The following is a 227186-nucleotide window of genomic DNA, read 5'->3' on the forward strand; positions in this document are numbered from 1 at the left end:
TCGACGACCCCGAGGTCGAGAACATCGACATCAACGGCTGCGACCAGGTCTTCGTCGGGTACGCCGACGGCCGCGAGACCAAGGCCGACCCGGTCGCCGAGACCGACGAGGAGCTCGTCGAGCTCATCCAGGTCCTCGGCGCCTACTCGGGCCTGTCCTCGCGCCCCTTCGACTCCGCGAACCCGCAGCTCGACCTGCGGCTGCCCGACGGCTCGCGCCTGTCGGCGGTCATGGACGTCACGCGCCGCCCCGCGCTCTCCATCCGACGCGCCCGCATGGGCAAGGTCTTCATGTCGGACCTGGTCGGCAACGGCACGCTGACGCCGGAGGTCGGCCACTTCCTGGCCTGCGCCGTCCGGGCCCGCAAGAACATCATGATCGCGGGCGCGACCAACGCGGGAAAGACGACGCTGCTGCGCGCCCTGGCCAACGAGATCCCGCCGCACGAGCGCCTCGTCACCGTCGAGCGCGCCCTGGAGCTCGGCCTCGACACCTTCGCCGACCTGCACCCCAACGTCGTGGCGTTCGAGGAGCGGCTGCCCAACTCCGAGGGGCAGGGCGAGATCTCGATGGCGGAGCTGGTACGCCGTTCGCTGCGCATGAACCCCTCCCGCGTCATCGTCGGCGAGGTGCTCGGCGACGAGATCGTGACGATGCTCAACGCCATGTCGCAGGGCAACGACGGCTCGCTCTCCACGATCCACGCCAACAGCTCCAGCGAGGTCTTCAACCGCATCTCGACGTACGCGCTGCAGGCCTCCGAGCGCCTCCCGATCGAGGCGAGCCAGATGCTCGTCGCGGGCGCCGTCAACTTCGTCGTCTTCATCCAGCGGCGCAACAACTACCAGTCCGGCGGCAAGCTCCAGCGCATGGTGACCTCGGTCCGCGAGGTCAACGGCGTCGACGGCCGCGTCCTGTCCAGCGAGGTCTTCGCGGAGGCCCCCGACGGACGGATCGTCGCGCACGCGCCGATCGCCTGCATGGACGACCTGGCCGCGTTCGGCTACCGCCCCGCCGGGCAGTGGGGGTGAGCACCATGACCGCACTCGACACGACCGCGTTCCACGTGAGCGCGCTCGACACGGCCGTACGACTGCCGGACGCCGGGACGTCGACGGCCGCGGGCTCGCTCAGCTTCATGGGCGGCCTCTTCTCGCTGCCCGTCCTGTACGCGCTGGGCTGCGGCATCGCCGCGGGCGGCGGCCTCGCGCTGCTCGCCGTGGCGATCCGCGGCCTGCCGGCCAAGCCCGAGCACGAGAAGCACCGGGCGAGCGAGCGCGCGAGCGAACTGATCCGCTTCGTCGGCCGCCGCGGCTCGGCCGCGATCGGCGTCGGCCTCGTCGTGCTGCTGCTCACCCGCTGGGCGGTGGCGGGCCTCGCGGCCGGCATCCTCGTCTTCTTCTGGGACAAGCTCTTCGGCGGCGCGGCGGAGGAGCGGGCGCAGATGCGCCGCGTCGAGGCCCTCGCCGCCTGGACCGAGTCCCTGCGCGACACCATCGCCGGAGCGGTCGGCCTGGAACAGGCGATCCCCGCGTCCGCGCGGGCCGCCGCCCCCGTGCTCCGGCCGCACCTGGACGCCCTGGTGGACCGGCTGCGCGCCCGCACCCCGCTCCCCGAGGCCCTGCAGATACTCGCCGACGAGATCGACGACGCATCGGCGGACATCATCGTCGCCGCGCTCATCCTCAACGCCAAGCTGCGCGGCCCCGGCCTGCGCCAGGTGCTCGGCGCGCTCGCCAAGTCGGCGCGCGAGGAGGTCGACATGCGCCAGCGCGTCATGTCGCAGCGCGCCTCGACCCGCCGTTCGGTGCAGATCGTGGTCGCGGTCTCCGTCGCCTTCGTGCTCGGCCTCTCCATCTTCAACCGCGAGTTCGTCGAGCCGTACGGCACGGCGGTCGGCCAGCTCGTGCTCGCCATGGTGTGCGCGCTGTTCGCGCTCGGCTTCTGGTGGCTGCGCAAGCTGTCGACGGTGGAGACGCCGGACCGCTTCCTGGTCAGGGACGAGCCGGGCGTGCAGTTCGTCCGCCCGCGCGGCCCCGGCGGCACACCCGTGCCCGGCGGCCCCGAGCAGGCCCCGCAGTTCGGCCGCCCCGGCCCGGCCCAGCAGGCCGTGCCGGGCCACACCAACCCGTCCGAGGGGGTACGCCGATGAGCCTGACCATGCCGGTGGCGATCGGCGCGATCCTCGGGCTCGGCATCTTCGCCCTGGTCCGCGCCCTGATGCCGGCCAAGCGCAGCGCGGTCGCGCAGGTCGCCCGCATCGACGCGATGCGGGCACGCGGCGCGGCGTACGAGTCGCAGCGCGCGACGTCCGACACGGAGAGCCCGGGCCGCCTGGGCACGCTGCGCGCGCGGGTCGGCATGCGGGTCGCCGACTTCTACCTGCAGCAGGGCTGGGAGCAGCGGTCGCTGCGGGCGGACCTCGCGGTCCTGGACCGCAGCTGGGAGAAGTTCCTGGCGACGAAGGTGCTGCTGGCCGCGTCCGGCGTGTTCTTCGGCCCGTTCCTCTTCGCCATCATCTGGACGCTCGGCGTCGGCCGCAGCCCGATCATCCCGGTCTGGCTCGCGCTGATGTTCGGTGCGCTCTTCTTCTTCCTGCCGGACCTGGAAGTACGCAGGGACGCGGCGGACAAGCGGCGCGACCTGCGCCGCGTCATCGGCGCCTATCTGGACCTGGTGTCGATGAGCCTCGCGGGCGGGCGCGGCCTGCCCGAGGCGCTCATGGCGGCGGCCGAAGTGTCCGACGGATGGGCGACGCAGCGGATCCGCAGCGCGCTGGCCGACGCCCGCATCACCGGCGTCAGCCAGTGGCAGGCCCTCGGCTCGCTCGGCGAGGAACTGGGCGTCGAAGAGCTGAAGGACCTGTCGGCGTCCCTGGCGCTGGTGGCGGACGACGGCGCCAAGGTGCGCGAGTCCCTCGCCTCCCGCGCCGAGACGATGCGGCACCGCGAGCTGGCCGAGATCGAGGGCAGCGCGGGCGAGAAATCCCAGTCGATGCTGGTCGCTCAGCTGCTGCTGTGCGCGGGCTTCCTGGTCTTCCTCATCTTCCCGGCGGCGATGCGCGTGTTCCAGGTCTAGCGGCGCCGCGCCCGCCCGGGCGCGGCGGCCCTCCGACGACCGGTGCCGGACAAACGGGGCCCGGCGCCTTCCTCCCCCCACCACTCCTGAGAGGACAACTCACCATGAACGGACGGAACTTCAGTCACCCGGCTGTCGACTTCCTCGTGACCTTCCTGAAGGGCCGCGTGCAGCGGGCCCGTTCCGGCGAACTCGACCGTGGCGCGTCCGCGGTGGAGTGGGTCATCATCTCGGCGGTCGTCGTGGCGATCGTCGGCGTCGTGGCCGCGATCATCAACGCCGCGCTCAAGGGCGGCGCGGACAAGGTCAGCGACTGCATCGAGGGCGCGGACGCGGGCAGCACCTGCTGACGTCCGGTTCCGCTGTTCCGTGGCACCGCCTCCGTACGCCGGGCGACCGGCGCACGGCCGACCGGCGGCCGGCCACGCACACAGGTAGTTGACGATGCTGTCGGTGCCCGTCGGGGGCATCGCGAAAGGCGACGGGGTTCGAGTGCGGGGAATGCGTGGATTCGTACGCCGCAGGGTGGAGGCCGCCTCCACCCGCGGCGAATCCGGCATGACCGCGATCGAGTTCGTCCTGCTCACCCCGGTGCTGTTCTTCATGATCTTCGCGACGGTGCAGTTCGCGCTGTACTTCTTCGCGGATCACGTGGCGCAGGCCGCGGCCCAGGCGGGCGCGCGCAAGGCGCGCGCCACCGCCGACGAGAACGCGGGCGGCTGGCGGGGCGAGGCCAGGGACGTGGCCGACGCCTACATCCGCCAGCTCGGCCCGAAGCTGGTGCTCGGCCCGGACGTGAAGACCATCCAGCCGGAGCAGAACACGGTCGGCGTGGACATCACGGCCCGCGTCCCCTCGGTCTTCCCGGGCCTCGACCTGACCGTGCACGCGCAGTCGTCGGGCCCGGTCGAGCGGTTCGTGGAGGACAACGGCTGATGCGCACGACACGGGACGCGCGGGCCGGGGCGCCCGGCGCCGCCTCGCCGCGGCGGTGCGGGGACGACCGCGGTCTGTCGACCGTCGAAGTGGTGATCCTCGCCCCGGTGATGATCCTCTTCATCCTGGTCCTGGTGGCCTTCGGGCAGCTCGTCGACGGCCGCGGGGCCATCGACGGGGCGGCCCGCGACGCCGCGCGCGCCGGGTCGATCCAGAAGGAACACGGCACGGCGCTGTCCGAGGCGCGCAAGGCCGCGCGGGCGGACCTCGCCGACGTCTGCTCGGGCCCGGTCTCCGTCGTCCAGAAGAGCGACGGCTTCGACGAGAAGGTCGACCCCTTCTTCACCGTCGAGGTCAGCTGCGAGGTCAGGGGCCTCGCCATGCTGGGCCTGGACATCCCGACGCGGCTGGAGGCCTCCTTCAGCTCCCCGCTCGACCCCTACCGGAGGTCGGCGTGAAGCGCCGCGCTGCCACCCTCGTACGCGACTGGTCCGCGTCCCGCCGCACCCGCCTCGACGACCGGGGCTCGGGCGCCGGCGCGGTCATCATCTTCGCGATCGTCTTCCTCGCCCTCGCGGCGTTCGTCATCGACGGCGGCCTCTCCATCTCCAAGCGCGAACGCGCCGCGGACATCGCGGAACAGGCGGCGCGCTACGCGGCGCAGGACCTGGAGCTCGAGGACATCTACGACGGCGCGAAGGGCGCGCCCATCAACTACGAGAACTGCGGCGCCCGCGTCCGCGCGTACGTCCAGGAGGCGGGCCTGACGGGCGCGGACGTCGCCAACACCCAGTGCGTGACGGCGACCCCCCAACAGGTGGAGGTCGAGGTCCAGATGACGTACAGCCCCGTGTTCACGGGGATGTTCTACGGCGGGGACGTGACGGTGCGGGGGCGGGCCACGGCGGAGAACGAGGTGGGCTGAGAGCCCTCGTGCCGCTCGTGCCGGGCGAGGAGCCCGGCGGCTCTCCCACGGTGCCCCGACATCGGCCGGCCCCTGCCCGCACCCCTCTCAACTCCCCTCCCCCCGCCCCGAGATACCCCCCTCCACCCCACTGCCGGCCGTCACCTCGACTCATCCGACTTTCACCCCGCCGCGCCGCCCGGCGCCGGTGACTTCCGTCCGCACGGACCGGTTTACCTCCCGTTGGCCCTAGCCGGAGGTATATGCGCATGCGTACGAGACGGACGTCGTCGTCCGCCATGGTGGTCGCGGCGGCCGCCCTGCTGTTGTCGGGGTGCGCGGGGCAAGGAGCCGGGACGTCGGACCAGATCGCCGGGGCGGGCCCGGAGAAGGCGGTCGCTCCGTCCGCTTCCGCGCCGAGCGACCTGATCGAGCGGCCGGCGATCGAGCTGCCGCGCGACATGAGGAACACCTTCGAGGACCGGGAGACCGGGAGCACCGTGAAGGACGCCGTGCTGGCCGACAGCGCACGGCGGATCGGCACGATCGACCAGGCGATCAGCAGCGGTGACGTGAAGCGCTCGGGCATGGCGTTCTACTCGGCCGACGAGGCGCTCGGTGCCGCCTACCGCTATGCCAGGGCGTTCCTGGACCGCGGCGACACCTGGACCGGCACGGTCCGCTACTTCGACCGCAAGGTGACGTACCTCAAGGGCAGGACGGCGACCCTGACGTACTGCGTCGACGAGAGCGAGGCCTTCGCCAAGGACCGGGGGTCGGGGAAGGTCGCACGCAATGCCGCGTCCGCCCGCTCCTTCGTCGCCTACGAGACCGACCTGGAAAGGACCGGCGAGGGCGTCTGGCGCACCACCTCGGTGAAGGCGGAACGCGGGGCGGCCGCGTGCCGGCCGTGACGGCGACCCGCACGACGGCGGCGCTGGTCACCGCGGCCCTGCTCGCCACACCGACGGCCGCGCGGGCGGACTTCAGCGAACCGGCCCCGGAGAGCCACGAGGTGTCGGGCGGCGCGAGCGGGCAGAGCATCACCTCGAAGGTCACCTTCAAGGTCGGCGGCACCTCACGGGTCGGGGAAGCGGGAGCCCTGACCCCCGCTTCCCCGTGGACGCCGCCTCCCTGCTGGTACGAGCCCTTCTGGACGGCTCGCGACTTCAAGAAGTTCACGGAGGCCAGCTGGCGCATGCACGCCGCGGCCGGGGGTGCCGGTGCGGACCTGGCGGCGGAGAAGGCGCGCCTGCGCGGAGGCCATCCGTACAAGGATTTCAACGTCGCCAAGAACTCCGACGGCATGTGGTGGATCGCGATCGACAACCCCGCCATCGCCGGGGACGCGACGGCGACGGAGTGCACGCGGGACCCCTTCTGGGCCGACAGGGGGGAGGTGCCGGATGCGCCTGGTGCCATCGGTCCCGAGATGCTCGCGGGGCTCGCCTACCAGGAGACGCAGGTCCCGGGCACGCAGGTCTCCATGGCTCCCGAGGGCGGGACGAAGGTCAATCTGCCGACGTGGATCTGGCTGGACGAGGCCGAGTTCCGGGCGGTCTCGGCCACCGCGAGTCTGCCCGGCGCCGGACTGTGGGCACGGACCACGGCGACGCCGGTGAGTCTGCGCATCGACCCCGGGACGAGCGATGCCGAGACGTATCCGGCGTCCGGCGAGTGCGTCATCGAGGGGAGGTCCGTCGGGGAGCCGTACGCCCGCGGCAAGTCGGGCGAGACCCCACCCTGCGGGGTCCGCTACCTCCGTTCCTCCGGCGGCGCGGCGTACGAACTGGGCGCCACCCTCACATGGCGGATGTCGTGGCAGGGCTCGGACGGTACGTCCGGCGACCTGCCGGACGGCGTCTACGGCTCGGGTCAAGACGTCGCCGTCCAGGAGATCCAGGCCCTGAACCGCTGACCATGTGCACGAACGGAGGGTACGAACACCATGGCCGCCACATTGCGCGTCGACGGCACTGAACTGGACCGCTTCATGCGGTTGCTGACCCGGTCGAACGACTCCCTGAAGGGTCTTCGCAAGGTTCTGGGGAGCGCCACCGCGACCGGTCTCGGCTCCGGTGAACTCGACCGCGCCTGCGAGGAGTTCCAGGCCGACTTGAAATACGGCGCCGAGCAGCTCGGCAAGCAGACCGAGGACCTCGCGAAGATCATCGCAGCGAGCAAGGACAGCTACCGCGAAGTCGACAAGGCGCTGGAAGAGGCCATGAAGAAGGCGGCGGCGAAGGGCGGACGCGGGGGCCGCCGCGGCAGCGGGGGCACGGCGTGACGCGGGAGCCGGCCCGCGACGACTACCCCGCCCTCGGCTTCGACCCGGCCCCGGGCGACCCGCACACCGTGCGGTCCCTGCACCGGCGGCTCATCGAGTGCGCCAAGGTCCTCGACGACACCCACGGCGTGGTCACGAAGCTGCTGGACGGCAGCTACTGGGAGGGTGACGCCGCGGTCGCCTTCCGCGAGCGGCTGAAGGACGGCCGCCTGCCCAAGGACCTGCGGAACGCCGCGAACTCCCTGTCCAGAGCCGCGCGCCAGCTGCACCACTGGCACGGTGAACTGGAGGACTTCCGTTCCCGCGCCAAGCGTCTCGACGTGCTGGCCAGGGAGGCGCGGGAAGCCCTGAAGGCGGCGCAGGGCCGGGCGACCGCCGCGGGCGACGACCTCGACCTGGAGCGGAAGGGCGGGCGCCACGACGAGGCGAAGAAGGCCCTGGCCCGCGCCGACGGGCGGGTGGAGGACGCCCAGGCGGAGCTGGACCGGATCCTGGGCAGGGCGCGGGACCTCGCGGCCGAGCACGAGGAGAAGGCGGGGCACCGGGCCGGCCGGATCCGCGACGCGACGGAACGGCTGGCGCCGCACGAGCCGGGCTGGTTCGACGGCGCGATGGACTGGGTCGAGGAGAACCTCCCCGACATCCTCGCCGCCACCGCCGGAGTCATCGGCCTGGTGGCCCTCCTCCTCGCGGGCCCGCTGGGAGCGGGGGTCGTTGCCGCGCTCATGCTGGTGTGCTCGGGGCTGAGCGCGGGGGCGCTGGGGTTGCGGCTGTCGCTGGACCCTGAGTTGTGGGCGTCGTTGAAGGACGGCCTGACCAAAGGTGAGCTCGACGCGTACTTCTGGAGCAACGTGGTCACTCTGGGAGGTGACGCCCTGGGCGCACTGCCGGGTCTCGGAGCCGTAGCGCTCGGGGCCCGGAGTGCCGGTAATGCCGCTCGCTCAGGAGCCGAGGTTCTCACCCTCGGCCAGAGGCTGTCCGCTGCCGGTATCCAGACCATGGAGCAGGCGCGGAGCATTTCGACGCTGGAAAACCCTCTTGTCAGGTACGTGGTGCGCGGTGCCAGTAATCCGGAAAAGGGGGCCAAGGCGGTAGCGGCGACTTCAAGTTCGATCGGCGTGGTTACCGCAGGACTCGGGCTGGTGGACAGCCTGACGGATGCGGACGAAAACGGCGTCAAAAAAGGTGCTGCAACCGGCATCGACGGTGCACGGCTTGGCCTCGAGGGAGCCGGAACCGTGAGTCTCTTCCGTCATGCCCTCTCCTGAACTCGTCATCTTGCCCGGAAGACACCCAGAAGGAAGGCCTCATGAATCCGATCCACTGCTCCACCGCATGGGAGCACAAGCCGACAAGGCGCTCCTGGATCCGGCACTTGATCATGAACGGAATTGGTCTCTTGGGGTGGATTGCCGCCTGGTTTGCGCTGTTGGCCGTGTTGATCGGCTTTCTGTCTCCCGGTTTCTCGTTCGCGTTCGTCCCCTTGCTGGTCTACTCCGCTTACCGGGCCGTGATCCAGGCGTTCTACCTGCCTCCTGCCTTACAGATGCGGCGTATTCTGCGCACCTATCCCTGGCAGGTGTTGCCAGGCGTACCGCATGGGCTGACCAAGCGACCTGACGTGTCGGGCAACCAGTACGGCTGGTTCGAGTTCCCCAACCCCGGTCGCCCTGAACAGCGCCTCCCCCTGGTCTTCGGCCGGCACCTCCGCACGGAGTGGTGGAGCCGTCGTATGGCCTCCCGCGCCAGACCCGAGTTGAAGGCGCAGATCGAGGTGGTCTGGTTCGCCGGCGACCCCCGATTCGCCGGTCTCATCGCCGCCTCCACACCTCGCGCAGAGGCTCCGCGACGCATGCACGTCCTGCGCCAGCAGATGAGTACGGACGGCGGGCACCGCACCTTCGCGGAGTGGGGTGCCACTCCCGAGGACATCGAACGAGGACGACGCGTCGGCATCCGTCCCGCCCACCCCTGATCCGCTGATCGCGCCGAAAGCAGGCCCTCCCCGTGAGCACCCCTTCCTTCACGCTGCACGAATCCGCCCTGGATCCCGAAGCCGTCATCTGGTTCGCCGAACCGCCCGGCTTCACCGCGCTTCCGCTGAACGTCCTCCTCGCGCCCCGACCGTCCCCGCCCCACGACGAACTGCGTGCCCTCCTCGCGCCGGTCCTGGATTCCGCGCCGGACGCGACGCACCGGCGGATACTGCTCGCTCAAGTTGCCGAAGGGCAGAAGTTGTTGAGGGCTCTCGGCGAAGTCGGCACCGCCCACTGCGCGATCGGCCTGCACAGGGACGACTTGGATGGCCTCGATAACCCGGATGGCCCGGATGACTCCGATGAGCCGGATAGCCCGCAGGGCCTGGCCGACGACCCAGGGCCGTCCGGCGGCACCGCGCGGACCTTGCTCTCCCTGTTCACCCTCACCTGGCGGGACATCGCCCCCGCCCCGCCCACCGTGACGGCCGCCCGAGCCGTCACCTCCGGCGAGCAGCCTCCGCACAGCCGTATCGAATACGTCGACGGCCTCCCGTGCGGCCCCGTCACCCTCAGCGAGACCGTCCGTGTTCCGCCACCCGGCAGCGGACCGTGCCCACAGGAACTCCTGCAGCTCCACGCCCACCTGCCGCACCCGGACGGAACGCGCCTGGCCGTCTTCACGTTGAGCACCCCGGCCGTGGAACGCCGTGAGGCCTACCGGAGCCTGCTGCGGCACGTCGTCGAGACGGCCGGCTTCGAGAACCCGCTGGCCCGGGCGCGGCCGTGACCGCGGCTACTTGCCGCCGCCCCCGTCCCCCTTCTTCCCGTCGCCCTTGCGCTGGTCCATCTTCACCGCGTCGTTGACCTTCTTGGCCAGGTCGTCGTCCAGCTTCTTGAATTCGCGGACGACCGCGTCGGAGAGCTCCGCGAGCTGGTCGAGCTGCTGGCCGATGTCCTCGCGGCCGTCCTCCCAGTTGGACTCGAAGTCCTCCAGGGAGTCGTAGACGCCGCCGTCGCCGATGTCGTCCTTGTAGGACTCGAAGGTCTTCTTCGTACGGTTCATGCGGTCCTTGACGGAGCGCAGGCGGCTGCCGTAGTCCTCCAGGTCGGTGAGCGGGATCGTGAGGTCGCTCTTGCCCTTGCTGCCCATCTTCTTGTCCCCCTTAGGTCCCTTAGGCCGCTTGGATCCCCTCAGGTCCCTTGGATTCCTTGAGGTCCTTGAGGTCCTTGAGGTCCTTGGGGTCCTTTGGGTCCTTGGATCCCAAGGATTGCTTGCCCCCCAATTCTCACCCCACCTCCCTCCCCCTTCCCCATCCGTACCGGAACTGTGACGCGCACCCTCCCGCCCCGCCCCGGCCCTTCCCTAAGTCGTCGGATGCGGGGGAGGGCAGGGCGCTCGGCGGGCCGAGTCGGTCGGATTCGGTCGGAGTCGGGTGGAGAGTGAAGCGGGCCTTTGCGGGCGAGGGGGGAGGAACCGGGCGGTCGGCTCCGCGTCCGCCCCTGTCTGACCTCCGGACCCTTACGTACCATCACCACCGTCACCCCAGTACGCTCACCCGACCGCCGTTCCCCTCGTACCGCACCCGCACACCGCACCCGCGCACCGCACAGCACCGCACCCGCACACCGCACCGCACCCACGCACCCCACCCTCCACTCCACCCACCCAACTCCACCCACCCACTCCTCCCCACAGGACACCAGGACACCCGCCATGGCGCGCACCACCTCACGCTCGACGAGTCCGCCGAACCCGCAGTCCCCGCGGAACCGGACGCCGCAGCCGTTGCCGCGGCGCCGCCGTACCGTCGGGGACTTCGTCAAGGCCTTCTTCGCCTTCGTCGCGCTGGCCGTGCTCCTCGTCGGCGTGCCCGGGGCCCTCGTGGTCTTCGTGGGATGGCCGCTGCCGGGCGGGGCGCCCTCGCTGGACTGGCTGCAGCAGGAGATCACCGTCAGCACGTTCATCAACGTGCTGACCGTCGTCGTCTGGTTCGCCTGGGCGCAGTTCACCGCCTGTGTGCTCGTGGAGATAAGGGCCGCGCTCTCCGGCGTGGGGATCCCGGGCCGGGTGCCGGGGGCCGGCGGCAGCCAGATGCTCGCGCGGCAACTCGTCGCCGCCGTCCTGCTGGTGGGCGCCACCGCGGCCAGCTTCGCGCCGGGTCTCTCGCAGTTCGGGCAGTCCCTGGAGGGGAACCAGAAGCCCGCCTCCGCGGCCTCGGCCCAGCAGACCCCGGGGCTCTTCGGCCAGGAGCAGCAACAGCAGGCCGCCCTGGCCGCCGACGCGCTGGCCGCGCAGGCCGACCTGGCCGCCGCGCACGCCGACGGCGGCGCCAAGGCGGGCGACACGAAGTTCTACCGGATCCAGCCGCCCGAGGGGCGCCACCACGACTCCCTGTGGGAGGTCGCGGAGCGGCACCTGGGCGACGGCCGCCGGTACAAGGAGATCTACCAGCTCAACAAGGACCGCGAGCAGCCCGACGGCTCGCGGCTCTCCGAGGCCAGCCTGATCCGGCCCGGCTGGATCATGGAGATGCCCGCGGACGCGCACGGCGGCGAGCTCGTCGAGATGCCCGACGAGGCGCCCGAGGTGTCGAAGGACGTCCAGGAGCAGATCTCCGACTACTCCAGGACCGGCGACCACCAGGGCAGCGGCGGACAGGAGCAGGGCGGCGGACAACAGGAGCAGGGCGGCGGACAGGAGCGGGGCGGCGGCTCCGTCGACCGCGACACCGCGCACATCGTCCTGCCCGAACAGCGCCCCGCCACCCCGGAGAAGCCCGCCGCCCCGCACGCCCCGGACGCCGCCGAGACGCCCGCCGCGCAGGCCGCCGACGCCGCCGGCTTCGACTTCGGCCTCCCCGAGGCCCTCCTCGGCGCGCCCCTCCTCGCCGCCGGTCTGCTCGGCGCGCTCGGCCGGCGCCGCCGGCACGCCCTGTGGCAGTCGGCCATGGGCGCGGTCGGCGGGCGCGGCGGCATGCAGCCGCCGACCCCGACCGGGGCCGCCGCCGCCGCGCAGGACGCGCTGCTCGTGGGCGCCGACCCCGAGGGCGTACGCCTGCTCGACCTGTCGCTGCGCGGCCTCGCCGCCGCGCTCGCGCAGGAGAACCGCGCCCTGCCGACCGTGTACGCGGCATGGCTGAGCAACGGCGACCTGCACCTGCAGCTCGCCCAGCCCGCGGGACGGCCGCCCGCGCCCTGGCAGCTGGGCCAGGACCAGACGTTCTGGGTGCTCGCGCGCACCGACGCCGAGCGGTACGAGGACGTGGACACCGCCGCGCCCTACCCGGGGCTCGTGTGCCTCGGCACCCTGGACGACTCGCGGCTGCTCCTCAACCTGGAGTCCGTGCCCGGCATCGTCTCGCTGAGCGGCAGCGCGGCCGACCGCGCGGCCGTCTTCGCCTCGGTCGCCGCCGAGCTCGCCACCAACGGCTGGTCGGACCGCATGACCATCACCGTCGTCGGCTTCGGCCAGGACCTCACGCCGCTCGCGCCCAACCGGCTGCGGCACCTGGAGGACGTGGACGCGCTCATCGAGACCATGGAGGCCGAGACGCGGCAGCGGCGCGGGGCGCTCGGCGCCGCCGGGCACGACTCCGTGCTCACCGGCCGCACCGGCCCCGCCCAGCACACCCGTTGGGCCCCGCACCTCGTGCTGCTGGCCGCCGAGCCGAGCGCCGAGGAGGCCGTGCAGCTCGCCGAGCTCGCCGCCGACGCGAGCCGCCTCGGCATCGGCTACCTGGTCGGCACCGAGTCCGGTGACCTGCCCGGCGCCGCCTGGGAGATGGAGATCACCCGCGAGGGCAAGCTCCTCGCCCCGCTGCTCGGCCTGGAGCTGGCCGCGCAGTCGCTGCCCGAGGCCCAGCAGCGCGCCGTCGTACGGCTCTTCACGGAGGCCGACCCGGCGACCGCGGGCACCGGCCCCACCGGCCCCACCGGCCCCGGCGACGGCCCCGCGGGCGCCGCCCCGCCGTTCCTCGTCGACGTCACCGAGCAGGGACGGCCCGCGGTCTACGCCCGCCTCGTCGGCACGTACGAGATCATCGGCCTGGACACCCCGGACGGCGAGCGCAGCCCGCTGCTGCACGAGGCGCTGGCCCTGCTGCTCCTGCACCGCGAAGGGGTGCACCCCCGGGTGCTGGCCTCCGCGCTGTGGCCGCGCGGCGTCACCGACGACGTGCGGGACGCGCTCGTCGAGCGGCTCCGCGAGTGGCTCGGCACCGAGCCCGACGGATCGCCCCGGCTGCGCGCCGACCGGACGGGACGGCTCACGCTCGCCCAGTCCGTCGTCTCCGACCTGGACGTGCTGCGCTCGCTGTACCACGAGGCCACCCAGGGGCGCGGCGCCGGCAACCGCGCGGTGCGCGGCCGGATGCTCACCGACGCGCTGGTCCTGGTGCGCGGTCCGCTGCTCGCCGACCGGCCGCAGGGGCGGTACGGCTGGCTCACGCACGAGATCATCGACGCCCAGCTGCCGCTGCTCGTCGCCGACATCGGGCTCGCCCTCTCCGAGTTCCACCTGGAGAAGGGGCGCGCGGAGAAGGCGATCGAGGCGCTCGACGCGGCGCTGGGCTCCGCGCCCGGCGACGAGCGGCTGTGGAACGAACTGCTGCGGGCCACCCACGCCACCGAGGACCCGGCCCGGCTCCGGCAGGTCGCCGCGGACCTCGTCGCCCGCAGCGGCGCCCGCGGGCTGCCGCCCCGCACCGAAGCCCTGCTGGACGAGCTGCTGCCGACCTGGCGCAGCGGCCTGACGGCGGCCGGCTGAGGCCGTCCGGAACCAGCCGACGCCCCGACGGAAGCCGTAAGCCTTGTTGCCCCTCCTCATCCTCGGCGGCGCCCTCTGGGGCGCCTTCGCCGGGCTCTTCGTGCCGCGCGCCGCCTACCGGCTGTCCGTGCCGCCCGAGGAGCCCTGGCGGACCGAGACCCCGCAGGGCCACCCCCTGACCTCGTGGGTCGGGCCCGCCCGCTGCCCGGGGGGCGGCGGGTACGGGCCGCGGACCTCGGGGACCGTCGTCACCACCGCCCTCGTGTGCGCCGCGCTCGCGGCCACCACCGGCACCCGGCCCGAGCTCGGCGCCTGGCTCCTGCTGGCACCGTTCGGCGTGCTGCTCGCCCTGGTCGACTTCACCGTGCACCGGCTGCCCGACGTGCTCACGCTGCCGCTCGCGGGCGCCGCGCTCGCGCTGCTCGGGGCGGTCGCGTTCCTGCCCGAGCGGGCCGGCTCGTGGCTCGGCGCGCTCTACGGGGCGCTCGCGCTGGCCGGCGCGTACTTCGTGCTGTTCCTCATCAGCCCCGCAGGCATGGGCTTCGGCGACGTGAAGCTCGCCCTGTCCCTGGGGGCCGTGCTCGGCTGGTACGGCTGGGGCGTGCTGCTGCTCGGCACCTTCGCCGGGTTCCTGCTGGCGTCGCTGTACGGGGCGGCCCTCGTCGTCGCCCGCCGCGCCGGACGCAAGACAGCGATCCCGTTCGGCCCCTTCCTGCTGGGCGGTGCCCTGGTGGGCCTGCTCCTGGGTTCGTACGCGGCCTGACCGGCCCGCGTCGGGCGGCGGACGCCGCTGGCGTACGCTGGCGTGGTCCGCCCACAACCCTTACGAAAGGGACGCCCCGGTGACCGAGAAGGCCGACCTTCAGTCCGTCCTCGACCGTGCCGCCGCAGGCGGGCGGATCACCCCCGAAGAGGCCCTGGTCCTCTACCGCGACGCCCCGCTGCACGCGCTCGGCTCCGCCGCCGACGCCATCCGCCGCCGTCGCTACGCGGGCACGGAGCACATCGCGACGTACATCATCGAGCGCAACATCAACTACACGAACGTCTGCGTGACGGCGTGCAAGTTCTGCGCGTTCTACGCGGCCCCGAAGGACACCAAGAAGGGCTGGAGCCGCGACCTCGACGACATCCTGCGCCGCTGCGCGGAGACCGTCGAGCTGGGCGGCACCCAGATCATGTTCCAGGGCGGCCACCACCCGGACTACGGCGTCGAGTACTACGAGAAGCACTTCGCGGCGATCAAGAAGGAATTCCCGCAGCTGGTCATCCACTCCCTCGGCGCCTCCGAGGTCGAGCACATGGCCCGCATCTCCAAGGTCTCCGTCGAGGAGGCCATCCAGCGCATCAACGCGGCGGGCCTCGACTCCTTCGCGGGCGCGGGCGCCGAGCTGCTCCCGGCCCGCCCCCGCAAGGCGATCGCCCCGCTCAAGGAGTCCGGCGAGCGCTGGCTCGAGATCATGGAGATCTCCCACAACCTGGGCGTGGAGTCCACCTCCACCATGCTCATGGGCACCGGCGAGACGAACGCCGAGCGCATCGAGCACCTGCGCATGATCCGCGACGTGCAGGACCGCACGGGCGGCTTCCGCGCCTTCATCCCGTACACGTACCAGCCCGAGAACAACCACCTCAAGGGCCGTACGCAGGCGACGATCTTCGAGTACATCCGCATGATCGCCATCGCCCGGATCTTCCTCGACAACGTGGCGCACATCCAGGGTTCCTGGCTGACCACCGGCAAGGAGGCCGGCCAGCTGACCCTGCACTACGGCGCGGACGACCTCGGCTCGGTGATGCTGGAGGAGAACGTGGTCTCCTCGGCCGGCGCCAAGCACCGCAACAACCTGCGCGACATGATCGACATGATCCGCACCGCGGACCGGGTCCCGGCCCAGCGCGCCACGACGTACGAGCACCTCGTCGTGCACGACGACCCGGCGAACGACCCCGTCGACGACCGCGTCGCCTCGCACATCTCGTCCACGGCGATCGAGGGCGGCACGGCCCACCCGGAGCTGAAGCTCCTCGCCACCAACTGAGGTTCCGTTGCTGACCCTGCACGTCGCCGAGCACTCCCCGGAGACGGCCGTCCTGGTCGACGGCGCGCACGTCGCCGCCGTCGGCCCGTACGAGGAACTGGCCGCCGCGCACCCCGGCGCGCGGCTGCGGCGCTGGCCCGGCATCCTCACGCCGGGCCTGCTCAACCCGTACGGCCCCGAGCTGCTGGAAGGGACGTACCACCCCGACCCGCGCGAGGCGGACCGCCTCGGCACGGAGCCCATCGGGGGCGAGCGCGCGCGGGCCCTGTTCCGCGCGGACCCGTCCCGTCTGGGCGCCAGCGCGCGCCGGGGCGTGCAGCGGCTCCTGGCGCACGGCACGGTGGCGATCGCGGGCGAACTCCGGGCCCGCCCCGTCCTGGACACGATCCGCAGGGCGGGCCTGGCCGTCGGCCACCGCCCGCCCCGCCTCCCGGGCCCGCCGTCCCTGACCCCGGCCCCGCTGATCCTGCTCCCGCCCCTGACCCCGACGTCCCCGGCCCGCTTCGCGGTCTTCGACGTCCCCACGCGGGAGGACCTGGTCCGCGGCGGTCCGACGACCTGCGTGGCCACGGTGATCGCGGGCCGCCTGGTCTTCCGGGCCCGCTGAGGGGCGCGCGGGCCGCCGCCGGTCCGCAAGAGCGGCCTGCCACAATGGCCGGGTGACCCGAGCCACCCTGGACAAGCAGCCGCACGAAGTCGCCACGATGTTCGACGACGTGGCGGAACGGTACGACCTCACCAACGACGTGCTCTCCCTCGGCCAGGCCCGCCTCTGGCGCAAGGAGGTCGCCAAGGCGGTCGACGCACGCCCCGCGCAGAAAATCCTGGACCTCGCGGCCGGCACCGCCACCTCCTCGCAGCCCTTCGCGCGGGCCGGCGCGTACGTGGTGCCCTGCGACTTCTCGCTCGGCATGCTGCGGGTCGGCAAGCAGCGCCACCCCTGGATGCCGTTCACGGCGGGCGACGGGACGAAGCTGCCGTTCAAGGACGACACCTTCGACGCCGTCACCATCTCCTTCGGCCTGCGCAACATCCAGGACACGGACGCCGCGCTGCGCGAGCTGTACCGCGTGACGAAGCCGGGCGGACGCGTCGTGATCTGCGAGTTCTCGCACGCGACGTGGGGCCCGTTCCGGACGGTGTACGAGGAGTACCTGATGCGCGCGCTGCCGCCGGTCGCGCGCGCCGTGTCCTCGAACCCGGACGCGTACGTCTACCTCGCCGAGTCGATCCGCTCCTGGCCCGACCAGCCCGCGCTCGCCGCGCGGCTGCAGGGCGCCGGCTGGTCGCAGGTGGCGTGGCGGAACCTGACGGGCGGCGTCGTGGCCCTGCACCGCGCCTTCAAGCAGGCCTGAGCGCACGACGCCGCATAACGCTTCAGTCGAGAAGAAGGATCCCGCCTCGGCGGGAACCGGCAGCCGGGCAAGATGTGTCCGTTGTAGCGACCCGTCCGCAACCTTATGTGGTGCTTATGGGTCGGTCCTGTTGCTGGTGAACTCCTAGGACTGACGGAGCGATTCGATGGCGTCGTACTGCCCACACTGCGGGGCTTCCGCTCCGGACGAGGCCCGCTTCTGCATGAAGTGCGGCAAGGAACGTCCCGCGGATCCGGCGACACCTGATCCGGCGACGCCCGACGCGGCGACGCCCGACCGGGCCGCCCCGGCACCCGAGGACGCCGTCCCCGCGCCCCCGCCGTCGTCGCCGCCCCCGCCCGCCTACACCCCGACCGCCGTGTCCCTCACGGCACCGGCGCTCCCCGCGCCGCCCGCGGCCCCGGCGGGCCCCGCCGCCCCCTCGCCCGTCGGCGCCTTCCTGGGCCGGACGTTCCGCGGCGACTGGCTCGGCTCCGTGCAGGCCGCGCTGTGGCCCCTCGTCCTGCTGCTGATCGGGTCCGTCGCGCTGGCGATCCCGGCGTACGGGCAGGACGACGACGCCGTCGTCGACTTCACCGACCGGCTGCGGATCAGCCTCGCGCTGCTGCTCCAGTCGGTGGGCGGCGGCTTCGAGTTGTCGGGCCGTGAGGAGCGGCCGGGCCTCGGCGGCTCGGACGGCCTGGACGGATCCGGTGGCCTGGACGGGTCCGGCGGCCTCGGCGGCTCCGGCGGTCTGGGGCTCGGGTCGGACGGTTCGGCGTCGGCGGCCGAGGGCAGCGCCTCGCTGCACTTCGCCCCGCTCACCATGACCGTGGTGTTCCTCGTGGCGCTCTTCATCGGCGTCCGCGTGCTGCGTACCCGCCTGGTGGCGCGCGGCGCCGGACAGCCCGGCGGCACGTCGGGGCTCGAAGCCGCCGTCCGGGTCGCGCTGCTGGTGACCGTGGGCGTCCTCGGGCTCGCGCTCTTCGCGCAGCCCGAGATCGAGGGGATCCAGCTGTCCTCGTCCCCGGTGCTGGCCGCGCTCGGCGCGCTGCTGCTCGGACTCGGCGTCTCCTACGGGGTGTTGCACCGTCTCGACCTGCACCACTGGCTGGCCGCACGGCCCGGCGCGCAGTCCGTCATCCGGGCCGCGGGCGCCGCCGTGCGCGCGCTGGCCGTGGTGCTCGCGCTCAGCGCGGTCGTCACCTTCGTCTGTCTCACCCAGGTCGACGACCTGGCCCGCATCACCGACCTCGACGACACCGAGTTCTCACCGCTCCTGGTCGCGTTCCTCGTCCTGCCGAACCTCGCGGTCACGGCCCTCGGCATCGGCTGGGGCGCGGGCGCGGAGGCGTCGGTCAGCGGCACCGGATCGGCGTACGGGGGCGGACGCGAGAGCGCGTCCTTCGGCCTCTCCGAACTCGGCGACGTCACCAACGACTGGGCGATCGTGGGTGCGTTGGCGCTCGGCCTGGTCTGCGCGCTGACGATCGGCCTGTTCGCCGCCCGGCGCTGCGCGGGACGCGGCGAGCAACTCCTGGCCGCCGGGGTCTTCTTCGGGTTCTTCCTGCTGCTCGCGGGGTTCAGCGGCATCGGCGTCGAACTGGCCGGGCAGGCGCTGGACGGGAGTTCGGGCTTCGGCGGCTCCGGGGCCGAGCGCAGCGGCAGCGTGGAGGCGGGGCTCGGCGTCCCGGAGGTGCTGCTGTTCGGGCTGCTGTGGATCGTCCCGGCCGCGCTGCTGGGGCCGTTCCTGCTGCGGATGGCGGGACAGCCGGGCGCCGTTCCGGTCGGGCCCGTCCCCGGGTACGCACCGTCGTACGCCCTCTCGTCCGCGCCCGACCAGCCGCGGCCCGGCACCCCGCCGACGCCCGGCACCCCGCCGGCCGGAACCCCCGAGGCCGCCACGCCGCCGTCCGGTACGCCCGCGCCGGACACCCCGCCGCCCGGCACCCCGCCCCACGGCACCCCGCCCGTCGGCACGCCGACCCCCGCGTACTCCCAGCCCACCGTCTCCGCCTACGCGCCGCACGCCTTCCAGATCGGCCAGCAGCCGCAGCCGCAGCCGCCCGCGGCGGGCGGCCGGGGCCGATCCGGGATCTGGGTCGCCACGCTCGTCGGGGCCCTCGTGCTCGGCGGTGGTGTGGCCGCCGGGGTGCTGCTCTGGCAGGACACCGGTGACGACAAGGCGGACGGCGCCGGCAAGGACGACGGCCCCGCGGTCACCCGGTCCGAGGGGCCGAGCCCGAGCGGCAGCGCGTCGCCGAGCCCGCTGACGTCGCCGACCCCGTCGCCGAGCGCCAGCACGGACCCCGGCGTGGTCGGCGGGACGGAGGTGCCGGCCGGGACCGAGCGGGTGACGGACCCGGAAGGGTTCTCCTTCGCGGTGCCCGACGGCTGGACGCGCCAGTCCGTCAACCCCGAGCGCCCCGGACAGATCACCTATACGGGGACGACCGGGCGCGAGGAGTTCCTCGTCGGCGTCGTCACGGACGCGCCCTACACCTCGTACGGCAACTTCACGAACATCGAGAAGCACACCAAGTCCGCTTCCGACAAATCGGACTACGAGCGGATCCGGCTGGAGCGGAACACCTTCCAGGGCCGCTCCGGCGCCATCTGGGAGTACACGTACACCGACGACGTGGGCCGCACGATCCACGCCCTCAACCAGAGCTACATCGCGGAGAACGGCACGGAGTACGCGATCCAGCTCTCCTGGCGCGGCGACTTCTGGTCCACGGGCCAGGGCGAGCAGACGCACCGCACTGCCCTGGACACCTGGCGGCTCACGGGCTGACGGCGGCGCGCGAGGGGCGGGGGCGGTCGGCGCCCCCGCCCCTCGCGCCCCCCGGAGCCTTGCTGCAGGCTCGCTACAGGGTGAGCCGGAAGCAGTGGGCCACCCGCCGTGACGACTCGACACCCGGCGTCCGCGGGGGAGTGGCGAACGACTCGGCGAGCTCCATGCCGAGCCGCCGGGTCACCGCGACCGAGCGTTCGTTGCCGTCGACGATCATCGCGACGACGCTCGGCACGCCCGCGGCGCGCAGCCGGTCCACCGTCGCCCGCGCGGCCGCCGACGCGTACCCCTTGCCCCAGGCCCGGCGGGTCAGCCGCCAGCCGATCTCGATCTCGCCGACCGGGCCCCACGGCCTGGTCCAGGGCTGGGCGCCGGTGAACCCGACCGGCTCACCGGTCTCGTCCAGCAACGTCCACAGGCAGTAGCCCAGTTCGGCGTCGTGTCTGCGCTGCCGGGCGGTCAGCTCCTCGTACATCGAGAGCTCGGCGGACGAGCCGCCGAAGAACTCCATGACCTCGGGATCGTCGAAGAGCCGGTGCCAGACGAAGGCGTCCTCGTGGGTGGGGACGCGCAGCCGCACGTCGGGGAGGTGCAGCGCGGGCAGGGTCTCGGTCTGCTCGGTCACGTGTGGCCCTTCGGCTGGCTGATCAGTACCGCCTCATAGACTGCCCATATCCCGTGCCGGTCGGCACACAGTTTTCGAGCCTTGGGGAGAACCCGCCGTGACCGAGCCCCTCTCCGAACACACAGCGGACGTAATTGTCGTCGGAGCCGGCCCCGCCGGTGCGACGACGGCGTACTACCTGGCGAAGGCCGGGCTCGACGTACTCCTCCTGGAGAAGACCGCCTTCCCACGGGAGAAGGTCTGCGGAGACGGGCTCACGCCCCGCGCCACCAAGCAGCTGGTGTCCATGGGGATCGACATCTCCGAAGAGGCGGGCTGGCTGCGCAACAAGGGCCTACGCATCATCGGCGGGGGCGTCCGGCTCCAGCTGGACTGGCCGGAACTCGCCTCCTTCCCGGACTACGGCCTCGTGCGCAAGCGCGACGACTTCGACGAGCAGCTGGCCCGGCAGGCCCAGAAGGCGGGCGCACGCCTGTACGAGCGGTGCAACGTGGGCGAGCCCATCGTCGACGACCGCACCGGCCGCATCACCGGTGTGCACGCCAAGATGGGCGAGGAGAAGACCCCGGCCACCTTCCACGCCCCGCTCGTGGTCGCCGCCGACGGCAACTCCTCGCGGATCTCGCTGGCCATGGGCCTGCACCGGCGCGAGGACCGCCCGATGGGCGTGGCCGTCCGCACGTACTTCACCTCGCCGCGCCACGACGACGACTACCTGGAGTCGTGGCTGGAGCTGTGGGACCGCCGCGGCCCCGGCGAGGACCGGCTGCTGCCCGGCTACGGCTGGGTCTTCGGCATGGGCGACGGCACGTCCAACGTCGGCCTCGGCATCCTCAACTCCTCCAAGGCCTTCCGCGAGCTCGACTGGCGCGAGGTCCTCAAGGCCTGGTGCGCCTCGATGCCGGAGGACTGGGGCTACACCCCGGAGAACATGACGACGCCGATCCGCGGCGCCGCCCTGCCGATGGCCTTCAACCGCCAGCCGCACTACACCAAGGGCCTGCTCCTCGTCGGCGACGCGGGCGGCCTGGTGAACCCCTTCAACGGCGAGGGCATCGCCTACGCCATGGAGTCCGGCCAGATCGCGGCGGACGTCATCGTGCAGGCACACGCGCGTGCCACCCCCGCCCAGCGCGAACTGGCACTGCAGAACTACCCGAAGACGCTCAAGGAGGTCTACGGCGGCTACTACACGCTGGGCCGCGCCTTCGTGAAGATCATCGGCAACCCGAAGGTCATGAAGATCGCCACCCAGCGCGGCCTGACCCACCCCATCCTCATGAAGTTCACGCTCAAGATGCTGGCGAACCTGACCGACCCGACGGGCGGCGACGCGATGGACCGCATCATCAACGGACTGAGCAAGGTGGCTCCCAAGGCGTGAACCCCGGGGCGCCGCGGGGAGGTTCCGCGGCGCCCGGAGTCGTCGTCGCGCCGGTGCGGCCGGGCCGGGCGTGGCCGGGCCGGGGGAGGCCCCGTGCGGAAGGTGCCGAGCCGCAGGTCAGAGCCGTGGCGGCCCGATTTGCCCCACCCTTTGGGCACAAGGCACGCTGAAGGCATGATTTTCATCGCAGTGAAGTTCACCGTCCGCCCCGAGCACAGCGACAGCTGGATCGAGCGGACCGCCGCGTTCACCGCCGCCACGCGCGCGGAGCCGGGCAATCTCTTCTTCGAGTGGTCCCGCTCCGTGGAGGACCCGAACCAGTTCGTGCTCCTGGAGGCCTTCGCCGACGGGGACGCGGGCGCCGCGCACGTCGGCTCCGACCACTTCAAGGCCGGCCTGGAGACGATGGGCGCGCTCATCGCCTCGGTGCCGCAGATCGTGAACACCGAGATCGAGGGCAGCGGTTGGTCCGCGATGGCGGAGCTGACGCCGAAGAACGACTGACGGACACCCCGAGGGCGTACCCAGGACGCCTGGGGAGCCGTCTCAGGGCACACCGAGGGCCGGAACCCCCCAGGGGGGTTCCGGCCCTCGGTCGTTGCTCTAAGGGGCCGTCAGAGGACGCGCACGGCGCCCGAGGCCGGGTAACCCGACAGGTCCTGGATGACAACGCCCTTGCCGGGGTTGGCGGCGTCCAGGTACTGGCCGTTACCGATGTACACACCGACGTGGTACGCGGAGCCCGCGCCACCCCAGTAAAGGATGTCGCCCACCTGGACGTCGGAGAGGGAGACCGGCGTACCGGCGACCGACTGGTCCTGCGAGACGCGCGGGAGGTCCACGCCCGCCTGCTTGAACGCGGCCTGCACGAGGCTGGAGCAGTCCCAGGCGTTCGGGCCCGAGGCACCCATGACGTAGGCGTCGCCGAGCTGGGCCTTCAGGAAGCTGATGACCGTGCCGACGCTGCCGCTGGCCGGGGCGGCGGCCTCGGAGGCGGTCGAGGAGCCGCCGGCGGACTGCGTGGAGAGGTCCGTGCGCTCGGCGGAACGCGAGGCGCGCTCCTCCTCGGCCTTCTTCTTCGCGGCGGCCTCGGCCTTGCGCTCGGCCTCGGCCTTCTTCTCGGCCTTGGCGAGGTCTTCCTTGGCCTGCTTGGCGGCCTTGGAGGCGGCCGCGTCCTGCTCGGCGCGGGACTCGTAGGAGTCGGCGGCCTGCTGGGTGGCGTCCGCCGACTGGGCGATCTGCGCGGACAGATCGGTGGAGAGGGTGGGCATCTCGATGGTCTCGGTCACCGGCTCGGCCGCGTTCGCCGTACCGGCCGCCGCGGCCACTGCCAGGGTGCTGAGGACGCCACCGGCAACTCCGGCACGCAGGGCGAGCTTGGAGGCGCTGCGACGGGGCTTCCGGTGGCTGGGTATGTGAGCGGTGTGGGACATGAGACCAACCGCTATCAGGGACCCAGGGTTCCCTTCAAGAAACGTGTGCTGCGCCACAGTTGCCGTTCGCGGGCTCGAATCCCGGGCGTGTCGCTCTTTATTGACGCCGTAACGGGCAATGCGGACAGCGCCGATCACGCCTGTGATCATGGGTTTTCTGCGATACGTCCGAATTGCCCTCGGTCTACCACCCGTTGAGTCCGTTGGCCAAGCCCGGCTTATTCGGTGGAGATGCCGCTGTGGCGCAGGTCACAGGAGGGTCCTCCCGGGGATCTCCCTGAGATCTTGCTGAGACATCCCTGAGATCTCCCGAAGTTTTTGGCATGCCCTCACCGAGGCCGCGGGCGTTCGTGACGGAGCGTCGTCCCGGGTCCGCGGGGGACCCCTGCCCGCTCGTGAATCGGCGCACGCGTCCACCTCCGTCCACACCTGTGCCGCCAAAGTGTGAACGCGGGCTCCCCTATCAAGCGAACGCGTCCAGCGCCAATTTGCTTGCAGGTACCACCCCTTGATAGGGCGACACCCCTTCGACCAGGCATGACACGCCAGGATGTCACCTCTAGTGATCACTCAGGCGCTTCGCGTACGAAGATCACCGCTCATCCGACTTCATGATCCTTCGTCAGGTGGTGGAGATCACAAAGCCGTTGTCGTACCCCGTGTCGCAGATCACAGACCGCCGGGCATAAGATGCGGGGCAGTTGGGCTTGTGACCTGCTTCACATGTAAGCGATCTTGGATGGGAATCCGGGTCCGGGTCCGACGCAACCGCCAACAGTCAGTGCCGACTGAGAGGAGCGAGGAGCGTGAACGCCTATGCGCCCATCCTCGTGCTGGGAGCCCTCGGGGCAGGCTTTGCGATCTTCTCCGTGGTCATGGCCACGCTTATCGGTCCAAAGCGGTACAACCGCGCGAAGCTAGAGGCCTATGAGTGCGGCATCGAGCCGACGCCGACGCCGGCAGGCGGCGGGCGATTCCCCATCAAGTACTACCTGACGGCGATGCTCTTCATCGTCTTCGACATCGAGATCGTCTTCCTCTATCCCTGGGCCGTCACCTTCGACGCGCTGGGGATTTTCGGGCTCGTGGAGATGCTGCTCTTCGTGCTCACCGTCTTTGTCGCCTACGCGTACGTATGGCGGCGCGGCGGCCTGGAATGGGACTAAGGGTCTGAGGGGTCAAAGAGCATGGGAATCGAAGAGAAACTGCCGAGTGGTTTTCTGCTGACCACCGTCGAACAGGCCGCGGGCTGGATGCGGAAGTCGTCCGTCTTCCCCGCCACGTTCGGTCTCGCCTGCTGCGCCATCGAGATGATGACGACCGGCGCCGGGCGCTACGACATGGCGCGCTTCGGCATGGAGGTGTTCCGCGGCTCGCCGCGCCAGGCCGACCTGATGATCGTGGCCGGCCGGGTCAGCCAGAAGATGGCGCCGGTGCTGCGGCAGGTCTACGACCAGATGCCCAATCCCAAGTGGGTCATCTCCATGGGGGTTTGCGCGTCTTCGGGCGGAATGTTCAACAATTACGCGATTGTGCAGGGTGTCGACCACGTGGTCCCGGTCGACATCTATTTGCCCGGCTGCCCGCCGCGCCCCGAGATGCTGCTGGACGCGATTCTCAAGCTCCACCAGAAGATCCAGGGCACCAAGCTCGGCGTGAACGCGGAAGAAGCGGCCCGTGAGGCGGAGGAAGCGGCCCTCAAGGCCCTCCCCACCATCGAGATGAAGGGGCTGCTGCGGTGAGCGACGCGCACGACGAGCACCTGAACGGCAACGGCGTACCCGCCCCGCGCGACGAGACCGGCGAGGTCATCGGTGTCCGCCGGGGGATGTTCGGCGCCGACAACGGCGGCGACACCTCCGGCTACGGCGGGCTCGTGCGGACCGTCACGCTGCCCGGCGCGTCCTCGCGCCCCTACGGCGGCTGGTTCGACGAGACGGCGGACGAGCTGGAGGGCGCCCTGGAGGAACAGGGCCTCGTCCCGGAGAACGCCATCGACAAGACGGTCGTGGACCGCGGCGAGATCACCTTCCACATCGCGCGCGAGCACCTCGTCCGCGTCGCCAGGACGCTGCGCGACGACCCCGCGCTGCGCTTCGAGCTCTGTACCGGCGTGAGCGGGGTGCACCTGCCCGGCGACAAGGGCCGCGAGCTGCACGCCGTCTACCACCTGCGCTCGATCACCCACAACCGGCTGATCCGGCTGGAGGTCGCCGTCCCCGAGGCCGACCCGCACATCCCCTCGCTGGTCCCGGTCTATCCGACCAACGACTGGCACGAGCGCGAGGCGTACGACTTCTTCGGACTCGTCTTCGACGGCCACCCGGCGCTCACCCGGATCATGATGCCGGACGACTGGCAGGGATTCCCGCAGCGCAAGGACTACCCCCTCGGCGGCATCGCCGTCGAGTACAAGGGCGCCCAGATCCCGGCTCCGGACCAGCGGAGGTCGTACAGCTGATGAGCACTTCACACGCTTCCCCCCGCGAGACGACCGAGGGGACCGTATATACGGTCACCGGCGGCGACTGGGACGAGGTCGTCCAGTCCGCGGCCACGTCGGACGACGAGCGCATCATCGTCAACATGGGCCCGCAGCACCCGTCCACACACGGCGTGCTCCGGCTCATCCTGGAGATCGACGGCGAGACCGTCACCGAGGCCCGCTGCGGCATCGGCTACCTGCACACCGGCATCGAGAAGAACCTCGAGTACCGCACGTGGACGCAGGGCACGACGTTCGTCACGCGCATGGACTACCTGACGCCGTTCTTCAACGAGACGGCGTACTGCCTGGGGGTCGAGAAGCTCCTCGGCATCGAGGACCGGATCCCCGACCGCGCCTCGATCATCCGCGTGCTCCTCATGGAGCTCAACCGCCTCTCCTCGCACCTGGTGTGCATCGCCACCGGCGGCATGGAGCTCGGCGCGACCACGATCATGATCTACGGCTTCCGCGATCGTGAACTCGTTCTCGACGTCTTCGAGCTCATCACCGGCCTGCGGATGAACCACGCGTACATCCGTCCCGGCGGACTCGCCCAGGACCTGCCGCCCGGCGCGGTGGACCAGCTGCGCGAGTTCGTGAAGAAGATGAAGAAGAACATCCCCGAGTACGACAAGCTCGCCACCGGGAACCCCATCTTCAAGGCCCGCATGCAGGACGTCGGCTATCTCGACCTGGCCGGCTGCATGGCGCTCGGCGCCACCGGGCCGGTGCTCCGCTCGGCGGGCCTCCCGCACGACCTGCGCAAGACCCAGCCCTACTGCGGCTACGAGAACTACGACTTCGACATCCCGACCGCCGACACCTGCGACTCCTACGGGCGCTTCCTGATCCGCCTGGAGGAGATGCGCCAGTCGCTGCGCATCATCGAGCAGTGCGTGGACCGGCTCGCGCCGGGCCCGGTCATGGTCGAGGACAAGAAGATCGCCTGGCCCGCCCAACTGGCCCTCGGCCCGGACGGCCTGGGCAACTCGCTCGACCACATCAAGAAGATCATGGGCACCTCGATGGAGTCCCTCATCCACCACTTCAAGCTGGTGACCGAGGGCTTCCGGGTGCCGCCGGGACAGACGTACACCGCGGTCGAGTCGCCCAAGGGCGAGCTCGGCGTGCACGTCGTGTCCGACGGGGGCACCCGCCCCTACCGGGTCCACTTCCGCGACCCGTCGTTCACCAACCTGCAGGCCATGGCCGCGATGTGCGAGGGCGGCCAGGTCGCCGACGTCATCGTCGCGGTCGCGTCCATCGACCCCGTGATGGGAGGCGTCGACCGGTGACCAACACTCCTTCAGAGCAGGGCGCGGGCGTCAGCCTGGGCATGCCCCAACTCCCCGCCCCCGACTACCCGGCCGATGTGCGGGCCAGGCTGGAGGTGGACGCCAAGGAGGTCATCGCCCGCTACCCGGGGTCCCGGTCCGCGCTGCTGCCCCTGCTGCACCTGGTGCAGTCCGTCGAAGGCCACGTCACCCGCACCGGCATGCAGTTCTGCGCCGACATGCTGGGACTGACCACGGCCGAGGTCACGGCCGTGGCGACCTTCTACACCATGTACCGGCGCAAGCCCTCCGGCGACTACCAGGTCGGCGTCTGCACCAACACGCTCTGCGCGGTGATGGGCGGCGACGCGATCTTCGACGAGCTCAAGCAGCACCTCGGCGTCGGCAACGACGAGACCACCGAGGACGGCAGGATCACGCTCGAACACATCGAGTGCAACGCGGCCTGCGACTTCGCCCCCGTGGTGATGGTCAACTGGGAGTTCTTCGACAACCAGACCCCCGAGTCCGCCAAGCAGCTCGTCGACGACCTGCGCGCGGGCACACCGGTCGAGCCCACCCGCGGCGCGCCCCTGTGCACGTACAAGGAGACCGCCCGGATCCTGGCCGGCTTCCCCGACGAGCGGCCCGGCGCCGTCGAGGCGACCGGCGGCGCGGGACCCGCCTCACTGATCGGCCTGCGCCTGGCCAAGGGCGAGCTGCCGCAGCCGCGCGTGGTCCACCCGCGCGCGGGCGGCCCGCAGGACGAGGCACCCGCAGAGCACCTCAGCTCGCACGACGCACCGCAGCAGACCTCGGCGTCCGACCCGTCGCACCCGGCAGGACCCGCCGCCGAGGAGGGGGAGTGATGACCTTGGCAGCCGAGATCGACAACGAGACCAGCCCGGAGAAGCTCCTCGCACCGGTCCTCTCGGCGTTCTGGGACGAGGAGAAGTCCTGGACGCTGGAGACCTACCGGCGGCACGAGGGGTACGAGGGACTGCGCAAGGCCCTCGCCATGGACCCCGACGACCTCATCGCGTTCGTCAAGGACTCCGGGCTGCGCGGCCGGGGCGGCGCGGGCTTCCCCACCGGGATGAAGTGGCAGTTCATCCCGCAGGGCGACGGCAAGCCGCACTACCTGGTCGTCAACGCCGACGAGTCGGAGCCGGGCACCTGCAAGGACATCCCGCTCCTCTTCGCGAACCCGCACTCCCTCATCGAGGGGATCGTGATCGCGTGCCACGCGATCCGTTCGTCGCATGCCTTCATCTATCTGCGGGGCGAGGTCGTCCCCGTCCTGCGGCGGTTGCACGAGGCCGTCCGGGAGGCCTACGCGGCGGGCTACCTCGGCAAGAACGTGCTGGGCAGCGGGCTCGATCTCGAACTCACCGTGCACGCGGGCGCGGGCGCGTACATCTGTGGTGAGGAGACCGCGCTGCTCGACTCGCTCGAAGGCCGCCGTGGTCAGCCGCGACTGCGTCCCCCCTTCCCTGCCGTCGCGGGTCTCTACGCGTGCCCCACTGTGGTGAACAACGTCGAGTCCATCGCGTCCGTTCCCGCGATCGTCAACCGGGGCAAGGACTGGTTCAAGTCGATGGGCAGCGAGAAGTCGCCCGGCTTCACGCTGTACTCGCTGAGCGGGCACGTCACCAGCCCCGGACAGTACGAGGCACCGCTCGGCATCACGCTGCGCCAGCTGCTCGACATGAGCGGCGGCATGCGGGCCGGGCACCGCCTCAAGTTCTGGACGCCGGGCGGCTCCTCGACCCCGATGTTCACCGACGAGCACCTCGACGTCCCGCTGGACTACGAGGGCGTCGGCGCCGCCGGATCGATGCTCGGCACCAAGGCGCTGCAGTGCTTCGACGAGACGACGTGCGTCGTGCGGGCCGTGACCCGCTGGACCGAGTTCTACGCCCACGAGTCCTGCGGCAAGTGCACGCCCTGCCGCGAAGGGACGTACTGGCTGGTGCAGTTGCTCCGCGACATCGAGGCCGGCAAGGGCGTCATGGCCGACCTGGAGAAGCTGAACGACATCGCCGACAACATCAACGGCAAGTCCTTCTGCGCGCTCGGGGACGGCGCGGCCTCGCCGATCTTCTCCTCCCTGAAGTACTTCCGCGAGGAGTACGAGCAGCACATCACCGGCAGGGGCTGCCCCTTCGACCCGGCCAAGTCGACCCTCTGGGCCGACAGGCCCGCTGGAAACGCGCAGGTGAACGCATGACAGTGACCACGAACAGCGCACCCTCCGGGGGCGGGGATGCGGCGGTCCCGCCGGAGGACCTCGTCTCGCTGACCATCGACGGCATCGAGATCAGCGTCCCCAAGGGGACCCTGGTGATCCGCGCCGCCGAGCTGCTCGGCATCGAGATCCCGCGGTTCTGCGACCACCCGCTGCTCGACCCGGCGGGCGCCTGCCGGCAGTGCATCGTCGAGGTGGAGGGCCAGCGCAAGCCGATGGCGTCCTGCACCATCACGTGCACCGACGGCATGGTCGTGAAGTCCCAGCTGACCTCGGCCGTCGCGGAGAAGTCGCAGCGCGGGGTGATGGAGCTGCTGCTCATCAACCACCCGCTGGACTGCCCGGTCTGCGACAAGGGCGGCGAGTGCCCGCTGCAGAACCAGGCGATGCAGGTCGGCGACCCGGACTCCCGCTTCGAGGGCAAGAAGCGCACGTACGAGAAGCCGGTGCCGATCTCCACGCAGGTGCTGCTCGACCGCGAGCGGTGCGTGCTCTGCGCGCGCTGCACCCGGTTCAGCAACCAGGTCGCGGGCGACCCGATGATCGAGCTCATCGAGCGGGGCGCGCTCCAGCAGGTCGGCACCGGCGAGGGCGACCCCTTCGAGTCGTACTTCTCCGGCAACACCATCCAGATCTGCCCGGTCGGCGCGCTGACCTCGGCGGCGTACCGATTCCGCTCCCGGCCCTTCGACCTGGTGTCGTCGCCCTCGGTGTGCGAGCACTGCTCGGGCGGCTGCGCGACGCGCACCGACCACCGGCGCGGCAAGGTCATGCGGCGGCTCGCGGCGGACGACCCCGAGGTCAACGAGGAGTGGATGTGCGACAAGGGGCGCTTCGGCTTCCGGTACGCACAGCGGCCGGACCGGCTGACCACGCCGCTGGTGCGCAACGCGGACGGCGTCCTTGAGACCGCGAGTTGGCCCGAGGCCCTGGAGGTCGCGGCCCGTGGCCTCGCCGCCGCGCGCGGCCGGGCGGGCGTGCTGACCGGCGGCCGGCTCACCGTCGAGGACGCCTACGCGTACAGCAAGTACGCGCGCGTGGCCCTCGACACGAACGACATCGACTTCCGCGCGCGCGTGCACAGCAGCGAGGAGGCCGACTTCCTGGCGGCCCGGGTGGCGGGACGCGGCCGGGACCTCGACGGGAGCGGCGTCACGTACACGCTCCTGGAGAAGGCGCCCGCCGTGCTGCTCGCCGGGTTCGAGTCCGAGGAGGAGGCGCCCGGCGTCTTCCTGCGGCTGCGCAAGGCCTGGCGCAAGCACGGCCAGCGCACCTTCTCCCTCGCGACGTTCGCGACCCCGGGCCTGGAGAAGGCGGGCGGCACGCTGCTGCCCGCGGCGCCCGGCACCGAGACCGAGTGGCTGGACGCGCTCGCCGCGGGCGTGGGCCTGGAGGCCGCGGGGACCGAGGCGTCCGAGGCGCTGCGCGCCGAGGGCGCGGTCATCGTCGTCGGCGAGCGGCTCGCGGCCGTGCCCGGCGGACTGACCGCCGCCGTACGGGCCGCCTCCGCGACCGGCGCCCGGCTGGTGTGGATCCCGCGCAGGGCGGGGGAGCGGGCCGCCGTCGAGGTGGGCGCGCTGCCGTCGCTGCTGCCCGGCGGCCGTCCGGCCACCGACCCGCGCGCGCGGGACGAGGTCGCCGCCGCCTGGCACGTCGCCGAACTCCCGCACCGCTACGGCCGCGACACCGGCCAGATCGTCGAGGCCGCCGCGACCGGCGAGCTCGGCGCGCTCCTGGTGGCGGGCGTCGAGGTCGCCGACCTGCCCGACCCCGCGCGGGCCCGGCAGGCGCTCGACGAGGTCGGGTTCCTGGTCTCCCTGGAGCTGCGGCCCAGCGAGGTGACGGAGCGGGCGGACGTGGTGCTTCCGGTGGCCGCGGTCGCCGAGAAGCCCGGCACCTTCCTCAACTGGGAGGGCAGGGCGCGGATGTTCGACGCCGCGCTCAAGCCGGACCAGATGACGCGCAGGGTGGCGCCCACCGACGCGCGCGTGCTGCACATGCTGGCGGACGCCGGGGACATCCACCTCGGCCTGCCCGACCTGGTCACCCTGCGCCGCGAGCTGGACCGGCTCGGCGGCTGGGACGGCCCGCACGCCAGCAACCCGCTGGAGACCGGCGCCCAGCCGCCGCGGCCCGCCGCGGGCGAGGCCGTCCTCGCCGGGCACCGGCTGCTGCTCGACCAGGGCCGCCTGCAGGACGGCGACGAGGCGCTGGCCGGCACCCGGCACGCGGCCCACGCGCGCGTGTCGGCGGCCACCGCCGCGGAGGCGGGCGTGAAGGACGGCGACGTGCTCGCCGTCACCGGCCCCGCGGGGTCGACCGAACTCCCGCTCCAGATCACGCAGATGCCCGACCGGGTGGTCTGGCTGCCGCTGAACTCGGCCGGGGGAGGCGTCACGTCGGACACCGGCGCGCGCCCCGGCGACCTCGTCCGCATCGGCCCGGCGGTCCTGCCGGAGCCCACTGAGGCCCCGGAGGTGACGTCGTGACGCACAACCTGGTGCCGCTTGCGGCGGAGGACCTGTCCATGTTCGGCCGCGACCCCTGGTGGCTGGTCGCCCTCAAGGCGGTCTTCTGCTTCGCGTTCCTGATGGTGACGGTGCTCTTCTCCATCGTCTGGGAGCGCAAGGTCGTCGCCTGGATGCAGCTGCGCATCGGCCCCAACCGGCACGGCCCCTGGGGGATGCTGCAGTCCCTCGCGGACGGCGTGAAGCTGATGCTCAAGGAAGACGTGATCGTCAAGCGCGCGGACAAGGTGGTCTACATCCTTGCGCCGATCATCGCCGCGATCCCGGCCTTCATGGCGATCGCGGTGATCCCCTTCGGGCCCGCGGGCAACGAAGTCTCGATCTTCGGCCACCGCACCACGATGCAGCTCACCGACCTGCCGATCGCGATGCTCTACATCCTCGCGGTCGCCTCCGTCGGCATCTACGGCATCGTCCTCGCGGGCTGGAGCTCCGGATCCACGTATCCGCTGCTCGGCGGCCTGCGCTCGTGCGCGCAGATGATCTCGTACGAGATCGCGATGGGCGCGGCCTTCGCCTCCGTCTTCCTCTACTCCGGGTCGATGTCGACGTCGGCGATCGTCGAGGCACAGGCGGACCGCTGGTACGTGCTGCTGTTGCCGGTCTCGTTCATCATCTACATCATCACGATGGTCGGCGAGACCAACCGTGCGCCGTTCGACATGCCGGAGTCCGAGGGCGACCTCGTCGGTGGCTTCAACACCGAGTACTCCTCCATCAAGTTCGCGCTGTTCATGCTTGCCGAGTACGTCAACATGGTCACCGTCTCGGCGGTCTCGGTCACCCTCTTCCTGGGCGGCTGGCGGGCCCCGTACCCGGTCAGCACGTTCTGGGAGGGCGCGAACCACGGCTGGTGGCCGATGCTCTGGTTCGTGATCAAGGTCCAGCTGTTGCTGTTCTTCTTCATCTGGCTGCGCGGCACGCTGCCCCGCGTGCGCTACGACCAGCTGATGAAGCTCGGCTGGAAGGTCCTGATCCCGGTCTCGGTCGTCTGGCTGATGCTCGTCGCCACGGTCCGGGCGATGCGGAACGAGGACTACGACTTCGCCTCGATCGCGCTCTATGTGGGCGGCGGGGTCATCGCGCTCCTGTTGCTCTCCGTGGTCGTGGACATCTTCCGCGACAAGCGCGAGAAGGCAGCCGCCGAGGACGAGGAGCCGGTCGCCTTCGACCCGATGGCGGGCGGATTCCCCGTGCCGCCCCTGCCGGGCCAGACCCTGCCACCCGTACCGCGCCGGCGCTCGCGCCAGGAGCGGGAGCTGATTGTCAGTGGTGGACCGGATACTCAAAGTGACGGAACCCGAAGTGACGGAAAGGAGGCGTCCGATGGCTGAGTCGAACCAGGAGTCACACGAGTCGAACCAATCGAAGCAGGGGTTCCAGAACCCCGTCGCGGGCTTCGGCGTGACCTTCAAGGCCATGTTCAAGAAGCGGCTGACCGAGCAGTATCCGGAGCAGCAGAAGACCACCGCTCCCCGCTTCCACGGCAGGCACCAGCTGAACCGCCATCCGGACGGCCTGGAGAAGTGCGTCGGCTGTGAGCTCTGCGCCTGGGCCTGTCCCGCGGACGCCATCTATGTGGAGGGCGCGGACAACACGGACGAGGAGAGGTACTCGCCCGGCGAGCGCTACGGCCGCGTCTACCAGATCAACTACGCCCGCTGCATCCTGTGCGGCCTGTGCATCGAGGCGTGCCCCACGCGCGCGCTGACGATGACGAACGAGTTCGAGCTGGCCGACAGCAGCCGCGAGAACCTCATCTACACCAAGGAGCAGTTGCTCGCGGGCCTCGAGGACGGCATGGTCGACTCGCCGCACGCGATCTTCCCCGGCACGGACGAGCAGGACTACTACCGGGGCCTGGTCACCGAGGCCGCACCCGGCACGGTGCCGCAGCCCGCCCTCTCCAAGGGCGAGACGCCCCAGGAGGCGGCCGCGGACTTCGGGGACGGCGAGCCGGCGTCGGAGCAGGTGATCCGATGATGACGCAGCTCGCCGCCTACTCCACCTCCACCGGCGAGGCCTTCCAGTTCTGGGTGCTCGGCACGGTCGCGGTGATCGGCGCCCTGTGCACCATCCTCATGAAGAAGGCCGTGCACAGCGCGCTCTGCCTGGCCGGGACCATGATCATCCTCGCGGTGTTCTACCTGGCCAACGGCGCCTACTTCCTCGGCATCGTCCAGGTCGTCGTCTACACCGGCGCGATCATGATGCTCTTCCTCTTCGTGGTCATGCTCGTCGGCGTCACCGCCGCCGACTCCCTGAAGGAGACCATCAAGGGGCAGCGCTGGCTGGCCGCCCTGTGCGGCCTCGGCTTCGCGGTCCTGCTCTTCGCGGGCATCGGCAACGCCTCGATGAACGAGTTCAACGGCCTCGCCAAGGCGAACTCCGGCGGCAATGTGGAGGGCCTCGCGGGGCTCATCTTCACCAAGTACGTCTTCGCCTTCGAGATCACCGGCGCCCTGCTCATCACGGCCACGGTCGGCGCGATGGTGCTCACCCACCGCGAGCGCACGGAGCGTGCCAAGACCCAGCGCGAGCGGTCCGAGGAGCGCGTGCGCGAGGGCAAGCACCTGCCGCCGCTGCCCGCCCCCGGCGTCTACGCCCGGCACAACGCCGTGGACATCGCGGGCCTGCTCCCCGACGGCACCCCCTCGGAGCTCACGGTCAATCAGACGCTGCGCGAGCGCGGCCAGATCCGTGACGTCTCCACCGAGGCGCTGGACGACCTGCGGGCCCTGGAGCAGCGCTCCGCGGACCGCCTGGAGCGGCCCGACCTGCGCAGCAGTGACGTCGGCCGGACCGAGGAGGCGTCGAAGTGAACCCCGTCAACTACCTCTACCTCGCGGCACTGCTGTTCACGATCGGCGCGACCGGCGTGCTCATCCGGCGGAACGCGATCGTGGTGTTCATGTGCATCGAGCTCATGCTCAACGCCTGCAACCTCGCGTTCGTGGCCTTCTCCCGGATGCACGGCAACCTCGACGGCCAGATCATCGCGTTCTTCACGATGGTCGTCGCCGCCGCGGAGGTCGTGGTCGGGCTCGCGATCATCGTGTCGCTGTTCCGCTCCCGCCACTCGGCCTCGGTCGACGACGCCAGCCTGATGAAGCTGTAAGGGGTCGCAGGAACCGTGAATACTGAGAACCTGATTGCGCTGCTCGTCGCGGCGCCGTTGCTCGGAGCGGCCGTACTGCTGTGCGGCGGGCGGGCCCTGGACCGCGTGGGCCACTGGCTCGGCACGCTGCTCGCGGCCGGCTCCTTCGTGATCGCCGTCGTGCTGTTCGCCGACATGCTGGGCAAGGACGGCGAGGAACGCTCGCTGTCGCAGCACCTGTTCAGCTGGATCCCCGTCGAGGGCTTCCAGGCCGACGTCGCCTTCCAGCTCGACCAGCTGTCGATGACGTTCGTCCTGCTGATCTCCGGTGTCGGCACGCTGATCCACGTCTACTCCATCGGGTACATGGAGCACGACGAGCGGCGCCGCCGCTTCTTCGGCTACCTGAACCTGTTCCTCGCGGCGATGCTCCTGCTGGTGCTCGCCGACAACTACCTGCTCCTGTACGTCGGGTGGGAGGGCGTGGGCCTCGCCTCCTACCTCCTGATCGGCTTCTGGCAGCACAAGCCCAGCGCGGCCACCGCCGCGAAGAAGGCCTTCCTGGTCAACCGGGTCGGCGACATGGGCCTGTCGATCGCCATCATGCTGATGTTCACCACCTTCGGGACGTTCGCCTTCGGGCCCGTCCTGGAGGCCACGGGCGAGACGAGCGAGGGCAAGCTCACCGCGATCGGCCTGATGCTGCTGCTCGCCGCGTGCGGCAAGTCCGCCCAGGTGCCGCTGCAGTCCTGGCTCGGCGACGCGATGGAGGGCCCGACCCCGGTCTCGGCCCTCATCCACGCGGCGACGATGGTGACCGCGGGCGTCTACCTGATCGTCCGCTCCGGCGCGATCTTCGACGGCGCCCCGGACGCGCAGCTGGTCGTCACCGTCGTCGGTGCCGTCACGCTGCTGTTCGGTGCGATCGTCGGTTGCGCGAAGGACGACATCAAGAAGGCCCTCGCCGGCTCGACGATGTCCCAGATCGGCTACATGATCCTGGCCGCGGGCCTCGGCCCCATCGGCTACGTCTTCGCGATCATGCACCTGGTGACGCACGGCTTCTTCAAGGCCGGGCTCTTCCTCGGCGCCGGTTCGGTCATGCACGGCATGAACGACGAGGTCGACATGCGCAAGTACGGCGGCCTCAGGAAGTACATGCCGGTCACCTTCGTGACCTTCGGTCTCGGCTATCTGGCGATCATCGGCTTCCCCGGCCTGTCCGGCTTCTTCTCCAAGGACAAGATCATCGAGGCGGCGTTCGCCAAGGGCGGCACGGAGGGCTGGATCCTCGGCTCGGTGGCGCTCCTCGGCGCGGCCATCACCGCGTACTACATGACGCGCGTGATGATCATGACCTTCTTCGGCGAGAAGCGCTGGCAGCCCGACGCCGAGGGCCACGCGCCGCACCCGCACGAGTCGCCCCGGTCCATGACGATCCCGATGATCGTGCTCGCCTTCGGCTCGGTCTTCGCGGGCGGCTTCTTCTCCATCGGCGACCGCTTCATGCACTGGCTGGAGCCGGTCACCGGCCACGACCACGGCGACTCGCCGCTGAGCGCGGCCACCGTCACCGGCGCCACCATGGTGGTCCTCGTCATCGGCGTCGCCCTGGCCTACGTCCAGTACGGCCGCCGGCCCGTCCCGGTCACCGCCCCGCGCGGCTCGGTCCTCACCCGCGCCGCCCGCCGCGACCTCCTCCAGGACGACTTCAACCACGTCGTCCTGGTGCGCGGCGGCGAGCACCTGACGCGGTCCCTGGTGTACGTCGACCACACCCTGGTCGACGGAGTCGTCAACGGCACGGCGGCCTCGGTCGGCGGCCTCTCCGGACGGCTGCGCAAACTGCAGAACGGCTACGCCCGCTCCTACGCGGTCTCGATGTTCGGGGGCGCCGCGGTACTCATCGCCGCGACCCTGCTGATGAGGGCGGTCTGATACCGATGTCCTTTCCCCTGCTGACAGCGACGGCGGTCCTGCCCGCGGTCGGCGCGATCGCCACGGCAGCCGTCCCGGCCGCCCGGCGGAGCGCCGCCAAGTGGCTCGCGCTGCTCGTCTCGCTCGCCACGCTCGGCCTCGCGGTCGCCGTGCTCGTGCGGTTCGACCCCGACGGCGACCGCTATCAACTGACCGAATCGCACCCCTGGATCAAGGACTTCGGGGTGCGGTACGAGCTCGGCGTGGACGGCATCGGTGTCGCCCTCGTCGCGCTCACCGCCCTCCTGATCCCCTTCATCATCCTGGCCGGCTGGCACGACGCCGATCCCCTGGAGACCAAGTCGTCGCGGTGGCGGCCGACCCAGGGCTTCTTCGCCCTGATCCTGGCCGTCGAGGCGATGGTGATCATCTCCTTCGAGGCCACCGACGTCTTCCTCTTCTACATCTTCTTCGAAGCCATGCTCATCCCGATGTACTTCCTCATCGGCGGCTTCGGCGACCGGGCCCACGCCGGCTCGGACGAGAACGCCTCGGCGCAGCGCTCGTACGCGGCCGTGAAGTTCCTCCTCTACAACCTGGTCGGCGGCCTGATCATGCTGGCCGCGGTCATCGGGCTCTACGTGGTCGCGGGGAACTTCTCGCTCCAGGAGATCGCCGAGGCCCGCGCCAACGGCACGCTCGACATGGCGACCAACACCGAGCGGTGGCTCTTCCTCGGCTTCTTCTTCGCCTTCGCGGTGAAGGCCCCGCTGTGGCCGCTGCACACCTGGCTGCCGAACGCGATGGGCGAGTCCACCGCACCCGTCGCCGTGCTGATCACCGCCGTGGTCGACAAGGTCGGCACGTTCGCGATGCTCCGCTTCTGCCTCGGGCTCTTCCCCGAGGCGAGCGAGTGGGCGACGCCGGTCATCCTCGTCCTCGCCCTGATCAGCATCATCTACGGCGCGCTGCTCGCGGTCGGCCAGCGCGACATCAAGCGCCTGGTGGCGTACGCGTCGATCTCGCACTTCGGGTTCATCGTCCTCGGCATCTTCGCGATGACCTCCCAGGGCCAGTCCGGCGCCACGCTCTACATGGTCAACCACGGCATCTCGACCGCCGCGCTGATGCTGGTGGCCGGCTTCCTGATCTCGCGGCGCGGCTCGCGGCTCATCGCCGACTACGGCGGCGTGCAGAAGGTCGCCCCGGTGCTCGCCGGCACCTTCCTGATCGGCGGCCTCGCCACCCTCTCGCTGCCCGGGCTCGCCCCCTTCGTGAGTGAGTTCCTGGTCCTGGTCGGCGCGTTCGCGCGCTACCCGGTGGTCGGGATCATCGCGACCGTCGGCATCGTGCTCGCCGCGCTCTACACCCTCGTCCTGTACCAGCGGACGATGACGGGCCCGGTCAAGGCGGAGGTCTCCGCCATGCCCGACCTGCGGGTGCGTGAACTGGTCGTCGTGGCACCGCTGATCGCCCTCCTGATCGGCCTCGGCGTCTACCCCAAGCCGCTCACCGACCTGGTGAACCCGGCGGTCGAGCACACGATGTCCGACGTACAGAAGAAGGACCCCCAGCCCGAGGTGGAGGCGGCCAAGTGAGCGCATCAGCCGTCCACAGCCTGTGGACAACGGCGGCCGATCCGATCGACAAGATCGACGCGCCCAACATCGAGTACGGGCAGCTGTCGCCGACGTTGATCGTCATCGGCGCGGCCGTCATCGGAGTGCTCATCGAAGCCTTCGTCCCGCGCAAGTCCCGTTACTACGTGCAGCTGTTCGTCTCCGTGGTCGCCCTGGCCGCCGCCTTCGCCGCGGTGGTCGGGCTCGCGGCCCGGGGCTTCGGCACCACCAAGGCACAGGTCGCGGCCATGGGCGCGATCGCGGTCGACGGGCCCGCGCTGTTCCTCCAGGGCACGATCCTGCTCACCGGAATCGTCGCGATCTTCACCTTCGCCGAGCGGCGCCTCGATCCGGTGGCGCACGGCAACCGCGTCGACTCCTTCGTGGCGCAGGCCGGCTCCGTGCCGGGCAGCGAGGGCGAACAGGCCGCCACCAAGGCCGGATTCACCACCACCGAGGTGTTCCCGCTGGCGCTCTTCGCCATCGGCGGCATGCTCGTCTTCCCCGCGGCCAACGACCTCCTGACGCTGTTCATCGCGCTGGAAGTCTTCTCCCTGCCGCTGTACCTGCTGTGCGCGCTCGCCCGCCGCAAGCGCCTCATGTCGCAGGAAGCCGCCGTCAAGTACTTCCTGCTCGGCGCCTTCGCCTCGGCGTTCACGCTCTTCGGCATCGCGCTCCTGTACGGGTACGCGGGCTCCGTGTCGTACGCCACGGTCGCGAACGTCGTCGAGGGCAACGTGAAGACGGTGGACCCGGCGCTCGCCGACACCATGGGCAATGACGCGCTGCTCCTGATCGGCGTCGCGATGGTGGTGATGGGGCTGCTCTTCAAGGTCGGCGCGGTGCCGTTCCACATGTGGACCCCCGACGTCTACCAGGGCGCCCCGACGCCGGTCACCGGCTTCATGGCGGCGGCGACGAAGGTGGCCGCGTTCGGCGCCCTGCTCCGTCTCCTCTACGTGGTCCTGCCCGGCCTGCGCTGGGACTGGCGGCCGGTCATGTGGGGCATCGCGGTCGTCACGATGCTGGGCGGCGCGATCATCGCGATCACGCAGACCGACATCAAGCGGCTCCTGGCGTACTCCTCCATCGCGCACGCCGGCTTCATCCTGGCCGGTGTCATCGCGACCACCCCGGACGGCATCTCCTCCGTCCTCTTCTACCTGGGTGCCTACTCCTTCGTGACCATCGGCGCCTTCGCCGTCGTCACCCTGGTGCGGGACGCGGGGGGCGAGGCCACGCACCTGTCCAAATGGGCGGGGCTCGGCCGCAGGTCGCCCCTGGTCGCCGCGGTCTTCGCGGTCTTCCTGCTCGCCTTCGCCGGCATCCCGCTGACCTCCGGCTTCGCCGGGAAGTTCGCGGTCTTCAAGGCGGCGGCCGAGGGCGGCGCGGGCGCGCTGGTCGTGGTCGGTGTCCTGTCGTCGGCGATCGCCGCGTTCTTCTACATCCGGGTGATCGTCCTGATGTTCTTCAGCGAGCCGAAGGCGGACGGCCCCACGGTCGCCGTGCCCTCGCCGCTGACGATGACGGCGATCGGGGTCGGCGTCGCGGTGACGCTGGTCCTGGGCGTGGCCCCGCAGTACTTCCTGGACCTGGCGAACCAGGCGGGTGTCTTCGTCCGGTAGGCCGGATCCGTTCGCACACCTGTCGCCGCCCGGCATCCCGAGAAGGGGTGCCGGGCGGCGGCCTGTGGATAACTTTCCGAGGTGTCGGTGGGGAGCCCTATCGTGGAGGGCAGTGGTCGAGGCAGGACGTACGGCGGGGGACAGGGCGATGGATGGGACAGACATGAGTGAGGTGACGGCGTCGGCTTCGGCGCCGGGCGCGGAGACCGGCACCGTGACGCAGAGCGACGCGCTGCGCACGCTCCACCGCGTCTTCGGGTACGACGCCTTCCGCGGCGAGCAGGAAGCGATCATCGACCACGTGGTGGCCGGCGGGGATGCCGTGGTCCTCATGCCGACCGGCGGCGGCAAGTCCCTGTGCTACCAGATCCCGGCCCTGGTCAGGGGCGGCACGGGCGTGGTGGTCTCCCCGCTCATCGCGCTCATGCAGGACCAGGTGGACGCGCTGCGGGCGCTCGGCGTGCGCGCCGGGTTCATCAACTCCACGCAGGACTTCGACGAGCGCCGGGTGATGGAGGCCGAGTTCCTCGCGGGCGAGCTCGACGTGCTCTATCTGGCGCCGGAGCGGCTGCGCCTCGACACCACCCTGGAGCTCCTGGGGCGCGCCAAGATCTCCGTCTTCGCCATCGACGAGGCGCACTGCGTCGCGCAATGGGGCCACGACTTCCGCCCGGACTACCTGGCCCTCTCGCTCCTCGGCGAGCGCTGGCCCGACGTGCCGCGGATCGCCCTCACCGCGACGGCCACGCACGCCACGCACCGGGAGATCACCGAGCGGCTCGGCATGCCGGACGCCAAGCACTTCGTGGCGAGCTTCGACCGGCCCAACATCCAGTACCGCATCGTGCCGAAGGCCGAGCCGAAGAAGCAGCTCCTGGCCTTCCTCAAGGAGGAGCACGCGGGCGACGCGGGCATCGTCTACTGCCTCTCGCGCAATTCGGTCGAGAAGACCGCCGAGTTCCTCTGCAAGAACGGCATCGAGGCCGTCCCGTACCACGCGGGCCTGGACGCGGGCACCCGCGCGGCGCACCAGTCCCGCTTCCTGCGGGAGGAGGGCCTCGTGGTCTGCGCCACGATCGCCTTCGGCATGGGCATCGACAAGCCGGACGTCCGCTTCGTCGCCCACCTCGACCTGCCCAAGTCCGTCGAGGGGTACTACCAGGAGACCGGCCGCGCGGGCCGCGACGGCCTGCCCTCCACGGCCTGGATGGCGTACGGCCTCCAGGACGTCGTCCAGCAGCGCAAGCTCATCCAGGGCGGCGAGGGCGACGAGGCGTTCCGGCGCCGGGCGGCCTCGCACCTGGATTCCATGCTGGCCCTCTGTGAGACCGCGCAGTGCCGCAGGGCCCAGCTCCTCACCTATTTCGGCCAGGAGGCGGCGGCCCAGTCCTGCGGGAACTGCGACACCTGCCTGAGCCCGCCCGAGACCTGGGACGGCACGGTGGCGGCGCAGAAGGTGCTGTCCACGGTCGTGCGGCTGCAGCGCGAGCGCGGCCAGAAGTTCGGCACGGGCCAGATCATCGACATCCTGCTGGGCAAGAAGACGGCGAAGGTCATCCAGTTCGACCACGACCAGCTCTCCGTCTTCGGTATCGGCGAGGAGCTGGCGGAGGGCGAATGGCGGGGCGTCGTCCGCCAGTTGCTGGCGCAGGGCCTGATCGCGGTCGAGGGGGAGTACGGCACGCTGGTGCTCACCGAGACGAGCGGCTCCGTCCTCGGCAAGGAGCGCGAGGTGCGGCTGCGCAAGGAGCCGAAGCGGGCCGCGGTCGCGCGGACGGCCAAGGGCGAGCGCAAGGCGAAGTCGGCGGCGGCGGTCGCGGAGCTGCCCCAGGAGGCCGTGCCGCTCTTCGAGGCGCTGCGGGCCTGGCGTGCCGCGCAGGCCAAGGAGCAGGGCGTCCCCGCGTATGTGATCTTCCATGACGCCACGCTCCGGGAGATCGCGTCGCTGCGCCCCACGTCCGTGGCGGATCTGGCGGGCATCAGCGGAGTGGGCGAGAAGAAGCGGGCGACGTACGGCGAGGGTGTGGTCGGCGTCGTGGCGGAGTTCCAGGGAGGGGTGCCTGCTCAGGGCGGGGCGCCTGCCGGTGACGGGGCCGCGTCCGGTGCCGTTGCCGGCGGGCAGGCCCCCGGTGCGGGGGAGCCCGCGTGGAGCGACGAGGTGGAGCCGGACTGGGGCGACGAGGAGCCGGACTGGGCGTCCTAGCGGGCCGTGGGCCGGGCTCGGCGCCGGGGGCCGCCGCCCGTGCCCGCCACCCGTAAAGGTCGGGCGCCGGGCACGGGGCGGGTCGGCCCGCAGGTCAGCGGGCGGCGGTGATCCGGCCCGTCACCTCGCCGAGGGCGACCTTCGTGCCGTGCGGGCCCGGTGCCCAGGCCGAGAGGGTGACGACGTCGCCGTCCTCCAGGAACGTCCGCTTGCCGTCGGGCAGTTCGAGGGGGTCGCGGCCGTTCCAGGTGAGCTCGATGAGCGAGCCGTACTGGCCGGGCTCGGGGCCGCTGACCGTGCCCGAGCCGTAGAGGTCACCGGTGCGCAGCGAGGCGCCGTTCACCGTCATGTGCGCCAGCTGCTGGGCCGCCGTCCAGTACACCGTGGAGAACGGCGGCTCGGAGATGACCTGGCCGTTGAGGGTGACCGTGATGCGCAGGTCGTAGCCGCCGGGCTCGTCCGCGACGGACTCGGCGGAGTCGTCCAGGTAGGGCAGCAGCGCGTGCGTGCGCTCCGGGGGTGCGATCCGCGCCGACTCCAGGGCCTCCAGCGGGGTGATCCACGCGGACACCGAGGTGGCGAAGGACTTCCCGAGGAAGGGGCCGAGCGGGACGTACTCCCAGGCCTGGATGTCGCGGGCGGACCAGTCGTTGAGCAGGGTGACGCCGAAGACGTGCTCGCGGAAGTCCGCCAGGGGGACGGGAGTTCCGTGCTCGGAGGCGGCGCCGACCACGAAGCCCACCTCGGCCTCGATGTCGAGCCGGACCGAGGGGCCGAAGACGGGGACCTCGTCGGCGGGCGTCTTGCGCTGGCCCGACGGGCGCACGACGTCGGTCCCGGAGACCACGACGGTGCCGGACCGGCCGTGGTAACCGATCGGCAGGTGCTTCCAGTTGGGCGTCAGCGGGGCCGGCGCGTCCGGGCGGAACATCTTGCCGAGGTGGGTCGCGTGGTGCTCGGAGGCGTAGAAGTCGACGTAGTCCGCGACCTCGAAGGGCAGGTGCAGGGTCACGTCGGAGAGGGGGTGCAGCAGGGGGCGTACGGCGTCGCGGTGCGAGGGCACCGTCACCCACGCCGTCAGGGCCCGGCGGACGTCGGACCAGGCGGTGCGGCCCGCGGAGAGCAGGGCGTTCAGCGTGGGGCGGGCCAGGAGCGAGACGTAGGGGGAGCCGAGCGCGGCGGCCGCGGCGCCCGCGTCCAGGACGTACGAGCCGAGCCGTACCCCGACCCTGCGCCGGTTGGGCGCCTCGCCGGCCAGGGAGAACACGCCGTAGGGAAGGTTGTGCGGACCGAAGGGGTCGCCCTCGGGCAGGCCGAAGGGATCGCCTTCGGGAAGACCGGTGGAGCCGCCCTCGGGAAGACCGGTGCGACCGCCTCCGGGGAGGTCGGTGGAGTCACCGGCGGCCGGGTCGAGCGGGGTCTGCTCGGACATGCGTACCTGCCTCGCTTTCCATAGGGGTGTGCCACACGTTACGTGTGCGGGGCCCTGTTGCGGCAGTACGTCTTTTGGCAGGACAGAGCCGGGGCGGACCGCACCGCGGATTCGAAAACGGAATGGAACCTTCCACTTTCTGGTGAACCCTGGCGGCGGGGTCCCGGCCAGTCGCGTACGTACCTTGCCAAGCAGCTTCCGGAGGGGCCCAGGATCCGTATTCTCTGGATCATGGCCGCTCCCCTCGCATATGCACTCATCGCCACTGACCTGGACGGGACGCTGCTGCGCGGCGACGACACGGTCTCGGACCGGTCGCGGCGGGCGCTGGCCGCGGTGGGCGGGGCGGGGGCCCGGCACCTCGTGGTGACGGGGCGGCCCGCGCCGAGGGTGCGTCCGCTCTTCGACGCGCTCGGGTACGACGGCCTGGCCGTGTGCGGGCAGGGCGCGCAGCTCTACGACGCGGGGGCGCACCGCATGGAGTGGTCGGTGACGCTCGACCGGGAGCTCGCCGAGGCCGCGCTCGGCAAGATCGAGGCGGAGGTCGGGGAGCTCTACGCGGCCGTGGACCAGGACGGTGTGGAGGGCCTCACCCTCATCGAGCCGGGGTACGAGATGCCGCACCCCACGCTGCCCGCGGTCCGCGTGCCCGCGCGTGACGTGCTGTGGGAGGAGCCCATCAGCAAGGTGCTGCTGCGCCACCCGGCGCTGGCGGACGACGCGCTGGCGGCCGTCGCGCGGGACGCGGTCGGCTCGCTGGCGACCGTGACCATGTCGGGGCCCGGCACCGTGGAGCTCCAGCCGTGCGGGGTGACCAAGGCGACCGGGCTCGCGCTGGCCGCCGAGCGGCTCGGCCTGACCGCCGCCGACACGGTCGCCTTCGGGGACATGCCCAACGACATCCCCATGTTCCTGTGGGCGGCGCACGGGGTGGCCATGGCCAACGCCCATGACGAACTCAAATGCGTGGCCGACGAGTTGACCCTGACGAACGAGGACGACGGCGTCGCCGTCGTCCTCGAACGCCTGCTGACCGGCAGGCGCTGAAAGACGCCCCCAGCCCGCCGGCCCGCTCGCCCCTTAGCCCGCCGTCCGCCGGATCCGCTTCTCCCAGGTCCGGTGGAAGACGACCTCGCCGCTGTCCCGGCACACCACCTCGTTCGAGGTGATGAAGTCCGCCGCGTCGCAGGTGATCTCCGAGCGCGTCTGGACCGAGACGTCCCAGCCCAGTTCGGGCCGGTGCAGCCGGATCGTCCAGTCCGAGCGGGTGTGGGCGCTCAGCGGGTCGTCCTCCTGGATCGTGTACGTCTCGACGGCGTCCTCGGTGAACTCCAGGCCGTCGGGGTACACCCGCGTGCCGCCGTAGCGCGGGTCGACCTCCAGGCGCCACTCGCCCTTGGCGACGTCACGGACGACGAGGCGCTCGGGCCGCTGCTCGTCCAGGGTCGCCGGGTACACCACGCCCATCGGCTCCGACTGCTCGGGCGGGCCGAAGGTGATCGAGGGGTCCAGGTCGCCCTCGCGCACCGGCAGTTCGAGGGAGCTGCCCACCGGCTCCAGGGTGAAGCCCACCGAGTCGGCCTGCGGCCAGATCCAGGGCCAGTAGGCGGAGGAGACGGCGAGGCGGATGCGGTGGCCGGGCGGGAAGGTGTGGCCGATGCCGTTGAGCTCGAAGGTCACGTCCTCGGTGGCGCCGAGCGGCCAGGCGTCGGCGCGGTCCCTGCCGTTGCGGGCGGAGAGGTTGAGCACGCCCCGGGTGACGAGCGTGGACGAGCCGTCCGGCGCGATGTCGCAGACACGGGCGATGGCCTGGCCGTAGGGCACGTCCATGCGCAGCCGCAGGGTCACCTTGGGGCGCCCGAGGACCCGCACCTGCGCGGGCACCTCGAACTCGAAGCACGCCGACTTCGCGTCCTCGTCCCGCTGGTCCGGCGGCAGGTCGGCGTCGTTGCCGAACGGGAAGAAGCGGCCCGCGTCCAGGCCGGTGTGCTGCGGGGAGTCGACGACGACCGGGGTGCCCCGCAGCGCGTACGAGAGGGGGGTGACGTTCGGCGACGGCCAGGACGGGTCGCCGACCCAGCCGCCGGGCAGCTCGGGGTAGACCGTGGCCGGCGGGTGCGACTCGCTGATCCAGGAGCGCAGCTTCGGCTCGGCCATGACGCCCGTGTCGATGCCCTTGAGGTGGTGGTCCCACCAGCGCAGGGTCTCCTGGAGGAAGCCGATCGCGGGGCCCGGCGGCAGGCCGCGGTCCGGGTACTGGTGGGACCAGGGGCCGATCAGACCGCGGACGTCCCCGGGCAGGTGCTCCACCAGGCGCAGCACCGTGTCGCGGTACGGGTCGTGCCAGCCGCCCACCGCGAGCACGGCGGCGCCGATCGCGGAGTAGTCCTCGCAGACGCTGCCGTGCCGCCAGTAGTCGTCGCGGGTCTGGTGGTCGAGCCAGGTGTGGATGAAGGGCTCGACGGCCGCGAGGCGGGTCAGCCACATCTCGCGCCAGGCCTCGCCCACGAACTGCGGGTCCGGCGGCCGCGACACGAAGGCCAGCATCGTCGCCGCCCACGCGTGCATGTCGACCGCGAGGACCGAGCCGCCCATGTAGTGCACGTCGTTGTCGTAGCGGTCGTCGGCCGAGCAGACGGTGACGACGGCCTTCAGCGGCTCGGGGGCCAGCGCCGCGATCTGCAGGGAGTTGAAGCCGCCCCAGGAGATGCCGAACATGCCGACCTTGCCGCTCGACCACGGCTGCGCGGCCAGCCAGTTCACCACCTCGACGCCGTCGGCGAGCTCCTGCGCCGAGTACTCGTCGGTGGGCAGCCCCTCGCTGTTGCCGTGGCCGCGCACGTCGACGCGCACGGAGGCGTAGCCGTGGCCCGCGTACCAGGGGTGGCGCTGCCAGTCGCGCGGCGCCGTCCAGTCGCTGAGCCGGTAGGGCAGGTACTCCAGGAGCACGGGGACGGGCTCGTCGGTGACGGGCCGCCACACGCGCGCGTAGAGCTTGGTCCCGTCGGCGAGGGGTACGCGGATGTCCTCGCGGGTGGTCTCGTACGGGAAGGAGTCGCGGATCTGCATGAGTGGAACCTCAGTGGACGGGGTCGTCCCGGTGGCCGGGATGTCGCGGGTGGCCGGGGTGTCTCCGGTGGTCGGGGTGGGTTCAGTGGACGGGGTGCATGGTGCGGCGCAGCCACGGGGCGAGCGCGATCACGGCGATGCCCGCGGCCACGGCGATCGCGCCGTTCACGCCGAAGTAGGCCGGGTTGGAGACCTCGCCGTACACCTTCACGACCTGCGCCTGGATGCCGTTGGCCAGCGCCAGGGAGAGGAACCACAGCGCCATGGTCTGGCTGGCGAAGGCCTTCGGGGCGAGCTTCGTGGTCGCCGACATGCCCGAGGTCTCCACGAGGATGTCGCCGAGGCCGAGCAGCAGGTACGAGCCGACGATCCACCAGACCGCCATCTTGTACGTGTCGTCGCCGTGCCCGGAGGTCGGCAGGACCATCAGCAGGAACGACAGACCGCCCAGGATCACGCCGATCGCGATCTTGTTGGAGGCGTGCGGCTGGCGGTGGCCCATCCGGGCCCAGACCGCGGCGACGACGGGGGCGAGCCCGACCTCGAAGGCGCCGAGCGCGGAGGCGTACCAGCTGGCGGGGAAGGTGAAGCCGAGGATCGACGTCTCGGCGTTCGTCGAGGCCAGCAGGATCATCGTCGAGTAGGCCTGGAAGAGGATGAAGTTGAAGACGACCGAGGCCAGGAAGAGGACCACGTACGGCTTCAGGCGCCCGCGCTCCTCGCCGCTGACCCGCGGGCTGCGGAACATCACCACGAAGTAGACGACCGGCGCGATCACCGAGATGACGGTGAGCACGTCGACGAAGCGGTCCATGGTCAGCCAGCCGACGGCGGCGAGCAGCGCCGCGAGGGCGGCGAACACCAGGACGCCCGCGACGATCATGACGACCGCGCGCCGCATCGCGTCCCTGGGCAGCGCGAACTCGGCCGACGCCTTGCGCCCGGCGAGGTGACGGCGGCCCAGGACGTACTGGACCAGGCCGAAGGTCATGCCGATCGCGGCCGCCGAGAAGCCCCAGTGCCAGCCCTTGTGGTCGCCGAGCCAGCCGGTGATCAGCGGTCCCGCGAAGGCGCCGATGTTGATGCCCATGTAGTACAGCGCGAAGCCGGCGTCGCGCCGGTCGTCGTCGGTGCGGTAGAGCTTGCCGACCATCGAGGCGACGTTCGGCTTGAGGAGGCCGGTGCCCGCGCTGATCAGGCCGAGGCCGACCCACGTCATGGTGGCCGTCGGCACGGCCATCGAGTAGTGCCCGCAGGCGATGAGGATGCCGCCCCACAGCACCGCGCGGTACGAGCCGAGGATGCGGTCGGCGAGCCAGCCGCCCGCCACGGAGACCAGATAGACCAGGGTGCCGTACGCCGCTGACACCGAGGCGGCGGTACCGGCGTCCATCCCCATGCCGTCGTTCGCGACGGAGTCGGCGAAGTAGAGGACCAGGATGGCCTGCATGCCGAGGAACGAGAAGCGCTCCCAGACCTCCAGGCCCGACAGGGTGAGCAGACCGCGCGGCTGCCCGAAGAAGGCGTGGTCGTCACCCGGCGGGGGATCGCTGGGCGGCTCTGCGGGCGGCTCGTACTCGGCCGTAGTACGGGACAAAGGGGCTGCTCCCGGTCGTTACGGTGGTTGTGGTGCAGGACGGTCTTGTCAGTCGTATGGGCTGATCAAGAACATACCGGTGAGCTCCGTGTGCCGCGCGGGCTGGTCTGCCGGGCGGGCGGGACGCACCCTTGCGTACCGTGCCGACCCGGGCAGTGACGTGCGACGGGCGGGCAGGTGCTCGCCGTGATCGAAAGTCGACCGGATACGCTGACTTGAGTGATGGCAGCGACACATCGACAAACCCGTGTCATCGACGGAGATCCAGTGATCGACCGAGTTGGCCATGTGATCGCCAGCAGACAGGAGAACCTCTCGTGACCGTCGTCGGGCCTTTCGGGCTGAGCGTGCGGGACCAGGCTCTCGAAGCCGATGTCCAGGCCGGATTGGCGGCTGTCGAGGAGGGACTGCTCGAGGCCACCAAGAGCGAGGTCCCCTTCATCACGGAGGCCGCCCAGCACCTCGTCCGTGCCGGGGGCAAGCGTTTCCGTCCGCTGCTCGTGATGCTCGCTGCCCAGTTCGGCGACCCCTATGCGCCGCGCGTCGTGCCCTCCGCCGTCGTCGTGGAGCTGACGCACCTCGCGACGCTCTACCACGACGACGTGATGGACGAGGCGGACGTGCGCCGGGGCGTGCCCAGCGCCAACCAGCGCTGGGGCAATTCGGTGGCCGTGCTGACCGGCGACTTCCTCTTCGCCCGCGCCTCCTACATCCTGGCCGACCTCGGCCCGGAGGCCGTCCGCATCCAGGCGGAGGCGTTCGAGCGCCTGGTCACCGGCCAGATCCTGGAGACCGCCGGGCCCATGGAGGGCCGCGACCCGGTCGACCACTACCTGGACGTGCTGCGCGGCAAGACCGGCTCGCTGGTCGCCGTGGCCTGCCGCTTCGGCGCGATGATGTCGGGTGCCGACGAGACCGTCGTGGACGTCCTGACGCAGTACGGCGAGCGGCTCGGCGTCGCCTTCCAGCTCGCCGACGACGTGCTGGACATCGCCTCCGACTCGCACGAGTCCGGCAAGACGCCGGGCACCGACCTGCGCGAGGGCATCCCCACGCTGCCGGTGCTGCGCCTGCGCGAGCGCGCCGAGCGGCTCGGCCTGGCCGAGGACATCGCCCTGTGCGAGCTGCTCGACTCCGACCTCACCGACGACGCGCGGCACACCGAGGCGCTGACCCGGCTGCGCGCCCACCCCGCCCTGGAGCACGCCCGCAGGGACACGGTCTCCTACGCGGAGAGCGCCCGGGCCGCCCTGGGGCCGCTGCCGGAGGGTGACGCCAAGGCGTCCCTGGTGGAGCTCTGCGACCTCGTGGTGCACCGGGCGGGCTGACCCGCGGGAACCGCCCGGCCCGGCTGTGACGCGTGTCACAGGGGTGGCGGGGCGGGTGCGTGCGGAGCCGGACGGGCCCGACGCGCGGCGGTGCCACCCCCTACGGGACGGGGGAGGTATCGCCGCTTCGTGTCATCCCGTGGCAGTACGCGGAGTTGCGCCCGGGGTCTGACGCTTCTCGTCGGCCGATTTGGTCGGATGGAGTCCAGAGAGAACCACCACTCCTGACCCTTTCGGGTGAGAATGGCGGCACGGGGTGGAAGAGGGCACGGGCAGGGAAGGCCGCCGCCGACCACGGAGGTAAGGCAGACAATGGCACCGTACGAACCGCAGAAGGACACCAGCGAGGCCGGCGACCTGCGCGTCGGCCGCCGCAAGGCGACGCGTTACGTGGTCCCCGTCGCGGTGGCGGGGGTGGCCGCGGCGACCATCGGGCTCGTCCCGGCGCTCGCCAGCTCGGGCGACCCGGACCTGCCGAAGGTCACCGCTCAGGAGCTCATCGAGAGGATCGCCGCGTCGGACACCCAGCAGCTGTCCGGCAACGTCAAGATCAGCACCGACCTGGGCCTGCCGTCGATCGGCGGCATGGCGGGCGGCTTCGGCGGCGGAGGCGGAGGCGGCGGCGGTGCGGACCGGGGCGAGGGCGACAAGGGCTCGGCCGCCGACCCCAAGAGCAAGCTGATGGAGCTGGCGTCCGGCACGCACACCCTGCGCGTCGCGGCCGACGGCCCCGACCGGCAGAAGGTGTCCGTCCTGGAGGACGCCTCCGAGTACAGCCTGATCCACGACGGCGACGACGTGTGGGCGTACGACAGCGCGTCGAACGAGGCCTACCACGCGAAGGGCGGGGGCGCCTCCGGGGAGCAGGGGCACCGGGGCGACAAGGGCGCCAAGGGCGCCAAGGGCCTCGCGGGGGAGGTGCCGGCCACCCCGAAGGAGTTCGCCGAGCAGGCCCTGAAGGCGGTCGACGGCACCACGTCGGTGCGGGTCGACGGCACCGCGCAGGTCGCGGGCCGGGACGCGTACCGCCTGGTGATCAAGCCGAAGCAGGCCGGCTCGACGGTCGGGCAGATCACGGTCGCGGTCGACGAGAAGACCGGTACGCCGCTCAAGTTCACCCTCACCCCGTCCTCCGGCGGCGCGGCCGTCGTCGACGCGGGCTTCACCAAGGTCGACTTCGGCAAGCCGTCGGCGTCCACCTTCGACTTCACGCCCCCCAAGGGCACGAAGGTCACCGAGGCCGACGAGCGGGGCCGTGACGTCGCCGACCGGCACGGCAAGGGCGGCAAGGGCGGCAAGAAGTTCGACGAGGGCGACCTCAACGGCCTCAAGGTCATCGGGAAGGGCTGGAGCTCGGTCGCCGAGCTGAAGCTGCCCGGCGGGCAGGGCCTGCCGACGGGCGCCTCGGGCGACGTCCCGCCGGACGCGCAGAAGCTGCTCGACTCGCTCGGCGACCAGGTCAGCGGGAAGTTCGGCACCGGCACGGTCTTCTCGACCCGCCTGGTCAACGCCCTGATCACCGAGGACGGCACGGTCTACGCGGGCGCGGTCACCAAGGACGCGCTGGTGAAGGCGGCCGACGCAGCGCACTAGCGTGGAGCGGACGACCCAGGGGAGCGGCGGATGGAAGGTGCCGGACGGGCACCTTCCATCCGTCTCGTCGCACGACGGGAGGGCAACGTGCCGGGCACCAGCGGCAGTTCGGCGGGGGAGGGCGCGGTGACGCACGTCATCGAGACGCAGGCACTCACCAAGCGCTACGGGAAACACCTCGCCGTCGACCGGCTCGACCTCAGCGTCCCCGAAGGCAGCGTCTTCGGGTTCCTCGGGCCGAACGGCTCGGGCAAGACGACCACCATCCGCATGCTGATGGGCCTCATCGAGCCGACGGCGGGCCGCGCGCAGGTCCTCGGCCGTCCCATGCCGCGCGCCACCCGCACGGTCCTGCCGCACGTCGGCGCGCTGATCGAGGGCCCCGCCCTCTACGGCTTCCTCTCGGGCCGCGACAACCTGCTGCGGTACGACTCCGCGGACCCGGCCGCCGATCCGCGCACCCGCAGGGCGCGGGCCGAGGCGGCGCTCGACCGGGTGGGCCTCACCGCCGCCGCGGGCAAGAAGGCCAAGGCGTACTCCCTCGGCATGAAGCAGCGGCTCGGCCTCGCCGCCGCGCTGCTCCAGCCGCGCAGGCTCCTCGTCCTCGACGAGCCGACGAACGGCCTGGACCCGCAGGGCATGCGCGAGATCCGCACGCTGGTGCGGGAGCTGGCGGCGGAGGGCACGACGGTCTTCCTCTCCTCGCATCTCCTCGACGAGATCGAGCAGGTCTGCACGCATGCGGCCGTGATGACCCGCGGCCGGCTCGTCACCCAGGGCCCGGTCGCCGAGCTCGCGGCGGGCGCGCGCGGCAGGCTCGTCGTGACGACACCGGACCCGGGCGAGGCCGCCCGGATCCTGAAGGAGCAGGGCGTGACGGATCTCGTCGTGACGGAGGACCGGGTGACGGGCGAACCGCCGGGCCAGGACGGCGCCGGGCCGGACGTGGACCTGGCCGAGCTGAACGCCGCGCTGGTCGGCGCGGGCGTCCGGGTGCGCGGCTTCGGTCTCGAACGGGCCTCGCTGGAGGACGCGTTCGTGGCGCTGACGGGGGAGGGCTTCGATGTCGCGGGCTGAACTCGCCGAGGGGGCCGGTGCGGGGAGCGCGGGCGGAATGCGCGAGCCGCGCCGGATCTGGACGCTCGGGCTCTTCCGCAGCGAGCTCACGATCACCTTCCGCCGCTGGCGGACGCTCGCCCTGCTCGCGGTGCTCGCCGCCGTCCCGATCCTCGTCGGCATCGCCGTGAAGATCGAGACCAGCGACGGCTCGACCATCGGCGGGGGCGGCGACGAGGGCGGGCCCGCCTTCATCGCGCAGATCACCAACAACGGCCTGTTCCTGGTGTTCACGGCGCTCGCCGCGACCCTGCCGTTCTTCCTGCCGATGGCGATCGGCGTCGTCGCGGGCGACGCGGTGGCGGGCGAGGCGAACGCGGGCACGCTGCGCTATCTGCTGGTCGCGCCCGCCGGGCGGACCCGGCTGCTGCTCGTCAAGTACGCGACCACCCTGACGTTCTGCCTGGTCGCCACCCTGGTCGTCGCCGTGTCCGCGCTCGCGACCGGGGCGCTGCTCTTCCCGCTGGGCGAGGTCACGACGATCTCCGGCACCCGGATGGGCTTCGGCGAGGGGCTGCTGCGGGCGCTGCTGATCGCGCTCGTCGTCGCCGTGTCACTGATCGGCGTGGCGGCGCTCGGCCTCTTCGTGTCGACGCTCACCAGCAGCGGCATCGCGGCGATGGCGACGACCGTCGGCCTGCTCATCACGGTCCAGATCCTCGACCAGATCCCGCAGCTGCACGGCCTGCACCCGTACTTCTTCTCGCACTACTGGCTGTCCTTCGCCGACCTGATGCGCGAGCCGGTCTACTGGGCCGACATCATCAAGAACCTGCAGATGCAGGGCCTGTACGCGGCCGTGTTCGGCTCGGCGGCGTGGGCGCGGTTCGGGGCCAAGGACATCATGGCCTGATCCGCCGGACGCGGCCTAGGCCGCGTCGGAGCTGTCGAACGGGTACCGGGCCGTCGGCGCCTCCTGCGCGAAGAACGTCTTGGCGCGGGCGTGGGCCTCGGTGTCCGACAGGACATGGCCGGGCCGGGTGCCGTTGCCGAGCAGGACGCCGCCGAAGCGCATCGGGAAGAACGCGGCGGTGCTGCGCAGCGTGCCGACCAGCGGGTCGGCCGCCTCCTCCTCGCGGTGCGCGAGCGCCGTCACGCCCCACAGGGTGCGGTCCTTGAGCGTCTCCTTGAAGGCGATCTCCGGCGTCTCCAGCCAGCCGTCCCAGTGGTCCAGGTAGCGCTTGACCGTGGCCGACAGCGAGTACCAGTACAGCGGCGAGACGATGACGATGTCGGTGGCCGCCAGCGTGGCGTCCAGGAGGACCGCCTCGTTGTCGCCGACGGGGCGGGGGCGGGCCCGGGGGGCGTCGCCGTGGCGCCGGTCGTCGAAGTCCGGCAGCGGCAGGTCGGCGAGGTCGAGCCAGCGCTGTTCGACGTCGGAGGGCAGCTGCTCGGCGGCCTTGCGGGCCAGGATCTCGGAGTTTCCCCCGGGGCGGGCGCTGCCGAGGACGAAGAGGAACGAGCGGGTCATGGGATCCCCCTGGGGTCGCTTGCACACGGCGATTGCTTGCGCGTGCACTATATGCACGCGCAAGCAATTCCGTCCAGGGTGCGCCCGCCCGGTCCGGGGCGGGCGCGCGGTTCTGCGGTCCTGTGGGTTCGCGGTTCTGCGGTCCTGTGGGTTCGCGGTTCTGCGGTCTTGCTGTCCCGCAGTCCTACCCCGCAGTCCTACGAGGACAGCCCCCACACCGCGTAGGCGATCGCGTCGCTGTTGCGGTCGAGCGCGGTCTCGTCGATGTTCGAGGCCTTGTCGCACGACGAGTGGTAGCAGGCGTCGAACGCCTCGCCGGCCGTGCCGCCCCACTTCTGGGCCTGCTCCGCCGACTTGGTGCGCTCGGCGCCGGAGAACAGCCCGCCGACCGGCACGCCCGCCTGCTGGAAGGGCGCGTGGTCGGAGCGGCCGTCGCCCTCGTCGTCGGGCTCGGTGGTGATGTCCTTGCCCGCGTAGTAGTCCTTGAAGGTCTTCTCGATCGCGGGGTCGTCGTCGTAGACGAAGTACCCGGCGTTCGGCGAGCCGATCATGTCGAAGTTCAGATAGCCGCTGATCTTCCCGCGGTCACCGGCGGACAGGCTGTCGACGTAGTGCGAGGAGCCGACCATGCCGATCTCCTCCGCGCCCCACCAGGCGAACCGCAGGTGCTTGGTGGGCTTGTACTGCTCGCGGGCGACGGTCAGCGCGATCTCCAGGACGGCGGCCGAGCCGGATCCGTTGTCGTTGATGCCCGGACCGTCGGAGACGCTGTCGAGGTGGGCGCCCGCCATGACGACCTGGCCGTCGTCGCCGCCCGGCCAGTCGGCGACCAGGTTGTAGCCGGTCTCGCCGCCCGCGGTGAACTCCTGGACGGAGGTGGTGAATCCGGCGTCGTCGAGCTTCTTCTTGATGTGGTCGACGGAGGCCTTGTAGCCCGCGCTGCCGTGCGCGCGATTGCCGCCGTTGGCGTCCGCGACGCCCTGCAGGTCGGCGAGGTGGGCCTGGACGGCGGCGACGGAGATGTCGGGAGCGGCGGCCGCCTCGGGGGCGGGCGCCGCGGTGGATATCGCGGTGGTGGTGAGGAGTCCGGCGACGGCCATGAGGGTGGCCGCGGCGGTACGTCCGGGAACGGAGAGTTTCATGTGGGGGGCTCCGGGTTCCATGGCTGGCATACGAGTCCGAACGCGCGCACGGCGCACAGGTGTTGCCCGTGTGCCGCGTGCGAGATGCGTGCGAGTTCGGAGTTGCCTGATGGTGCTCGGGTGGCCCGTGTGGCGTCAAGACCGCACAGCGGGAAGGGAGTTCCGCATACCGTGCGGCGCGGGCGCGGCGACCGCGGGACATACCTGGACGTGCGTGGGCGTGCAGGGACGTGCGGGGACGTGCATGGGCGTACGTGGACGACCCGCCCGACACGACCTAGTGGACGCAGAACTCGTTCCCCTCCGGGTCCGTCATGATCACCCACTCGCCGCCCGGCTCCTTGACGTGCCGCGCCACGGTCGCGCCCCGTGCCTCCAGGCGGGTCACCTCGTCGTCGCGGCGGCCCGCCTCGGTGTGCACGTCGAGGTGGAGGCGGTTCTTGCCGCTCTTGGTCTCGGGCACGCGCTGGAACAGGATCCGGCGGCCGAGACCGGTGCCGCTGGCCTCGTCGTAGGGGTCGTCGGGGTGGCGGACGGCGATGAGGTCGCGCCAGGCGCGGCGGCCGCGGAAGTCGAGGGTCGCCGCCTCGGGCACCGCCCCGGCGTCGAGGAGCTGCGCGATGAGCGCGCTGTTGTCCTCCACCTCGTACCGCAGCGTCTCGCTCCAGAAGACGGCCTGGGCGTGCGGGTCGTTGGCGTCGATGACGAGCTTCCAGTGCAGGGCAGTCATGTAACCAGTTCTATCGGTTACGGGTCCCGGACGCACTGATTCCGTCCAGGCGCGGCGGAGTGCGCGCCGACCGTCAGGAGGCGGGCTCCTTCGGGGCGGTCGGCGGGGTGGTCCCGGTCGCGGCGGTGCCGACGGCGGCGGTGCCGGTGGCGAGGGCGACCGCCTCGACCGTCGCCTCCGGGGCACCCGGGTCGAGCGCGGCCGCCTCGCGGACCGGCTCGTCGCGCGCGGCGGCCAGCCGTGCCGCGTTGCGCCGGGCGTTGCGCAGCGCGTCCCAGGTCAGCAGGGACAGCGCCAGCCACACGAGGGCGAAGCCCGCCCACCGCTCGGCGGGCATGGCCTCGTGGAAGTACAGGATGCCGAGCACGAACTGGAAGACCGGGGCGAGGTACTGCAGCAGCCCCAGCGTGGAGAGCGGCACCCGGATCGCCGCGGCCCCGAAGCAGACCAGGGGAGCGGCGGTGACCACACCGGTGGCCGCGAGCAGCGCCGCGTGCCCGGCGCCCCGCGTGCCGAACACGATGTCGCCCTGCGTGGCCAGCCACACCAGGTAGCCGAGGGCGGGCAGGAACTGCACGGCGGTCTCGGCGGCCAGCGACTCCAGCCCGCCGAGGTTGACCTTCTTCTTCACCAGGCCGTACGTGGCGAAGGAGAAGGCGAGGACGAGCGAGATCCACGGCGGCCTGCCGTACCCGAAGGCGAGCACGAGCACCGCGCCGAGGCCGATGCCGACCGCCGCCCACTGCACGGGCCGCAGCCGCTCGCCCAGCAGCAGGACGCCCATGGCGATGGTGACCAGCGGATTGATGAAGTAGCCGAGGGACGCCTCGACGACGTGGCCGGAGTTCACCGACCAGATGTAGACGCCCCAGTTGACGGTGATGACCGCCGCGGCGACCACCACCAGGCCGAGCCTGCGGGGCTGGCGCAGCAGCTCGCGCGCCCAGTCCCAGCGCCGTACGCAGAGCAGGGCGATGCCGACCACCACGAGGGACCAGGTCATGCGGTGGGCGAGGATCTCGATGGCGCCGGCCGGTTTGAGCAGCGGCCAGAAGAGCGGGACCAGGCCCCACATCCCGTAGGCCGCGAAGCCGTTCAGCAGCCCGATGCGCTGCTCGCTTCTTGTCTTCCCGGCAGCTCCGCCGTCCACGGCCCCTCCTCCATGCGCGGCAGCACCGCGCTGCCGCACAGAAGGTAGCGCCGAACGCCCCCGCCTGTCATGCCCGTATGCACAAGACGCTCATGACGTGAGACCGCGGGTCCGGCGGGCACCGGTCCGGCCCCCGCCGGGGCGCCCCCGCAGCGGGGCGTCAGCCGCGCAGCGCCGCGGACACCGCGTCGCCGATCGTCGTGGTCGGCCGCCCGATCAGCCGCGCCAGATCCCCGCCGGTCCCCGCGAGCCGCCCCCGCGCGATCGCCGCGTCGACGTCGACGAGCACCGCGGCCATCGGCTCCGGCACCCCCGCCCCGGTCAGCACGGCGAGGTGCTGCTCGGCGGGCACGTCCGCGTACGAGACCGGCCTGCCGCTCCGCGCCGCGACCTCGGCGGCGTACTCGGCGAAGCTCCACGCCACGTCGCCGCTCAGTTCGTAGACCCGGCCCTCGTGGCCCTCGCCGGTCAGGACGGCGACGGCCGCCGCGGCGTAGTCGGCGCGCGCGGCGGAGGCGACCCGGCCGCTGCCCGCGGAGGCGACGACCGCGCCGTGCTCGAGGACGGGGGCGAGGTGCTCGGTGTAGTTCTCGTGGTACCAGCCGTTGCGCAGGAAGGTGTGCGGCAGCCCGGAGTCGAGGATCAGCCGCTCGGTCACCTTGTGCTCGGCCGCCAGCTCGAAGTCCGCGTCGGGGCCGCCGAGGATGCCGGTGTACGCGAGGAGCGCGACGCCCGCCGCACGGGCGGCGTCGATCACCGCGCGGTGCTGCGGCACGCGCCGGCCGACCTCGCTGCCGGAGATCAGCAGGACCCGGTCGCCCGCGGCGAAGACGCCGTCCAGGGTCTCGGGGGCGTCGTAGTCGGCGACGCGCAGCTCGACGCCGCGCTCGGCGAGGTCCGCGGCCTTCGCCTTGTCGCGTACGACGGCGGCGATGTCCGCCGCGGGGACCCGCGCGGCGAGCAGCCCCTCGATGACGAGACGGCCGAGGTGTCCGGTGGCGCCGGTGACGACGATGCTCATGACGAAATGCTCCTTTTGGGGATGCTTACGCGGTATGGCACCCACCCTAGGCGCTGCGCTAACTTTTCGTAAGTACCCACCTTGAAGTAAGGTACTGGCATGCCGGTAAGCAACGGGAAACGCGGCGGCGAGGAGATGTGCCCCTACCGCCTGGTCCTCGAACACGTCACCAGCCGCTGGGGCGTGCTGATCCTGATCGCGCTCGAAGAGCGCTCGTACCGCTTCAGCGAGCTGCGCCGCGCCATCGGCGAGACCAGCCGCGTCAGCGAGAAGTCGCTGACCCAGACGCTGCAGACGCTGGAGCGCGACGGCCTGGTGCACCGCGACGCCAAGCCGGTCATCCCGCCCCGCGTCGACTACTCCCTCACGGACCTCGGGCGCGAGGCCGCCGCGCAGGTCAGGACGCTCGCGGCCTGGACGGAGCAGCGCATGGCGGACGTCGAGAAGGCCCGCCTGGTCTACGACGAAGCCCGGTCCTGACGGATCAGGACCGGGCTTGCGGAAGCGGTTGGCGGCGGAACTAGCCGACGACCGTCCAGGTGTCGCCGCCCGCGAGCAGCGACGCGAGGTCGCCCTTGCCGTTCTGCTCGATGGCGCTGTCCAGCTGGTCGGCCATGAGCGTGTCGTAGACCGGGCGCTCCACGCTGCGGAAGACGCCGATCGGGGTGTGGTGCAGGGTGTCCGGGTCGGCGAGCCGGGAGAGCGCGAAGGCCGTGGTCGGCGACGTGGAGTGCGCGTCGTGGACCAGGATGGCGCTCTCGTTCCCGGCGACGTCGACGACCTTCAGGTCGCCCGTCGAGGCGTCGCGGACGACGCCCTTGGCCCCGTCGACGCCGAAGCGGATCGGCTGCCCGTGCTCCAGGCGGATCACCGCCTCCTCGGCCTGCTGCTTGTCCTTGAGGACCTCGAAGGCGCCGTCGTTGAAGATGTTGCAGTTCTGGTAGATCTCCACCAGTGCGGTGCCGGGGTGCGCGGCGGCCTCGCGGAGCACCTGCGTGAGGTGCTTGCGGTCCGAGTCCACCGTGCGGGCCACGAACGACGCCTCGGCGCCGATGGCCAGCGAGACCGGGTTGAAGGGCGCGTCCAGGGAGCCCATCGGCGTCGACTTGGTGATCTTGCCGACCTCGGAGGTCGGGCTGTACTGCCCCTTGGTGAGGCCGTAGATCCGGTTGTTGAACAGCAGGATCTTCAGGTTCACGTTGCGCCGCAGGGCGTGGATGAGGTGGTTGCCGCCGATGGACAGCGCGTCGCCGTCCCCGGTGACCACCCACACGCTCAGGTCCCGCCGCGAGGAGGCGAGGCCGGTGGCGATGGCCGGGGCGCGGCCGTGGATGGAGTGCATCCCGTACGTGTTCATGTAGTACGGGAAGCGCGAGGAGCAGCCGATGCCCGAGACGAAGACGATGTTCTCCTTCGCCAGGCCCAGCTCGGGCATGAAGCCCTGCACGGCGGCCAGCACGGCGTAGTCGCCGCAGCCGGGGCACCAGCGCACCTCCTGGTCGGACTTGAAGTCCTTCATGGACTGCTGGGCCTCGGCCTTGGGCACCAGGGAAAGCGCTTCGAGCGTGCTCCCGGTCCCTTCCGGCCCGGCCGTCTTCATGTCAGCCATCGATGGCCTCCTTGAGAGCCGTGGCGAGCTGCTCGGCCTTGAACGGCATGCCGTTGACCTGGTTGTAGGAGACGGCGTCCACCAGATACCGGGCCCGGATCAGGGTGGCGAGCTGACCGAGGTTCATCTCGGGGATCACCACCTTGTCGTAGCGCGCGAGGACCTCGCCCAGATTCCGCGGGAACGGGTTGAGGTGGCGCAGATGGGCCTGCGCGATGGACTCGCCCGCGGTGCGCAGGCGGCGGACGGCCGCCGTGATCGGCCCGTACGTCGACCCCCAGCCGAGGACGAGCGTGTCGGCGTCCCCGCCGGCGTCGTCGACCTCCAGCTCGGGCACCTCGATGCCGTCCACCTTGGCCTGCCGGGTGCGGACCATGAAGTCGTGGTTGGCCGGGTCGTAGGAGATGTTGCCCGTGCCGTCCTGCTTCTCGATGCCGCCGATGCGGTGCTCCAGGCCCGGCGTGCCCGGGATCGCCCACGGGCGGGCCAGCGTCTGCGGATCGCGCTTGTAGGGCCAGAACACCTCGGTGCCGTCGGCCTCGGTGTGGTTGGGGCTGGCGGTGAACTGCACGCGCAGGTCCGGCAGCTCGTCGACCTCGGGGATGCGCCAGGGCTCCGAGCCGTTGGCCAGGTAGCCGTCGGAGAGCAGGAAGACCGGGGTGCGGTACGTCAGCGCGATCCGGGCCGCCTCCAGGGCCGCGTCGAAACAGTCCGCCGGGGTGCGCGGCGCCACGATCGGCACCGGTGCCTCGCCGTTGCGCCCGTACATCGCCTGCAGCAGGTCGGCCTGCTCCGTCTTGGTCGGCAGGCCCGTGCTGGGGCCGCCGCGCTGGATGTCCACGATCAGCAGCGGCAGTTCCAGGCTGACGGCGAGGCCGATGGTCTCCGACTTGAGCGCCACGCCGGGCCCGGAGGTCGTCGTCACCGCGAGGGACCCGCCGAAGGCCGCGCCCAGCGCCGCGCCGATGCCCGCGATCTCGTCCTCGGCCTGGAAGGTGCGCACGCCGAAGTTCTTGTGCCGGGACAGCTCGTGCAGGATGTCCGAGGCCGGGGTGATCGGGTAGCTGCCCAGGTAGAGCGGCAGGTCCGCCTGGCGGCCCGCCGCGATCAGGCCGTACGACAGGGCGAGGTTCCCCGAGATGTTGCGGTAGGTGCCGGTCGCGAACGCCTGGGCGGCGGGGGCGACTTCGTAGGAGACCGCGAAGTCCTCGGTGGTCTCGCCGAAGTTCCACCCGGCGTGGAAGGCTGCGATGTTCGCCTCGGCGATCTCCGGGCGCTTGGCGAACTTGGTCCGCAGGAACTTCTCGGTTCCCTCGGTCGGCCGGTGGTACATCCACGAGAGCAGGCCGAGCGCGAACATGTTCTTCGAGCGGCCCGCGTCCTTGCGGGAGAGGTCGAAGTCCTTCAGGGCCTCCACGGTCAGCGTGGTCAGCGGCACGGGGTGCACGCTGTAGCCGTCCAGGGAGCCGTCCTCCAGCGGGGAGGTGCCGTAACCGACCTTCTGCATGGCGCGCTTGGAGAACTCGTCGGTGTTGACGATGACCTCGGCGCCGCGGGGCACGTCCCCGATGTTCGCCTTCAGGGCCGCGGGGTTCATCGCCACCAGGACGTTCGGGGCGTCGCCCGGCGTCAGGATGTCGTGGTCGGCGAAGTGCAACTGAAAGGAGGAGACGCCGGGCAGGGTTCCGGCCGGGGCGCGGATCTCGGCGGGGAAGTTCGGCAGCGTCGACAGGTCGTTGCCGAAGGACGCCGTCTCGGAGGTGAACCGGTCACCCGTGAGCTGCATTCCGTCGCCGGAGTCACCCGCGAAGCGGATGATCACCCGGTCCAGGCGGCGCACATCCTTGTCACCTGCGGGCTTGCGCTGTTCTCCGACGACGGCCCCGTCGGCGTGCTCGGTTTGGCTACTGACCTGGCTGGTCACTGAACTGGACCTCCCTCGAGGCGACTGTGCGGAATCGCCGGGACGACCGGCGCTCCCAAGGTCCACCCTACGTCTGTAAGGGTCGCCTTCCCGGGGTTGCGCGCATTCTGGATGGACTTCCGGGACACCGTGATGCACTGGTCTGTCATGTTTTGCCTCGCCCCCCGGCCCTTCATTAGAGACGCCCTCGGCTCATCCTTTGGTTCTAGGGCTTACTCCCGCTCGACTTCCGCTCGCATGTGACGCTCCGTGGCGGCCCGTCGACGCCACGGATATCTGACAGGGTGTCAGTTGTTCACGAGTTCAGATAGGTGAGGACCGCCAGGACGCGGCGGTGATCCCCGTCACTCTGGGACAGGCCGAGCTTCAGGAAGATGTTGCTCACGTGCTTCTCGACGGCCCCGTCGCTCACCACGAGCTGCCGGGCCACCGCGGAGTTCGTCCGTCCTTCGGCCATCAGGCCGAGTACCTCGCGTTCGCGCGGAGTAAGCCCCGCGAGGACGTCCTGTTTGCGGCTGCGCCCCAGGAGCTGCGCCACGACCTCCGGGTCCAGCGCCGTGCCGCCCTCGGCGACCCGCACCACCGCGTCGACGAACTCCCGCACCTCGGCGACCCGGTCCTTGAGCAGATAGCCCACACCCCGGCTCGACCCGGCCAGCAGCTCGGTCGCGTACTGCTCCTCCACGTACTGCGAAAGGACCAGGACCCCCAGGTCCGGGTGCTGGTGGCGCAGGTACACGGCGGCCCGCACCCCCTCGTCGGTGTGCGTCGGCGGCATCCGCACGTCGGCGACGACCACGTCCGGCAGGCTGTCCTGCGCGGCGAGCTCGGTGATCGTCTTGATCAGCGCGTCCGCGTCCCCCACCCCGGCGACCACGTCGTGCCCGCGGTCGGTCAGCAGCCGGGTCAGGCCCTCCCGCAGCAGCACCGAGTCCTCGGCGATGACCACCCGCACGTTGTCCTCCACTGTTCGGCCCCCCGGCACATTTCGGTCCCCCGCACGCGCTCTGCGGCCCGCATCGGTCCGGCGGCGGCCGGGACCGGCCGCACACGCGGCACCTCAGTATCGCGCGATCCGGGGCGGCCCACCGGCACGGCCGCCGGACCGGTGCGCGCCCGCACAGCGCCCCGCCCCCGGCTCGGCGTACGAACCAGGGGCGGGGCGCGGGGCGCCGGCCGGCAGGGGGAGGGGCAAGGGGCAGGTCAGGCCTTGCGCCACGGCAGTTCGGCGGTGATCGTCGTCGGGCCGCCCGCCGGGGAGTCGACGACCAGGATGCCGTCGACCGCGCCCAGCCGGTCCGCGAGGCCCGCGAGGCCCGAGCCCGCCGAGACGTCCGCGCCGCCCCGGCCGTCGTCGGTGACCTGGAGCATGAGCCGGTCCTCGGCCCGCCAGACGTCGACGCCCGCCGACCGGGCCCCGCTGTGCTTGCTGATGTTCTGCAGCAGCTCGGAGACCGTGAAGTACGCGATGCCCTCGATGGCCGCCGCCGGGCGGCTCGTCAGGTCCACCTCCACCTGGACCGGCACCGTGCAGCGGGCGGCCACGGAGGAGAGCGCCGCGCTCAGGCCGCGGTCGGTGAGGACGGCGGGGTGGATGCCCCGGGCCAGGTCGCGCAGCTCCTGCAGGGCGACCTTCACCTCGCCGTGCGCCTCGTCGACCATGCGCGCGGCGGCCTCGGGGTCCTCGGTCAGCTTCTCCTTGGCCAGGCCCAGGTCCATGGCGAGGGCGACGAGGCGGGCCTGCGCGCCGTCGTGCAGGTCGCGCTCGATGCGGCGCAGATCGGCGGCCGCGGTGTCCACCACCACGCCCCGGTCCGACTCCAGCTCGACGACCCGGGTCGCCAGGCGCGAGGGGCCGAGCAGCCCGGACACCAGCAGGCGGTCCACGGTCGTCAGGGCCCGCAGGATCCACGGCGTGGCCAGCGTGATCAGCAGCCCGGTCGCCGCGGTGACGCCGATCTCGAAGGGGTTGTCGAGGTAGATGCGGTGGCCGTCGTCGCCGTAGAGCTGGATGCCGTCCTGCCCGCCGTACATCGGGAAGAGCCAGAACCACAGCGGATAGGTCAGCATCAGCCAGCCGTACGACCAGAAGACGACCGCGACGGTGAACGAGAAGACCGACCACGGCAGCATCAGCAGCGAGTAGAGGACGTGCCGCCAGGACGCGCCGCTCTTGAGGGTGGCGCCCATCAGCGCCATGAAGCCGCCGCCCCGCGGCCGCAGCGGCTCCGGCGCCGCGACGTCCAGGCCGAGCAGGGCGCGCGCCCGCGTCCGCTCCAGGGCGCCGATGCCGCGGCAGCCCGCGAGGCCGCCCGCGAGCACCGGGACACCGATGAAGGTGATCAGCAGGCCGGCGCCGAGCGAGAGCATCGTGACGGCGAAGACGAAGGACGTGATGCCGATCGGCAGACTCAGCACGGTGTAGCCGAACTCCCGCCAGGCGCGGCCCTCGACCGGCGCCCGCAGCGCGGCGGGCAGCCGGTGGCGCCGCCCCCCGGCGTCGTCGTGCCCCCGGAAACCCGGCCGCTCGCCGTGCGCGTACCCCTGTCCGTACTCCGTGGCCATCGCTGCCGTCCGTTTCTGCGTCGGTGTCCTGCCGGGGCGCCCGGCTCCGTGTCGGTGTCCTGCGGGTTCGCCCGGTCGTCCGGTGCTCCGGCCGCCGGGTGCTCCGGTCGCCGTGCTTCAAGAATCGCCGCCGCGGCGCCGCGCGACCATGGAGCACGTCGGCGTCTCGGACGGGGGGTTTTCCCTACCTCCGGGCCGCGGGACGGGTACCGGACACGCCGTCCGCCGCGCGGTCCCGCCACGGCAGCTCCGCCGTGACCGTCGTGGGCCCGCCCTCCGGCGAATCGATCACGAAGAGGCCGTCCACCGCGCCGAGCCGGTCCGCGAGCCCCGCCATGCCCGTGCCGCCGTCGAGCCGCGCCCCGCCGCGCCCGTCGTCCCACACCTGGATCAGCAGCCGCTCGTCCGCCCGCCACACCTCGACGCGCGCCGACCGGGCCCCGCTGTGCTTGCTGATGTTCTGCAGCAGCTCGGAGACCGTGAAGTACGCGATGCCCTCGATGGCCGCCGCCGGGCGCTCCTTCAGCTCGGCGGTCACCTGCACCGGCACCGTGCAGCGGGCGGCCACGGAGGAGAGCGCCGCGCTCAGGCCGCGGTCGGTGAGGACGGCCGGGTGGATGCCCCGGGCCAGGTCGCGCAGCTCCTGGAGGGCCAGCTTCACCTCGCCGTGCGCCTCGTCGACCATCGAGGCCGCCGCGTCCGGGTCCTCCAGGAGCTTCTCCTTGGCGAGGCCGAGGCCCATGGCGAGGGCGACGAGGCGGGCCTGCGCGCCGTCGTGCAGGTCGCGCTCGATGCGGCGCAGATCGGCGGCCGCGGTGTCCACCACCACGCCCCGGTCCGACTCCAGTTCGGCGATGCGCCGCTCCAACTCGTCGGAGGGCGAGAGCAGTCCGCGCACCATCATCCGGTCGGCGTTGGTCAGGCCGCGCACGACGAAGGGCAGCACCGGCCAGAGCACGACGAGCCCCACCAGCGTCACCGCGAAGGTCAGCACGCCCCAGGGCAGCCGGATGAACGCGTACAGCATGGTCCGCCAGCCCACCGGATCCCGCAGGCCCGACCACACCCGGCCGAGCAGCCCCTGGCCGGGCCGGGGCCGCAGCGCGCTCGGCTCCTCGACGTGCACGCCCAGCAGCCTCCTGGCCCGCCCCCGCTCGAACCGGCCGAACAGCCGCGCGCCGCCCAGCGCCAGGGCGAGCAGCGGCAGACCGACGACCGTCACCGTCAGGCCGACGCCCAGGGACAGCGTGGTCACCGCGTAGACGAAGCCGACGAGCCCGGCCGGCAGGTTCGCCAGCAGATGGGCGATCTCCCGCCAGGTGTGCGGGTCGTACGCGAAGCGGGCGGGCGGCGGCCGGTCGTCGTGCGGCGGCAGGGTGCGTGCGGTCATACGGGCCAGCGTGCCCGGCCCGGCGCCGCGGCGCCATGAGGGCGCCCGCCGGACCGGCGGGGGGATAACCCCACCCGTCACCCCGGTGAGGGCCCTCACCGCCCCGGCGGTCCGCGGCCGGAGCCCGTCGCCGTGGCCCGGCCGATGCGTGACGCTCTGCTTACCGGGGCTTTAGCAGGCCCTAGACTCCCGTGCGTACAGATCGTCGAAAAGGGTCAGGGTCAAGGACGGTCAGGGAGTGAGGGACTGACGTGCACGTGACGAACGTCGCGGCGAGCTACTACCAGTCGTACTCCGTCGTCGGACTGCTCGCCGTCGTGGGCGTGCTGTTCGTCGCCGTGGCCTTCGGCGCGGGGCGGCTGCTGCGCCCGGTGGTGCCGACCCCGGAGAAACTCCTGACGTACGAGTGCGGCGTCGACCCCGTCGGCGAGGGCTGGGCCCACACCCAGGTCCGCTACTACGTCTACGCGTTCCTCTACGTGATCTTCGCCGTCGACTCGATCTTCCTCTTCCCCTGGGCGACGATCTTCGCCGCGCCCGGCTACGGCGCGACGACGCTCGTGGAGATGTTCATCTTCCTCGGCTTCCTCGCCGTGGGCCTGCTATACGCATACAAGAAGGGCGTCCTGACGTGGACGTGACCCCCGCCGCCTCCTCCGACAAGCCCGCCGGGACGAACGGGCGGGCCGTGCCGCTCCCCGAGCCGAAGCGGCTCGGCGCGCTCTCCCGCCTCGCACCCGAACCGATGAAGGTGGTCCTCAACTGGGGCCGCCGCTACTCGCTCTGGGTCTTCAACTTCGGCCTCGCCTGCTGCGCCATCGAGTTCATCGCCGCGTCCATGGCACGCCACGACTTCATCCGGCTCGGCGTCATCCCGTTCGCGCCGGGGCCGCGCCAGGCCGACCTGATGGTCGTGTCCGGCACGGTCACGGACAAGATGGCGCCCGCAGTGAAGCGCCTGTACGAGCAGATGCCCGAGCCGAAGTACGTCATCTCCTTCGGCGCCTGCTCCAACTGCGGCGGCCCGTACTGGGACTCGTACTCCGTCACGAAGGGCGTCGACCAGATCATCCCCGTCGACGTGTACGTCCCCGGCTGCCCGCCGCGCCCCGAGGCACTGCTCCAGGGCATCCTCAAGCTCCAGGACAAGATCGCCCGGGAGTCGCTGGGGGAGCGGTACGGGACCGCGGGCCGCCCCTCCACGGCGGCGCTCCGCAGCGGCCTGGTCCAGGGTCCTGCCGCGCCGACGGGGGAGGCCCGGACATGACCGGCTGGCTGCCGAGCCCCGTCGAGGAGCTCTTCGGCGCGCAGGCCACGGCCGAGGAGTCGTACGACGTCCTGACCGTCGACGTCCCGCCCGCCGCGTGGATCACCGCCCTCGAAACCGCCCGCACGACGCTGGCCTGCACCTATTTCGACTGGCTGAGCGCCGTCGACGAACCGGGCACCGGCTTCCGCGTCGCCGCCCACCTGGTGGCCCTCGCGCCGGTACGCCGGCTGCTGCTGCGCACCACGGTCGCGCACGACGCCCCGGTGCTCGCCTCCGCGGTCGGCGTCTACGCGGGCGCGGCCTGGCACGAGCGCGAGACCCACGAGATGTTCGGCGTGACGTTCGAGGGCCACCCCGGACTGACCCCGCTGCTCCTGCCCGACAGCTTTGAGGGGCACCCGCTGCGCAAGGACTTCGTCCTCGCGGCGCGGGTCGCCAAGGCGTGGCCGGGCGCCAAGGAGCCGGGCGAGTCCGAGCACGGCGGCCCCAAGCGCCGCCAGATGCTCCCGCCCGGCGTGCCCGACCCGAACGAATGGGGCCCGCTGAAGGGCACACTCCCGGCGGCCCCGGCCCGCCCGGCGCGCGGCGCGGGGCGTGCGGCGGGGGCGGGGCGTGCGGCTGGGGCTGCTGGTGCGGCGGCGGGTGCTGGTGCTGGTGCCGGTGCGGCTGGGGCTGCGGGTGCGGCTGGGGGTGAGCGTCCGGCGCGCAGGACCCGCTCGGCGAGTCAGGGGTCGGCGAGTCAGGGTGCGGCGAGTCAGGGTGCGGCTGGGCAGGGTTCGGCCGGGGCGGCGGATTCGGAGGTGCGGGGGCGGTCCGCTGAGGCGCCCGGAGCGTCCGGAGCGTCCGGAGCGTCAGGCGCATCCGAGGCGGCGTCCCGGCCGCCGAGGCGCTCGCGCAGCGCGAGCCAGGGCTCGGCCTCGCAGCGGGTGACGCCGCCTGCGGCGGAGCCGGCACCTGAGCCGAAGTCCGCGTCTGCCACGGGTCAGGCGGCCGAGCCCGGCACGGGTCAGGCGGTCGAGCCCGGCACGGGTCAGGCGGCCGAGCCCGGGGCGAAGGCCGGGTCCGCGCCGTCCCCCGCCCCGCGCAGCTCCGACGCCCCGTGGCACCACGCCCGCCCGGCGTTCGACGACACCGCCCGCACCCCGCGGCCCGAACCCGGCGCGGCCCCCGAGCCGTCGGAGCCGTCCGGGGCGTCGGAGCCGTCCGACCCGGCGCCGCCCGAGAACCCTGACCACCCCGAGAACCCTGACCACCCCGGAAACCCCGGCACCCCCAAGAACCCCGAGAACCCCGAGCCCCCCAAGAACGGCGACCGCACAGGAGGCACCGAGTGAACGACGCCCTCGACGTCGCCCTGCGCCTCGTCATCGTCTTCGCGGTGTTCCTGGTCCTGCCCCTGGTCATCGGCCAGACCGAGCACAAGGTGATGGCCCACATGCAGGGCCGCCTCGGCCCCATGCACGCGGGCGGTTTCCACGGCTGGGCCCAGCTCGTCGCCGACGGCGTGAAGTTCGCCCAGAAGGAAGACGTCGTCCCGGCCGAGGCCGACCGCCGCGTCTTCCAACTGGCCCCCGCGATCGCCCTGCTGCCCTACCTCCTGGTGCTCGTCGCGATCCCCGTGGGCCCCGGCGAGGGCGCCGTCGGCGAGGTCGTCGACGCGGGCATCTTCTTCGTGCTCGCGGTGATGGGCATCGGCGTCCTCGGCTCGCTCATGGCGGGCTGGGCCAGCGCCAACAAGTTCTCCCTCCTCGGCGGCCTGCGCACCGCCGCCCAGCTCCTCGCCTACGAACTGCCGATGCTGCTCGCCGCCGCCTCGGTCGCGATGGCCGCGGGCACGGTCTCGCTGCCCGGCATCGTCGACGCCTTCGAGTGGTGGTGGCTGCCCTGGCAGATCGTCGGCGCCCTGGTCTTCTTCGTCGCCGGCCTCGCCGAACTGCAGCGCCCGCCCTTCGACATGCCGGTCGCCGACTCCGAGATCATCTTCGGCGCGTACACCGAGTACACGGGCCTGCGCTTCGCCCTGTTCCTCCTCGCCGAGTACGCCGGGATCGTCGTCCTGTGCGGCCTGACCACCGTCCTGTTCCTGGGCGGCTGGCACGGCCCGTGGGGCGCCGACGGCCTCGGCTGGGTCTGGACCCTGCTGAAGACGGCCGTCCTCGCCTTCGTCGTCATCTGGCTGCGGGTGTCCTACCCCCGCCTGCGCGAGGACCAGCTCCAGCGGCTCGCCTGGACCCTCCTCGTGCCCCTCGCCCTCGCGCAGATCGCGCTCACCGGAATCGTGAAGGTGGCGATCAACTGATGCCCCCCGTCCCCGGGTCAGGCCTCGCCAAGGGCCTCGCCGTCACCCTCCGCACGATGACGAAGAAGACCGTCACCGAGCAGTACCCGGAGCACCAGCCCGAACTGCCCCCGCGCACCCGCGGCGTCATCGGCCTGTTCGAGGAGAACTGCACGGTCTGCATGCTGTGCGCCCGCGAGTGCCCGGACTGGTGCATCTACATCGACTCCCACAAGGAGACGGTGCCGCCCGCCGCCCCCGGCGGCCGCGAGCGCAGCCGCAACGTCCTCGACCGCTTCGCCATCGACTTCGCCCTCTGCATGTACTGCGGCATCTGCATCGAGGTCTGCCCGTTCGACGCGCTCTTCTGGTCCCCGGAGTTCGAGTACGCCGAGACCGACATCCACGAGCTCACCCACGAGCGCGACAAGCTCCGCGAGTGGATGTGGACCGTCCCGGCCCCGCCCGCTCTGGACCCCGGCGCCGAGGAGCCGAAGGAGCTCGCCGCCGCCCGCAAGGCCGCCGAGAAGCTGGCCGCGGCCCAGGCGACCGCCGAGCCCGCAGCCGGGCACGCGACCGAGCCCGCGGCCGAGTCCGCACCCCGGCCCGCACCGGAGGGAGACGCGTGAGCCTCGCAGCAGCCGCCACGACGGCCGCGACCGTGACCGCGAACGCGACCGGCGCCACCGAGAGCTTCCTCTCGCCGACCGGCGTCGAGATCGCCTTCCTGCTCGTCGGCCTCGTCACCCTCGGCGCGGCCGTCATCACGGTCACCACCCGCCAACTGGTGCACGCCGCGCTGTGGCTGGTGGTCGCGCTCGGCGGGCTCGCCGTCGAGTACCTCCTGCTGACCGCCGAGTTCATCGCCTGGGTGCAGGTCCTCATCTACGTCGGTTCCGTGGTCGTCCTCCTCCTGTTCGGGCTGATGCTCACCAGGGCGCCCATCGGCCGCTCCCCGGACGCCGACTCGGGCAACCGGCCGGTCGCGTTCGCCGTGGCCCTCGTCGCGGCCGCCGCCCTGGTCTGGGTCGTCGTCGACGCGTTCCGCACCACGGTGATCGACCTGGACGGCGCCGCCCAGGGCTCCACGGACGTGACCGGCTCGATCCTCTTCCGGCACTGGGTCCTGCCCTTCGAGGCCCTCTCGGTCCTCCTTCTCGCCGCCCTCGTCGGCGCGATCGTCCTGTCCCGCAAGAAGCCGGCCGACGCCGAAAGCCCGTCCACGGCCGCGAGGCCGACGGCCCAGGCCCCCGCCGCCGAGGACCCCGCCGCCCAGGACTCCAAGGCCGAGGACTCGAAGGCTCAGGACTCGAAGGCCCAGGATTCCAAGGCCCAGGAGGAGAACCGCTGATGCACCTCCACCTCGCCTACCCGGCCGTGCTCGCCGCCCTCCTCTTCTGCGTCGGCCTGTACGGCGTCCTCGCCCGGCGCAACGCGATCCTGGTCCTGATGTCCGTCGAGCTGATGCTCAACGCGGTCAACCTCAACCTGGTCGCCTTCGACGTCTGGCTCCGCGACTCCCTCCACGCGGGCCAGGCCCTGACGCTCTTCACCATCGCCATCGCCGCCGCCGAGATCGGCATCGGCCTCGCGATCGTCCTGGCGGTCTACCGCAACCGCGGCAGCTCCGCCGTCGACGAACTCCGCGACACCGCCGAGGGCCCCGCGGACACCGAAGACCCCGCAGACACCGAAGACCCCGCAGACACCGACTCCGACCCGCAGCAGGCACGGCAGTCGGCCGGGTCGGCGCAGTCGCAGAAGGCCGAGGCCAGCGCGTGACCACGACCACCCTCGCCGTCCTCGTCCCCCTCCTGCCGTTCCTCGGCGCCGCCGCGGGCCTGCTGCTGGGCCGCCGGGCGCCCGGTCTGGTCCGCCCGCTCGCGGTGCTGCCCACGCTGACGGCGCTGCTGCTCGCGGTGGTCGTGGCCGTCCGTCAGGGCGGCGGCGCCGGCGGCGGCACGGCGTCCCTGGACGCCGCCACCGAACTCACCCCGACCGGCTCGGTCCCCATCGAGCTGGCCCTGCACATCGACGGCTTCGCCGCCCTGGTCGCCGTCCTGGTCGGCCTCGTCGCGTCCTGCGTGCAGATCTACTCGACGGGCTACCTCCGCGAGGACCCGCGCTACCCCTCGTACGCCGCGCTCGTCTCCCTCTTCACCTCCGCGATGCTGCTCGTCGTCTACTCCGGCGACCTGATGGTGCTCCTGGTCGGCTGGGAGATCATGGGCATCTGCTCGTACTTCCTGGTCGGCCACTACTGGGAGACCCCCGAGGCGCGCGCCGCCTCCCTGAAGGCCTTCCTGGTCACCAAGCTCGGCGACGTCCCCTTCCTGATCGGCCTGTTCGCGCTCGCCGCCGACACCGGCTCCTTCCGGATCACGACGATCCTCACGAAGGTCGCGGACGGCGGACTCGACCACCCGACGCTCATCGCCCTGCTGCTCCTGGCGGGCGTGGCCGGCAAGTCCGCGCAGTTCCCGCTGCACACCTGGCTGCCCGACGCGATGGCCGGCCCCACGCCGGTCTCCGCGCTGATCCACGCCGCGACGATGGTCGCCGCCGGTGTCTACTTCGTGGCCCGGCTCCTCCCGGTCTTCGCCGCCTCCGCGGCCGCCCTGGTCGTCCTCGCCGTCATGGCCGCCGTCACGATGGCCGGCTCGGCCCTCGCGGCGCTCGCCCAGGACGACATCAAGCGCGTCCTCGCGTACTCCACGATCGGCCAGCTCGGCTACATGACCGGCGCCCTGGCCGTCGGCGACCGCGGTGCCGCCGTCTTCCACCTCCTGTCGCACGGCGCCTTCAAGGCGCTGCTGTTCCTCGCGGCGGGTGTGATCATCCACGCCGCCGGCACCAACTCGCTGGCCGCCATGTCCCGCATGAAGGGCTTGCGCGACCGCATCCCCGACGCCTACTGGACGATGACCGTGGCGCTCCTCGCGCTCGCCGCGATCCCGCCGTTCAGCGGCTTCTTCTCCAAGGAGGCCGTGCTCGGCGCCGCCGAACACACGGCCACGGGCCACGCCGGGTCCGCGCCCACCGCGGCGGGCTGGATCGTCCTGGTCGCCGGTCTGCTCACCGCCCTCCTCACCGCCGCCTACGCGACGCGCCTGTGGCTGCTCGCCTTCCACGGCAGCGGAACCGAGGCCCCCGACCACGGGAAGCAGCCGGTCACCATGACGGCCGTGCTGTGGGTGCTCGCCGTCCCCTCCCTCGCCTTCGGCCTCACCGTCGGCGCCCTGCCGGACTGGTTCGACGGCCATGCGCTCACCCCGACGCTCACCACCTCCGTGCTCGGCACGGGCATGGCGCTCGTCGGCGCGCTGGTCACCTACGGCGCGTGGCGGCACACCACCGCGCTCGCCGCCCGGGTCCCGCTGGGCGCCGTCGCCGCCGACCCGGACGCCGACGGGGGTGTGGTCGAGGCGGAGGCCATCGCCAGCCACGCGCCCGCCTACGGAGACGTCGCCTCGGCCCAGGACCCGGCCGACCCCGGCCGCCTGCTGCTCGGACCGCTGCACCGGCACGCGGCCGTCGGCTTCCACCTCGACGCCGTCTACGCCACGCTGTTCGTACGCCCCGTCCGGGCTTCGGCGGACCTCGTCCGCTTCCTGGACCGCGAGGTCGTCGAGACATACGTGCGCGGTGCCGGTGCGGTGCCCCGCCGGCTCGGCGCGGCCGTCCGCCGCGCGCAGACCGGCAACGTACAGACCTATCTGAGCGCGCTGCTCGCAGGCGCGGTCGTCCTGGCCGTCGCCGCCGTCCTCGTCGCCACCGCCGGAGCGTGAGCAGCCGTGATCGGTATCAGTGAGTCCGTGATGCAGTTTCTTCTGGCGTTGATCGTCGTCGGCCCGCTCGTCGGAGCCGTGGCCGCCCTCCTGCCGGCCCCGCCCGGGCTGAAGGGAAAGTCGCCCGACCAGGCGGTGCTGCGCCACGGCGTGGTCGTGACCGGGGCGATCCTGCTCGCCGCGATCGTCCTCGCACTCGGCTTCGACCATGACCAGCCGTCAAAGATGCAGGCCACGACCGATATCAGCTGGATCCCCGCACTCGACGTGCGCATCCACCTCGGCATCGACGGCATCTCGCTCCCCCTTCTGGTCCTGACCGCGCTGCTGACCTTCCTCTGCGCGCTGTACAGCTACTTCAACATGCCGGCGGGCCCGTCCCCCCGGGCCTTCGTCGCGCTGATCCTGCTCCTGGAGTCCGGCACCCTCGCGACCTTCGCCGTCCTCGATCTGCTGCTGTTCTTCCTGGCGTTCGAGATGGTGCTCATCCCGATGTACTTCCTCATCGCCCGCTGGGGCGGCGCCCACCGCACGCAGGCCGCCTGGAAGTTCATCCTCTACACGCTGCTCGGCTCCGTCGTGATGCTGCTCGGCCTCCTCCTGATCGGGCTCAAGTCCGACACCTTCGACATGGTGGCACTCGCCACTGACAACGGCCGGGGCCTGACCACGTCCGTGCAGGTCATCGCCGTTCTGGCGATCGGGATCGGGCTCGCGGTCAAGACGCCGATGTGGCCGCTGCACAGCTGGCTGCCGGACGCCCACACCGCCGCGCCCACCGTCGGTTCGGTCCTGCTGGCCGGCGTGATGCTGAAGATGGGCACGTACGGATTCGTGCGGATCGTCCTGCCCGTCGCACCCGACGGCATGCGGGAGTTCGCCCCGTACCTCGCCGCCTTCGCGGTCGTCGGCATCATCTACGGATCCCTGGCCTGCCTCGCGCTCGCCAAGCAGGGCGCGAAGGGCGACCTCAAGCGCCTCATCGCCTACTCGTCCGTCGGGCACATGGGCTTCGTCCTGCTCGGCATCGCGACGATGAGCCCGACCGGCGTGAACGGCGCGCTGTTCGCCAACATCGCCCACGGCCTCATCACCGGCCTGCTGTTCTTCCTGGTCGGCGCGTTGAAGGACCGCACGGGCAGCACCGACCTCGACTCCCTCGCACAGGAGTCCGGCGCGGCCCTCTACGGCAAGGCGCCCCGCCTCGGCGGCCTCCTCGCCTTCGGCGCCGTCGCCTCGCTCGGCCTGCCCGGACTCGCCGGGTTCTGGGGCGAGATGCTCGCGCTGTTCGGCGCGTTCGACCCCGCCGACGACCTGAGCCGCCCCGCCTTCCTCACCTTCATGGCCATCGCCGCCTTCGGCACCCTGCTCACCGCCGCGTACATGCTCATCGTCGTACGCCGCGTCTGCATGGGCCCGATGCCGAAGGCCGCGCCCGACGGGCCCGCGCCCCAGGCGCTCGCCGACGTCCACGGCTACGAGTTCGCCGCTTGGACCCCGCTCGTCGCCCTCACCGTCCTCGCCGGCCTCTGGCCCGCGGCACTCCTCGGCCTGACCGACCCGGCCGTGCAGAAGCTCCTCACAGGAGGCAAGTCGTGACCGTGGCCGCCGAAAGCGCCGCAAGCCTCGTCCAGTCCGTCGACTGGCTCGCGATCGCGCCGCCGACCATCGCCGCGGCCGTCGGCCTCGTCGTGCTCGTCGCCGACCTCTTCGTGGGCGACGGGAAGAAGGCGGTCCTCGGCTGGATCTCCGTGGCGGGCCTGGCCGCGGCCGCCCTCGCCCTGCTGCCCCTCCTGGACGACGACCGCTCCACCTTCTGCCTGACCGGCGGCGGCACCGACGCGTGCAGCTACACCGCCGACCGCTTCACCCTGGTCATCCAGCTCCTCGTCCTCGGCGGCGCCCTGCTCGCCGCCCTGCTCTCGCTGAGCACCCTCAAGGACTCCGGCGACGAACTGCCCGCGGGGGAGTACTGGTTCCTGCTGCTCTCCTCCGCCGCCGGCGCCGCCCTGCTGCCCGCCTCGCGCGACCTCGCGACGCTGATCGTCGCCCTGGAGGTCGCCTCCCTGCCGGCGTTCGCCCTCGTCGGCCTCCGGCGCGGCGACAAGCGCTCCTCCGAAGCGGCCCTGAAGTTCTTCCTCTCCTCGGTCACCGCGACCGCGGTCAGCCTGATGGGCGTCAGCTTCGTCTACGCGTCGACCGGCACCCTGCACCTCACGGAGATCGCCACCGAGCTCCAGGACGTCGACGGGCAGCTGCAGACCCTGGCGCAGACCGGCGTCGCCCTCACCCTCGTCGGCTTCGCCTTCAAGGTGGCGGCCGTGCCCTTCCACTTCTGGGTGCCCGACACCTACGTGGGCGCCCCGCTGCCCGTCGCCGCCTACCTCTCCGTCGTCGGCAAGGCCGTCGGCTTCACCGGCCTCATCCTGGTCACCGTCGTCGCCTTCCCGTCCTACGCGGACGTCTGGGGCCCGGCCCTCGCCGTCCTCGCGGCGCTCACCATGACGGCGGGCAACGTGGCGGCCCTGCGCCAGCGGGCCACGCGCGCGTACAGCGCGGTCCGCCTCCTCGCCTGGTCCTCGGTCGGCCAGGCCGGCTACCTCCTGGTGCCGATCGCCGCCGCCGGATACGCCGACGACACCGCCGAGGCCCAGAAGGCGATCGGCGCCACCGTCGCCTACGCCCTGATGTACGCGGCCGTGAACCTCGGCGCCTTCGCCGTGGCCGCCCTCGTCGGCCGCACCCGGCGCCTGAACCGCGTCAGCGACTACCGCGGCCTGTACGCACGCAGCCCGCTGGCCGCCCTGGTCCTCGGCTTCTTCCTGCTCTGCCTGGCCGGTCTGCCGCCCGGCATCATCGGCCTCTTCGCCAAGGTCACGGTCTTCTCGGCCGCGGTCGACGCGGGGCTCGGCTGGCTCGCCGTCCTGATGGCCGTGAACGTGGTGATCGCGCTCTTCTACTACCTCCAGTGGACCGCGCTCCTCTTCCGCGCCCCCGAGGGCGAGCCGGTCAAGCACCGCGTCCCGGCCCCGCTCACCGCGGCCATCGCCCTGACGGCGGTCCTCGGCGTCGCGCTCTCCGGAGCCCCCCAGCTCATCCTGCGGTTCTCCGACACCGGCCTGTTCTGACCCGCGGACCCCGCCGCGCGCCGTCCGCCCCGGCCGCGGCCGGGCCCGTCACCCGCGCGGCCTACACCGCTCCTGCGTGCACAAGGGAACTAGTGCTCCCCGCCTGGCGTTGACCAGTACGGGAGGGTCCACTGAACAGTGGAAGCACCAGTCAGCAGAGGGTTCCCCCACGCACCACCAGGAGGGCGTACCGTGCACCGCCGGCACAACGGGTTGAAGACTGCCGTACTCCTCGGGGGACTGTCCGCGCTCATCCTTGTCATCGGCAGTTTCTTCGGGCGTACAGGCCTGGTCGTCGCGCTTTTCGTGGCGATCGGCACCAATGCGTACGCGTACTGGAACAGCGACAAGCTCGCCCTGCGCGCCATGCGCGCCCGCCCGGTGAGCGAATTCGAGGCCCCCGATCTCTACCGCATGGTCCGCGAGCTCTCCACCCAGGCCCGCCAGCCCATGCCCCGCCTGTACATCTCGCCCACCGAGGCGCCGAACGCGTTCGCGACCGGCCGCAATCCCCGCAACGCCGCGGTGTGCTGCACCGACGGCATCCTGCGGATCCTCGACGAGCGCGAGCTGCGCGGCGTCATCGGGCACGAGCTCAGCCACGTCTACAACCGGGACATCCTGATCTCCTCGGTCGCGGGCGCGCTCGCCTCCGTGATCATGTTCCTGGTCAACTTCGCCTGGCTGATCCCGGTCGGCCGGTCGAACGACAACGAAGGACCGGGCATCTTCGGGATGCTCCTGATCATGCTGCTCGGGCCGCTGGCGGCCTCCGTCATCCAGCTCGCGATCAGCCGCTCCAGGGAGTACGAGGCGGACGCGTCCGGCGCCCAGCTCACCGGCGACCCCCTGGCCCTGGCGAGCGCCCTGCGTAAACTCGACGCAGGGACCAAGCAGTTGCCGCTCCCGCCCGAGCCCCGTCTCGAGACGGCGAGTCACATGATGATCGCTAACCCCTTCCGTCCGGGGCAGGGCATGTCCAAGATGTTCTCCACGCACCCGCCGATGGCGGAGCGCATCGCCCGACTCGAACAGATGGCAGGTCGTCACCAGTGAAGACAATCCTCAACGTCATATGGCTGGTCCTCTGCGGCTTCTGGATGTTCCTGGGCTACCTGCTGGCGGGCGCCCTGCTCTGCATCACGATCATCGGCATCCCGTTCGGCCTGGCCAGCTTCCGCATCGGCCGCTATGCCCTGTGGCCCTTCGGCTACACGACGGTCGAGCGCCGCGACGCGGGCGCCCCCTCCTGCCTGGGCAACGTCCTGTGGCTGGTCCTCGCGGGCTGGTGGCTCGCCATCGGCCACATCGTCACCGGCTTCCTGCTCTGCGTCACGATCATCGGCATCCCCCTGGGCATCGCCAACTTCAAGCTGATCCCGGTCTCCCTGCTGCCCCTGGGCCGCGAGATCGTCCGCACGGACCAGCCGTTCGCCGCGCGTTACTAGGGCCTGTCCGACGGATCCGGGCGCGGGGGTCCGGCCGCAGTGCGGCCGCGCCGCCGATTGTCAGTGCCGTGGTCCACGATGAACTCATGACGCACACCGAGCAGTTGCTGGCCCGTGTCGCCGACGAGGCGCGCGCCATCCGCCCCTGGGGCTGGGATGCTCTGCCCGCCCCGGCGGACGCGGACACCCTGGCCCGCGCGGAGGCCTCCCTCGGCTTCGCCCTGCCGCCGCTGCTCGCCGCGCTCTACACCCGCGTGGGAGACGGCGGATTCGGCCCGGAGTACGGCCTGTTGTCCCTGCTCGAAGGAAAGTCCTCCGGAGGCGAGCCGGCCGTCGTCGAGAAGTACCTCGCGCTGCGCGCCGCCGACGAGGGCTGGCCCGAGGGCGTGCTGCCGATATCCCACTGGGGCTGCGCGATGTACGCGTGCGTGGACTGCCGCACGGACGACGCCCAGGTGCTCCTCTACGAGCCCAACGGCGGCGACGCGCGCAACGCCTGGTTCGTCGACGCCCCGAGCCTCACGACCTGGCTCACCACCTGGCTCGACGGCACGGGGTGGTACGAGGAGGACAACGACGACGTGGACCTGCCCTCCTGGCGGGACGCCCGCCTGCCCGCGTGAGCCGCCGAGCACCGTGACGACCGCTGTGGCGTGTGCCGCACCGCCTGTGGCGTGCTCCGCACCGCCTGTGGCGTGCGCCGCACCGGGGAGATCTCCGCAACCGTGCCGGTGTGCGGCGACGTCCTTCAGGGCAACAGCGCATCAAGCTCACCGCGCGAGAAGGGTCAGGTCACCGCATGGGCATCGTCAGCTGGATCGTTCTGGGGCTGTTGGCCGGAGCCATCGCCAAACTGCTGCTGCCCGGCCGCGACCCGGGCGGCTTCCTCGGCACGACCGCCATCGGCATCGCCGGCGCCTTCATCGGCGGCTGGATCTCCGCCCGCTACCTCGACCGCCCGATCACCAACCAGTTCTACGACGGCGCCACCTGGGCCGCGGCCATCGGCGGCTCCCTGGTCCTGCTCGTCGCCTACCGCATCCTCTTCGGCCACTCACGACGCTGAGGCACCGTCACCGCCGTCCCCCCCGCGCCGTGGCCGACAGCAAGGGCGGGCACCCGTCCGGGGTGCCCGCCCTTGGCCGTCGTACGACGGAGAAGTGCCGCCGCGCGTGACCTACCGGTAGTTCACGAACTGCAGCGCGAAGTCGAAGTCCTGCCCCTTGAGCAGCGCCTGCACGGTCTGCAGGTCGTCCCGGCTCTTCGAGCTGACCCGCAGCTCGTCACCCTGGACCTGCGCCTTGACGCCCTTGGGGCCCTCATCGCGGATGATCTTGGCGACCTTCTTGGCGTTCTCCTGGGAGATGCCCTCCTCGATGGAGGCGAAGATCTTGTACTCCTTGCCGGACAGCTGCGGCTCGCCCGCGTCCAGCGCCTTCAGCGAGATGCCGCGCTTGACCAGCTTGGACTGGAAGACATCGAGGATCGCCTTGACCCGCTCCTCGCCGCTCGCCTCCATCAGGATCTTCTCGCCGGACCACCCGATCGAGGCACCCGTGCCCTTGAAGTCGTAACGCTGCGAGATCTCCTTGGCGGCCTGGTTGAGGGCGTTGTCGACCTCCTGCCGCTCGACCTTCGAGACGATGTCGAAACTGGAGTCGGCCATGTCCTGTGGCTCCTTGTATCGGGGTGTGCGTACTCAGCGGATAAACGGCCGACGGACGCCGGCTGCGTCCGCAAAGCCTAGCCACCGCCCCCGCGCGGGGTGCCGATCAATCGGGTGGCGAAGCACCCCCGTGCATCAGGTATCGTTTACGTCGTTGCCACGGAGCACCGCGAAAGCGGGGCCAGGCAGCAACCCCGGCGGTGTGCCCGAGCGGCCAAAGGGAGCAGACTGTAAATCTGCCGGCTCAGCCTTCCCAGGTTCGAATCCTGGCGCCGCCACACGGGAACAAAGGGCCCGTGACCTGAGAGAAATCCAGGTCACGGGCCCTTTGCCGTGCATTCTGCGCCTTTTCCGGAGGAGCGCCGCACGTCGCCCCCGCAGCCGCGGGGGAGTGGCCTGAATCCGCGCCTGCGCCGCCACCCCGCGCCGGGCCGCCCCACCCGCCGAGCAGCCCCGGCAGCGCGCCTCACGCGGCCGTCCTGGGCACACTGATCACATGTCGTCCCGTCGCAGGAACTGCCCCGAGTGCCGCCGTGAGATCGCCGTCGTGGGCGGCAGGTTCGCCCGCCACGACCCGCCCGGGCCGCGCGGCACCGGCGAGCTGATCTCCTGCCCCGGCTCCCGCAGACAGGCCCAACTGGGCGCCGCGCAGCCCGCGCTGGACGGCTATGTGGTCCCGGACTGCCCGGGGCAGCTGCCGCTGTTCTGAGCGGCGCCGGGGCCGTCAGTTCCCGGCGACCGACTTGGCCGCCACCGACACCGGCACCGAACCGCCGACCAGCTCCAGCGTCAGACCGGCCGTCGCGGGCGTCTCCAGGAGCTCCGCGAGCACCGCGGCGACGTCGTCCCGGGGGACGGGGCCGCGGCCCGTGGACGCCTCCAGGCGGACCAGACCGGTGCCCGCGTCGTCCGTCAGCATCCCGGGGCGCAGGATCGTCCAGTCCAGGCCCGCACGCGCGCGTACGGCCGCGTCGGCCTCGCCCTTGGCCCGCAGATAGGCGTCGAAGATCTCGTCGCCCTGGTGGGCCGGATCGGCGCCCATCGACGACACGACGATGTAGCGCCGCACACCGGCCCGCTCCGCCGCGTCCGCGAAGAGCACCGCCGCGCCCCGGTCCACGGTGTTCTTGCGGTCCGCGTCGCTGCCCGGCCCCGCGCCCGCCGCGAAGACGGCCGCGTCGGCGCCGCGCAGGTGCTCGGCGACCTCGTCGACGGACGCCGACTCCAGGTCGCACAGCACCGGTTCGGCACCGGCCTCGCGCAGATCCGCCTCCTGCCCCGCATTGCGGATCAGTCCGGCGACTTCGTCACCGCGCGCGGCGAGCAGACGCTCCAGCCGCAGCGCGATCTGACCATGACCTCCAGCGATGACAATGCGCATACTCCCGACCGTACGACAGCGCGGACGCCGACGCTCAACGCACGCGTGAGGGACCGGTGAACCACCGAACGCACGCACGCGTGGCGGCCGTCCCGCAACGCCCCCACGAGGCCCCCCGGGAGGACCCGGTCACGTGCCCTGCCGCCCGCGGTGTCCCAGCACCGCCGGCCGCCGCCGCGCGCGGGGCAGCGGCCCGTCCGCCGGCTCACGCGGGCGGCTCGTCGCCCTTCGGGCGTCCGGGAGTCGACCCCTGCGACCCCGTGGAACCGGCGGCGCGTCCCTGCCGCGGCAGGTCCAGTGCCACCGCGGCGGCGGAGTCGCAGTACTCGCGCACCGCACTGGTCCGCGCCACGACCCGCCCCCGATGCACCACGATCCGGCTGTACGCGAGCGACAGCGCGCCCGCGAGGCGGTCGCCGCGCACGGCCAGCAGCTCGGCGGGGAAGCCCGCCTCCACCCGGACCTCCGGCAGCCCCATGGCCGCCCGCGCCGCCCCGCTCACCGCGTCGTAGGCGTCCTGCGGACGCAGCCCGCACCGCGAGGCCAGCAGGAACGCGGCCTCCAGCGGATCCCCGCGCCCCACCGGGTTCGACACGTCCCGCATGGCCCCGCTGCCCGCCGCGACCCGCACACCGGCCGCCCGCAGCAGCCGCACGGGCGCCGCCCCGCCCCGCTCCGCGCTCCCGCACCCGCCCTGCGGCAGGCACACCACCGTCACCCCGGCCGCCGCGAGCTGTTCCGCGGTGCGCGCCGCCACGTCCGACGGCAGCCGACCGAGGCCGCCGCACGGCCCGATCGTCACGCCCGCCCGCAGCCCGCCCGCCATCGCCGCGAGCCGCCCGAGCCGCGCCGGATCGTCACCGTCCGTATGCAGGTCGACGGGACAGCCGTGCTCCGCGGCGAGCTCCAGGACCGCCTCGGCGTACCCCGTCGGATCCGGGTCGAGATCGGGACAGCCGCCCACGACGGAGGCGCCCATCTTCACCGCGTCCCGCAGCATCGCGAGCCCGTCGGCGCCCGCGACGCCGGTCAGCAGCCGGGGGACGGCGACGGCCGTCAGGTCGACCAGACCCCGCAGCGAGCGCCGCGCCTGCAGCACCGCCTCCATCGGACCGAGGCCCTGGACGTCCCCGATCCGCACGTGCGAGCGCAGCGCCGTGGCGCCGTGCCCGAGCTGCAGCAGCGCGGCCTCGGTGGCCCTGCGCTGCACGTCCGGGACGTCGTAGCAGACCGGACCTGCCGTGTCCGCCGACAGCACCGTGTCGCCGTGGGCGTGCGGTTCCGCGGCGGCGGGCAGCAGCAGGTAGCCGGCGAGGTCCACGCGCGCGGCGTGCGTGGACAGGCTGCCGGCCGTGCCGACCGCCTCGATGCGGCCGCCGCCGAGCCGGACGTCCACGGTCCGGCCGTCGGTCAGCCGGGCGCCACAGAGCAGCAGGGCCCCGGAGTCGTCCGCGGGGCCGGAACCGGAGGCACCGGAGGAGTGGGGCTGCTGCGGCTGGCTGTCGGGCATCGCACTCCTGGGGCTCGGGGGGCGGCTGCGCTCGGCGGGGCGTCAAGATCACGCAGCGCGCGTCGAGCCTAGGGCGGCGAAAGGCCCGCTTCGCGGAGGAGCGGAATAGTCGTACCGGTGTGGTGCGAGTGCACGGAAGGGGCGGTCACAGACGCCTGAGGCGGGCTCCGTGCTGCCCTGTGCGGGCCCCGGCGAAACGGATTTGGGCGATCGGCGACCAACCGTGTAATGTCTTCATCGCTCGCCCCAATAGCTCAGTCGGTAGAGCGTCTCCATGGTAAGGAGAAGGTCTGCGGTTCGATTCCGCATTGGGGCTCTGATGTCGAGTGATCCTCGCCTTCGGGCGAGGGGATCCGGCATCGCAGCGGTGTAGCTCAGTCGGTAGAGCAAGCGGCTCATAATCGCTGTGTCACCGGTTCAAGTCCGGTCACCGCTACTCCTGGTAGCCGATTGTGGGGTCGGTCCTTCGATCGGCTACTCTTTTTTGCGTTCATCCGTCCATCCGTCCGTCAAGGAGCACTCACGTGGCTGCCACCGACGTCCGCCCGAAGATCACGCTGGCCTGCGTGGAGTGCAAGGAGCGGAACTACATCACCAAGAAGAACCGGCGTAACGACCCGGACCGACTGGAGATGAAGAAGCACTGCCCGCGCTGCAACGCGCACACTGCGCACCGCGAAACGCGCTAAACACAGGCTCGTACACGAGGCCGTCCCCGTTGTCTGGGGGCGGCCTCGTGTCGTTGGGGAAAACAATCGCAGGAGGTGCCGAGCCCATGGCGCTCGACCAGTCCTTCGTGGGGCGGTCCTATCCCCCCACGGATCCTTATGAGGTCGGCCGGGAGAAGATCCGCGAGTTCGCCGAGGCGGTGGGGGACGCGCATCCCGCGTACACCGACCCGGCGGCCGCCAAGGCGCTCGGCCACCCCGATGTGATCGCGCCGCCGACTTTTGTGTTTGCGATCACATTCAAGGCGGCGGGGCTGGTCATCGAGGATCCGCAGCTGGGCCTCGACTACAGCCGCGTGGTGCACGGCGACCAGAAGTTCGCCTACACCCGCCCGGTGCGCGCGGGGGACCGGCTCACGGTCACCTCGACCATCGAGTCGATCAAGTCGCTCGCGGGCAACGACATCCTGGACATCCGCGGTGAGGTCCACGACGAGGCCGGCGAGCACGTCGTGACCGCCTCGATCAAGCTCGTCGCGCGCGCGGCGGAGCCCGCGGCAGAGGGAGCGTGAAGCGATGACGGCGAAGATTTCCTACGACGACGTCGAGGTCGGCACCGAGCTGCCCGCCCAGACCTTTCCCGTGACGCGCGCCACCCTCGTCCAGTACGCGGGCGCCTCCGGTGACTTCAACCCGATCCACTGGAACGAGAAGTTCGCGCTGGAGGTCGGCCTCCCCGACGTCATCGCGCACGGCATGTTCACCATGGCCGAGGCGATCCGCGTGGTGACCGACTGGCTGGGCGACCCGGGGGCCATCGTCGAGTACGGGGTGCGCTTCACGAAGCCCGTCGTCGTCCCGAACGACGACAAGGGCGCCACCATCGAGGTCGGCGCCAAGGTCGCGGCCAAGCTGGACGACCGCCGCGTGCGGGTCGACCTGCTGGCCAAGAGCGGGGACCAGAAGGTCCTCGGCATGTCGCGGGCCGTCGTACAGCTGGCCTGACGGCCACCGCGACACACGTAGCGACCGGTAAGGGGCGCCCTCCTCCGCAGGGCGCCCCTTACGTCAATCCGCCTCCGTGCCGCACCGCTTGACGAGGTAGTGATTGACCACTAACTTACTCGCATGGTCAGGATGAGCGCAGAGGAGCGGCGCGAGAGCGTCATCCGCGCGGCGATGGTCGAATTCGCGCGCGGCGGCTACAAGGGCACCTCCACCGAGGCGATCGCCAAGCGGGTGGGCGTCTCGCAGCCGTACCTCTTCCGGCTCTTCCCGGACAAGCGCGCCATCTTCCTCGCCGCGTCCCGGCGGTGCTGCGAGGAGACCACGGAGGTCTTCCGTGCGACGTCCGAAGGCCTGGACGCGGAAGAGGCCGTGCACGCCATGGGGCAGGCCTATCAGGCGCTCATCGCCGAGGACCCGGACAAGCTGCTCATGCAGATGCAGATGTACGTGGCGACGGCCGCCGCGGAGGCGGCGGGCGACACGGAGTTCGGCGGGGAGCTGCGGGCCTGCTGGATGGAGATGTACGAGACCGTGCACCTCGCGATGGGGGCGGACGTCGACGAGACGACGACGTTCCTGGCCTACGGGATGCTGGTCAACGTCCTGGTGTCGATGGGCTTCCGGCCCGACCACCGGGTGTGGAGCGGCTTCTACGATTCGGCGCAGCCCAAGCAGCCCGAGCGGTGAGTCCGCGGGGGCGTGGGGGCGGGTTTTCGTACCCGTAAAAGTTAGTAATCAATAACTAAACTCAAAACTCAATGGCTGAACTCAGGGACTTCGATCACAGGGGGAGCGATGTCACAGCAAGAGGCACGGCGCGGGGGAGCCGCCTGGGCCCTCGTCATCACCAGCGTCGCCGGATTCATGGCGGCGCTCGACAACCTCGTCGTCACCACCGCCCTGCCCTCCATCCGCGAGGACCTCGGCGGCGCACTGCACGACCTGGAGTGGACCGTGAGCGCCTACACGCTCACCTTCGCCGTGCTGCTGATGTTCGGCGCGGCCCTCGGCGACCGGTTCGGCCGCCGCAGGCTCTTCATGGTCGGCCTCACCGTCTTCACCGGCGCCTCCGCCGCCGCGGCCCTCGCACCCGGCCTCGACGCGCTGATCGCCGCCCGCGCGGTGCAGGGTGTCGGCGCCGCGATCATGATGCCGCTCACCCTGACCCTGCTGACGGCGGCCGTGCCGCCCGCCAAGCGCGGCATGGCGTACGGCATCTGGGGCGCCGTCAACGGCCTCGCGGTCGCCAGCGGTCCGCTGATCGGCGGCACCCTCACCGAGCACGTCTCCTGGCAGTGGATCTTCTGGCTGAACGTCCCGCTGGGCCTGGCCGTGCTGCCGCTCGCCCGCCTGCGCCTCGCCGAGTCGTACGCCCCCGGGGCCCGCCTCGACATCGTCGGCACCGTGCTCGCCAGCGGCGGACTCTTCGGCATCGTCTACGCCCTGGTGCGCGGCCCCGTCGACGGCTGGGCCGGCGCCACCGTCCTGACCAGCCTGATCGCCGGCGCCGTGCTGCTCGGCGGCTTCGTGCGGCACGGGATCCGCGCGAAGGCGCCGATGCTGCCGATGCGCCTCTTCCGCAGCCGGGCGTTCGCCGGGATCAACGCCGCCAGCCTGCTGATGTTCCTCGGGATGTTCGGCTCGATCTTCCTGCTCAGCCAGTACATGCAGAGCGTCCTCGGCTACTCGCCCACCGAGGCGGGACTGCGGATGCTGCCCTGGACCGGCATGCCCATGCTGATCTCGCCGCTCGCGGGCTATCTCTCCGACCGGATCGGCGGTCGCCCGATCGTCGCCGCCGGACTCTTCCTGCAGTCCGTGGGCCTGGCCTGGTACGCGGTCGTGGTGGCGGTCGACGCGTCGTACGCGGTCCAGCTGCCCGCCCTGATCATCAGCGGCGTCGGCATGTCCCTGTACTTCGCCCCCGCCTCCAACCTGGTGATGTCCAGCGTCCGGCCGCACGAGCAGGGCATCGCCTCCGGTGCCAACAACGCGCTGCGCGAGGTCGGCGGCGCCCTCGGCATCGCCGTGATGTCCTCGATCTTCTCGGCGCAGGGCGGCTACCTGCCCGTGCAGAGCTTCATCGACGGGCTGCGGCCCGCTCTGTGGGTGGGCGCCGCGGTGGTGGCCCTCGCGGCCGTGGCGGCCCTGGCCATTCCCTCCCGCCGGAAGACGGAAAAGACGGAGAAGGCAGAGGGAGCGGAGGGAGCAGAGGGAACAGAGGGGCCAGGAGACGGGGAGACGGGCGCGCCCGGGCCCCATGACGACCTGGTCACCGTCTGAGCGACCGCCGGTCGACCCGGCGCACGACCACGCGCAACGGCCCCGCCCCGACCGGCGGGGCCGTTCTCGTACTCTTGAGCACGTGCAGGAACTCCACGACGCCCCCCTCGCCCCGCTGACCACCTTCCGGCTCGGCGGTCCCGCCACCCGCCTGATCACCGCCACCACCGACGCCGAGGTGATCGCCGCCGTCCGCGCGGCCGACGACTCCGGCACCCCGCTGCTGGTCATCGGCGGCGGCTCGAACCTGGTCATCGCCGACAAGGGCTTCGACGGCACCGCCCTGCGCATCGCCACCCGGGGCTTCGAGCTCGACGGCACCCGCCTGGAGCTCGCGGCCGGCGAGACCTGGACGGACGCCGTGGCCCGCACCGTCGAGGCCGGCCTCGCGGGCATCGAGTGCCTCGCCGGGATCCCCGGCTCGGCGGGCGCCACCCCGATCCAGAACGTGGGGGCGTACGGCCAGGAGGTCTCCTCGACGATCACCGAGGTGGTCGCCTACGACCGGCGCACGCACGAGACGGTCGTCATCCCGAACGCCGAGTGCGCGTTCTCGTACCGGCACAGCCGCTTCAAGGCCGACCCCGACCGCTTCGTGGTGCTGCGGGTCCGCTTCGAGCTGGAGGACGCCCAGGGCATGAGCGCCCCCCTCAAGTACCCCGAGACGGCGCGCACGCTCGGCGTCGAGGCGGGCGAGCGGGTCCCCGCCGCGGTGGCCAGGGAGACCGTCCTCAAGCTCCGCGCCGGCAAGGGCATGGTGCTCGACCCCGAGGACCACGACAGCTGGTCGGCCGGGTCCTTCTTCACCAATCCGATCCTCACCGAGGCGGAGTTCACCGCCTTCCACGCGCGCGTGGCGGACCGCCTCGGTCCGGACGTCGCCCCGCCCGCCTTCCCGGCGGGCGACGGCCGCGTGAAGACCTCCGCCGCCTGGCTCATCGACAGGGCGGGCTTCACCAAGGGCTACGGAGAGGGCCGCGCCCGCATCTCCACCAAGCACACCCTTGCCCTCACCAACCGCGGCGGCGCCACCACCGAGGACCTCCTGGACCTCGCCCGCGAGGTCGTCGCCGGGGTGCGGGACGCCTTCGGCGTCACCCTCGTCAACGAGCCGGTGACGGTGGGCGTCAGCCTGTAGCGGGCGGTCGGCGGGGGCGGGCTCAGTACGCCACGCCGACGCCCTGCTTCACGGTGGCGGGGTCGTCGATCATGCCGAGCATCGCGTGCGCCACGTCGGCACGCCCGATCGTGCGCCCCGAGCGCGGGGAACCGCCGATCACCGTGCGGTAGCTGCCGGTCAGCGGCCTGTCGAGGAGCCGCGGGGGCCGCACCGACGTCCAGTCCGTGGCGCTCGCCGCCAGCTCCGCCTCCATGGCCGCCAGGTCGGTGTACACGCCCTTGAGGGCCGCGCCGATCACGGCCAGCACGGCGCGGTCCATGACGGGGGAGCCCGCGGCCCGCGGCCCCACCGGCGCCGCGCTCACGACCAGGAGGCGCCGGGTGCCCTCCGCGTCCACCGCCCGCAGCACCGCGCGCGTCAGTTCCGTGGCCAGGCCGCGGGCCGCGTCCGCGCGGTTGCGCGCGCCGAGCCCGGACAGCACCGCGTCCCGCCCCGCGACCGCGGGCCGCAGCGCCTGCGGATCCCGTACGTCCGCGCGGAACACCTCGAGCCCCTCGCCGGTCACCGTGAGGCGCGCCGGGTCCCGCACCACCGCCGTGACCTGGTGTCCCGCCGTGAGTGCCTGTCGGACGATCTCCCGGCCGATACCGCCGGTCGCCCCGAACACCGTGAGCCTCATCGTGCGCCTCCCCAGGTGGGTAAGTATTCACTCACCTCTAGACTGGGCAGCCCCGCACCCCTCGTCAAGTCTGGTTGGACGGCACATGGAGCAGAAGCCCACCCGGGCCCGCATCCTCGACGCGGCCCACGCGCTGATGTCCACGCGCGGTCTGGCCCGGGCCACCACCAAGGAGATCGCCCGCGCGGCGAGCTGCTCCGAAGCCGCGCTCTACAAGCACTTCGTCAGCAAGGAAGAGCTGTTCGTCGCCGTCCTCCAGGAGCGGCTGCCCCGCCTGACCCCGCTCCTGAACGAACTCGTGGAGCAGCCGGGGGAGCGCGGCGTCGTCCAGAACCTCACCGAGATCGCCCGCCTGGCCTGCGAGTTCTACGCGGAGAGCTTCCCGATCGCCGCCTCCTTGTACGCCGAGACCGCCCTGAAGCGCCGGCACGACGCCTCCCTGCGCGAGACGGGCATGGGCCCCCACGTCCCCGTCGAGGCCCTCGACGCCTACCTGCGCGCCGAGCGCGACGCGGGCCGCATCGCGGCCGACACCGACACGTTCGCCGCCGCCTCGCTCCTCATGGGCGCCTGCGCGCAGCGCGCCTTCGCCTACGACGCCGCGCTGGGCAAGCCGCCCCCGCAGCCCGTCGAGGAGTTCGCCGCCACGCTCGCCCGCACCCTGGTGCGGGGCATCGGCTGACCTGCGCCACTCCTCAGTCGGCCAGCCACTCGTCGACCCCGGCCAGCAGCTTGTCCCGGACGCCGGCCGGCGCGGCCGAACCGCGCACCGACTGCCGCGCGAGCTCCGCGAGCTCGGCGTCGGTGAAGCCCTGGTGGGCGCGCGCGATCTCGTACTGGGCGGCGAGCCGCGACCCGAAGAGCAGCGGGTCGTCGGCGCCGAGCGCTATCGGCACCCCGGCCTCGAAGAGCGTCCGCAGCGGCACGTCCTCCGGCTTCTCGTAGACGCCGAGGGCCACGTTGGACGCCGGGCACACCTCACATGTCACGCCCCGGTCCGCGAGCCGCTTCAGGAGCCGCGGGTCCTCCGCGGCCCGCACACCGTGCCCGATGCGCGCCGCGTCCAGGTCGTCCAGGCAGTCCCGCACCGACGCAGGCCCGGTCAGCTCCCCGCCGTGCGGCGCCGCGAGCAGCCCGCCCTCCCTGGCGATGGCGAAGGCCCGGTCGAAGTCGCGGGCCATGCCGCGCCGTTCGTCGTTGGAGAGCCCGAAGCCGACGATGCCCCGGTCCGCGTACCGCACGGCGAGCCGGGCCAGCGTGCGGGCGTCCAGCGGGTGCTTCATGCGGTTCGCGGCGACCAGGACGCGCATGCCGAGCCCGGTCTCCCGCGAGGCGCTCTCGACGGCGTCCAGGATGACTTCCAGGGCCGGGATCAGACCGCCGAGGCGCGGCGCGTACGAGGTCGGGTCGACCTGGATCTCCAGCCACCCCGACCCGTCCCGCAGATCCTCCTCGGCGGCCTCGCGCACCAGCCGCTGGATGTCCTCGGGCTCACGCAGACAGGAGCGTGCCGCGTCGTAGAGCCGCTGGAAGCGGAACCAGCCCCGCTCGTCGGTGGCCCGCAGCTTCGGCGGCTCGGCGCCGGTCAGCGCCTCCGGGAGCCGCACCCCGTACTTGTCGGCGAGCTCCAGCAGCGTGGCGGGCCGCATCGACCCGGTGAAGTGCAGGTGCAGATGGGCCTTCGGCAGCTCTCTTACGTCTCGTACGCGCTCCATTCCAGGATCTTGCCGTACGCGGCCGACCTCCCGGTAGCGGCTTTCCCTCTTCGGTGACCATCCCGAACGAAGAAACGGGCCGCCCCTCCGGAAGGAGGGACGGCCCGCACGCACGCGTGGAGCGCTGTTTCCCGCCGGGACCCCGGCGTCAGGACCGTCAGTCGCGGGCCTCGGCGAGCAGCTTCTGGACCCGCGAGACGCCCTCGACGAGGTCGTCGTCACCGAGCGCGTAGGAAAGGCGCAGGTAGCCCGGCGTCCCGAAGGCCTCGCCCGGAACCACCGCGACCTCGGCCTCCTCCAGGATGAGCGCCGCCAGCTCCACGGAGTCCTGCGGGCGCTTGCCGCGGATCTCCTTGCCGATCAGGCCCTTCACCGAGGGGTAGGCGTAGAAGGCGCCCTCGGGCTCGGGGCAGATCACGCCCTGGATGTCGTTGAGCATCCGCACGATGGTCTTGCGGCGCCGGTCGAAGGCCTCGCGCATCCGCTCGACGGCGACCAGGTCGCCGGAGACGGCCGCGAGCGCGGCGGCCTGCGCCACGTTGGAGACGTTGGACGTGGCGTGCGACTGCAGGTTCGTCGCGGCCTTGACGACGTCCTTCGGGCCGATGATCCAGCCCACCCGCCAGCCGGTCATCGCGTACGTCTTGGCGACGCCGTTGACCACGATGCACTTGTCCCGCAGCTCGGGCAGGATCGCCGGGAGCGAGGTGAACGTCGCGTCCCCGTAGACGAGGTGCTCGTAGATCTCGTCGGTCATGACCCACAGGCCGTGCTCGACGGCCCAGCGGCCGATCGCCTCGGCGTCGGCCTCGCTGTAGACGGCGCCCGTCGGGTTCGACGGCGACACGAAGAGCACGACCTTCGTCCGCTCGGTGCGCGCGGCCTCCAACTGCTCCACACTGACGCGGTAACCGGTGGTCTCGTCCGCGACGACCGGGACCGGGACACCGCCCGCGAGCCGGATCGACTCCGGGTACGTCGTCCAGTACGGCGCGGGGACGATGACCTCGTCGCCCGGGTCGAGGATCGCGGCGAAGGCCTCGTAGATGGCCTGCTTGCCGCCGTTGGTCACCAGGATCTGCGACGCGTCGACCTCGTACCCCGAGTCGCGCAGGGTCTTCGCGGCGATCGCGGCCTTGAGCTCGGGCAGGCCCCCGGCGGGCGTGTAGCGGTGGAACTTCGGGTTCTTGCAGGCCTCCACGGCGGCCTCGACGATGTAGTCCGGAGTCGGGAAGTCGGGCTCACCCGCACCGAACCCGATCACCGGGCGGCCGGCGGCCTTGAGGGCCTTGGCCTTGGCGTCGACGGCGAGGGTCGCGGACTCGGAGATCGCGCCGATGCGCGCGGACACCCGGCGCTCGGTCGGAGAAGTTGCAGCGCTCATATCCCCATCGTTCCAGACCTCGAACGGCCCCGGTGCGCGGGTTTCCAAGACCATCGGAACCCATTCTGTTCGACGGAGCGCCTCGGACCACGTACACTCACTGCTCGTTGGCCCTCACCGGCCGCGCCCCTCATCGCACTCCGTGCACATGGGCGGATGCGGTAGGTTGGGGGAAAACCAAAGGGTCGTAGCTCAATTGGTAGAGCACTGGTCTCCAAAACCAGCGGTTGGGGGTTCAAGTCCCTCCGGCCCTGCTACACACTCCTTCGCCAGGATGTGTGCGCATGTACGTACTGCATTGCACCGCCGTGCGGCTCAACCGGGCGCGGCACGGCCACGACCCGGAATCAGGTGAGGACGAGTGACGGACGCCGTGGGCTCCATCGACATGCCTGATGCCCAGGACGAGGCGCCGGAGTCCAAGAAGAAGGCCCGCAAGGGCGGCAAGCGCGGCAAGAAGGGCCCCTTCGGCCGTCTCGCGCTCTTCTATCGCCAGATCATCGCGGAGCTCCGCAAGGTCGTCTGGCCGACTCGCAGTCAGCTCACCACGTACACCACCGTGGTGATCGTCTTCGTCGTCATCATGATCGGTCTTGTGACCGTGATTGACTATGGCTTCAGCCACGCTGTCAAGTACATCTTCGGCTGAGCCGAGAGCGAAGGGCGCCGTACCCGGCGCCCCTATTCGCGTGTTCCACCCCATGTATCCAGGAAGAAGCAGCCACCGTGTCTGACCCGAACCTGAACGACGCCATCGAGTCGGTCGAGTCCGTTGAGGACGAGCTCGACATCGTCGAGGCGGCGGACGCCGAGGCGCCGGATCAGGCCGAGGCTGCCGACGCCGCCGCGGGCGAGCCCGCCGAAGAGGCCGCCATCCACCTGGAGGGCGACGCCGAGGCTGTCGCCGAGTCCGAGGAGGACGAGGTCGCCCTCGCCGAGGTCGCCGACGAGGAGACCGCCGAGGACGACGCGGACGCCGAGTCCGTCGAGGCCGACGAGGCCGACGAAAACGCCGCCGCGGACGAGCCCGTCGAAGAGGCCGAGCCGGTCGACCCGATCGTCGCCCTGCGCGAGGAGCTCCGCACCCTCCCCGGCGAGTGGTACGTCATCCACACCTACGCCGGTTACGAGAACCGCGTGAAGACCAACCTCGAGCAGCGCGCCGTCTCGCTGAACGTCGAGGACTTCATCTTCCAGGCCGAGGTGCCCCAGGAAGAGGTCGCCCAGATCAAGAACGGCGAGCGCAAGACCATCCGTCAGAACAAGCTCCCCGGCTACGTGCTGGTGCGCATGGACCTGACGAACGAGTCGTGGGGCGTCGTCCGCAACACTCCCGGCGTCACCGGCTTCGTGGGCAACGCCTACGACCCGTACCCGCTGACCCTGGACGAGATCGTCAAGATGCTCGCCCCGGAGGCCGAGGAGAAGGCCGCCCGCGAGGCCGCCGAGGCCGAGGGCAAGCCCGCTCCGCAGCGCAAGGTCGAGGTCCAGGTCCTGGACTTCGAGGTGGGCGACTCGGTCACCGTCACCGACGGCCCGTTCGCGACGCTGCAGGCGACGATCAACGAGATCAACGCCGACTCGAAGAAGGTCAAGGGCCTCGTCGAGATCTTCGGCCGCGAGACCCCGGTCGAGCTGAGCTTCGACCAGATCCAGAAGAACTAGCCCTCGCGGCTTCCTCTGGACCACACGCTTCCGAACAGGTCAGACAGGCTGCCAAAGCCGGTCTGACCTGCTCGGTTTTTAGCTGCGCGACTATACCCGTTATCGTTGTGCGGTATGCCTCCATCCGGATGACCGGATGGTCGGCTGAAAACTCTCACTAGGACCCGGAGAGAGCAATGCCTCCCAAGAAGAAGAAGGTCACGGGGCTTATCAAGCTCCAGATCCAGGCTGGTGCCGCCAACCCGGCCCCGCCGGTCGGCCCCGCGCTGGGCCAGCACGGCGTCAACATCATGGAGTTCTGCAAGGCGTACAACGCCGCGACCGAGTCGCAGCGTGGCTGGGTGATCCCGGTGGAGATCACGGTCTACGAGGACCGTTCCTTCACCTTCATCACCAAGACGCCGCCGGCCGCCAAGATGATCCTCAAGGCCGCTGGTGTCGAGAAGGGCTCCGGCGAGCCCCACAAGACCAAGGTCGCCAAGGTCACCGAGGCGCAGATCCGTGAGATCGCGACGACCAAGATGGAAGACCTCAACGCCAACGACCTGGACGCCGCGTCGAAGATCATCGCCGGCACCGCCCGTTCCATGGGCATCACGGTCGAGGGCTGAGACTCCCCTCCGTCTGACCTTTCTCAGTGGTAGGGCCACGCGCTGGCCCGCACCACGACTCCCTACCTGAACCCACAGGAGCAGAAGTGAAGCGCAGCAAGACTCTCCGCGCTGCGGACGCCAAGATCGACCGGGACAAGCTGTACGCCCCGCTCGAGGCCGTCCGTCTCGCCAAGGAGACCTCCTCGACCAAGTTCGACGGCACCGTCGAGGTCGCCATGCGTCTGGGTGTCGACCCGCGCAAGGCCGACCAGATGGTCCGCGGCACCGTGAACCTCCCGCACGGCACCGGCAAGACCGCCCGGGTCCTGGTCTTCGCGACCGGTGACCGTGCTGCGGCCGCGGAAGCCGCTGGGGCCGACATCGTCGGCGCCGACGAGCTCATCGACGAGGTCGCGAAGGGCCGCCTGGACTTCGACGCCGTCGTCGCCACCCCGGACCTCATGGGCAAGGTCGGCCGCCTCGGCCGCGTGCTCGGTCCGCGTGGTCTGATGCCGAACCCGAAGACCGGCACCGTGACCCCCGATGTCGTGAAGGCTGTCAACGACATCAAGGGCGGCAAGATCGAGTTCCGCGTCGACAAGCACTCGAACCTGCACTTCATCATCGGCAAGGTGTCCTTCGACGACACCAAGCTGGTGGAGAACTACGGCGCGGCCCTGGAGGAGATCCTCCGTCTGAAGCCGTCGGCCGCCAAGGGTCGCTACATCAAGAAGGCCGCCATCACCACCACGATGGGCCCCGGCATTCCGCTGGACTCGAACCGCACCCGCAACCTCCTCGTCGAGGAGGACCCGGCCGCCGTCTGATCCTGACGGCAGCCGCGTCGCGTACGCGTTCTGTGGACGGGCCCCGCAACCTTTCGAGGTGCGGGGCCCGTCCTGTTTGTGTACGGGCCTTTCGGATACGTCTGTCACAGGGCTGCGCTAGCGTGCGGAGCTCTTCCTGGAGCCAAGGGGTGGGACGCAGATGAACAGCACGACCATGCGGCGAGCCGGTCTCTCGATCGCGGTCGTCACCGCGCTGACGGGCCTCGCGGCCTGCGGGTCGGGCGACGACTCCTCCGACGCCGCGGACGGCGGCAAGGACAAGGGCGGGATCGGCGTCAGCCCGATAGCCGCCCTGCGGACCGTCGAGAAGTCCACCGACGACGCGGACACCGCCCGGATCGACGGCTCGACGACCATGGGCACGGTGTCCTCCATGGACATGAAGGGCGTCATGGGCTGGTCCGACGGCATCACGGGCAACGTCACGGTGACCTTCACCGGCGGCACCCAGGCCCAGCAGATGAAGCAGCTCGGCCAGACGAAGATCGACTACCGCTATCTGAAGAACGGCTTCTACGCGAATATGGGGGACACGTTCGCGGCCCAGGCGGGCGGGGGCAAGCACTGGCTGGCGTACGACTACGACACGCTCGCCGAGATGAGCGGCGCGGCCGGCGAGGCCTTCCAGGACCAGATGCAGAACACCACGCCGAACCAGTCGGTGAAGATGCTGCTCGCCTCCGGTGACGTCAAGCGCGTCGGCGCGGAGAAGGTCCGCGGGACGCCGGCCACCCACTACAAGGGCACGGTCGACGTCGCCGACTTCACCGCCAAGAACACCGAGCTGGACGCGGACCGGATGTCCGAGCTGAAGAAGCAGTTCGACCAGGCCGGCATCAGCACCGAGACCATCGACATCTGGGTCGACGGCGACGATCTGCTCGTCAAGAAGATCGAGAAGGCCGACACCAAGAACGGCCCCTTCGAGCAGACCGCCTACTACAGCGACTACGGCACCCCGCTCTCCGTCGAGAAGCCCCCGGCCTCGGACACCATGGGCTTCAAGGAGCTGCTGAACCGGCAGTCCGCGGGATAACCCGCAGGCCGGCCGCCCTGCGCCTCAGGTACTCTCAGCAACAGAAATGTTTCGATCATGTGTTCCTAGGGGTGGGGTCATGACTGTTGGTGCAGTGCGTGGAGGCAAGGGTCGTCGGCGTGCGGTGAGCGCCGTGCTCGGCTCGGTGCTGCTGTGTACGGGCGCGGTGGCCTGTGGGGGGTCGGACGGCTCCGACAAGAGCGCGGACGAGGGCAAGACCCAGTCGCGCTCGCAGGTCACCGAGGTCATCACGGCCGCGTACAAGAAGACGTCGGCCGCCAAGTCGGCCAAGGTCCGGATGACCATGTCCACGCCGCCCGGCAAGATGGGCAAGGCGATGGGCGGTGCCGGCGAGATGAAGATGTCCGGCGTCATGGGCTGGGACCCGACCGTCATGGACGTGACGATGACCGGTTCCGCGCTCACGGAGAGCGACCCGGACGCGCCGGACAAGGTCCGGATGCTCTGGAGCGACAACGTCATGTACATGGACATGGGCGCCAAGGCGGCCAAGGACATGGACGGCAAGCGCTGGATGAAGATGGACCTGAACTCCATCGCCAAGCAGGCCGGTGACGAGAAGCTCGCCCAGCAGATGACCGGCGGCCTGGACAGCATGAACCAGGACCCGGCCCAGCAGCTCGCGATGCTCCTGGACTCGCCGAACCTCAAGCACCTGGGCTCCGCGAAGGTCGACGGCGTCCAGACCCAGCGCTACAAGGGCCGCCTCTCCGTCAAGGAGATGATGGAGTCCAACGACGGTCTCAAGGGCATGCTCAGCAAGAGCGAGCGCGAGCAGCTCTTCAAGAACATCGAGAAGTCCGGCATCAAGGGCTACGACACCGAGGTCTGGGTCAACGAGGACGACTACCCGGTCCGGATGGACATCGACATCAAGAGCCCCGAGGGCACGGTGAAGACGTCGCAGACCTTCTCCGACTACGGCACGGCCGCCAAGGTGACCCCGCCGCCGGCCGGCCAGACCTTCGACCTGATGAAGATGTTCCAGGAGCTCGGCAAGATGGGCCAGGAAGGCTCCGCCGAGGGCTCGGACAGCGCCTTCTGACCGGATTTGCTTGACGCGACCCCGTTCGCGTACGCTTCCACAGAAGCCAAAGACCGCTGGTCGTTGCTGTGTTCTCGTCAGAGGGCGCGGTGGCCGAAGGATCCGTTGAAATTGCGGACGACCCGCGCAGGTGACTGTGGAAGTGCTCCCGGATTCCGTCCGGTCGAGCTCACGCCCCGTGCGCCTGCGCCGGGGCGTTTTGTTTTGTCAGCCCCTTCTGAGCGGTCCTCATCACCCGGAAGGAGGCCGACGCTCTATGCCGACGCCCGACAAGGCTGCCGCGGTAGCCGAGCTCACGGACAAGTTCCGCAGCTCGAACGCCGCCGTGCTGACCGAGTACCGGGGTCTCACCGTGGCCCAGCTCAAGCAGCTGCGCCGTTCCCTCGGTGCGAACTCCGAGTACGCCGTGGTGAAGAACACGCTGACCAAGATCGCGGCCAACGAGGCCGGGATCGACACGCTGGACGACCTGTTCACGGGTCCGACGGCGGTCGCCTTCGTCACCGGTGACCCGGTGGAGTCGGCGAAGGGTCTTCGTGACTTCGCCAAGGAGAACCCGAACCTCGTCATCAAGGGCGGTGTCCTTGATGGCAAGGCGCTGTCCGCCGACGAGTTCAAGAAGCTTGCGGACCTCGAGTCCCGCGAGGTTCTGCTCAGCAAGCTGGCCGGTGCGTTCAAGGGCAAGCAGTCGCAGGCTGCCTCTGTCTTCCAGGCGCTGCCGTCGAAGTTCGTCCGCACCGCGGAGGCGCTTCGTGCCAAGCAGGCCGAGCAGGGCGGTGCCGAGTAATTCGGCTCGCACATTGACCGCCGCCTGACGCGACGGTCACAGCGGGCCCAACGTACGCCCGCCTTCATGTACACCCGGCACCAGCCGAATTAGTGGAAGGACGCCATCATGGCGAAGCTGTCCCAGGACGACCTGCTCGCGCAGTTCGAAGAGATGACCCTCATCGAGCTCTCCGAGTTCGTGAAGGCCTTCGAGGAGAAGTTCGACGTCACCGCCGCCGCCGCCGCGCCGGTCGTCGTCGCCGGTGGTGCCGCTGGTGGCGCCGCCGAGGCCGCCGAGGAGCAGGACGAGTTCGACGTCATCCTCACGGGTGCCGGCGAGAAGAAGATCCAGGTCATCAAGGTCGTGCGTGAGCTCACCTCCCTGGGCCTCAAGGAGGCCAAGGACCTCGTCGACGGCACCCCGAAGCCCGTCCTCGAGAAGGTCGCGAAGGACGCCGCGGAGAAGGCCGCCGAGGCCCTCAAGGGCGCCGGCGCCTCCGTCGAGGTCAAGTGACCTTGCGAGTCGTCTGACTCTCTTCACCGCACGTACGGCCGAAACGCTGTAACGCGCGGGACGCCAAGGGCGATCACCCAGTTGGGTGGTCGCCTTTCGGCGTTCCCGGGCACTCCCGCCAAGGGTGCCTTGCGATGTCGGCACCGGCGAGTATGGTGATCTTCATCGTGCCCTCGGGGCGGCCCGTGACGGTGACGATCTCGGAGCGTCGGGCGATGTCGGGGCAGGGGGGCCTTGACGAACCGCACGCAGCGCGCAATTCTCAGGACGCGTCGTCACAAAGGATCCGCATCCGAGGCATGGATCGGCGACGAAGAGGGCAGTATCGATGTGCATCGAGGGCGTGGCTTGCAGCAGGGGTTGAGAACAACGAGGGTCTCCCAGAACCCGCACTGGACATCAGTGGGCCAACTGGCTACACTGACCCTTTGCGCTGCCTGTTAGCTGCCTCCTGCCCGTCACCAGGGGCATGCCCATGCTTGAGCACCGTGGACTGGAACTTCTCTGACCTGGCCAAACGGCCAAATCAGAAAGCTCTGTCCCTGTGTCCAGCCTGGGACCGGTACGCGCGTAGTGAGTCCGAGCCCTCGGAAGGACCCCCTCTTGGCCGCCTCGCGCACTGCCTCGACCGCGAATACGAACAACGGCGCCAGCACCGCCCCGCTGCGCATCTCCTTTGCAAAGATCAAGGAGCCCCTCGAGGTTCCGAACCTTCTTGCGCTGCAGACCGAGAGCTTTGACTGGCTGCTCGGCAATGACGCGTGGAAGGCTCGTGTCGAGGCGGCTCTGGACAGCGGACAGGACGTCCCCACCAAGTCCGGTCTGGAGGAGATCTTCGAGGAGATCTCCCCGATCGAGGACTTCTCCGGGTCGATGTCCCTGACGTTCCGCGACCACCGTTTCGAGCCTCCGAAGAACTCGATCGACGAGTGCAAGGAGCGCGACTTCACGTTCGCCGCCCCGCTCTTCGTCACCGCTGAGTTCACCAACAACGAGACCGGCGAGATCAAGTCCCAGACGGTCTTCATGGGCGACTTCCCGCTCATGACGAACAAGGGCACCTTCGTCATCAACGGCACCGAGCGTGTCGTGGTGTCGCAGCTGGTCCGCTCGCCCGGTGTCTACTTCGATTCCTCGATCGACAAGACGTCCGACAAGGACATCTTCTCCGCCAAGATCATCCCGTCCCGGGGTGCCTGGCTGGAGATGGAGATCGACAAGCGCGACATGGTCGGTGTGCGCATCGACCGCAAGCGCAAGCAGTCGGTCACCGTTCTGCTCAAGGCTCTCGGTTGGACGACCGAGCAGATCCTCGAGGAGTTCGGCGAGTACGAGTCCATGCGCGCCACCCTGGAGAAGGACCACACCCAGGGTCAGGACGACGCGCTGCTCGACATCTACCGCAAGCTCCGTCCGGGCGAGCCGCCGACCCGTGAGGCCGCTCAGACGCTGCTCGAGAACCTCTACTTCAACCCGAAGCGCTACGACCTCGCGAAGGTCGGCCGCTACAAGGTCAACAAGAAGCTGGGTGCGGACGCTCCGCTCGACGCGGGCATCCTCACGGTCGAGGACATCATCGCCTCGATCAAGTACCTGGTGAAGCTGCACGCCGGTGAGACCGAGACCGTGGGCGACAGCGGCACGTCGATCGTCGTCGAGACCGACGACATCGACCACTTCGGCAACCGTCGTCTGCGCAACGTCGGCGAGCTCATCCAGAACCAGGTCCGCACGGGTCTGGCTCGTATGGAGCGCGTCGTCCGCGAGCGCATGACGACCCAGGACGTCGAGGCGATCACGCCGCAGACCCTGATCAACATCCGCCCGGTCGTGGCGTCGATCAAGGAATTCTTCGGCACCTCGCAGCTGTCGCAGTTCATGGACCAGAACAACCCGCTGTCGGGTCTGACGCACAAGCGTCGTCTCTCGGCACTGGGTCCCGGTGGTCTGTCCCGTGAGCGGGCCGGCTTCGAGGTCCGTGACGTGCACCCGTCCCACTACGGCCGCATGTGCCCGATCGAGACGCCCGAAGGCCCGAACATCGGTCTGATCGGTTCGCTCGCCTCCTACGGCCGCGTCAACGCGTTCGGCTTCGTCGAGACGCCGTACCGCAAGGTCGTCGAGGGCCAGGTCACCGACGACGTCGACTACCTGACGGCCGACGAGGAGGACCGCTTCGTCATCGCGCAGGCCAACGCCCCGCTGACGGAGGACCTCCACTTCGCCGAGGCCCGCGTCCTGATCCGCCGCCGCGGCGGAGAGATCGACTACGTGCCCGGCACGGACGTCGACTACATGGACGTCTCGCCGCGCCAGATGGTGTCGGTCGCGACCGCGATGATCCCGTTCCTCGAGCACGACGACGCCAACCGCGCGCTCATGGGCGCGAACATGATGCGTCAGGCCGTGCCGCTGATCACCGCCGAGGCCCCCCTCGTCGGCACCGGCATGGAGTACCGCTGCGCGGTCGACGCCGGTGACGTGATCAAGGCCGAGAAGGCCGGTGTGGTCCAGGAGGTCTCCGCGGACTACGTCACGGTCACCAACGACGACGGCACGTACACCACGTACCGCATCGCCAAGTTCTCCCGGTCGAACCAGGGCACCTCGGTCAACCAGAAGGTTGTCGTCGACGAGGGCGCCCGCGTGATCGAGGGCCAGGTCCTGGCCGACGGTCCCGCGACCGAAGAGGGCGAGATGGCCCTCGGCAAGAACCTGCTCGTGGCGTTCATGCCGTGGGAGGGTCACAACTACGAGGACGCGATCATCCTGTCGCAGCGCCTCGTGCAGGACGACGTCCTCTCCTCGATCCACATCGAGGAGCACGAGGTCGACGCCCGTGACACCAAGCTCGGCCCGGAGGAGATCACCCGGGACATCCCGAACGTCTCCGAGGAGGTCCTCGCCGACCTCGACGAGCGCGGCATCATCCGTATCGGTGCCGAGGTCGTCGCCGGCGACATCCTCGTCGGCAAGGTCACGCCCAAGGGCGAGACCGAGCTGACCCCGGAGGAGCGCCTGCTCCGCGCGATCTTCGGTGAGAAGGCGCGCGAGGTCCGTGACACCTCCCTGAAGGTGCCGCACGGCGAGATCGGCAAGGTCATCGGCGTCCGCGTCTTCGACCGTGAAGAGGGCGACGAGCTGCCGCCGGGCGTGAACCAGCTGGTTCGTGTCTACGTGGCGCAGAAGCGCAAGATCACGGACGGCGACAAGCTGGCCGGCCGACACGGCAACAAGGGTGTCATCTCCAAGATCCTTCCGATCGAGGACATGCCCTTCCTCGAGGACGGCACGCCGGTCGACATCATCCTCAACCCGCTGGGTGTCCCGTCCCGAATGAACCCGGGACAGGTCCTGGAGATCCACCTCGGCTGGCTCGCCAGCCGCGGCTGGGACGTCTCCGGCCTGGCGGACGACTGGGCGCAGCGCCTGCAGGCCATCGGCGCCGACCAGGTCCCCCCGGGCACCAACGTCGCGACCCCGGTCTTCGACGGCGCCCGCGAGGACGAGATCTCCGGTCTCTTCGAGGCCACGATCCCGAACCGCGACGGCGACCGCCTGGTCCAGCCGTCCGGCAAGGCGCAGCTGTTCGACGGCCGCTCCGGCGAGCCGTTCCCGGACCCGATCTCGGTCGGGTACATGTACATCCTCAAGCTGCACCACCTGGTCGACGACAAGCTGCACGCGCGCTCGACCGGTCCGTACTCGATGATCACCCAGCAGCCGCTGGGTGGTAAGGCTCAGTTCGGTGGCCAGCGCTTCGGTGAGATGGAGGTGTGGGCGCTGGAGGCATACGGCGCCGCGTACGCCCTCCAGGAGCTGCTGACGATCAAGTCCGACGACGTGACCGGCCGAGTGAAGGTCTACGAGGCCATCGTCAAGGGCGAGAACATCCCCGAGCCCGGCATTCCCGAGTCCTTCAAGGTCCTCATCAAGGAAATGCAGTCGCTCTGCCTCAACGTGGAGGTGCTGTCCTCGGACGGCATGTCCATCGAGATGCGTGACACCGACGAGGACGTCTTCCGCGCGGCGGAGGAGCTCGGTATCGACCTGTCCCGGCGCGAGCCGAGCAGCGTCGAAGAGGTCTGACGGGAGTCCGGCCGGGCCTTGGCCACCTGTGGAAAGGGTGATCAAGGCCCGCCGGCCCCAGGACCCCCGTTTCAGACCCCTAAGACTTACAACCCTGAGAGGGATTGACGCATAGTGCTCGACGTCAACTTCTTCGATGAGCTCCGGATCGGTCTGGCCACCGCTGACGACATCCGTCAGTGGAGCCACGGCGAGGTCAAGAAGCCCGAGACCATCAACTACCGCACCCTCAAGCCCGAGAAGGACGGACTCTTCTGCGAGAAGATCTTCGGTCCGACCCGGGACTGGGAGTGCTACTGCGGCAAGTACAAGCGTGTCCGCTTCAAGGGCATCATCTGTGAGCGCTGTGGCGTCGAGGTCACGCGCGCCAAGGTGCGCCGTGAGCGGATGGGCCACATTGAGCTGGCCGCGCCCGTCACCCACATCTGGTACTTCAAGGGCGTCCCGTCGCGCCTCGGCTACCTGCTGGATCTCGCCCCGAAGGACCTCGAGAAGGTCATCTACTTCGCGGCGTACATGATCACGTTCGTGGACGAGGAGCGCCGTACGCGCGACCTGCCCTCCCTGGAGGCGCACGTCTCCGTGGAGCGTCAGCAGATCGAGAACCGTCGCGACTCGGACCTCGAGGCCCGCGCCAAGAAGCTCGAGACCGACCTGGCCGAGCTCGAGGCCGAGGGCGCCAAGGCCGACGTGCGCCGCAAGGTGCGCGAAGGCGCCGAGCGCGAGATGAAGCAGCTGCGCGACCGTGCGCAGCGCGAGATCGACCGTCTCGACGAGGTGTGGAGCCGCTTCAAGAACCTCAAGGTCCAGGACCTCGAGGGCGACGAGCTGCTCTACCGCGAGCTGCGTGACCGCTTCGGCACGTACTTCGACGGCTCGATGGGTGCCGCTGCCCTGCAGAAGCGCCTGGAGTCCTTCGACCTCGACGAGGAGGCCGAGCGCCTCCGCGAGATCATCCGCACCGGCAAGGGCCAGAAGAAGACCCGTGCGCTCAAGCGCCTCAAGGTCGTCTCCGCGTTCCTGCAGACCAGCAACAGCCCCAAGGGCATGGTGCTCGACTGCGTGCCGGTCATCCCGCCGGACCTGCGTCCGATGGTGCAGCTGGACGGTGGCCGCTTCGCGACCTCCGACCTGAACGACCTGTACCGCCGCGTGATCAACCGCAACAACCGCCTGAAGCGCCTTCTCGACCTCGGTGCGCCCGAGATCATCGTGAACAACGAGAAGCGCATGCTCCAGGAGGCGGTCGACGCCCTCTTCGACAACGGCCGTCGTGGCCGCCCGGTGACGGGCCCCGGCAACCGTCCGCTGAAGTCCCTCAGCGACATGCTGAAGGGCAAGCAGGGCCGATTCCGTCAGAACCTGCTCGGCAAGCGTGTGGACTACTCCGCGCGTTCCGTGATCGTCGTCGGTCCGCAGCTGAAGCTGCACCAGTGCGGTCTGCCCAAGGCCATGGCGCTGGAGCTCTTCAAGCCGTTCGTGATGAAGCGCCTGGTCGACCTGAACCACGCGCAGAACATCAAGAGCGCCAAGCGGATGGTCGAGCGCGGCCGCACGGTCGTGTACGACGTCCTCGAAGAGGTCATCGCCGAGCACCCGGTTCTGCTGAACCGTGCGCCCACGCTGCACCGCCTCGGCATCCAGGCCTTCGAGCCGCAGCTGGTCGAGGGCAAGGCCATCCAGATCCACCCGCTCGTCTGCACCGCGTTCAACGCGGACTTCGACGGTGACCAGATGGCCGTGCACCTGCCGCTCTCCGCGGAGGCGCAGGCCGAGGCCCGCATCCTGATGCTGTCCTCGAACAACATCCTCAAGCCCGCCGACGGCCGCCCGGTCACGATGCCGACCCAGGACATGGTCCTCGGTCTGTTCTTCCTGACCACCGACGGTGAGCTCCGCGACGTCAAGGGCGAGGGCCGCGCGTTCGGTTCGACCGCCGAGGCGATGATGGCGTTCGACGCCGGCGAGCTCGCGCTCCAGTCGTCCGTCGACATCCGCTTCCCGGTGGGCACCATCCCGCCGCGCGGCTGGACCCCGCCGGTCTCCGAGGCCGGGGACGAGGGCCTGGAGGAGCGTCCGTACCAGCAGGGCGACAGCTTCCGGCTGCGTACGTCGCTGGGCCGCGCGCTCTTCAACGAGCTGCTGCCCGAGGACTACCCCTTCGTCGACTACTCGGTCGGCAAGAAGCAGCTCTCCGAGATCGTCAACGACCTCGCCGAGCGCTACCCCAAGGTCATCGTGGCGGCGACGCTCGACAACCTGAAGGCGGCGGGCTTCTACTGGGCGACCCGTTCCGGTGTCACCGTGGCCATCTCCGACGTCGTGGTCCCCGCGGCCAAGAAGGAGATCGTCGCGGGCTACGAGGCGCAGGACGAGAAGGTCCAGAAGCAGTACGAGCGCGGTCTGATCACCAAGGACGAGCGCACGCAGGAGCTCATCGCGATCTGGACCAAGGCGACCAACGAGGTTGCCGAGGCGATGAACGCGAACTTCCCGAAGACGAACCCCATCTTCATGATGGTTGACTCGGGTGCCCGAGGAAACATGATGCAGATGCGTCAGATCGCCGGTATGCGTGGTCTGGTATCGAACGCGAAGAACGAGACGATCCCGCGTCCGATCAAGGCCTCGTTCCGTGAGGGCCTGACCGTTCTCGAGTACTTCATCTCTACGCACGGTGCCCGTAAGGGTCTGGCGGACACGGCTCTGCGTACCGCCGACTCCGGTTACCTCACCCGTCGTCTGGTCGACGTCTCGCAGGACGTCATCATTCGCGAGGAGGACTGTGGCACCGAGCGCGGTCTGAAGCTCAAGATCGCGGTCAAGGGCGAGGACGGTGTGCTCCGCAAGACGGAGAACGTCGAGACCTCGGTCTACGCCCGCATGCTGGCCGAGGACGTCGTCATCGACGGCAAGGTCATCGCGCCGGCCAACGTCGACCTCGGTGACGTGCTCATCGACGCCCTGGTCGCCAACGGCGTCGAGGAGGTCAAGACCCGCTCGGTCCTGACCTGTGAGTCCGCGGTCGGCACCTGTGCCTTCTGCTACGGCCGTTCGCTCGCCACCGGCAAGCTGGTCGACATCGGTGAGGCGGTCGGCATCATCGCCGCCCAGTCCATCGGTGAGCCCGGTACCCAGCTGACGATGCGTACCTTCCACACCGGTGGTGTGGCCGGTGACGACATCACCCAGGGTCTGCCCCGTGTCGTCGAGCTCTTCGAGGCCCGTACGCCGAAGGGTGTCGCCCCGATCTCCGAGGCCGCGGGCCGTGTCCGCATCGAGGAGACCGAGAAGACGAAGAAGCTCGTCGTCACCCCGGACGACGGCAGCGACGAGACGGCGTTCCCGATCTCGAAGCGTGCCAAGGTCCTGGTGCGCGAGGGCGACCACGTCGAGGTGGGCCAGAAGCTCACCTTCGGTGCGACCAACCCGCACGACGTGCTGCGGATCCTCGGTCAGCGCGCGGTCCAGGTCCACCTGGTCGGCGAGGTCCAGAAGGTCTACAACTCGCAGGGTGTGTCGATCCACGACAAGCACATCGAGATCATCATCCGGCAGATGCTGCGCCGCGTGACGATCATCGAGTCCGGCGACGCGGAGCTGCTGCCGGGCGAGCTCGTCGAGCGCTCGAAGTTCGAGACCGAGAACCGTCGTGTGGTCACCGAGGGCGGTCACCCCGCCTCCGGCCGTCCGCAGCTGATGGGTATCACCAAGGCCTCGCTGGCGACGGAATCCTGGCTGTCGGCCGCCTCCTTCCAGGAGACGACCCGAGTCCTGACGGATGCGGCGATCAACGCCAAGTCCGACAGCCTCATCGGCCTCAAGGAGAACGTCATCATCGGTAAGCTCATCCCGGCCGGTACGGGTCTGTCCCGCTACCGCAACATCCGGGTGGAGCCCACCGAGGAGGCCAAGGCCGCGATGTACTCGGCCGTCGGCTACGACGACATCGACTACTCCCCGTTCGGCACGGGCTCCGGCCAGGCCGTTCCGCTGGAGGACTACGACTACGGGCCGTACAACCAGTAAGCGGTAGTTGTTCGAGTTGAAGGGCGCTCGCCTCCTTCGGGGGGTGGGCGCCCTTCGGCGTTTCCGCTATCCGCTCGGATCCAGGTAGGGCTTCAGGCGGTGCAGGCGGGTCGGATAGTCGGGGTGCGTGGAAAGGAGCCGGGCCAGCATCCCGGGGTGGTCGGGCCTCGCTCCGGCCGCCGCCACGGAGCGGCGCCTGGCTTCGGTCTCTGCCGTGTGCATGGCGGTCAGCACCTGGGCGAGGGTCGGGCCGAACCCCAGTGCGGCGGCGTGCTGGTCCGCGCGCAGCTCGGCTCGGCGTCCCACGGCCGCGATGAGGTACGGCGTGACGACCAGTACCAGGGGCAGGCCGTAGAGGTGGGTGATCGTTAAGTACGTGAAAAAGGCGATCACGAAGACCAGTGCCGTGGTGGCCAGCCAGGAGAAGGAACTGGTGACCGCTACGGCTAAGACGACCACCCAGCGGATGGCGTACCAGGCCGCTCGGCCGGGCAGCGCGTACCAGTGGCCGAGCAGCGAGGTCCACACGTGCCCTCCGGTGTGGTGTCCGAGTTCGTGGGCGAGGACCGCGGCGAGCTGGGAGCTGGGTAGGTGCCCCAGGGCGTAGCGGGTGACGCCGACGATGTGGCCGGCGGCGGCGTACGCGTTCAGGTCGTCGCTGTCCTCGATCCACAGCTCGTATGTCTGGCCGTCGACGCCCGCGCGGGCGGTCACCTCGCGCCAGACGGGGGCGAGCCGCGCGTACTCGTCAGGCATGGGGCGCTGCAGGCGCAGGAGGTGACGCGCGAGAAAGTCCTCGGTCGGGCGGTGGAAGAGCAGCGCCCCGGACAGCAGCCAGACCAGGGGCGGTACCCAGAGCGGAACGCCCAGCCAGGCGTCGAGCCCGGCGGACAGCAGCAGGATCACCAGCAGGCTCATGACCGTGCCGGGCAGGAGCAGGACGAGCTGGCCCAGCGCTGTCGCGTCGACTCCGCGCTGGCGTGCTGCGTAGTGCAGGCGGCCACTCCGGTGCCGGTAGTCGAGATCGTCGGCGGCCGGTGTCCGGCGTTCCGCGGCTTCTTCTGCCGGCTGCCACCGCGTGGTGTCGTCGTCGGGTGGGCCGGGGTTCGGGGGATCGGTCGATCGGTCCATGGTCAGCCTCCGGGAGGGGACGTCAGCCGATGAGTAGGGAGCCGGGGAGCAGCACCACGCTCGCGGCGAAAGCGATCAGGCCCACGCGCATCCACTGGTGCTTACGCAGGGCGATACGACTGATCTCGGACAGAGCCGCGAGCGTGCCGAGCAGGGGTGCCTGTTCGGTTTCGACCAGCGCTTGTGCCAAGTGGCCGCTGCGCGCCGCTCGCCGAATGTCGTCGAAGTAGGACAGGGGGGCGCCGGGGGTCCACCGGGTGCGGGTGCCGTACCGGGGCAGAACGGCCATGAGCATCGCCAGGAGCGCCACGGCAAGTGCGAGGATCCCGCACCACCACGCCGAGCTGCCCGGGAGGGAGAGCGCGCCCGGACTCCACCCGTGCCTGGCCAGCAGGCTGCTGAAGACTCCCGCCGCCACTCCTAGGGCTGCCGCGAGAACGGCCGCCTTGGAGTCCGCGCGGGCGATCTCGGCGCGCAGGTCCGCGAGCAGGCGCTCGGCGACTCCGGCTCCTGGAACGGGAGCGGGAGGCGGCTGTGCGTTCGTGGCAGTCACGGTGTGAGGTCCGTCGGCTTGTCGCCGTCCTGCGGGTCCGACGGGGGCAGGTCCCGGGGCGGGCCCGGCTCGGTGAGCCACCCTTCCGAGGGGGCGGGAGGCGTTGCCGGCGGCCGTGCCGAGAGCTGTTCCTGGGACATGCCCTCGACGTGCTGATTGAAGAGTTCGTACATGAAGTCCAGGGCCCGACGCTTGGGCCCTTCCAGTTCGTAGTCCTCGGCGCTCTCGCCGCTGAGGAGTTCCCGCGCCAGCTCCACTTCGGCGAGGACCAGACGGAGCCGGTCCTCGCGCATGCAGTTCACGACGAGCCGTGAGTCCTGCGGATTGCCCGCGAGGTGCATGGCCCAGGCCACCACGCCCCCTTGCTCCAGATAGCGCTGGTAGAACTCGATCTTCTCGGCCTCGAACTTCCGGAGTTCCGCCCCCTGCTGCTCCGCGCGTATCTGCTCGGCGGTGTGGTGATCGATGGACTGAAGGCGTCGCTGGTGGTCGATGTCCTGCTGGTCGCGGCGGAGCCGTAGCGTCCAGGTCGTCCGCAGGCCCACGGTCTTGCCGGGCGGTGTCCTGTCGGAGAGCGCGTCCAGCAGGTGCCGCTCGGCGCTCGCGCTGTCGTGGATGGCGAACTGGCGTGTGTGGGGGCGCGCGGCCTGTTGCAACTCGCCGAGGAGCAGGGCCGGTACGTCGCGGTGGCCGCTCTTGACGACGGCGGCGGGGTCGGCGACCTGCCATGACAGGTCGACCGTGGCGATGAACTCGAAGGCGTCGTTGTCGCTGGGCAGAGAGATCTCGGCCCGGTATGGATGGACCCCCATGTCGACCTCGTACACCGCTGTGTAGCGCTTCGCCGCCACTTCGCCGCGGCTAGGCCGCACGGGTGGCAGATAGGGGTCGTATCCGCCTTTGGGCCTGGAGAAGACCAGTGCGTGATCGATGCGGGTCAGCGTCTTGCGGGCGAACCCGAATCGCGAGAGCTGTCGCACGGTGATGACGGGGTCGATCAGCGGTGTGTGGCGGTCGGCCGGTTGCTGCCAGTCCGGTGGCTGGCGGAAGTCGGGCATCGCGCATTCCTCCTCGGTGGGCGTGCGGGCGAAGCGGCGGTGGGTGCGTGGGTCAACGGCGGTGCGGCAGGACGGCCAGCAGGCGGGCCGCGGCGGCGGGCGGGGGAGCGCCGTCCTCGCCGTGCAGGGTGCGCAGCAGATGACTGAGGCGCTGGTGTTCGGAGACCGTGGTGACCAGGGCCGGGAGCAGGCCGGCCAGCGCCCGCTCCGTCACCGGGTCGTGGTCGGCCGCCCGGACCCAGGCGCCCAGCTCCTCAAGGGCTGCCTTCGTGTGCTTGCGGTCGTCGAGCGCCGAGCGCCACAGCCGTGCGATGTCGCCGGCCGCGCTGCCTCCGTCCGCCGTCGACGTCGCGTACCAGTCGAGGAGCAGTGGCCGTCCATATCGCGCGTCGTCCTTCCGCCGAGCACACGCGCTGAGGAAGCCGCGCAGGGCGAGATCGTGCACGGCCCGGTCTTGGTCGAGCCTGCGCAGCAGTTCGGCGAGGACCCGCTCGCCGGCCGGGGAGAGGAGCAGCAGTTCCACGGACTGGGCGAGCTGTTTCACCATGCGGTCGTCGATGTCCCCCTCGTCGCCGTCCTCGTCGACGGCCGCGTACTCCTTGCGGACGGCGCTGCGCAGAGCGGCCAGGGTCTGGTCAGGACGCTCCGTGCCGATCAGGCCGTAGGCGCGGGTGGCCACCCACCGCATCGCCTGCTCCTCGCTCGTGCACCAGGAGTCGAGGATGCTCGGGATGTTGGGCGCCTCCAGGAGGTGCGCGAGTGCCAGGGAGTTGACGGCGACGAGACGGTGGCGGAACAGGCGGGACATGGCCCACGGCTCGATGATCAGAGCCATCGTGGAGGGCAGGTCCGCGTACGCGAGGACGGCGACGGTCGACGCCGCGCGGGTGCGTACCAGGGGCCTTCCGTCACCGGCGAGCCGCTGGAGCCAGTGCACGAGAGCGGGCCTGGCCGAGGGGTGCCCCGTCCACACCTCGCGCAGTAGGACCAGCGAGACCCGATCGTCGAGGAAGGCGGCTTTGGATTGCGTGACCGGTCCCCACTCCGTGTTCTCCTCCTCCGGATACCACCGGGCACGGGCGAGTTGGAGGCGCTTGCCGATGTGCGTGCCGAAGACGGGGACCTGAGGCTGCAGGGCGGAGTCAGCGGTCTCTTGGAGGAAGGCGTAGAGGAGGTCGCTCAGTTCGGCCGTGAGCGCGTAGGGCCCTCCGTCGAAGGCGGCAAGGGCGATGAGGAACGCCTTGTCGCGCAGCGGGATGAGCTCTTCGTTCTCGTCGAACCACTCCTGGACCTGAGCTTCGAGGGTGAACAGCGAGAAGGTCCCGACCTTCTCGTCGGTGACCTCTCCGTCCGCGTACAGCTTGAGGTGCTTCGCGAAGGCGGCCACCTCGCGCAGCTGGTGGTCGCGCTTGAGGAACTCCGTGACGGCGGGCAGTGCCAGCAGCCGCCGCGCGGTCGACTCGTCGGTCAGTTCGATCAGATGGCGCATCAGTACGTCGCCGGGGCCCGGCGGTTTCCACTCGACGGCGGCGATGTCCTCCAGCGCGGCCATGGGGCCGACGGTGATCACCAAGTAGGCGTCGTCGTGCTCGAGTTGGCCGCGGGCGGCGAGTAGGTGCGGTTCCCTGAGCGGCTGGTCGCGGCGGGTGGTCAGGTCGCACAGCACGTACCCCTTGGCGGGGTGCTGGTCGTCGCTGAGCTGCTGGACGAGCTGGGCCGGTGTGGTGTCGCGCACGAGGGAGCGGACGGGGGAGACCCCCAAGCGGTGGAGCAGCATCAGCGCGGCGGTGCGGCGTCCGCTGAAGTGCGGCCCTGAGAGCACGATGACCCGTTCCCTGCGGAGCCGCGCCAGCAGGCCCTCGAACGCGGGTTCGGCGGTGACGAAGTACGGGGCGAGGCGGTCCAGTGTCGAGAGCGGCACCTCGCCGGAGCCGTGGCTCGTGGCCGAGACGCCGAAGTGGTAGACCTCCGTCTTGCTGCCCATGATCACGTCGCCAGCGACCAGGCCACCACTCACGCCGTGCTGGTCGCCCGCGACCAGGCTGCCGCCGAAGCGCGCGTTGTCGCCGACGCCCATCGCCCGCGGGCTGTGGTCGACCAGGTCCCTGCGGGCCGACCACGCGTCCTGTGGCTGATCCGACTCTTCCTGCTGTTCCTCGGCCTCCGCCGCCTCGGAGCCCGCCTGCTGGGGGTTTCCGGGCGCGTCCTTGTCGTGCTGCTGCTGAGGTCCTGCTGCCCCGGGCCGGGGGACAGGTTCGCCCACGCTCACCTCCGCTCACCGTTCCGGGGCGCGTCGCCGCCTCCGAGGCGCACGTCCCCATGCACCGTGCCGTGGCCGGAGACGCCGTGCTGATCGCCGGCCACGTAGCTGCCGCCGAAGGAGGCATTGCTGAGGTCGACGGGGCCGGGAGGCGCGGTCCGGGCGCGCGGCGCCGCCACCGTGCGGTCCTCCGGCTCCCGGGCAGCCCCGGAGGTTTCGGCGGGGCCCGGCACCTCCTTCGGCGCCGGGCCGTGCAGCCAGGCCCGCAACTGCCCGTTCTTGCTCCCCACGGTGACGGGGTGGAACGCGTCCTTGGGAACGCCGGGGTAGTCGTGCTGCACGATGCCGTGGTGCACGCTCTCCGAGACGCACAGGACGAAGTCGTCCGGACGCTCGCGCAGCGCCCTGCGCAGGACGTCGGCGTCGAGCAGACGGCAGGCGTGGTTGAGGTCGGCTCCCACCCAGCCGTCGAGCTCGTCGACGGCGACGTATCCCGTGGCGAGCACGGCCCGCAGCCTGATCTGCGCGGACTGCGAAGCCATCCGGTTCACGGCACGCAGCTCCGTCGGCACCTCGGCCAGCAGGGTCCGGAGCAGCCCCGTCACCGAGGCGCCGGCATCGATCAGCTCCATCACGCAGTCACCGCGGTCGGCGCGCTGTCGGCGGGTCTCGTCGATTCCGCACCTCTCCAGCACACGGTCGGCGACCGTGTAGAGCATGCGCCGCAGGTACGCCTGTTCGACGTCGTCTCGGTCGCTGTACTTCTCAATGTCGAGGAGAAGGATCGTCCGGCTCAGGGGGTCGGTCATGGCCACCTCTCAAGTGGGAGTCGTGCCAGGCAGCAGCTTGGCGACGACGAGCCCGCGGCCGTGAGGGCAGACGACTCACTCGGACTGTGACCGTGTGCACAGAACCGGCTCGGGGGAGGTGCGACGGTCAGGGGTCAGGCGTCCGGGTGTTCGGAGCGTGCGATGCGGCGCAGGACGTCCGGTCTGGCGACGACGATCCTGCGGCGGCTCGTGGCGACGATCTGCCGGTTCCGCAGCTCCTTCAGGAGCCGGGCGACCGCCTCGCGGGAGGCCCCGACCGAGCCGGCGAACTCCTGCTGGCTGAGCGGGATGGTCAGCGCGATGCCCTCGTCCGTCCGCGTGCCGTGGGTCCGCATGAGGTCGAGCAGCAGGACGGCGAGCCGCTCGCGCACGGTGAGCGCGGCCCACTCCAGCCGTCGGCGATCGGTCGACCGCTGCCGGTCGGTGGCGAGTCCGAGGAGCTTCAGGGCAACCTCGGGGCTGCCCGTGAGGAACCTGGTGAAGCGGCTCTGCTCAATGGCGACCGCTTCGACCTGTTCCAGGGCGGTCACGGTGGCGGAGCGGCCGCGGCCGCTCAGTGCGGCGCCCTCCCCGACGATGTCGCCGGGGCCCCGCAGGGCGAGGAGGGCTTCGTAGCCGTTGGTGGCCGTGGCGGTGACCTTGGTCCAGCCCTGGAGGAGCAGCAGCACGTGCGTGGAGGGCTCATCCTGGCGCATGATGGCGTCGCGGGCGGGATAGTGCAGGGGGCGGCCGATGGCCAGCAGCGCGGTCCTGTCCTCCCGCTCCAGCCGTGCGAGGAAGGGCACCCGATCATCGAGGCCGTCGTCGCTCCACGCGTGCCCCAGCCCGCCGGTCATCTCGCTGCCCCCGTGTTCACGTGCGCCGATGCCTTCGACCTCGCAACCAGTCAACGTACTTGAGGTGGCCGTTCGGGGAACCGGCGACAATCAGCCGCCCTGGCCGGGGCCAGTCGCGCACGAATCGAAAAGCCCGGCGTGTCGGGGCCCATCGCATTTGTTTTGACCAGACTCGATGAGGTAGGTACGCTCAGACCTTGTGCCTGGGGTGTGCCTGGGCTCGCGCGCGTGTCCTCAACCGCAGCGTGAGTCCTGAAACGGCCACCGTAATCTGCGCTCCTTCCCGCCTTGCGGCGGGAGTCTGCAGCATTCGACACACCCGACCGCGTGGGTCGGCGATGTTCCGGGTTAGCTTTACTATTCGGCACACAGAAACCGGAGAAGTAGTGCCTACGATCCAGCAGCTGGTCCGTAAGGGCCGGCAGGACAAGGTCGAGAAGAACAAGACGCCCGCACTCGAGGGTTCGCCCCAGCGCCGTGGCGTCTGCACGCGTGTGTTCACGACCACCCCGAAGAAGCCGAACTCGGCCCTCCGTAAGGTCGCGCGTGTGCGTCTGACCTCCGGGATCGAGGTCACGGCCTACATTCCGGGTGAGGGACACAACCTGCAGGAGCACTCCATCGTGCTCGTGCGTGGTGGCCGTGTGAAGGACCTGCCTGGTGTTCGTTACAAGATCATCCGCGGTTCCCTCGACACCCAGGGTGTCAAGAACCGCAAGCAGGCCCGCAGCCGCTACGGCGCCAAGAAGGAGAAGTAAGAATGCCTCGTAAGGGCCCCGCCCCGAAGCGCCCGGTCATCATCGACCCGGTCTACGGTTCTCCTCTGGTGACCTCCCTCATCAACAAGGTGCTGCTGAACGGCAAGCGCTCCACCGCCGAGCGCATCGTGTACGGCGCCATGGAGGGCCTGCGCGAGAAGACCGGCAACGACCCGGTCATCACGCTGAAGCGCGCGCTTGAAAACATCAAGCCGACCCTCGAGGTCAAGTCCCGCCGCGTCGGTGGTGCGACCTACCAGGTTCCGATCGAGGTCAAGCCCGGTCGTGCCAACACGCTGGCCCTGCGCTGGCTGGTGGGTTACTCCCGCGCCCGTCGCGAGAAGACCATGACCGAGCGTCTGCTCAACGAGCTCCTCGACGCCTCCAACGGCCTCGGTGCCGCTGTGAAGAAGCGCGAGGACACCCACAAGATGGCCGAGTCCAACAAGGCCTTCGCGCACTACCGCTGGTAGTCGCTACCCACATCGAGACCGAGAGAAGACTGAGCCGACATGGCTACCACTTCACTTGACCTGGCCAAGGTGCGCAACATCGGCATCATGGCCCACATCGACGCGGGCAAGACGACGACCACCGAGCGGATCCTGTTCTACACCGGTGTCTCGTACAAGATCGGTGAGGTCCACGACGGCGCCGCCACGATGGACTGGATGGAGCAGGAGCAGGAGCGTGGCATCACGATCACCTCTGCTGCCACCACCTGCCACTGGCCGCTGAACGACGTCGATCACACCATCAACATCATCGACACCCCGGGCCACGTCGACTTCACCGTCGAGGTGGAGCGTTCGCTCCGCGTGCTCGACGGTGCCGTGACGGTGTTCGACGGCGTCGCCGGCGTTGAGCCCCAGTCCGAGACGGTGTGGCGTCAGGCGGACCGCTACGGCGTCCCGCGTATCTGCTTCGTCAACAAGCTCGACCGCACCGGTGCCGAGTTCCACCGCTGTGTCGACATGATCGTCGACCGCCTCGGTGCGACCCCGATCGTCATGCAGCTGCCCATCGGCGCAGAGGCTGACTTCAAGGGCGTCGTCGACCTCGTCACCATGAAGGCCTTCGTCTGGTCCGCCGAGACCAAGATGGGCGAGGCCTACGACATCGTCGACATCCCCGACACGCACACCGAGGCTGCCGAGGAGTACCGCGGCAAGCTCCTCGAGGCCGTCGCGGAGAACGACGAGCAGATGATGGAGCTGTACCTGGAGGGCCAGGAGCCCACCGAGGAGCAGCTGTACGCGGCGATCCGTCGCGTCACCATCGCCTCGGGCAAGGGCGGCGACACCACCGTCACCCCCGTGTTCTGCGGCACCGCGTTCAAGAACAAGGGCGTCCAGCCCCTGCTCGACGCGGTCGTGCGCTACCTGCCGTCCCCCCTGGACGTCGAGGCCATCGAGGGCCACGACGTGAAGGACCCGGAGACGGTCGTCAAGCGCAAGCCGTCCGACGAGGAGCCGCTGTCGGCCCTCGCCTTCAAGATCGCGAGCGACCCGCACCTCGGCAAGCTCACCTTCGTCCGGATCTACTCCGGTCGCCTGGACTCCGGCACCGCGGTGCTGAACTCCGTCAAGGGCAAGAAGGAGCGCATCGGCAAGATCTACCGCATGCACGCGAACAAGCGTGAGGAGATCGAGTCGGTGGGCGCCGGTGACATCGTCGCCGTCATGGGTCTGAAGCAGACCACCACGGGTGAGACGCTCTGTGACGACAAGCAGCCGGTGATCCTGGAGTCCATGGACTTCCCGGCGCCGGTCATCCAGGTCGCCATCGAGCCGAAGTCCAAGGGCGACCAGGAGAAGCTGGGTGTCGCCATCCAGCGCCTCTCGGAGGAGGACCCCTCCTTCCAGGTCCACTCGGACGAGGAGACCGGCCAGACCATCATCGGTGGTATGGGCGAGCTTCACCTCGAGGTGCTCGTCGACCGCATGAAGCGCGAGTTCCGCGTCGAGGCGAACGTCGGCAAGCCGCAGGTCGCGTACCGCGAGACGATCCGCAAGACCGTCGAGCGCGTGGACTACACCCACAAGAAGCAGACCGGTGGTACCGGTCAGTTCGCCAAGGTGCAGATCGCGATCGAGCCCATCACGGACGGCGACGCGTCGTACGAGTTCGTGAACAAGGTCACCGGTGGCCGCATCCCGCGGGAGTACATCCCGTCGGTGGACGCCGGTGCGCAGGAGGCCATGCAGTTCGGCATCCTCGCCGGCTACGAGATGACGGGCGTTCGCGTCACGCTTCTCGACGGTGCCTACCACGAGGTCGACTCCTCGGAGCTCGCCTTCAAGATCGCCGGCTCGCAGGCCTTCAAGGAGGCCGCGCGCAAGGCAAGCCCCGTGCTGCTCGAGCCGATGATGGCCGTAGAGGTCACCACGCCCGAGGACTACATGGGCGATGTCATCGGTGACATCAACTCCCGCCGTGGCCAGATCCAGGCCATGGAGGAGCGCAGCGGCGCTCGCGTCGTGAAGGGCCTCGTGCCCCTCTCGGAGATGTTCGGCTACGTCGGAGACCTCCGCAGCAAGACGTCGGGTCGCGCAAGCTACTCAATGCAGTTCGACTCCTACGCCGAGGTTCCGCGGAACGTCGCCGAGGAGATCATCGCGAAGGCCAAGGGCGAGTAACTCACCCGAGTTCACGCTTTAGGCTTGACACCATCCGCCGGGGTTCGACCCCGCAGGGCGAGAACCCCGGCGGCTGGCTTCCCAGCAAAGATCACCTGGCGCCGATGAAGCAAGGCGTACAGAACCACTCCACAGGAGGACCCAGTGGCGAAGGCGAAGTTCGAGCGGACTAAGCCGCACGTCAACATCGGCACCATCGGTCACATTGACCACGGTAAGACGACCCTCACGGCCGCCATTACCAAGGTGCTGCACGACGCGTACCCCGAGCTGAACGAGGCCTCGGCCTTCGACCAGATCGACAAGGCTCCCGAGGAGCGCCAGCGCGGTATCACGATCTCGATCGCGCACGTCGAGTACCAGACGGAGACCCGTCACTACGCCCACGTCGACTGCCCCGGTCACGCGGACTACATCAAGAACATGATCACGGGTGCCGCGCAGATGGACGGCGCCATCCTCGTGGTCGCCGCCACCGACGGCCCGATGCCGCAGACCAAGGAGCACGTGCTCCTGGCCCGCCAGGTCGGCGTTCCGTACATCGTCGTCGCCCTGAACAAGGCCGACATGGTGGACGACGAGGAGATCCTGGAGCTCGTCGAGCTCGAGGTCCGTGAGCTCCTCTCCGAGTACGAGTTCCCGGGCGACGACGTTCCGGTCGTCAAGGTCTCGGCGCTCAAGGCGCTCGAGGGCGACAAGGAGTGGGGTGAGTCCGTCCTCAACCTGATGAAGGCTGTCGACGAGTCCATCCCGGAGCCCGAGCGTGACGTCGACAAGCCGTTCCTGATGCCGATCGAGGACGTCTTCACGATCACCGGTCGTGGCACCGTCGTCACCGGTCGTATCGAGCGCGGCATCCTCAAGGTCAACGAGACCGTCGACATCATCGGCATCAAGACCGAGAAGACCACCACCACGGTCACCGGCATCGAGATGTTCCGCAAGCTGCTCGACGAGGGCCAGGCCGGTGAGAACGTCGGTCTGCTCCTCCGTGGCATCAAGCGCGAGGACGTCGAGCGCGGCCAGGTCATCATCAAGCCCGGTTCGGTCACGCCGCACACCGAGTTCGAGGCCCAGGCCTACATCCTGTCGAAGGACGAGGGTGGCCGTCACACCCCGTTCTTCAACAACTACCGCCCGCAGTTCTACTTCCGCACCACCGACGTGACCGGCGTCGTGACCCTCCCCGAGGGCACCGAGATGGTCATGCCGGGCGACAACACTGAGATGACCGTTGAGCTCATCCAGCCCGTCGCGATGGAAGAGGGCCTGAAGTTCGCCATCCGTGAGGGTGGCCGGACCGTCGGCGCCGGCCAGGTCACCAAGATCAACAAGTAGGCTTCGCCTGCTTGAAGATCGGGGAGACCCGGTCGCTCTGAACTGAGCGCAGCGAAGAGCCCCGTCCACCTCACGGTGGGCGGGGCTCTTTGCGTACGCGATCCCGGCCGTGGCAGCTTGACAGTTCGACCCGATTGGCCTTGGGCGTGCCCCGTATGGCACACTGTTCAGGTTGCTCGGTTGAGTGCCGATGCTGTGCGCCTCCCGCCGGGAGGACTGGAAGCGAGTCCCACAGTACTCGTCGCCCCATCTGTCGAGGGGTCCGCAAGGATCCGCAGGCAGCGCTGTGGCGGACGTACGGGAATCTTTCGGGAAGTGCAGTGCGGTGGCTCGGCCAGGCGCCCGGTGGGTTTCTTCCCCCGGACCCGCGGTCATCGAGGGCCGCAGCCCCTAGCAGGGATTCCTTCGGGAGATCTGTGTGAGCGGGACTGCGACACGCCCGACCGCGTGGGTCGGAGGAAGTAGAAAAAAGGGCCTCCCGGGGGCCAGAGCGTTCGAGACGAAGGACTACTAAGTAGCCATGGCGGGACAGAAGATCCGCATCCGGCTCAAGGCCTACGACCACGAGGTCATCGACTCCTCGGCGAAGAAGATCGTCGAGACGGTGACGCGTACTGGTGCGTCGGTCGCGGGCCCGGTGCCGCTGCCCACTGAGAAGAACGTGTACTGCGTCATCAAGTCGCCGCACAAGTACAAGGACTCGCGCGAGCACTTCGAGATGCGCACGCACAAGCGCCTGATCGACATCCTCGACCCGACCCCCAAGACCGTTGACTCGCTGATGCGCCTGGACCTTCCGGCCGGCGTTGACATCGAGATCAAGCTCTGAAGGGCGCGAAAGAGATGACCAAGCAGATCAAGGGCATCCTGGGCGAGAAGCTCGGCATGACCCAGGTCTGGGACGAGAACAACCGTGTCGTCCCGGTGACCGTGGTCAAGGCCGGACCCTGCGTCGTTACCCAGGTCCGTACGAATGACAACGACGGCTACGAGTCGGTCCAGATCGCCTTCGGCGAGATCGACCCGCGCAAGGTGAACAAGCCCCTCAAGGGCCACTTCGCCAAGGCCGACGTGACCCCCCGTCGCCACCTCGTCGAGATCCGTACCGCTGACTCCAGCGAGTACACCCTCGGCCAGGAGCTGACTGCCGAGACGTTCGAGGCCGGTATCAAGGTCGACGTCACCGGCAAGAGCAAGGGCAAGGGCTTCGCCGGTGTGATGAAGCGTCACAACTTCCACGGCGGCAAGGCCTCCCACGGTGCCCACCGCGTGCACCGCAAGCCCGGTTCCATCGGTGGCTGTGCCACCCCCGGCCGTGTCTTCAAGGGCATGCGCATGGCGGGTCGCATGGGCAACGAGCGGGTCACCACCCAGAACCTGACCGTCCACGCCGTTGACGCGGAGAAGGGCCTGCTGCTCATCAAGGGCGCGGTTCCTGGTCCGAACGGCGGCCTCGTCCTGGTCCGTACTGCGGCCAAGGGGGCCTGAGGTAACCCATGAGCACCATTGACATCCTTTCGCCGGCAGGCGACAAGACCGGGACGGTCGAGCTCCCCGCGGAGATCTTCGACGTCGAGAAGATCAGCATTCCGCTGATCCACCAGGTCGTCGTCGCGCAGCTGGCCGCGGCCCGTCAGGGCACGCACAAGACCAAGACCCGCGGCGAAGTCCGTGGTGGTGGCAAGAAGCCTTACCGCCAGAAGGGCACCGGCCGCGCGCGCCAGGGTTCGACCCGTGCGCCGCAGTTCGCCGGCGGTGGCGTCGTCCACGGCCCCGTGCCGCGTGACTACTCCCAGCGCACCCCGAAGAAGATGAAGGCTGCCGCTCTGCGCCACGCCCTCACCGACCGGGCGCGCAACTCCCGCATCCACGTCGTCTCCGGCGTGGTCGAGGGCGAGATCTCGACGAAGGCCGCGAAGAGCCTGCTCGGCAAGGTCAGCGAGCGCAAGAACGTGCTCCTGGTCATCGAGCGCTCGGACGAGCTGTCGCTGCTCTCCGCCCGCAACCTGCCCCAGGTCCACATCCTGGAGCCGGGCCAGCTGAACACGTACGACGTGCTCGTCTCGGACGACGTGGTCTTCACCAAGGCCGCGTTCGAGTCCTTCGTGTCCGGCCCGAAGGCCACTGACACCGAAGGGAGCGAAGCCTGATGGCCATCCGTCACCAGAGCATCGCGTCCAAGGCCGCGAAGGCCGCGAAGGCCGCGCGCGTCGCCAAGGCGAAGCGCATCGCGACCGAGGGCAAGATCGCCGTTGAGCCCACCCCGCTGAGCAAGTCCTTCTCGGACCCGCGCGACGTCCTCGTCAAGCCGGTCGTCTCCGAGAAGTCGTACGCGCTGCTCGACGAGGGCAAGTACACGTTCATCGTGGCCCCCGGCGCCAACAAGACCCAGATCAAGCAGGCCGTCGAGGCGGTCTTCTCGGTCAAGGTCACCGGCGTCAACACGATCAACCGTCAGGGCAAGCGGAAGCGTACGCGCACCGGGTTCGGCAAGCGTGCCGACACCAAGCGCGCCATCGTGACCCTTGCTGAGGGCGACCGTATCGACATCTTCGGCCAGGCCTCCTAACGGAGTGCCCTGGTCCGAATATCGGACGAGGACTGAGAAATGGGAATCCGCAAGTACAAGCCGACTACGCCGGGCCGTCGTGGCTCCAGCGTCGCCGACTTCGTCGAGGTAACGCGGTCCACGCCGGAGAAGTCGCTGGTCCGCCCGCTGCACAGCAAGGGCGGCCGTAACAACGCCGGTCGGATCACCGTTCGTCACCAGGGTGGCGGACACAAGCGCGCCTACCGCGTGATCGACTTCCGTCGTCACGACAAGGACGGCGTGCCGGCCAAGGTCGCGCACATCGAGTACGACCCCAACCGCACGGCGCGCATCGCGCTGCTGCACTACGCGGACGGCGAGAAGCGCTACATCCTCGCCCCGCGCGGCACGCAGCAGGGTGACCGGATCGAGAGCGGCCCCGGTGCCGACATCAAGCCCGGCAACAACATGGCGCTGCGCAACATCCCGGTCGGTACGACGCTGCACGCCATCGAGCTCCGGCCCGGCGGCGGCGCGAAGTTCGCCCGCTCCGCGGGTGCCTCGGTGCAGCTGCTCGCGAAGGAAGGCGCCATGGCGCACCTTCGTATGCCGTCCGGCGAGATCCGTCTCGTCGACGTGCGCTGCCGCGCCACCATCGGCGAGGTCGGCAATGCCGAGCAGTCGAACATCAACTGGGGCAAGGCCGGCCGCATGCGCTGGAAGGGCGTCCGCCCGACCGTGCGTGGTGTCGTGATGAACCCGGTCGACCACCCGCACGGTGGTGGTGAAGGCAAGACCTCCGGTGGTCGTCACCCGGTCTCGCCGTGGGGCAAGAAGGAGGGTCGTACTCGTGATCGCAACAAGGCGAGCAACAAGTACATCGTCCGTCGCCGCAAGTCGAACAAGAAGCGCTAGGAGCGGGTTTAGATGCCGCGCAGTCTCAAGAAGGGGCCCTTCGTCGACGACCACCTCGTAAAGAAGGTGGACGTCCAGAACGAAGCCGGCACCAAGAACGTCATCAAGACCTGGTCCCGTCGCTCGATGATCATTCCCAGCATGCTGGGTCACACGATCGCGGTGCACAACGGCAAGACCCACATCCCGGTGTTCGTCACCGAGTCGATGGTCGGCCACAAGCTCGGCGAGTTCTCGCCGACTCGCACCTTCCGCGGCCACGTCAAGGACGACCGGAAGTCGAAGCGCCGCTAGTGCGGGGTGGAACGACTATGACTAACACCGAAGGGACAACCATGGAAGCCAGGGCCCAGGCGCGGTACATCCGCGTCACGCCCATGAAGGCCCGCCGCGTGGTGGACCTCATCCGTGGCATGGATGCCACGGAGGCTCAGGCGGTCCTGCGTTTCGCCCCGCAGGCCGCGAGCGTGCCGGTCGGCAAGGTGCTGGACAGCGCCATTGCCAACGCCGCGCACAACTACGACCACACCGACGCCTCTTCGCTGGTCATCAGCGAGGCGTACGTGGATGAGGGCCCGACCCTGAAGCGGTTCCGTCCGCGTGCCCAGGGCCGTGCCTACCGGATCCGTAAGCGGACCAGCCACATCACCGTGGTCGTCAGCAGCAAGGAAGGAACCCGGTAATGGGCCAGAAGGTAAACCCGCACGGGTTCCGGCTCGGTGTCACGACCGACTTCAAGTCGCGTTGGTACGCCGACAAGCTGTACAAGGACTACGTCAAGGAAGACGTCGCCATCCGTCGGATGATGACGTCCGGCATGGAGCGCGCCGGCATCTCGAAGGTGGAGATCGAGCGCACCCGTGACCGCGTGCGTGTGGACATCCACACCGCTCGTCCCGGCATCGTCATCGGCCGCCGTGGCGCCGAGGCCGACCGCATCCGCGGTGACCTCGAGAAGCTCACGGGCAAGCAGGTCCAGCTGAACATCCTCGAGGTCAAGAACCCCGAGGTCGACGCTCAGCTCGTGGCCCAGGCCGTGGCGGAGCAGCTGTCCTCCCGCGTCTCCTTCCGTCGTGCCATGCGCAAGAGCATGCAGTCGGCGATGAAGGCGGGCGCCAAGGGCATCAAGATCCAGTGTGGTGGCCGTCTCGGCGGCGCCGAGATGTCCCGCTCGGAGTTCTACCGCGAGGGCCGTGTGCCCCTGCACACCCTCCGCGCGAACGTCGACTACGGCTTCTTCGAGGCCAAGACGACCTTCGGCCGCATCGGCGTGAAGGTCTGGATCTACAAGGGCGACGTCAAGAACATCGCCGAGGTCCGCGCCGAGAACGCCGCTGCCCGCGCCGGCAACCGCCCGGCCCGTGGCGGCAACGACCGCCCGGCCCGTGGTGGCCGCGGTGGCGAGCGTGGCGGTCGCGGTCGCAAGCCGCAGCAGCAGTCCGCGCCGGCTGCCGAGGCCCCCAAGGCCGACGCTCCCGCCGCTGCCGCTCCGGCTGCCGAGAGCACCGGAACGGAGGCCTGACCGAAATGCTGATCCCCCGTAGGGTCAAGCACCGCAAGCAGCACCACCCGAAGCGCAGCGGTATGTCCAAGGGTGGCACGCAGGTTGCGTTCGGCGAGTACGGCATCCAGGCGCTGACCCCGGCGTACGTGACGAACCGTCAGATCGAGGCCGCTCGTATCGCCATGACGCGTCACATCAAGCGTGGCGGCAAGGTCTGGATCAACATCTACCCGGACCGCCCCCTCACCAAGAAGCCTGCCGAGACCCGCATGGGTTCCGGTAAGGGTTCGCCGGAGTGGTGGGTCGCCAACGTCAAGCCCGGACGCGTGATGTTCGAGCTGTCGTACCCGAACGAGAAGATTGCTCGTGAGGCGCTCACCCGCGCTGCTCACAAGCTTCCGATGAAGTGCCGCATCGTCCGGCGCGAGGCAGGTGAGTCGTGATGTCGGCCGGTACCAAGGCGTCCGAGCTGCGCGAGCTGGGCAACGAGGAGCTTGTCAACAAGCTTCGCGAGGCCAAGGAAGAGCTGTTCAACCTCCGCTTCCAGGCGGCGACCGGTCAGCTCGAGAACCACGGTCGGCTGAAGGCCGTCCGTAAGGACATCGCGCGGATCTACACCCTCATGCGTGAGCGCGAGCTGGGCATCGAGACGGTGGAGAGCGCCTGATGAGCGAGAGCAACGTGACTGAAGAGACGAAGGCCGCGCGCGGCTTCCGCAAGACCCGTCAGGGTCTTGTCGTCAGCGACAAGATGGACAAGACCGTCGTCGTCGCTGTCGAGGACCGCGTGACCCACGCGCTGTACGGCAAGGTCATCCGCCGTACGAACAAGCTCAAGGCGCACGACGAGCAGAACGCTGCCGGCGTCGGCGACCGTGTCCTCCTCATGGAGACGCGTCCGCTGTCGTCGACGAAGCGCTGGCGCATCGTCGAGATCCTCGAGAAGGCCAAGTAATTTCCGAGGGGGTCTCCCCTCGGATCAGTTCCGCCAGGCTCGGTGGGGTCGTGTCCCGTAAGGGACGCGCCCCCGCCGGGAACCGGCAGACAAACAGGAGATAGACGTGATCCAGCAGGAGTCGCGACTTCGCGTCGCCGACAACACGGGTGCGAAGGAAATTCTCACCATTCGTGTTCTCGGTGGCTCGGGTCGCCGCTACGCGGGCATCGGTGACGTCATCGTCGCCACCGTCAAGGACGCGATCCCCGGTGGCAACGTGAAGAAGGGTGACGTCGTCAAGGCGGTCATCGTTCGCACCGTCAAGGAGCGCCGCCGTCCGGACGGCTCGTACATCCGCTTCGACGAGAACGCCGCCGTCATTCTGAAGAACGACGGCGACCCTCGCGGCACCCGTATCTTCGGCCCCGTCGGCCGTGAGCTGCGCGAGAAGAAGTTCATGAAGATCATCTCGCTCGCGCCGGAGGTGCTGTAAGCATGAAGATCAAGAAGGGCGACCTGGTCCAGGTCATCACCGGTAAGGACAAGGGCAAGCAGGGCAAGGTCATTGCCGCTTACCCGCGCGACGAGCGCGTCCTGGTCGAGGGTGTCAACCGGGTCAAGAAGCACACGAAGGCCGGCCCGACCGCCAGCGGCTCGCAGGCCGGCGGCATCGTGACCACCGAGGCCCCCGTCCACGTCTCCAACGTCCAGCTGGTCGTGGAGAAGGACGGCAACAAGGTCGTCACGCGCGTCGGTTACCGCTTCGACGACGAGGGCAACAAGATCCGCGTTGCCAAGCGGACGGGTGAGGACATCTGATGACGACCACCACCACTCCGCGTCTCAAGACGAAGTACCGCGAGGAGATCACGGGCAAGCTGCGTGAGGAGTTCTCGTACGAGAACGTCATGCAGATCCCCGGCCTGGTCAAGATCGTGGTGAACATGGGTGTCGGCGACGCCGCCCGTGACTCGAAGCTGATCGACGGCGCCATCCGCGACCTCACCACGATCACCGGTCAGAAGCCGGCCGTGACGAAGGCCCGGAAGTCCATCGCGCAGTTCAAGCTGCGCGAGGGCCAGCCGATCGGCTGCCACGTCACGCTCCGTGGCGACCGCATGTGGGAGTTCCTGGACCGCACCCTGTCGCTCGCGCTTCCGCGCATCCGCGACTTCCGCGGTCTGTCCCCCAAGCAGTTCGACGGCCGTGGCAACTACACCTTCGGTCTCACGGAGCAGGTCATGTTCCACGAGATCGACCAGGACAAGATCGACCGCGTCCGGGGTATGGACATCACCGTGGTCACCACGGCGACCAACGACGCTGAGGGCCGCGCGCTCCTTCGTCACCTCGGCTTCCCGTTCAAGGAGGCGTAAGCGAGATGGCGAAGAAGGCTCTGATTGCCAAGGCTGCTCGTAAGCCCAAGTTCGGTGTGCGTGCGTACACCCGCTGCCAGCGCTGCGGCCGTCCGCACTCCGTGTACCGCAAGTTCGGCCTGTGCCGCGTGTGCCTTCGTGAGATGGCTCACCGTGGCGAGCTGCCGGGCGTGACCAAGAGCTCCTGGTAGTCCCCGCTTTTCGGGACTGCCTGGATCTCTCGGTAAGTAAAGGGTTGGCAGAGGTCCTCCTCCACATGGCTTAGGCTAGGAGGGTTGGGCGTCTGCCGCCCTGACCGACTTACTACGCCGTAGGTCCCCGCGCCGCACCCGTCCCGCCTCTGAGTGGGGAGAGGGATGGCGCAGATAGGAAACCACGGCGAGAGAGGCCGAAGGCCAATTCATGACCATGACTGATCCGATCGCGGACATGCTGACTCGTCTGCGTAACGCGAACTCGGCGTACCACGACACCGTGGCTATGCCGCACAGCAAGATCAAGTCGCACATCGCGGAGATCCTCCAGCAGGAGGGCTTCATCACGGGCTGGAAGGTCGAGGACGCCGAGGTCGGCAAGAACCTCGTTCTCGAGCTGAAGTTCGGCCCGAACCGTGAGCGCTCCATTGCGGGCATCAAGCGGATCTCCAAGCCCGGTCTCCGGGTTTACGCGAAGTCCACCAACCTGCCGAAGGTCCTCGGCGGCCTCGGCGTGGCGATCATCTCCACGTCGCACGGTCTCCTGACCGGCCAGCAGGCAGGCAAGAAGGGCGTAGGTGGGGAAGTCCTCGCCTACGTCTGGTAGTCGGGAACGGAGGAATAGCTAATGTCGCGTATTGGCAAGCTCCCCATCACGGTTCCCGCCGGCGTGGACGTCACCATCGACGGCCAGACGGTCGCGGTCAAGGGCCCCAAGGGCACCCTGAGCCACACCGTCGTCGCGCCGATCGAGATCGCTAAGGGTGAGGACGGCGTCCTGAACGTCACCCGCCCGAACGACGAGCGTCAGAACAAGGCCCTCCACGGCCTGTCCCGCACGCTGGTGGCGAACATGATCACCGGCGTGACCCAGGGTTACGTGAAGAAGCTCGAAATCAGCGGTGTCGGTTACCGCGTCCTGGCGAAGGGCTCCAACCTGGAGTTCTCGCTCGGCTACAGCCACCCGATCCTGATCGAGGCGCCCGAGGGCATCTCCTTCAAGGTCGAATCGGCGACCAAGTTCTCGGTCGAGGGCATCGACAAGCAGAAGGTCGGCGAGGTTGCGGCCAACATCCGCAAGCTGCGCAAGCCCGACCCGTACAAGGCCAAGGGCGTCAAGTACGAAGGCGAAGTCATCCGCCGCAAGGTCGGAAAGGCGGGTAAGTAAGCCATGGCATACGGTGTCAAGATTGCTAAGGGCGACGCTTACAAGCGTGCTGCCATCAAGCGTCGTCACATCCGCATCCGTAAGCACATCTCGGGTACGGCTGAGCGTCCGCGCCTGGTCGTGACGCGCTCGAACCGCCACATCGTGGCCCAGGTCATCGACGACATCAAGGGTCACACCCTTGCGTCGGCGTCGACCCTGGACAGCACGATCCGCGGCGCCGAGGGCGACAAGTCCGCGGCCGCCAAGTCGGTCGGCGCCCTGGTCGCCGAGCGCGCCAAGGCCGCCGGTGTCGAGACTGTCGTGTTCGACCGTGGTGGTAACCAGTACGCCGGGCGCATCGCCGCCCTGGCGGACGCCGCCCGCGAAGCCGGACTCAAGTTCTGAGTCGGTTCCGTAGCTAGCGGAAACAGAGAGAGGTAATTCCAATGGCTGGACCCCAGCGCCGCGGTGGCGGTGCCGGTGGCGGCGAGCGGCGGGACCGGAAGGGTCGCGACGGTGGCGCTGCTGCCGCCGAGAAGACCGCGTACGTTGAGCGCGTTGTCGCGATCAACCGCGTCGCCAAGGTTGTGAAGGGTGGTCGTCGCTTCAGCTTCACTGCGCTCGTCGTAGTGGGCGACGGTGACGGCACCGTGGGTGTCGGTTACGGCAAGGCCAAGGAGGTGCCGGCCGCCATCGCCAAGGGTGTTGAGGAGGCCAAGAAGCACTTCTTCAAGGTCCCCCGTATCCAGGGCACCATCCCGCACCCCATCCAGGGTGAGAAGGCGGCGGGCGTCGTCCTGCTGAAGCCTGCTTCCCCCGGTACCGGTGTTATCGCCGGTGGCCCGGTGCGTGCCGTGCTCGAGTGCGCGGGCGTGCACGACATCCTGTCGAAGTCCCTGGGCTCCGACAACGCGATCAACATCGTGCACGCGACCGTGGCGGCCCTCAAGGGTCTGCAGCGTCCCGAGGAGATCGCGGCCCGCCGTGGTCTGCCCCTCGAGGACGTCGCCCCCGCGGCCCTGCTTCGTGCGCGTGCGGGAGCGGGTGCGTAATGGCACAGCTCAAGATCACGCAGACGAAGTCGTACATCGGCAGCAAGCAGAACCACCGTGACACCCTGCGCTCCCTTGGTCTCAAGGGCATCAACACGCAGGTCGTCAAGGAGGATCGTCCCGAGTTCCGCGGCATGGTGCAGACCGTCCGCCACCTCGTGACGGTCGAGGAGGTCGACTGATCATGGGTGAGCAGAACCCGCTCAAGATCCACAACCTCCGTCCGGCCCCCGGCGCCAAGACCGCGAAGACCCGTGTCGGTCGTGGTGAGGCGTCGAAGGGTAAGACGGCCGGTCGTGGCACCAAGGGCACCAAGGCCCGTTACCAGGTTCCGGAGCGCTTCGAGGGTGGCCAGATGCCCCTCCACATGCGTCTCCCGAAGCTCAAGGGCTTCAAGAACCCGTTCAAGACCGAGTTCCAGGTCGTGAACCTCGACAAGCTGAGCGCGCTGTACCCGGAGGGTGGCGAGGTCACCGTCGAGGGTCTCGTCGCCAAGGGTGCCGTTCGCAAGAACAGCCTCGTCAAGGTTCTCGGCCAGGGCGAGGTCACCGTGGCGCTGCAGGTGACGGTCGACGCCGTCTCCGGCTCCGCCAAGGAGAAGATCACCGCCGCGGGCGGTACCGTCACCGAGCTCGTCTGATATTCCCTCAGACGTGTCGATGACATGAGCGATTCCCAGCCGGGGATGCCCCACAAAAGGGGCATCCCCGGTTGGTCGTTCCAAGGGGGGCACGGTCGCCGGTAAGGTGGCGTGCACTGTCTAAGCTCCGTGCGGTCTGTCCGCACGGTTTTCTTGACTGATACGTATTCGTCGAACCTCAGACCACCACCTCTGGCGCACGCGCGCGGGGGTCGCAGGAGGCACCGTGCTCACCGCGTTCGCCCGGGCGTTCAAGACGCCCGACCTGCGCAAGAAGCTGCTCTTCACGCTCGGCATCATCGTGATCTACCGGGTCGGCACCCATGTGCCGATTCCCGGCGTCGACTACAGGAACGTCCAGGTCTGCATTGACAACGCCAATGCGAACCAGGGCCTGTTCGGTCTCGTCAACATGTTCAGCGGCGGCGCGCTGCTGCAGATCACGATCTTCGCGCTCGGCATCATGCCGTACATCACGGCGAGCATCATTCTGCAGCTGCTGACCGTGGTGATCCCGCGACTCGAGGCCCTCAAGAAGGAGGGCCAGGCCGGCACAGCGAAGATCACGCAGTACACGCGCTATCTGACCATCGCGCTCGCGATCCTGCAGGGCACCGGCCTGGTGGCCACCGCCCGCACGGGCACCCTCTTCCAGGGCTGCCCCGTCGCCAGCGAGATCGTCCCCGACCAGTCGATCTTCGTCACCGTCACGATGGTCATCACGATGACCGCCGGTACGGCCTGTGTCATGTGGCTCGGTGAGCTCATCACCGACCGCGGCATCGGTAACGGCATGTCGATCCTGATGTTCATCTCGATCGCCGCGACCTTCCCGAGCGCCCTGTGGGCCATCAAGGAGCAGGGCGACCTGGCCGGTGGCTGGATCGAGTTCGGCACCGTCATCGCGGTCGGTCTCGTCATGGTCGGTCTGGTGGTCTTCGTCGAGCAGGCGCAGCGCCGGATTCCGGTCCAGTACGCGAAGCGCATGATCGGCCGTCGTTCCTACGGCGGCACGTCGACCTACATTCCGCTGAAGGTCAACCAGGCGGGCATCATCCCTGTGATCTTTGCCTCGTCGCTGCTCTACATTCCGGCGCTGGTCGCTCAGTTCGCGGGCGGCAATTCGGGGTGGAAGACGTGGATCGAGGCGAACCTCACCAAGGGTGACCACCCGATTTACATCGCCACGTACTTCATCCTGATCGTCTTCTTCGCCTTCTTCTACGTCGCGATCTCCTTCAACCCCGAGGAAGTCGCCGACAACATGAAGAAGTATGGTGGCTTCATCCCGGGCATCCGGGCTGGCCGACCGACCGCTGAGTATCTGAGCTACGTACTCAACCGGATCACCTGGCCGGGTTCGCTGTACCTGGGTCTGATCGCTCTTGTGCCGACGATGGCGTTGGTGGGCTTCCAGGCGAACCAGAACTTCCCGTTCGGCGGGACGAGCATCCTGATCATCGTGGGTGTGGGTCTGGAAACCGTGAAGCAGATCGAGAGCCAGCTCCAGCAGCGCAATTACGAAGGGTTCCTCCGCTGATGCGAATCGTCCTCGTCGGGCCGCCCGGTGCGGGCAAGGGAACGCAGGCCGCGTTCCTCGCCAAGAACCTGTCGATCCCGCACATCTCCACGGGCGACCTCTTCCGTGCCAACATCAGCCAGGGCACGGAGCTGGGCAAGCAGGCGAAGGCGTTCATGGACGCCGGCAACCTCGTCCCCGACGAGGTGACCATCGGCATGGCGAAGGACCGCATGGCGCAGCCGGACGCCGAGAACGGCTTCCTGCTCGACGGCTTCCCGCGGAACGTGTCGCAGGCCGAGGCGCTGGACGTGGCCCTCAAGGCCGACGACGTGAAGCTGGACGCCGTCCTGGACCTGGAGGTCCCCGAGGACGAGGTCGTGAAGCGGATCGCGGGCCGTCGCATCTGCCGCAAGGACTCCAGCCACGTCTTCCACGTGACGTACTCCCAGCCGAAGCAGGAGGGCGTCTGCGACGTCTGCGGCGGGGAGCTGTACCAGCGCGAGGACGACAGCGAGGACACCGTCCGCAAGCGTCTCGAGGTCTACCACACCCAGACCGAGCCGATCATCGACTACTACCGGACCCAGGGTCTGGTCGTGACGATCTCGGCGCTGGGCAAGGTCGACGAGGTCACCGCGCGGGCGATGGAAGCCCTCAAGGGCGACCAGTAGTCGTACGCTGTACGCTGTCTCGGCCGCGGTGCCCTTCGGGGGACCGCGGCCGTACTGTTGTGTACGTGGCCGGTCCGTGCAGGTGGCCGGTCGTTGGACGGATGACGGAGAGCGGAAGCCCCATGGTGCAGATCAAGACCCCCGAGCAGATCGCGAAGATGCGTGAGGCGGGCCTTGTCGTCGCCGCGATCCACGCCGCGACCCGCGAGGCCGCGGTGCCCGGCGCCACCACGAGGGACCTGGACGAGGTCGCCCGCAAGGTGATCGACGAGCACGGCGCCAAGTCGAACTTCCTCGGGTACGGCGGTTTCCCCGCCACGATCTGCACGTCGGTCAACGAGGTCGTCGTGCACGGCATCCCCGACGACAAGACCGTCCTCAAGGACGGCGACATCATCTCCATCGACGCGGGCGCGATCATCGACGGCTGGCACGGCGACGCCGCCTACACCGCCTTCGTGGGCACCGGTCACGCTCCGGAGCTGATCGAGCTCTCCCGGGTGACCGAGGAGTCGATGTGGGCCGGGCTGGCCGCCATGAAGCAGGGCAACCGCCTCGTGGACATCTCCCGCGCCATCGAGACCTACATCCGCCGGCAGCCCAAGCCGGGCGGCGGCAAGTACGGCATCGTCGAGGACTACGGCGGCCACGGCATCGGCACCGAGATGCACATGGACCCGCACCTCCTGAACTACGTCGAGCGCCGCCGGGGCAAGGGCCCGAAGCTGGTGCCCGGCTTCTGCCTGGCCATCGAGCCGATGGTGTCCCTCGGCACCCCCCGCACGGAGGTCCTGGAGGACGACTGGACCGTCATCACGACGGACGGCTCCTGGTCCTCGCACTGGGAGCACTCGGTCGCGCTGACCGAGGAGGGCCCGATCGTGCTGACCGCGCCGGACTGCGGGCGGGCGAAGCTCGCGGAGTACGGGGTCACCGTCGCGCCCGACCCGCTGGGGTGAGTCCGGCCGCGCGGGGGATGGGCCGGTGGAGTGCCCGCCCTGCTTAAGGATCTTCGTCGTGGGGCAGACTTTCTCGATTCGTCTTTCCGAGTGCACTGACGTAGACTGACGCGTCGGCTCTCGTGCATCCGTGTGTCTGTATTCGGACACAAGGAAGTACGTCGCCGATCAAGGTAGTCGATTCGAAGGGCGAAGCGTGGCCAAGAAGCAAGGTGCCATCGAGATCGAAGGCACTGTCGTCGAGTCTCTTCCGAACGCCATGTTCAAGGTGGAGCTCCAGAACGGCCACCAGGTCCTGGCACACATCAGCGGCAAGATGCGCATGCACTACATCCGCATCCTCCCTGACGACCGGGTCGTGGTGGAGCTGTCTCCGTACGACCTGACGCGTGGCCGGATCGTCTACCGGTACAAGTAGATCTTGCCCGCATCCCGCTCACGCGGGGTGGTGGCACTGACCCGGAGAACCTCACCCAATGAAGGTCAAGCCGAGCGTCAAGAAGATCTGCGACAAGTGCAGGGTGATCCGCCGTCACGGCCGGGTCATGATCATCTGCGACAACCCGCGCCACAAGCAGCGCCAGGGCTGACGCACGACTGCAGTTCGCAGATTTTCGCGCGACGCACGTAAGTAGATACGCAGCACCCGTCCCTCTTCAGATCCATCGGTCATGGAGGGCGACACCCCCGGTCGGAGGCCGGGGACCCAGGACGTACCGACTCGCACAGAGGACGGCGGCTGGGAGTGGTTCTGCTGAAGACCTCCGAAGAATCAACAGGAGCCATGAATGGCACGCGTTGAAGGCGTTGATCTCCCGCGCGAAAAGCGCATCGAGGTCGCCCTCACCTACGTGTTCGGCATCGGTCGCACGCTGGCCCAGCAGACGCTGGACGCCACCGAGGTGGACCGCAACACCCGCGTTCGGGACCTGACCGAGGAAGACCTCGTCAAGATCCGTGAGTACGTGGACGCCAACATCAAGACCGAGGGTGACCTCCGTCGCGAGATCCAGGCCGACATCCGCCGCAAGGTCGAGATCGGTTGCTACCAGGGTCTCCGTCACCGTCGTGGTCTGCCCGTCCGCGGTCAGCGCACCAGCACGAACGCCCGCACCCGCAAGGGCCCGCGTCGCGCCATCGCCGGTAAGAAGAAGCCGGGCAAGAAGTAGTCCTCGCTCAGCGGTCTATCGACAGCTGACGCTGCAGGACCGACCACCTCCCGTAGGAGTTATAGATGCCCCCCAAGGGTCGTCAGGGCGCTGCCAAGAAGGTGCGCCGCAAGGAAAAGAAGAACGTCGCCCACGGGCACGCTCACATCAAGAGCACGTTCAACAACACGATCGTGTCCATCACGGACCCGACCGGCAACGTGATCTCGTGGGCCTCCGCCGGCCACGTCGGTTTCAAGGGCTCGCGCAAGTCCACGCCGTTCGCCGCGCAGATGGCCGCCGAGTCGGCTGCCCGTCGCGCCCAGGAGCACGGCATGCGCAAGGTCGACGTCTTCGTCAAGGGCCCGGGCTCCGGTCGTGAGACCGCGATCCGCTCCCTGCAGGCGACCGGCCTCGAGGTCGGCTCGATCCAGGACGTGACGCCCACGCCGCACAACGGCTGCCGTCCGCCCAAGCGTCGCCGCGTCTGACGCACGTCGCTTGACTTGAGGTTTTCGGGCGGTATGGCTCTTCGGGGCCGTACCGCCCGTACCCTTGTACTACTCAGGGCATCAAATAGTGGGTGCCCCTGACTGAAGGAATCACTTCATGCTGATCGCTCAGCGTCCCTCGTTGACCGAAGAGGTCGTCGACGAATTCCGCTCCCGGTTCGTGATCGAGCCGCTGGAGCCGGGCTTCGGCTACACCCTCGGCAACTCCCTCCGCCGCACCCTCCTCTCGTCGATCCCCGGCGCTGCTGTCACCAGCATCCGCATCGACGGTGTCCTGCACGAGTTCACCACCGTGCCGGGCGTCAAGGAGGACGTCACCGACCTCATCCTGAACATCAAGCAGCTGGTCGTCTCCTCGGAGCACGACGAGCCGGTCGTGATGTACCTGCGCAAGCAGGGCCCGGGTCTGGTCACCGCCGCCGACATCGCGCCCCCGGCCGGTGTCGAGGTGCACAACCCCGACCTCGTCCTCGCCACGCTCAACGGCAAGGGCAAGCTGGAGATGGAGCTGACCGTGGAGCGCGGCCGCGGCTACGTCTCCGCCGTGCAGAACAAGCAGGTCGGCCAGGAGATCGGCCGCATCCCGGTCGACTCGATCTACTCGCCGGTCCTCAAGGTCACGTACAAGGTCGAGGCCACGCGTGTCGAGCAGCGGACCGACTTCGACAAGCTGATCGTCGACGTCGAGACGAAGCAGGCCATGCGTCCCCGTGACGCCATGGCGTCGGCCGGCAAGACCCTGGTCGAGCTGTTCGGTCTCGCCCGCGAGCTGAACATCGACGCCGAGGGCATCGACATGGGTCCGTCCCCGACGGACGCCGCCCTGGCCGCCGATCTGGCGCTGCCGATCGAGGAGCTCGAGCTCACGGTCCGGTCGTACAACTGCCTCAAGCGCGAGGGCATCCACTCGGTCGGCGAGCTCGTCGCCCGCTCCGAGGCGGACCTGCTCGACATTCGCAACTTCGGTGCGAAGTCGATCGACGAGGTCAAGATGAAGCTCAACGGCATGGGCCTGGCCCTCAAGGACTCGCCCCCCGGCTTCGACCCGACCGCCGCGGCCGACGCGTTCGGCGCGGACGACGACGCGGACGCCGGTTTCGTCGAGACCGAGCAGTACTAGGTCTGATTTTGGCTGCAGGCCCGCCTCGGCCGGTCGCGCAGTTCCCCGCGCCCCTTACGGGGCGCGGTCCACTGACCCCGGTACCTGATACGGCCGGGGCAGACATCAAGGAGAAACACCATGCCGAAGCCCACCAAGGGTGCCCGTCTGGGCGGCAGCGCCGCGCACGAGAAGCTGCTCCTGGCGAACCTCGCCAAGCAGCTCTTCGAGTACGGCCGCATCACCACCACCGAGGCGAAGGCCCGTCGCCTGCGCCCGTACGCGGAGCGTCTGGTCACCAAGGCGAAGAAGGGTGACCTTCACAACCGCCGCCAGGTGCTGTCCGTCATCACCGACAAGAGCATCGTGCACACGCTCTTCACGGAGATCGGCCCGCGCTACGAGAACCGCCCCGGTGGTTACACCCGCATCACCAAGATCGGTAACCGTCGTGGCGACAACGCGCCCATGGCGATCATCGAGCTGGTGGAGGGCCTGACCGTGGCCCAGGAGGCCACCGGTGAGGCCGAGGCCGCCACCAAGCGTGCCGCCAAGGACACCGAGGCCACCGACGCCAAGGTCGACACGGCCAAGGCCGACGAGGCTGCCGAGGAGTCGAAGGACGCGTAAGCGTTCTTCCCCGCGTCCCTTCGGGGGCGCGTCGCGGGCCCGCCCCTTGCCGGGGTGGGCCCGCTTTTTCGTTGCCTGAGAGGATCCCCCTGTGAGCGATGAAGTAGAGCCCGGGTTCGTGCGGGTGCGTCTTGACCTTTCCTACGACGGCAGGGACTTCTCCGGCTGGGCCAAGCAGCGCCAGGGGCAGCGGACCGTCCAGGGCGAGATCGAGGCGGCGCTGCGGACCGTGACGCGGTCGCAGGAGACGTACGAGCTGACCGTGGCCGGGCGGACCGACAGCGGGGTGCACGCGCGCGGGCAGGTCGCGCACGTGGATCTGCCGCAGGCCGTGTGGGACGAGCACCACGACAAGCTGCTGCGCAGGCTCGCGGGACGGCTGCCGCACGACGTGCGGGTGTGGCGGGTGGCCGAGGCCCCCGCCGGGTTCAACGCGCGGTTCGCGGCGGTCTGGCGGCGCTACGCGTACCGCGTGACGGACCACCCGGGCGGCGTCGACCCGCTGCTGCGCGGCCATGTGCTGTGGCACGACTGGGCGTTGGACATGGACGCCATGAACGCCGCCGCCGAGAAGCTCGTCGGCGAGCACGACTTCGCGGCCTACTGCAAGAAGCGCGAGGGCGCCACGACCATCCGTACGCTCCAGGAGCTGCGGTGGGAGCGGCGGCCCGACGGCATCCTGGAGGCGACCGTGCGGGCCGACGCGTTCTGCCACAACATGGTGCGCTCGCTGGTCGGCGCCATGCTGTTTGTGGGGGACGGGCACCGGCCCGTGGACTGGCCCGCCGAGGTGCTCGCGGCGGGCGTGCGGGACTCCGCCGTGCACGTCGTGCGGCCGCACGGGCTCACCCTCGAAGAGGTCGGCTACCCGGCCGACGAGCTGCTCGCCGCGCGCGCCAAGGAGGCGCGCAACAAGCGGACGCTGCCCGGGGCCGGCTGCTGCTGACCCCCGGCCCGGCACCGTCCCCGCGGACTACTGCGGGGCCTCGGCGGCGGCCGATGCCTGCGCCTCGCCCCGCTGGTTGATGCGCTGGAAGGCGAAGCGGGCCAGGTCGTCGCCGACGCCGTACGCCTTGGTGTCGCCCGTCGTCACGTCCTTGCCGCTGGTGTAGCCGGTGGTGGTGAAGTAGGCGTAGCGGCCGTAGGCGTTGTACGTGCCGCGGCACACGCCGGTCCGGCAGAAGGCGGGCACGCCCTTGCCGGAGAGCGAGTCGACCAGGCCCTTCTTGACCTGGTCCTTGACCTTCGCGGCGTCGGCCGAGGTGTCGAAGACGGCGACGCCGACCGTGACCGCGATGCCGCCCCGCAGATAGCTGGCCCGGATCAGGCGCGTGCAGTCGTTCTTGGCGAGGATCGAGCCGAGGGCGGCCTGGGCGACGGACGCGCACTTCGTGGTGCTGTCCGTGGGGCCCTTCTTGTAGAGGCGCTCGCCGGTGCGCCAGGACGAGCCGGGGAAGAGGCCTTCGGGGGTGAGCGGCGCCTTGTCCTTCCTGGCGCTGGAGATGAAGTCCTTGGGGTCCGGCGGGGGCGGCGGCGTGGTCGCCTCGAAGGACGGCTCGGCCTCCTTGCTCGCGCCGGGGATGTCCGCGGCCGTCGGCAGCTCGCTCGCGGGCTTGTTCGACGCGGAGGGTTCGTCGCTGTTCGCGGAGACGACCGTGATGGCCACGGCGGCCGCGATGCCGACCGTGGCGAGCGCGCCGCCGCCGATCAGCAGCCACTTGCGGCGGCGGGTGCGCGCCTCGGACGCCTCGGCCATCGCCGCCCAGTCGGGCGTGGGCCCGCCGCCGGGTCCGCCCGTTGTGCCCGGACCCCACTGAGGTCCCCCTTGCCCAAAGCTCATGGGCCGCATCTTAGACGGGCGTTCGGGAATGTTGAGCCCGGGTCGCGGGGGGCCGCAGGCCTAGCCTGAGGCGTATGGAAACGGGCAAAGGGGCGGTTGTCGGGTGGTTGGCGGAGCCGGCCGGGCGGCATGTCCGGTGGGTGCTCGCGGTGGTGCTCGGCGCCGCCGTCGTGCGGACCGGGATGCACGCCCCGGACGGCGGGATGGACAACGCCATCGTGGTGCGGGCCGCCGACGCGTGGCTCGCGGGCCGCTCGCCCTACGCCGACCGGCACTTCCTCTATCTGCCCGGCGCCGTGCTCGCCGCGGTGCCGCAGGCGCTGCTGCCGACGGCGGTGGTGCGCTACCTGGTCCCCGCCGGGGTGAGCGCGGGGCTCGTCGTCGGCTGGGCGTGCGCGCTGCGGATCCACGGGGTGGCGTGGCGCAGCCGGTTCGCGGCGTACGGACTGCTGGCGCTCGCGCTCGGCTTCGCGCCGTTCGGGCACCTGGTGCAGCTCGGCAACTGGACGGTGGGCTCCGCGGCCGCCCTGCCGCTCGCCCTGCTCCTGGCCTGCCGCGGGCGGTGGGTGGCGGCGGCGCTCGTCATCGGGGCCGCGGTCGCGGTCAAGCCGCTGCTCGCGCCCGTCGTCCTGCTCTTCGTCCTCGCCCGCAGGTGGCGGGCGCTCGCCGTCGCGGTCGGCGTGCCCGCGGTGGTGTCGGTGGGCGCGGCGCTCCTGATGCCGGACCCGGCCGGGTTCTTCACGCGGACGCTGCCCTTCCTGCTGCGCGGCGAGGACTCCTTCGTCCGGCTCTACGAGGCGTCCCCCTCCGCGGTGCTCGCGCGGCTGGGGGTGCCGCAGGCGGGGGCCACGCTGCTGGCCGGGTGTGCGGCGCTGGCCGGGCTGTGGTGTGCCTGGCGGCGGTGGGAGCGGGGGGACGCGGGGCCGGCGAGGGTGGTGGATTGCGCCGTGATGCTGATGCTTTCGGCCTTTCTCGTCTCCCGGCCCTCCTACGACCACTACCTCCTGGTGGTCCTTCCGCTGCTCCTCGCGGGGGCGCTGACGCCGGGGGCGGTGGCGCGCCGCCCCTGGTTCTGGGTGGCGCTGGTGCCGCAGGTGCCGGGCTTCGGGTGGCCGGGGCTCGAACCGGGGACGCGGCGGGCCTTCAAGGACGCGGTCACGCTCTGCCTGCTGGCCGCCACGGCCGGGTGGGCGTGCGTGACCGGTGCGGCCGCGGGGGAGCGCGGGGCGCGGGACGGGGCGGTGCCGCAGGGGCGGCGGGCGGCGGGGGAGCGGGCCGGGGAGGCGGCGGGCCGCCGGTGAGCCGGGCGGGGCGAGGCCCGTGACCTCGGCGTGTGCCGCGGCAAGCGGGGGCCCGTTACGCTGGAGGGGACAGGCCCCCGGGACGGTGGAGCCGGCGGTGCCGGTCTCCAGGTCCGCGTTTTGACCCGTACGGGTCGGCGCGGGTACTCTCGGAGATTGTTATGCGTATTGGTGTCGTCGTTCTCACGCGAAGGGCCCATACGTAGGTTCCCTGGAGCAGTTACCAGTGGCTCGCATACGGGCAGCGTCCCCGGCATTGTGAGCCCCAGCTGCATGATCGCTTCTGGGGTGCCGTGTGTCTGGACCCCATCCACTGAAGAAGCGAAGGCTACGAAGTGCGTACGTACAGCCCCAAGCCCGGCGATGTGACCCGCCAGTGGCACGTCATTGACGCTCAGGACATCGTCCTGGGGCGTCTGGCGACCACCGCCGCCTCCCTCCTGCGGGGCAAGCACAAGGCGATCTACGCCCCCCACGTTGACACCGGTGACTTCGTCATCATCATCAACGCGGAGAAGGTGCACCTCTCCGGCAACAAGAAGACCCAGAAGATGGCGTACCGCCACTCCGGTTACCCGGGCGGTCTGCGCTCCGTTCGTTACGACGAGCTGCTGGAGAAGAACCCCGAGAAGGCCATCGAGAAGGCCGTCAAGGGCATGCTCCCCAAGAACACCCTCGGCCGTCAGATGCTCTCGAAGCTGAAGGTCTACGCGGGCGACCAGCACCCGCACGGCGCTCAGCAGCCGGTCCCGTTCGAGATCACCCAGGTCGCGCAGTAGTTCCGGCCACCCCCTAAGACGAAAAGAAATCTGAGGAGAATCGTGGCCGAGACCACCGTTGAGCAGCCGGTCGAAGAGACCGAGGTTGTTGACGTCGAGCAGTACACCACCGAGTCCGACGCGCCCGTCGAGGGCGAGTACACCTCGGAGTCGAACGCCGCGCGCTTCGGCGACCCGCAGCCGGCCGCCGGCCTGGGCCGTCGCAAGAACGCCATCGCCCGCGTCCGGATCGTCCCGGGCACCGGCAAGTGGAAGGTCAACGGGCGTACGCTCGAGGACTACTTCCCGAACAAGGTCCACCAGCAGGAAGTCAACGAGCCCTTCAAGGTGCTCGAGCTCGACGGCCGCTACGACGTCATCGCCCGCATCTCGGGTGGCGGCGTCTCCGGTCAGGCCGGTGCGCTCCGTCTCGGTGTCGCCCGCGCGCTGAACGAGGCCGACGTCGAGAACAACCGTGGCGCCCTCAAGAAGGCCGGTTACCTCAAGCGTGACGACCGTGCGGTCGAGCGCAAGAAGGCCGGTCTCAAGAAGGCCCGCAAGGCCCCGCAGTACAGCAAGCGCTAATCGCTGCCTGCTCGTACTTCTCGTTCGCCCCGGCGGCACTCACCGTGCTGCCGGGGCGTTCGTCTATCAGGAACCCCTGGGACCCTGGGACTGTCTTGACCCTGGGACTCTCTTTCCAGGGGTTCATGGTTTTTCTGGAACGTTCGGAGGACAGCAGTGGGACGACTCTTCGGCACGGACGGCGTGCGCGGTGTCGCCAACGCGGATCTGACGGCCGAGCTCGCGCTCGGACTCTCCGTGGCGGCGGCGCACGTACTGGCCGAGGCGGGCACCTTTGAGGGCCATCGCCCGGTGGCGGTGGTCGGGCGTGACCCGCGCGCGTCCGGGGAGTTCCTGGAGGCCGCGGTCGTCGCGGGCCTCGCGAGCGCGGGCGTGGACGTCCTGCGCGTCGGTGTGCTGCCCACCCCCGCGGTGGCGCATCTCACCGGTGCGCTGGGCGCCGACCTCGGTGTGATGCTCTCCGCCAGCCACAACGCCATGCCCGACAACGGCATCAAGTTCTTCGCCCGCGGCGGCCACAAGCTCGCCGACGAGCTGGAGGACCGCATCGAGTCCGTCTACGAGGAGCACCGCACCGGCGCCCCCTGGCAGCGGCCCACCGGTTCGGGCGTCGGCCGCGTCAAGTCGTACGACCAGGGCCTCGACCAGTACGTGGCGCACCTCATCGGCGTCCTGCCGAACCGCCTCGACGGCCTGAAGATCGTCCTGGACGAGGCGCACGGCGCCGCCGCCCGCGTCTCGCCCGAGGCCTTCGCGCGCGCCGGTGCCGAGGTCATCACGATCGGCGCCCAGCCCGACGGCCTGAACATCAACGACGGCTGCGGGTCCACGCACCTCGACCTGCTCAAGGCCGCCGTCGTCGAGCACCGGGCCGACTTCGGCGTCGCGCACGACGGGGACGCCGACCGCTGCCTGGCCGTGGACCACACGGGCGCCGAGATCGACGGCGACCAGATCCTCGCGGTGCTGGCCCTCGCCATGCGCGAGCACGGCACGCTGCGGCACGAGACGATCGTCGCCACGGTCATGTCCAACCTCGGCTTCAAGCTCGCCATGGAGGGCCAGGGCCTCTCCCTGGTGCAGACGGCCGTCGGCGACCGGTACGTCCTGGAGTCGATGAAGGAGCACGGCTACGCCCTCGGCGGCGAGCAGTCCGGGCACGTGATCATCCTCGACCACGCGACCACCGGTGACGGCACGCTGACCGGGCTGCTGCTCGCGGCGCGCGTCGCCGAGACGGGCCGCTCGCTGGCCGACCTCGCGAGCGTCATGGAGCGCCTGCCGCAGGTCCTGGTCAACGTGCCCGACGTCGACAAGTCCCGGGTGAAGACCTCCGCGGAGCTGTCCGCGGCCGTCGCGGAGGCCGAGCGCGAGCTGGGCACGACCGGCCGGGTGCTGCTGCGCCCCTCCGGCACCGAGCCGCTGGTGCGGGTCATGGTCGAGGCCGCCGACATCGAGCAGGCGCGGTCCGTCGCCGGACGCCTGGCCGACGTCGTGAAGTCGGCGCTGGGCTAGCGGGCGCCCCCGCGGGCCCGTCCGCCCGCACGGCCGCGCGCGGTGCGCTCGCGCTGCAGGGACCAGAAGAGCTTCTGGGCCAGCAGCGTGAGCGTGCCCGCGAGGACGATGCCGAGCAGGTTCAGGAGCAACTGCTCGGTGGAGCCCCAGGCCTGGCGGTACTCGGCGTAGCTGAAGGCGACCGCGGCGTTCGCCGCCGCCGGGACCGTCGTCACCGAGATCGCCACGCCCACCAGGGCGCCCGACTTCGCCGACGTGAGCGAGAGCATGCCCGCCGCGCCCGCGAGGACCGCCACCACGAACGAGAACCAGTCGGGGCGGTAGATGAAGTTCGTGTTCGGCCGCTCCGCCTTGAGGGCGCCCGCGCTGAACAGGTCCATCGCGTCCATCGCGTAGCTGAAGGCGACGGTCGCCACCATCGCCGCCGCGAAGCCCACGAGCAGCGCGGTCAGCGCCCGCACCGCGAGCCGCGGCGCGCGCCGCACCAGCGCCGTGCAGAACCCGGCGAGCGGGCCGAACTCCGGCCCCACGGCCATCGCGCCCACGATCAGGATCGCGTTGTCGAGCACGACGCCGCAGGCCGCGATCATCGTGGCGATCGTGAGGAACGCGACGTAGGTGACCGAGAGCGTCGACTCCTCGTGCGTCGCGTCGGCCAGGTGCTCCCAGAGCACCGCGTCCGCACCCTCGCCCGGCGCGTCGTCCTCCGCCCGGTCGGCGCGGTGGGACAGCGACAGGTCGATGTTCTGCACCGCGATCGAGCCCGACTCGTCGATGCCGAGCGCGCGCAGACCGCCGATCAGCTCGTCGCCCGCCTCCCGGGCCACGTCGCACAGGACGACGTCGCCCGCCGGGTCGCGGGCGGCGCCGGGGACCACCGCGAGATGGGCGGTGCCGACCGTGGACTCGATCAGGCGCACCACCTCCTCGGTCGTCCCGGGCGGGGTGATCAGGCGCAGGTGCAGCATGTGCGCAGGTTAGCCGTGCCGTGCCGGTGACGGGGTGTCAGAGTTTGCGCAGGCTCAGGCGTTGCACCTTGTGGTCGGGGCCCTTGCGCACGACGAGGGTGGCGCGGCTGCGGGTGGGCGCCACGTTCTCCACGAGGTTCAGCTTGTTGATGGTGCGCCAGGTGGTGCGGGCGTAGTCGAGGGCCTCCTCCTCCGACACCTGGGTGTACTTGCGGAAGTACGAGGAGGGGTCCTGGAACGCCGTCTGGCGCAGCTTCTTGAAGCGGTTCAGGTACCAGCGCTCGATGTCGTCGGCGCGCGCGTCGACGTACACGCTGAAGTCGAAGTAGTCCGCGAGGCCCACCCGGGTGCGGCCGTCCTTGCCGGGCAGCGCGGGCTGCAGGACGTTCAGGCCCTCGACGATGAGGATGTCCGGACGGCGGACCGTGAGGCGCCGGCCCGGCACGATGTCGTAGATCAGGTGGGAGTAGACGGGCGCCGTCACCTCGTCCTTGCCGGCCTTGATGTCCGCGACGAAGCGGGTCAGGGCGCGCCGGTCGTACGACTCGGGGAAGCCCTTGCGCGACATCAGGCCGCGGGCCTCCAGCTCCTGGGTGGGCAGCAGGAAGCCGTCGGTCGTGACGCGCTCCACGCGCGGGTGCTCCGGCCAGCGGGAGAGCAGCGCCTGCAGGAGGCGGGCGACGGTGGACTTGCCCACGGCCACGGACCCGGCGACCCCTATGACGAAGGGCGTGCCGGACTGGGAGCCCTTCTCGCCGAGGAAGGTGTTCAGGGCGCCGCGCAGGCCGTCCGTCGCGCCCACGTACAGGTTCAGGAGGCGGGAGAGCGGCAGGTAGATGTCGCGGACCTCGTCCAGGTCGATGACGTCGCCGAGGCCGCGCAACTGCTCCACCTCCTCCGCCGTGAGCGGCAGAGGCGTCTTCTCGCGAAGCGCGCTCCACTCGGTGCGGGTGAGGTCGACGTAGGGAGTCGCCTCCGGCTTCTGCCGGTGGGCGCTCCGCGGTGCCGTCGGGGGCACAGAGACCGAAGAGATCACAGTCCATTGTTACGGCTGTTTGAACGGGACGGGGGGCGGGGTGGGGCGTGGGGTGTGTCACGCTGGGCCGGTGATTATCGGGGTCGGCATCGACGTGGCGGAGATCGAGCGGTTCGGGGCCGCGCTGGAGCGGACCCCGGGGATGGCGGATCGGCTGTTCGTCGCGGACGAGCTGCTGCTGCCGGGCGGGGAGCGGCGGGGCATCGCCTCGCTGGCGGCGCGGTTCGCCGCGAAGGAGGCGCTGGCGAAGGCGCTGGGGGCGCCGGGCGGGCTGCGCTGGACGGACGCGGAGGTGTTCGTCGAGGAGAGCGGACAGCCGCGGGTGCGGGTGAGCGGGACGGTGGCGGACAGGGCCGCGGCCCTGGGGGTGCGGACCTGGCACGTCTCGCTGAGCCACGACGCGGGGGTCGCGTCGGCCGTGGTGATCGCGGAGGGCTAGGGGTCCCGCACGCGATCCACCGGCCGGGCCGTGCGGCGGCGGGCAGACTGGACGCATGCGTAATGCGTACAGCGTGGAGAGCGTCAGGTCCGGGGAGCGCGTGCTGATGGCCCGGGGGCCCGAGGGCGCGTTGATGCAGCGCGCCGCCGCCGGCCTCGCCGCCGTATGCGCCCGGCTGCTGGGCAAGGTGTACGGCTCGCGGGTGGCGTTGCTGGTGGGCAGCGGGGACAACGGCGGCGACGCCCTGTACGCCGGGGCCCGGCTGGCCCGCAGGGGCGCGGGCGTCGGCGCCGTGCTGCTCGACCCGGCCCGCGCGCACGCCGGCGGTCTCGCCGCCCTGCGGGCCGCCGGGGCCGTCGTGGTGGACGCCGACGACCCGCGGGCCGAGGCGATGGTCGGCGGGGCGCGGCTCGTGGTCGACGGGATCGTGGGCATCGGCGGGCGCGGCGGGCTGCGGGAGACCGCCGTCCGGCTCGTGGGAGCGGTGCGGGACGCGACGGTCGTGGCGGTGGACCTGCCCAGCGGCGTCGACGCCGACACGGGAGAGGTGCCGGGGCACGCCGTCCGCGCCGATGTGACGGTCACGTTCGGCGCGTACAAGCCGGGGCTGCTCATCGATCCGGCCCGGGAGTACGCCGGTGTCGTCCGCCTCGTCGACATCGGCCTCGACCTCGCCGCGGACGCGTGCGTGGCGCAGGCCCCGCAGTTCGCGGACATCGCGCCGCTGCTGCCGGTGCCGGGCGGCGAGAGCGACAAGTACCGGCGCGGTGTCGTCGGGATCGTCGCCGGGTCCGCGCGCTATCCGGGCGCCGCCGTGCTCGCCGTCGCGGGCGCGCTGCGCGGGGGCGCGGGCGCCGTGCGGTACGTGGGCCCCGCCGCGGACGCCGTCGTCGCGCGCTTCCCCGAGGCGCTGGTGTCCACGGGCCCGCCCGCCGGGGCCGGGCGGGTGCAGGCCTGGGTCGCCGGGCCCGGCCTCGGGGACGACGAGGAGCGGCTGCGGGACGTGGTCGCCGCCGACGTGCCGGTGCTGATCGACGCCGACGGGCTGCGGCTCGCGGGGGAGGCGCGGGTGCGGGCGCGCAGCGCGCCGACCCTCCTGACGCCGCACGCCGGTGAGGCCGCCGCGCTGCTCGGCGTCGACCGCGCGGAGGTCGAGGCGGGACGGCTCGCCGCCGTACGGGAGCTGGCGCGGCGGTACGGGGCGACGGTGCTGCTCAAGGGGTCGACGACGCTCGTCGCGTCGGAGCGGGGCGCCGTGCGCGTCAACCCGACGGGGACGCCGTGGCTCGCCACCGCGGGCAGCGGCGACGTGCTGTCCGGGCTCGCCGGGGCGCTGCTGGCCGCCGGGCTCGACGCGCGGGACGCGGGCACCGTCGGCGCGTACCTGCACGGGCTCGCCGGGCGGCACGCGGCGGACGGCGCGCCGGTGGCCGCGCAGGACGTGGCCGACGCGATCCCCGCCGCCTGGCGGGAGGCCCGCAGGCCCTAGGGGGCGTCCGACACCCCCTGGGGCCCGGTGCCGGACGGCGGGCCCCGTGCGGCCGGCCGGCGGGTCCCGGTGGCGCGTCCGCGGGAGTTGTCCGGGGCCCTTCGAGTGACGCCCCCGCGCGGCTGACGGCCGCGCGGCACGGGGCCGGGGTTCGCTCATCGCATGATCAGTAAGACAGCACAGCGCGGCCTCCCCGTGCTGCTCGCCCTCGCCGCGGCCCTGCCGGCCGTCCCCGCGTCCGCGGACCCCGCGCCGCCGCGGCCCGCGGCCCCCGGGACCGCCGCGCTGGTTCCCGGCATCCCCTCCGCGTCCCCCCACCCGTGGCAGCTGGACACCCCGGACCAGGCGCTGCCGCCGCACGTGTACACGCCAAGCGCCGCCGAGGACGCGATCGAGCCCATGGACGCGCCCGCCGCCGCCGACGACCTCGTCGAGTACGTGCCGCGCGGCGAGGTCGCCACCAAGGCCGCGCCGGCCTGCACCAGGAGCACCGGCCCCTACCAGCGCCAGGTGGAGCGCTGGCTCAAGCGGCCGGTGGACGGCAAGCAGTCCGCCGCCGACTGCCGGGCCGTCCGCGCCTTCCAGCGCAAGGAGGGCATCCGGCCCGCGACCGGGTTCGCCGGACCGGTCACCTGGGCCCGGATGCGGCTGATCTCGGCCCGCAAGAACCCGAACGCCGCCAAGAAGTGCCCCCCGCGCGCGTACCGCCTGGCCTGCGTCGACCTGACCCGGCAGCTGATGTGGGTGCAGAAGGGCAAGAAGCGGCTGCTCGGCCCGGTGCCGATCCGCACCGGACGCGCCGGGTACCCGACCCGCACCGGCTGGCACAAGGTCTACTGGAAGCACAAGAACCACTGGTCGTCGCTGTACGACACCCCCATGCCGTACAGCCAGTTCTTCAACCGCGGGCAGGCCTTCCACGCCATCTACGGCAACGTGTACAGCCCGCCCGGCTCGCGGGGCTGCGTGAACCTGCGGCTCGCCGACGCCCGCCTGCTGTGGAAGACCCTCGACAAGGGCGACCGCGTCTACGTGTGGGGACGCAAGCCGGGCACCTGAGCCGGTGCCAGGACCCGCGGGAGCGGGGGCTGTCGGCGGCCTCTGAGACACTTGTCCGCGATGAACGAGACAGCCCCTTTCCGTGTCCGCGCCGAGATCGACCTCGCCGCCCTCCGCGCCAACGTGCGCTCGTTGCGCGCCCACGCGCCGGACGCCGCGTTCATGGCCGTGGTGAAGGCGGACGGCTACGGCCACGGAATGCTGGCCTGCGCGCGGGCCGCCCGGGACGCGGGCGCCACCTGGATCGGCACCGCCACGCCGGAGGAGGCGCTCGCGGTGCGCGCCGCGGGCCTGCCGGGCCGGATCATGTGCTGGCTGTGGACGCCGGGCGGCCCCTGGCGCGAGGGCATCGAGGCCGATCTGGACATGTCGGTGAGCGCCCTGTGGGCGCTGCGCGAGGTGAGCGGGGCGGCGCGCGCGACGGGCCGGACCGCCCGCATCCAGCTCAAGGCCGACACGGGCCTGGGGCGCAACGGCTGCCTGCCCGCCGACTGGCCCGAGCTGGTCGCCGCCGCGCTGCGCGCCGAGGCCGAGGGCCTGGTCGAGGTCACCGGCCTGTGGTCGCACTTCGCCTGTGCCGACGAGCCGGGGCACCCCGCCACCGCCGCCCAGCTCCAGGTCTTCCGCGAGATGGTGGCGTACGCCGAGGAGCGGGGCATACGCCCCGAGGTGCGGCACATCGCCAACTCCCCGGGCACGCTCACGCTCCCGGAGACGCACTTCGACCTCGTCCGCCCGGGCATCGCGATGTACGGCATCTCGCCGAGCCCCGAGCTGGGCACCCCGCAGGACTTCGGGCTGCGTCCCGTGATGACGCTCACCGCCTCGCTCGCCCACGTCAAGCACGCCCCGGGCGGGCACGGCGTGAGCTACGGCCACCACTACGTGACCCCGGGCGAGACGACCCTCGGCCTGGTCCCCGCCGGATACGGCGACGGCATCCCGCGCCACGCCTCCGGCACCGCCCCGGTCCTGGTCGGCGGCAAGTGGCGGACGGTCGCCGGCCGGGTCGCGATGGACCAGTTCGTCGTCGACCTCGGCGGGGACGAGCCGGAGGTGGGCGCGCCCGCCGTGCTGTTCGGCCCGGGCGACGGGGGCGAGCCGACGGCGGAGGACTGGGCGCAGGCGTCCGGCACCATCGCGTACGAGATCGTCACCCGCATCGGATCGCGCGTCCCGCGCGTCTATCTGAACGAGCGGCCCGAGCCGGACGAGCGGCCCGCGGCCTGACCGGGACCGAGCGGCCCGACGAGGACTGACCAGGAACGGACGAGGAGCGGCACGTGAGCGAGAGCAGCACGGGGGCGGCCGCGGCGGAGGCGGTGGCACAGGCCGCCGACGCGGCCGGGAACTGGCGCCGGGCCGGGGTGGCGGGCGCCGCGATAGGTGTCATCGCCGCGGGCGCGGCCGCCGGGGTGGCCATAGAACGGCTCACCGTGGGCCGCGGCATGCGCAAGAAGGCGCGCCTGGCGCTCGACGCCTCGGGGCCCTACGGCTCGCTGCGCGGCATGCCCGGCACGGCGTACGCGGACGACGGCACCGAGCTGTCCTACGAGGTCGAGGAGGCCGAGGCGGACAGCGAGCAGGGGCCGCGCCGGCGCAGGCTCTTCGGCCGCCGGGACCCCGCGCCGGTCACCGTCGTCTTCAGCCACGGCTACTGCCTGAGCCAGGACTCCTGGCACTTCCAGCGGGCCGCGCTGCGCGGTGTGGTCCGCGCGGTCTACTGGGACCAGCGCAGCCACGCCCGCTCGGCGCGCGGCGTCGACCAGCTGGAGCACGGCGTGCCGGTCTCCATCGACCAGCTGGGCCGGGACCTGAAGGCCGTCATCGACGCGGCCGCGCCCGAGGGGCCGCTCGTCCTCGTCGGGCACTCCATGGGCGGCATGACGACCATGGCGCTCGCCGACCAGTTCCCCGAGCTGATCCGTGAGCGCGTGGTGGGCGTCGCCCTGGTCGGCACGTCGTCGGGACAGCTCGGACAGGTGAATTTCGGCCTCCCGGTCGCCGGGATGAACGCGGTCCGGCGGGTGCTGCCGGGCGTGCTGCGGGCGCTGGGCTCCCAGGCCGAGCTGGTGGAGAAGGGCCGCCGGGCCACCGCCGACCTCTTCGCGGGCGTCATCAAGCGCTACTCGTTCTCGCGCAGGGACGTGGACCCGGCCATCGCCCGCTTCGCGGAGCGGATGATCGAGGCGACCCCGATCGACGTGGTCGCCGAGTTCTACCCGGCGTTCGCCGAGCACGACAAGGCGGCCGCGCTCAAGCACTTCGCCGAGCTGCCGGTGCTGGTGCTCGCCGGGGACAAGGACCTGATCACGCCGAGCGAGCACAGCGAGGCGATCGCCGACCTGCTGCCGGACGCCGAGCTCGTCCTGGTCCCGGACGCCGGGCACCTGGTCATGCTGGAGCACCCGGAGGTGGTCACGGACCGCCTCGCGGACCTGCTCGGGCGGGTCGGCGCGGCCCCGGCGGCCGACCGCGAGGGCCGGGTCGGCGGCTGACGTCCGCGCGGCGGCCCGGGCGTCCCCCGGCGCGGCGGTGTGCGCCCTCGCGGGCCGGTGCGGGGCCCGTCAGCGGCTACCGTGGGCGGTATGGAAGCACCGCACCGCCAGGCCCCCGCAACCGTACTCAAGATCACCGTCAACTCCCCGGAGCAGATGGGTGAGTTGGGCCGGCGCCTGGCCACCACGCTGCGCCCCGGCGACCTCGTCATGCTCACCGGCGAGCTCGGCGCGGGCAAGACGACGCTGACCCGCGGCCTGGGCGAGGGGCTGGGCGTGCGCGGCGCCGTCACCTCGCCGACCTTCGTCATCGCCCGCGTGCACCCCCCGCTCGGCGCCGGACCGGCGCTGGTGCACGTCGACGCGTACCGCCTGGGCGGCGGGCTCGACGAGATGGAGGACCTGGACCTCGACGTCTCGCTGCCCGACTCGGTGGTCGTCGTGGAGTGGGGCGACGGCAAGGTCGAGGAGCTCTCGGACGACCGGCTGCACGTCGTCATCGACCGCGCCGTGGGCGACACGACGGACGAGGTGCGCGAGGTGACGCTCACCGGCCTCGGGCAGCGCTGGGCCGACGCGGACCTGGCGGCGCTGTCGGCCTGACCCCCCCCGTATCACCGCCGGCCCGGGCCCTTCGGCCCGGGCCGCTCTCGTACGTTCACCCGAACGTTCCGACAAGACGTCGGCAAAATGTTGCGTTGCGTGTGTCGCGCGTGGTCACATGGATACCGGTCCTGGTTAGGTCTACCTAACCACGTCTGCCCCCGGAGCCCCAGGAGGCATCCATGTCGGCTTCAGAACGTGACGTACAGCCGCAGCCGCCCGTGCTGCCGGGACCGTCGGCCGGTGTGGACGTCTCGCAGCTGTCGATGAGCGACCTGCTGGCCTCGTGTGCCGCCGCGAGCGCGGTCTCCACACCTCCGTGCGACCCGGTCCCCGCGGGGGACGCCCCTACGGGTGATGTGCGCGCCGGCGAGCGGCCCGCCGGGTGACGTGTTCACCGGCGTGCCCACCGGCATGTCCTACGGAACGACGACGACCTTCTGACTGATCACGGCGAACTGCCACATCGCGTCGCCGTGCGCGCGCGACTCACGGATGCCGCCGGTCTTCTGCGACGGGTCCGGCTTCGGCGTCGAGCCGTCGACGGCCGCGCTGAAACCGATCGCGATGCCGTCGACCGTGGTGAACCGCACGACGTGCTCGATCGGCTTGCCGTCCGTGCCGGTGACCGATCCGGAGCGGGAGCTGACGGTGTAGGTCCCCGGGGCCGGGTCGACCGTGCCCGGCGTGACCTTGAAGGTGATCTGCGGCTTCCCGGACTGCTCGACCAGCCAGACGCGGTCGTCCTCCAGCGAGTACACGACCCGCTTGCCGGAACCGGACTGCGCGGGCACCGCCGTCGGGTTCTTCTTGTCCTTGGGGGAGCGGGGGGCCGCGGTGGGCGTCTTGTCCGGGTGCTTGAGCCCGTCCGGTGCGCTGGCCGAGGCCTGATAGGCGAGGAAACCGACCGCGGCGACGGCAGCGGCGGTGAGCCCGGCCACGAATCCCGAGCTGCTCCTTGACACCTTGCGCCACCCACCTCTTCGTACTGCGTACGGCTACGCAGTGACGGTAGCAGCAGGCGTGCCCCATCCCCGGGCAGCCGCACCCCATGCCGGAGGCGGCCGTGCGGCGGGCGCCGGAGCCGTAGGCTGTTCGCGTGCTCTTGCTCGCTCTGGATACCGCAACGCCCGCCGTCACCGTCGCCCTGCACGACGGCTCCTCCTCCGTCGCGGAGTCGAGCCAGGTCGACGCCCGGCGGCACGGCGAACTGCTCCTGCCCGCCGTCGACCGGGTGCTCGCCGAGGCGGGCCTCGGACTCGACGCCGTCACCGACATCGTCGTCGGCGTGGGCCCCGGCCCCTACACCGGGCTGCGCGTCGGCCTGATGACCGCCGACACCTTCGGCCTCGCGCTCGGCGTCCCCGTGCACGGCGTGTGCACGCTGGACGGCCTCGCGTACGCGTCCGGCATCGACGGCCCCTTCGTGGTCGCCACCGACGCCCGCCGCAAGGAGGTCTACTGGGCGCGTTACGACGACGCCCGCACCCGCGCCGGCGGCCCCGCCGTCGACCGGCCCGCGGACATCGCCGCGGACGTCGCGGGCCTGCCCGCGGTCGGCGCGGGCGCGCTGCTCTACCCCGACACCTTCCCCGACGCCCGCGCGCCCGAGCACGTGTCGGCCGCCGCGCTCGCCGCCCTGGCCGCCGAGCGGCTCGCGGCCGGCGAGGAGCTCCTGGAGCCGCGTCCGCTGTACCTGCGCAGGCCCGACGCGCAGGTGCCCAAGAACTACAAGGTGGTCACCCCGAAGTGACCGAGGCGACCCCGGTGACCGACGCCGCCGTGCTGCGCGGGATGCGCTGGTGGGACATCGACGCGGTGTTCGTCCTGGAGAAGGAGCTCTTCCCGGACGACGCCTGGTCGCGCGGCATGTTCTGGTCCGAGCTCGCCCACGCGCGCGGGCCGCTGGCCACCCGCCACTACGTCGTCGCCGTCGACGGCGACCGCCTCGTCGGCTACGCGGGGCTGGACGCCTCCGGCGACGTCGCCGACGTGCAGACCATCGCGGTGGCCCGCGACCACTGGGGCACCGGCCTGGGCGCCCGGCTGCTCACCGACCTGCTGCGCGCCGCGACCGCCTACGAGCGCACCGAGGTGATGCTGGAGGTGCGGGTGGACAACACCCGGGCCCAGAAGCTCTACGAGCGCTTCGGCTTCGAGCCCATCGGCTTCCGGCGCGGCTACTACCAGCCCGGCAACGTGGACGCGCTGGTCATGCGCCGCACCGATCCCTCCACCCCCGCAACCGGCGTACAAGGAACCGAGATTCATGGCTGACCCGCGCGACGAACCCCTCGTCCTCGGCATCGAGACCTCCTGCGACGAGACCGGCGTCGGCATCGTCCGCGGCACCACGCTGCTCGCGGACGCCGTCGCCTCCAGCGTCGACGAGCACGCCCGCTTCGGCGGCGTCGTGCCCGAGGTCGCCTCCCGCGCGCACCTGGAGGCGATGGTGCCGACCATCGACCGCGCCCTGAAGGAGGCGGGGGTGAGCGCCCGGGACCTCGACGGCATCTCGGTGACCGCGGGGCCCGGCCTCGCGGGCGCGCTGCTCGTCGGCGTCTCGGCCGCCAAGGCGTACGCGTACGCGCTCGGCAAGCCGCTCTACGGCGTGAACCACCTCGCCTCGCACATCTGCGTGGACCAGCTGGAGCACGGGCCGCTGCCCGAGCCGACGATGGCGCTCCTGGTGTCCGGCGGTCACTCCTCGCTGCTGCTGTCCACCGACATCACCTCCGACGTGCGGCCGCTCGGCTCGACCATCGACGACGCGGCGGGCGAGGCCTTCGACAAGATCGCGCGGGTGCTGAACCTCGGCTTCCCCGGCGGTCCCGTCATCGACCGGTACGCGCGCGAGGGCGACCCGGAGGCCATCGCCTTCCCGCGCGGGCTCACCGGCCCGCGGGACGCTCCCTACGACTTCTCCTTCTCCGGGCTCAAGACGTCCGTCGCCCGCTGGATCGAGGCGAAGCGGGCCGCGGGAGAGGACGTGCCGGTGCGGGACGTGTCGGCGTCCTTCCAGGAGGCCGTCGTCGACGTGCTGACCCGCAAGGCCGTGCGGGCCTGCAAGGACGAGGGCGTCGACCACCTCATGATCGGCGGCGGCGTGGCCGCCAACTCGCGGCTGCGGGCGCTCGCCCAGGAGCGGTGCGAGAAGGCCGGGATCCGGCTGCGGGTGCCCCGGCCGAAGCTGTGCACCGACAACGGTGCGATGGTCGCGGCCCTCGGCGCCGAGATGGTCGCCCGCAACCGCTCGGCCTCCTCCTGGGACCTGTCGGCGGACTCCTCGCTGCCGGTGACGGAGCCGCACGTGCCCGGGCACGCGCACGGTCACGACCACGTGCACGAGGTCAGCAAGGAGAACCTGTACTCGTGACGGTCGCGCTGATGTGGGAGGCCCGTGCCGTCGAGGGCCGGGGCGCCGACCTGCTCGCCTGGGCACGGGAGCAGCGGCCCGCCGGTGACGGCGAGCCGCTGCGCCGGGAGACGTTCCGGGCGCCGCAGGACCGGGTGCTCGTCATCACCTGGTGGGACGCGGCGCCGGACGCCGACCTGCCCGAACTGCCGGAGCCCGCCGCGGACCTCGTGACGCGGCCGGTGCACCGCTGGCGGTTCGAGTCGGTCGAGGAGCGCTAGGTCCGGTCCGGCGGCGCACCGCACGGGCCCCGGGCCTCACGGCTCCCGGGCGCTGAGCAGGGCCGGGACCGTCACCAGGGACAGGGCCGCCGTGCACAGCGTCGACAGCACCGCCAGGGTGCCCTGCGTGGTCTCGACGTACTGGTCGAGGTGGCCGTCGGACACGAGCGAGTACAGCGTGCGCCCGTCCAGGTAGAGCAGCACGGACGCCAGCGCGAGCCCCGCGCCCCGGCCCGCCGGCCGCCCCGCCAGCAGCAGCCCCGCGACCACGCAGGGCGCGAGGGCGAAGGCCAGGGTGTGGAAGGCGTACGGGACCGACGCGGAGTACGAGGCGTCGACCGCGTCCCGGAAGAAGCCGCTCGCCCCGGCGTCCGGTGAGCCGCCCACCAGGAAGACCTGCGGCCGGGTCAGGCGGTGGATCAGCCAGGCCACCGACACCGCGCCGGACAGCAGCAGGCAGACCCCGGCGGTGGTGAGCCCCGCCCGCGCACCGGCCGGGCGGGGCGGCACGGGCGGCGGTCCGTACGGGCCGTACGAGCCGTACGAGGGGTGTGGAGGGCCGTACGACGGCGGCGGGGGAGCGGGGGCGTCGGTCGGCGCGGAGGGCGTCCACGGGGCGTGGGCGGCCGGGGCGGTGGCCCTGCGGCCCGCCCGTGCCATCGCGACCAGCGTCGCGACGCCCACGACGAGGCCGAGCGCCCGGAAGCCGGCCAGCAGCCTGCCGTACTCGGAGCGCCGCAGCAGCTCGCGGTAGGTCGAGGAGGCGGCGACGCCCACCAGCTCCCGCAGGGCGAGGGCGACCAGGAACACCGCGACGAACATCAGTGCGCCGCGCGCCACCCGGCGCCGGGCCACCGCGATCCCGCCGAAGACGAGCGCGGCGGCGAGCAGCGCCCAGTCCGGCGGGGTCTGCGCCCACGGGGTGAACGGGACGAGCGGGTCGTACAGCGCCCGGACGAAGTCGCCGCCGTCCGCGCCGCGGCGGTCCACCTCGTAGCCGATCCAGCCCGCCCCCGCGGCCGCGTACAGGCCGAGGAGCAGGCCCGAGCCCACGTACGCGGCGGAGCTCCGGGGTCCCGCGCGGTTCAGGTCCTGGTGCGTGCCGTGATCCGGCATGGCCATGCGTGTCCCCCCGGTCCGACGCCGTGTGGTGTCAGGGACACGCCCTGGGGTCCGGTCAGTTCCCGGCGGGTGCGCGGTAGGTCAACAGGTAGCGCCAGAAGAGGAGTTGGCGCATCTCGGCGCCGGGCAGGAGGCGGGCCGCCTCGGTGCGGATCTCGGGCAGGCGCATGGCGGGCCGGGGCCCGGCCGCCGCCGCGATGACCTCAGCCGACGTCCAGCGCGGTGCGCCCGCCGGGCGGCAGCCGGCGCAGGAGCAGCCGGTGGTAGTGGTCGTTGTGGTCGAACGGCATGCGGGCGAGCCTGGCACACCGTGCGCTGCGGGAGTCCGCCCCGGCGGCCTCGGTACCGCTGTGACCTGCGTTGACGCGGGTCCGCGAAGAAACTTCGAAAAAATTCGGCGACGATGTCGAAACGGGCGTCTCCCGTTCGACGCAGGGGTGAGAGGCGGGCAGGAGCCCCGCCGCCACCCGATGGGAGACCACGATGCCGCGCTACCTGACGATGATCCGCATCGACGAGAACAACGCCCCCGAGGGCGGCCCGAGCCCCGAGCTGCAGGAGCGCATGGGCGCGCTCCTGGAGGAGATCACCAAGGCCGGGGTGATGCTCGACACCGCGGGCCTGCGGCCCACCGCGGAAGGCGCCCGCGTCACCTGGGACAAGGGCGAGATGTCCGTCACCGACGGGCCGTTCACCGAGACCAAGGAGGTCATCGGCGGCTACTCGATCTGCCAGGCCAAGGACATGGCCGAGGCCGTCGAGTGGACCAAGCGGTTCCTGCGGACCCACGAGGACTACTGGACGATCACCGCCGAGGTCCGGGAGATCGAGCAGGGCTGACGGCCACCGGCGGACGGCCCGCGGCGCGCCTTTGCGGCGGCGCGGGCGGGGTGCTCTGATGGGTGGCCGTGAGCCATCCGCCGGAGCACCCCCGCCAGGCCATCGAGACCGTCTTCCGCATGGAGTCGCCGCGCATCATCGCCGGGGCCGCCCGGATCGTGCGGGACGTCGGCATCGCCGAGGAACTCGCGCAGGACGCCCTGGTCGCGGCCCTCGAACAGTGGCCGCGGACGGGCGTGCCCGACAACCCCGGCGCCTGGCTCACGGCCGCCGCCAAGCACCGCGCCGTCGACCTGGTGCGCCGCCGCGAGCGCTACGCCCGCAAGCTCGCCGAGGTCGGCCGCGACCTGGCGTCCGCGCCGCCGCACCTCGACGCGACCACCGATCCCGACGACATCGACGACGACCTGCTGCGCCTGGTCTTCACCGCCTGCCACCCGGTGCTCTCCGCCGAGGCCCGCGTGGCCCTGACCCTGCGCCTGCTCGGCGGCCTGACCACCGCGGAGATCGCCCGCGCGGTGCTCGCCCCCGAGCCGACCGTCGCGCAGCGCATCGTGCGCGCCAAGCGGACCCTGGCCGCCCGGGGCGTCCCCTTCGAGGTGCCCTACGGGCCGGACCGGGAGCGGCGGCTCGGCTCGGTCCTCGACGTCATCTACCTCGTCTTCAACGAGGGGTACGCGGCTACCGCGGGCGACGACTGGCTGCGGCCCGCCCTGTGCGAGGACGCGCTGCGGCTGGCCCGGGTGCTGGCCGGGCTGATGCCCGAGGAGTCCGAAGTGCACGGGCTCGCCGCGCTGTTGGAGCTGCAGGCCTCGCGCGCGGCGGCGCGCACCGGTCCGTCCGGCGAGCCGGTGCTGCTCGCGGACCAGAGCCGGGCCCGCTGGAACCGGATGCTGATCCGGCGCGGGTTCGCGGCGCTGGCACGGGCGCAGGGCGCGTCCGGCGGGGCTCTCGGTCCGTACGCCCTGCAGGCCGCGATCGCCGCGTGTCACGCCCACGCGCACACGTACGAGGAGACCGACTGGCAGCAGATCGCCGCGCTGTACGGCCTGCTCGCCGCGCGCGCCCCGTCGCCGGTCGTCGAGCTGAACCGCGCGGTCGCGGTGTCGATGGCCGAGGGGCCCGCGGCCGGGCTCGCCCTGGTCGACGCGCTGGCCGGCGAACCCGCCCTGCGGGACTACCACTTGCTGCCCAGCGTGCGGGGGGACCTGCTGGTGCGGCTCGGGCGGGCCGGCGAGGCGCGGGGAGAGTTCGAGCGCGCGGCGGGGCTGGCCCGCAACGAACGGGAGCGGGAGCTGCTGCGGGGGCGGGCGCGGGGGTGCGGATAGGGGCGCGGGCGGCCCGGAGTCCGCTGCTCAGGCGCCGGAGGGGCCCGTGTGCGGCGGCGCTGCCGGGTGGCCGATCAGCATCGCCGGCGCGCCTGCCACCCTCGTCAGGAACACCGTCGCCGCGTTCTTTCCCTGCGGCTTCACCTTGCGGCGCAGTTCCTCCGGTTCCACGGCCGAGCCGCGCTTCTTCACGGTCAGGATCCCGACCTCGCGCTCCCGCAGCAGCGCCTTGAGCTTCTTCACGCCGAAGGGGAGCCGGTCGGTGATCTCGTAGGCCACCGCGTACGGCGTCGGGTGCAGCGCGTCCGACGTGACGTACGCGATGGTCTCGTCGATCAGGCCGCCCCCGACCCGGGCGGCCACCTCCGCCACCAGGTGCGCGCGGATGACCGCGCCGTCCGGCTCGTACAAGTACCGCCCGACGGGCCGCACTTCGGGGTCCGGCAGCATCGCGTCCAGCGGGCTCCACAGCGAGGCGCCGCCCGGCAGGAGCGTCGCGCGGTGCGAGGCGGGGGCGTCCGTGCCGAACCACAGCACCGCCTCCTTCACGTCGCCGCCGTCCGAGATCCACTCGGCCGCGGCCCCTGCCGGGATCGCCTCGTGCGGGATGCCGGGGGCGATCTTCAGCGCGGCGAGCGGTGCCGTCCGCGCCGCCGAGGTCGCCCACGACAGCGGCGGGGAGTAGGCCTCCGGGTCGAAGATCCGCCCGCGCCCGCCGCGCCGCGCCGGGTCCACGAACACCGCGTCGTACCCGGCCGTGCCGACCTCGGTGACGTCCGCCTCGCGGACCTCGATCAGCTCGGCGAGCCCCAGCGCCTCGGCGTTGGCGCGTGCGACCGCGCAGGTCAGCGGGTCGCGGTCGACGGCGAGCACGGAGATCCCGGCCCGTGCGAGGGCGATCGCGTCGCCGCCGATGCCGCAGCACAGGTCGGCGAGGGTGCGTACGCCGAGGGCCGCGAAGCGCTGGGCGCGGTGCGCGGCGACGGAGGCGCGGGTGGACTGCTCGACGCCGTTCGGCGTGAAGAACATCCGGGCCGCGTCCCCGGCGCCGAACTTCGCCGCGGCCCGCTGCCGCAGCCGCGCCTGCGCGAGCGCGGCCGAGACCAGGGGCGCCGGATGGTCGCGGCGCAGCCGGGTGGCGGCGGCCAGCTCCTGCGCGGGCGCGAGGTCCCGCACCTCGTCGAGCAGGGCCCGGCCCTCCTCGGTGCGCAGGGCGGCGAAGGCGGCGAGGGGGTCGCCGAGGTCGGTCGCGTGGCCGCTCGGCGTGTTCGGGTCGTTCACCCGCCCCATTGTGGGCCAGTCGGTGGATGGTGCGCGGCCGGTGGCGGTGTCGGGCCCCCGTCACCGCCTTGAGCTGCGAGGATCCGGCGCCATGCAACTAGTACGACAAAACGAAGAATCCACCAGAAGACGGAAGAACCGGACGCGTGCCGTGCTGGCCGTCCTGTCCGTCGCGGCGATCGCCTCGGGCTGCGCCTCCGGCGGCTCCGACGGCGTGCGGCCCGCGCCCGGCCAGCAGCCGCTGGGCGCCCCGCCCGCCCGCGCCCTGGACTCCTACGCCCAGAAGCTCGCCGCGAGCCAGGCGGCGCGGGCCGCGGCGGCCAAGCGCTGGGGCCTGGCCAGGACGCCGCTCGCCGCGCCCGCCGCCCCGCGGATCAAGCCGCGCATCACCACCCGCAAGGGCTTCGAGGTCAAGGGCCAGGCGGGCCTGCCGCCGGTCTTCACGACCGTCCCGACCAAGGAGAAGGTCGTCTTCCTGACCATGGACGACGGCGCCGAGAAGGACCCGGCGCTGCTCAGGATGATGAGCGACCTGAAGATCCCGTACACCGCGTTCCTCAGCGACTACCTGGTCAAGGAGGACTACGGCTACTTCAGGAAGATGCAGGACCGCGGCGTCACCCTGAACAACCACACCCTCAACCACCGCTACCTGCCCGGGCTTTCGTACCAGGGGCAGCGCCGCGAGATCTGCGGCATGCAGGACACCATCGAGAAGCGCTACGGCAAGCGGCCCGAGCTGTTCCGCCCGCCGTACGGCAACTACAACCAGGACACGCTGCGCGCCGCCAAGTCCTGCGGCGTGAAGGCCGTGCCGCTCTGGGCCTCGGAGGCCTTCGCCGACCACATGGAGTGGCGCGAGTGGGACCGGGACCTGCACCCCGGCGACATCATCCTCACGCACTTCCGGGGGCGCGAGGACTGGAAGGGCACCATGCCCGACATGATCCGCCGGGTCATGAAGACGGTCACGGACAAGGGTTACGCGGTGGCCCGGCTGGAGGACTACCTGTGACCCCCGGGGTGCGGGCACGCCGCCGCCTCCTCGCCGGGGCCCTGCTGTGCGGTGTGCTCGCGCCCGCACTGCTCACGGGCTGCGCGGAATCGGTCGACCCGATCGAACGCCTGGGGAGGAAGGCGGCCCAGAAGGTCCCGCGCAAGCAGGGGGCCCCGGAGGGCCGGGGCGCTCAGCAGGTTTCCCGCTGCGGGCAGGCGTTCCGCGCGGCGGACGGGGTGGGCGCGGCCTCGGGTGCGGGGCGAGGGGAGACGCGACCTCCCTCCCTCGCGGAGAGGGAACTCCAGCCCCGGACGGCCCGTTGCCCCGAAGGGGTCGGCACCCCGCCCACCCCGGCGCTGGGACCCCCGCTGCGCTGAAGCCCGACGCAGTCGATTGGCACTCCGCTTGACCGAGTGCTAATCCCCGTCCTAGTCTCGCTTCTGGCACTCACCACTGGAGAGTGCCAACAGCGACGGGCAGGTCCGGCACCCGCGACGACGGATCCACCTGGTCGCCACACTCAGACTCTTAACCCCGTGAGATCTCCGAAGGGGGAGACCGGATCGTGACGACCGCCAGCTCCAAGGTTGCCATCAAGCCGCTCGAGGACCGCATTGTGGTCCAGCCGCTCGACGCCGAGCAGACCACGGCCTCTGGCCTGGTCATTCCGGACACCGCGAAGGAGAAGCCCCAGGAGGGCGCTGTCCTCGCCGTGGGCCCGGGCCGCTTCGAGAACGGCGAGCGCCTCCCGCTCGACGTCAAGGTCGGCGATGTCGTGCTGTACAGCAAGTACGGCGGCACCGAGGTGAAGTACAACGGCGACGAGTACCTCGTCCTCTCGGCTCGCGACGTGCTCGCGATCGTCGAGAAGTAGTTCACCGCTTCACCTGCTTCACCAGCAGATTTGCTTTTGAGAGCTGCGCCCCTGGTCACCCCGCTGATTGCCGGGCGGCGAGGGGCGCAGTTCGTTCACCCGAGTTTTCGAGAGGGCTGAATCGCTCCCATGGCGAAGATCCTGAAGTTCGACGAGGACGCCCGTCGCGCCCTTGAGCGCGGCGTCAACAAGCTTGCCGACACGGTCAAGGTGACGATCGGCCCCCGCGGCCGCAACGTCGTCATCGACAAGAAGTTCGGTGCCCCGACCATCACCAACGACGGCGTCACCATCGCCCGTGAGGTGGAGGTCGAGGACCCGTACGAGAACCTCGGCGCCCAGCTGGTGAAGGAGGTGGCGACCAAGACCAACGACATCGCTGGTGACGGCACCACCACCGCCACCGTGCTCGCCCAGGCCCTCGTCAAGGAAGGCCTGCGCAACGTCGCCGCCGGCGCCTCCCCGGCCGCCCTGAAGAAGGGCATCGACGCCGCCGTCGCGGCCGTCTCCGAGGAGCTCCTCGCCACCGCCCGTCCGATCGACGACAAGGCCGACATCGCCGCCGTCGCCGGTCTGTCCGCCCAGGACCCGCAGGTCGGCGAGCTCATCGCCGAGGCGATGGACAAGGTCGGCAAGGACGGTGTCATCACCGTCGAGGAGTCCAACACCTTCGGCCTGGAGCTCGACTTCACCGAGGGCATGGCCTTCGACAAGGGCTACCTTTCGCCGTACATGGTGTCCGACCAGGAGCGTATGGAGGCCGTCCTCGACGACCCGTACATCCTGATCCACCAGGGCAAGATCTCCTCGATCCAGGACCTCCTGCCGCTGCTCGAGAAGGTCATCCAGGCCAACGCCTCGAAGCCGCTCCTGATCATCGCCGAGGACGTCGAGGGCGAGGCCCTGTCGACCCTGGTCGTGAACAAGATCCGCGGCACCTTCAACGCCGTCGCGGTGAAGGCCCCCGGCTTCGGCGACCGCCGCAAGGCCATGCTCGGTGACATCGCCACCCTCACCGGCGGCACCGTCATCGCCGAAGAGGTCGGCCTCAAGATCGACCAGGTCGGCCTGGACGTGCTCGGCACCGCCCGCCGCGTCACCATCACCAAGGACGACACCACGATCGTCGACGGTGGCGGCAACAAGGCCGAGGTCGAGGGCCGCGTCGCCCAGATCAAGGCCGAGATCGAGGCCACGGACTCCGACTGGGACCGCGAGAAGCTCCAGGAGCGCCTCGCGAAGCTGGCCGGCGGCGTGTGCGTCATCAAGGTCGGCGCCGCGACCGAGGTCGAGCTCAAGGAGAAGAAGCACCGTCTGGAGGACGCCATCTCCGCGACCCGCGCCGCGGTCGAGGAGGGCATCGTCTCCGGTGGTGGCTCCGCGCTCGTCCACGCCGTGAAGGTCCTCGACGGCAACCTCGACAAGACCGGCGACGAGGCCACGGGTGTCGCGGTCGTCCGCCGCGCCGCCGTCGAGCCGCTGCGCTGGATCGCCGAGAACGCCGGCCTCGAGGGTTACGTCATCACCTCGAAGGTCGCCGAGCTCGACAAGGGCTTCGGCTTCAACGCCGCGACCGGCGAGTACGGCGACCTGGTCAAGGCCGGCGTCATCGACCCGGTCAAGGTCACCCGCTCCGCCCTGGAGAACGCCGCTTCCATCGCCTCCCTGCTCCTCACGACCGAGACCCTGGTCGTCGAGAAGCCGGCGGAGGAGGAGGCCGAGGCCGGTCACGGCCACGGTCACGGTCACTCGCACTGACCCGCTGCGCTCGGCCTGAACGGTGACCGAGGCCCGGCTCCCCCCTTCGGTGGGGGAGCCGGGCCTCGGTCCTTTTCGGGGGAGCGTCTGCCGGGGGCTGTCCGCTGCCGGGTGCGGGTTGCCTTCGGCCGGGCGCGCAGTTCCCCGCGCCCCTGAGGACGACTTCGGTGAGCGCCCCTTGAGGGGCGCGGGGAACTGCGCGAGGACGGACCACGATCCGCACCGGGCAGCGGACAGCGACCCCGCAGACGCCTCCCGCCCAAGGCCCCCGCCCAAGGCCCCCCGCCCAAGGCCCCCCGCCTACTGGGGCCCGTACTTGCGGCCCGTGCGGGAGGTGACGCCGCCCAGCAGGGCGCGCGGCGTCACCTTCACCACGCCCATCAGCGCCTTGTAGCGGGGGTCGGGGATCGACACGGTCCTGCCGCGGGACAGATCGGCCAGCGCCGTCGCGACCAGCTTGTCCGCGTCGAGCCACATCCAGCCCGGGATGTTGGACGTGCCCATCCCGGCCCGCTCGTGGAACTCCGTGCGCACGAAGCCGGGGCACAGCGCCATCAGCCGCACCCCGGAACCGGCGAGGTCCTTCGCCGCGCCCTGGGTGAACTGCACGACCCACGCCTTCGACGCGCCGTACGTGCCGCGCGGCACGAACGCCGCCACCGACGCGACGTTCACGACACCGCCCCGGCCCCGCTCGCGCATCGACTCCGTCGCGGCCGACGTCAGCCGCAGCACCGCCTCGCAGTGCACCTTGAGCATCGTCAGCTCGTCGGCGAGGGGCACCTCCAGATAGCGGCCCTTGTTGGCGAACCCCGCGTTGTTGATGAGGAGGTCGACCGGGTCCCTGCGGCGGGAGAGCCGCTCCTCGACGGCCTCGATGCCCTCGTCCGTCGCGAGGTCCGCGGTCAGCACCTCCGCCTCGATGCCGTGCCGGTCGTGCAGTTCGGTCGCCTGCTCGCGCAGCCGTTTGGTGTCGCGGGCCACCAGCACGAGGTTGTGCCCGTCACCCGCGAGGCGCCGCGCGAAGGCGGCGCCGATACCGGCGGTCGATCCCGTAATCAGAGCCGTAGTCATGGCGCAAGGCTAGTGAGATCGGGTGCGCGCCGTGACGCGCGGATCACCCGGCCCGGCTCACGAGGCCCGGGGTGCCTGCTGCGCCAGGTAGGTGCGCGCGCGCTCGGCCGTCTCCGGGTGCAGGGCGTCGCCCGCCGCGAGGAGCTCGGGCAGCAGCTCCCGCTCCGTGGTGACGGCCCGGAACTGCAGCCCCACGGTCACGTCGTGGTCGGGCCGGTGCACGACCCTGATCGGGTCCCCGGCGCGGATCTCGCCCGGCTCGATCACCCGGAGATACGCGCCGGGAGCACCCTCCTCGGTGAACCGCTTGACCCACCCCCGCTCGTCCAGGTGACCCTGGAACGTCCGGCAGGGGATGCGCCCGCTCGTCACCTCGAGCAGCAGATCGGGACCGATCCGCCAGCGCTCGCCGATCCGCGCGCCGTTCACGTCGACGCCGGACGTCGTGAGGTTCTCGCCGAAGGCGCCGTCGGGCAGGGACCGCCCCAGCGTGCGCTCCCACGCGTCGAGGTCCTCGCGCGCGTAGGCGTACACGGCCTGGTCGTCCCCGCCGTGGTGGCGCTTGTCGCCGATCTCGTCGCCCGCGAGCCCGCTGCCGCCGACGCCCTTCGCGCCCGGCGCGCTCACCCGCACCGGGCCGCGCACCGGCCGCTTGTCGATGCCGGTGGCACCGGTGGGCGAACCGGCGGCGTGCGCGACGACCGTGCGGCGGCCCAGATTTACCGAAAGAAGCTCCATGACAGGCAGGCTAGGCGAGCCGCCTCAAAGTAGCGATGCAATATTTCGCTATATGTCCAAGCGTCGCTTATGCTCGGGGCATGATCGAGGCCCGTCACCTCCGTGTCCTGCGCGCCGTGGCCGCCACCGGCTCCTTCTCGGCGGCGGCCCGCGAGCTCGGCTGCACCCAGCCCGCCGTCAGCCAGCAGATGAAGGCCCTCGAATCCTCCGCGGGCACGCCCCTGCTGATCCGCACCGGCCGCGAGATGCGGCTGACGCAGGCGGGCGAGGCCCTGGTCCGGCACGCCGCGGGCATCCTCGCCGGGCTCACCGCCGCCGAGGAGGAGGTCGCCGCCATCGCGGGCCTGCGCGCGGGCCGGGTCCGGCTCGTCTCCTTCCCCAGCGGCAGCTCCACGCTCGTGCCCGGCGCCCTCGCCGCCCTGCGCGCGGCCCACCCCGGCACGCGCGTCTCGCTCGTGGAGGCCGAGCCGCCGCGCTCGGTGGAGATGCTGCGCGAGGGCGACTGCGACGTCGCCCTCGCCTTCCGGTACGAAGGAGCGACGGCCGCCGAGGAGTGGGACGACCTCGTGGTGCGCCCGCTGCTCGCGGACCGGCTCGTGGGCCTGGTGCCCGAGGCGCACCGGCTGGCCGGCGCGGACTCGGTCACCATCGGTGAGTTCGCCGACGAGTCGTGGATCGCGGGCTGCCCGCGCTGCCGCAGGCAGCTGGTGGAGGTCTGCGAGGGCGCGGGCTTCGTGCCCCGGATCGACTTCGCGACCGACGACTACCCGGCCGTGATCGGCCTGGTCGGCGCCGGCCTGGGCGTGGCGGTGCTGCCCGAGCTCGCGATCGAGTCGGTACGCCCCAAGGGGGCCCGCGCGGTGACGGTGGAGCCCGCCGTGCAGCGGGAGATCGTCGCGCTCACGCTCCCGGACCTGGCGCAGGTGCCGGCCGTCGCCGCCACCCTGGACCACCTCGCGCGGGCCGCCGCGCGCTAGCCGGTCCGCGCCCGCCGGACCGCGCCCGTATCCCGCCGGTCGGCACCCCGCGGGCGCCTTTTCGAAGAAACGTTCCTTCAGCTGTGCGACACGGCTCTGCCCGCCGGGGCGGACGCCGTCACCAGGCGATTGCGCGCCCGGCCCATGAGCTCTTCGCGCTCGTCCTCGGTCAGCCCGCCCCACACGCCGTACGGCTCGCGCACCGCGAGCGCGTGAGCCGCGCACTCCGCACGCACCGGGCACCGCATGCAGACCTCCTTGGCGGAGTTCTCACGTGCGCTGCGCGCCGCTCCCCGCTCGCCCTCCGGGTGGAAGAAGAGCGAGCTGTCCACCCCACGGCACGCCGCGAGGAGCTGCCAGTCCCACAGATCTGCGTTCGGTCCGGGAAGGCGGGAGAAATCTGCCATTGCTGGTCCCCTTGATGCCGTTCTGACGCGGATACGGTGCCCATGACCGTACATCTACTGTCTAAGGAGATGAAAATATGACTCATTGCGAATCTAGCCATAGACACCAGGAAAAGGGAAGAAAAGGCGCTAAATGGGGCATAGCTTGTGATGAAAGCTTGAGGGTCTCCCGCGCGCTCTGCTCTGTGTCCGCGCCCTCACGTAGAGTGCCGAACGTGTCTGACTGCCCCGTAACTCTTTCGGGTGACCGTCGTTGAGAGTGCGGAGGCGGTTGAAAGAACAAGCGCTCGGGCAGGTGTCCGAGAGCGTCAACCGCACAGGTGACGAATATGTACCAGCCTGGAGGCTCAAGGTGACGCGCAGCAGCTGTGAGAGCCGCGGAGGACAGTCATGACATCTGTCCTCGTCTGCGACGACTCCCCGCTTGCCCGAGAGGCGCTCCGCCGCGCGGTCGCGACCGTGCCCGGCGTCGAGCGTGTGACGACGGCGGCCAACGGCGAGGAAGTGCTCCGCCGCTGGGGCGCCGACCGCTCGGACCTGATTCTGATGGACGTACGCATGCCCGGCCTGGGCGGCGTGGAGACCGTCCGGCGGCTGCTGTCCGCCGACCCCGGTGCGCGCATCATCATGCTCACCGTCGCCGAGGACCTGGACGGGGTCGCACTCGCGGTCGCGGCCGGCGCCCGCGGCTATCTGCACAAGGACGCCTCGCGCGCCGAGCTGCGCGCGACCGTCACGCAGGCGCTCGCCGACCCGACGTGGCGGCTCGCCCCGCGCAGACTGCGCTCGGCGGAGATGGGCGCCGCGCCCACCCTCACCGCGCGTGAGATCCAGGTGCTCGAAGGCATGAGTCACGGCCGGTCCAACGCGGAGATCGGGCGCGAGCTCTTCCTCTCCGAGGACACGGTGAAGACGCACGCCAGGCGCCTGTTCAAGAAGCTCGGCGCCTCGGACCGGGCACACGCGGTGGCGCTCGGTTTCCGCTGGGGCCTGGTCCGCTGAATGTGCCGTCGCGGGGGCGCGGCCATCCCCGCCCGCCATGCGGTGGGCGGGGTGACGTACGCCCACCGCTGCTTGTTTCGCCGCCGATGCCGCATCCTTGAGGTGTGGAGTTCCTCGGGGACGAGTCGATCGAGCGGGAGGGGAGGGCGCAGGAGATGAGTTCCGGCGCACCTGCTCATAACGCTTCAGTGCACAACTACGGACGCGGTGCCACGGATCAGTCGCCGTCAAGGCACCATGGACCGATGCGCGATGACAAGACGACGGTGATCGGTGCCCTCGTCCTTCGCGCCGTCGAGGGCGACGAGCAGGCCACGCACGACCTCCTGGCGCACGTGCACCCGCTCGCCCTGCGCTACTGCCGCACCCGGCTGTCCCGACTGCCGGGTGACGCACGGCACTTCGTGGAGGACCTGGCGCAGGAAGTCTGCGTCGCCGTCCTCCTCGCCCTGCCGCGCTACAAGGACACGGGGCGCCCCTTCGAGGCGTTCGTCTTCGCGATCGCGGCGCACAAGGTCGCCGATCTGCAGCGCGCCGCGATGCGGCACCCCGGTTCCACCGCCGTGCCCTCGGACGAGATGCCCGAGCGGCCCGACGACTCCCTGGGCCCCGAGGAGCGGGCGCTGCTCAGCAGCGACGCGGAGTGGGCCAAGAAGCTCCTGGCCAACCTCCCGGACAACCAGCGCGAGCTGCTGCTCCTGCGGATCGCCGTCGGGCTCACCGCGGAGGAGACCGGCCAGATGTTGGGCATGTCACCCGGCGCGGTGCGGGTCGCCCAGCACCGGGCGCTGAGCAGGCTGCGGGCGCTCGCGGAGCAGTAGGCGGCCCCGCGGGGGCGTCCGTGTGAACGTACAAAGCTTGCCGATGATCTTGATCGTGGAATGAGACACCGCTGGATCCCGTTAGCATGGACATCCGCACCGATCAAGGCCATTTGGGGAAGGTGTCATGACTGCAAACGGCGGGTCTTCGACTGGGGTGCCCGATAAATTCGCGACACTCGGGCTGACCTACGACGACGTGCTGCTGCTGCCGGGTGCGTCGGACATGGCGCCCGACCAGATCGACACTTCCTCGCTCGTCTCGAAGAACGTCCGGGTGAACGTCCCGCTGCTGTCCGCGGCGATGGACAAGGTCACCGAGTCCCGGATGGCGATCGCCATGGCCCGTCAGGGCGGCGTCGGCGTGCTGCACCGCAACCTCTCCATCGCCGACCAGGCCAACCAGGTCGACCTGGTCAAGCGCTCCGAGTCCGGCATGGTCACCGACCCGATCACGGTGCACCCCGACGCGACGCTGGCCGAGGCCGACGCGATCTGCGCGAAGTTCCGCATCAGCGGCGTCCCGGTCACCGACGCGGCGGGCAAGCTGCTCGGCATCGTCACCAACCGCGACATGGCCTTCGAGAACGACCGCGGCCGGCAGGTCCGCGAGGTCATGACGCCGATGCCGCTGGTCACCGGCAAGGTCGGCATCTCCGGCGTGGACGCCATGGAGCTGCTGCGCCGCCACAAGATCGAGAAGCTGCCGCTGGTCGACGACGCGGGCATCCTCAAGGGCCTCATCACGGTCAAGGACTTCGTCAAGGCCGAGAAGTACCCGAACGCCGCCAAGGACGCCGGGGGCCGCCTCCTGGTGGGCGCCGCCGTGGGTGTCGCGGGCGACGCCTTCGAGCGTGCCCAGGCGCTGGTCGCCGCGGGCGTCGACTTCATCGTCGTCGACACCGCGCACGGCCACTCCCGCCTGGTCGGCGACATGGTCGCCAAGATCAAGTCCGACGCCCCCCGGGTGGACGTCATCGGCGGCAACATCGCCACCCGCGACGGCGCCAAGGCGCTCATCGACGCCGGTGTCGACGGCATCAAGGTCGGCGTGGGCCCCGGCTCCATCTGCACCACGCGCGTCGTCGCCGGTATCGGCGTGCCGCAGGTCACGGCGATCTACGAGGCCTCGCTCGCCGCCAAGGAGGCCGGTGTCCCGGTCATCGGCGACGGCGGCCTGCAGTACTCCGGGGACATCGCCAAGGCGCTCGTCGCCGGCGCGGACACCGTCATGCTCGGCTCGCTGCTCGCGGGCTGCGAGGAGTCGCCGGGCGAGCTGCTCTTCATCAACGGCAAGCAGTTCAAGTCGTACCGCGGCATGGGCTCGCTGGGCGCGATGCAGACCCGCGGCGAGCAGAAGTCCTTCTCCAAGGACCGCTACTTCCAGGAGGGCGTCGCCTCCGACGAGAAGCTGGTCCCCGAGGGCATCGAGGGCCAGGTGCCCTACCGCGGCCCGCTCTCCGCGGTCGTCCACCAGCTGGTCGGCGGACTGCGCCAGTCGATGTTCTACGTGGGCGGCCAGACCGTCCCCGACCTCCAGGCCAACGGCCGTTTCGTCCGCATCACGTCCGCGGGTCTCAAGGAGAGCCACCCGCACGACATCCAGATGACGGTCGAGGCGCCGAACTACAGCCGCAGCAAGTAGCCTTCCGGCTCACGCGTGCGCGTGGCAGGGGCGGCCCGGGTTCACCGGGGCCGCCCCTTCCGTGTGCGTCGGGGATACTGGACGGGCAGACCAAGAGGGAAAGGCCCCACAACGTGACTGAGATCGAGATCGGGCGCGGCAAGCGCGGCCGCCGCGCGTACGCCTTCGACGACATCGCCGTCGTACCGAGCCGGCGCACCCGCGACCCGAAGGAGGTCTCGATCGCGTGGCAGATCGACGCCTACCGCTTCGAGCTGCCGTTCCTGGCCGCTCCCATGGACTCGGTGGTCTCCCCGCAGACCGCCATCCGCATCGGTGAGCTGGGCGGCCTCGGCGTCCTGAACCTCGAGGGCCTCTGGACCCGGTACGAGGACCCGCAGCCCCTGCTCGACGAGATCGCCGGCCTCGACGCCGAGACCGCGACCCGCCGCCTCCAGGAGATCTACGCGGCCCCGATCAAGGCCGACCTGATCGGGCAGCGCATCAAGGAGGTGCGTGACGCGGGCGTGGTCACCGCCGCCGCGCTCTCCCCGCAGCGCACCGCCGAGTTCTCCAAGGCCGTCGTGGACGCGGGCGTGGACATCTTCGTGATCCGCGGCACCACCGTCTCCGCCGAGCACGTCTCGGGCGCCGCCGAGCCGCTGAACCTGAAGCAGTTCATCTACGAGCTGGACGTCCCGGTCATCGTCGGCGGCTGCGCCACGTACACCGCGGCCCTGCACCTGATGCGCACCGGCGCCGCGGGTGTCCTGGTCGGCTTCGGCGGCGGCGCCGCGCACACCACGCGCAACGTCCTGGGCATCCAGGTCCCGATGGCCACCGCCGTCGCCGACGTCGCCGCGGCCCGCCGCGACTACATGGACGAGTCCGGCGGCCGGTACGTGCACGTCATCGCCGACGGCGGAGTGGGCTGGTCCGGCGACCTGCCCAAGGCCATCGCGTGCGGCGCCGACTCGGTGATGGTGGGCTCCCCGCTGGCCCGCGCCACGGACGCGCCCGGCAAGGGCCACCACTGGGGCATGGAGGCCGTCCACGAGGACGTGCCGCGCGGCAAGAAGGTCGACCTGGGCACGGTCGGCACCACCGAGGAGATCCTCACCGGCCCGTCGCACATCCCGGACGGCTCGATGAACTTCTTCGGAGCGCTGCGCCGCGCCATGGCGACCACGGGCTACAGCGAGCTCAAGGAGTTCCAGCGCGTCGAGGTGACGGTCGCGGACGCGCAGCACAAGCGCTGACCGCCCGGCCGTCCGTCCCCCCGGACGCAGGTCGTGGAAGGGCCCCGGTACGCACGCGTACCGGGGCCCTTCGCGCGTGTTCAGAGGCGGTGCGCCGCGCCCGCCGGGGTGGCGCCCCGGGTGTCGAGCAGCAGCTGGGCCTTCACGGCGAGACCTTGCAGGTCGTACGTGCGGTGGTGCTGGAGCAGGATCGTGAGGTCGGCGTCGGCGGCGGCCTCGTAGAGGGAGTCCGCGCGCGGGACGGGACGGCCCAGGACGCTCCAGCTCGGCACGTAGGGGTCGTGGTAGCTGACGGCCGCGCCGAGCTCCATGAGGCGGGTCGCCACCTCCTGCGCGGGGGCGCCCTGCTGGTCGGCGAGGTCGGGCTTGTAGGTGACGCCGAGGAGCAGGACGCGGGCGCCGCGGGCGGACTTGCCGTGTTCGTTGAGCAGGGTCGCCGAGCGCTGGATCACGTACTGCGGCATGCGGTCGTTGACCTGCTGGGCCAGCTCGACCATGCGCAGGGGGCGGGCGCCGCGGGCGGGGCCCGGCACGTCCAGGGGGACGCCGTGGCCGCCGACGCCGGGGCCGGGGCGGAAGGCCTGGAAGCCGAAGGGCTTGGTCTCGGCGCAGCGGATGACGTCCCACAGGTCGATGCCGAGGTCGTGGCAGAGCACCGCCATCTCGTTCACCAGGGCCATGTTGACGTGCCGGTAGTTCGTCTCCAGGAGGTGGACGGTCTCGGCCTCGCGGGGGCCGCGGGCGCGCACGACCTTGTCGGTGAGGCGGCCGTAGAAGGTGGCGGCGGACTCGGTGCAGGCCGGGGTGAGGCCGCCGATGACCTTGGGGGTGCCCGCGTAGCCGTGGCTGCGGTTGCCCGGGTCGAGGCGGCCGGGGGAGTACGCGAGGTGGAAGTCGCGGCCCGCCCGCAGGCCCGAGCCCGACTCCAGGATCGGGCGGAGGAATTCCTCCGTGGTCCCCGGGTACGCGGGGGACTCCAGGATCACGGTGGTGTGCGGGCGCAGCCGGGCGGCCAGCGCGCGGGCGGCCTCGGCCACCTGGCTCAGGTCGAGCGAGCGGTCGGCGGCCGGCGGAGTGGGGGCGCAGATGACGGCGGTGCGGACCCGGCCGAGCTCGAGCGGGTTGGAGGTCGGCCGGAAGCCCCCCGAGAGCATCCGGCGGACGTCGGCGGCGGTGAGGGTGCCCTCGGCGCCGTCGCACGGCAGCCGGCCGCCGGCCAGGTCCGTGGCGCGGACGGGGTCGAAGCCGATGGTGGCGATGCCGCGTGCGACGGCGGCCCGGGCGAGGGGCAGGCCGAGGTGGCCGAGACCGATGACGGCGAGATCTGCGGGCATGGCGGTGGGCCGTCCTCCCAATAGCCGGTGTGGGACGAGCGCGCAAGCCCTGTGGACAAGGCGGACCAGCGCAATGTCAGACTAGGAGTAAATATGACCGATTTGCGGTATTGCGCAGCGCGGAGCTCCGGAGTGTTGTCCACAGGCTGGGGTCGAGATCAGCGGGCGGCGGGGAAATCTGGGCATGATGTGAGTCCGACCACACCCGATCACAGCGGGAGGCAGCGGTGAGGACAGCGACACTGGGGCCGGCGGAGCGTGCCGAGTCACTTGCGGGAATGGCCGACCGGGAGCTGGACATCCTGGTGGTGGGTGCGGGAGTGGTCGGCGCGGGCACGGCGCTGGACGCGGTCACCCGCGGCCTGTCCACCGGCCTGGTCGAGGCGCGCGACTGGGCGTCGGGCACCTCCAGCCGGTCGAGCAAGCTGATCCACGGCGGCCTGCGCTATCTGGAGATGCTCGACTTCGCGCTCGTGCGCGAGGCGCTCAAGGAGCGCGGCCTCCTCCTGGAGCGGCTCGCCCCCCACCTCGTCAAGCCCGTCCCGTTCCTCTACCCCTTGCAGCACAAGGGCTGGGAGCGGTTGTACGCCGGATCGGGCGTCGCGCTCTACGACGCCATGTCGATGTCCCGGGGGCACGGCCGCGGCCTGCCCATGCACCGCCACCTGACGCGCCGCCACGCCCTGCGCGTCGCCCCGTGCCTGAAGAAGGACGCCCTCGTCGGCGCCATGCAGTACTACGACGCGCAGATGGACGACGCCCGCTATGTCGCCACCCTGGTGCGCACCGCCTCGGCGTACGGCGCGAAGGTCGCCAACCGCGCGAAGGTCACCGGCTTCCTGCGCGAGGGCGAGCGTGTCGTCGGCGCCCGGGTGCAGGACGTGGAGGGCGGCGGGGAGTACGAGATCCGCGCCCAGCAGATCGTCAACGCCACCGGTGTGTGGACGGACGACACCCAGGCGATGGTGGGCGAGAGGGGCCAGTTCCACGTGCGGGCCTCCAAGGGCATCCACCTGGTCGTCCCCAAGGACCGGATCAACGCCACCACCGGGCTGATCCTGCGCACCGAGAAGAGCGTCCTGTTCGTCATCCCCTGGGGCCGCCACTGGATCGTGGGCACCACCGACACGGACTGGGACCTCGACAAGGCGCACCCGGCCGCCTCCAGCGCCGACATCGACTACCTCCTGGAGCATGTGAACTCCGTCCTCGCGGTCCCGCTCTCCCGGGACGACGTCCAGGGGGTCTACGCGGGCCTGCGGCCGCTGCTGGCCGGCGAGTCGGACGCCACGAGCAAGCTGTCCCGCGAGCACACGGTCGCCCACCCGGCGCCCGGCCTGGTGGTCGTCGCCGGCGGCAAGTACACGACGTACCGCGTGATGGCCAAGGACGCCGTCGACGAGGCCGTGCACGGTCTCGACCAGCGCGTCGCCGAGTGCGTCACGGAAGACATCCCGCTGGTCGGCGCCGAGGGCTACAAGGCCCTGTGGAACGCCCGCGCGAGGATCGCCGCCCGCACCGGCCTGCACGTGGTGCGCGTGGAGCACCTCCTGAACCGCTTCGGCTCGCTGGCCGAGGAGGTCCTCGAACTCATCACGGCCGACCCCACCCTCGGCGAGCCGCTGCCGGGCGCCGACGACTACCTCCGCGCCGAGATCGTCTACGCCGCGTCGCACGAGGGCGCCCGCCACCTGGACGACGTGCTGACCCGCAGGACGCGCATCTCGATCGAGACGTTCGACCGGGGCACCCGCAGCGCCCGGGAGTGCGCCGAGCTGATGGCGCCCGTCCTCGGCTGGGACAAGGACCAGATCGAGCGGGAGGTCCAGCACTACGAGAAGCGCGTCGAGGCCGAGCGCGAGTCGCAGCGCCAGCCGGACGACCTGACGGCGGACGCGGCACGCCTCGGTGCGCCGGACATCGTGCCGCTTGGTTAGGGCTTGTCGGGAAAGTCCCGTTGGTCGCTCATCGGTGAGCCGCCGGGCCGTCAGAGGCGTGCTGCCACAGGCTTGTTGACGTGGTTCACGGGCGGGCGGCGGCGAACCGCGGGGGCGGGTGAGCGTGCGAGGGGGACACCTGGTGGAGTGGGGTGCGTGGGCCCGGGGACGGCTCCCGGAGCGCACGGCGCGGGAGTGCCGCGGCCGGGGCCTTGCCTGGGGCGGTGAGCAGCGGAAGAGTGGCGTCCAGGGCCGGTGCCGCGCGTCGCGGCGGGCCTGCCGTCGGCCCGACGGGCACCGCCGTGAGGAGGATCGCCTTCAGGGAGCGGGGTGTTGGCGCGACGGTGCGTCCCCGCGCGCGGGCCGTCCTGGGGGACGGGACAGGGGTCGGTGGACCCTGGGCGCCGGCCGGTCCCCGAGTAAGGGACAATGAAGGCTCTGTCAGGGCGGGTTGCTCGGGTAGCAGCGGTAGCAGCAGAGGGGACGCATGTCGGACGCGGAGCAGACGGGTGAGGCCCGTCGGGACAAGAGCGAACGTCTCCTCGCCGGCCGGTACCGGCTGGGAGAGGTGCTCGGCCGCGGCGGCATGGGCACCGTCTGGCGCGCCAAGGACGAGACGCTTGGCCGTACGGTCGCGGTGAAGGAACTGCGCTTTCCCTCCAGCATCGACGAGGAGGAGAAGCGGCGGCTCATCACGCGTACGTTGCGTGAGGCCAAGGCGATCGCGCGGATCCGCAACACCAGCGCCGTCACCGTCTACGACGTGGTCGACGAGGACGACCGCCCGTGGATCGTGATGGAGCTGGTCGAGGGCAAGTCGCTCGCCGAGGCGATCCGCGAGGACGGCCTCCTCACGCCGCGCCGCGCGGCCGAGGTCGGCCTCGCCGTGCTCGACGTGCTGCGCTCCGCCCACCGCGAGGGCATCCTGCACCGCGACGTGAAGCCGTCGAACGTGCTGATCGCCGAGGACGGCCGGGTCGTCCTGACCGACTTCGGCATCGCGCAGGTCGAGGGCGACCCGTCGATCACCTCCACCGGCATGCTCGTCGGCGCTCCCTCGTACATCGCCCCGGAGCGCGCCCGCGGCCACAAGCCGGGCCCCGCGGCCGACATGTGGTCGCTGGGCGGCCTGCTGTACGCGGCCGTGGAGGGCGTTCCGCCGTACGACAAGGGGTCGGCCATCGCGACCCTGACCGCGGTGATGACCGAGGACGTCGAACAGCCGGTGAACGCCGGACCGTTGGAGAAGGTCATCTACGGCCTGCTGGCCAAGGACCCGGAGCAGCGGCTCGACGACGCGGGCGCCCGGGCGCTGCTCATCGACGTCATCCACGCGCCCGAGATCACGCCGGAGCCCGAGCCGGTCGAGGCGACGAAGGTGGTGCCGCTGCCCCCGCCGCCGCCCGTGCCGCCGAAGGCACCGAAGGCGTCCCGGTCGAGCCGGCTGACGAAGGCCGTGAAGTCGTCCAGGGGCACGAAGGCGGCCGGGGCCGGTGCGGCCGGTGTCGCAGGCGCGGCCGGTCCCGCGGCCCCCGCGGGCGGCTCCGGCACCGGGAGCAGCTCCACAAGCGCCTCCGGCGGTACCGGGGGGCGCAAGGCCGAGGAGGCCGCCGACCGCCTCAAGGGCGCCCTGCGGTCCGTGCGGAAGGCGGCCGCGTCCGCCACCGCGCGGGGCACGGGCACCGCGGCCGCGTCGACGACCCCCGCGGCCAACGGCTCGCGGGCGGCCGGTTCGCCGTCCGCGGGCACCGGCGGCGCGCCGCCGCGGACCCCGGCCAAGGCGTCGCTCACCGACGTGGTGCCGCGCCGGACGCTGGTCATAGTGACCATGGTGGTCGTGCTCGCGGTGCTCGGCACGGTGCTGGCCCTCGCGCTGGGCGACGACAGCTCCGGCGACAAGGACAACAAGGGCGGCGACAAGGCCGCGTCCGCGGGGGCGACCGGCGGCGAGCGCGAGAAGGACCAGGGGGACGGCGGGGACAAGGGCGAGGACTCCGGCAAGGACGCGGACCGGGGCACCGGCGGCGACCGGAGCGAGGACCCGGCCAAGGACGCGAGCTCCGACCCGGACGAGGGCCAGGGCACCGACCCGAGCAAGGGCGACGACAAGAAGCCGGACGATGGCGCCGAGTCGACGTACCGGCACGACCAGGGCTTCAAGATCGGGCTGCCCAAGGGGTGGAAGTTCCAGTCCAGCGGGCGCGCGGGGGCCAGGTTCGGCGGGCCCGACGGGCAGAAGCTGCTGATCGGCTGGACGACCACGCCCAAGGACAACCCGGTCAGCGACTGGAAGAACCAGGAGAACTACATGGTCCGGTCGCAGTACGACCGGATCCGCATAGAGAAGGTCGACTTCCGCGGCTGGAACACGGCCGACTGGGAGTTCACCTATGTGGACGGCGGGACCAAGTACCGCTCCATAGACCGCGGATTCGTCGTCAACGGCGGCCTCGGCTACGGAATGATGTACACGGCCAAGGCGGACGACTGGGGAAGCGCGAAGCGGCGGGACACGTGGCGCACCTTCACGAAGACGTTCGAGCCGAAGTCGTGAACCGGGGACGACGGGGGGCGGGCCCGCTCCGGGGAGCGTGGGGTTCCGAGTTCGGGGCCTGAGATCTCGTATCCCCTCATTGCGGTTCGCCCCCGGCACGTATCGTGAGTGCTTGCGGACCGTAAGCAGCCGCAACGAGCCGCAAGACGAACGGAATTGACCACCGGGCGGACGGGGGAGGCATCGTGGACGACTATGCGGGACGGGTGCTCGCCGACCGCTACCGCCTGCCGCTGCCGCCCTCCGACGAGTACGAACTCGCCGAGTCACGCGCCTTCGACACGTACAGCGGGCAGGAAGTCCTCGTCAGGCAGGTGCCGCTGCCCGAGATCGTCGAGGCGGAGGTGCTCGACGAGGACGACCTGCCCGAGGGCTTCGTGCCCCGGGCGGGAGCCGGCTCCGGGGTGCGGCGGGCCGGGGCGCGCACGACGCGCAGGCCCACGGATCCCGCGGTGCGGCGCGCCATGGAGGCGGCGCAGACCGCCGCGCAGATCCCCGACCATCCGCGGCTCGACCAGGTCTTCGACGTCTTCGCGGAGGGCGGCTCGCTGTGGATAGTCAGCGAGTTGGTGGCCGCGCGGCCCCTGGCGGCGCTGCTCGCGGACCGGCCGCTCAGCCCCTACCGGGCGGCCGAGGTCGCGGCGGACGTCCTGGCGGCGCTGCGGGTGCTGCACGCGTACGGCTGGGTGCACCGGAACATCACCGCGCGCACGGTCCTGATCTGCGACGACGGCCGCGTGATGCTGACGGGCCTCGCGGCCGGCGCGGCCGAGGAGGCGCTCTGCGGGTACGACCCGCGGCCGGTGGAGGCCGGGGAGGCGGCGGGCTCCGCGGGCTCGGTCGGGAACGTGGCGGGCTACGAGGGCGCCCTGGAACCGTCCGGGGCACCCGGTGTGCCGGCCGCGCGCCGGCCGTTCGGCGAGTCGCGGTACGGGGCCGGGGAGGACGACAGCGGCGAGACGGCGCTGGACCCGGCACCTGAGGCCGCGGGCCGGGACGTGCGGGAGGTACGGGGCGGGCGCACGGGCGCCGTCGCCGCGTACCGCGCGGGGACGCGGGCGGCCGCGCGCGTGAAGGAAGAGGAGAGCGGCCGCGAGGGCGGGCGTGCGGACGACGCCGGGCACGAGGGCGACCGCGGACCGGGCACGCCCGGGCACATCGCGGACCCCTACGGGGTGGCGGGCCGCACCCCCTGGCACGGCGCGGTGCCGCGGGGCGGGGTCCCGGGGGCACGCAGCGCGGAGGGCCCCGGAACGGAAGACCTCGGCGGGGAGGCGGCGGATTCCGGGCGGGGTGGCGCGTACCCGGACGCCTCAGGGCGTGGTGGGCGTAGTGGTGCGTACCCGGACGCCTCAGGGCGTGGTGGGCGTAGTGGTGCGTACCCGGATGCCCCCGGGCGTAGTGGCGCGTACCCGGCTGGTCCCGGGCGGGGTGGACTGGTCCCGACGGATTCCGGGCGGGATGGCGCGTATGGGAATGATGTCGGGCGTGGTGGGGCGGGCCCGGGTGGTTCCGGTCGGGGGGGATCGGAGGCGGCGGATTCCGGGCGCGGTGGCTGGGATGATCCCGTGGCCGAGGGGACCGCTCTGCGGGGGCCCACCACCGCTCTCGCCGCCGAGCGCGCCCGGCACGCGCGGATGGTCGTGGTCGGTGCCGTCACCGAGCGGTGGGCGCCCGAGCAGGCCGGGCCCGTGCACGAGAACTGGCAGCTGGCCGCGCCCATCGGGCCCGCCACCGACCTGTGGGCGCTGGGCGCCCTGCTCTTCCGCGCCGTGCAGGGACACGCGCCCTACCCCGAGGACAGCACGGCCGAGCTGGTCCAGCTCGTCTGCGCCGAGCCGCCCGCGTTCGCCGAGGAGTGCGGACCGCTGCGGCCCGTCGTCGAGTCGCTGCTGCGTCAGGACCCCACCGAGCGGCTCGACTTCGAGGAGCTGAGCGGCTGGCTGCGTTCGCTGGTGCGCTCGGCGCCGGAGCCGGAGGCCGGGGCGCACGTCGTGCCGGTGCCCCCCTACGACGCGGGCCGGCTGCCCGTCGTACGCCGCCGGGGCGAGGTCGTGCGCAAGCGCCGCGGCGCCGCGGCCGCCGCGGGCGAGGGCCAGGGATCCGCGCACGGACGGCACAAGCGCGGCAAGGGACGCGGTAGGGGCAAGGGCGGTGCGGGCCGGGAGATGCGGATGGCCGCGCCGCCGCAGGCCTCCGGCGACGCAGGGCCGGTCCGCGAGCCGCGGCTCTCCCACGAGTCGGGTCCGGTCCGCGAGGCCCGCCCGCGCCGCGAGCCGCGCCCGCCGCGCGACCCCCGGCGCCCGGCGCGCCCCCGCTCGCTGGGGCGTCTGCTGCTGGTCGCCGTGCTGCTCGGCCTCGCCGCGGCCGTCGTGTACGCCATGGTGTTCATGCCCAAGTCCGGCGACGGCGGTGCGGGCGACCGTGCGGGCGAGGTCAGTTCCGCGCCGGACACCGGCGGCGCGGACCCCACCGGCGAGGAGAAGCCCGGCGGCGGTACCGACCAGGACAAGGGTGACGGCGAGGGCGACGGCAAGGGCGACGACCAGGACAAGGACAAGCCCGGCGAGAGCCCGGGCTCGCAGGAGCCGCAGACGTCCGGGCCGGAGATCCCGCGGGGGTTCACCCTGCGCAAGGACCCCGCGGGCTTCCACGTCGCCATCGCCAGCGGCTGGGACCGTCAGCCGAAGAACGGCCGCGGGCAGGTCCGTTACACGCACGGCGACTTCGAGGTGCTCGTCGTCCCGGGCCGCGACACCACGGACGGCTACGGCAGCGACCCGATGAAGTACCAGCGCGAGCACGAGCGCGAGCTGCAGCCGTTCCGCGACTCCTCCTGGGCCACCTCCAGCGGCATGCGGCGCATCGAGGTCGGCGGACGGGCCATGGCGGAGGGGCAGTTCACCTGGCAGGACGACGCGGGCCGCGAGGTCTACGTACGGAATCTGGCGATGGTCGTCGGCGGCAAGTACCACGTGGTGCAGGTGCGCGGCCCCGAGGCCGAACGGGACGAGGTGACCCGGCTCTACGAGCAGGCGTCGACCACGTACAAGGTGACCGGCTGAGCCCGTCCGACGGGCACCGACCCTGTCGTTTCCGGCACTCTGGACATGAACGGCATGCGTCACAGTGCGGTCTCCTGAACCCCCCTGTGGTTCCCTGGGGGCCTCCCGCTCCTTAACCTGGTTCTGTCAAGACCATTGTGGGGGAACGTGAATCAGATGCAGGGCCTGGTCCTCGCGGGCCGCTACCGACTCGCGGAGACCATCGGCCGAGGTGGCATGGGCCGGGTGTGGCGTGCGCAGGACGAGGTGCTGCACCGGGCCGTCGCCATCAAGGAGCTGACGGCCGCACAGTTCGTCCAGGAGGCGGACCGCGCGGTCCTCTTCACGCGTACCCAGACGGAGGCGCGGGCCGCCGCCCGCATCAACCACCCCGCGGTCGTCACCGTCCACGACGTCGTCGAGTACGACGACCGGCCGTGGATCGTGATGGAGCTGGTCGAGGGCCGCTCGCTGGCCGACGCCGTCAAGGACGACGGGCGGGTCGAGCCCGTCGAGGCCGCCCGTATCGGCCTGTGGACCCTCAAGGCGCTGCGCGCCGCGCACGCCGCCGGTGTCCTGCACCGTGACGTGAAGCCGGGCAACGTCCTGCTCTCGGACGACCGGCGCATCCTGCTCACCGACTTCGGCATCGCCGCGATCGAGGGGGACTCGACGGTCACGCGGACCGGCGAGGTCGTCGGCTCCGTCGACTACCTGGCGCCGGAGCGGGTCAGCGGCGGCAACCCCGGCCCCGCGTCCGACCTGTGGGCGCTCGGCGCCACCCTGTACACGGCGGTCGAGGGCTTCTCGCCGTTCCGCCGCACCTCGCCGCTCGGCACCATGCAGGCCGTGGTCGTCGAGGAGCCCGCGCCGCCGCAGCACGCGGGCGTGCTCACGCCGGTCATCAGCGCGCTGCTGCGCAAGGACCCGGAGACCCGGCCGACGGCCGAGGAGGCCGAGCAGATGCTGGCCGAGGCCGCGGAGGGGCGCAGGCCGCACGACGCCCAGGCGTACGTCCCGACGCAGGCGCACCCCACCGCGGGGACCCGGGGCGGCCCGGGCACCGGGGCGGACCCGTCCGCCGGACCCCCGGCGCACGCGCCCACCGGCCCCGGAACGGGCTCCGGGTACGGTCCCGGCCACACCCCCTCCGGACCCACGCCGCAGGGGTACACCCCGGCCCCGTACACCCAGAGCCGGACCCCCACGCCGCACGGGACGCCGGTCCCCGGCCCGTACGCCCACACGCCCGTCCCCGGCGGCGGCGCGGTCCGTGACGACCTGCACACCATCGTCGGCGGCGCGGATCCGCGCGAGCGGCGCCGCTGGCCCGCGGCCGTCGCCCTGGTCGTCGTGGCCGCGCTGCTCGGCGGCGGCGGGGTCTTCGGCTATCTGCACTTCGCCGACGGCGGTTCGTCGTCGCAGGACGGCGGGGACGGCAAGGCGGTGGGCGGCATTCCCGACGACTGGCAGCGGGTGAACGACCCCGCGGGCTTCAGCCTCATGCTGCCCAAGAACTGGAAGCGCGAGGTCGACGGCAACCAGGTCGACTACACGCCGGACGGCGGACGCCGCTTCCTGCGCGTCGCCGTCGACAAGCACCCGCAGTTCGAGAGCTCCTACACCCACCAGGTGTCGCTGGAGAAGAACCTGAAGGACAAGCTGCCCGAGTACCGGCGGCTGCAGCTGAACTCCAACACCTTCCGCGACCAGTCCGGCGCCCTCTGGGAGTTCAGCTGGACGGCCGGGGCGAACGACACGACGGCGGGGCCGCGCCGGGCCATCGAGCAGACCTACGTGAGCCGTGACGGCGTGGAGTACGCGATCTATCTGTCCGCGCCCGCCAAGGGCTGGGACACCACCCGGGAGCAGTTCGACGCGATGCTCCAGGGGTGGCGGGAGGGCTGAAGCGCCCGCGTTCACTCCCGGAAAGCCCCGTGACGGCGGCCGGAACCAGCCCGCGCCCGCGTCCGGACCGATTCCGTTCGCACACGTGTGGGGCATGATGGCCGCATGGGGAGCCTGGGAGACCACGCAGGTGGGGGCAACACCCGTGTGATCGCGGGGCGTTACCGGCTCGAGGCGCGGCTCGGCCGGGGCGGCATGGGGCTCGTGTGGCGCGCCACCGATCTGCTCCTGGGGCGCCAGGTCGCGGTCAAGGAGCTCGCGCGCGACGAGGCCCTCTCCGACGCCGAGGCGGAGCAGCAGCGCGAGCGGACGCTGCGCGAGGCGCGGGCGGTCGCGCAGTTGCGGCACCCGCACGTCATCGTCGTCCACGACGTCGTCGTGCAGGACGAACACCCGTACATCGTCATGGAGTTGATCGAGGGCGGCTCGCTGGCCGGGCGGCTCGCGCGGGGCGGGCCGCTGGACGCGCACGAGGTGGCGCGGATGGGCATCGACCTCCTCGGGGCCCTGAGCACCGCCCACGAGGCGGGCATCCTGCACCGCGACCTCAAGCCGGCCAACGTGCTCCTGGAGCGGGCGACGGGCCGCTTCGTGCTCACCGACTTCGGGATCGCGCAGCTCTCCGGGGCGACGACGCTCACGGAGGTCGGCTCGTTCGTGGGCTCGCCCGAGTACACCGCGCCGGAGCGGATGGCGGGGGAGCGGACCGGGCCGGGCTCCGACCTGTGGTCGCTGGGCGCGCTGCTCGTGACCGCGCTGGCCGGGGAGTCACCGTTCCGCCGCGACTCGATCGGCGGCGTCCTGCACGCGGTCGTCTACGACGACATCCGCCCGCCCGCGGCCGCCGCGCCGCTGCTGCCCGTCGTGCTCGGCCTGCTGGACCGCGACCCGCGGCGGCGGCTCGACGCGGCGCAGGCGGAGGCGCTGCTGCGGGCGTACGTGGCGACCGGGCGGATGCCGGACGCGCCGCGGGAGAGACCCGGCGCGGTGCCGCCGAGGCACTCGGTGCTGCCGGGGCGGGCGGGCGGACCGGGCAGGCCCGGCAGGCCGAAGCGGGGCGGATACGCGTCGGCCGGGTGGGAGTTACCCCCGGCGGCCCTCGCGGGCGGGAGACCGGGCGGGCGGCAGGGCCGGGCCGCCCTGATCGCCGCCGCGCTGGCCGCCGCCGTCACCGGGGCCGGGGTCTCCGCGGCGCTCCTGGTGGGCCGGGACGGCGACGGCGCGCGGGCCCCCTCGTCCTCCACCGCGTCGCCGACGCCGACGGTCACCGTGACAGACCGCTCGCCGGGCCCCTCCTCGCCCGAGGCGCCGCAGGGCTACCGCATCGCCGAGGATCCCGGCGGCTTCGCGCTCGCCGTCCCCGAGACCTTCCGGCGCGAGCCGGACGGGCCCGGCGTCTCCTACGTCTCGCCCGACGGCACCTACCGCATCGGCATCCGGCAGACCGGCCGCGTGCCCGGCGGCCCGCTCGCCGCGCAGCGCCGCGCCGACGCCGAGGGGCCGCGGAACCACCCCGGCTACCGCGAGGGACGCGTCACGGAGACCACCCGCAACGGCAGGCCCGCCGCCCTGTGGGAGTTCACCCGGGACGGCTTCGCCGAGGGCGGGAAGGGCGGCGGCGACGCGGACGGCCGGCGGACGTTCGACCTGTGCTGGGAGGAGGACGGCCGGACGGTCGACGTGTGGGTCTCGGCACCGGTCGCGGACGCGGCGCAGGCGCGGCGGTACTTCGACGCGGCGGTCGACACGTTCGTACGGCGGTGAGGCGGTGAGGCGTTGAGACGGCGAGGCGGTGAGGTGGCGTGACGGTGAGGCGGTGAGGCGGCGGGCGGTCGTGGGGTCCGGGGTGCGCGCCGGGCGCACGGCGGGTGCCCCGTGCATCACCCCGGTCACAAGTGCCGGGACTGGCTGGAAAGCGAGGTGCCGGGCAGGGTACTCATGGGGGCATGAGTAACGACGGGGGAGCCTCCTACGGGCCGTACGAGCCGACCAGCTTCGGCCTGCAGCCGCCACAACAGCCGGGCGTACCGGGGCAATCCGGCCAGGGTAGCGGAGCTCTCCCGGACAACCCGTACGCGCAGCCGCAGCCGCAGCCGCAGCCGCAACAAGCCGCGGCACAGCCGCAGCAGCCCCAGCCCCGACAGCCGCAGCAGCCGCAGCAGCCGCAGTCGTCCGAGGGGCCCGCGCCGCAGCACTCCACCACTCCCGCCCCGCCCACTCAGGCCGTGCCCCACCAGGCGGTCGGGAGCGAGCCGGGCGCGGGTCGGCTGGTCGCCGGGCGGTACCGGTTGCTCACCAAGCTCGGGCACGGCGGCATGGGCACGGTCTGGCGCGCCAAGGACGAGACGGTGGACCGCGAGGTCGCGGTGAAGGAGCCGCGGCTGCCCGAGCACCTGCCGGAGCGCGAGCGGGCCAACGCCTTCGAGCGGATGCGCCGCGAGGCGCGCGCCGCGGCCCGCCTCGACCACCCGGCCGTGGTCAACGTCCACGATGTCGCGGTCGAGGACGGCCAGCCGTGGATCGTGATGGAGCTCGTGCGGGGCCGCTCCCTGGGCGCCGCGCTGCAGGAGGGGACCCTCGACGCGCGCGAGGCCGCGCGGATCGGCCTGGACGTCCTGAACGCCCTGGACGCTGCCCACCAGTCGGGCATCCTGCACCGCGACGTGAAGCCCGACAACGTCATGCTCGGCCGCCACGACCGCGTCGTCCTCACCGATTTCGGCATCGCCCAGATCGAGGGCGAGACGAACCTGACGGACACCGGCGGCTTCGTCGGCTCGCCCGAGTTCATCGCCCCGGAGCGGGTGCTCGGTCAGCGGCCGGGCCCGGCCTCCGACCTCTGGTCGCTGGGCGTCGTCCTCTACACGGCGACCGAGGGCGTCTCGCCCTTCCGCCGCAGCAACACCCCCGCCACCCTCCAGTCGGTCCTGAACGCGACGCCCGCCGCGCCCGCGTCGGCGTCCGGGCCGCTCGCCGACGCGATCAACGGACTGCTCGCCAAGGACCCGGGCCTGCGCCCGGACGCCGCGCGGGTCCGCGCGCTCCTGACGGCCGCGGCCGCGCCCCCGGAGCCCGCCCCGACGCAGGTCGTCACGGTCGCCGCGGGCGGTGCGGGCGACCGCGGCAAGGGCGTCTTCCTCGGCCGCAAGGCGCTCGCGATCGTCGCGGGTGCGGTGGTCGCGGTGGTCGCGGCGGGCGTCCTGGTCGCGGTGAACCCCTTCGGCGGTCCGGACGAGGAGAGCTGGCAGCGGCAGGCCTCCAAGGAGCTCGCGGCGAGCGTCGCCGCCCCCGAGGGCTACAAGAAGTCCGAGGACGACAACTCCAGCGAGAAGAAGCACTGGGTCCAGTTCACCGACCCGAGCGGCAGCCTCTGGATCAACCTGTCCCTGGACAAGAAGTCCCAGGACACGAGCGGTGAGATCGCCGGGACCGCGGCCGCCGAGATGTACGACGACGACGCGGGCTTCAAGGAGTCCGGCAGCTACGACCTGGGCATGGCCTCCGACCCCGCGCCCCGCACGGCGCCCGAAGAGACCACGTACCAGGGCGGGAAGGCGGCGGAGAACACGGTCGTGTACTCCTCCAACGACAGCCAGGACCCCCGTCCCCGCGAGCTCAGGGCCTTCTACTACAAGACCTCGTCCGGCGACATGTACAAGCTGGTGATCGGCTACCCGGGCAAGGGCGACTTCACCGCCCGCGGCCGCGAGGTCGCCGAGCGGGCCATCGCCGACCTGAGGATCGACAAGCCCTGAGGACCGACAGGCCCGGAGGACCGACAAGCCCTGAGGACCGACAGGCCCGGAGGATCGACAGGCCCGGAGGATCGAAAGCCCGGAAGGCCGCCCGTCGGCGTCGCTCTCCCCGGCCCGCGAAAAAGTGTCGGCGGAGGGCGTTCGCGCGTAACAACCCCCTGATCAGCGGCTTTGTCGCCAGCAATCACTGGCGCCGTGTGACCGACCGGTGAAGCCCGTTACCGATGGGTACCCAAATCCCTGGCGTAGGCCTACTCTCACGAGCATGACGGACTCGCAGGCCATCGCAGCGCCCCTCGGCACGAACCCGACCGCCCCGGCCCCCGAAGGTGCGCGCACCGCCGCCGACGTGGTCACGCCCGAGCTGATCGCGCAGCTCACCCGTGACGTCGTCGGATCCGGCCGCACGGCCAACCACACGCCGCTCACCGGCGAGAAGCTGGCCGACCTGCCCGAGTCCACCCCCGAGGACGTGACGACCGCCTTCCAGCGGGCCCGCACCGCCCAGATCGCCTGGGCCAGGACCCCCGTCAAGCAGCGCGCCGCCGTCCTGCTGCGCTTCCACGACCTGGTGCTCCAGCGCCAGGCCGAGGTCCTCGACCTGATCCAGCTGGAGACCGGCAAGGCCCGCCTGCACGCGCACGAGGAGATCCAGGCCGTCGCGGTCGCCGCCCGGCACTACGGCCGCAAGGCCCCCGCGTACCTGAGCGCGAAGCGGCACACCGGCGTCGTCCCGACCCTCACCAAGGTCACCGAGAACCGCCAGCCGCGCGGCGTCGTCGGCCAGATCGCCCCCTGGAACTACCCCTTCGAGCTGTCCATCGGCGACGCGTTGCCCGCCCTCGTCGCGGGCAACGCGCTGGTGATGAAGCCCGACACCGAGACCTGCCTGACCGCCCTGTGGGCCCGCGACCTGATCATCGAGGCGGGCCTGCCGTCCGAGGTCTTCCAGGTCGTCCTCGGCGAGGGCCCGGTCGTCGGCCCCGAGCTGGTCAAGCACGCCGACTACGTCTCCTTCACCGGCTCCACCCGCACCGGACGCGAGGTCGCGCAGGGCGCCGCCGCCCGCCTGGTCGGCGTCTCGCTCGAACTCGGCGGCAAGAACGCCATGCTGGTGCTGCACGACGCCGACGTCGACAAGGCGGCCGCGGGCGCCGTGCGCGCCTGCTTCTCGTCCGCGGGCCAGCTGTGCATCTCCATCGAGCGGCTCTACGTCCACGAGTCGATCGCCGACCGTTTCGTCGAGCGCTTCGCCGAGCGGACGAAGGCGATGCGGCTCGGCACGTCCCTCGCGTACGGCGCCGACATGGGCTCCCTCGTCGGCGAGCGGCAGCTGGAGACCGTCACCCGGCACGTCGAGGAGGCCGTCGCGAAGGGCGCCACGCTCGTCGCGGGCGGCGTCGCCCGCCCGGACATCGGCCCCTACTTCTTCGAGCCGACCATCCTGGACGGCGTCGAGGCCCCCATGTCCGTCTGCTCCGAGGAGACCTTCGGCCCGGTCGTCTCCGTCTACCGCTTCACCGACGAGAACGAGGCGATCGAGCTCGCCAACGCCACCTCGTACGGCCTGAACTCCTCGGTCTGGACGAAGGACGGCAAGCGCGGCCGCGACATCGCCGCCCGGCTGCGCACCGGCACCGTCAACGTCAACGAGGGCTACGCGCCCGCCTACGGCAGCGTGCAGTCCCCGATGGGCGGCATGAAGGACTCCGGTCTCGGCCGCCGGCACGGTTCCGAGGGCATCCTCAAGTACACCGAGGCGCAGACCGTGGCGACCCAGCGGATCATGCCCCTGGCCCCGTCCTTCGGCCTCGACGACGAGAAGTACGCGGCGTTCATGAGCGCCAGCCTCAAGGTCATGAAGGCGTTCCGCCTGCGCTAGCGCGCCGGCTCCGCGACCCCGTGCGCTAGTTCTTCAACGAGGAGAGTCCATGTCACAGGAGAGCTCTGCCCAGCACCAGGCGGACGACGACGCCGCGTACGACTACGACGTCGTCGTCGTCGGATCCGGTTTCGGCGGCGCGGTCTCCGCGCTGCGCCTGACGGAGAAGGGCTATCGCGTCGGCGTCCTGGAGGCGGGCCGCCGCTTCACCCGCGCGACGCTGCCCAAGAACTCCTGGGACCTGAAGAACTACCTCTGGGCCCCCGCGCTCGGCCTGTTCGGCATCCAGCGCATCCACCTGCTCGGCAACGTGATGGTTCTCGCGGGCGCAGGCGTCGGCGGCGGCTCGCTGAACTACGCGAACACCCTGTACGTGCCGCCCGCGCCGTTCTTCAACGACCCGCAGTGGAAGGACATCACGGACTGGCAGGACGAGCTCGGCCCGTACTACGAGCAGGCCAAGCGCATGCTCGGGGTACGCCTCAACCCGACGACGACGCCCTCGGACGTCCACCTGAAGGCGGCCGCCCAGGAGATGGGGGTCGGCGACAGCTTCCACATGGCGCCCGTCGGCGTCTTCTTCGGCGACGAGCAGGACGCGGACGGCACGTCGAAGGCCCGGCCCGGCGGCGAGGTCCCCGACCCCTACTTCGGCGGCGCGGGTCCGTCCCGGCGCGCCTGCACCGAGTGCGGCGAGTGCATGACCGGCTGCCGGCACGGCGCGAAGAACACCCTCAACGAGAACTACCTCCACCTCGCGGAGAAGGCCGGCGCGGTCGTCCACCCGATGACGTCGGTCGTCGCCGTCACCGAGGACTCGCGGGGCGGCTTCGCCGTGTCGACCCTGCCCACCGACGACAAGCGCAAGGGCCGCGGGCGTACGTTCACGGCCCGCAAGGTCGTCGTCGCCGCGGGCACGTACGGCACGCAGACGCTCCTGCACCGCATGAAGGACACCGGTCTGCTGCCGCACCTGTCCGGGCGCCTCGGCTCGCTCACCCGCACCAACTCCGAGGCCCTGGTCGGCGCCCAGACCACCGACCGCCGCTACCGCAAGCGGCACGGCACCGCCAAGGCCGACTTCACCCGGGGCGTCGCGATCACCTCGTCGATCCACCCGAACGACAGCACCCACATCGAGCCCGTCCGCTACGGCAAGAAGTCCAACGCGATGGGCGGCATGACGCTGCTGCAGGTCCCGTACACGCTGGCGGGCGGCAAGGCCCGGGTCGCGGGCTGGCTCGGCAACATGGCGCGCCACCCGCTGCTCGCCGTGCGCTCGCTCTCCAACCGGCGCTGGTCGGAGCGGACCATCATCGGCCTGGTCATGCAGTCGCTCGACAACTCCCTGACCACGTACCGCAAGGAGAAGGGCGTCGGCAAGGGACTGCTCACCGCCCGGCAGGGCCACGGCGCGCCCAACCCGAACCAGATACCCGAGGCCACCCGGGCGGCGACGATCCTCGCCGACGAGATCAACGGCTTCCCCGGCTCGAACATCGGCGAGCTCATGGGCACCCCGCTGACCGCGCACTTCCTCGGCGGCTGCCCGATCGGCGACTCGGCCGACACGGGCGTCATCGATCCCTACCACCGGCTCTACGGCCACCCCGGCATCTCGGTCGTCGACGGTGCCGCGGTCACCGCGAACCTGGGCGTGAACCCGTCCCTGACCATCACCGCGCAGGCCGAGCGCGCGATGTCGTTCTGGCCCAACAAGGGCGGCGAGGACCCGCGTCCGGCGCAGGGCGCGCGGTACGTGCGGATCGCGGCCGTCGAGCCGAAGACGCCGGCGGTCCCCGCGGACGCGTTCGGCGCGCTGAAGCTGCCGTTCCTGGGGATGCCGACGGTTCCGGCCAAGTCGACCGGGACGGCGAAGTCGACCGGGACGGCCAAGTCGGCCAAGTCCGCCAAGTCGGCCGAGAAGTAGCGGCCGGCCCCCGAGACCCCGGATACACGTAAGGACCTGCGCCCCCCTCCGAGCGCAGGTCCTTCCGCGTGATCAGGTGCCGTCCGCGGTGCGGACGGCGGTTCAGGCGGTGGTGTCCGCCTTGCGCCGGCGTACGGCGAACACGACGCCCGCACCGGCGACGACGGCGACCCCGCCGATGAGCGCGACGGTCGGCAGCATCGAGCTGGAGCCCGTCTCGGCGAGGCTGCCGGTGACCGGCGCCGGGGTGGTCGTCGGGGCCGGGGTCGGGGTGGTGCTGCCCTGCGGCCGCGGCTCCGCGGCGGCCGACTTGGACGCCGACGGCTTCGGCTCGGCCGTCGCCTTGCCGTCGTCCTTCTTCACCACGGTGAGCGGCAGGTACTCCGACGAGGTGTGCGTGCAGTCGAGGTCGGCGTCGACATAGCGGCCGAGGGCGACCGCGTAGCCCTCGACGGCGGGCGCCCCGGCGCCGACCTTGGCGCGCAGCTTGACGACGGCCTCGTCCTCGGCGTCCAGGTCGACCGTGCCGTAGGCGAGTCCCTCACCCTTGGAGCTCTTGACCTTCGTCCACTTCTCGGTCTCCGGGTCGAAGAACTGCAGGTCGGTGAAGTACCGCAGCCCGTCCTTCGCCTCCGCGTCGGCGCCGAGGTTGTTTACGAACGTGGTCCAGTCCACCTCGCCCAGCGGTTCGTCGCTCGGGTTGGCGGCGTTCAGCTCGAAGCGGTGCCAGCCGCTGCCCGCGACGATCTTCTTGGGCAGGCCGACGAGGTCGACCTCCAGGACGGAGTCGGGGTCCTCGTCGCCGTCGTCGGACGGGCAGGTCCCGGGGGCCTGTTCGGCGTCCCCGTCCGGGACCTCGGGCGGCTCGACGTCCTTGAGGCGCTTGGCGGGCGCGGTGGGCCGGGTCGGCTCCGCGGGCGGGGTCGGCTCGTCGGGGACCGGCGTCGTGGGCTCCGCGGGCGGCGTGGCCTCCGGGGCCGGCGGGGTCGGCGTCGAGGACGTCCCCGGCGTCGCCGCGGGCGTCGCCTCGGTCGCGGAGGCGGCCGGTGCCGACAGCAGCGCGACCGGGGCCAGGGCAGCCGTAGCGGCCGCGGCAGCCAGGGCACGACGAAGCTTCATGACACCTCGGGAAGTCCGGCGCGCTGCCGGGACGGCAGCACGGAAGGCGGCGGCCCCCGCGTCGAGACACGGGTGTGGCCGTTGTTACTGCATGCATGACCTGCGATCCCTGTGAATGGTTGTCCCCGATTTCACGGATTCACAGAATTCTTATGTGTCCTGACTCACACCGCTTGTGCTGTCGTGAACGGGTGCCGTAGAACTTCCCCCGCTCGTGGGGCACATGACACGCCCCGCGCGGCGCGACGGCAGCGGAAGGGGAGGGGACAGCGTGGCCATACCCGACGAGGTGTGGGAGAGATTCGGGAACGACAGCGAGCGGGACATCCGTTCGTCCGCGCCGAAGGAACCGTCCGCGCGGGCCCGCATGGTGGCCGAGCGGCTGCGGCGCCTGGACGAGGAGGCCGCCCGCCAACAGGTCGCGCAGGCCGGGCGGTTGCGCCGCAGGCGCGCGAAGCGGGAGGCGGAGTCGGCGCGGTGGCGGCCGGACGACTGGCGGGCGGCACCGACGGGACCGCGGCGCGGCGGGCGGTCCCAGCGCAGCCGCCAGGTGTGGTCCGTGGTGATCGTCGTCGGCGGCATGGCCCTCGCGATCGTGCTGCTCAGCCCATTCCGCTTCTGGCTCCTCGGCCGGTAGGCCGACCTCGGCGAAGCCGGAACCGGAAGCGATCTTCCCCCGTCGTAGGGCGTGGCGGCGCCGTACGGGACGGCGCGCGGCGGAACCACGCGATACGGGGGATCAGAACGTGAAGTCAGCTGTGGCACGGGCCGTGGTGGCCGTCGCGGTCGTGGCCGCGCTCGGGGCGAGCGCCGCCTGCGGGAGCGGTGGTGACGGCGGTGGTGGCGGCGACGGTCGGGGTGGCGACGGCGGTGGTGGCAGGAAGCCCTCGCAGGGGCACTCCGGGCCGGGCACGACGGCGCTGGAGCGGGCGGCCCTCACCGCGGCCGACCTCAAGGGCTACCGGGTCGAGCGCCCGGACGCGGCCGGGGGAGACGCGGGCGCAGGCCCCGCCGCCCCGCCCGCCGGGGCACCGGCCCCCGCCGCGTGCGCCCCGCTCGCCGACCCGGGGCGGGCCGAGTCCCCCGTCACCAGGGTCCTGACGCCCACCGCCGACAAGGACCTGACGACCACCGACGTCGCCCTGTCCGCCCACACCACGGCCGGGGCCAAGCGGATCATCGCCGACCTGCGCGCGGCGGCCGACGCCGAGGAGTGCGCGGCCTTCCGCATGGGCGAGTACCGCTACCTCGGCGTCGAGCGGACGCGCGCGCCGGACCGGGGCGACGAGGCCGTCTCGTACCGACTCGGGCTGCGCAGGGGCGCGTACGTGCTGCGCAAGGGCGTCACCGTGGTGCGCACCGGGTCGACGGTCGCGGTCTTCGACGCGTCGAACCTGTACGACCCCGAGGGCGTGCAGAACGACCGGCAGGCGGAACAGGACGGCCTGGGGAGCACCGGGACCCCCACGGCGGACCAGGACCCGGAGGTCGCCGCCGGGATCGTTGACGCGCAGCTCGGCAAGCTGCGGCCGGGGACGACCTAACTCACACGCGCCGGGGCACAACCTTTTCGCCGGTGTCCGATCGTTACGGAAAACGCTGGTGAGCGGCGTGCTCCGGGCGCTTTCATGGCGCCTCGGCGGGGGCCATCGCCCGCGCCGTGAGACGTGAAGGCAGGAAACGTGAAGTCAACTGTGTCCCGGGCCGTCGTGGCCGCGTCCGTCACCGTCGCGCTGGGTCTGACCGCGGCGTGCGGCGGCGGCGGTGACGACGGCAAGAAGGCGTCGGATCCGGCCAAGTCGGCTCAGCAGGCCGGGGCTTCGAAGGACGACGGGGAGGCCGGGGCGTCGAAGGGCGACGGCGGGAAGCCGGCGGCCGGCACGTCGGGTGCGTCCGCGGCGTCGGCCGCCGCGCTGGAGAAGGCCGCGTTCGCGGACGGCGACCTCAAGGGCTACAAGGTCCAGAAGATGTCCGAGGCGGACATGCCCGCGCAGACCGTGCCGTCCGACCCGGCCGCCTGCCAGCCGTTCGCCAACATGTTCATGTTCGCCACCGAGCCCGCGGCGGAGTCCCGCGTCGGCCGGACCCTGACGGGCCCCGACGAACTGGACGCCACCGTCGTCTCGCTCGCCCTCCTCGCGCACGAGAAGGCCGATGCCGAGAAGGTCATGGACGACCTGCGCGCGGCCACGAAGAAGTGCACGGCCTACGAGCACGCGGACTCCCGGTACCGCGACGTCGCCGCCCTGCCGGCCCCGAAGGCGGGCGACGACGCCGTCTCGTACAAGGTCGTGGGCGTCATCGAGGGGCAGAAGACGCCGATGAGCTTCACGGTCGTGCGCAGCGGCTCGACGCTCGCCGCCTTCTACTCGATCAATCTGCTCCAGCCGAAGAAGTTCGGCGTGCCCGCGAAGATCGTCGAGGCGCAGGTCGACAAGGTGGAGGCGCAACTCGGCCGGGCGAAGGGCCAGTAGCGGGGAACCGGTGGCCGAGAAGGGTGAGCGAAGGGCCCCGCGGGACGGATCCGCGGGGCCCTTGGCCGTCGGCACCGACGTCAGGGCCGCGTCGGTGCCTCGGACGGCACCTCGGGGCGGCGCCGGGGGGAGTGCGCCGCGCGGTGGAGGTGCCGGTGGCCGACCCGGCGCACAGGGGGCGCTCACGTGGTGTCGACCATTGGCAATGAGGCCGTGGGCGGGGGGACTTGCTGCCCGCCTTCCAGGCATCGTGCTCGATGTGCAGTTGGGGGCGCAACCGTTCGGACCGCCCTGTTTCGGACCGCGTCCGCAGAGGAGAAGGTGGAGATTCGGGACGGAGGCCGGCCGGCTCCGGGCGTCCCCGGAGCCGACCGTTCTCTTGGGTGACCGGGCTGCTGTCCCCTGCCGTCCGGTCACATCACTGAAGCGAGGTCCCACGGCGCACGACACGATCCGTACGCCTCATCGCTCCAGCGGAGCCACGCGTGGTTCTTGCGGGCCCGCACCTGGCTGACACGGACACCGGGACCAACGAAGCCCGCCGCGCACCGGTCACGCGCCGTACGGGTGAGAAGGAATCCGAACTCAGATCCGCAGGTACGTCACCACGGCGGTGGCGTCAGACCCGGCCCCGGCACAGCTCCAGGAGCGTCATGGCGAGCGTCGTGCCGGGCTTGCCGAGGGCGTCCCTGTAGTGGCCGAGGATCTCCATCTCGCGGGAGAGGTTCACGCGGCGGCCGCCGGAGGTGATGCGGGCCTCCTGGATGACGGCCGAGACGGCCATCCGTTCCTGGATGAGCCCGATGATCCGGTCGTCGAGGGTGTCGATCCTCTCCCGCGCGTTCTCGATCACGTCCACGGCCTCGGGGGTGCGGGCGCCGGTCTTGTCGGCGCCGGTGGCGGAGAGGGCGGCGGGTGCCGTGGCGGGCACGGGTGCGGTGGCGATGGTGGTCATGCGGGGCTCCTGGTGTCTGGGTGGTGGGAGGTGCCCCGGAGCGGCAGGACCCGCGTACGACAGAGCGCCCCGGGCCTTGTCGGCCCGGGGCGCCCGGTAAGTCGCTTGTCAGTGGATCAAGCAGCTCGACCATGGCAGCCGGTGGGCCGGTTGCCATAGGTAAAGAGGAAGCCGAGGTGCTTGGTCACGGGCCCAGTATGCCCCCACGCGCGCGTGCCGGGTCAATCGGGATCCCGTACGGCCCGGATGCTGAGACGCCCGTCCACGTCCCCGCCCCCGTCGGATACGACGAGGGAGGCCCCGGCGGGCCCGTTAGAATCGACAAACACAGACCCCCTGCTCACGCACGAGCCTCTGCTCACGCACCGCTCAAGCTCAACGCCGGAAGGCCGCCGCCGTGCCATCAGCGCCCACCGCTGCCGCCGCTCCCGACACCGTTCTGGTCGTCGACTTCGGAGCGCAGTACGCCCAGCTCATCGCCCGTCGCGTCCGTGAGGCCCGCGTCTACAGCGAGATCGTGCCGAGCACGATGCCCGTCTCCGAGATGCTCGCCAAGAAGCCCGCGGCGATCATCCTGTCCGGCGGCCCCTCGTCGGTGTACGCGGTGAACGCGCCCACCGTCGACCGCCAGCTCTTCGAGGCCGGCGTCCCCGTCTTCGGCATGTGCTACGGCTTCCAGCTGATGGCCGTCGCCCTCGGCGGCACGGTCGACAACACCGGCGCCCGTGAGTACGGCCGCACCCCGCTGGCCGTCTCCCGGCCCGGCTCCACCCTCTTCGAGGGCACCCCGGCCGAGCAGTCCGTCTGGATGTCGCACGGCGACGCGTGCAGCGCGGCGCCCGAGGGCTTCACGGTCACCGCGTCCACGGACGTCGTGCCGGTCGCGGCCTTCGAGGACGACGAGAAGAAGCTGTACGGCGTGCAGTACCACCCCGAGGTGATGCACTCCACGCACGGCCAGCAGGTCCTCGAGCACTTCCTCTACCGTGGCGCCGGCCTCAAGCCCGACTGGACGACCGGCAACGTCATCGAGGAGCAGGTCGCCGCGATCCGCGAGCAGGTCGGCACCAAGCGCGCCATCTGCGGCCTGTCCGGCGGCGTGGACTCCGCGGTCGCCGCCGCCCTCGTGCAGAAGGCCATCGGCACGCAGCTGACCTGCGTCTACGTCGACCACGGCCTGATGCGCAAGGGCGAGACCGAGCAGGTCGAGAAGGACTTCGTCGCCGCGACCGGCGTGCAGCTCAAGGTCGTCGACGCCCAGGAGCGGTTCCTCGCCGCGCTCGCCGGGGTCAGCGACCCCGAGGAGAAGCGGAAGATCATCGGGCGTGAGTTCATCCGCGTCTTCGAGCAGGCGCAGCTGGAGATCCTCCAGGAGGAGGGCCCCGAGGTCGCGTTCCTCGTGCAGGGCACGCTCTACCCGGACGTCGTCGAGTCCGGCGGCGGCGCCGGCACCGCCAACATCAAGTCCCACCACAACGTGGGCGGGTTGCCCGACGACATCGAGTTCGAGCTCGTCGAGCCGCTGCGCAAGCTGTTCAAGGACGAGGTCCGGATGGTCGGCGCCGAGCTCGGCCTGCCCGACGAGATCGTCCAGCGCCAGCCCTTCCCGGGCCCCGGCCTCGGCATCCGCATCGTCGGCGAGGTCACCAAGGACCGCCTCGACCTGCTGCGCGAGGCCGACGCCATCGCCCGCGAGGAGCTGACGGCCGCCGGTCTCGACCGCGAGATCTGGCAGTGCCCCGTCGTGCTGCTCGCGGACGTCCGCAGCGTCGGCGTCCAGGGCGACGGCCGCACCTACGGCCACCCGATCGTCCTGCGTCCCGTCTCCTCCGAGGACGCCATGACGGCCGACTGGACGCGCATGCCGTACGACGTCCTGGCGAAGATCTCGACCCGCATCACCAACGAGGTCGCCGACGTCAACCGCGTCGTGCTCGACGTGACGTCGAAGCCGCCGGGCACCATCGAGTGGGAGTGACCCCCGGGGTCCTCCCCGCAGACCGCTGAGCGCCGGTGCCGCCACTCGGGAGAGTGGCGGCACCGGCGCTCTCGTGTGCGGGCCGGGCGAGGAGCCCCGGTGCCGTCAGGTCCGCCGCGTGGTGCGCAGCCCCGCGCCCGGCCTCCACAGCTGCACCGCCAGATACGTGCCGTCCTCGATGGACGTGCGCACCACCTCGGTCAGCTCGGTGCGGAAGAGGTGGAACGCGTCCGGGTCCGGCGGGTTCACCACGTCCGCATAGCGCGCGACGGTCTCCCGGTCGCGCACCTCGACCGCCCGGCCCGCGATCCGGACGTCGCCGCCCGCCATCTCCGTGCCCGGGCCCGGATTCGCCTGCAGCGCGAAACGCGGATCGCGGCGCAGGTCGAGAGCCTTGAGCGAGCCGGGCATCATGCCGAACCACAACTCCCCGTGCAGGAACCGCACCTCGAGCCCGGTGGTGCGCGGCGACCCGTCCTTGCGGAGCGTCGCGAGCGTGTGGTGGGTGAAGGCGCCGAAGCGCTTCTCGACGGTCGCGGCGAGGTCCGGCTCGGCAGTGGCGAAGGCGTCCCAGTTCTGCGTCATGCACCGAGTGTCGGGCCTGTACCGGACACCTTCTGTCGCCTTTCGCAGCGCCGTTGATCGTGACCCGCCTCTGTCCTCCTGTGCTTCCCGCCGGTAACTTCCGCCCCGTACGGACATGGATGGAGGACACATGCAGGCGCCCACACCGATACCCGTCGAACGGTTGCAGTTCGCGATGCCGCCCGTGCACGAGTCCGTGGCGGACGAGCGGCGGCACCGCAAGGAACGGCTCGCCGGCGCGCTGCGGATCTTCGGCAGGCTCGGCTACGAGGACGGGGTCTCCGGCCACATCACCGCCCGCGACCCGGAGCACCCCGACTGCTTCTGGGTGAACCCCTTCGGGATGCCGTTCAAGCACATCACCGTCGGCGACCTCGTCCTCGCCAACGCAGAGGGGCAGGTGGTCGAGGGACGCCACCACGTCAACCAGGCCGCGTTCACCGTCCACGCGCAGGCGCACCTGGCCCGGCCCGACGTCGTCGCGGTCGCCCACTGCCACTCGCTGTACGGCCGCGCCCTGTCCACGCTCGGCGAACTCCTCGACCCGATCACCCAGGAGGCCTGCGCCTTCTACGAGAGCCACGCGCTGTACGACGGCTACACGGGCGTCGTCGTGGACGCGGAGGAGGGCCGCAGGATCGCGTCCGCGCTCGGCGACCACAAGGCGGTCGTGCTGCGCAACCACGGGCTGCTCACGGTCGGGGACTCCGTGGACGCCGCCGCCTGGTGGTTCATCTCCCTGGAGCGCTCCTGCCAGGTCCAGCTCAGCGCGCGCGCCGCCGGACGGCCCGTCATGATCGGCCACAAGCAGGCGGTGCAGACCCGCGAGCAGCTCGGCAGCGATCTGGTCGCGTGGATCAACTACCAGTCGCTGTGGCAGGACATCAGCCGCAGCGAGCCCGACCTGCTGACGTGACCCGAACCGGCCCCTCGGCCCGCCCCCGCCCGGGGGGACCGGGCTGAGCTGCGCATACGCCCCGGGTGGCGGCGGCGTCAATGCCGGGCCGGGCCGTTCACCCCCGCTGACCTGACCCCGGCGATTCGTTCGGCTTCCAGTACGGCACAATTCCCCTTCTCTGCAAGGAAGTTCGCAGGAGCCCGGCAGGGCTCCGAGGGTGGGGAAGGCGGCGTACGCGGTGGCGGTGCAGGAGGCGGGGCAGGGCGTGCACGGAGGCGGTTGCACGTGCGGCGACTGTCCGCACGGGGCGCGCGAGGGGCACCGGCGCGCCGTCGCCGCGTTCCTCGCCCAGCGGGACGGGTTCGCCGCGGGGGAGGGGCTGCCCCCGGCCGTCGCGCACTCGGCGGGCGCCTCGCGGCAGTGGGTGTCGGACGAGCTGACGCAGGCCGCGCACACCGTCGCCGAGCGCGGCAGGGCCGAGGGCGAGGCCTGGCTGCGCCGGCTGCGGACACGCACCCTCGCCGTGGTCTGGGGCGCCTTCCTGGTGCTGCTCCTGGTCCAGGCGCTCACCGCGATCGGCACCGGCTGGACGGCCGCCCGCACCGCCGGACTCCTCGCCGCCCTGGTCGTGGGCGGTCTGCTGTCCGGCGCCGCCTACGCCCACCGGGCGCGCGGCGGGGTCCTCGCGCCCGTCATCGGCGAGGACAACCGGCTCTCCACCTCGCGTGCCGTGGCCGCGGGCTGGGTGTTCCTCGTGGTCTTCGCCGTGCTCGTCCTGGCGGGCGAACTGGCCGCCGCCTCCGGGCACCGCGAGCGCGACGCGCTGATCGACGGCCTCGAACTCGCCCGCGCCGCCGGGACCGTGACCGTCCTCGGCGTGGTGTGCGCGGTCGCCGTCCTGGTCCGCAGGGTCGTCGGCGTGCGGGTGCTCGGCCAGCGGCTGCAGAAGGTCCGCGCGGACCGGCCGCGGGCCGCCGACCCGCTCACCGACGACGCGGGCCGCGGCAGCTTCACCGACGCGCAGTACGTCCTGGTCGGCGCCGTCGCCCTGGTCTTCGCCGCGGTCCGCCTCGCCCGGCGGCCCGAGCAACTGCCCGACCTGCCCTGGGGCCTGGCCGTACTGGTGCTGATCTCGGCCGCCACCTACCTGGCGGGGAAGTACGCCGACGGCGGCCGCCCCGTGATCCTCTCCGTCGTCCGCGCCCGGGAGGCCGGCGATCTGGACGCCCCCATCCGTACCGGCGACGACATCGAGATCCGCGGCGCGGGCTTCGTCCCGCCCGGCGCCGGGGACGCGGACCGGCTCGCCCGCACGGTCGTGCGCATCGGTCCGGTACACGTCCATGTCCCGCTCGTGCCGGTGACGGGCGGCTTCACCAACCCGACGGACGCGGTCCTGACCGTGCCCGTCCCGGTCGACGTCGAGCCCGGGCGCGTCGAGGTCCAGGTGATCACCGCCGCGGGCGTCGAGACCAACCGCGTCGAGATCGACGTCACGGACTGAGCCGAGTCCCCGCCGCCCTTCCACCCGTGCCTCCACTCGCGCCTCCCCCGTGCCTCCAGCCGCGCCCGCACCCGTGTCCTCCCCTCGCACTCGCCCGAAGCCCCCGGCCCCGCCCCGCCACGGAAACCGCCGCACGTCAGTGAGCAGCGGCCCCCCTTCGTACGTATCGTCAGATGACGGGACCACGACGGGACCACGTGAGAGGCGGTGGAGTGCCATGGCGCACGGCCTGCGGACGGACAGCCACACTAGCTACGTCAGGCGGGACGACTGGCGGGAGTCCGCCACCCGCTACGCCCTGCTCCCCCTGCGGATCTTCCTCGGCGTCACCTTCCTCTACGCCGGCCTGGACAAACTCACCGACAGCGCCTTCCTGCAGGCGAGCGGCACCGGCTCGATCGGCGCGCAGATGGAGGGCGTCCGCGACATCTCCGCGATCCCCGCTCTCGTCGACCTCTCCCTCAAGAGCCCCGTCGGCTTCGGCTACGCCATCGCCCTCGGCGAGCTGGCCGTCGGCATCGGCACGCTGATCGGCCTCTTCGCCCGGATCGCCGCGCTCGGCGGTGCCTTCATCTCGCTCAGCCTCTGGCTCACCGTCAGCTGGAACGAGGAGCCGTACTACTACGGCAACGACCTGCCCTACCTCATGGCGTGGCTGCCCCTGGTGCTCGCCGGGGCCTCCGTCTTCTCCGTCGACGCGCTGCTCGCGGCCCGCCGCAGGAACGCCACCGGTCTCGGCTAGCCCCGGCCCGCACCCCGGCCCCGCGGCGCCCCGTCACTCCCGCCGCTCCTCCGTACCGTCCCGGGACGGCCTGCCCGGGCGGGCCGCGCCCCGCGGGCGTATGCCGTGGATCGCCGCCGCCACGCCCGCGAGGAACAGGCCGGCCATCACGAGGGGCAGCGCGACGAACCACGGCGCGTCCCAGGCGCCGCCCGCGTCGCCCGCGTACACGACGGCGACCGCCAGCAGGAAGAGCCCTGCCACCAGCTTGCCGGGGTGGAATTCATGACGTAGCACGGGTCACCTTCGCTTGTCCGACGCCGACTTCGAGGCGCAGATCGATCGTGCCGCCGTCCTTGCTGCCCGCGGGCGGCTCCAGCGTCACCTTCTTCTCCCGGCCCGGCGCGATGTCCAGGTCCTTGCTGTCGTCGCCGGGCAACACGATGTCGCCGACGCCCACTTCCGCGTCGAGCCGCACGGTGGCGCCCTCGGGCACGATCACCCGGAGGTCCCCGGCGCCGACCTCCGCGCTCGTCGTGAGCGTCGTGCCCTTGCCGACGTCGACCTTGCTCAGGTCGAGGGTGCCCCTGCCGAGCCCGACCTCGTACCGCGGGCGGACGTCGGCGGCCGAGACCGGTATCCAGTCGGTGCGGGCGTAGTGGGTCGTGATGTTCTTCGGGAGGGCCGCCGAGGCCGCGAGGAGCCCGGCGGTAAGCACCGCGAGGACGATCGACCCGGCGCCCGTCCGCCCGAGGAAGGCACTCACCGCGATGCCGAGACCGAACACCGCGAGCGCGCACGCGAAGCCCGTCTGGAGCGTCGTGCCGAGCGGATGGTCCGCCCAGGTCAGAGCCGTGCCGAGGCCGCCGGCGAGCAGGGCGAGCAGGAACACCCAGCCGCCGATCCAGCGCGGCCCGCGCGGCCGGGGCGGGGGAGTGGGCAGGGGGGCGGACTTCGTGTGGAGCATGCCGCCGTACCCCCGCGGCCGGTACTCCACGCTCAGCTCCTCGGGACCCCAGAAGTAGCCCGGGAGGCCGACGTGGGTGCCGTCCTTGACGATCGGGTCGCGCCACCACGACGGGCTGCCGGTGACGGGCGGCGCCTTCGCCTCGGGCGGGGCGTCCGCCGCGGCCTGCGCCGCCACCGGGTCGGTGTCGAGCATGTCGCGCTGCTGCGACCAGTACCCCGCGCCCGCGAGGAGCAGGGCGAGGACGGCGGAGAAGGTGAGCGCCCCGCTGTTGTTCAACAGGGTGAGGAAGACGCCGCAGCCGACCAGGGCGAAGAGCACGGCGGTCAGGGCCTGCCCGTCGACCCGGCCGGAGAGGAGCCTGCGCGCCTCGTTCTCCTCGGCGTCCTCGTACGGCACGAAGAGCCAGGCGAAGCCGTAGAACACCAGGCCGAGGCCGCTCGTGACCGCGAGCACGGCCAGGCCGATGCGGAAGATCACCGGGTCCATGTCACAGCGGCGGCCGAGCCCGGCGCACACGCCGCCGAGCCGCTTGTGCCGGCGGTCGCGGCGGAACGAGCGCTCGGACGCGGGCGGTCCGGCATCCGAACCGTCCGCGGGAACGCCCGGGGCGCCGCCGCCCCCGCCGGCCCCGCCCCGCGCCGTGCGCAGGGCATCGCGGAGCGCGGCCTCGGTCGGCGTCTCGGCGGGATGCTGATCTCTCATGCGTCCATGGTGACGGCCGCGGGCCCGCCGCGGCAGTCGGAACGACCCTGGCCGAACCCTGATATCGCCCCCTGAGACTCTTCGGGTCCCGCCCCTGACAGGGCCGGGCCAGGGGCCGGGCCCGGCCGAGATCAGGGAAGTCTCGGGGGTCGACCCTGATGCTCCGACGCGCGCCCCCGTGTGAACATCAATGACATGCCGGAAGCCGCTGCACCGCCCATCGACGACGTCCGACCGCTGCGCAAGCTGTACCGCAGCGGTGACGGCCGTTGGCTCGGCGGCGTCGCGCGGGGTCTGGCCGGACATCTCGGCCTGCCGGTCATCTGGGTCCGGCTGATCTTCGTGGGCCTGTTCACGGCGGACGGCCTGGGCGCCCTGCTCTACGCGGCGTTCTGGTTCTTCGTCCCGCTGGGCGTCGGCGGCGTGGACGCCGAGCGGCCCCCCGCGGCCGTCACGACCGAGATGTCGCCGGACGGCCGCCGCAGACTCGTGGCCCGCAAGCCCGACAAGGGACAGCTCGTCGCGCTCCTCGCGATGGTCGTCGTCGCCATGGTCTTCGTCGGCAACGTGGATCTGGACGGGTCGACCAAGGCCTATGTCTTCCCCACCCTGCTCGTCGCCGCCGGCGTCGCCCTCGTCTGGCGCCAGGCGGACAATGCCCGCAGGGCCCGCTGGATGGCCGTCGGCCGCCGCAGGCGCACCGTGACCCTCGCCCGGTCGGCGGCCGGCGTGCTCCTGGTCGGCGCCGGGGTGTCGGGCGTCTTCGTGCTGCAGGGCTCCGCCGCGCACCTGGGCGCCGTCCTGCAGGCCGCGCTCGCCGTGCTCGTCGGCATCGCGCTGCTCGCCGGCCCCTATCTCGTGCGCATGATGCAGGACCTCTCCGAGGAGCGGCTCATGCGCATCCGCGCCCAGGAGCGGGCCGAGGTCGCCGCCCACGTGCACGACTCGGTGCTGCACACCCTGACCCTGATCCAGCGCAACGCGGAGAGCGCCGGCGAGGTGCGCCGCCTGGCCCGGGCCCAGGAGCGCGACCTGCGGGCCTGGCTCTACAACCCCGAAGGCACCGGCAAGGACGAGGACGAGGAGCCCGACACCCTCGCCGAGGCGGTCCGCCGCAGCGCCGCCGAGGTGGAGGACAAGCACGGCGTCCCCATCGAGGTCGTCGTGGTCGGCGACTGCCCGCTCGACGAGCGGCTGACCGCACAGATGCAGGCCGCGAGGGAAGCGATGGTGAACGCCGCCAAGTACGGTGGCGAGGGCGGCGCGGTGCAGGTCTTCGCCGAAGTCGAGGGGGAGACGGTGTTCGTGTCCGTCCGGGACCGAGGTCCCGGCTTCGATCTGGACTCCGTGCCGGACGATCGCATGGGCGTACGAGAATCGATCATCGGCCGCATGCAGCGCAACGGCGGCACGGCGCGACTGCGCGCGGTGCCCGGCGGCGGTACGGAAGTCGAGCTGGAGATGGAGAGGACGGCGACGACATGAGCGACGCGACCGGGGCGAGCGGGCCCACCGAGCCGACCGGGGCGGACGAGAGCGGCGGTGCGGACGGGCGTCGGGTGCGGGTCGTCCTCGTCGACGACCACCGGATGTTCCGTACCGGAGTGCAGGCGGAGATCGGCCGGACCGACGTCACCGGCGTCGAGGTCGTCGGCGAGGCCGCCGACGTCGACCAGGCGGTCACCGTCATCACGGCCACCCGCCCCGAGGTCGTCCTCCTGGACGTGCACCTGCCGGGCGGCGGCGGGGTGGAAGTGCTGCGTCGCTGCGCGCCGTTGATGTCCGACGCGCAGAGCCCGGTGCGCTTCCTCGCCCTTTCCGTGTCCGACGCCGCCGAGGACGTCATCGGTGTCATCCGGGGCGGCGCCCGCGGCTATGTCACCAAGACCATCACCGGCACCGACCTGGTGGACTCGATCTTCCGGGTGCAGGACGGCGACGCGGTGTTCTCGCCGCGCCTGGCCGGGTTCGTCCTGGACGCCTTCGCCTCCACCGACGCGCCCCCGGTCGACGAGGACCTGGACCGGCTCACCCAGCGCGAGCGCGAGGTCCTGCGGCTCATCGCGCGGGGGTACGCGTACAAGGAGATCGCCAAGCAGCTCTTCATCTCCGTGAAGACGGTCGAGTCGCACGTCTCGGCGGTCCTGCGCAAGCTCCAGCTGTCCAACCGCCACGAGCTGACGCGGTGGGCGACGGCGCGCCGGCTGGTCTGACCGGCCGCGAGTCGCCGACCGGCCGTCAGCCGCGCGCGGCGGTGGCCGTCGGCGCCGCCGGGCCCAGCCTGCGCAGCGCCCAGCGGTAGTGGCCGACGGCCTTCGCCCCGCCGAGCAGGCCCGTCAGCCACAGGACGAGACCGGCGCCCATGCCGAGGATGACGTCGGCGTAGGTGTCGCGGCCCGGTTCGGCGTACGCGGCCGCCGCGAAGGACGCCCACAGGCCGAGCGTGCACACGGCCAGGGACGAGAGCAGCCAGACGAGGCTGAGGGCGGGGGAGCGCAGCCGGGCGTCGGACGCGGGGTGGCTGTCCAAGGCGGCCCAGGCGTCGGTCAGTCGGCGCAGCCGCCGGTCGTGCCGGATGCCGAGGGCCACGCCGATCACCGAGGGGGCCAGCACCGCGAGGCCGAGGACCATCAGGATCGGGCCGAGCAGGAAGCCGCTGGGGTCCTTGTCGTCGATGAACCGGATCGGCAGGACCAGCAGGGCCCAGCCGATGACGCCGCCGAGGCCGCACAGCCACAGCAACAGCAGCCGGTGCAGCCCCAGATGACGCCTGCGCAGTTCCCCGAGCGCCAGCCCGCGGTCCGTGAGCAGCGCCTGCCGGTCCGGCCAGGTGCGCAGGTACGCGGGAGGCGGCGGCGGAGGCAGCGTACGGGTAGGCATGGACCCGACATTACTGGGGCCGCCGTGCAGGTCGCCGTGGGGATTGCGGGGGCCGGCGTGCAGGTCGCAGACGGGCGCGCGCCGTTCCGGGTCACGCCACGCGGGCGGCCCCCGCGAACGGCATCTGGTCGATCGGGGCGAGCCGCACCGGGGCGCTCGGGTTGGGGGCGTGGATCATCTGGCCGTTGCCGACGTAGAGGCCGACGTGGCTGATGCCGGAGTAGAAGAACACCAGGTCGCCGGGGCGCAGTTGGGAGCGGGGGACGCGCTCGCCCGCGTTGATCTGCGCGTAGGTGGTGCGGGGCAGGGAGACGCCCGCCGCGCGGTAGGCGGCCTGGGTGAGTCCGGAGCAGTCGAAGGCGTTCGGGCCGGTGGCGCCCCAGACGTAGGGGCTGCCGAGCGCCTTGTAGGCGTAGGAGACGGCGGACGCGGCACGGGCGTTGGGGGCTTCGGCGTGGCCCGGGGCGGCGGCGCGGGCGCTGGAGCGGGCGGCACGGCCGTCCTCCCGGCCCGCGAGGTCGGCGCGCTCGTCGGCGGTGAGCTCGGACAGCAGCCGCTTGGCCTCGCCGAGCTTTCCGTTGATCGTCTTCTTGTGCTTCCTCAGCTCGGCCTGGCGTGCGCGCAGGCCCGTGAGCCGGGCGTCGGCCTCGCCGCGCAGCCGGTCCATCTCCCGCATCTGCCGGCGGACGCCGCCGACGGCCGCGGCCTGCCTGCTGCCGGCCCGGTCGGCGCGCGAGGCGCGCTCCAGGAACCGGTCCGGGTCGGAGGAGAGCGCGAGCTGCACGGAGGGGTCGATGCCGCCGGTGCGGTACTGCGCCGCCGCGAAGGAACCCAGGCTCGCGCGGGCCTTGTTGAGCTTGTCCTCCTTGCGGGCGGCCTCGTCGCGCAGTTCGCCGAGCGACTTCTCGGCCTTCTCGGACCTCTCCTTCGCGCCGTTGTACTTCTCGGTCGCCCGCTCGGCCTCGCGGTAGAGGGCGTCGACCTTGGACTTCACCTCCGCGGGGCTGAGCCGGGGGTCCGCGTGACCCGTGCCGTCGAACGCGGTCGCCGACGCGGCACCGGCGAGCGCGAGGGTGAGGGCGGTGCGGGCCGTGCCGCCGCTGAGCGGACGCCGGCCGGGCTTGCGGTGTGCTGCCACGAAGTGGGGCTCCTTACGTGTCCTGCACGTGGCCGGCGGCAGCCCGCACAGGGGGAGCGGGCCGCCGCCGGGTTTCTCGGCGGTGGTGCCCGACAGCCGTCCTGGGCCGGACGGCGGTGGGGAGTCGGACACCTGGTGGAGGACGCTAAACCTGGGCGTCACGGGTTGGAGAGGGATTGCGCACCATTAACGGAAGTGGGCGGATTCGTGACCGGCTGCGACCGTGTCGTCGCGGGGTGGGATCCTTCCGCCGGCCGACTGCGACCGATGGCCCGATGGCGGCGCGGTCGCCGGGCCGCGGTGGTAAGGGGGCGCCGCCGGGCACGACGGGGGCCCCGGCTAGGCTCCGGCCCCATGGACCTACTCATCCATCTCTTCGTCGGCCTGCACATCATCGGCATCGCCTCGCTGCTGGGCGGCTTCCTGACCCAGGTGAAGCAGATGGGTCAGGGAACCGCCCGCTTCACCCCCGCGATGCTGCACGGCGCGCTGGTGATGCTCGTCACCGGCGTGGCCCTGGTGGGCCTCAACCAGGCCGACGACAACACGGTCAACAACGTCAAGATCGGCATCAAGATGGCCGTGCTGATCGTGATCCTCGGGCTGGTCTACGTGAAGCGGGACGAGGAGAAGGTCGACAAGGCGCTGTTCGGCGCGGTCGGCCTGCTGACCGTCGCGAACATCTTCATCGCCGTGCTCTGGACCTGAGACGTCCGCGGCCGGGTTCCCCGGCGGCACACGCGCGTGGCCCGCATCCCCGGGAGGATGCGGGCCACGCGCGCGTAGAGGGACCGGAAGCCGGGTTCGCGGGCCCGCGGCGTTACGCGGGGCGCACCACGCTGTGGATCGGCATGTAGTAGATCGACTCGACGCGGACGTTCGCGCCCGGCTTCGGCGCGTGGATCATCTTGCCGTCGCCGATGTAGATCCCGACGTGACTGATGTCGTCGTAGAAGAAGACCAGGTCGCCGGGCCTGGCGTCCGCCGTCTTCACGGTCGTGCCGACCTTCACCTGGTCCCACGTCGTGCGCGGCAGGGTGATGCCCGCCGCCTTCCACGCGTCCTGGGTGAGCCCGGAGCAGTCGTACGAGTCGGGGCCGGTCGCGCCCCAGACGTACGGCTTGCCGATCTGGGCCTCCGCGAAGTCGATGACCTTGGCGGCCTTGGTGGCGTAGCCGCCGTCCGTGCTCCCCGAGCCGGTGCCCGCACCCGTACCGGAACCTGATCCGGAACCTGATCCGGAGTCCGATCCGGAGCCCTGGCCCGCGTCCTTCTCCTTCTCGCGCTCGGCCGCCTCCTCCGCCTTGCGCTCGCGCTCCGCCTCGGCGGCCTGCTCGCGCGCCAGCTTCTCGGCCTTGCGCCTGGCCTCCTGCTTCTTCTTCCGCTCGATCTCCGCCAGCCGCGCCTTCTCCTCGGCGGTCAGCTTCGACAGCAGCTCACGGGCGTCGCCCAGCTTCTTCTGGACGGTGTGCTTGCTCGTCCTGAGGTCGTCCCGGGAGTCGGTCAGCGTCTCGAGGCTCTTCGCGGCCTTCCTGCGCTGCTCGGTCGCCGACGCCTGCTGCGTCTGGTAGTCGTCGACCGCCTTCTTCTGGCGGGTGGTGAGCCGGTCCGCCAAGTGGTTCTGGTCGAAGTAGCCCTGCGGGTCTTCGGCGAGCATCATCGTGGCCGTCTCGGAGACGGCACCGGTGCGGTACTGCGCGGCGGCGAAGGAACCGAGCTCCTTGCGCGCGTCGTTGAGGTCGTCGGTGCGCTCGGCCACGTCGTCGAGCAGGCGGTCGACCTTCTTGCGCTGCTTGTCGGTGCGCTCCTTGGCCGCGTTGTACTTCTGGGTGGCGACACCCGCCTGCTGGTAGAGCTCGTCGACCTTCTTCTGGACCTCTTCGAGGCTGGGCTTCGTCGGCGCGGAGGGCGCGGCCTGCGCGCTCTGCGACAGGAGGGCGACGGAGGTGAGGGCTGCCGTCGTGATGCCGAGGGCGGGGGCCGTGCGCAGTGAGGCCGTCCGGTTCCGCGGCTTGCGGTGCGACGCCAAGGAGGCGACTCCTTCCGTAGACCGCCTACCGGGTTAGCTGTCGGGTTCGGGCGGATGCTACGGAAGGTTGCCCTACGGTTCCGTACTGCGTACGGGACCGATTCACCCCAAGGTCTTGGTGGGTCCCCGGCTCCGAACACGTCGGACTCGGCGGGGGCGGCCCGGTCCCGGCGGGGTTCGCCGGTGGGGGAACGAGCAGCCCGCGCAGCACGCTAGCCAACTCGTGTGCTCCGTGTGAAGGCTGATGTTCGGTATGCCCGATACATTTTCGTGACTTTGCGAGGTCTCTGACGCGTACACGGCACGCCGTAGCGGAGCGTGAGCGTCCGCGGGCACCGGGTAGGGAAGACCCTCTGACCGGAACCCGCAGCGGGTTGTCAGTGGGGCCGCCTAGACTCGGGAGGCGATGAGCAGCCTCTTTGATGACAGCTTCCTGGCGGACTTGCAGCCTTCCCGGGCCACGGACGAAGAGCCCCCGCCGCCGCCCGAGGACAACACTCCGGAGCCCATTCCGGACGACTTGTTCGACGGGAAGTTCGACGCGCCCATGACCCGGGACGCGCACTACCGCGACGGTGCCCCGCGCCCGGTCATCGACCCGGCGACCCTCCTCGACGGGCTGAACGAGAACCAGCGCGCGGCCGTGGTGCACGCCGGTTCCCCGCTGCTCATCGTCGCCGGCGCGGGATCCGGCAAGACCCGGGTCCTCACCCACCGCATCGCGTACCTCCTCGCCGAGCGCGGTGCGCACCCCGGCCAGATCCTCGCGATCACCTTCACCAACAAGGCCGCGGGCGAGATGAAGGAGCGCGTCGAGCACCTCGTCGGCCCCCGGGCGAACGCGATGTGGGTGTCGACCTTCCACAGTGCCTGCGTCCGCATCCTGCGCCGCGAGTACAAGAAGCTGGGCTTCACGTCCTCCTTCTCGATCTACGACGCCGCCGACTCCAAGCGCCTGATGGCCCTGGTCTGCCGCGACCTGGACCTCGACCCGAAGAAGTTCCCCCCGAAGTCCTTCAGCGCCAAGATCTCGAACCTGAAGAACGAGCTCATCGACGAGGAGGACTTCGCGGGCCAGGCGGCCGACGGCTTCGAGAAGACCCTCGCCCAGGCCTACGCGATGTACCAGTCCCGCCTCCGCGAGGCGAACGCCCTGGACTTCGACGACCTGATCATGACGACGGTCCACCTGCTGCGCGCCTTCCCGGACGTCGCCGAGCACTACCGCCGCCGCTTCCGGCACGTCATGGTCGACGAGTACCAGGACACCAACCACGCCCAGTACGCCCTGGTGCGCGAGCTGGTCGGCCCCTCGGGCGGCGAGGGCCGCGACACCGCCGCACACGGCGAACCGGCCGAGCTGTGCGTGGTGGGTGACGCGGACCAGTCGATCTACGCCTTCCGCGGCGCGACCATCCGCAACATCCTCCAGTTCGAGGAGGACTACACCGACGCGACGACGATCCTCCTGGAGCAGAACTACCGCTCGACGCAGACGATCCTGACCGCGGCGAACGCGGTGATCGAGCGGAACGAGAGCCGCCGCCCCAAGAACCTGTGGACCAACCAGGGCGAGGGCGCCCGCATCACGGGGTACGTCGCCGACACCGAGCACGACGAGGCCCAGTTCGTCGCCGACGAGATCGACCGCCTCACCGACGCGGGCGACGCCAAGGCCGGCGACGTGGCGATCTTCTACCGGACGAACGCGCAGTCCCGTGTCTTCGAAGAGATCTTCATCCGCGTCGGCCTGCCCTACAAGGTCGTCGGCGGCGTCCGCTTCTACGAGCGCAAGGAAGTCCGCGACGTCCTGGCGTACCTGCGCGTCCTCGCCAACCCCGAGGACGCCGTCCCGCTGCGCCGCATCCTGAACGTGCCGAAGCGCGGCATCGGCGACCGCGCCGAAGCCATGATCGACGCGCTCTCGCAGCGCGAGAAGATCTCCTTCCCGCAGGCGCTCAAGCGGGTCGACGAGGCGTACGGCATGGCCGCCCGCTCGACCAACGCCGTCCGGCGCTTCAACACGCTCATGGAGGAGCTGCGCACCGTCGTCGAGTCCGGCGCGGGCCCGGCCGTCGTCCTGGAAGCCGTGCTGGAGCGCACCGGATACCTCGCCGAGCTGCAGGCCTCGACCGACCCGCAGGACGAGACGCGCATCGAGAACCTCCAGGAACTCGCCGCCGTCGCCCTGGAGTTCGAGCAGGAGAACGGCACCGCCGCGGGTGACGGGACGGCCGGGGACACCGAAGCCACGGAAGCCGCCGATGCCGCCGATGCCGGGGCGGCCGCCGAGGGTGCCGCTCGGGTCGGCACGCTCTCCGACTTCCTGGAGCGCGTCGCCCTGGTCGCCGACTCCGACCAGATCCCCGACGAGGAGGACGACGACTCCGGCGTCATCACGCTCATGACCCTGCACACCGCCAAGGGCCTCGAATTCCCCGTGGTGTTCCTGACCGGCATGGAGGACGGCGTCTTCCCGCACATGCGCTCGCTCGGCCAGGTCAAGGAGCTGGAGGAGGAGCGTCGCCTCGCGTACGTGGGCATCACCCGCGCGCGTGAACGGCTCTACTTGACGCGTTCCTCGATGCGCAGCGCCTGGGGCCAGCCGTCGTACAACCCGCCGTCGCGCTTCCTGGAGGAGATCCCGGACACCCACCTGGACTGGAAGCGGACCGGCTCGGTCGGCGCGCCGGCCTCGTCCGGTCCGGCGTCGGGCATCGCCTCGTCGCTGTCGTCCTCGCGTACGCGTACCGGCGGCGCCCAGGGCTTCGCGACGCGCCGCGCCTCGGAGAAGCCGGTCGTCTCGCTCGCCGTCGGCGACCGGGTCACCCACGACCAGTTCGGCCTGGGCACGGTGGTCGGCGTGAAGGGCACGGGGGCGAACGCCGAGGCGACGGTCGACTTCGGAGAGCCCAAGCCCAAGCGCCTGCTGCTGCGGTACGCGCCGGTCGAGAAGCTGTAACGCCCCCGGGCGGCGGCCGGGGTTACGTCGGGTCGAGGCCGTGGCTGCGCAGCCACGGCAGCGGGTCGATCGCCGAGCCGCCGCCGGGGTGCACCTCGAAGTGCAGGTGCGGTCCGGTGGAGTTGCCGGAGTTCCCGGAGAAGGCGATGGCCTGGCCCGCCTTGACGGGACCGCTGGAGATCTTGTGCGTGGAGAGGTGGCAGTACCACGTCTCCGTGCCGTCCTTGGCGGTCACGATCGCCATGTTGCCGTAGGCGCTGTTCCACTTCGTGGAGACGGTGCCGTCGGTCGCGGCGAGGACCTCCGTGCCGTACGACACCGGGAAGTCGATGCCGGAGTGCGCCGACATCCAGTTGACGCCCGCCTGGCCGTAGTACGCGCTCAGGCCGTGCTGCTTCACCGGCAGGGCGAACTTGGGACGCAGCCGCTCCTTGCGGGCCGCCTCCGCGGCGGCCTTCTTCTCCGCCGCCACCTTCTCGGCGTGCAGGTCGATGCGCTCCTGCGTGCGGCTGGCGCGGTCCGCGAAGTCGCCCGCGTCCGCGGAGAGGTTGGCCAGCTGGGTGTCCAGCTTGTTGTTGGCGGCGGAGGGCTTCACGGACGTCGCGTCCGGGGCCGATGCCGTCGTCGCTTCCTTGTCGTCGTCCCCGCCGAAGTTGCCGACGGAGGCGGCGGCCACGCCGGCGACCCCCATCACGCAGGCCGAGGGCACGGCGACGGTGAGCAGGGCGGAGCGCTTGGCGGGGCTGCGGCGGCGGGCCTTCGAGCGGCCGCCGCCCGCGGGGCCGCCCTTGCCGCGGGACGCGCGGGGCGCGGCGCCCGGCGAGGCCGCGGCCGGCTCGGGGTCCGTGCCGTCGTACGCGGCGCCGGAGTCGGCGTCGATCTCGTACGGGGCGGAGAGCTCGTGCGCGTCGGCCGGCTGCGGTGTTCCGTGCGGGCCGGGTGCGCCGGGCGTGTCACCGGCGGAGTTCCAGGCCGTGGCGTCGTAGGCGCCGGTGTCGAAGGTCTGCGTGTCCCACTGGCCGGTCTGCGCGTCCTGGTTCCAGGCGGCGGTGTCCCACTGGCCGGTGGAGTCGGGGCCGGGCTGCGAGGGGATGTCGGCGAGCTGCTGGTAGCCGCCGGTGGACCACACGTCGTAGCTGCCGGTGTCGTACGTGGCGGCGTAGTACTGCGCGGCGTACGCGTCGTAGGCGCTGTCGTGGGCGAGGGCCTGCTGGACTCCCGTGGTCGCCCACTGGCCGGTGTCGTGCTGCACCGTGGCGTGTTGGCCGGTGTTGTGCTGCACCGTGGTGTGCTGGCCGGTGTTGTGCTGGCCGGGCGTGGACCGGCCGTCCGGCATGTCGCCGAACAGGGGGTCGGTGGCGAAGGAACCGGTGTCGTAACCGCCGGTGTCGTAGCCGCCCGTGGCATACGTGTCGTAGCCGTAGCCGCCGTGCTGGGCGCCTTGTTGGTCATACGCCGCGTAGTGCGCGTAGTCGGCGCCGGGTGCCGAGGGCTGGGGAGTCGAGCTCCCCGACGGGTGACGGTCGTTCACCAACTTCTCTTTCGCCTCGGCAGCAGGGGCAGAGCAGTGCGGTGACTGTACCCGGCGGTATACGGGCGCGACAATCTTCGGCAGGTTTCGAGGTCTCAGGAAACGGGCATTCGGCCGCCTTTCGGCGGACTGTGGGCACAGCTTTGGCCTTGCGTTCGAGGTTCGTTCGATAGGTATGGGGCCTGTGAGGTGGAGTCGGGGCGGGGTCGGGGCAGGGCCGGGGCGGGTCAGGCGACCGTGAGTCCGCCCGGTGCGCTCTTGGCGTCCGCTCCCGGATTCGCCAGGTCCAGTGCCTGGCGGATCCCCTCGGCGACCGCCGGGTGCACCGGCAGGGCGAGGTGGCCGATGCCGGTCACCCGGATGTTCTGGGCGAGCAGGTCGGGGTGGTCCACGCAGGCCGTCTCCAGCGGCTCCATGATCTGGTCCAGGTCGCTCCAGAAGCTCACGAACTGCGTGCGGCAGCCCGGGGCCGGCTCCTTGAGCTCGTCGATCACGTCGGAGCCCGGGCGCATCTGCCGCACGATCGGGTGCGCGTCCGCGAGCGGTGCGACGCGGGTGCCGGAGTGCGGGGTGCCGAGCGTGACGAGGGTGCGTACGCGGGCGTCGCCGCCGAGCCGCTGCGTGTAGTAGCGGGCGATCAGGCCGCCGAGACTGTGCCCGACGATGTCCACCCGGGCGTGTCCCGTGCGCTCGCAGAGCTCCTCGACATGGCGGCCGAGCAGCTCGGCGGCGCCGCGGATGTCGCAGGTGAGCGGGGAGTAGTTGAGCGACTCCACGCGGCGGTGGCCGCCGTGCCGGGACAGCGCGCGGCGCAGCAGGACGAACACGGAACGGTTGTCGATGAAACCGTGCAGGAGCAGGACCGGGGGCCGGTCGTCCCGGGGCAGGCGCGGGGCGTCCGCGGGTGGCTGGACCGGGGTCGGCCTGCGCTCCTGGGCGATGCCCGAGGGGTAGAGGAGGAGGTGGCCCGCGAGGATCGTCAGCTCCAGCGCGGTCGCCTTCAGCAGAGCGACGGACAGGCCGGCCACCTTCGCGGGGAGGGCCGGGACGGGGAGGGCCGGGAGTGGGGCGAGGCCGAGGATTCTCGGCAGCAGTGAGCCGAGCGGGCGAAAGGGGTGGACTCCTGTGATCGGCATGGTCGACCTCCCGATTGGCGCACGGGAGGACGGCGCTGTCCCCCGTGTGCCCTAGGGGGAGTCGTGGCCGAGGAGTCGGCGTGCGCCGGCGGAACGGGCCGTCGTCGGGACGGCTCCGTGCCCCCGTTGCTTCGCCGACGTGCGGTGGTCACCACGCCGTGCGGCTGCCGGCGCGGTGGTCCGGCGATCTCGTTGCGGCTCCCCTCGCGCCCGGGCCGGATGCGGGGGGTGAGCCCCCGTGCATCGGATGGGCGCGCAGCGAACGTGTCCCATCGTGTGATTTCCCCCTCGCTCTCCACCGCGAAACTGTGGCTTGAGCGATGCTGGAGATAACGTTCGTTCACTTCCCCGGCCGGTGCGGTGCGGGGTATCTGTACGGGGACCCGCTGTCTGCGGACGTCGTCGGTACGGATATCGGTACATGGAGGCAGTGATGGGTGTGGCAGCCGGGCCGATCCGCGTGGTGGTCGCCAAGCCGGGGCTCGACGGGCACGATCGCGGGGCCAAGGTGATCGCGCGGGCGCTGCGTGACGCGGGCATGGAGGTCATCTACACCGGGCTGCACCAGACGCCCGAGCAGGTGGTGGACACGGCGATCCAGGAGGACGCCGACGCGATCGGGCTGTCCATTCTTTCCGGGGCGCACAACACGTTGTTCGCGCGCGTGCTCGAGCTGTTGAAGGAGCGGGACGCGGAGGACATCAAGGTGTTCGGCGGCGGGATCATTCCTGAGGCGGACATCGCGCCGCTCAAGGAGAAGGGTGTCGCGGAGATCTTCACGCCGGGGGCGACCACCGCTTCGATCGTGGAGTGGGTTCGGGGGAATGTGCGGCAGGCCGTGTAGGTCCGGGTTTCGGCTGTCTTGGCGTCTTGGCGTCTTGGCGTCTTGGCGTCTTGGCGTCTCGGTGTCTGCACGTCTGTGCGTCTGCACGTCTGCGCGTCTGCGCCCTGGGGTTCGTCGTGGGGCGGGGCCGCGGGGGTATGTGCGTACTCGCTATCCCTGCGTCGCGCTGCACGGACAAAGGCGCTACAGGATGCTCGGTGCTCCGTGCGCACATACCCCCACGTCCCCTCCGGCCGGTTGGGCGGGTGCGGCCCGGTGGGGGTCCATACGTCCCCTCCGGCCGGTTTGGCGGGTGCGGGTCGGTGGGGGCTCGTATGTCCTCTTGTGTCTCGCTTGCGGGTGCGGGGCGGTGGGGGTTGGTTCGTGGCCTCTCCGGGGGTGGGCGCGCCCCTAGTTTTGTCGGGGTGTGGGGTGAGCCGGGGGGGCAGGTTGTGGTGGGGGTGGGAGTTCGGCGTGGATGGCTGCGCGGAGGCGGAGCGTGGTCACCAGGCGCTGGAACGCTTCCGACCAGTAGCCGCCCGCCCCGGGTGACGCGTCCTCCGGCTCGTCGGGAGTGGCCGTCAGCGCTTCCAGGCGGACCGCTTCCGCCGGGTCCAGGCAGCGTTCCGCCAGGCCCATCACCCCGCTGAAGCTCCAGGGGTAACTGCCCGCGTCCCGCGCGATGTTCAGGGAGTCGACCACCGCGCGGCCCAGTGGCCCGGCCCAGGGCACCGCGCAGACGCCGAGCAGCTGGAACGCCTCCGACAGGCCGTGCGCGGCGATGAAGCCCGCCACCCAGTCCGCCCGCTCCGCGGCGGGCAGCGCGGCGAGCAGCTTGGCGCGTTCGGCGAGGGAGACCGCGCCGGGGCCCGCCGCGTCCGGCGACGCGGGGGTGCCGAGCAGCGCCCGGGACCAGGCGGCGTCCCGCTGGCGTACCGCCGCGCGGCACCACGCCGCGTGCAGCTCGCCCCGCCAGTCGTCGGCCACCGGAAGGGCCACGATCTGGGCCGGGGTGCGGTTGCCGAGGCGGGGCCGCCAGGTGGCGAGCGGGGCCGCCTCCACCAACTGGCCCAGCCACCACGACCGTTCGCCGCGTCCGGCCGGGGGCTTCGGGGACACGCCGTCCCGTTCCATGCCCGCGTCGCACTCGTGCGGCGTCTCGACGGTGAGGGTCGGGGTGTCCGAGGTGTGGTCCACCGCCACGCAGGAGGCCGCGCGCGTCGCCATGCGCCCGGCGAGGGCCGAGCCGGGGAGCGCGGAGAGCAGTTCCGCCGCGGTGGAGCGGACGTTGCGGCTGCGGTCGGTGAGGGCCTGCTCCAGGAACGGCTCGTCGTCGGCGGACAGCCCCGTGCGCAACGAGTCGAGGAACATCAGGCGGTCCTCGGCCCGCTCCGTGGGCCAGGTGGAGGCGAGCAGGTCCCGGGCGGTACGGGCATCCTGTGCGCGCAGCGCCGTGAGGAGCGCGACCCGCTCGGCGAAGAGGCCCTCCTCCCAGAGCTGCCGGATCCGCGTCGGGTCGTCGGTGGGCGGCAGCGCCACCCCGCCGCCCGGCGTCGCCCGGAGCGCGAACTTCCAGTCGGGGTTCAGCCGGGCCAGCCACAGGGCCCGCGGGCCCGCGAAGGTGAGGGCCAGGGGGCGCAGGTCCGTACGGCCGCGCGCCGCGTTCAGGAGGGCGGGCAGCAGCTCCGGCGGTGGGCCGTACCCGCGGGCGTTGGCCAGGGACAGCCACTGGGGGAGGAGCTCCATCAGGTCGGGTGCCGCCCCCCGGCGGCCACCTCCGCCCGTGCCCGGGTGATCGGTGAGCAGCGTCGCGAGCCGGTGCCGGGCCGCGGGCGGCAGCCGAGGCCTGGGGTCGTCGGCCGCGGGCTCCGGCAGGGGCGCGGCCGGGGCCGGGCGCAGGCCCGCCCTGCGCCGTACCGTCTGCGCCGCCGCCGCGTCCAGGAGGGCGGCCGGCGCCTCCTTGCCGGTGGCGCCGAGTGCGGGCGGCAGCGCGCGCCGGTCCGTGCCCAGCAGCGCCGCCGTGACCAGGTCCTCCCACGCGGGGCGGGGCGGCGGGGCGGGCAGCTCCGTGTTCTGGTGTGCGTTCGTCAGCACAGCGACACCGTCTCTCCTGAGTCCTTCGGCCAGGCGGCCAGTGGGGTGAAACCCTGGTGTCCGCACTCGCCGAACACCTCGAGGGGCGCTCCTCCGGAGAGGGCGACCAGGCGCCACAGACCGGGCCGTGACGCGGCGAGCCGGGTCAGGGGGAGTGCCGATTCCCCTGCTGCGTCGGCCAGTTGCCACCCGTCGCCGTCCCGGGTCGGTATGACTCCGGTGAGCGTCACCGGCCACGACTCCAGCCACGGGTCGTCGCGCAGCGCCGCACCGTAGCGCGCGGCGGCCTCCTCCGGCCCTGCGCCCGGGGGCCGGTGGGCGGCGGGGGCGGGCGCCGTGAACTGCTCGCCCAAGTCGGCGCGGAGCTGGGCCGCGCCCGGGTATCCGGTCACTTCCGCGTCGAGCGCGAGGCCCGTCGGCAGCGCCAGGGCGGGGGCGCGGCCCGCCGCCCCGTACGAGAGGAGGAGCGCGGTGCGGCCGGACTCCGTGCCGTACAGCCAGATGCGGCGCGTGGTCAGCTTGCCGTCCGCCGTGTCGTACTGGGCGAGGACCAGCCAGTGGTCCCGCACCGGCGGCCCCTCGGGCTGTGCGGGCAGGCCGACGCGGGAGCGGACCGTGGCCGCCAGCCCGGCCGGCAGGCGGTCGCGGTGGAGCCAGCCCCGGTCGAGGAGGTGGAGCAGCGCGCACTCCTCCAGGAGCCGCACCGGCCAGCCCGGACCCGAGGAGGGCACGGCGCCCAACTCCCGCACCCGCGAGGCGAGTCCCGGCGCCTGCGCGTCGACCATCCGCGCCGCCGTCTCCTCCCACAGGCCGTACCCCGCCTGCTCGGCCGCCGCGGTGCCCCCGCGCAACAGGTCGGACAGGCGCTGCTCAAGCTCCGTCGCCCCCGCGGTGATCCGCTCGGCCCGCCGCTCCGCCCGCCTGCGCGCCGCCTCCGGGTCCGCGGCGGGCGCCGACGCGGGGCTCCGCCCGCCTTCCGCTCTCTTACGGCGGGCCGTCAGCCACTCCCCGGCCCAGGCCGGCGGATCGCCGCCGTCCGGCACCGTGCCGTCCGCGCCCGCCCAGACCAGCAGCAGCCCCAGCGCGTGCTTGCACGGGAACTTGCGGCTCGGACAACTGCACTTGTACGCCGGGCCCGCGACGTCCGCGATGTCGACGACCGTCTGATACGGCTTACTGCCACTGCCCTTGCACAGCCCCCACACCGCCCCCTCGCCAGAACTGCCCGCCTCCGACCATGGCCCGGCGACGCCGAGTTTGCTTCCCGCCTTGCGTGACGGGGCGTCAGGAGCCAGTGCGAGCACCTGATCCGCCGTCCAGCGCACCCCCTGCTGAGTCATGTCTCGAAGGTAGGCGCCGCCACTGACAATCGGCCGGGATCGGTGAGTTCGCGCAGGTCAGCGGCGTACGAGGGGCGATTGTCAGTGGCGTGGTGCACGGTGGAGACACCTCCGGGCCACAGGCGTCCGGACGAGCTGGAGGGGGATCGCTCCATGACCGTTTCCGTCGACCCGACCACGTCCGCGACCGCGCATCGGCCCGCGCCCACGACCGGCTCCGCGACGGCGTCCGGGCCCGGTCCCGCCGGCGGCGACGAGGTCCTGCGGCCGCACGCCGAGCACGCCTTCGCCGCCGAACTGGCCGCGCTCGCCGCGCAGGACGACCGGCCGCGCCCGCAGCGCTGGAAGCTCTCGCCGTGGGCCGTCGCGACGTATCTGCTCGGCGGCACCCTGCCCGACGGCACGGTGATCACGCCGAAGTACGTCGGGCCGCGCCGCATCGTCGAGGTCGCCGTCACCACGCTCGCCACCGACCGCGCCCTGCTGCTGCTCGGCGTGCCCGGCACCGCCAAGACCTGGGTGTCCGAGCACCTCGCCGCCGCGGTCAGCGGCGACTCGACGCTGCTCGTCCAGGGCACGGCGGGCACGCCCGAAGAGGCCATCCGCTACGGCTGGAACTACGCCCAACTGCTCGCGCACGGCCCCAGCCGCGACGCGCTCGTGCCCAGCCCCGTCATGCGGGCGATGGCCGAGGGCATGACGGCGCGCGTCGAGGAGCTCACCCGCATCCCGGCCGACGTGCAGGACACCCTGATCACGATCCTGTCCGAGAAGACCCTGCCGATCCCGGAGCTGGGGCAGGAGACCCAGGCGGTGCGCGGCTTCAACCTCATCGCCACGGCCAACGACCGCGACCGAGGCGTCAACGACCTCTCCAGCGCCCTGCGCCGCCGGTTCAACACGGTCGTCCTGCCGCTGCCCGAGAGCGCCGAGGCCGAGGTCGACATCGTCTCGCGCCGCGTCGACCAGATCGGGCGTTCGCTCGACCTGCCCGCGGGACCCGAGGGCATCGACGAGATACGCCGCGTCGTCACGGTCTTCCGCGAGCTGCGCGACGGTGTCACGGCCGACGGGCGCACGAAGCTCAAGTCGCCCAGCGGCACGCTGTCCACGGCCGAGGCGATCTCCGTCGTCACCAACGGACTCGCCCTGGCCGCCCACTTCGGGGACGGCGTCCTGCGGGCGGGCGACGTGGCGGCGGGCATCCTCGGCGCCGTCGTGCGCGATCCGGCGGCGGACCGCGTGATCTGGCAGGAGTATCTGGAGGCGGTCGTGCGCGAGCGCGACGGCTGGAAGGACTTCTACCGCGCCTGCCGCGAGGTGAGCGCGTGACGGCGGCCCGCGGGCCGCTGCTGCTCGGGGTGCGGCACCACGGGCCGGGCTCCGCGCGCGCGGTACGGGCCGCACTCGACGCGGCGCGCCCCGGCGTGGTTCTCGTCGAGGGCCCTCCGGAGGCCGACGCGCTGGTCCCGCTCGCCGCCGACGAGGGCATGCGCCCGCCGGTCGCGCTGCTCGCGCACGTGGTCGACGAGCCGGGCCGGTCGGCGTTCTGGCCGCTCGCTGAGTTCTCGCCGGAGTGGGTCGCCCTGCGGTGGGCCGCCGGGCACGGGGTGCCGGTGCGCTTCATCGACCTCCCGGCGGCGCACTCGCTCGCCATGCGGCCCGACGAGGGCCCTGACGACGGAGAAGACGACGGAGAAGAAGAAGGAGAGGAAGGAGAAGAGGGCCGAGAAGGGGGCGGGCGGGGGGACGTCGGCGAGGGCGCGGGGGACGTGCGAATCGACCCCGTCGCCGTCCTCGCGGAGACCGCCGGGTACGACGATCCCGAGCGGTGGTGGGAGGACGTCGTCGAGCACCGGACGGCGGACGGCGACGCGTTCGCGCCGTCCGAGGCCTTCGAGGCGCTGGGCGACGCCATGGCCGCGCTGCGCGAGGCCTACGGGGACGGCGGGCACGCCCGCGACCTGGTGCGCGAGGCGCACATGCGGCTCCGGCTGCGCGCCGCGGGCAAGGAGTTCGGGGCCGAGCGGGTCGCCGTGGTGTGCGGGGCGTGGCACGTCCCCGCGCTGCGGCGCGCGACCACCGTGGCCGCCGACCGGGCGCTGCTCAAGGGGCTGCCCAAGGTCAAGGCCGGGATGACGTGGGTCCCGTGGACCCACCGCAGGCTCTCCCGCGCCAGCGGCTACGGCGCGGGCATCGCCTCACCGGGGTGGTACGGGCACCTCTTCGCCGCCCCCGACCGGCCCGTCGAGCGGTGGATGACGAAGGTGGCGGGGCTGCTCCGCGCGGAGGACAGGCTCGTCTCGTCCGCGCACGTCATCGAGGCGGTGCGGCTCGCCGACACGCTCGCCGCGATGCGCGGACGTCCCCTCGCCGGGCTCACGGAGGCGACCGACGCCGTGCGGGCGGTGCTGTGCGAGGGCTCCGACGTGCCGCTCGCCCTCGTGCACGACCGGCTCGTCGTCGGGGACGTGCTGGGCGAGGTGCCGGAGGCGGCGCCCGCGGTGCCGCTGCAGCGGGACCTGTCGCGGCTGCAGCGTTCGCTGCGGCTCAAGCCGGAGGCACTGGAGCGGGAGGTGGAGCTCGACCTGCGCAAGGAGACGGATGCCGGGCGCAGCCGCCTGCTGCACCGGCTGCTCCTGCTCGGCATCGGCTGGGGCGAGCCGGTGGTGTCCCGGGGGAGCACGGGGACGTTCCGGGAGACCTGGCGGCTGCGCTGGGAGCCGGAGCTGTCCGTGCGGGTCGCGGAGGCGGGGGTGTGGGGCACGACGGTCCTGGGCGCGGCCACCGGCAAGGCGTCGGCCGACGCGGTCGGTGCGGTGTCCCTCGCCGACGTGACGGCGCTCGCCGAGCGCTGTCTGCTGGCGGAGCTGCCGGACGCGCTGCCCGTGGTGATGCGCGTCCTCGCCGACCGGGCGGCGCTGGACGCGGACGTCGGGCACCTCGCCCAGGCGCTGCCCGCCCTGGTGCGGTCCCTGCGCTACGGGGACGTGCGGGGCACGGACACGGCGGCGCTCGGCGAGGTCGCCGTGGGCCTCGCCGAGCGGATCTTCGTCGGCCTTCCGCCCGCCTGCGTGGGCCTCGACGCGGACGCGGCGGCGGCCGTGCGGGGGCACGTGGACGCGGTGCACCGCTCGGTCGGCCTGCTGGCGGAACCGGCGGCGGACCGGCCGGGCGCGGACGGGGCGCCGGGCCGCGACGGGGACGTACGGGCCCGGTGGTACGCGGTGCTCCGGGTGCTCGCGGAGCGGGACAGCGTGGCCGGGGTCGTGCGGGGGCGGTCGGTGCGGCTGCTCCTGGACGGCGGGGAGTTGGCGGACGAGGGCGTGGCCCGGCTCATGGGGCTCGCGCTCTCCCGGGGCAGCGCGCCCGCCGAAGGGGCCGCCTGGATCGAGGGGTTCGTCGGCGGCAGCTCCGGCGGCGGCATGCTGCTCGTCCACGACGAGCGGCTCCTGGGCCTGGTCGACGCGTGGCTGAGCGGCGTGTCCGACGCCGCGTTCACCGACGTACTGCCGCTGCTGCGGCGCACCTTCTCGGCGTACGAGCCCGGGGTGCGGCGGACGTTGGGCGAGCTGGTGCGGCGCGGTCCCGCGCGGGGCGCCGGGGTGGTGCCTGGCGGTGCCGGGGAGGGCCTGCCCGGCTTCGCCGACGAGATCGACGCGGCCCGTGCGGACGCGGTCGGACCGGTCGTACGGCTGCTGCTCGGCCTGTCGGGCACCGTGACGGACACGGACACGGATGCGGATGCGGATCCGCATATGGACATGGACACGGACACGGACACGGATGCGGAGACGGCCGCCGGGGCGGGGCCCGCGGTGGCGGCGAGTGTCAACGACCTTGCGGGGGTGGCGGGATGACCGGGGAGACCGATCGGCGTCTGCGGCGGTGGCGGCTCGTGCTGGGGGACGAGGGCGGCGACGGGACCGGGTGCGCGCTCACGGGGCGGGACGCGGCGATGGACGGAGCGCTCACCGCGCTGTACGGGGGAGCGGGGGCGAAGGACGGCCGGGGGCGGGACCGTTCGGCGGGGCTCGGCGCGTCCGCGCCGTCCGTCGCGCGCTGGCTCGGCGACATCCGTACGTACTTCCCCTCCTCCGTCGTCCAGGTCATGCAGCGCGACGCCATCGACCGGCTGGGGCTCTCCACGCTCCTCCTGGAGCCGGAGATGCTGGAGGCCGTCGACGCGGACGTCCACCTGGTGGGCACGCTCCTCTCGCTCAACAAGGCGATGCCGGAGACGACGAAGGAGACCGCGCGCGCCGTCGTCCGCAAGGTCGTCCAGGACCTGGAGAAGCGCCTCGCGACCCGCACCCGCTCCACGCTCACCGGCGCCCTCGACCGCAGCGCCCGGGTCAGCAGGCCGCGCCACCACGACATCGACTGGAACCGCACGATCGCGGTCAACCTGAAGAACTACCTGCCGGAGTACCGCACGATCGTCCCGGAGCGGCTCGTCGGGTACGGAAGGGCGTCCCGGTCGGTGAAGAAGGACGTCATCCTCTGCATCGACCAGTCGGGGTCGATGGCCGCGTCGGTCGTCTACGCCTCCGTGTTCGGCGCCGTGCTCGCCTCGATGCACTCGCTCGACACCCGCCTCGTCGTCTTCGACACGAACGTCGTGGACCTCACCGACCAGCTCGACGACCCGGTGGACGTCCTGTTCGGCACGCAGCTGGGCGGCGGCACCGACATCAACCGCGCGCTCGCCTACTGCCAGTCGCGGATCACCCGGCCCGCCGACACGGTCGTGGTCCTCATCAGCGACCTCTACGAAGGAGGGATACGCGACGAGATGCTGAAGCGGGTCGCGGCGATGAAGGCGTCCGGCGTGCAGTTCGTGACGCTGCTCGCGCTGTCCGACGAGGGGGCGCCCGCCTACGACCGCGAGCACGCGGCGGCGCTCGCCGCCCTGGACGCGCCGGCCTTCGCCTGCACGCCGGACCTCTTCCCCGACGTCATGGCCGCGGCGATCGAGCGCCGCCCGCTGCCCGTACCGGACGCGGCGGCACCGCGCGGCTGATCCCCGCGCGGACGTGACGCACCTCTCGTCCCGCACCTGATTGCGGGAGCAACGGGAGCAACCGCGGCAAACGGGCGGCCCCGGCGCCTCAGGGGTCGCCCCCGGTACGGATCGCGGGGGCGGCGGTTGCGATCTGTGACCGTCATCACCGCCCAAATGTGATCTGCGATTTAGGGACCTACGTCCCACGGCGATAACCTGCGAGACGGACATGCCGCGTACCGGACTCCGTCCTACGCCTCCCTAGTGACAGCGCAGTCACGTTGCCCTCCGCGGCACGCCCACGCAGACAGCTGACACCAAAGCAGCGAGATCGCAGCGAGATCACGGATAAGGGACGGACGCGCGTGGACCTGTTCGAGTACCAGGCGAGGGACCTCTTCGCCAAGCACGGTGTACCGGTGCTGGCCGGTGAAGTCATCGACACGCCTGAGGCGGCGCGCGAGGCCACCGAGCGACTGGGCGGCAAGTCGGTCGTCAAGGCGCAGGTGAAGGTCGGTGGCCGCGGCAAGGCCGGCGGCGTGAAGCTGGCGGCGGACCCGGACGAGGCCGTCGCTCGCGCGACGGACATCCTCGGCATGGACATCAAGGGCCACACGGTCCACAAGGTGATGATCGCCGAGCTCTCCCCGGAGATCGAGGCGGAGTACTACGTCTCGTACCTCCTCGACCGCACCAACCGCACCTTCCTGGCCATGGCGTCGGTGCAGGGCGGCATGGACATCGAGGAGGTCGCGGAGAAGACCCCCGAGGCCCTCGCGAAGGTCCCGGTCAACGCCGTCGAGGGCGTCACCATCGAGAAGGCCCGCGAGATCGTGGCCCAGGCGAAGTTCCCGGCCGAGGTGGCCGAGGGCGTCGCCGAGGCCATGGTGACCCTGTGGGACACCTTCGTCGCCGAGGACGCGCTCCTCGTCGAGGTCAACCCGCTGGTGAAGACCAAGGACGGCCGCATCCTGGCCCTGGACGGCAAGGTGTCCCTGGACGCCAACGCCGACTTCCGCCAGGCCGACCACGAGGCGCTCGAGGACAAGGACGCAGCCAACCCGCTCGAGGCTGCTGCCAAGGCCAAGGGCCTCAACTACGTCAAGCTCGACGGCGAGGTCGGCATCATCGGCAACGGCGCCGGCCTGGTCATGTCGACCCTGGACGTCGTCGCGTACGCCGGTGAGAACCACGGCGGCGTGAAGCCGGCCAACTTCCTCGACATCGGCGGCGGCGCTTCCGCCGAGGTCATGGCGAACGGCCTGGAGATCATCCTCGGCGACGCGGACGTCAAGTCCGTCTTCGTCAACGTCTTCGGTGGCATCACCGCGTGCGACGAGGTCGCCAACGGCATCGTGCAGGCCCTCGAGCTGCTCGCCTCCAAGGGCGAGAAGGTCGAGAAGCCGCTGGTCGTGCGCCTCGACGGCAACAACGCGGAGCTGGGTCGCAAGATCCTGAGCGACGCCAACCACCCGCTCGTGCAGCGTGTGGACACCATGGACGGCGCGGCCGACAAGGCCGCCGAGCTCGCGGCCGCGAAGTAAGGGACGAGGGACAGAACAGCCATGGCTATCTTCCTCAACAAGGACAGCAAGGTCATCGTCCAGGGCATGACCGGTGCCACGGGCATGAAGCACACCAAGCTCATGCTGGGTGACGGCACCAACATCGTCGGCGGCGTGAACCCGCGCAAGGCGGGCACCGAGGTCGACTTCGACGGCACGTCCGTCCCGGTCTTCGGCACGGTCAAGGAGGCCATGGAGAAGACGGGCGCCAACGTCTCCGTGCTCTTCGTGCCGCCGGCCTTCTCCAAGGCCGCCGTCGTCGAGGCGATCGACGCCGAGATCCCCCTCGCCGTCGTCATCACCGAGGGCATCGCGGTGCACGACTCCGCCGCCTTCTGGGCGTACGCGCAGCAGAAGGGCAACAAGACCCGGATCATCGGCCCGAACTGCCCCGGTCTCATCACCCCGGGCCAGTCCAACGCCGGCATCATCCCGGGCGACATCACGAAGCCGGGCCGCATCGGCCTGGTCTCGAAGTCCGGCACGCTGACGTACCAGATGATGTACGAGCTCCGTGACATCGGCTTCTCCTCGGCCGTCGGCATCGGTGGCGACCCGGTCATCGGCACGACGCACATCGACGCCCTGGAGGCGTTCGAGGCCGACCCCGACACCGACCTGATCGTCATGATCGGTGAGATCGGCGGCGACGCCGAGGAGCGTGCGGCGGACTACATCAAGGCCAACGTGACCAAGCCGGTCGTCGGCTACGTCGCGGGCTTCACCGCGCCCGAGGGCAAGACGATGGGCCACGCCGGCGCCATCGTCTCCGGCTCCTCCGGCACGGCGCAGGCCAAGAAGGAGGCCCTGGAGGCCGCCGGCGTCAAGGTCGGCAAGACGCCGACCGAGACGGCGAAGCTCGCGCGGGCGATCCTCGCGGGCTGACGCCGCCCGAGCAGCTGTGACAGTGGGCCCGCACCGTTCGGTGCGGGCCCACTGTCGTTCCCGTCGCGGGGGCGCTGCCCCGCGTCCGCGAACCGGGTCGGTTCCCGCGGACTAGGTCAGTTTCGGGGTCAAGCGGTGGGGGCCCGTGGTCAGTTGGGCGTGGAGCTTGTGGTGGAGGGTCTGGTCCTCGTGGGTGAGGGGGCCCGGGCCCATGCGGGGCGGGACGCCGCTGATGGCCCTGCCCGGCGCCTGCGGGGGCTCGTAGTGGGTCGGGGCCGTCTTCAGGGTCAGCGCCGTCGCACCGATGATCAGCGCCGTGAACGCGATGGCCGCCCGGGTCCAGAAACGGGCCCGGTGCTCGCTGCCCGTACGGACCCGCTCCGCCTTGGGGAGCCGCAGCTTCTCCGCGCCGCCCACCTCGCCCAGGCGCCGGTGCAGCGCCTCGGGGTCCGCGAGGTCGGGCAGCCGGTCGGCGATGGCCCGGCGCGCGTGCAGCAGACGGTTCGCGGCGGCGGGCGTGCTCGCCTCCGTCTCGGCCGCGGTCTCCGGCAGGTCCAGGCCGACCCCGTCGTAGAGCATCAGGGTGCGGCGCTGCGCGGGCGGCAGGCTCAGGAGCACGTCGAGGAAGGCGCGGTCGGCCGGCAGCGCGGGCGGCGCGTCCGGGTGGCGCTGGCTGGGGCGGAACCGGTGCCAGGGCGACATCGCGTACTCGTACGCCGCCGCGCGCACCCAGCCCGCCGGGTCCCGGTCCACGGCCACCTCCGGCCAGCGCTGCCACGCCAGCTGGAAGGCGCGCTCCACCGACTCCTGGGCGAGGTCCCGTCGTCCGGTCAGCAGGTACGTCTGGCGTACGAGGCCGGGGGCGCAGTGGGCGCACAGCGAGTCGAAGGCCTGGTCGGGGGTGAGGCCCCGCGGTCCGGCCGTCCCGGCCGCCGGCACCGTGCGCGCCGGGTGCGGGCGGGTGTGGCCGTTCAGCGTGGCCGTGGTCGCCGTCATCGGCAGCGGGCCGTGCGGTTTCGCCGCGCGCTTGGCGGCGGGCTGGGGCCGGGTCCTCGACCGGCTGCCGTTGCTGCCGGTGCCGCCGCCGTCGGTGCCGCGCTGCGCGGACCGCCTCTCCGCGAGCGCGAGCTCCTTCACCGGTGCCGGTGCCGGTGCCGGTCGGCGGGCGGTGGCGGTCGTGCCCGCCGGCCGTCGGCGTTCCGCGGGCGCCGCCGCGGTCTCGGCCGGGACCACGTCGAGGAGTCGCGCGTACGCCTCACGTTTGCGGCCGCGCGGGCTGGTGCGGCCCAGCTCCCAGGAGCGGACCGTTTCGCGCGTGACGCCGACCTTCGCGGCGACGTCGGCCTGGCTCAGCGACTTCGCCTCGCGCAGCCTGCGGCGTTCCTTCGGGGACGGCAGAGGCGTGGCAGGGCTCTGGGGCATGTCGGGACTCTCCGCACCGTGGGCCGACGTGCGGCGGGAGGCCGGGCGCAGCCGATCCGCCGTACGAAAAAGTACATAAACGTATATTGGGCGACACATCCGATATTCGCCTGTTACGGGAAGAAAGCGCGTGTCGTTGGGAGCATGGCCGCGTGACCCAGACGACCGAGCACCACGCCGCGCAGCCGCCAGCGGAGCCGTCGCACGGACGGACCCGCGGCCGTTCACCCGGACTGGCCACCTGTGTCCTGGGCGGGGCCGTCGCCGCGGGCCTGGGACTCGGCTCGTTCGCCGTCCTCGTGATGGTCCTGTGGATCAGTTCGCCCTACCCGGACAGCGGGCCGGGCGGCGCGCTGCACGTCGCGGCGGGGCTGTGGCTGCTGGCCCACGGCACCGAGCTGATCAGGACGGACACGCTCGCCGGTACGCCCTCGCCGGTCGGCGTCACCCCGCTGCTGCTCGTGGCGCTGCCCGCCTGGCTGCTGCACCGGGCGGCGCGGGACGCCGCGGCCCCCGAGGGCCGCGCGCACCCGGTGCGGACCGCCTGGGGCGGGGTGGTGGGCGGCTATCTGCTGGTGGGTGTCGCCGCGACGCTGTACGCCGCGGGCGGCGAGCTGCGGCCCGACTGGATCGGCGCGGCCCTGTGCGTGCCGCTCCTCGCGGCGGGCGCGGCCGGGTTCGGCGTGTGGACGGCGCACGGCCGCCCGCGCGGCCCGCTGCCGGAGTTCCCGCCCCTGCGCCCCGTGCTGGCCGCCCTCCCCGAGGGGCTGCGGACCGCTCTCGTACGTGACGTGCCCGGGCGGCGCAGGACCGCGGCCGTCGCGCGGGCCGGGGCGGCGGGCGCGCTGGTGCTGGTCGGCGGTGGGGCGCTGCTCGTCGCGGTGTCGCTCGTGCTGCACGCCGGACCGGCCCGGACCGCGTTCACCGAGGTCACGGACGTGTGGTCGGGGCGGCTCGCGGTGCTCCTGCTGTGCCTGGCGCTGGTGCCGAACGCGGCGGTGTGGGGCGCGGCCTACGGCCTCGGTCCCGGCTTCGCGCTCGGCACCGGAACCGTCGCCGGGCCCCTCGCCGCGGGCGGCGCGCCGCTGCTGCCGCCCTTCCCGCTGCTGGCGGCGCTGCCGGCCGAGGGGCCCGGGTCGCCGCTGACCTGGTCCGTCGCGGCGGTGCCCGTGGCGGCGGGGCTCACGGTGGCGTGGTGCACGGTGCGGGCGGCGGCGCCCGCCTTCGGGGAGCGGGCCGAGGCGTGGTCGCGGGGGCGGACGGCGGCGGGTGCGGCGCTGGCCGCGGTGGTGTGCGGGGCGGCGACGGCGCTGCTCGCCGCGCTGGCGGGCGGATCGATGGGGGTGGCGGTCCTCGCGGAGTTCGGCCCCGTGTGGTGGCAGACGGGTGCGGCGGCCCTTGCCTGGACGGCCGTGGTCGGGGTGCCCGCGGCGCTCGGCCTGCGGGCGTGGCGGCTGCGGGTGCCGTCCGGCGGGGGCCGGTGGGCGTGGGTGCCGCGGCTCGCACTGCCCACCTTGCGGGTGCCGCGGCCCCGGCTGCCGCAGGGCGGGGTGCGGGGGATGCGGATTCCGTGGCCGGGGCGGGGCGGGGCGACGGCCCGTCCGGGGCGGACGGAGGCGGCGACCGCGGGGGCGGCCTGGCCGGTGGCGGAGGTGAATCCTGGCGCGAATCCGGACGTGCCCCCGGACGCGGATGCAAACCCGGACCCGAACCCGAACCCTGACGCGCCCCCGGAGGCGGACGCGCACCTGAACGCGAACCCCGACGCCACGGTTCAGGGTGAAGGGCTCACCCCGGCGGGGAAGACCCCGAAGCCCCCGGCACCGGACCTGCCGCTCACCCCGCCCACCCCGCCCACCGCCCCGCTCGCCTCACCCACCCCATCCACCCCACCCACCCCCGAACCCCCCGTCGCCCCGGAACCCCCGACGTCACGCCCCTTCGAGCCGTACGACTTCATGCCGCCGCGCCGCACGGCGAGCCGTCGCGAGAGGCGGTACGCGGACGAGATCGAGGTCGGCGAGGCCGGGCGCCCCGCCGACGGAACCCCTGGAACGCGCGGAACCCGCCCACCCCAGGAAGAGGAGTGAGCGGGTCCGGGCATCAGGGCCGTGGGGGCCGCGGGAGCTAGTCCTCCTCGCCCAGCAGCGGCCGCAGCTGCTTCGGCAGCAGGTCCTCGCAGGACTGCTTCGACGTGCTGGTGAGCGCGTCGTCCACGCACGTGTAGTAGTCGCGGTAGACCAGCTGCGCCGTGAACGTCGCCGCCACCATGACCAGCGCCAGCCCGCCCGTGACCAGACCGCTGATCGCGGCCGTCGTCTGCGGCCGCGTGCTCACCGGCTCGCCCGGCGGCCGGTCGCCCTGGGCGGCCGGACCGGACTTGACGGCCGGGGTGGCCGGGTTGGCCGGGGCGGCAGAGGTGGCCGAGGCGGAAGCGGCGGACGCGCCGGGAGCCGCCGGTGCCGTCGGGTCCGGCGTGCGCGACTTCGCCCGCAGCGACTGGATCGCCCACATCAGCGCGAGCGCGCCGAGCAGCAGCGCCACGTACCGCCAGCCGAACAGGGCGAAGAAGAAGGCCCACATGCCGGAGAGCAGGGCGTAGCGCGCGCGGCGCTGGGCCGGGTCGGTCGGGTCCCAGCGCATGCCGCCGCCCCCACCGCCGCCGCCGGGACCCGAGGGGCCCTCCTGGCCGGGGCCGTTCTGCTGGCCGGCGGGACGCTCGCCGAAGCCGCCCTGGGAGCGGCCGGGCTGCCGGTCGCTCCACTGACTGCCCCAGGGGGAGTGGCCGTCGCCGGAGTTCTCGCCGTCCCGGGAGGAGTCGCCCGAGGGGCGGCGCGGCTGCCAGGGCCGGTCCGGCGTCCCCTCCGGCGGCGGCGCGAAGGGGTTGTCGTCGTCCTTGCCCGTTCCCTGCGGGCCCGAGCCCCGGGACTCCGGTCCCTGGGAATCTGAGTCCTGCGGTGGAGACGAAGGGCGGCTACGGTCCGGCATCAGGTGTGCGTCTTCCCCTTGGTAGGGCCGTGGTGGAGCCGTCGTGCGAGGGCTCGGCAACTCGGCATTCGTCGGTATTCAGGCGCCTTTCCCCCAGACGCTACCTCCCGAGGGCGCCCCCGTCCCGTGAGGGGCGGTTCCGTGTGCCGGTATCGTTGCTGGCGGTCGGCCGCTTCGTAGAGTTCCCCGTATCACGAGGCTCGAAGCCTTCGTACGACCATACAAAGACGCACCTTCCGAGAAAGGGCCCCGCTGTGGCCGAGAGCGCTGTGGTCGCGCGCCCCAAGCGACTCGTCGTGCTGGTCTCCGGGTCGGGCACGAACCTTCAGGCCCTGCTCGACACCGTCCGGGCCCAGGGCGCGGCGGCCTACGGGGCCGAGATCGTCGCGGTCGGCGCCGACCGCGACGGCATCGCCGGCCTGGAGCGCGCCGAGCGCGCCGGGATCCCGGTCTTCGTCTGCCGGGTGAAGGACCACGACACCCGTGCGGCGTGGGACGAGGCGCTCGCCGCGGCCACCGCCGCGCACGAACCGGACCTGGTGGTCTCCGCCGGGTTCATGAAGATCGTGGGGAAGGGGTTCCTCGCGCGCTTCGGCGGGCGGTTCGTGAACACGCACCCCGCGCTGCTGCCCAGTTTTCCGGGGGCCCACGGCGCGCGCGACGCGCTCGCGTACGGCGTGAAGGTCACCGGCTGCACCGTCCACTTCGTCGACGACGGCGTCGACACCGGCCCGATCATCGCCCAGGGCGTGGTCGAGGTCCGGGACGAGGACGACGAGAGCGCTCTGCACGAGCGCATCAAGGAAGTCGAGCGCACGCTGCTCGTCGATGTCGTGGGGCGTCTGGCCCGGCACGGCTACCGCATTGAGGGACGAAAGGTTCTTATCCCGTGACCGCCGAAGCTACGCACGCCGAAGCTGCGCACACCGCCGAGGGGCAGCACCCCATCAGGCGCGCGCTCGTCAGCGTCTACGACAAGACCGGCCTGGAGGAGCTCGCGCGCGGGCTGCACGAGGCGGGCGTCGAGCTCGTCTCGACCGGCTCGACGGCCGGCCGGATCGCCGCCGCCGGGGTGCCCGTCACCAAGGTCGAGGAGCTCACCGGCTTCCCCGAGTGCCTGGACGGCCGGGTCAAGACCCTCCACCCGAAGGTCCACGCGGGCATCCTCGCCGACCTGCGCCTGGCGGACCACCGCCGCCAGCTCGACGAGCTGGGTGTCGAGCCCTTCCAGCTCGTCGTGGTGAACCTGTACCCCTTCAAGGAGACCGTCGCCTCGGGCGCCACCCCCGACGAGTGCGTCGAGCAGATCGACATCGGCGGCCCCTCGATGGTCCGTGCCGCCGCCAAGAACCACCCCTCGGTCGCGGTCGTCACCGACCCGAAGCGCTACGCGGACGTGCTCGCCGCGGTCCG

General features: G+C 71.5%; 214 protein-coding genes, 4 tRNA genes, 1 pseudogene and 1 riboswitch (2 of these 220 cut by a window edge). Of the genes and pseudogenes, 166 read left to right on the forward strand and 53 right to left on the reverse strand.

Annotation, left to right across the window (positions count from 1 at the left end; all coding sequences use genetic code 11):
- From ACFYXE_RS00560 to ACFYXE_RS00620, 13 genes are all read left to right on the forward strand, one after another.
- Window positions 1-1031 carry the 3' portion of an ATPase, T2SS/T4P/T4SS family gene (locus ACFYXE_RS00560; RefSeq protein WP_361165402.1) on the forward strand. The gene continues 280 nt to the left of window position 1, outside the view, so only the last 1031 of its 1311 coding nucleotides appear in the window; its start codon lies off the left edge, out of view; the stop codon is at window positions 1029-1031.
- Between the two features lie 107 nt (window positions 1032-1138).
- Complete coding sequence (locus ACFYXE_RS00565; protein ID WP_361165513.1) at window positions 1139-2152, forward strand: type II secretion system F family protein; 1014 nt, start codon at window positions 1139-1141, stop codon at window positions 2150-2152.
- Complete coding sequence (locus ACFYXE_RS00570) at window positions 2149-3078, forward strand: type II secretion system F family protein (protein ID WP_389307648.1); 930 nt, start codon at window positions 2149-2151, stop codon at window positions 3076-3078. Before ACFYXE_RS00565 ends, ACFYXE_RS00570 begins: the two co-directional genes overlap by 4 nt.
- Before the next feature lie 104 nt (window positions 3079-3182).
- Window positions 3183-3428, forward strand: a complete 246-nt coding sequence (locus ACFYXE_RS00575) for a hypothetical protein (protein WP_361165408.1) — start codon at window positions 3183-3185, stop codon at window positions 3426-3428.
- 151 nt (window positions 3429-3579) lie between these two features.
- Entirely contained in the window at window positions 3580-4014 is a 435-nt protein-coding gene (locus ACFYXE_RS00580; protein WP_361165411.1) for a TadE family protein, read from the forward strand.
- Window positions 4014-4472 (forward strand): TadE/TadG family type IV pilus assembly protein, encoded by a 459-nt coding sequence (locus ACFYXE_RS00585; RefSeq protein WP_389307651.1) that lies wholly within the window; start codon window positions 4014-4016, stop codon window positions 4470-4472. Before ACFYXE_RS00580 ends, ACFYXE_RS00585 begins: the two co-directional genes overlap by 1 nt.
- The gene (locus ACFYXE_RS00590) at window positions 4469-4939 is read left to right on the forward strand and encodes a pilus assembly protein TadG-related protein (RefSeq protein ID WP_361165417.1); all 471 of its coding nucleotides are present in this window, start codon (window positions 4469-4471) and stop codon (window positions 4937-4939) included. The genes ACFYXE_RS00585 and ACFYXE_RS00590 overlap by 4 nt, the downstream gene beginning before the upstream one ends.
- Window positions 4940-5187: 248 nt before the next feature.
- Window positions 5188-5832, forward strand: coding sequence for a hypothetical protein (locus ACFYXE_RS00595; protein ID WP_389307653.1), 645 nt, complete (start codon window positions 5188-5190; stop codon window positions 5830-5832).
- Window positions 5829-6836, forward strand: coding sequence for a hypothetical protein (locus ACFYXE_RS00600; RefSeq protein WP_389307655.1), 1008 nt, complete (start codon window positions 5829-5831; stop codon window positions 6834-6836). The genes ACFYXE_RS00595 and ACFYXE_RS00600 overlap by 4 nt, the downstream gene beginning before the upstream one ends.
- Window positions 6837-6866: 30 nt before the next feature.
- The gene (locus ACFYXE_RS00605; RefSeq protein ID WP_389307657.1) at window positions 6867-7205 is read left to right on the forward strand and encodes a hypothetical protein; all 339 of its coding nucleotides are present in this window, start codon (window positions 6867-6869) and stop codon (window positions 7203-7205) included.
- On the forward strand, window positions 7202-8473 hold the full coding sequence (locus ACFYXE_RS00610) for a putative T7SS-secreted protein (RefSeq protein WP_389307659.1): 1272 nt from the start codon (window positions 7202-7204) through the stop codon (window positions 8471-8473). The genes ACFYXE_RS00605 and ACFYXE_RS00610 overlap by 4 nt, the downstream gene beginning before the upstream one ends.
- 41 nt (window positions 8474-8514) lie before the next feature.
- Window positions 8515-9180, forward strand: a complete 666-nt coding sequence (locus ACFYXE_RS00615; protein WP_389307661.1) for a hypothetical protein — start codon at window positions 8515-8517, stop codon at window positions 9178-9180.
- A gap of 32 nt (window positions 9181-9212) precedes the next feature.
- The gene (locus tag ACFYXE_RS00620; protein WP_389307663.1) at window positions 9213-9971 is read left to right on the forward strand and encodes a hypothetical protein; all 759 of its coding nucleotides are present in this window, start codon (window positions 9213-9215) and stop codon (window positions 9969-9971) included.
- 6 nt (window positions 9972-9977) lie between these two features.
- On the opposite strand, the gene ACFYXE_RS00625 is transcribed toward ACFYXE_RS00620, so the two are convergent.
- Window positions 9978-10334, reverse strand: a complete 357-nt coding sequence (locus ACFYXE_RS00625) for a hypothetical protein (RefSeq protein ID WP_389307665.1) — start codon at window positions 10332-10334, stop codon at window positions 9978-9980.
- 564 nt (window positions 10335-10898) lie between these two features.
- Here ACFYXE_RS00625 and ACFYXE_RS00630 point away from each other — a divergent pair.
- The 6 genes from ACFYXE_RS00630 to ACFYXE_RS00655 all read left to right on the forward strand — a co-directional run bounded on the left by ACFYXE_RS00630 (window position 10899) and on the right by ACFYXE_RS00655 (window position 20143).
- Complete coding sequence (locus ACFYXE_RS00630) at window positions 10899-13949, forward strand: BTAD domain-containing putative transcriptional regulator (RefSeq protein ID WP_389307667.1); 3051 nt, start codon at window positions 10899-10901, stop codon at window positions 13947-13949.
- Window positions 13950-13992: 43 nt separating this feature from the next.
- Window positions 13993-14712 carry an A24 family peptidase gene (locus ACFYXE_RS00635; protein ID WP_361165441.1) on the forward strand — a complete coding sequence of 240 codons (720 nt, stop codon included), beginning with the start codon at window positions 13993-13995 and terminating at the stop codon, window positions 14710-14712.
- A gap of 79 nt (window positions 14713-14791) precedes the next feature.
- Window positions 14792-15991, forward strand: coding sequence for a cyclic dehypoxanthinyl futalosine synthase (mqnC, locus tag ACFYXE_RS00640; protein WP_361165444.1), 1200 nt, complete (start codon window positions 14792-14794; stop codon window positions 15989-15991).
- 7 nt (window positions 15992-15998) lie between these two features.
- The gene (locus ACFYXE_RS00645; RefSeq protein WP_361165447.1) at window positions 15999-16598 is read left to right on the forward strand and encodes a hypothetical protein; all 600 of its coding nucleotides are present in this window, start codon (window positions 15999-16001) and stop codon (window positions 16596-16598) included.
- Window positions 16599-16650: 52 nt separating this feature from the next.
- Window positions 16651-17346, forward strand: coding sequence for a demethylmenaquinone methyltransferase (locus ACFYXE_RS00650; protein ID WP_389307670.1), 696 nt, complete (start codon window positions 16651-16653; stop codon window positions 17344-17346).
- Window positions 17347-17512: 166 nt separating this feature from the next.
- Complete coding sequence (locus ACFYXE_RS00655; protein ID WP_389307672.1) at window positions 17513-20143, forward strand: zinc ribbon domain-containing protein; 2631 nt, start codon at window positions 17513-17515, stop codon at window positions 20141-20143.
- A 73-nt stretch (window positions 20144-20216) separates the two neighbouring features.
- Here ACFYXE_RS00655 and ACFYXE_RS00660 read toward each other — a convergent pair whose 3' ends face one another.
- Window positions 20217-20768 (reverse strand): GNAT family N-acetyltransferase, encoded by a 552-nt coding sequence (locus tag ACFYXE_RS00660; protein ID WP_389307674.1) that lies wholly within the window; start codon window positions 20766-20768, stop codon window positions 20217-20219.
- 97 nt (window positions 20769-20865) lie between these two features.
- Here ACFYXE_RS00660 and ACFYXE_RS00665 point away from each other — a divergent pair, with 97 nt between their 5' ends.
- Together ACFYXE_RS00665 and ACFYXE_RS00670 are read left to right on the forward strand one after the other, a co-directional pair.
- Complete coding sequence (locus ACFYXE_RS00665) at window positions 20866-22152, forward strand: geranylgeranyl reductase family protein (RefSeq protein WP_361165456.1); 1287 nt, start codon at window positions 20866-20868, stop codon at window positions 22150-22152.
- A gap of 174 nt (window positions 22153-22326) precedes the next feature.
- A complete protein-coding gene (locus ACFYXE_RS00670) occupies window positions 22327-22656 on the forward strand; it encodes an antibiotic biosynthesis monooxygenase (RefSeq protein WP_361165459.1) in 330 nt (109 codons plus the stop codon).
- A 110-nt stretch (window positions 22657-22766) separates the two neighbouring features.
- Here the strand turns inward: ACFYXE_RS00670 and ACFYXE_RS00675 are convergent, their stop codons facing one another.
- Complete coding sequence (locus ACFYXE_RS00675) at window positions 22767-23585, reverse strand: C40 family peptidase (RefSeq protein WP_389307677.1); 819 nt, start codon at window positions 23583-23585, stop codon at window positions 22767-22769.
- An 806-nt stretch (window positions 23586-24391) separates the two neighbouring features.
- Between ACFYXE_RS00675 and ACFYXE_RS00680 the strand changes: the two genes are divergently transcribed.
- From ACFYXE_RS00680 to recQ, 15 genes are all read left to right on the forward strand, one after another.
- Entirely contained in the window at window positions 24392-24751 is a 360-nt protein-coding gene (locus ACFYXE_RS00680) for an NADH-quinone oxidoreductase subunit A (protein ID WP_003992243.1), read from the forward strand.
- Window positions 24752-24772: 21 nt separating this feature from the next.
- Window positions 24773-25327 carry an NADH-quinone oxidoreductase subunit B family protein gene (locus ACFYXE_RS00685; RefSeq protein WP_361165465.1) on the forward strand — a complete coding sequence of 185 codons (555 nt, stop codon included), beginning with the start codon at window positions 24773-24775 and terminating at the stop codon, window positions 25325-25327.
- Window positions 25324-26046 carry an NADH-quinone oxidoreductase subunit C gene (locus tag ACFYXE_RS00690; protein WP_389307679.1) on the forward strand — a complete coding sequence of 241 codons (723 nt, stop codon included), beginning with the start codon at window positions 25324-25326 and terminating at the stop codon, window positions 26044-26046. The genes ACFYXE_RS00685 and ACFYXE_RS00690 overlap by 4 nt, the downstream gene beginning before the upstream one ends.
- A complete protein-coding gene (locus ACFYXE_RS00695; RefSeq protein WP_389307681.1) occupies window positions 26046-27368 on the forward strand; it encodes an NADH-quinone oxidoreductase subunit D in 1323 nt (440 codons plus the stop codon). The genes ACFYXE_RS00690 and ACFYXE_RS00695 overlap by 1 nt, the downstream gene beginning before the upstream one ends.
- A gap of 41 nt (window positions 27369-27409) precedes the next feature.
- Window positions 27410-28216, forward strand: coding sequence for an NADH-quinone oxidoreductase subunit NuoE (nuoE, locus tag ACFYXE_RS00700; protein WP_389309423.1), 807 nt, complete (start codon window positions 27410-27412; stop codon window positions 28214-28216).
- Window positions 28216-29577, forward strand: a complete 1362-nt coding sequence (gene nuoF, locus ACFYXE_RS00705) for an NADH-quinone oxidoreductase subunit NuoF (protein WP_361165477.1) — start codon at window positions 28216-28218, stop codon at window positions 29575-29577. Before nuoE ends, nuoF begins: the two co-directional genes overlap by 1 nt.
- Window positions 29574-32084, forward strand: coding sequence for an NADH-quinone oxidoreductase subunit G (locus tag ACFYXE_RS00710; protein WP_389307684.1), 2511 nt, complete (start codon window positions 29574-29576; stop codon window positions 32082-32084). The genes nuoF and ACFYXE_RS00710 overlap by 4 nt, the downstream gene beginning before the upstream one ends.
- A 38-nt stretch (window positions 32085-32122) precedes the next feature.
- The gene (nuoH, locus tag ACFYXE_RS00715) at window positions 32123-33457 is read left to right on the forward strand and encodes an NADH-quinone oxidoreductase subunit NuoH (RefSeq protein ID WP_389309425.1); all 1335 of its coding nucleotides are present in this window, start codon (window positions 32123-32125) and stop codon (window positions 33455-33457) included.
- Entirely contained in the window at window positions 33450-34106 is a 657-nt protein-coding gene (nuoI, locus tag ACFYXE_RS00720) for an NADH-quinone oxidoreductase subunit NuoI (RefSeq protein WP_361165483.1), read from the forward strand. Before nuoH ends, nuoI begins: the two co-directional genes overlap by 8 nt.
- Window positions 34103-34945: an NADH-quinone oxidoreductase subunit J gene (locus ACFYXE_RS00725; RefSeq protein ID WP_389307687.1), complete on the forward strand. Its 843-nt coding sequence runs from the start codon at window positions 34103-34105 to the stop codon at window positions 34943-34945. Before nuoI ends, ACFYXE_RS00725 begins: the two co-directional genes overlap by 4 nt.
- A complete protein-coding gene (nuoK, locus tag ACFYXE_RS00730; RefSeq protein ID WP_003974374.1) occupies window positions 34942-35241 on the forward strand; it encodes an NADH-quinone oxidoreductase subunit NuoK in 300 nt (99 codons plus the stop codon). Before ACFYXE_RS00725 ends, nuoK (ACFYXE_RS00730) begins: the two co-directional genes overlap by 4 nt.
- Before the next feature lie 15 nt (window positions 35242-35256).
- The gene (nuoL, locus tag ACFYXE_RS00735) at window positions 35257-37158 is read left to right on the forward strand and encodes an NADH-quinone oxidoreductase subunit L (protein WP_361165489.1); all 1902 of its coding nucleotides are present in this window, start codon (window positions 35257-35259) and stop codon (window positions 37156-37158) included.
- A gap of 5 nt (window positions 37159-37163) precedes the next feature.
- The gene (locus ACFYXE_RS00740) at window positions 37164-38735 is read left to right on the forward strand and encodes an NADH-quinone oxidoreductase subunit M (protein WP_361165492.1); all 1572 of its coding nucleotides are present in this window, start codon (window positions 37164-37166) and stop codon (window positions 38733-38735) included.
- Entirely contained in the window at window positions 38732-40381 is a 1650-nt protein-coding gene (gene nuoN, locus ACFYXE_RS00745) for an NADH-quinone oxidoreductase subunit NuoN (protein WP_361165495.1), read from the forward strand. The genes ACFYXE_RS00740 and nuoN overlap by 4 nt, the downstream gene beginning before the upstream one ends.
- Window positions 40382-40544: 163 nt before the next feature.
- Window positions 40545-42584, forward strand: a complete 2040-nt coding sequence (gene recQ, locus ACFYXE_RS00750; RefSeq protein WP_389307690.1) for a DNA helicase RecQ — start codon at window positions 40545-40547, stop codon at window positions 42582-42584.
- Window positions 42585-42678: 94 nt separating this feature from the next.
- Here recQ and fahA read toward each other — a convergent pair whose 3' ends face one another.
- On the reverse strand, window positions 42679-44016 hold the full coding sequence (fahA, locus tag ACFYXE_RS00755; RefSeq protein ID WP_361165501.1) for a fumarylacetoacetase: 1338 nt from the start codon (window positions 44014-44016) through the stop codon (window positions 42679-42681).
- 231 nt (window positions 44017-44247) lie between these two features.
- Here fahA and ACFYXE_RS00760 point away from each other — a divergent pair, with 231 nt between their 5' ends.
- On the forward strand, window positions 44248-45063 hold the full coding sequence (locus ACFYXE_RS00760; RefSeq protein WP_361165112.1) for an HAD family hydrolase: 816 nt from the start codon (window positions 44248-44250) through the stop codon (window positions 45061-45063).
- Between the two features lie 33 nt (window positions 45064-45096).
- On the opposite strand, the gene ACFYXE_RS00765 is transcribed toward ACFYXE_RS00760, so the two are convergent.
- Both ACFYXE_RS00765 and ACFYXE_RS00770 read right to left on the reverse strand, forming a co-directional pair.
- Entirely contained in the window at window positions 45097-47085 is a 1989-nt protein-coding gene (locus tag ACFYXE_RS00765) for a CocE/NonD family hydrolase (protein ID WP_389307693.1), read from the reverse strand.
- A gap of 82 nt (window positions 47086-47167) precedes the next feature.
- On the reverse strand, window positions 47168-48682 hold the full coding sequence (locus ACFYXE_RS00770) for a peptide MFS transporter (RefSeq protein WP_361165106.1): 1515 nt from the start codon (window positions 48680-48682) through the stop codon (window positions 47168-47170).
- 317 nt (window positions 48683-48999) lie between these two features.
- Here ACFYXE_RS00770 and ACFYXE_RS00775 point away from each other — a divergent pair, with 317 nt between their 5' ends.
- The 4 genes from ACFYXE_RS00775 (at window position 49000) to ACFYXE_RS00790 (ending at window position 53572) form a co-directional block, all read left to right on the forward strand.
- On the forward strand, window positions 49000-50010 hold the full coding sequence (locus ACFYXE_RS00775) for a polyprenyl synthetase family protein (RefSeq protein WP_361165103.1): 1011 nt from the start codon (window positions 49000-49002) through the stop codon (window positions 50008-50010).
- A gap of 312 nt (window positions 50011-50322) precedes the next feature.
- Entirely contained in the window at window positions 50323-51603 is a 1281-nt protein-coding gene (locus ACFYXE_RS00780; protein WP_389307696.1) for an outer membrane lipoprotein carrier protein LolA, read from the forward strand.
- An 87-nt stretch (window positions 51604-51690) separates the two neighbouring features.
- Window positions 51691-52680, forward strand: coding sequence for an ABC transporter ATP-binding protein (locus ACFYXE_RS00785; RefSeq protein ID WP_389307698.1), 990 nt, complete (start codon window positions 51691-51693; stop codon window positions 52678-52680).
- Window positions 52667-53572 carry an ABC transporter permease gene (locus ACFYXE_RS00790; RefSeq protein ID WP_361165094.1) on the forward strand — a complete coding sequence of 302 codons (906 nt, stop codon included), beginning with the start codon at window positions 52667-52669 and terminating at the stop codon, window positions 53570-53572. The genes ACFYXE_RS00785 and ACFYXE_RS00790 overlap by 14 nt, the downstream gene beginning before the upstream one ends.
- Window positions 53573-53587: 15 nt before the next feature.
- Here ACFYXE_RS00790 and ACFYXE_RS00795 read toward each other — a convergent pair whose 3' ends face one another.
- The 5 genes from ACFYXE_RS00795 to ACFYXE_RS00815 all read right to left on the reverse strand — a co-directional run bounded on the left by ACFYXE_RS00795 (window position 53588) and on the right by ACFYXE_RS00815 (window position 58233).
- On the reverse strand, window positions 53588-54190 hold the full coding sequence (locus tag ACFYXE_RS00795) for a flavodoxin family protein (RefSeq protein WP_389307703.1): 603 nt from the start codon (window positions 54188-54190) through the stop codon (window positions 53588-53590).
- Window positions 54191-54387: 197 nt separating this feature from the next.
- Complete coding sequence (locus ACFYXE_RS00800) at window positions 54388-55332, reverse strand: M28 family metallopeptidase (RefSeq protein WP_389307705.1); 945 nt, start codon at window positions 55330-55332, stop codon at window positions 54388-54390.
- A gap of 277 nt (window positions 55333-55609) precedes the next feature.
- The gene (locus ACFYXE_RS00805; RefSeq protein ID WP_389307707.1) at window positions 55610-56062 is read right to left on the reverse strand and encodes a VOC family protein; all 453 of its coding nucleotides are present in this window, start codon (window positions 56060-56062) and stop codon (window positions 55610-55612) included.
- A gap of 73 nt (window positions 56063-56135) precedes the next feature.
- Window positions 56136-57137, reverse strand: coding sequence for an EamA family transporter RarD (gene rarD / locus ACFYXE_RS00810; protein ID WP_389309428.1), 1002 nt, complete (start codon window positions 57135-57137; stop codon window positions 56136-56138).
- 235 nt (window positions 57138-57372) lie between these two features.
- On the reverse strand, window positions 57373-58233 hold the full coding sequence (locus ACFYXE_RS00815; protein ID WP_389307709.1) for an SDR family oxidoreductase: 861 nt from the start codon (window positions 58231-58233) through the stop codon (window positions 57373-57375).
- 99 nt (window positions 58234-58332) lie between these two features.
- Between ACFYXE_RS00815 and ACFYXE_RS00820 the strand changes: the two genes are divergently transcribed.
- Window positions 58333-58713: a helix-turn-helix domain-containing protein gene (locus ACFYXE_RS00820; protein WP_361165080.1), complete on the forward strand. Its 381-nt coding sequence runs from the start codon at window positions 58333-58335 to the stop codon at window positions 58711-58713.
- 40 nt (window positions 58714-58753) lie between these two features.
- Here the strand turns inward: ACFYXE_RS00820 and ACFYXE_RS00825 are convergent, their stop codons facing one another.
- From ACFYXE_RS00825 to ACFYXE_RS00845, 5 genes are all read right to left on the reverse strand, one after another.
- Complete coding sequence (locus ACFYXE_RS00825) at window positions 58754-59833, reverse strand: 2-oxoacid:ferredoxin oxidoreductase subunit beta (protein ID WP_389309430.1); 1080 nt, start codon at window positions 59831-59833, stop codon at window positions 58754-58756.
- Between the two features lies 1 nt (window position 59834).
- Window positions 59835-61766 (reverse strand): 2-oxoacid:acceptor oxidoreductase subunit alpha, encoded by a 1932-nt coding sequence (locus ACFYXE_RS00830; protein ID WP_361165074.1) that lies wholly within the window; start codon window positions 61764-61766, stop codon window positions 59835-59837.
- 295 nt (window positions 61767-62061) lie between these two features.
- Entirely contained in the window at window positions 62062-62721 is a 660-nt protein-coding gene (locus tag ACFYXE_RS00835) for a response regulator transcription factor (protein WP_361165127.1), read from the reverse strand.
- Between the two features lie 248 nt (window positions 62722-62969).
- The gene (locus tag ACFYXE_RS00840) at window positions 62970-64331 is read right to left on the reverse strand and encodes a sensor histidine kinase (protein ID WP_389307712.1); all 1362 of its coding nucleotides are present in this window, start codon (window positions 64329-64331) and stop codon (window positions 62970-62972) included.
- Between the two features lie 184 nt (window positions 64332-64515).
- Window positions 64516-65721 (reverse strand): sensor domain-containing protein, encoded by a 1206-nt coding sequence (locus ACFYXE_RS00845; RefSeq protein WP_361165068.1) that lies wholly within the window; start codon window positions 65719-65721, stop codon window positions 64516-64518.
- Window positions 65722-65972: 251 nt separating this feature from the next.
- Here ACFYXE_RS00845 and ACFYXE_RS00850 point away from each other — a divergent pair, with 251 nt between their 5' ends.
- The 14 genes from ACFYXE_RS00850 to ACFYXE_RS00915 all read left to right on the forward strand — a co-directional run bounded on the left by ACFYXE_RS00850 (window position 65973) and on the right by ACFYXE_RS00915 (window position 78699).
- Window positions 65973-66362, forward strand: a complete 390-nt coding sequence (locus ACFYXE_RS00850; RefSeq protein WP_150171008.1) for an NADH-quinone oxidoreductase subunit A — start codon at window positions 65973-65975, stop codon at window positions 66360-66362.
- Window positions 66353-66988 carry an NADH-quinone oxidoreductase subunit B gene (locus ACFYXE_RS00855; RefSeq protein ID WP_389307715.1) on the forward strand — a complete coding sequence of 212 codons (636 nt, stop codon included), beginning with the start codon at window positions 66353-66355 and terminating at the stop codon, window positions 66986-66988. The genes ACFYXE_RS00850 and ACFYXE_RS00855 overlap by 10 nt, the downstream gene beginning before the upstream one ends.
- Window positions 66985-68325 (forward strand): NADH-quinone oxidoreductase subunit C, encoded by a 1341-nt coding sequence (locus tag ACFYXE_RS00860; protein WP_389307717.1) that lies wholly within the window; start codon window positions 66985-66987, stop codon window positions 68323-68325. The genes ACFYXE_RS00855 and ACFYXE_RS00860 overlap by 4 nt, the downstream gene beginning before the upstream one ends.
- Window positions 68322-69290: a complex I subunit 1 family protein gene (locus ACFYXE_RS00865; RefSeq protein ID WP_361165061.1), complete on the forward strand. Its 969-nt coding sequence runs from the start codon at window positions 68322-68324 to the stop codon at window positions 69288-69290. The genes ACFYXE_RS00860 and ACFYXE_RS00865 overlap by 4 nt, the downstream gene beginning before the upstream one ends.
- Window positions 69290-69898, forward strand: a complete 609-nt coding sequence (locus ACFYXE_RS00870) for a NuoI/complex I 23 kDa subunit family protein (RefSeq protein WP_389307719.1) — start codon at window positions 69290-69292, stop codon at window positions 69896-69898. The genes ACFYXE_RS00865 and ACFYXE_RS00870 overlap by 1 nt, the downstream gene beginning before the upstream one ends.
- A gap of 32 nt (window positions 69899-69930) precedes the next feature.
- A complete protein-coding gene (locus tag ACFYXE_RS00875) occupies window positions 69931-70620 on the forward strand; it encodes an NADH-quinone oxidoreductase subunit J (protein ID WP_389309433.1) in 690 nt (229 codons plus the stop codon).
- Window positions 70620-71051, forward strand: a complete 432-nt coding sequence (nuoK, locus tag ACFYXE_RS00880; protein WP_389307721.1) for an NADH-quinone oxidoreductase subunit NuoK — start codon at window positions 70620-70622, stop codon at window positions 71049-71051. The genes ACFYXE_RS00875 and nuoK (ACFYXE_RS00880) overlap by 1 nt, the downstream gene beginning before the upstream one ends.
- Window positions 71048-73057, forward strand: coding sequence for an NADH-quinone oxidoreductase subunit L (locus tag ACFYXE_RS00885; RefSeq protein WP_389307723.1), 2010 nt, complete (start codon window positions 71048-71050; stop codon window positions 73055-73057). The genes nuoK (ACFYXE_RS00880) and ACFYXE_RS00885 overlap by 4 nt, the downstream gene beginning before the upstream one ends.
- 6 nt (window positions 73058-73063) lie before the next feature.
- The gene (locus ACFYXE_RS00890; RefSeq protein ID WP_389307725.1) at window positions 73064-74656 is read left to right on the forward strand and encodes an NADH-quinone oxidoreductase subunit M; all 1593 of its coding nucleotides are present in this window, start codon (window positions 73064-73066) and stop codon (window positions 74654-74656) included.
- On the forward strand, window positions 74653-76185 hold the full coding sequence (locus ACFYXE_RS00895; protein WP_361165045.1) for an NADH-quinone oxidoreductase subunit N: 1533 nt from the start codon (window positions 74653-74655) through the stop codon (window positions 76183-76185). The genes ACFYXE_RS00890 and ACFYXE_RS00895 overlap by 4 nt, the downstream gene beginning before the upstream one ends.
- A gap of 192 nt (window positions 76186-76377) precedes the next feature.
- On the forward strand, window positions 76378-77241 hold the full coding sequence (gene htpX, locus ACFYXE_RS00900) for a zinc metalloprotease HtpX (RefSeq protein ID WP_389307728.1): 864 nt from the start codon (window positions 76378-76380) through the stop codon (window positions 77239-77241).
- Window positions 77238-77633, forward strand: coding sequence for a YccF domain-containing protein (locus tag ACFYXE_RS00905; protein ID WP_306332632.1), 396 nt, complete (start codon window positions 77238-77240; stop codon window positions 77631-77633). Before htpX ends, ACFYXE_RS00905 begins: the two co-directional genes overlap by 4 nt.
- An 86-nt stretch (window positions 77634-77719) precedes the next feature.
- Window positions 77720-78256, forward strand: coding sequence for an SMI1/KNR4 family protein (locus ACFYXE_RS00910; protein WP_361165037.1), 537 nt, complete (start codon window positions 77720-77722; stop codon window positions 78254-78256).
- Between the two features lie 176 nt (window positions 78257-78432).
- Window positions 78433-78699 (forward strand): GlsB/YeaQ/YmgE family stress response membrane protein, encoded by a 267-nt coding sequence (locus ACFYXE_RS00915; RefSeq protein WP_389307730.1) that lies wholly within the window; start codon window positions 78433-78435, stop codon window positions 78697-78699.
- A gap of 111 nt (window positions 78700-78810) precedes the next feature.
- On the opposite strand, the gene ACFYXE_RS00920 is transcribed toward ACFYXE_RS00915, so the two are convergent.
- Window positions 78811-79299 (reverse strand): YajQ family cyclic di-GMP-binding protein, encoded by a 489-nt coding sequence (locus tag ACFYXE_RS00920; protein ID WP_361165031.1) that lies wholly within the window; start codon window positions 79297-79299, stop codon window positions 78811-78813.
- 196 nt (window positions 79300-79495) lie between these two features.
- Here ACFYXE_RS00920 and ACFYXE_RS00925 point away from each other — a divergent pair.
- Together ACFYXE_RS00925 and ACFYXE_RS00930 are read left to right on the forward strand one after the other, a co-directional pair.
- A tRNA-Tyr gene (locus ACFYXE_RS00925) sits at window positions 79496-79577 on the forward strand.
- 218 nt (window positions 79578-79795) lie between these two features.
- A complete protein-coding gene (locus ACFYXE_RS00930) occupies window positions 79796-80008 on the forward strand; it encodes a hypothetical protein (protein ID WP_361165028.1) in 213 nt (70 codons plus the stop codon).
- A 15-nt stretch (window positions 80009-80023) separates the two neighbouring features.
- Here the strand turns inward: ACFYXE_RS00930 and ACFYXE_RS00935 are convergent, their stop codons facing one another.
- Window positions 80024-80680 carry an SDR family oxidoreductase gene (locus ACFYXE_RS00935; protein WP_361165025.1) on the reverse strand — a complete coding sequence of 219 codons (657 nt, stop codon included), beginning with the start codon at window positions 80678-80680 and terminating at the stop codon, window positions 80024-80026.
- Window positions 80681-80885: 205 nt separating this feature from the next.
- A complete protein-coding gene (locus tag ACFYXE_RS00940) occupies window positions 80886-82190 on the reverse strand; it encodes an amidohydrolase family protein (protein WP_389307734.1) in 1305 nt (434 codons plus the stop codon).
- Between the two features lie 243 nt (window positions 82191-82433).
- On the opposite strand from ACFYXE_RS00940, the gene ACFYXE_RS00945 reads away from it, so the two are divergent.
- From ACFYXE_RS00945 to ACFYXE_RS00980, 8 genes are all read left to right on the forward strand, one after another.
- Window positions 82434-82506, forward strand: a tRNA-Thr gene (locus tag ACFYXE_RS00945).
- A gap of 47 nt (window positions 82507-82553) precedes the next feature.
- Window positions 82554-82626 (forward strand) — tRNA-Met (locus ACFYXE_RS00950).
- An 88-nt stretch (window positions 82627-82714) separates the two neighbouring features.
- A complete protein-coding gene (gene rpmG, locus ACFYXE_RS00955) occupies window positions 82715-82879 on the forward strand; it encodes a 50S ribosomal protein L33 (RefSeq protein WP_004571794.1) in 165 nt (54 codons plus the stop codon).
- A gap of 86 nt (window positions 82880-82965) precedes the next feature.
- Window positions 82966-83430, forward strand: a complete 465-nt coding sequence (locus ACFYXE_RS00960; RefSeq protein WP_361165019.1) for a MaoC family dehydratase N-terminal domain-containing protein — start codon at window positions 82966-82968, stop codon at window positions 83428-83430.
- Between the two features lie 4 nt (window positions 83431-83434).
- The gene (locus ACFYXE_RS00965; protein ID WP_361165016.1) at window positions 83435-83863 is read left to right on the forward strand and encodes a MaoC family dehydratase; all 429 of its coding nucleotides are present in this window, start codon (window positions 83435-83437) and stop codon (window positions 83861-83863) included.
- Between the two features lie 123 nt (window positions 83864-83986).
- Window positions 83987-84553, forward strand: a complete 567-nt coding sequence (locus tag ACFYXE_RS00970) for a TetR/AcrR family transcriptional regulator (protein WP_389307737.1) — start codon at window positions 83987-83989, stop codon at window positions 84551-84553.
- Between the two features lie 108 nt (window positions 84554-84661).
- Entirely contained in the window at window positions 84662-86149 is a 1488-nt protein-coding gene (locus ACFYXE_RS00975; RefSeq protein ID WP_389307739.1) for a DHA2 family efflux MFS transporter permease subunit, read from the forward strand.
- An 82-nt stretch (window positions 86150-86231) separates the two neighbouring features.
- Window positions 86232-87287: a UDP-N-acetylmuramate dehydrogenase gene (locus tag ACFYXE_RS00980; protein ID WP_389307741.1), complete on the forward strand. Its 1056-nt coding sequence runs from the start codon at window positions 86232-86234 to the stop codon at window positions 87285-87287.
- Window positions 87288-87309: 22 nt separating this feature from the next.
- Here the strand turns inward: ACFYXE_RS00980 and ACFYXE_RS00985 are convergent, their stop codons facing one another.
- A complete protein-coding gene (locus tag ACFYXE_RS00985; protein ID WP_389307743.1) occupies window positions 87310-87948 on the reverse strand; it encodes an NAD(P)-dependent oxidoreductase in 639 nt (212 codons plus the stop codon).
- A gap of 85 nt (window positions 87949-88033) precedes the next feature.
- Between ACFYXE_RS00985 and ACFYXE_RS00990 the strand changes: the two genes are divergently transcribed.
- A complete protein-coding gene (locus ACFYXE_RS00990) occupies window positions 88034-88630 on the forward strand; it encodes a TetR/AcrR family transcriptional regulator (protein WP_389307745.1) in 597 nt (198 codons plus the stop codon).
- Window positions 88631-88643: 13 nt separating this feature from the next.
- On the opposite strand, the gene ACFYXE_RS00995 is transcribed toward ACFYXE_RS00990, so the two are convergent.
- Window positions 88644-89663 (reverse strand): adenosine deaminase, encoded by a 1020-nt coding sequence (locus tag ACFYXE_RS00995; protein ID WP_389307747.1) that lies wholly within the window; start codon window positions 89661-89663, stop codon window positions 88644-88646.
- A gap of 157 nt (window positions 89664-89820) precedes the next feature.
- Window positions 89821-91047 (reverse strand): pyridoxal phosphate-dependent aminotransferase, encoded by a 1227-nt coding sequence (locus tag ACFYXE_RS01000; protein WP_361164995.1) that lies wholly within the window; start codon window positions 91045-91047, stop codon window positions 89821-89823.
- A 181-nt stretch (window positions 91048-91228) separates the two neighbouring features.
- Between ACFYXE_RS01000 and ACFYXE_RS01005 the strand changes: the two genes are divergently transcribed.
- From ACFYXE_RS01005 to ACFYXE_RS01055, 11 genes are all read left to right on the forward strand, one after another.
- Window positions 91229-91301, forward strand: a tRNA-Trp gene (locus ACFYXE_RS01005).
- 107 nt (window positions 91302-91408) lie between these two features.
- On the forward strand, window positions 91409-91696 hold the full coding sequence (gene secE, locus ACFYXE_RS01010) for a preprotein translocase subunit SecE (RefSeq protein ID WP_223776208.1): 288 nt from the start codon (window positions 91409-91411) through the stop codon (window positions 91694-91696).
- A gap of 77 nt (window positions 91697-91773) precedes the next feature.
- Window positions 91774-92712, forward strand: a complete 939-nt coding sequence (gene nusG / locus ACFYXE_RS01015) for a transcription termination/antitermination protein NusG (protein ID WP_389307750.1) — start codon at window positions 91774-91776, stop codon at window positions 92710-92712.
- A 176-nt stretch (window positions 92713-92888) separates the two neighbouring features.
- Window positions 92889-93323, forward strand: a complete 435-nt coding sequence (rplK, locus tag ACFYXE_RS01020; protein ID WP_055547825.1) for a 50S ribosomal protein L11 — start codon at window positions 92889-92891, stop codon at window positions 93321-93323.
- An 86-nt stretch (window positions 93324-93409) separates the two neighbouring features.
- A complete protein-coding gene (gene rplA, locus ACFYXE_RS01025) occupies window positions 93410-94132 on the forward strand; it encodes a 50S ribosomal protein L1 (RefSeq protein WP_361164986.1) in 723 nt (240 codons plus the stop codon).
- A gap of 160 nt (window positions 94133-94292) precedes the next feature.
- Window positions 94293-95189, forward strand: a complete 897-nt coding sequence (locus ACFYXE_RS01030) for a hypothetical protein (protein ID WP_389307753.1) — start codon at window positions 94293-94295, stop codon at window positions 95187-95189.
- A 79-nt stretch (window positions 95190-95268) separates the two neighbouring features.
- Window positions 95269-96255 carry a hypothetical protein gene (locus ACFYXE_RS01035; protein WP_389307755.1) on the forward strand — a complete coding sequence of 329 codons (987 nt, stop codon included), beginning with the start codon at window positions 95269-95271 and terminating at the stop codon, window positions 96253-96255.
- A 256-nt stretch (window positions 96256-96511) separates the two neighbouring features.
- Window positions 96512-97042, forward strand: coding sequence for a 50S ribosomal protein L10 (gene rplJ, locus ACFYXE_RS01040; RefSeq protein WP_361164977.1), 531 nt, complete (start codon window positions 96512-96514; stop codon window positions 97040-97042).
- A gap of 108 nt (window positions 97043-97150) precedes the next feature.
- Complete coding sequence (rplL, locus tag ACFYXE_RS01045; protein WP_098244237.1) at window positions 97151-97537, forward strand: 50S ribosomal protein L7/L12; 387 nt, start codon at window positions 97151-97153, stop codon at window positions 97535-97537.
- 603 nt (window positions 97538-98140) lie between these two features.
- Window positions 98141-101626 carry a DNA-directed RNA polymerase subunit beta gene (rpoB, locus tag ACFYXE_RS01050; RefSeq protein WP_361164973.1) on the forward strand — a complete coding sequence of 1162 codons (3486 nt, stop codon included), beginning with the start codon at window positions 98141-98143 and terminating at the stop codon, window positions 101624-101626.
- A gap of 114 nt (window positions 101627-101740) precedes the next feature.
- The gene (locus tag ACFYXE_RS01055; protein WP_361164970.1) at window positions 101741-105655 is read left to right on the forward strand and encodes a DNA-directed RNA polymerase subunit beta'; all 3915 of its coding nucleotides are present in this window, start codon (window positions 101741-101743) and stop codon (window positions 105653-105655) included.
- Between the two features lie 66 nt (window positions 105656-105721).
- Here ACFYXE_RS01055 and ACFYXE_RS01060 read toward each other — a convergent pair whose 3' ends face one another.
- The 6 genes from ACFYXE_RS01060 to ACFYXE_RS01085 all read right to left on the reverse strand — a co-directional run bounded on the left by ACFYXE_RS01060 (window position 105722) and on the right by ACFYXE_RS01085 (window position 112323).
- A complete protein-coding gene (locus tag ACFYXE_RS01060; RefSeq protein WP_389307758.1) occupies window positions 105722-106786 on the reverse strand; it encodes a M48 family metalloprotease in 1065 nt (354 codons plus the stop codon).
- A gap of 22 nt (window positions 106787-106808) precedes the next feature.
- Window positions 106809-107339: a Pycsar system effector family protein gene (locus ACFYXE_RS01065; RefSeq protein ID WP_389307760.1), complete on the reverse strand. Its 531-nt coding sequence runs from the start codon at window positions 107337-107339 to the stop codon at window positions 106809-106811.
- Entirely contained in the window at window positions 107336-108397 is a 1062-nt protein-coding gene (locus ACFYXE_RS01070; RefSeq protein WP_389307762.1) for a hypothetical protein, read from the reverse strand. The genes ACFYXE_RS01065 and ACFYXE_RS01070 overlap by 4 nt, the downstream gene beginning before the upstream one ends.
- A 52-nt stretch (window positions 108398-108449) precedes the next feature.
- Entirely contained in the window at window positions 108450-110660 is a 2211-nt protein-coding gene (locus tag ACFYXE_RS01075; RefSeq protein WP_389307764.1) for a hypothetical protein, read from the reverse strand.
- Window positions 110661-110662: 2 nt separating this feature from the next.
- Window positions 110663-111466: a hypothetical protein gene (locus ACFYXE_RS01080; RefSeq protein WP_389307766.1), complete on the reverse strand. Its 804-nt coding sequence runs from the start codon at window positions 111464-111466 to the stop codon at window positions 110663-110665.
- Between the two features lie 134 nt (window positions 111467-111600).
- Window positions 111601-112323: a Crp/Fnr family transcriptional regulator gene (locus tag ACFYXE_RS01085; RefSeq protein ID WP_389307768.1), complete on the reverse strand. Its 723-nt coding sequence runs from the start codon at window positions 112321-112323 to the stop codon at window positions 111601-111603.
- Window positions 112324-112709: 386 nt separating this feature from the next.
- Between ACFYXE_RS01085 and rpsL the strand changes: the two genes are divergently transcribed.
- The 35 genes from rpsL (at window position 112710) to truA (ending at window position 134842) form a co-directional block, all read left to right on the forward strand.
- Entirely contained in the window at window positions 112710-113081 is a 372-nt protein-coding gene (gene rpsL, locus ACFYXE_RS01090; protein WP_003948652.1) for a 30S ribosomal protein S12, read from the forward strand.
- A 2-nt stretch (window positions 113082-113083) separates the two neighbouring features.
- Window positions 113084-113554 (forward strand): 30S ribosomal protein S7, encoded by a 471-nt coding sequence (gene rpsG, locus ACFYXE_RS01095; protein ID WP_003974303.1) that lies wholly within the window; start codon window positions 113084-113086, stop codon window positions 113552-113554.
- 39 nt (window positions 113555-113593) lie between these two features.
- On the forward strand, window positions 113594-115720 hold the full coding sequence (gene fusA, locus ACFYXE_RS01100) for an elongation factor G (RefSeq protein ID WP_361164967.1): 2127 nt from the start codon (window positions 113594-113596) through the stop codon (window positions 115718-115720).
- A 144-nt stretch (window positions 115721-115864) separates the two neighbouring features.
- The gene (gene tuf, locus ACFYXE_RS01105) at window positions 115865-117058 is read left to right on the forward strand and encodes an elongation factor Tu (protein WP_361164964.1); all 1194 of its coding nucleotides are present in this window, start codon (window positions 115865-115867) and stop codon (window positions 117056-117058) included.
- A 520-nt stretch (window positions 117059-117578) separates the two neighbouring features.
- Window positions 117579-117887: a 30S ribosomal protein S10 gene (rpsJ, locus tag ACFYXE_RS01110; RefSeq protein ID WP_003948644.1), complete on the forward strand. Its 309-nt coding sequence runs from the start codon at window positions 117579-117581 to the stop codon at window positions 117885-117887.
- A 14-nt stretch (window positions 117888-117901) separates the two neighbouring features.
- Complete coding sequence (rplC, locus tag ACFYXE_RS01115) at window positions 117902-118546, forward strand: 50S ribosomal protein L3 (protein WP_361164961.1); 645 nt, start codon at window positions 117902-117904, stop codon at window positions 118544-118546.
- Window positions 118547-118554: 8 nt separating this feature from the next.
- A complete protein-coding gene (gene rplD / locus ACFYXE_RS01120) occupies window positions 118555-119208 on the forward strand; it encodes a 50S ribosomal protein L4 (RefSeq protein ID WP_150171088.1) in 654 nt (217 codons plus the stop codon).
- A complete protein-coding gene (rplW, locus tag ACFYXE_RS01125; RefSeq protein ID WP_055564827.1) occupies window positions 119208-119627 on the forward strand; it encodes a 50S ribosomal protein L23 in 420 nt (139 codons plus the stop codon). Before rplD ends, rplW begins: the two co-directional genes overlap by 1 nt.
- A gap of 39 nt (window positions 119628-119666) precedes the next feature.
- Window positions 119667-120503 (forward strand): 50S ribosomal protein L2, encoded by an 837-nt coding sequence (gene rplB, locus ACFYXE_RS01130; RefSeq protein ID WP_361164957.1) that lies wholly within the window; start codon window positions 119667-119669, stop codon window positions 120501-120503.
- A 12-nt stretch (window positions 120504-120515) separates the two neighbouring features.
- Window positions 120516-120797, forward strand: coding sequence for a 30S ribosomal protein S19 (rpsS, locus tag ACFYXE_RS01135; protein ID WP_125514475.1), 282 nt, complete (start codon window positions 120516-120518; stop codon window positions 120795-120797).
- 41 nt (window positions 120798-120838) lie between these two features.
- Window positions 120839-121186 carry a 50S ribosomal protein L22 gene (rplV, locus tag ACFYXE_RS01140; protein WP_004571827.1) on the forward strand — a complete coding sequence of 116 codons (348 nt, stop codon included), beginning with the start codon at window positions 120839-120841 and terminating at the stop codon, window positions 121184-121186.
- Window positions 121186-122025 (forward strand): 30S ribosomal protein S3, encoded by an 840-nt coding sequence (rpsC, locus tag ACFYXE_RS01145; protein ID WP_055698226.1) that lies wholly within the window; start codon window positions 121186-121188, stop codon window positions 122023-122025. Before rplV ends, rpsC begins: the two co-directional genes overlap by 1 nt.
- 5 nt (window positions 122026-122030) lie before the next feature.
- The gene (rplP, locus tag ACFYXE_RS01150; RefSeq protein ID WP_055698227.1) at window positions 122031-122450 is read left to right on the forward strand and encodes a 50S ribosomal protein L16; all 420 of its coding nucleotides are present in this window, start codon (window positions 122031-122033) and stop codon (window positions 122448-122450) included.
- Window positions 122450-122674, forward strand: coding sequence for a 50S ribosomal protein L29 (rpmC, locus tag ACFYXE_RS01155; protein WP_006347226.1), 225 nt, complete (start codon window positions 122450-122452; stop codon window positions 122672-122674). The genes rplP and rpmC overlap by 1 nt, the downstream gene beginning before the upstream one ends.
- A complete protein-coding gene (gene rpsQ, locus ACFYXE_RS01160) occupies window positions 122674-122961 on the forward strand; it encodes a 30S ribosomal protein S17 (protein ID WP_361164950.1) in 288 nt (95 codons plus the stop codon). Before rpmC ends, rpsQ begins: the two co-directional genes overlap by 1 nt.
- A gap of 106 nt (window positions 122962-123067) precedes the next feature.
- Window positions 123068-123436: a 50S ribosomal protein L14 gene (gene rplN / locus ACFYXE_RS01165; protein ID WP_003974257.1), complete on the forward strand. Its 369-nt coding sequence runs from the start codon at window positions 123068-123070 to the stop codon at window positions 123434-123436.
- A gap of 2 nt (window positions 123437-123438) precedes the next feature.
- On the forward strand, window positions 123439-123762 hold the full coding sequence (gene rplX / locus ACFYXE_RS01170) for a 50S ribosomal protein L24 (protein ID WP_016645174.1): 324 nt from the start codon (window positions 123439-123441) through the stop codon (window positions 123760-123762).
- Window positions 123762-124319, forward strand: coding sequence for a 50S ribosomal protein L5 (gene rplE, locus ACFYXE_RS01175; protein ID WP_055564831.1), 558 nt, complete (start codon window positions 123762-123764; stop codon window positions 124317-124319). The genes rplX and rplE overlap by 1 nt, the downstream gene beginning before the upstream one ends.
- Window positions 124320-124324: 5 nt before the next feature.
- Window positions 124325-124510, forward strand: a complete 186-nt coding sequence (locus ACFYXE_RS01180; protein ID WP_003956452.1) for a type Z 30S ribosomal protein S14 — start codon at window positions 124325-124327, stop codon at window positions 124508-124510.
- A gap of 211 nt (window positions 124511-124721) precedes the next feature.
- Entirely contained in the window at window positions 124722-125120 is a 399-nt protein-coding gene (gene rpsH, locus ACFYXE_RS01185) for a 30S ribosomal protein S8 (protein ID WP_018528360.1), read from the forward strand.
- 21 nt (window positions 125121-125141) lie between these two features.
- Window positions 125142-125681, forward strand: coding sequence for a 50S ribosomal protein L6 (rplF, locus tag ACFYXE_RS01190; RefSeq protein WP_125514479.1), 540 nt, complete (start codon window positions 125142-125144; stop codon window positions 125679-125681).
- 3 nt (window positions 125682-125684) lie between these two features.
- Window positions 125685-126068 (forward strand): 50S ribosomal protein L18, encoded by a 384-nt coding sequence (gene rplR, locus ACFYXE_RS01195; RefSeq protein ID WP_127912613.1) that lies wholly within the window; start codon window positions 125685-125687, stop codon window positions 126066-126068.
- Window positions 126069-126109: 41 nt separating this feature from the next.
- Window positions 126110-126715, forward strand: coding sequence for a 30S ribosomal protein S5 (gene rpsE / locus ACFYXE_RS01200; RefSeq protein ID WP_016645168.1), 606 nt, complete (start codon window positions 126110-126112; stop codon window positions 126713-126715).
- Window positions 126715-126897: a 50S ribosomal protein L30 gene (rpmD, locus tag ACFYXE_RS01205; RefSeq protein ID WP_030567278.1), complete on the forward strand. Its 183-nt coding sequence runs from the start codon at window positions 126715-126717 to the stop codon at window positions 126895-126897. The genes rpsE and rpmD overlap by 1 nt, the downstream gene beginning before the upstream one ends.
- Window positions 126898-126899: 2 nt before the next feature.
- Complete coding sequence (rplO, locus tag ACFYXE_RS01210) at window positions 126900-127355, forward strand: 50S ribosomal protein L15 (RefSeq protein WP_161692939.1); 456 nt, start codon at window positions 126900-126902, stop codon at window positions 127353-127355.
- A 226-nt stretch (window positions 127356-127581) separates the two neighbouring features.
- Window positions 127582-128895, forward strand: a complete 1314-nt coding sequence (gene secY, locus ACFYXE_RS01215) for a preprotein translocase subunit SecY (protein ID WP_389307776.1) — start codon at window positions 127582-127584, stop codon at window positions 128893-128895.
- Window positions 128895-129548: an adenylate kinase gene (locus ACFYXE_RS01220; protein WP_361164941.1), complete on the forward strand. Its 654-nt coding sequence runs from the start codon at window positions 128895-128897 to the stop codon at window positions 129546-129548. The genes secY and ACFYXE_RS01220 overlap by 1 nt, the downstream gene beginning before the upstream one ends.
- Before the next feature lie 122 nt (window positions 129549-129670).
- Window positions 129671-130507, forward strand: a complete 837-nt coding sequence (gene map, locus ACFYXE_RS01225) for a type I methionyl aminopeptidase (RefSeq protein WP_361164938.1) — start codon at window positions 129671-129673, stop codon at window positions 130505-130507.
- A gap of 196 nt (window positions 130508-130703) precedes the next feature.
- Complete coding sequence (gene infA / locus ACFYXE_RS01230) at window positions 130704-130925, forward strand: translation initiation factor IF-1 (protein ID WP_003948620.1); 222 nt, start codon at window positions 130704-130706, stop codon at window positions 130923-130925.
- A gap of 58 nt (window positions 130926-130983) precedes the next feature.
- On the forward strand, window positions 130984-131097 hold the full coding sequence (gene rpmJ, locus ACFYXE_RS01235; protein WP_003948619.1) for a 50S ribosomal protein L36: 114 nt from the start codon (window positions 130984-130986) through the stop codon (window positions 131095-131097).
- A 198-nt stretch (window positions 131098-131295) separates the two neighbouring features.
- Entirely contained in the window at window positions 131296-131676 is a 381-nt protein-coding gene (rpsM, locus tag ACFYXE_RS01240; RefSeq protein WP_030782528.1) for a 30S ribosomal protein S13, read from the forward strand.
- Between the two features lie 65 nt (window positions 131677-131741).
- Window positions 131742-132146: a 30S ribosomal protein S11 gene (gene rpsK / locus ACFYXE_RS01245; RefSeq protein ID WP_003948617.1), complete on the forward strand. Its 405-nt coding sequence runs from the start codon at window positions 131742-131744 to the stop codon at window positions 132144-132146.
- A 118-nt stretch (window positions 132147-132264) separates the two neighbouring features.
- Window positions 132265-133287 (forward strand): DNA-directed RNA polymerase subunit alpha, encoded by a 1023-nt coding sequence (locus ACFYXE_RS01250; RefSeq protein WP_016645160.1) that lies wholly within the window; start codon window positions 132265-132267, stop codon window positions 133285-133287.
- A gap of 120 nt (window positions 133288-133407) precedes the next feature.
- Window positions 133408-133896, forward strand: coding sequence for a 50S ribosomal protein L17 (rplQ, locus tag ACFYXE_RS01255; RefSeq protein WP_361164933.1), 489 nt, complete (start codon window positions 133408-133410; stop codon window positions 133894-133896).
- A gap of 91 nt (window positions 133897-133987) precedes the next feature.
- Window positions 133988-134842: a tRNA pseudouridine(38-40) synthase TruA gene (gene truA / locus ACFYXE_RS01260; protein ID WP_389307777.1), complete on the forward strand. Its 855-nt coding sequence runs from the start codon at window positions 133988-133990 to the stop codon at window positions 134840-134842.
- 27 nt (window positions 134843-134869) lie between these two features.
- On the opposite strand, the gene ACFYXE_RS01265 is transcribed toward truA, so the two are convergent.
- The gene (locus ACFYXE_RS01265; protein ID WP_389307779.1) at window positions 134870-135736 is read right to left on the reverse strand and encodes a hypothetical protein; all 867 of its coding nucleotides are present in this window, start codon (window positions 135734-135736) and stop codon (window positions 134870-134872) included.
- Between the two features lie 74 nt (window positions 135737-135810).
- Between ACFYXE_RS01265 and ACFYXE_RS01270 the strand changes: the two genes are divergently transcribed.
- From ACFYXE_RS01270 to glmM, 4 genes are all read left to right on the forward strand, one after another.
- On the forward strand, window positions 135811-137037 hold the full coding sequence (locus ACFYXE_RS01270) for a glycosyltransferase family 87 protein (protein WP_389307781.1): 1227 nt from the start codon (window positions 135811-135813) through the stop codon (window positions 137035-137037).
- 335 nt (window positions 137038-137372) lie between these two features.
- Window positions 137373-137816 (forward strand): 50S ribosomal protein L13, encoded by a 444-nt coding sequence (gene rplM, locus ACFYXE_RS01275; RefSeq protein WP_361164921.1) that lies wholly within the window; start codon window positions 137373-137375, stop codon window positions 137814-137816.
- Window positions 137817-137858: 42 nt separating this feature from the next.
- Window positions 137859-138380, forward strand: coding sequence for a 30S ribosomal protein S9 (rpsI, locus tag ACFYXE_RS01280; RefSeq protein WP_361164918.1), 522 nt, complete (start codon window positions 137859-137861; stop codon window positions 138378-138380).
- A gap of 156 nt (window positions 138381-138536) precedes the next feature.
- A complete protein-coding gene (glmM, locus tag ACFYXE_RS01285; protein WP_389307784.1) occupies window positions 138537-139895 on the forward strand; it encodes a phosphoglucosamine mutase in 1359 nt (452 codons plus the stop codon).
- Here the strand turns inward: glmM and ACFYXE_RS01290 are convergent.
- Together ACFYXE_RS01290 and coaA are read right to left on the reverse strand one after the other, a co-directional pair.
- Window positions 139892-140863, reverse strand: a complete 972-nt coding sequence (locus ACFYXE_RS01290; RefSeq protein WP_389307786.1) for a DUF389 domain-containing protein — start codon at window positions 140861-140863, stop codon at window positions 139892-139894. The two genes, glmM and ACFYXE_RS01290, sit on opposite strands and share 4 nt — an antisense overlap.
- A gap of 37 nt (window positions 140864-140900) precedes the next feature.
- Window positions 140901-141881: a type I pantothenate kinase gene (gene coaA / locus ACFYXE_RS01295; RefSeq protein WP_389307788.1), complete on the reverse strand. Its 981-nt coding sequence runs from the start codon at window positions 141879-141881 to the stop codon at window positions 140901-140903.
- 88 nt (window positions 141882-141969) lie between these two features.
- Here coaA and ACFYXE_RS01300 point away from each other — a divergent pair, with 88 nt between their 5' ends.
- The 7 genes from ACFYXE_RS01300 to ACFYXE_RS01330 all read left to right on the forward strand — a co-directional run bounded on the left by ACFYXE_RS01300 (window position 141970) and on the right by ACFYXE_RS01330 (window position 148376).
- Window positions 141970-142338 carry a holo-ACP synthase gene (locus ACFYXE_RS01300; RefSeq protein WP_389307790.1) on the forward strand — a complete coding sequence of 123 codons (369 nt, stop codon included), beginning with the start codon at window positions 141970-141972 and terminating at the stop codon, window positions 142336-142338.
- 55 nt (window positions 142339-142393) lie between these two features.
- The gene (locus ACFYXE_RS01305) at window positions 142394-143827 is read left to right on the forward strand and encodes an NAD(P)H-hydrate dehydratase (RefSeq protein WP_361164904.1); all 1434 of its coding nucleotides are present in this window, start codon (window positions 142394-142396) and stop codon (window positions 143825-143827) included.
- A 162-nt stretch (window positions 143828-143989) separates the two neighbouring features.
- Window positions 143990-144886, forward strand: a complete 897-nt coding sequence (locus tag ACFYXE_RS01310; protein WP_389307792.1) for a L,D-transpeptidase family protein — start codon at window positions 143990-143992, stop codon at window positions 144884-144886.
- A 60-nt stretch (window positions 144887-144946) separates the two neighbouring features.
- The gene (gene alr / locus ACFYXE_RS01315; protein ID WP_361164898.1) at window positions 144947-146116 is read left to right on the forward strand and encodes an alanine racemase; all 1170 of its coding nucleotides are present in this window, start codon (window positions 144947-144949) and stop codon (window positions 146114-146116) included.
- Between the two features lie 53 nt (window positions 146117-146169).
- Entirely contained in the window at window positions 146170-147384 is a 1215-nt protein-coding gene (locus ACFYXE_RS01320; RefSeq protein ID WP_389307795.1) for an alpha/beta fold hydrolase, read from the forward strand.
- A 90-nt stretch (window positions 147385-147474) separates the two neighbouring features.
- On the forward strand, window positions 147475-147987 hold the full coding sequence (gene tsaE, locus ACFYXE_RS01325; protein WP_389307797.1) for a tRNA (adenosine(37)-N6)-threonylcarbamoyltransferase complex ATPase subunit type 1 TsaE: 513 nt from the start codon (window positions 147475-147477) through the stop codon (window positions 147985-147987).
- 182 nt (window positions 147988-148169) lie between these two features.
- Window positions 148170-148376 carry a hypothetical protein gene (locus tag ACFYXE_RS01330; RefSeq protein WP_389307799.1) on the forward strand — a complete coding sequence of 69 codons (207 nt, stop codon included), beginning with the start codon at window positions 148170-148172 and terminating at the stop codon, window positions 148374-148376.
- Between the two features lie 30 nt (window positions 148377-148406).
- Here the strand turns inward: ACFYXE_RS01330 and ACFYXE_RS01335 are convergent, their stop codons facing one another.
- On the reverse strand, window positions 148407-148952 hold the full coding sequence (locus ACFYXE_RS01335; protein ID WP_389307801.1) for a hypothetical protein: 546 nt from the start codon (window positions 148950-148952) through the stop codon (window positions 148407-148409).
- A 134-nt stretch (window positions 148953-149086) separates the two neighbouring features.
- Between ACFYXE_RS01335 and tsaB the strand changes: the two genes are divergently transcribed.
- Genes tsaB through ACFYXE_RS01355 form a run of 4 tightly spaced genes read left to right on the forward strand, consistent with a single transcriptional unit; the run spans window position 149087 to window position 151623 of the window.
- On the forward strand, window positions 149087-149740 hold the full coding sequence (gene tsaB / locus ACFYXE_RS01340) for a tRNA (adenosine(37)-N6)-threonylcarbamoyltransferase complex dimerization subunit type 1 TsaB (protein WP_361164883.1): 654 nt from the start codon (window positions 149087-149089) through the stop codon (window positions 149738-149740).
- Window positions 149741-149781: 41 nt separating this feature from the next.
- Window positions 149782-150264: a ribosomal protein S18-alanine N-acetyltransferase gene (rimI, locus tag ACFYXE_RS01345; protein WP_361165118.1), complete on the forward strand. Its 483-nt coding sequence runs from the start codon at window positions 149782-149784 to the stop codon at window positions 150262-150264.
- Entirely contained in the window at window positions 150257-151363 is a 1107-nt protein-coding gene (tsaD, locus tag ACFYXE_RS01350) for a tRNA (adenosine(37)-N6)-threonylcarbamoyltransferase complex transferase subunit TsaD (protein ID WP_361164880.1), read from the forward strand. The genes rimI and tsaD overlap by 8 nt, the downstream gene beginning before the upstream one ends.
- On the forward strand, window positions 151360-151623 hold the full coding sequence (locus ACFYXE_RS01355) for a hypothetical protein (RefSeq protein ID WP_389307804.1): 264 nt from the start codon (window positions 151360-151362) through the stop codon (window positions 151621-151623). The genes tsaD and ACFYXE_RS01355 overlap by 4 nt, the downstream gene beginning before the upstream one ends.
- Before the next feature lie 36 nt (window positions 151624-151659).
- On the opposite strand, the gene ACFYXE_RS01360 is transcribed toward ACFYXE_RS01355, so the two are convergent.
- Window positions 151660-152745 (reverse strand): hypothetical protein, encoded by a 1086-nt coding sequence (locus ACFYXE_RS01360; protein ID WP_389307806.1) that lies wholly within the window; start codon window positions 152743-152745, stop codon window positions 151660-151662.
- Window positions 152746-152951: 206 nt separating this feature from the next.
- Window positions 152952-153035, reverse strand: a pseudogene (locus tag ACFYXE_RS01365) (class I SAM-dependent methyltransferase); the annotation flags it as partial.
- Window positions 153036-153228: 193 nt separating this feature from the next.
- Here ACFYXE_RS01365 and ACFYXE_RS01370 point away from each other — a divergent pair.
- Complete coding sequence (locus ACFYXE_RS01370; protein ID WP_361164873.1) at window positions 153229-153585, forward strand: YciI family protein; 357 nt, start codon at window positions 153229-153231, stop codon at window positions 153583-153585.
- A 119-nt stretch (window positions 153586-153704) separates the two neighbouring features.
- Window positions 153705-154913 carry an RNA polymerase sigma factor gene (locus tag ACFYXE_RS01375; RefSeq protein WP_389309437.1) on the forward strand — a complete coding sequence of 403 codons (1209 nt, stop codon included), beginning with the start codon at window positions 153705-153707 and terminating at the stop codon, window positions 154911-154913.
- A 27-nt stretch (window positions 154914-154940) separates the two neighbouring features.
- Here ACFYXE_RS01375 and ACFYXE_RS01380 read toward each other — a convergent pair whose 3' ends face one another.
- The gene (locus ACFYXE_RS01380; protein ID WP_389307808.1) at window positions 154941-156203 is read right to left on the reverse strand and encodes a methyltransferase domain-containing protein; all 1263 of its coding nucleotides are present in this window, start codon (window positions 156201-156203) and stop codon (window positions 154941-154943) included.
- Between the two features lie 82 nt (window positions 156204-156285).
- Here ACFYXE_RS01380 and ACFYXE_RS01385 point away from each other — a divergent pair, with 82 nt between their 5' ends.
- The 3 genes from ACFYXE_RS01385 (at window position 156286) to groL (ending at window position 159823) form a co-directional block, all read left to right on the forward strand.
- The gene (locus ACFYXE_RS01385; protein ID WP_389307810.1) at window positions 156286-157209 is read left to right on the forward strand and encodes a polysaccharide deacetylase family protein; all 924 of its coding nucleotides are present in this window, start codon (window positions 156286-156288) and stop codon (window positions 157207-157209) included.
- Window positions 157210-157756: 547 nt separating this feature from the next.
- A complete protein-coding gene (gene groES / locus ACFYXE_RS01390) occupies window positions 157757-158065 on the forward strand; it encodes a co-chaperone GroES (protein ID WP_006347174.1) in 309 nt (102 codons plus the stop codon).
- 129 nt (window positions 158066-158194) lie between these two features.
- Entirely contained in the window at window positions 158195-159823 is a 1629-nt protein-coding gene (gene groL / locus ACFYXE_RS01395) for a chaperonin GroEL (protein ID WP_389307813.1), read from the forward strand.
- 300 nt (window positions 159824-160123) lie between these two features.
- On the opposite strand, the gene ACFYXE_RS01400 is transcribed toward groL, so the two are convergent.
- Both ACFYXE_RS01400 and ACFYXE_RS01405 read right to left on the reverse strand, forming a co-directional pair.
- Complete coding sequence (locus ACFYXE_RS01400) at window positions 160124-160897, reverse strand: SDR family oxidoreductase (protein WP_361180053.1); 774 nt, start codon at window positions 160895-160897, stop codon at window positions 160124-160126.
- Between the two features lie 57 nt (window positions 160898-160954).
- Complete coding sequence (locus ACFYXE_RS01405) at window positions 160955-161635, reverse strand: MOSC domain-containing protein (protein ID WP_389307816.1); 681 nt, start codon at window positions 161633-161635, stop codon at window positions 160955-160957.
- A gap of 80 nt (window positions 161636-161715) precedes the next feature.
- Between ACFYXE_RS01405 and ACFYXE_RS01410 the strand changes: the two genes are divergently transcribed.
- Complete coding sequence (locus ACFYXE_RS01410; protein ID WP_361180048.1) at window positions 161716-162612, forward strand: LysR family transcriptional regulator; 897 nt, start codon at window positions 161716-161718, stop codon at window positions 162610-162612.
- 77 nt (window positions 162613-162689) lie between these two features.
- Here the strand turns inward: ACFYXE_RS01410 and ACFYXE_RS01415 are convergent, their stop codons facing one another.
- The gene (locus tag ACFYXE_RS01415; protein ID WP_365363399.1) at window positions 162690-163019 is read right to left on the reverse strand and encodes a WhiB family transcriptional regulator; all 330 of its coding nucleotides are present in this window, start codon (window positions 163017-163019) and stop codon (window positions 162690-162692) included.
- Window positions 163020-163409: 390 nt separating this feature from the next.
- On the opposite strand from ACFYXE_RS01415, the gene ACFYXE_RS01420 reads away from it, so the two are divergent.
- The 4 genes from ACFYXE_RS01420 (at window position 163410) to ACFYXE_RS01435 (ending at window position 167725) form a co-directional block, all read left to right on the forward strand.
- A complete protein-coding gene (locus ACFYXE_RS01420; RefSeq protein WP_003948568.1) occupies window positions 163410-164021 on the forward strand; it encodes a response regulator transcription factor in 612 nt (203 codons plus the stop codon).
- 245 nt (window positions 164022-164266) lie between these two features.
- Window positions 164267-164842 carry a sigma-70 family RNA polymerase sigma factor gene (locus tag ACFYXE_RS01425; RefSeq protein ID WP_055563244.1) on the forward strand — a complete coding sequence of 192 codons (576 nt, stop codon included), beginning with the start codon at window positions 164267-164269 and terminating at the stop codon, window positions 164840-164842.
- 127 nt (window positions 164843-164969) lie between these two features.
- Window positions 164970-166487, forward strand: coding sequence for an IMP dehydrogenase (guaB, locus tag ACFYXE_RS01430; protein WP_361180043.1), 1518 nt, complete (start codon window positions 164970-164972; stop codon window positions 166485-166487).
- A gap of 113 nt (window positions 166488-166600) precedes the next feature.
- Window positions 166601-167725, forward strand: coding sequence for a GuaB3 family IMP dehydrogenase-related protein (locus ACFYXE_RS01435; protein WP_361180041.1), 1125 nt, complete (start codon window positions 166601-166603; stop codon window positions 167723-167725).
- Between the two features lie 80 nt (window positions 167726-167805).
- On the opposite strand, the gene ACFYXE_RS01440 is transcribed toward ACFYXE_RS01435, so the two are convergent.
- Complete coding sequence (locus tag ACFYXE_RS01440) at window positions 167806-169059, reverse strand: nucleotide sugar dehydrogenase (RefSeq protein ID WP_361180039.1); 1254 nt, start codon at window positions 169057-169059, stop codon at window positions 167806-167808.
- A 227-nt stretch (window positions 169060-169286) separates the two neighbouring features.
- On the opposite strand from ACFYXE_RS01440, the gene ACFYXE_RS01445 reads away from it, so the two are divergent.
- From ACFYXE_RS01445 to ACFYXE_RS01480, 8 genes are all read left to right on the forward strand, one after another.
- Window positions 169287-170996, forward strand: coding sequence for a glycerol-3-phosphate dehydrogenase/oxidase (locus ACFYXE_RS01445; protein ID WP_361180036.1), 1710 nt, complete (start codon window positions 169287-169289; stop codon window positions 170994-170996).
- A gap of 487 nt (window positions 170997-171483) precedes the next feature.
- Window positions 171484-173550, forward strand: a complete 2067-nt coding sequence (locus tag ACFYXE_RS01450) for a protein kinase (RefSeq protein ID WP_389307821.1) — start codon at window positions 171484-171486, stop codon at window positions 173548-173550.
- A gap of 185 nt (window positions 173551-173735) precedes the next feature.
- Window positions 173736-176615, forward strand: coding sequence for a protein kinase (locus ACFYXE_RS01455; RefSeq protein WP_389307823.1), 2880 nt, complete (start codon window positions 173736-173738; stop codon window positions 176613-176615).
- A 156-nt stretch (window positions 176616-176771) separates the two neighbouring features.
- Window positions 176772-178502, forward strand: a complete 1731-nt coding sequence (locus tag ACFYXE_RS01460; protein ID WP_389309439.1) for a protein kinase — start codon at window positions 176772-176774, stop codon at window positions 178500-178502.
- A gap of 105 nt (window positions 178503-178607) precedes the next feature.
- Window positions 178608-180266: a serine/threonine-protein kinase gene (locus tag ACFYXE_RS01465; protein WP_389307825.1), complete on the forward strand. Its 1659-nt coding sequence runs from the start codon at window positions 178608-178610 to the stop codon at window positions 180264-180266.
- Window positions 180267-180448: 182 nt separating this feature from the next.
- On the forward strand, window positions 180449-182257 hold the full coding sequence (locus tag ACFYXE_RS01470; protein ID WP_389307827.1) for a serine/threonine-protein kinase: 1809 nt from the start codon (window positions 180449-180451) through the stop codon (window positions 182255-182257).
- A 265-nt stretch (window positions 182258-182522) separates the two neighbouring features.
- A complete protein-coding gene (locus tag ACFYXE_RS01475; RefSeq protein WP_389307829.1) occupies window positions 182523-184139 on the forward strand; it encodes a succinic semialdehyde dehydrogenase in 1617 nt (538 codons plus the stop codon).
- Between the two features lie 49 nt (window positions 184140-184188).
- Window positions 184189-186069, forward strand: coding sequence for a GMC oxidoreductase (locus ACFYXE_RS01480; RefSeq protein ID WP_389307830.1), 1881 nt, complete (start codon window positions 184189-184191; stop codon window positions 186067-186069).
- A 102-nt stretch (window positions 186070-186171) separates the two neighbouring features.
- Here the strand turns inward: ACFYXE_RS01480 and ACFYXE_RS01485 are convergent, their stop codons facing one another.
- Complete coding sequence (locus ACFYXE_RS01485) at window positions 186172-187188, reverse strand: LAETG motif-containing sortase-dependent surface protein (RefSeq protein WP_389307832.1); 1017 nt, start codon at window positions 187186-187188, stop codon at window positions 186172-186174.
- A 271-nt stretch (window positions 187189-187459) separates the two neighbouring features.
- On the opposite strand from ACFYXE_RS01485, the gene ACFYXE_RS01490 reads away from it, so the two are divergent.
- The 3 genes from ACFYXE_RS01490 to ACFYXE_RS01500 all read left to right on the forward strand — a co-directional run bounded on the left by ACFYXE_RS01490 (window position 187460) and on the right by ACFYXE_RS01500 (window position 189662).
- Window positions 187460-187825 carry a hypothetical protein gene (locus ACFYXE_RS01490; RefSeq protein WP_361172037.1) on the forward strand — a complete coding sequence of 122 codons (366 nt, stop codon included), beginning with the start codon at window positions 187460-187462 and terminating at the stop codon, window positions 187823-187825.
- Between the two features lie 109 nt (window positions 187826-187934).
- Window positions 187935-188732: a hypothetical protein gene (locus tag ACFYXE_RS01495; protein WP_389307834.1), complete on the forward strand. Its 798-nt coding sequence runs from the start codon at window positions 187935-187937 to the stop codon at window positions 188730-188732.
- 138 nt (window positions 188733-188870) lie between these two features.
- Entirely contained in the window at window positions 188871-189662 is a 792-nt protein-coding gene (locus tag ACFYXE_RS01500) for a hypothetical protein (protein ID WP_389307836.1), read from the forward strand.
- Between the two features lie 619 nt (window positions 189663-190281).
- Here the strand turns inward: ACFYXE_RS01500 and ACFYXE_RS01505 are convergent.
- The gene (locus ACFYXE_RS01505) at window positions 190282-190617 is read right to left on the reverse strand and encodes a chorismate mutase (RefSeq protein ID WP_389307838.1); all 336 of its coding nucleotides are present in this window, start codon (window positions 190615-190617) and stop codon (window positions 190282-190284) included.
- Between the two features lie 397 nt (window positions 190618-191014).
- Between ACFYXE_RS01505 and guaA the strand changes: the two genes are divergently transcribed.
- Window positions 191015-192595 carry a glutamine-hydrolyzing GMP synthase gene (gene guaA, locus ACFYXE_RS01510; protein ID WP_389307840.1) on the forward strand — a complete coding sequence of 527 codons (1581 nt, stop codon included), beginning with the start codon at window positions 191015-191017 and terminating at the stop codon, window positions 192593-192595.
- A 105-nt stretch (window positions 192596-192700) separates the two neighbouring features.
- Here guaA and ACFYXE_RS01515 read toward each other — a convergent pair whose 3' ends face one another.
- Window positions 192701-193180, reverse strand: coding sequence for a pyridoxamine 5'-phosphate oxidase family protein (locus ACFYXE_RS01515; RefSeq protein ID WP_389307842.1), 480 nt, complete (start codon window positions 193178-193180; stop codon window positions 192701-192703).
- A 130-nt stretch (window positions 193181-193310) separates the two neighbouring features.
- On the opposite strand from ACFYXE_RS01515, the gene ACFYXE_RS01520 reads away from it, so the two are divergent.
- The 3 genes from ACFYXE_RS01520 to ACFYXE_RS01530 all read left to right on the forward strand — a co-directional run bounded on the left by ACFYXE_RS01520 (window position 193311) and on the right by ACFYXE_RS01530 (window position 196324).
- Window positions 193311-194096, forward strand: a complete 786-nt coding sequence (locus ACFYXE_RS01520) for a class II aldolase/adducin family protein (RefSeq protein ID WP_361172055.1) — start codon at window positions 193311-193313, stop codon at window positions 194094-194096.
- Window positions 194097-194316: 220 nt separating this feature from the next.
- Window positions 194317-195582: a hypothetical protein gene (locus tag ACFYXE_RS01525; protein WP_389307845.1), complete on the forward strand. Its 1266-nt coding sequence runs from the start codon at window positions 194317-194319 to the stop codon at window positions 195580-195582.
- A gap of 217 nt (window positions 195583-195799) precedes the next feature.
- Entirely contained in the window at window positions 195800-196324 is a 525-nt protein-coding gene (locus ACFYXE_RS01530) for a DoxX family protein (RefSeq protein WP_389307847.1), read from the forward strand.
- A 33-nt stretch (window positions 196325-196357) separates the two neighbouring features.
- Here ACFYXE_RS01530 and ACFYXE_RS01535 read toward each other — a convergent pair whose 3' ends face one another.
- Both ACFYXE_RS01535 and ACFYXE_RS01540 read right to left on the reverse strand, forming a co-directional pair.
- Window positions 196358-196600 carry a hypothetical protein gene (locus ACFYXE_RS01535; RefSeq protein WP_389307849.1) on the reverse strand — a complete coding sequence of 81 codons (243 nt, stop codon included), beginning with the start codon at window positions 196598-196600 and terminating at the stop codon, window positions 196358-196360.
- Window positions 196587-197975: a PspC domain-containing protein gene (locus tag ACFYXE_RS01540; RefSeq protein ID WP_389307851.1), complete on the reverse strand. Its 1389-nt coding sequence runs from the start codon at window positions 197973-197975 to the stop codon at window positions 196587-196589. The genes ACFYXE_RS01535 and ACFYXE_RS01540 overlap by 14 nt, the downstream gene beginning before the upstream one ends.
- Window positions 197976-198170: 195 nt before the next feature.
- Between ACFYXE_RS01540 and ACFYXE_RS01545 the strand changes: the two genes are divergently transcribed.
- Both ACFYXE_RS01545 and ACFYXE_RS01550 read left to right on the forward strand, forming a co-directional pair.
- Window positions 198171-199460: a PspC domain-containing protein gene (locus tag ACFYXE_RS01545; RefSeq protein WP_389307853.1), complete on the forward strand. Its 1290-nt coding sequence runs from the start codon at window positions 198171-198173 to the stop codon at window positions 199458-199460.
- Entirely contained in the window at window positions 199457-200188 is a 732-nt protein-coding gene (locus tag ACFYXE_RS01550) for a response regulator transcription factor (protein ID WP_361172069.1), read from the forward strand. Before ACFYXE_RS01545 ends, ACFYXE_RS01550 begins: the two co-directional genes overlap by 4 nt.
- Before the next feature lie 25 nt (window positions 200189-200213).
- On the opposite strand, the gene ACFYXE_RS01555 is transcribed toward ACFYXE_RS01550, so the two are convergent.
- Together ACFYXE_RS01555 and ACFYXE_RS01560 are read right to left on the reverse strand one after the other, a co-directional pair.
- Entirely contained in the window at window positions 200214-200855 is a 642-nt protein-coding gene (locus ACFYXE_RS01555; protein ID WP_389307856.1) for a hypothetical protein, read from the reverse strand.
- Between the two features lie 91 nt (window positions 200856-200946).
- Window positions 200947-201993 (reverse strand): NlpC/P60 family protein, encoded by a 1047-nt coding sequence (locus ACFYXE_RS01560; RefSeq protein ID WP_389307858.1) that lies wholly within the window; start codon window positions 201991-201993, stop codon window positions 200947-200949.
- A 354-nt stretch (window positions 201994-202347) separates the two neighbouring features.
- Between ACFYXE_RS01560 and ACFYXE_RS01565 the strand changes: the two genes are divergently transcribed.
- Window positions 202348-202701, forward strand: a complete 354-nt coding sequence (locus tag ACFYXE_RS01565; protein ID WP_361172077.1) for a hypothetical protein — start codon at window positions 202348-202350, stop codon at window positions 202699-202701.
- Window positions 202702-202813: 112 nt separating this feature from the next.
- Here ACFYXE_RS01565 and ACFYXE_RS01570 read toward each other — a convergent pair whose 3' ends face one another.
- Window positions 202814-204022, reverse strand: coding sequence for an NlpC/P60 family protein (locus tag ACFYXE_RS01570; protein ID WP_389307860.1), 1209 nt, complete (start codon window positions 204020-204022; stop codon window positions 202814-202816).
- A 6-nt stretch (window positions 204023-204028) separates the two neighbouring features.
- Window positions 204029-204185, reverse strand: a riboswitch (cyclic di-AMP (ydaO/yuaA leader).
- A 243-nt stretch (window positions 204186-204428) separates the two neighbouring features.
- On the opposite strand from ACFYXE_RS01570, the gene pcrA reads away from it, so the two are divergent.
- Entirely contained in the window at window positions 204429-206984 is a 2556-nt protein-coding gene (gene pcrA, locus ACFYXE_RS01575; protein WP_389307862.1) for a DNA helicase PcrA, read from the forward strand.
- Window positions 206985-207006: 22 nt separating this feature from the next.
- Here the strand turns inward: pcrA and ACFYXE_RS01580 are convergent, their stop codons facing one another.
- Both ACFYXE_RS01580 and ACFYXE_RS01585 read right to left on the reverse strand, forming a co-directional pair.
- A complete protein-coding gene (locus ACFYXE_RS01580) occupies window positions 207007-208515 on the reverse strand; it encodes a M23 family metallopeptidase (RefSeq protein ID WP_389307864.1) in 1509 nt (502 codons plus the stop codon).
- A gap of 227 nt (window positions 208516-208742) precedes the next feature.
- Window positions 208743-209651: a lipase family alpha/beta hydrolase gene (locus ACFYXE_RS01585; protein WP_389307866.1), complete on the reverse strand. Its 909-nt coding sequence runs from the start codon at window positions 209649-209651 to the stop codon at window positions 208743-208745.
- Between the two features lie 433 nt (window positions 209652-210084).
- Between ACFYXE_RS01585 and ACFYXE_RS01590 the strand changes: the two genes are divergently transcribed.
- Complete coding sequence (locus tag ACFYXE_RS01590; RefSeq protein WP_055702123.1) at window positions 210085-210495, forward strand: cobalamin B12-binding domain-containing protein; 411 nt, start codon at window positions 210085-210087, stop codon at window positions 210493-210495.
- A gap of 390 nt (window positions 210496-210885) precedes the next feature.
- On the opposite strand, the gene ACFYXE_RS01595 is transcribed toward ACFYXE_RS01590, so the two are convergent.
- Together ACFYXE_RS01595 and ACFYXE_RS01600 are read right to left on the reverse strand one after the other, a co-directional pair.
- Window positions 210886-212568 (reverse strand): DUF5691 domain-containing protein, encoded by a 1683-nt coding sequence (locus tag ACFYXE_RS01595; RefSeq protein WP_389307868.1) that lies wholly within the window; start codon window positions 212566-212568, stop codon window positions 210886-210888.
- Window positions 212562-213908, reverse strand: a complete 1347-nt coding sequence (locus ACFYXE_RS01600) for an SWIM zinc finger domain-containing protein (RefSeq protein ID WP_389307870.1) — start codon at window positions 213906-213908, stop codon at window positions 212562-212564. The genes ACFYXE_RS01595 and ACFYXE_RS01600 overlap by 7 nt, the downstream gene beginning before the upstream one ends.
- Before the next feature lie 153 nt (window positions 213909-214061).
- On the opposite strand from ACFYXE_RS01600, the gene ACFYXE_RS01605 reads away from it, so the two are divergent.
- The 5 genes from ACFYXE_RS01605 to sucD all read left to right on the forward strand — a co-directional run bounded on the left by ACFYXE_RS01605 (window position 214062) and on the right by sucD (window position 221363).
- The gene (locus ACFYXE_RS01605; RefSeq protein ID WP_361172097.1) at window positions 214062-215240 is read left to right on the forward strand and encodes an AAA family ATPase; all 1179 of its coding nucleotides are present in this window, start codon (window positions 214062-214064) and stop codon (window positions 215238-215240) included.
- Window positions 215237-217768, forward strand: coding sequence for a DUF5682 family protein (locus ACFYXE_RS01610; protein ID WP_389307873.1), 2532 nt, complete (start codon window positions 215237-215239; stop codon window positions 217766-217768). The genes ACFYXE_RS01605 and ACFYXE_RS01610 overlap by 4 nt, the downstream gene beginning before the upstream one ends.
- A complete protein-coding gene (locus ACFYXE_RS01615) occupies window positions 217765-218931 on the forward strand; it encodes a VWA domain-containing protein (protein ID WP_389307875.1) in 1167 nt (388 codons plus the stop codon). The genes ACFYXE_RS01610 and ACFYXE_RS01615 overlap by 4 nt, the downstream gene beginning before the upstream one ends.
- A gap of 347 nt (window positions 218932-219278) precedes the next feature.
- Window positions 219279-220457, forward strand: a complete 1179-nt coding sequence (sucC, locus tag ACFYXE_RS01620; protein WP_361172106.1) for an ADP-forming succinate--CoA ligase subunit beta — start codon at window positions 219279-219281, stop codon at window positions 220455-220457.
- 21 nt (window positions 220458-220478) lie between these two features.
- Complete coding sequence (sucD, locus tag ACFYXE_RS01625; protein WP_361172109.1) at window positions 220479-221363, forward strand: succinate--CoA ligase subunit alpha; 885 nt, start codon at window positions 220479-220481, stop codon at window positions 221361-221363.
- Window positions 221364-221474: 111 nt separating this feature from the next.
- Here sucD and ACFYXE_RS01630 read toward each other — a convergent pair whose 3' ends face one another.
- Complete coding sequence (locus tag ACFYXE_RS01630; RefSeq protein ID WP_389307878.1) at window positions 221475-222785, reverse strand: helix-turn-helix domain-containing protein; 1311 nt, start codon at window positions 222783-222785, stop codon at window positions 221475-221477.
- A 152-nt stretch (window positions 222786-222937) separates the two neighbouring features.
- Here ACFYXE_RS01630 and ACFYXE_RS01635 point away from each other — a divergent pair, with 152 nt between their 5' ends.
- Window positions 222938-224875 (forward strand): DUF6350 family protein, encoded by a 1938-nt coding sequence (locus ACFYXE_RS01635; RefSeq protein ID WP_389307880.1) that lies wholly within the window; start codon window positions 222938-222940, stop codon window positions 224873-224875.
- 37 nt (window positions 224876-224912) lie between these two features.
- Here the strand turns inward: ACFYXE_RS01635 and ACFYXE_RS01640 are convergent, their stop codons facing one another.
- Window positions 224913-225773: a hypothetical protein gene (locus ACFYXE_RS01640; RefSeq protein WP_389307882.1), complete on the reverse strand. Its 861-nt coding sequence runs from the start codon at window positions 225771-225773 to the stop codon at window positions 224913-224915.
- A gap of 254 nt (window positions 225774-226027) precedes the next feature.
- Here ACFYXE_RS01640 and purN point away from each other — a divergent pair, with 254 nt between their 5' ends.
- Together purN and purH are read left to right on the forward strand one after the other, a co-directional pair.
- Window positions 226028-226666 carry a phosphoribosylglycinamide formyltransferase gene (purN, locus tag ACFYXE_RS01645; protein ID WP_389307884.1) on the forward strand — a complete coding sequence of 213 codons (639 nt, stop codon included), beginning with the start codon at window positions 226028-226030 and terminating at the stop codon, window positions 226664-226666.
- Window positions 226663-227186, forward strand: the beginning of a protein-coding gene (purH, locus tag ACFYXE_RS01650) for a bifunctional phosphoribosylaminoimidazolecarboxamide formyltransferase/IMP cyclohydrolase (RefSeq protein ID WP_389307886.1). The gene runs 1069 nt beyond the window's last position; the window shows 524 of its 1593 coding nt (coding positions 1-524); it begins with the start codon at window positions 226663-226665; the stop codon falls past the right edge of the window. The genes purN and purH overlap by 4 nt, the downstream gene beginning before the upstream one ends.

It is taken from the genome of Streptomyces sp. NPDC002564, assembly GCF_042889645.1.
Lineage (GTDB): Bacteria > Actinomycetota > Actinomycetes > Streptomycetales > Streptomycetaceae > Streptomyces.

Coding starts and splice junctions, on each gene's coding strand:
- alr (WP_361164898.1), top strand. CDS start 144,947: ATGAACGAGACAGCCCCTTTCCGTGTCCGCGCCGAGATCGACCTCGCC.
- rplK (WP_055547825.1), top strand. CDS start 92,889: ATGCCTCCCAAGAAGAAGAAGGTCACGGGGCTTATCAAGCTCCAGATC.
- ACFYXE_RS00615 (WP_389307661.1), top strand. CDS start 8,515: ATGAATCCGATCCACTGCTCCACCGCATGGGAGCACAAGCCGACAAGG.
- ACFYXE_RS00975 (WP_389307739.1), top strand. CDS start 84,662: ATGTCACAGCAAGAGGCACGGCGCGGGGGAGCCGCCTGGGCCCTCGTC.
- ACFYXE_RS00575 (WP_361165408.1), top strand. CDS start 3,183: ATGAACGGACGGAACTTCAGTCACCCGGCTGTCGACTTCCTCGTGACC.
- rplF (WP_125514479.1), top strand. CDS start 125,142: ATGTCGCGTATTGGCAAGCTCCCCATCACGGTTCCCGCCGGCGTGGAC.
- ACFYXE_RS01600 (WP_389307870.1), bottom strand. CDS start 213,908: ATGACTCAGCAGGGGGTGCGCTGGACGGCGGATCAGGTGCTCGCACTG.
- ACFYXE_RS01565 (WP_361172077.1), top strand. CDS start 202,348: ATGGACCTACTCATCCATCTCTTCGTCGGCCTGCACATCATCGGCATC.
- ACFYXE_RS00670 (WP_361165459.1), top strand. CDS start 22,327: ATGATTTTCATCGCAGTGAAGTTCACCGTCCGCCCCGAGCACAGCGAC.
- rpmC (WP_006347226.1), top strand. CDS start 122,450: ATGTCGGCCGGTACCAAGGCGTCCGAGCTGCGCGAGCTGGGCAACGAG.
- groL (WP_389307813.1), top strand. CDS start 158,195: ATGGCGAAGATCCTGAAGTTCGACGAGGACGCCCGTCGCGCCCTTGAG.
- rpsG (WP_003974303.1), top strand. CDS start 113,084: ATGCCTCGTAAGGGCCCCGCCCCGAAGCGCCCGGTCATCATCGACCCG.
- rplB (WP_361164957.1), top strand. CDS start 119,667: ATGGGAATCCGCAAGTACAAGCCGACTACGCCGGGCCGTCGTGGCTCC.
- rplC (WP_361164961.1), top strand. CDS start 117,902: ATGACCAAGCAGATCAAGGGCATCCTGGGCGAGAAGCTCGGCATGACC.
- ACFYXE_RS00870 (WP_389307719.1), top strand. CDS start 69,290: ATGCCCCCCGTCCCCGGGTCAGGCCTCGCCAAGGGCCTCGCCGTCACC.
- ACFYXE_RS00840 (WP_389307712.1), bottom strand. CDS start 64,331: ATGGCCACGGAGTACGGACAGGGGTACGCGCACGGCGAGCGGCCGGGT.
- ACFYXE_RS00740 (WP_361165492.1), top strand. CDS start 37,164: ATGTCCTTTCCCCTGCTGACAGCGACGGCGGTCCTGCCCGCGGTCGGC.
- ACFYXE_RS01475 (WP_389307829.1), top strand. CDS start 182,523: ATGACGGACTCGCAGGCCATCGCAGCGCCCCTCGGCACGAACCCGACC.
- ACFYXE_RS00985 (WP_389307743.1), bottom strand. CDS start 87,948: ATGAGGCTCACGGTGTTCGGGGCGACCGGCGGTATCGGCCGGGAGATC.
- rplD (WP_150171088.1), top strand. CDS start 118,555: ATGAGCACCATTGACATCCTTTCGCCGGCAGGCGACAAGACCGGGACG.
- rplR (WP_127912613.1), top strand. CDS start 125,685: ATGGCATACGGTGTCAAGATTGCTAAGGGCGACGCTTACAAGCGTGCT.
- ACFYXE_RS01465 (WP_389307825.1), top strand. CDS start 178,608: ATGGGGAGCCTGGGAGACCACGCAGGTGGGGGCAACACCCGTGTGATC.
- ACFYXE_RS01265 (WP_389307779.1), bottom strand. CDS start 135,736: ATGAGCTTTGGGCAAGGGGGACCTCAGTGGGGTCCGGGCACAACGGGC.
- ACFYXE_RS00565 (WP_361165513.1), top strand. CDS start 1,139: ATGGGCGGCCTCTTCTCGCTGCCCGTCCTGTACGCGCTGGGCTGCGGC.
- rplO (WP_161692939.1), top strand. CDS start 126,900: ATGGGTGAGCAGAACCCGCTCAAGATCCACAACCTCCGTCCGGCCCCC.
- ACFYXE_RS01380 (WP_389307808.1), bottom strand. CDS start 156,203: ATGGGGCGGGTGAACGACCCGAACACGCCGAGCGGCCACGCGACCGAC.
- rplL (WP_098244237.1), top strand. CDS start 97,151: ATGGCGAAGCTGTCCCAGGACGACCTGCTCGCGCAGTTCGAAGAGATG.
- ACFYXE_RS01615 (WP_389307875.1), top strand. CDS start 217,765: ATGACCGGGGAGACCGATCGGCGTCTGCGGCGGTGGCGGCTCGTGCTG.
- ACFYXE_RS00675 (WP_389307677.1), bottom strand. CDS start 23,585: ATGTCCCACACCGCTCACATACCCAGCCACCGGAAGCCCCGTCGCAGC.
- ACFYXE_RS01270 (WP_389307781.1), top strand. CDS start 135,811: ATGGAAACGGGCAAAGGGGCGGTTGTCGGGTGGTTGGCGGAGCCGGCC.
- ACFYXE_RS01450 (WP_389307821.1), top strand. CDS start 171,484: ATGTCGGACGCGGAGCAGACGGGTGAGGCCCGTCGGGACAAGAGCGAA.
- ACFYXE_RS00790 (WP_361165094.1), top strand. CDS start 52,667: ATGTCGCGGGCTGAACTCGCCGAGGGGGCCGGTGCGGGGAGCGCGGGC.
- ACFYXE_RS01035 (WP_389307755.1), top strand. CDS start 95,269: ATGACTGTTGGTGCAGTGCGTGGAGGCAAGGGTCGTCGGCGTGCGGTG.
- ACFYXE_RS00595 (WP_389307653.1), top strand. CDS start 5,188: ATGCGTACGAGACGGACGTCGTCGTCCGCCATGGTGGTCGCGGCGGCC.
- ACFYXE_RS01590 (WP_055702123.1), top strand. CDS start 210,085: ATGGGTGTGGCAGCCGGGCCGATCCGCGTGGTGGTCGCCAAGCCGGGG.
- ACFYXE_RS01360 (WP_389307806.1), bottom strand. CDS start 152,745: ATGGCCATGCCGGATCACGGCACGCACCAGGACCTGAACCGCGCGGGA.
- rarD (WP_389309428.1), bottom strand. CDS start 57,137: ATGTGGGGCCTGGTCCCGCTCTTCTGGCCGCTGCTCAAACCGGCCGGC.
- ACFYXE_RS00915 (WP_389307730.1), top strand. CDS start 78,433: ATGGGCATCGTCAGCTGGATCGTTCTGGGGCTGTTGGCCGGAGCCATC.
- rpsK (WP_003948617.1), top strand. CDS start 131,742: ATGCCCCCCAAGGGTCGTCAGGGCGCTGCCAAGAAGGTGCGCCGCAAG.
- ACFYXE_RS01485 (WP_389307832.1), bottom strand. CDS start 187,188: ATGAAGCTTCGTCGTGCCCTGGCTGCCGCGGCCGCTACGGCTGCCCTG.
- ACFYXE_RS00930 (WP_361165028.1), top strand. CDS start 79,796: ATGTCGTCCCGTCGCAGGAACTGCCCCGAGTGCCGCCGTGAGATCGCC.
- rpsM (WP_030782528.1), top strand. CDS start 131,296: ATGGCACGCGTTGAAGGCGTTGATCTCCCGCGCGAAAAGCGCATCGAG.
- ACFYXE_RS01070 (WP_389307762.1), bottom strand. CDS start 108,397: ATGCCCGACTTCCGCCAGCCACCGGACTGGCAGCAACCGGCCGACCGC.
- ACFYXE_RS01400 (WP_361180053.1), bottom strand. CDS start 160,897: ATGACTACGGCTCTGATTACGGGATCGACCGCCGGTATCGGCGCCGCC.
- nuoI (WP_361165483.1), top strand. CDS start 33,450: ATGGCTGAGTCGAACCAGGAGTCACACGAGTCGAACCAATCGAAGCAG.
- fusA (WP_361164967.1), top strand. CDS start 113,594: ATGGCTACCACTTCACTTGACCTGGCCAAGGTGCGCAACATCGGCATC.
- ACFYXE_RS00935 (WP_361165025.1), bottom strand. CDS start 80,680: ATGCGCATTGTCATCGCTGGAGGTCATGGTCAGATCGCGCTGCGGCTG.
- ACFYXE_RS01630 (WP_389307878.1), bottom strand. CDS start 222,785: ATGCCCCAGAGCCCTGCCACGCCTCTGCCGTCCCCGAAGGAACGCCGC.
- ACFYXE_RS01585 (WP_389307866.1), bottom strand. CDS start 209,651: ATGCCGATCACAGGAGTCCACCCCTTTCGCCCGCTCGGCTCACTGCTG.
- ACFYXE_RS01085 (WP_389307768.1), bottom strand. CDS start 112,323: ATGACCGGCGGGCTGGGGCACGCGTGGAGCGACGACGGCCTCGATGAT.
- ACFYXE_RS00695 (WP_389307681.1), top strand. CDS start 26,046: ATGAGCACTTCACACGCTTCCCCCCGCGAGACGACCGAGGGGACCGTA.
- rpsQ (WP_361164950.1), top strand. CDS start 122,674: ATGAGCGAGAGCAACGTGACTGAAGAGACGAAGGCCGCGCGCGGCTTC.
- ACFYXE_RS01540 (WP_389307851.1), bottom strand. CDS start 197,975: ATGAGAGATCAGCATCCCGCCGAGACGCCGACCGAGGCCGCGCTCCGC.
- ACFYXE_RS01640 (WP_389307882.1), bottom strand. CDS start 225,773: ATGCCGGACCGTAGCCGCCCTTCGTCTCCACCGCAGGACTCAGATTCC.
- ACFYXE_RS01545 (WP_389307853.1), top strand. CDS start 198,171: ATGCCGGAAGCCGCTGCACCGCCCATCGACGACGTCCGACCGCTGCGC.
- ACFYXE_RS00795 (WP_389307703.1), bottom strand. CDS start 54,190: ATGACCCGCTCGTTCCTCTTCGTCCTCGGCAGCGCCCGCCCCGGGGGA.
- ACFYXE_RS01030 (WP_389307753.1), top strand. CDS start 94,293: ATGAACAGCACGACCATGCGGCGAGCCGGTCTCTCGATCGCGGTCGTC.
- nuoK (WP_389307721.1), top strand. CDS start 70,620: ATGCACCTCCACCTCGCCTACCCGGCCGTGCTCGCCGCCCTCCTCTTC.
- ACFYXE_RS00960 (WP_361165019.1), top strand. CDS start 82,966: ATGGCGCTCGACCAGTCCTTCGTGGGGCGGTCCTATCCCCCCACGGAT.
- ACFYXE_RS01605 (WP_361172097.1), top strand. CDS start 214,062: ATGACCGTTTCCGTCGACCCGACCACGTCCGCGACCGCGCATCGGCCC.
- rpsS (WP_125514475.1), top strand. CDS start 120,516: ATGCCGCGCAGTCTCAAGAAGGGGCCCTTCGTCGACGACCACCTCGTA.
- rpsJ (WP_003948644.1), top strand. CDS start 117,579: ATGGCGGGACAGAAGATCCGCATCCGGCTCAAGGCCTACGACCACGAG.
- ACFYXE_RS01405 (WP_389307816.1), bottom strand. CDS start 161,635: ATGGAGCTTCTTTCGGTAAATCTGGGCCGCCGCACGGTCGTCGCGCAC.
- ACFYXE_RS00570 (WP_389307648.1), top strand. CDS start 2,149: ATGAGCCTGACCATGCCGGTGGCGATCGGCGCGATCCTCGGGCTCGGC.
- ACFYXE_RS00710 (WP_389307684.1), top strand. CDS start 29,574: ATGACAGTGACCACGAACAGCGCACCCTCCGGGGGCGGGGATGCGGCG.
- ACFYXE_RS00990 (WP_389307745.1), top strand. CDS start 88,034: ATGGAGCAGAAGCCCACCCGGGCCCGCATCCTCGACGCGGCCCACGCG.
- tsaE (WP_389307797.1), top strand. CDS start 147,475: ATGGAAGCACCGCACCGCCAGGCCCCCGCAACCGTACTCAAGATCACC.
- ACFYXE_RS01415 (WP_365363399.1), bottom strand. CDS start 163,019: ATGGCAGATTTCTCCCGCCTTCCCGGACCGAACGCAGATCTGTGGGAC.
- ACFYXE_RS01520 (WP_361172055.1), top strand. CDS start 193,311: ATGCAGGCGCCCACACCGATACCCGTCGAACGGTTGCAGTTCGCGATG.
- rpmD (WP_030567278.1), top strand. CDS start 126,715: ATGGCACAGCTCAAGATCACGCAGACGAAGTCGTACATCGGCAGCAAG.
- ACFYXE_RS00780 (WP_389307696.1), top strand. CDS start 50,323: ATGGCACCGTACGAACCGCAGAAGGACACCAGCGAGGCCGGCGACCTG.
- ACFYXE_RS00630 (WP_389307667.1), top strand. CDS start 10,899: ATGGCGCGCACCACCTCACGCTCGACGAGTCCGCCGAACCCGCAGTCC.
- ACFYXE_RS01550 (WP_361172069.1), top strand. CDS start 199,457: ATGAGCGACGCGACCGGGGCGAGCGGGCCCACCGAGCCGACCGGGGCG.
- ACFYXE_RS01460 (WP_389309439.1), top strand. CDS start 176,772: ATGCAGGGCCTGGTCCTCGCGGGCCGCTACCGACTCGCGGAGACCATC.
- guaB (WP_361180043.1), top strand. CDS start 164,970: ATGACTGCAAACGGCGGGTCTTCGACTGGGGTGCCCGATAAATTCGCG.
- ACFYXE_RS00760 (WP_361165112.1), top strand. CDS start 44,248: ATGGCCGCTCCCCTCGCATATGCACTCATCGCCACTGACCTGGACGGG.
- ACFYXE_RS00580 (WP_361165411.1), top strand. CDS start 3,580: ATGCGTGGATTCGTACGCCGCAGGGTGGAGGCCGCCTCCACCCGCGGC.
- ACFYXE_RS01410 (WP_361180048.1), top strand. CDS start 161,716: ATGATCGAGGCCCGTCACCTCCGTGTCCTGCGCGCCGTGGCCGCCACC.
- tsaD (WP_361164880.1), top strand. CDS start 150,257: ATGGCTGACCCGCGCGACGAACCCCTCGTCCTCGGCATCGAGACCTCC.
- ACFYXE_RS00965 (WP_361165016.1), top strand. CDS start 83,435: ATGACGGCGAAGATTTCCTACGACGACGTCGAGGTCGGCACCGAGCTG.
- fahA (WP_361165501.1), bottom strand. CDS start 44,016: ATGTCCGAGCAGACCCCGCTCGACCCGGCCGCCGGTGACTCCACCGAC.
- ACFYXE_RS00685 (WP_361165465.1), top strand. CDS start 24,773: ATGGGAATCGAAGAGAAACTGCCGAGTGGTTTTCTGCTGACCACCGTC.
- rpsH (WP_018528360.1), top strand. CDS start 124,722: ATGACCATGACTGATCCGATCGCGGACATGCTGACTCGTCTGCGTAAC.
- ACFYXE_RS01330 (WP_389307799.1), top strand. CDS start 148,170: ATGTCGGCTTCAGAACGTGACGTACAGCCGCAGCCGCCCGTGCTGCCG.
- rpsC (WP_055698226.1), top strand. CDS start 121,186: ATGGGCCAGAAGGTAAACCCGCACGGGTTCCGGCTCGGTGTCACGACC.
- ACFYXE_RS01180 (WP_003956452.1), top strand. CDS start 124,325: ATGGCGAAGAAGGCTCTGATTGCCAAGGCTGCTCGTAAGCCCAAGTTC.
- ACFYXE_RS00940 (WP_389307734.1), bottom strand. CDS start 82,190: ATGCCCGACAGCCAGCCGCAGCAGCCCCACTCCTCCGGTGCCTCCGGT.
- ACFYXE_RS00910 (WP_361165037.1), top strand. CDS start 77,720: ATGACGCACACCGAGCAGTTGCTGGCCCGTGTCGCCGACGAGGCGCGC.
- ACFYXE_RS00625 (WP_389307665.1), bottom strand. CDS start 10,334: ATGGGCAGCAAGGGCAAGAGCGACCTCACGATCCCGCTCACCGACCTG.
- nuoF (WP_361165477.1), top strand. CDS start 28,216: ATGACCTTGGCAGCCGAGATCGACAACGAGACCAGCCCGGAGAAGCTC.
- rplP (WP_055698227.1), top strand. CDS start 122,031: ATGCTGATCCCCCGTAGGGTCAAGCACCGCAAGCAGCACCACCCGAAG.
- ACFYXE_RS00845 (WP_361165068.1), bottom strand. CDS start 65,721: ATGACCGCACGCACCCTGCCGCCGCACGACGACCGGCCGCCGCCCGCC.
- ACFYXE_RS00920 (WP_361165031.1), bottom strand. CDS start 79,299: ATGGCCGACTCCAGTTTCGACATCGTCTCGAAGGTCGAGCGGCAGGAG.
- rimI (WP_361165118.1), top strand. CDS start 149,782: ATGCGCTGGTGGGACATCGACGCGGTGTTCGTCCTGGAGAAGGAGCTC.
- ACFYXE_RS00825 (WP_389309430.1), bottom strand. CDS start 59,833: ATGAAGACGGCCGGGCCGGAAGGGACCGGGAGCACGCTCGAAGCGCTT.
- nuoE (WP_389309423.1), top strand. CDS start 27,410: ATGCCCCAACTCCCCGCCCCCGACTACCCGGCCGATGTGCGGGCCAGG.
- map (WP_361164938.1), top strand. CDS start 129,671: ATGGTGCAGATCAAGACCCCCGAGCAGATCGCGAAGATGCGTGAGGCG.
- ACFYXE_RS01290 (WP_389307786.1), bottom strand. CDS start 140,863: ATGCTGCACCTGCGCCTGATCACCCCGCCCGGGACGACCGAGGAGGTG.
- ACFYXE_RS00820 (WP_361165080.1), top strand. CDS start 58,333: ATGCCGGTAAGCAACGGGAAACGCGGCGGCGAGGAGATGTGCCCCTAC.
- ACFYXE_RS01220 (WP_361164941.1), top strand. CDS start 128,895: ATGCGAATCGTCCTCGTCGGGCCGCCCGGTGCGGGCAAGGGAACGCAG.
- nuoH (WP_389309425.1), top strand. CDS start 32,123: ATGTTCGGCCGCGACCCCTGGTGGCTGGTCGCCCTCAAGGCGGTCTTC.
- ACFYXE_RS00815 (WP_389307709.1), bottom strand. CDS start 58,233: ATGAGCATCGTCGTCACCGGCGCCACCGGACACCTCGGCCGTCTCGTC.
- ACFYXE_RS00655 (WP_389307672.1), top strand. CDS start 17,513: ATGGCGTCGTACTGCCCACACTGCGGGGCTTCCGCTCCGGACGAGGCC.
- ACFYXE_RS00605 (WP_389307657.1), top strand. CDS start 6,867: ATGGCCGCCACATTGCGCGTCGACGGCACTGAACTGGACCGCTTCATG.
- ACFYXE_RS00800 (WP_389307705.1), bottom strand. CDS start 55,332: ATGAAACTCTCCGTTCCCGGACGTACCGCCGCGGCCACCCTCATGGCC.
- ACFYXE_RS01480 (WP_389307830.1), top strand. CDS start 184,189: ATGTCACAGGAGAGCTCTGCCCAGCACCAGGCGGACGACGACGCCGCG.
- ACFYXE_RS01080 (WP_389307766.1), bottom strand. CDS start 111,466: ATGACCGACCCCCTGAGCCGGACGATCCTTCTCCTCGACATTGAGAAG.
- ACFYXE_RS00995 (WP_389307747.1), bottom strand. CDS start 89,663: ATGGAGCGCGTACGAGACGTAAGAGAGCTGCCGAAGGCCCATCTGCAC.
- ACFYXE_RS00805 (WP_389307707.1), bottom strand. CDS start 56,062: ATGACTGCCCTGCACTGGAAGCTCGTCATCGACGCCAACGACCCGCAC.
- ACFYXE_RS01530 (WP_389307847.1), top strand. CDS start 195,800: ATGGCGCACGGCCTGCGGACGGACAGCCACACTAGCTACGTCAGGCGG.
- ACFYXE_RS01470 (WP_389307827.1), top strand. CDS start 180,449: ATGAGTAACGACGGGGGAGCCTCCTACGGGCCGTACGAGCCGACCAGC.
- ACFYXE_RS00765 (WP_389307693.1), bottom strand. CDS start 47,085: ATGCAGATCCGCGACTCCTTCCCGTACGAGACCACCCGCGAGGACATC.
- rplJ (WP_361164977.1), top strand. CDS start 96,512: ATGCCGACGCCCGACAAGGCTGCCGCGGTAGCCGAGCTCACGGACAAG.
- ACFYXE_RS01505 (WP_389307838.1), bottom strand. CDS start 190,617: ATGACCACCATCGCCACCGCACCCGTGCCCGCCACGGCACCCGCCGCC.
- ACFYXE_RS01440 (WP_361180039.1), bottom strand. CDS start 169,059: ATGCCCGCAGATCTCGCCGTCATCGGTCTCGGCCACCTCGGCCTGCCC.
- ACFYXE_RS01000 (WP_361164995.1), bottom strand. CDS start 91,047: ATGAGCGCTGCAACTTCTCCGACCGAGCGCCGGGTGTCCGCGCGCATC.
- rplW (WP_055564827.1), top strand. CDS start 119,208: ATGGCCATCCGTCACCAGAGCATCGCGTCCAAGGCCGCGAAGGCCGCG.
- ACFYXE_RS00585 (WP_389307651.1), top strand. CDS start 4,014: ATGCGCACGACACGGGACGCGCGGGCCGGGGCGCCCGGCGCCGCCTCG.
- ACFYXE_RS01060 (WP_389307758.1), bottom strand. CDS start 106,786: ATGGACCGATCGACCGATCCCCCGAACCCCGGCCCACCCGACGACGAC.
- ACFYXE_RS01305 (WP_361164904.1), top strand. CDS start 142,394: ATGCGTAATGCGTACAGCGTGGAGAGCGTCAGGTCCGGGGAGCGCGTG.
- ACFYXE_RS00860 (WP_389307717.1), top strand. CDS start 66,985: ATGACCGGCTGGCTGCCGAGCCCCGTCGAGGAGCTCTTCGGCGCGCAG.
- ACFYXE_RS01425 (WP_055563244.1), top strand. CDS start 164,267: ATGCGCGATGACAAGACGACGGTGATCGGTGCCCTCGTCCTTCGCGCC.
- ACFYXE_RS01385 (WP_389307810.1), top strand. CDS start 156,286: ATGCAACTAGTACGACAAAACGAAGAATCCACCAGAAGACGGAAGAAC.
- ACFYXE_RS00725 (WP_389307687.1), top strand. CDS start 34,103: ATGATGACGCAGCTCGCCGCCTACTCCACCTCCACCGGCGAGGCCTTC.
- rplX (WP_016645174.1), top strand. CDS start 123,439: ATGAAGATCAAGAAGGGCGACCTGGTCCAGGTCATCACCGGTAAGGAC.
- ACFYXE_RS01555 (WP_389307856.1), bottom strand. CDS start 200,855: ATGCCTACCCGTACGCTGCCTCCGCCGCCGCCTCCCGCGTACCTGCGC.
- ACFYXE_RS00970 (WP_389307737.1), top strand. CDS start 83,987: ATGGTCAGGATGAGCGCAGAGGAGCGGCGCGAGAGCGTCATCCGCGCG.
- rplQ (WP_361164933.1), top strand. CDS start 133,408: ATGCCGAAGCCCACCAAGGGTGCCCGTCTGGGCGGCAGCGCCGCGCAC.
- rpmJ (WP_003948619.1), top strand. CDS start 130,984: ATGAAGGTCAAGCCGAGCGTCAAGAAGATCTGCGACAAGTGCAGGGTG.
- rpsE (WP_016645168.1), top strand. CDS start 126,110: ATGGCTGGACCCCAGCGCCGCGGTGGCGGTGCCGGTGGCGGCGAGCGG.
- rplE (WP_055564831.1), top strand. CDS start 123,762: ATGACGACCACCACCACTCCGCGTCTCAAGACGAAGTACCGCGAGGAG.
- ACFYXE_RS01420 (WP_003948568.1), top strand. CDS start 163,410: ATGACATCTGTCCTCGTCTGCGACGACTCCCCGCTTGCCCGAGAGGCG.
- ACFYXE_RS01310 (WP_389307792.1), top strand. CDS start 143,990: ATGATCAGTAAGACAGCACAGCGCGGCCTCCCCGTGCTGCTCGCCCTC.
- rplV (WP_004571827.1), top strand. CDS start 120,839: ATGGAAGCCAGGGCCCAGGCGCGGTACATCCGCGTCACGCCCATGAAG.
- ACFYXE_RS01250 (WP_016645160.1), top strand. CDS start 132,265: ATGCTGATCGCTCAGCGTCCCTCGTTGACCGAAGAGGTCGTCGACGAA.
- ACFYXE_RS01515 (WP_389307842.1), bottom strand. CDS start 193,180: ATGACGCAGAACTGGGACGCCTTCGCCACTGCCGAGCCGGACCTCGCC.
- ACFYXE_RS01370 (WP_361164873.1), top strand. CDS start 153,229: ATGCCGCGCTACCTGACGATGATCCGCATCGACGAGAACAACGCCCCC.
- pcrA (WP_389307862.1), top strand. CDS start 204,429: ATGAGCAGCCTCTTTGATGACAGCTTCCTGGCGGACTTGCAGCCTTCC.
- ACFYXE_RS01375 (WP_389309437.1), top strand. CDS start 153,705: ATGGAGTCGCCGCGCATCATCGCCGGGGCCGCCCGGATCGTGCGGGAC.
- recQ (WP_389307690.1), top strand. CDS start 40,545: ATGAGTGAGGTGACGGCGTCGGCTTCGGCGCCGGGCGCGGAGACCGGC.
- sucD (WP_361172109.1), top strand. CDS start 220,479: ATGGCTATCTTCCTCAACAAGGACAGCAAGGTCATCGTCCAGGGCATG.